The sequence below is a fragment of the Winogradskya consettensis genome, assembly GCF_018332715.1.
GTDB classification, from domain to species: Bacteria; Actinomycetota; Actinomycetes; order Mycobacteriales; family Micromonosporaceae; genus Actinoplanes; species Actinoplanes consettensis.
Genome location: NZ_BOQP01000008.1, coordinates 397,051 through 623,429 on the forward strand (window position 1 = coordinate 397,051; position 226,379 = coordinate 623,429).

Annotated in this window: 223 protein-coding genes, 6 pseudogenes and 2 riboswitches (2 of these 231 only partly in view); of the genes and pseudogenes, 103 read left to right on the forward strand and 126 right to left on the reverse strand. The window is 70.8% G+C overall.

Going from position 1 to position 226,379, the window contains the following annotated elements; genetic code table 11:
• Positions 1-421, forward strand: the 3' portion of a protein-coding gene (locus tag Aco04nite_RS10345) for an NADPH-dependent F420 reductase (protein WP_212996976.1). Its footprint begins 320 nt before the window's first position; the window shows 421 of its 741 coding nt (coding positions 321-741); its start codon lies beyond the left edge, outside the window; its stop codon occupies positions 419-421.
• Here the strand turns inward: Aco04nite_RS10345 and Aco04nite_RS10350 are convergent.
• The 8 genes from Aco04nite_RS10350 to mgrA all read right to left on the reverse strand — a co-directional run bounded on the left by Aco04nite_RS10350 (position 353) and on the right by mgrA (position 7,166).
• Entirely contained in the window at positions 353-1,513 is a 1,161-nt protein-coding gene (locus tag Aco04nite_RS10350) for an acyltransferase family protein (protein ID WP_212996977.1), read from the reverse strand. The two genes, Aco04nite_RS10345 and Aco04nite_RS10350, sit on opposite strands and share 69 nt — an antisense overlap.
• A 43-nt stretch (positions 1,514-1,556) precedes the next feature.
• Complete coding sequence (locus Aco04nite_RS10355) at positions 1,557-1,811, reverse strand: hypothetical protein (RefSeq protein ID WP_212996978.1); 255 nt, start codon at positions 1,809-1,811, stop codon at positions 1,557-1,559.
• 398 nt (positions 1,812-2,209) lie between these two features.
• A complete protein-coding gene (locus Aco04nite_RS10360) occupies positions 2,210-3,088 on the reverse strand; it encodes a hypothetical protein (protein ID WP_212996979.1) in 879 nt (292 codons plus the stop codon).
• A 38-nt stretch (positions 3,089-3,126) separates the two neighbouring features.
• A complete protein-coding gene (locus tag Aco04nite_RS48725; RefSeq protein ID WP_244875867.1) occupies positions 3,127-3,618 on the reverse strand; it encodes an oligopeptide/dipeptide ABC transporter ATP-binding protein in 492 nt (163 codons plus the stop codon).
• A 485-nt stretch (positions 3,619-4,103) separates the two neighbouring features.
• Positions 4,104-4,493 (reverse strand): hypothetical protein, encoded by a 390-nt coding sequence (locus tag Aco04nite_RS10370; RefSeq protein WP_212997267.1) that lies wholly within the window; start codon positions 4,491-4,493, stop codon positions 4,104-4,106.
• Positions 4,494-4,744: 251 nt separating this feature from the next.
• The gene (locus Aco04nite_RS10375; protein ID WP_212996980.1) at positions 4,745-5,491 is read right to left on the reverse strand and encodes a nucleotidyltransferase domain-containing protein; all 747 of its coding nucleotides are present in this window, start codon (positions 5,489-5,491) and stop codon (positions 4,745-4,747) included.
• Positions 5,488-6,159, reverse strand: a complete 672-nt coding sequence (locus Aco04nite_RS10380) for a nucleotidyltransferase domain-containing protein (RefSeq protein WP_212996981.1) — start codon at positions 6,157-6,159, stop codon at positions 5,488-5,490. Before Aco04nite_RS10380 ends, Aco04nite_RS10375 begins: the two co-directional genes overlap by 4 nt.
• Positions 6,160-6,170: 11 nt before the next feature.
• Positions 6,171-7,166, reverse strand: a complete 996-nt coding sequence (gene mgrA / locus Aco04nite_RS10385) for an L-glyceraldehyde 3-phosphate reductase (protein ID WP_280519330.1) — start codon at positions 7,164-7,166, stop codon at positions 6,171-6,173.
• 60 nt (positions 7,167-7,226) lie between these two features.
• Positions 7,227-7,321, forward strand: a riboswitch (glycine riboswitch).
• Positions 7,322-7,390: 69 nt separating this feature from the next.
• On the opposite strand from mgrA, the gene gcvP reads away from it, so the two are divergent.
• Positions 7,391-10,201 (forward strand): aminomethyl-transferring glycine dehydrogenase, encoded by a 2,811-nt coding sequence (gene gcvP, locus Aco04nite_RS10390; protein ID WP_212996983.1) that lies wholly within the window; start codon positions 7,391-7,393, stop codon positions 10,199-10,201.
• Between the two features lie 531 nt (positions 10,202-10,732).
• Here gcvP and Aco04nite_RS10395 read toward each other — a convergent pair.
• A complete protein-coding gene (locus tag Aco04nite_RS10395) occupies positions 10,733-10,933 on the reverse strand; it encodes a DUF5999 family protein (RefSeq protein ID WP_203835199.1) in 201 nt (66 codons plus the stop codon).
• Between the two features lie 121 nt (positions 10,934-11,054).
• Here Aco04nite_RS10395 and Aco04nite_RS10400 point away from each other — a divergent pair, with 121 nt between their 5' ends.
• From Aco04nite_RS10400 to Aco04nite_RS10420, 5 genes are all read left to right on the forward strand, one after another.
• The gene (locus tag Aco04nite_RS10400; RefSeq protein ID WP_212996984.1) at positions 11,055-12,299 is read left to right on the forward strand and encodes a chorismate-binding protein; all 1,245 of its coding nucleotides are present in this window, start codon (positions 11,055-11,057) and stop codon (positions 12,297-12,299) included.
• Positions 12,300-12,323: 24 nt separating this feature from the next.
• Positions 12,324-12,818 (forward strand): peptide deformylase, encoded by a 495-nt coding sequence (locus Aco04nite_RS10405; protein ID WP_212996985.1) that lies wholly within the window; start codon positions 12,324-12,326, stop codon positions 12,816-12,818.
• On the forward strand, positions 12,815-13,459 hold the full coding sequence (locus Aco04nite_RS10410; protein ID WP_212996986.1) for a class I SAM-dependent methyltransferase: 645 nt from the start codon (positions 12,815-12,817) through the stop codon (positions 13,457-13,459). Before Aco04nite_RS10405 ends, Aco04nite_RS10410 begins: the two co-directional genes overlap by 4 nt.
• A 137-nt stretch (positions 13,460-13,596) precedes the next feature.
• The gene (locus Aco04nite_RS10415) at positions 13,597-14,844 is read left to right on the forward strand and encodes an MFS transporter (RefSeq protein WP_212996987.1); all 1,248 of its coding nucleotides are present in this window, start codon (positions 13,597-13,599) and stop codon (positions 14,842-14,844) included.
• Positions 14,845-15,074: 230 nt separating this feature from the next.
• Positions 15,075-15,443: a hypothetical protein gene (locus Aco04nite_RS10420; RefSeq protein WP_212996988.1), complete on the forward strand. Its 369-nt coding sequence runs from the start codon at positions 15,075-15,077 to the stop codon at positions 15,441-15,443.
• Here the strand turns inward: Aco04nite_RS10420 and Aco04nite_RS10425 are convergent.
• The 4 genes from Aco04nite_RS10425 to Aco04nite_RS10440 form a co-directional block, all read right to left on the reverse strand.
• Complete coding sequence (locus Aco04nite_RS10425; RefSeq protein WP_212996989.1) at positions 15,430-16,578, reverse strand: alanine racemase; 1,149 nt, start codon at positions 16,576-16,578, stop codon at positions 15,430-15,432. The two genes, Aco04nite_RS10420 and Aco04nite_RS10425, sit on opposite strands and share 14 nt — an antisense overlap.
• The gene (locus Aco04nite_RS10430; protein WP_244875868.1) at positions 16,565-18,169 is read right to left on the reverse strand and encodes an IucA/IucC family protein; all 1,605 of its coding nucleotides are present in this window, start codon (positions 18,167-18,169) and stop codon (positions 16,565-16,567) included. The genes Aco04nite_RS10425 and Aco04nite_RS10430 overlap by 14 nt, the downstream gene beginning before the upstream one ends.
• 8 nt (positions 18,170-18,177) lie before the next feature.
• Positions 18,178-19,647 (reverse strand): IucA/IucC family protein, encoded by a 1,470-nt coding sequence (locus Aco04nite_RS10435; protein WP_212996991.1) that lies wholly within the window; start codon positions 19,645-19,647, stop codon positions 18,178-18,180.
• 201 nt (positions 19,648-19,848) lie between these two features.
• A complete protein-coding gene (locus Aco04nite_RS10440) occupies positions 19,849-20,811 on the reverse strand; it encodes an NAD-dependent epimerase/dehydratase family protein (RefSeq protein WP_212996992.1) in 963 nt (320 codons plus the stop codon).
• A gap of 323 nt (positions 20,812-21,134) precedes the next feature.
• On the opposite strand from Aco04nite_RS10440, the gene Aco04nite_RS10445 reads away from it, so the two are divergent.
• The 5 genes from Aco04nite_RS10445 to Aco04nite_RS10465 all read left to right on the forward strand — a co-directional run bounded on the left by Aco04nite_RS10445 (position 21,135) and on the right by Aco04nite_RS10465 (position 25,492).
• Positions 21,135-22,040: an ABC transporter ATP-binding protein gene (locus Aco04nite_RS10445; protein WP_212996993.1), complete on the forward strand. Its 906-nt coding sequence runs from the start codon at positions 21,135-21,137 to the stop codon at positions 22,038-22,040.
• Positions 22,037-22,816, forward strand: coding sequence for an ABC transporter permease (locus tag Aco04nite_RS10450; RefSeq protein WP_212996994.1), 780 nt, complete (start codon positions 22,037-22,039; stop codon positions 22,814-22,816). Before Aco04nite_RS10445 ends, Aco04nite_RS10450 begins: the two co-directional genes overlap by 4 nt.
• Positions 22,753-23,883 (forward strand): sensor histidine kinase, encoded by a 1,131-nt coding sequence (locus Aco04nite_RS49560; protein WP_280519331.1) that lies wholly within the window; start codon positions 22,753-22,755, stop codon positions 23,881-23,883. The genes Aco04nite_RS10450 and Aco04nite_RS49560 overlap by 64 nt, the downstream gene beginning before the upstream one ends.
• A complete protein-coding gene (locus Aco04nite_RS10460; protein ID WP_212996996.1) occupies positions 23,880-24,491 on the forward strand; it encodes a response regulator transcription factor in 612 nt (203 codons plus the stop codon). Before Aco04nite_RS49560 ends, Aco04nite_RS10460 begins: the two co-directional genes overlap by 4 nt.
• A 140-nt stretch (positions 24,492-24,631) precedes the next feature.
• The gene (locus Aco04nite_RS10465; protein ID WP_212996997.1) at positions 24,632-25,492 is read left to right on the forward strand and encodes a sigma-70 family RNA polymerase sigma factor; all 861 of its coding nucleotides are present in this window, start codon (positions 24,632-24,634) and stop codon (positions 25,490-25,492) included.
• Here Aco04nite_RS10465 and Aco04nite_RS10470 read toward each other — a convergent pair.
• Positions 25,489-26,166 carry a TetR/AcrR family transcriptional regulator gene (locus tag Aco04nite_RS10470; protein ID WP_244875869.1) on the reverse strand — a complete coding sequence of 226 codons (678 nt, stop codon included), beginning with the start codon at positions 26,164-26,166 and terminating at the stop codon, positions 25,489-25,491. The two genes, Aco04nite_RS10465 and Aco04nite_RS10470, sit on opposite strands and share 4 nt — an antisense overlap.
• Before the next feature lie 87 nt (positions 26,167-26,253).
• On the opposite strand from Aco04nite_RS10470, the gene Aco04nite_RS10475 reads away from it, so the two are divergent.
• Positions 26,254-27,093 (forward strand): NmrA family NAD(P)-binding protein, encoded by an 840-nt coding sequence (locus Aco04nite_RS10475; RefSeq protein ID WP_212996998.1) that lies wholly within the window; start codon positions 26,254-26,256, stop codon positions 27,091-27,093.
• On the opposite strand, the gene Aco04nite_RS10480 is transcribed toward Aco04nite_RS10475, so the two are convergent.
• The 5 genes from Aco04nite_RS10480 to Aco04nite_RS10500 form a co-directional block, all read right to left on the reverse strand.
• Entirely contained in the window at positions 27,080-27,271 is a 192-nt protein-coding gene (locus tag Aco04nite_RS10480) for a ferredoxin (RefSeq protein WP_280519332.1), read from the reverse strand. The two genes, Aco04nite_RS10475 and Aco04nite_RS10480, sit on opposite strands and share 14 nt — an antisense overlap.
• The gene (locus Aco04nite_RS10485) at positions 27,268-28,491 is read right to left on the reverse strand and encodes a cytochrome P450 (RefSeq protein ID WP_212996999.1); all 1,224 of its coding nucleotides are present in this window, start codon (positions 28,489-28,491) and stop codon (positions 27,268-27,270) included. Before Aco04nite_RS10485 ends, Aco04nite_RS10480 begins: the two co-directional genes overlap by 4 nt.
• A gap of 135 nt (positions 28,492-28,626) precedes the next feature.
• Positions 28,627-29,472 carry an undecaprenyl-diphosphate phosphatase gene (locus Aco04nite_RS10490; protein WP_212997000.1) on the reverse strand — a complete coding sequence of 282 codons (846 nt, stop codon included), beginning with the start codon at positions 29,470-29,472 and terminating at the stop codon, positions 28,627-28,629.
• 48 nt (positions 29,473-29,520) lie between these two features.
• The gene (locus Aco04nite_RS10495) at positions 29,521-30,495 is read right to left on the reverse strand and encodes a tyrosine-type recombinase/integrase (protein WP_212997001.1); all 975 of its coding nucleotides are present in this window, start codon (positions 30,493-30,495) and stop codon (positions 29,521-29,523) included.
• A 12-nt stretch (positions 30,496-30,507) separates the two neighbouring features.
• Positions 30,508-32,058, reverse strand: a complete 1,551-nt coding sequence (locus Aco04nite_RS10500) for an ABC-F family ATP-binding cassette domain-containing protein (RefSeq protein WP_212997002.1) — start codon at positions 32,056-32,058, stop codon at positions 30,508-30,510.
• Positions 32,059-32,248: 190 nt separating this feature from the next.
• Between Aco04nite_RS10500 and Aco04nite_RS10505 the strand changes: the two genes are divergently transcribed.
• Positions 32,249-33,001, forward strand: coding sequence for a lysophospholipid acyltransferase family protein (locus Aco04nite_RS10505; RefSeq protein ID WP_212997003.1), 753 nt, complete (start codon positions 32,249-32,251; stop codon positions 32,999-33,001).
• A 33-nt stretch (positions 33,002-33,034) separates the two neighbouring features.
• On the opposite strand, the gene Aco04nite_RS10510 is transcribed toward Aco04nite_RS10505, so the two are convergent.
• The 4 genes from Aco04nite_RS10510 to Aco04nite_RS10525 are packed head-to-tail and all read right to left on the reverse strand — an operon-like array spanning position 33,035 to position 37,676.
• Positions 33,035-33,937, reverse strand: a complete 903-nt coding sequence (locus tag Aco04nite_RS10510; protein ID WP_212997004.1) for an NADP-dependent oxidoreductase — start codon at positions 33,935-33,937, stop codon at positions 33,035-33,037.
• 49 nt (positions 33,938-33,986) lie between these two features.
• Positions 33,987-34,556 carry a DinB family protein gene (locus Aco04nite_RS10515; RefSeq protein WP_212997005.1) on the reverse strand — a complete coding sequence of 190 codons (570 nt, stop codon included), beginning with the start codon at positions 34,554-34,556 and terminating at the stop codon, positions 33,987-33,989.
• Between the two features lie 4 nt (positions 34,557-34,560).
• Positions 34,561-35,118, reverse strand: a complete 558-nt coding sequence (locus Aco04nite_RS10520; RefSeq protein WP_212997006.1) for a LuxR family transcriptional regulator — start codon at positions 35,116-35,118, stop codon at positions 34,561-34,563.
• Positions 35,115-37,676, reverse strand: coding sequence for a LuxR C-terminal-related transcriptional regulator (locus Aco04nite_RS10525; protein WP_244875870.1), 2,562 nt, complete (start codon positions 37,674-37,676; stop codon positions 35,115-35,117). Before Aco04nite_RS10525 ends, Aco04nite_RS10520 begins: the two co-directional genes overlap by 4 nt.
• A 220-nt stretch (positions 37,677-37,896) precedes the next feature.
• Between Aco04nite_RS10525 and Aco04nite_RS10530 the strand changes: the two genes are divergently transcribed.
• Genes Aco04nite_RS10530 through Aco04nite_RS10565 form a run of 8 tightly spaced genes read left to right on the forward strand, consistent with a single transcriptional unit; the run spans position 37,897 to position 47,036 of the window.
• Complete coding sequence (locus tag Aco04nite_RS10530; RefSeq protein WP_212997008.1) at positions 37,897-39,435, forward strand: dynamin family protein; 1,539 nt, start codon at positions 37,897-37,899, stop codon at positions 39,433-39,435.
• A complete protein-coding gene (locus tag Aco04nite_RS10535; RefSeq protein WP_244875871.1) occupies positions 39,429-41,276 on the forward strand; it encodes a dynamin family protein in 1,848 nt (615 codons plus the stop codon). The genes Aco04nite_RS10530 and Aco04nite_RS10535 overlap by 7 nt, the downstream gene beginning before the upstream one ends.
• Positions 41,276-41,866 carry a hypothetical protein gene (locus tag Aco04nite_RS10540; RefSeq protein ID WP_212997009.1) on the forward strand — a complete coding sequence of 197 codons (591 nt, stop codon included), beginning with the start codon at positions 41,276-41,278 and terminating at the stop codon, positions 41,864-41,866. Before Aco04nite_RS10535 ends, Aco04nite_RS10540 begins: the two co-directional genes overlap by 1 nt.
• 49 nt (positions 41,867-41,915) lie before the next feature.
• A complete protein-coding gene (locus Aco04nite_RS10545) occupies positions 41,916-43,298 on the forward strand; it encodes an MFS transporter (protein WP_212997010.1) in 1,383 nt (460 codons plus the stop codon).
• Between the two features lie 27 nt (positions 43,299-43,325).
• Positions 43,326-43,697, forward strand: coding sequence for a GntR family transcriptional regulator (locus tag Aco04nite_RS10550; RefSeq protein WP_212997011.1), 372 nt, complete (start codon positions 43,326-43,328; stop codon positions 43,695-43,697).
• Complete coding sequence (locus Aco04nite_RS10555; RefSeq protein WP_244875872.1) at positions 43,697-44,095, forward strand: nuclear transport factor 2 family protein; 399 nt, start codon at positions 43,697-43,699, stop codon at positions 44,093-44,095. The genes Aco04nite_RS10550 and Aco04nite_RS10555 overlap by 1 nt, the downstream gene beginning before the upstream one ends.
• A 55-nt stretch (positions 44,096-44,150) precedes the next feature.
• Positions 44,151-44,702, forward strand: coding sequence for a hypothetical protein (locus tag Aco04nite_RS10560; protein WP_212997012.1), 552 nt, complete (start codon positions 44,151-44,153; stop codon positions 44,700-44,702).
• A 9-nt stretch (positions 44,703-44,711) separates the two neighbouring features.
• Positions 44,712-47,036, forward strand: a complete 2,325-nt coding sequence (locus Aco04nite_RS10565; RefSeq protein WP_212997013.1) for a sensor histidine kinase — start codon at positions 44,712-44,714, stop codon at positions 47,034-47,036.
• Positions 47,037-47,200: 164 nt separating this feature from the next.
• On the opposite strand, the gene Aco04nite_RS10570 is transcribed toward Aco04nite_RS10565, so the two are convergent.
• Positions 47,201-47,893, reverse strand: a complete 693-nt coding sequence (locus tag Aco04nite_RS10570) for a hypothetical protein (protein ID WP_212997014.1) — start codon at positions 47,891-47,893, stop codon at positions 47,201-47,203.
• 247 nt (positions 47,894-48,140) lie between these two features.
• Here Aco04nite_RS10570 and Aco04nite_RS10575 point away from each other — a divergent pair, with 247 nt between their 5' ends.
• From Aco04nite_RS10575 to Aco04nite_RS10590, 4 genes are all read left to right on the forward strand, one after another.
• Entirely contained in the window at positions 48,141-48,584 is a 444-nt protein-coding gene (locus tag Aco04nite_RS10575; protein WP_244875873.1) for a helix-turn-helix transcriptional regulator, read from the forward strand.
• A gap of 5 nt (positions 48,585-48,589) precedes the next feature.
• Complete coding sequence (locus Aco04nite_RS10580) at positions 48,590-49,000, forward strand: VOC family protein (protein WP_212997015.1); 411 nt, start codon at positions 48,590-48,592, stop codon at positions 48,998-49,000.
• Between the two features lie 59 nt (positions 49,001-49,059).
• Positions 49,060-49,488 (forward strand): pantetheine-phosphate adenylyltransferase, encoded by a 429-nt coding sequence (gene coaD, locus Aco04nite_RS10585; RefSeq protein ID WP_212997016.1) that lies wholly within the window; start codon positions 49,060-49,062, stop codon positions 49,486-49,488.
• A 504-nt stretch (positions 49,489-49,992) separates the two neighbouring features.
• On the forward strand, positions 49,993-50,943 hold the full coding sequence (locus tag Aco04nite_RS10590) for a tyrosine-type recombinase/integrase (RefSeq protein WP_212997017.1): 951 nt from the start codon (positions 49,993-49,995) through the stop codon (positions 50,941-50,943).
• A 6-nt stretch (positions 50,944-50,949) separates the two neighbouring features.
• On the opposite strand, the gene Aco04nite_RS10595 is transcribed toward Aco04nite_RS10590, so the two are convergent.
• The 4 genes from Aco04nite_RS10595 to Aco04nite_RS10610 form a co-directional block, all read right to left on the reverse strand.
• Positions 50,950-51,771 (reverse strand): alpha/beta fold hydrolase, encoded by an 822-nt coding sequence (locus Aco04nite_RS10595; RefSeq protein ID WP_212997018.1) that lies wholly within the window; start codon positions 51,769-51,771, stop codon positions 50,950-50,952.
• Between the two features lie 14 nt (positions 51,772-51,785).
• A complete protein-coding gene (locus tag Aco04nite_RS10600; protein WP_212997019.1) occupies positions 51,786-52,205 on the reverse strand; it encodes an organic hydroperoxide resistance protein in 420 nt (139 codons plus the stop codon).
• Between the two features lie 11 nt (positions 52,206-52,216).
• Positions 52,217-52,654 (reverse strand): MarR family winged helix-turn-helix transcriptional regulator, encoded by a 438-nt coding sequence (locus Aco04nite_RS10605; RefSeq protein WP_244875874.1) that lies wholly within the window; start codon positions 52,652-52,654, stop codon positions 52,217-52,219.
• A 306-nt stretch (positions 52,655-52,960) separates the two neighbouring features.
• Complete coding sequence (locus Aco04nite_RS10610) at positions 52,961-53,542, reverse strand: TetR/AcrR family transcriptional regulator (RefSeq protein ID WP_212997020.1); 582 nt, start codon at positions 53,540-53,542, stop codon at positions 52,961-52,963.
• A 75-nt stretch (positions 53,543-53,617) separates the two neighbouring features.
• Here Aco04nite_RS10610 and Aco04nite_RS10615 point away from each other — a divergent pair, with 75 nt between their 5' ends.
• Positions 53,618-54,289: a nitroreductase gene (locus Aco04nite_RS10615; RefSeq protein WP_212997021.1), complete on the forward strand. Its 672-nt coding sequence runs from the start codon at positions 53,618-53,620 to the stop codon at positions 54,287-54,289.
• Here Aco04nite_RS10615 and Aco04nite_RS10620 read toward each other — a convergent pair.
• Entirely contained in the window at positions 54,286-55,068 is a 783-nt protein-coding gene (locus Aco04nite_RS10620; protein ID WP_212997022.1) for an endonuclease/exonuclease/phosphatase family protein, read from the reverse strand. The genes Aco04nite_RS10615 and Aco04nite_RS10620 overlap by 4 nt on opposite strands.
• Positions 55,069-55,210: 142 nt before the next feature.
• Between Aco04nite_RS10620 and Aco04nite_RS10625 the strand changes: the two genes are divergently transcribed.
• Positions 55,211-55,678, forward strand: a complete 468-nt coding sequence (locus Aco04nite_RS10625) for a heme-degrading domain-containing protein (RefSeq protein ID WP_212997023.1) — start codon at positions 55,211-55,213, stop codon at positions 55,676-55,678.
• Here the strand turns inward: Aco04nite_RS10625 and Aco04nite_RS10630 are convergent.
• Positions 55,675-57,315, reverse strand: a pseudogene (locus Aco04nite_RS10630) (GTP-binding protein); the annotation flags it as partial. The gene Aco04nite_RS10625 and the pseudogene Aco04nite_RS10630 overlap by 4 nt on opposite strands.
• A gap of 129 nt (positions 57,316-57,444) precedes the next feature.
• On the opposite strand from Aco04nite_RS10630, the gene Aco04nite_RS10635 reads away from it, so the two are divergent.
• The gene (locus Aco04nite_RS10635; RefSeq protein ID WP_212997025.1) at positions 57,445-57,966 is read left to right on the forward strand and encodes a GNAT family N-acetyltransferase; all 522 of its coding nucleotides are present in this window, start codon (positions 57,445-57,447) and stop codon (positions 57,964-57,966) included.
• Positions 57,963-58,733 (forward strand): aldo/keto reductase, encoded by a 771-nt coding sequence (locus tag Aco04nite_RS10640; protein WP_308161632.1) that lies wholly within the window; start codon positions 57,963-57,965, stop codon positions 58,731-58,733. Before Aco04nite_RS10635 ends, Aco04nite_RS10640 begins: the two co-directional genes overlap by 4 nt.
• A 2-nt stretch (positions 58,734-58,735) precedes the next feature.
• Here Aco04nite_RS10640 and Aco04nite_RS10645 read toward each other — a convergent pair whose 3' ends face one another.
• The 4 genes from Aco04nite_RS10645 to Aco04nite_RS10660 form a co-directional block, all read right to left on the reverse strand.
• On the reverse strand, positions 58,736-59,722 hold the full coding sequence (locus Aco04nite_RS10645) for a quinone oxidoreductase family protein (RefSeq protein ID WP_212997026.1): 987 nt from the start codon (positions 59,720-59,722) through the stop codon (positions 58,736-58,738).
• Positions 59,719-60,060, reverse strand: a complete 342-nt coding sequence (locus tag Aco04nite_RS10650) for a DUF6204 family protein (RefSeq protein WP_244875875.1) — start codon at positions 60,058-60,060, stop codon at positions 59,719-59,721. Before Aco04nite_RS10650 ends, Aco04nite_RS10645 begins: the two co-directional genes overlap by 4 nt.
• 46 nt (positions 60,061-60,106) lie before the next feature.
• On the reverse strand, positions 60,107-61,726 hold the full coding sequence (locus Aco04nite_RS10655; RefSeq protein WP_244875876.1) for an alkaline phosphatase family protein: 1,620 nt from the start codon (positions 61,724-61,726) through the stop codon (positions 60,107-60,109).
• Between the two features lie 349 nt (positions 61,727-62,075).
• Positions 62,076-62,777 carry a DUF998 domain-containing protein gene (locus tag Aco04nite_RS10660; RefSeq protein WP_212997028.1) on the reverse strand — a complete coding sequence of 234 codons (702 nt, stop codon included), beginning with the start codon at positions 62,775-62,777 and terminating at the stop codon, positions 62,076-62,078.
• Positions 62,778-63,762: 985 nt separating this feature from the next.
• On the opposite strand from Aco04nite_RS10660, the gene Aco04nite_RS10665 reads away from it, so the two are divergent.
• The 3 genes and pseudogenes from Aco04nite_RS10665 (at position 63,763) to Aco04nite_RS10675 (ending at position 65,195) form a co-directional block, all read left to right on the forward strand.
• Positions 63,763-64,503, forward strand: coding sequence for a tyrosine-type recombinase/integrase (locus tag Aco04nite_RS10665; protein WP_212997029.1), 741 nt, complete (start codon positions 63,763-63,765; stop codon positions 64,501-64,503).
• A gap of 43 nt (positions 64,504-64,546) precedes the next feature.
• Positions 64,547-64,890, forward strand: a pseudogene (locus tag Aco04nite_RS10670) (DUF4158 domain-containing protein); the annotation flags it as partial.
• A gap of 50 nt (positions 64,891-64,940) precedes the next feature.
• Positions 64,941-65,195: a hypothetical protein gene (locus Aco04nite_RS10675; RefSeq protein WP_212997030.1), complete on the forward strand. Its 255-nt coding sequence runs from the start codon at positions 64,941-64,943 to the stop codon at positions 65,193-65,195.
• Between the two features lie 17 nt (positions 65,196-65,212).
• Here Aco04nite_RS10675 and Aco04nite_RS10680 read toward each other — a convergent pair whose 3' ends face one another.
• From Aco04nite_RS10680 to Aco04nite_RS10700, 5 genes are all read right to left on the reverse strand, one after another.
• A complete protein-coding gene (locus tag Aco04nite_RS10680; RefSeq protein ID WP_212997031.1) occupies positions 65,213-66,100 on the reverse strand; it encodes an SDR family oxidoreductase in 888 nt (295 codons plus the stop codon).
• 14 nt (positions 66,101-66,114) lie between these two features.
• Positions 66,115-67,245, reverse strand: a complete 1,131-nt coding sequence (locus Aco04nite_RS10685; protein ID WP_212997032.1) for a PQQ-dependent sugar dehydrogenase — start codon at positions 67,243-67,245, stop codon at positions 66,115-66,117.
• Positions 67,246-67,259: 14 nt separating this feature from the next.
• Positions 67,260-68,078, reverse strand: coding sequence for an aldo/keto reductase (locus tag Aco04nite_RS10690; RefSeq protein ID WP_244875878.1), 819 nt, complete (start codon positions 68,076-68,078; stop codon positions 67,260-67,262).
• A 66-nt stretch (positions 68,079-68,144) separates the two neighbouring features.
• Complete coding sequence (locus Aco04nite_RS10695; protein ID WP_212997033.1) at positions 68,145-68,897, reverse strand: SDR family oxidoreductase; 753 nt, start codon at positions 68,895-68,897, stop codon at positions 68,145-68,147.
• A 76-nt stretch (positions 68,898-68,973) separates the two neighbouring features.
• Positions 68,974-69,813: a helix-turn-helix transcriptional regulator gene (locus Aco04nite_RS10700; protein ID WP_212997034.1), complete on the reverse strand. Its 840-nt coding sequence runs from the start codon at positions 69,811-69,813 to the stop codon at positions 68,974-68,976.
• A gap of 284 nt (positions 69,814-70,097) precedes the next feature.
• On the opposite strand from Aco04nite_RS10700, the gene Aco04nite_RS10705 reads away from it, so the two are divergent.
• From Aco04nite_RS10705 to Aco04nite_RS10735, 6 genes are all read left to right on the forward strand, one after another.
• Positions 70,098-70,454 carry a DNA glycosylase AlkZ-like family protein gene (locus Aco04nite_RS10705; protein ID WP_438874907.1) on the forward strand — a complete coding sequence of 119 codons (357 nt, stop codon included), beginning with the start codon at positions 70,098-70,100 and terminating at the stop codon, positions 70,452-70,454.
• Between the two features lie 174 nt (positions 70,455-70,628).
• Positions 70,629-71,654 (forward strand): aldo/keto reductase, encoded by a 1,026-nt coding sequence (locus tag Aco04nite_RS10710; RefSeq protein WP_212997036.1) that lies wholly within the window; start codon positions 70,629-70,631, stop codon positions 71,652-71,654.
• Between the two features lie 36 nt (positions 71,655-71,690).
• Entirely contained in the window at positions 71,691-72,146 is a 456-nt protein-coding gene (locus Aco04nite_RS10715; RefSeq protein ID WP_212997037.1) for a VOC family protein, read from the forward strand.
• A gap of 94 nt (positions 72,147-72,240) precedes the next feature.
• Positions 72,241-73,704 (forward strand): MFS transporter, encoded by a 1,464-nt coding sequence (locus Aco04nite_RS10720; protein ID WP_212997038.1) that lies wholly within the window; start codon positions 72,241-72,243, stop codon positions 73,702-73,704.
• A 118-nt stretch (positions 73,705-73,822) separates the two neighbouring features.
• A complete protein-coding gene (locus tag Aco04nite_RS10725) occupies positions 73,823-74,470 on the forward strand; it encodes a TetR/AcrR family transcriptional regulator (protein ID WP_212997039.1) in 648 nt (215 codons plus the stop codon).
• 1,131 nt (positions 74,471-75,601) lie between these two features.
• Positions 75,602-76,810, forward strand: a complete 1,209-nt coding sequence (locus Aco04nite_RS10735) for an ISL3 family transposase (RefSeq protein ID WP_244875914.1) — start codon at positions 75,602-75,604, stop codon at positions 76,808-76,810.
• Between the two features lie 81 nt (positions 76,811-76,891).
• Here the strand turns inward: Aco04nite_RS10735 and Aco04nite_RS48740 are convergent, their stop codons facing one another.
• The 5 genes from Aco04nite_RS48740 to Aco04nite_RS10760 all read right to left on the reverse strand — a co-directional run bounded on the left by Aco04nite_RS48740 (position 76,892) and on the right by Aco04nite_RS10760 (position 80,287).
• Positions 76,892-77,605 carry a hypothetical protein gene (locus Aco04nite_RS48740; RefSeq protein ID WP_244875880.1) on the reverse strand — a complete coding sequence of 238 codons (714 nt, stop codon included), beginning with the start codon at positions 77,603-77,605 and terminating at the stop codon, positions 76,892-76,894.
• A 315-nt stretch (positions 77,606-77,920) separates the two neighbouring features.
• Entirely contained in the window at positions 77,921-78,286 is a 366-nt protein-coding gene (locus tag Aco04nite_RS10745) for a hypothetical protein (RefSeq protein ID WP_212997041.1), read from the reverse strand.
• 72 nt (positions 78,287-78,358) lie between these two features.
• On the reverse strand, positions 78,359-78,775 hold the full coding sequence (locus Aco04nite_RS49995; RefSeq protein ID WP_212997042.1) for a CocE/NonD family hydrolase: 417 nt from the start codon (positions 78,773-78,775) through the stop codon (positions 78,359-78,361).
• Positions 78,776-78,944: 169 nt separating this feature from the next.
• Positions 78,945-79,508 (reverse strand): P-loop nucleotide/nucleoside kinase family protein, encoded by a 564-nt coding sequence (locus Aco04nite_RS10755; protein ID WP_212997043.1) that lies wholly within the window; start codon positions 79,506-79,508, stop codon positions 78,945-78,947.
• Positions 79,509-79,588: 80 nt separating this feature from the next.
• The gene (locus tag Aco04nite_RS10760; RefSeq protein WP_212997044.1) at positions 79,589-80,287 is read right to left on the reverse strand and encodes a GbsR/MarR family transcriptional regulator; all 699 of its coding nucleotides are present in this window, start codon (positions 80,285-80,287) and stop codon (positions 79,589-79,591) included.
• 222 nt (positions 80,288-80,509) lie between these two features.
• Here Aco04nite_RS10760 and Aco04nite_RS10765 point away from each other — a divergent pair, with 222 nt between their 5' ends.
• From Aco04nite_RS10765 to Aco04nite_RS10780, 4 genes are all read left to right on the forward strand, one after another.
• On the forward strand, positions 80,510-81,178 hold the full coding sequence (locus tag Aco04nite_RS10765) for a DUF4097 family beta strand repeat-containing protein (RefSeq protein WP_212997045.1): 669 nt from the start codon (positions 80,510-80,512) through the stop codon (positions 81,176-81,178).
• A 64-nt stretch (positions 81,179-81,242) separates the two neighbouring features.
• On the forward strand, positions 81,243-82,307 hold the full coding sequence (locus Aco04nite_RS10770) for a serine hydrolase domain-containing protein (RefSeq protein ID WP_212997046.1): 1,065 nt from the start codon (positions 81,243-81,245) through the stop codon (positions 82,305-82,307).
• Positions 82,308-82,353: 46 nt separating this feature from the next.
• Positions 82,354-83,178 carry an alpha/beta fold hydrolase gene (locus Aco04nite_RS10775; RefSeq protein WP_212997047.1) on the forward strand — a complete coding sequence of 275 codons (825 nt, stop codon included), beginning with the start codon at positions 82,354-82,356 and terminating at the stop codon, positions 83,176-83,178.
• 159 nt (positions 83,179-83,337) lie between these two features.
• Complete coding sequence (locus tag Aco04nite_RS10780) at positions 83,338-83,532, forward strand: hypothetical protein (RefSeq protein ID WP_212997048.1); 195 nt, start codon at positions 83,338-83,340, stop codon at positions 83,530-83,532.
• A gap of 25 nt (positions 83,533-83,557) precedes the next feature.
• Here Aco04nite_RS10780 and Aco04nite_RS10785 read toward each other — a convergent pair whose 3' ends face one another.
• The 4 genes from Aco04nite_RS10785 to Aco04nite_RS10800 are packed head-to-tail and all read right to left on the reverse strand — an operon-like array spanning position 83,558 to position 87,814.
• Positions 83,558-85,588, reverse strand: a complete 2,031-nt coding sequence (locus Aco04nite_RS10785; protein WP_212997049.1) for an NAD(+) synthase — start codon at positions 85,586-85,588, stop codon at positions 83,558-83,560.
• Positions 85,589-85,599: 11 nt separating this feature from the next.
• Positions 85,600-86,121, reverse strand: coding sequence for a DUF6817 domain-containing protein (locus Aco04nite_RS10790; RefSeq protein WP_212997050.1), 522 nt, complete (start codon positions 86,119-86,121; stop codon positions 85,600-85,602).
• A complete protein-coding gene (locus Aco04nite_RS10795) occupies positions 86,122-86,985 on the reverse strand; it encodes a Vgb family protein (protein WP_212997051.1) in 864 nt (287 codons plus the stop codon). It lies immediately after the preceding gene.
• A gap of 10 nt (positions 86,986-86,995) precedes the next feature.
• Complete coding sequence (locus Aco04nite_RS10800) at positions 86,996-87,814, reverse strand: dihydrodipicolinate synthase family protein (RefSeq protein WP_212997052.1); 819 nt, start codon at positions 87,812-87,814, stop codon at positions 86,996-86,998.
• A 70-nt stretch (positions 87,815-87,884) separates the two neighbouring features.
• On the opposite strand from Aco04nite_RS10800, the gene Aco04nite_RS10805 reads away from it, so the two are divergent.
• Positions 87,885-88,784 carry a LysR family transcriptional regulator gene (locus Aco04nite_RS10805; RefSeq protein ID WP_212997053.1) on the forward strand — a complete coding sequence of 300 codons (900 nt, stop codon included), beginning with the start codon at positions 87,885-87,887 and terminating at the stop codon, positions 88,782-88,784.
• On the opposite strand, the gene Aco04nite_RS10810 is transcribed toward Aco04nite_RS10805, so the two are convergent.
• The gene (locus Aco04nite_RS10810) at positions 88,769-89,431 is read right to left on the reverse strand and encodes a hypothetical protein (protein ID WP_212997054.1); all 663 of its coding nucleotides are present in this window, start codon (positions 89,429-89,431) and stop codon (positions 88,769-88,771) included. The genes Aco04nite_RS10805 and Aco04nite_RS10810 overlap by 16 nt on opposite strands.
• Positions 89,428-90,681 (reverse strand): type VII secretion-associated serine protease mycosin, encoded by a 1,254-nt coding sequence (gene mycP / locus Aco04nite_RS10815; protein ID WP_244875881.1) that lies wholly within the window; start codon positions 90,679-90,681, stop codon positions 89,428-89,430. Before mycP ends, Aco04nite_RS10810 begins: the two co-directional genes overlap by 4 nt.
• Positions 90,682-90,830: 149 nt before the next feature.
• Positions 90,831-90,907: riboswitch (cobalamin riboswitch) on the forward strand.
• 60 nt (positions 90,908-90,967) lie between these two features.
• Here mycP and Aco04nite_RS10820 point away from each other — a divergent pair.
• Genes Aco04nite_RS10820 through Aco04nite_RS10830 form a run of 3 tightly spaced genes read left to right on the forward strand, consistent with a single transcriptional unit; the run spans position 90,968 to position 92,513 of the window.
• A complete protein-coding gene (locus Aco04nite_RS10820) occupies positions 90,968-91,171 on the forward strand; it encodes a CbtB domain-containing protein (protein WP_212997056.1) in 204 nt (67 codons plus the stop codon).
• Positions 91,162-91,965: a CbtA family protein gene (locus Aco04nite_RS10825; RefSeq protein ID WP_212997057.1), complete on the forward strand. Its 804-nt coding sequence runs from the start codon at positions 91,162-91,164 to the stop codon at positions 91,963-91,965. Before Aco04nite_RS10820 ends, Aco04nite_RS10825 begins: the two co-directional genes overlap by 10 nt.
• Positions 91,962-92,513, forward strand: coding sequence for a histidine phosphatase family protein (locus Aco04nite_RS10830; RefSeq protein ID WP_212997058.1), 552 nt, complete (start codon positions 91,962-91,964; stop codon positions 92,511-92,513). The genes Aco04nite_RS10825 and Aco04nite_RS10830 overlap by 4 nt, the downstream gene beginning before the upstream one ends.
• Here the strand turns inward: Aco04nite_RS10830 and Aco04nite_RS10835 are convergent.
• The gene (locus Aco04nite_RS10835) at positions 92,506-93,504 is read right to left on the reverse strand and encodes a phosphotransferase (protein WP_212997059.1); all 999 of its coding nucleotides are present in this window, start codon (positions 93,502-93,504) and stop codon (positions 92,506-92,508) included. The genes Aco04nite_RS10830 and Aco04nite_RS10835 overlap by 8 nt on opposite strands.
• Complete coding sequence (locus Aco04nite_RS10840; RefSeq protein WP_212997060.1) at positions 93,501-94,109, reverse strand: hypothetical protein; 609 nt, start codon at positions 94,107-94,109, stop codon at positions 93,501-93,503. Before Aco04nite_RS10840 ends, Aco04nite_RS10835 begins: the two co-directional genes overlap by 4 nt.
• Before the next feature lie 63 nt (positions 94,110-94,172).
• Between Aco04nite_RS10840 and Aco04nite_RS10845 the strand changes: the two genes are divergently transcribed.
• The 6 genes from Aco04nite_RS10845 (at position 94,173) to Aco04nite_RS10870 (ending at position 101,028) form a co-directional block, all read left to right on the forward strand.
• Complete coding sequence (locus Aco04nite_RS10845) at positions 94,173-94,781, forward strand: winged helix-turn-helix domain-containing protein (protein ID WP_212997061.1); 609 nt, start codon at positions 94,173-94,175, stop codon at positions 94,779-94,781.
• Between the two features lie 3 nt (positions 94,782-94,784).
• The gene (locus Aco04nite_RS10850; protein WP_212997062.1) at positions 94,785-95,120 is read left to right on the forward strand and encodes an SRPBCC family protein; all 336 of its coding nucleotides are present in this window, start codon (positions 94,785-94,787) and stop codon (positions 95,118-95,120) included.
• Between the two features lie 70 nt (positions 95,121-95,190).
• Positions 95,191-95,979: an alpha/beta fold hydrolase gene (locus tag Aco04nite_RS10855; protein WP_212997063.1), complete on the forward strand. Its 789-nt coding sequence runs from the start codon at positions 95,191-95,193 to the stop codon at positions 95,977-95,979.
• A gap of 32 nt (positions 95,980-96,011) precedes the next feature.
• Complete coding sequence (locus Aco04nite_RS10860) at positions 96,012-98,735, forward strand: hybrid sensor histidine kinase/response regulator (RefSeq protein WP_212997064.1); 2,724 nt, start codon at positions 96,012-96,014, stop codon at positions 98,733-98,735.
• A gap of 107 nt (positions 98,736-98,842) precedes the next feature.
• Positions 98,843-100,246, forward strand: coding sequence for a serine/threonine protein kinase (locus tag Aco04nite_RS10865; RefSeq protein WP_244875882.1), 1,404 nt, complete (start codon positions 98,843-98,845; stop codon positions 100,244-100,246).
• 443 nt (positions 100,247-100,689) lie between these two features.
• Positions 100,690-101,028: an RNA polymerase-binding protein RbpA gene (locus tag Aco04nite_RS10870; RefSeq protein ID WP_015622005.1), complete on the forward strand. Its 339-nt coding sequence runs from the start codon at positions 100,690-100,692 to the stop codon at positions 101,026-101,028.
• A gap of 264 nt (positions 101,029-101,292) precedes the next feature.
• On the opposite strand, the gene Aco04nite_RS10875 is transcribed toward Aco04nite_RS10870, so the two are convergent.
• The 9 genes from Aco04nite_RS10875 to kdd all read right to left on the reverse strand — a co-directional run bounded on the left by Aco04nite_RS10875 (position 101,293) and on the right by kdd (position 111,205).
• Complete coding sequence (locus Aco04nite_RS10875) at positions 101,293-101,829, reverse strand: FxsA family protein (RefSeq protein WP_212997065.1); 537 nt, start codon at positions 101,827-101,829, stop codon at positions 101,293-101,295.
• 63 nt (positions 101,830-101,892) lie between these two features.
• Positions 101,893-102,702: a polyprenol monophosphomannose synthase gene (locus Aco04nite_RS10880; RefSeq protein WP_212997066.1), complete on the reverse strand. Its 810-nt coding sequence runs from the start codon at positions 102,700-102,702 to the stop codon at positions 101,893-101,895.
• A gap of 14 nt (positions 102,703-102,716) precedes the next feature.
• Positions 102,717-104,318, reverse strand: a complete 1,602-nt coding sequence (lnt, locus tag Aco04nite_RS10885) for an apolipoprotein N-acyltransferase (protein ID WP_212997279.1) — start codon at positions 104,316-104,318, stop codon at positions 102,717-102,719.
• A gap of 431 nt (positions 104,319-104,749) precedes the next feature.
• Positions 104,750-106,003: a glutamate mutase L gene (locus Aco04nite_RS10890; RefSeq protein ID WP_212997067.1), complete on the reverse strand. Its 1,254-nt coding sequence runs from the start codon at positions 106,001-106,003 to the stop codon at positions 104,750-104,752.
• Positions 106,000-106,365, reverse strand: a complete 366-nt coding sequence (gene kal / locus Aco04nite_RS10895; RefSeq protein WP_212997068.1) for a 3-aminobutyryl-CoA ammonia lyase — start codon at positions 106,363-106,365, stop codon at positions 106,000-106,002. Before kal ends, Aco04nite_RS10890 begins: the two co-directional genes overlap by 4 nt.
• Complete coding sequence (gene kamE, locus Aco04nite_RS10900; RefSeq protein WP_212997069.1) at positions 106,362-107,096, reverse strand: lysine 5,6-aminomutase subunit beta; 735 nt, start codon at positions 107,094-107,096, stop codon at positions 106,362-106,364. The genes kal and kamE overlap by 4 nt, the downstream gene beginning before the upstream one ends.
• Positions 107,093-108,652 (reverse strand): lysine 5,6-aminomutase subunit alpha, encoded by a 1,560-nt coding sequence (gene kamD / locus Aco04nite_RS10905; protein WP_244875883.1) that lies wholly within the window; start codon positions 108,650-108,652, stop codon positions 107,093-107,095. The genes kamE and kamD overlap by 4 nt, the downstream gene beginning before the upstream one ends.
• A 4-nt stretch (positions 108,653-108,656) precedes the next feature.
• Complete coding sequence (locus Aco04nite_RS10910) at positions 108,657-110,180, reverse strand: amidohydrolase (protein ID WP_212997071.1); 1,524 nt, start codon at positions 110,178-110,180, stop codon at positions 108,657-108,659.
• Positions 110,181-110,185: 5 nt separating this feature from the next.
• A complete protein-coding gene (kdd, locus tag Aco04nite_RS10915) occupies positions 110,186-111,205 on the reverse strand; it encodes an L-erythro-3,5-diaminohexanoate dehydrogenase (RefSeq protein WP_244875884.1) in 1,020 nt (339 codons plus the stop codon).
• Positions 111,206-111,340: 135 nt separating this feature from the next.
• Between kdd and Aco04nite_RS10920 the strand changes: the two genes are divergently transcribed.
• Positions 111,341-112,690 (forward strand): KamA family radical SAM protein, encoded by a 1,350-nt coding sequence (locus Aco04nite_RS10920; protein ID WP_212997073.1) that lies wholly within the window; start codon positions 111,341-111,343, stop codon positions 112,688-112,690.
• A 63-nt stretch (positions 112,691-112,753) separates the two neighbouring features.
• Here the strand turns inward: Aco04nite_RS10920 and Aco04nite_RS10925 are convergent, their stop codons facing one another.
• Positions 112,754-112,945: a CsbD family protein gene (locus tag Aco04nite_RS10925; protein WP_212997074.1), complete on the reverse strand. Its 192-nt coding sequence runs from the start codon at positions 112,943-112,945 to the stop codon at positions 112,754-112,756.
• A 193-nt stretch (positions 112,946-113,138) separates the two neighbouring features.
• Between Aco04nite_RS10925 and Aco04nite_RS10930 the strand changes: the two genes are divergently transcribed.
• Positions 113,139-113,816, forward strand: coding sequence for a response regulator (locus Aco04nite_RS10930; protein WP_212997075.1), 678 nt, complete (start codon positions 113,139-113,141; stop codon positions 113,814-113,816).
• Positions 113,817-113,858: 42 nt separating this feature from the next.
• Here Aco04nite_RS10930 and Aco04nite_RS10935 read toward each other — a convergent pair whose 3' ends face one another.
• Positions 113,859-115,064: a macrolide family glycosyltransferase gene (locus tag Aco04nite_RS10935; protein WP_438874908.1), complete on the reverse strand. Its 1,206-nt coding sequence runs from the start codon at positions 115,062-115,064 to the stop codon at positions 113,859-113,861.
• Positions 115,065-115,188: 124 nt separating this feature from the next.
• Here Aco04nite_RS10935 and Aco04nite_RS10940 point away from each other — a divergent pair, with 124 nt between their 5' ends.
• The 6 genes from Aco04nite_RS10940 to Aco04nite_RS10965 all read left to right on the forward strand — a co-directional run bounded on the left by Aco04nite_RS10940 (position 115,189) and on the right by Aco04nite_RS10965 (position 119,059).
• Positions 115,189-115,785 (forward strand): TetR/AcrR family transcriptional regulator, encoded by a 597-nt coding sequence (locus tag Aco04nite_RS10940; RefSeq protein ID WP_212997077.1) that lies wholly within the window; start codon positions 115,189-115,191, stop codon positions 115,783-115,785.
• 426 nt (positions 115,786-116,211) lie between these two features.
• Positions 116,212-116,568 (forward strand): DUF998 domain-containing protein, encoded by a 357-nt coding sequence (locus tag Aco04nite_RS10945; RefSeq protein WP_212997078.1) that lies wholly within the window; start codon positions 116,212-116,214, stop codon positions 116,566-116,568.
• Positions 116,569-116,611: 43 nt separating this feature from the next.
• Complete coding sequence (locus Aco04nite_RS10950) at positions 116,612-116,950, forward strand: YciI family protein (RefSeq protein ID WP_212997079.1); 339 nt, start codon at positions 116,612-116,614, stop codon at positions 116,948-116,950.
• A 55-nt stretch (positions 116,951-117,005) separates the two neighbouring features.
• The gene (locus Aco04nite_RS10955) at positions 117,006-118,262 is read left to right on the forward strand and encodes an RNA polymerase sigma factor (protein WP_212997080.1); all 1,257 of its coding nucleotides are present in this window, start codon (positions 117,006-117,008) and stop codon (positions 118,260-118,262) included.
• A 13-nt stretch (positions 118,263-118,275) separates the two neighbouring features.
• A complete protein-coding gene (locus Aco04nite_RS10960) occupies positions 118,276-118,560 on the forward strand; it encodes a DUF4287 domain-containing protein (protein ID WP_212997081.1) in 285 nt (94 codons plus the stop codon).
• 49 nt (positions 118,561-118,609) lie between these two features.
• Positions 118,610-119,059, forward strand: a complete 450-nt coding sequence (locus tag Aco04nite_RS10965; protein ID WP_212997082.1) for a DUF4396 domain-containing protein — start codon at positions 118,610-118,612, stop codon at positions 119,057-119,059.
• A 34-nt stretch (positions 119,060-119,093) separates the two neighbouring features.
• Here the strand turns inward: Aco04nite_RS10965 and Aco04nite_RS10970 are convergent, their stop codons facing one another.
• The 4 genes from Aco04nite_RS10970 to Aco04nite_RS10985 form a co-directional block, all read right to left on the reverse strand.
• Positions 119,094-119,555 (reverse strand): Lrp/AsnC family transcriptional regulator, encoded by a 462-nt coding sequence (locus Aco04nite_RS10970; protein WP_212997083.1) that lies wholly within the window; start codon positions 119,553-119,555, stop codon positions 119,094-119,096.
• Positions 119,556-119,668: 113 nt separating this feature from the next.
• Positions 119,669-120,808 (reverse strand): acyl-CoA dehydrogenase family protein, encoded by a 1,140-nt coding sequence (locus Aco04nite_RS10975; RefSeq protein WP_212997084.1) that lies wholly within the window; start codon positions 120,806-120,808, stop codon positions 119,669-119,671.
• Positions 120,809-120,817: 9 nt separating this feature from the next.
• Positions 120,818-121,366: an RNA ligase 1 family protein gene (locus Aco04nite_RS10980; protein WP_212997085.1), complete on the reverse strand. Its 549-nt coding sequence runs from the start codon at positions 121,364-121,366 to the stop codon at positions 120,818-120,820.
• A 21-nt stretch (positions 121,367-121,387) separates the two neighbouring features.
• Positions 121,388-121,783: a hypothetical protein gene (locus tag Aco04nite_RS10985; RefSeq protein WP_212997086.1), complete on the reverse strand. Its 396-nt coding sequence runs from the start codon at positions 121,781-121,783 to the stop codon at positions 121,388-121,390.
• 84 nt (positions 121,784-121,867) lie between these two features.
• Between Aco04nite_RS10985 and Aco04nite_RS10990 the strand changes: the two genes are divergently transcribed.
• Positions 121,868-122,353, forward strand: a complete 486-nt coding sequence (locus Aco04nite_RS10990; protein WP_212997087.1) for a MarR family transcriptional regulator — start codon at positions 121,868-121,870, stop codon at positions 122,351-122,353.
• 1 nt (position 122,354) lies between these two features.
• Here the strand turns inward: Aco04nite_RS10990 and Aco04nite_RS10995 are convergent, their stop codons facing one another.
• The 5 genes from Aco04nite_RS10995 to Aco04nite_RS11015 form a co-directional block, all read right to left on the reverse strand.
• The gene (locus Aco04nite_RS10995) at positions 122,355-123,806 is read right to left on the reverse strand and encodes an MFS transporter (RefSeq protein WP_244875885.1); all 1,452 of its coding nucleotides are present in this window, start codon (positions 123,804-123,806) and stop codon (positions 122,355-122,357) included.
• A 188-nt stretch (positions 123,807-123,994) separates the two neighbouring features.
• Positions 123,995-125,137, reverse strand: a complete 1,143-nt coding sequence (locus Aco04nite_RS11000; protein ID WP_212997089.1) for an LLM class flavin-dependent oxidoreductase — start codon at positions 125,135-125,137, stop codon at positions 123,995-123,997.
• Positions 125,138-125,203: 66 nt separating this feature from the next.
• Positions 125,204-125,350 carry a hypothetical protein gene (locus Aco04nite_RS11005; protein WP_212997090.1) on the reverse strand — a complete coding sequence of 49 codons (147 nt, stop codon included), beginning with the start codon at positions 125,348-125,350 and terminating at the stop codon, positions 125,204-125,206.
• Positions 125,347-126,345 (reverse strand): LuxR C-terminal-related transcriptional regulator, encoded by a 999-nt coding sequence (locus Aco04nite_RS48745; RefSeq protein ID WP_244875886.1) that lies wholly within the window; start codon positions 126,343-126,345, stop codon positions 125,347-125,349. Before Aco04nite_RS48745 ends, Aco04nite_RS11005 begins: the two co-directional genes overlap by 4 nt.
• Before the next feature lie 96 nt (positions 126,346-126,441).
• A complete protein-coding gene (locus Aco04nite_RS11015) occupies positions 126,442-127,290 on the reverse strand; it encodes a class I SAM-dependent methyltransferase (RefSeq protein WP_212997091.1) in 849 nt (282 codons plus the stop codon).
• A 48-nt stretch (positions 127,291-127,338) separates the two neighbouring features.
• Between Aco04nite_RS11015 and Aco04nite_RS11020 the strand changes: the two genes are divergently transcribed.
• Entirely contained in the window at positions 127,339-127,929 is a 591-nt protein-coding gene (locus Aco04nite_RS11020; RefSeq protein ID WP_212997092.1) for a helix-turn-helix domain-containing protein, read from the forward strand.
• Between the two features lie 1,536 nt (positions 127,930-129,465).
• Here the strand turns inward: Aco04nite_RS11020 and Aco04nite_RS11025 are convergent.
• The 10 genes from Aco04nite_RS11025 to Aco04nite_RS11070 form a co-directional block, all read right to left on the reverse strand.
• Positions 129,466-130,584 (reverse strand): LLM class flavin-dependent oxidoreductase, encoded by a 1,119-nt coding sequence (locus Aco04nite_RS11025; RefSeq protein WP_212997093.1) that lies wholly within the window; start codon positions 130,582-130,584, stop codon positions 129,466-129,468.
• On the reverse strand, positions 130,581-131,615 hold the full coding sequence (locus Aco04nite_RS11030) for an LLM class flavin-dependent oxidoreductase (protein WP_212997094.1): 1,035 nt from the start codon (positions 131,613-131,615) through the stop codon (positions 130,581-130,583). The genes Aco04nite_RS11025 and Aco04nite_RS11030 overlap by 4 nt, the downstream gene beginning before the upstream one ends.
• Positions 131,612-132,919, reverse strand: coding sequence for an NtaA/DmoA family FMN-dependent monooxygenase (locus Aco04nite_RS11035; protein WP_212997095.1), 1,308 nt, complete (start codon positions 132,917-132,919; stop codon positions 131,612-131,614). Before Aco04nite_RS11035 ends, Aco04nite_RS11030 begins: the two co-directional genes overlap by 4 nt.
• The gene (locus tag Aco04nite_RS11040; protein ID WP_212997096.1) at positions 132,912-134,030 is read right to left on the reverse strand and encodes an LLM class flavin-dependent oxidoreductase; all 1,119 of its coding nucleotides are present in this window, start codon (positions 134,028-134,030) and stop codon (positions 132,912-132,914) included. Before Aco04nite_RS11040 ends, Aco04nite_RS11035 begins: the two co-directional genes overlap by 8 nt.
• Complete coding sequence (gene nikE, locus Aco04nite_RS11045; RefSeq protein WP_212997097.1) at positions 134,027-135,538, reverse strand: nickel ABC transporter ATP-binding protein NikE; 1,512 nt, start codon at positions 135,536-135,538, stop codon at positions 134,027-134,029. The genes Aco04nite_RS11040 and nikE overlap by 4 nt, the downstream gene beginning before the upstream one ends.
• Complete coding sequence (locus Aco04nite_RS11050; protein ID WP_203835305.1) at positions 135,535-136,341, reverse strand: ABC transporter permease; 807 nt, start codon at positions 136,339-136,341, stop codon at positions 135,535-135,537. The genes nikE and Aco04nite_RS11050 overlap by 4 nt, the downstream gene beginning before the upstream one ends.
• 1 nt (position 136,342) lies before the next feature.
• A complete protein-coding gene (locus Aco04nite_RS11055; protein WP_212997098.1) occupies positions 136,343-137,245 on the reverse strand; it encodes an ABC transporter permease in 903 nt (300 codons plus the stop codon).
• A gap of 5 nt (positions 137,246-137,250) precedes the next feature.
• On the reverse strand, positions 137,251-138,849 hold the full coding sequence (locus Aco04nite_RS11060; protein ID WP_212997099.1) for an ABC transporter substrate-binding protein: 1,599 nt from the start codon (positions 138,847-138,849) through the stop codon (positions 137,251-137,253).
• 207 nt (positions 138,850-139,056) lie between these two features.
• A complete protein-coding gene (locus tag Aco04nite_RS11065) occupies positions 139,057-141,504 on the reverse strand; it encodes an ABC transporter permease (protein WP_212997100.1) in 2,448 nt (815 codons plus the stop codon).
• Entirely contained in the window at positions 141,501-142,226 is a 726-nt protein-coding gene (locus Aco04nite_RS11070; protein ID WP_212997101.1) for an ABC transporter ATP-binding protein, read from the reverse strand. Before Aco04nite_RS11070 ends, Aco04nite_RS11065 begins: the two co-directional genes overlap by 4 nt.
• 144 nt (positions 142,227-142,370) lie before the next feature.
• On the opposite strand from Aco04nite_RS11070, the gene Aco04nite_RS11075 reads away from it, so the two are divergent.
• Genes Aco04nite_RS11075 through Aco04nite_RS49565 form a run of 3 tightly spaced genes read left to right on the forward strand, consistent with a single transcriptional unit; the run spans position 142,371 to position 144,546 of the window.
• Positions 142,371-143,702, forward strand: coding sequence for a sensor histidine kinase (locus tag Aco04nite_RS11075; RefSeq protein ID WP_244875887.1), 1,332 nt, complete (start codon positions 142,371-142,373; stop codon positions 143,700-143,702).
• Positions 143,699-144,367: a response regulator gene (locus Aco04nite_RS11080; RefSeq protein WP_212997102.1), complete on the forward strand. Its 669-nt coding sequence runs from the start codon at positions 143,699-143,701 to the stop codon at positions 144,365-144,367. The genes Aco04nite_RS11075 and Aco04nite_RS11080 overlap by 4 nt, the downstream gene beginning before the upstream one ends.
• A 53-nt stretch (positions 144,368-144,420) precedes the next feature.
• Positions 144,421-144,546 (forward strand): hypothetical protein, encoded by a 126-nt coding sequence (locus Aco04nite_RS49565; RefSeq protein WP_280519333.1) that lies wholly within the window; start codon positions 144,421-144,423, stop codon positions 144,544-144,546.
• Positions 144,547-144,672: 126 nt separating this feature from the next.
• Here the strand turns inward: Aco04nite_RS49565 and Aco04nite_RS11085 are convergent, their stop codons facing one another.
• Complete coding sequence (locus Aco04nite_RS11085) at positions 144,673-145,095, reverse strand: SMI1/KNR4 family protein (protein WP_212997103.1); 423 nt, start codon at positions 145,093-145,095, stop codon at positions 144,673-144,675.
• A gap of 159 nt (positions 145,096-145,254) precedes the next feature.
• Between Aco04nite_RS11085 and Aco04nite_RS11090 the strand changes: the two genes are divergently transcribed.
• The 7 genes and pseudogenes from Aco04nite_RS11090 (at position 145,255) to Aco04nite_RS11120 (ending at position 155,684) form a co-directional block, all read left to right on the forward strand.
• The gene (locus Aco04nite_RS11090; protein WP_212997104.1) at positions 145,255-146,751 is read left to right on the forward strand and encodes a GMC family oxidoreductase; all 1,497 of its coding nucleotides are present in this window, start codon (positions 145,255-145,257) and stop codon (positions 146,749-146,751) included.
• A 22-nt stretch (positions 146,752-146,773) separates the two neighbouring features.
• Positions 146,774-147,724, forward strand: a pseudogene (locus tag Aco04nite_RS11095) (quaternary amine ABC transporter ATP-binding protein); the annotation flags it as partial.
• A gap of 215 nt (positions 147,725-147,939) precedes the next feature.
• Positions 147,940-149,829 (forward strand): ABC transporter permease, encoded by a 1,890-nt coding sequence (locus Aco04nite_RS11100; protein ID WP_212997105.1) that lies wholly within the window; start codon positions 147,940-147,942, stop codon positions 149,827-149,829.
• Complete coding sequence (locus Aco04nite_RS11105; protein ID WP_212997106.1) at positions 149,826-152,180, forward strand: GcvT family protein; 2,355 nt, start codon at positions 149,826-149,828, stop codon at positions 152,178-152,180. The genes Aco04nite_RS11100 and Aco04nite_RS11105 overlap by 4 nt, the downstream gene beginning before the upstream one ends.
• A gap of 12 nt (positions 152,181-152,192) precedes the next feature.
• Positions 152,193-153,350: an N-methyl-L-tryptophan oxidase gene (solA, locus tag Aco04nite_RS11110; protein ID WP_212997107.1), complete on the forward strand. Its 1,158-nt coding sequence runs from the start codon at positions 152,193-152,195 to the stop codon at positions 153,348-153,350.
• A 6-nt stretch (positions 153,351-153,356) separates the two neighbouring features.
• Positions 153,357-154,457 carry an aromatic ring-hydroxylating oxygenase subunit alpha gene (locus tag Aco04nite_RS11115; protein ID WP_212997108.1) on the forward strand — a complete coding sequence of 367 codons (1,101 nt, stop codon included), beginning with the start codon at positions 153,357-153,359 and terminating at the stop codon, positions 154,455-154,457.
• Between the two features lie 54 nt (positions 154,458-154,511).
• Positions 154,512-155,684: an MFS transporter gene (locus tag Aco04nite_RS11120; protein WP_212997109.1), complete on the forward strand. Its 1,173-nt coding sequence runs from the start codon at positions 154,512-154,514 to the stop codon at positions 155,682-155,684.
• On the opposite strand, the gene Aco04nite_RS11125 is transcribed toward Aco04nite_RS11120, so the two are convergent.
• Positions 155,654-156,139 carry a GNAT family N-acetyltransferase gene (locus tag Aco04nite_RS11125; RefSeq protein ID WP_212997110.1) on the reverse strand — a complete coding sequence of 162 codons (486 nt, stop codon included), beginning with the start codon at positions 156,137-156,139 and terminating at the stop codon, positions 155,654-155,656. The genes Aco04nite_RS11120 and Aco04nite_RS11125 overlap by 31 nt on opposite strands.
• 32 nt (positions 156,140-156,171) lie before the next feature.
• Here Aco04nite_RS11125 and Aco04nite_RS11130 point away from each other — a divergent pair, with 32 nt between their 5' ends.
• On the forward strand, positions 156,172-156,564 hold the full coding sequence (locus tag Aco04nite_RS11130; protein ID WP_212997111.1) for a VOC family protein: 393 nt from the start codon (positions 156,172-156,174) through the stop codon (positions 156,562-156,564).
• A 3-nt stretch (positions 156,565-156,567) separates the two neighbouring features.
• On the opposite strand, the gene Aco04nite_RS11135 is transcribed toward Aco04nite_RS11130, so the two are convergent.
• Positions 156,568-157,209: a TetR/AcrR family transcriptional regulator gene (locus tag Aco04nite_RS11135; RefSeq protein WP_212997112.1), complete on the reverse strand. Its 642-nt coding sequence runs from the start codon at positions 157,207-157,209 to the stop codon at positions 156,568-156,570.
• A gap of 63 nt (positions 157,210-157,272) precedes the next feature.
• On the opposite strand from Aco04nite_RS11135, the gene Aco04nite_RS11140 reads away from it, so the two are divergent.
• Positions 157,273-158,673, forward strand: a complete 1,401-nt coding sequence (locus tag Aco04nite_RS11140) for an MFS transporter (protein ID WP_212997113.1) — start codon at positions 157,273-157,275, stop codon at positions 158,671-158,673.
• Here Aco04nite_RS11140 and Aco04nite_RS11145 read toward each other — a convergent pair.
• The gene (locus Aco04nite_RS11145) at positions 158,660-159,127 is read right to left on the reverse strand and encodes a MarR family winged helix-turn-helix transcriptional regulator (protein WP_212997114.1); all 468 of its coding nucleotides are present in this window, start codon (positions 159,125-159,127) and stop codon (positions 158,660-158,662) included. The two genes, Aco04nite_RS11140 and Aco04nite_RS11145, sit on opposite strands and share 14 nt — an antisense overlap.
• Before the next feature lie 24 nt (positions 159,128-159,151).
• Between Aco04nite_RS11145 and Aco04nite_RS11150 the strand changes: the two genes are divergently transcribed.
• A complete protein-coding gene (locus Aco04nite_RS11150; protein ID WP_212997115.1) occupies positions 159,152-159,814 on the forward strand; it encodes a hypothetical protein in 663 nt (220 codons plus the stop codon).
• Here Aco04nite_RS11150 and Aco04nite_RS11155 read toward each other — a convergent pair.
• Positions 159,766-160,467 (reverse strand): hypothetical protein, encoded by a 702-nt coding sequence (locus tag Aco04nite_RS11155; RefSeq protein ID WP_212997116.1) that lies wholly within the window; start codon positions 160,465-160,467, stop codon positions 159,766-159,768. The two genes, Aco04nite_RS11150 and Aco04nite_RS11155, sit on opposite strands and share 49 nt — an antisense overlap.
• Positions 160,468-160,510: 43 nt before the next feature.
• Here Aco04nite_RS11155 and Aco04nite_RS11160 point away from each other — a divergent pair, with 43 nt between their 5' ends.
• Positions 160,511-160,753 carry a hypothetical protein gene (locus tag Aco04nite_RS11160; RefSeq protein ID WP_212997117.1) on the forward strand — a complete coding sequence of 81 codons (243 nt, stop codon included), beginning with the start codon at positions 160,511-160,513 and terminating at the stop codon, positions 160,751-160,753.
• 125 nt (positions 160,754-160,878) lie between these two features.
• Here Aco04nite_RS11160 and Aco04nite_RS11165 read toward each other — a convergent pair whose 3' ends face one another.
• Genes Aco04nite_RS11165 through Aco04nite_RS11175 form a run of 3 tightly spaced genes read right to left on the reverse strand, consistent with a single transcriptional unit; the run spans position 160,879 to position 162,459 of the window.
• A complete protein-coding gene (locus Aco04nite_RS11165; RefSeq protein WP_212997118.1) occupies positions 160,879-161,091 on the reverse strand; it encodes a hypothetical protein in 213 nt (70 codons plus the stop codon).
• 16 nt (positions 161,092-161,107) lie between these two features.
• Positions 161,108-161,911 carry a zf-HC2 domain-containing protein gene (locus Aco04nite_RS11170; protein ID WP_212997119.1) on the reverse strand — a complete coding sequence of 268 codons (804 nt, stop codon included), beginning with the start codon at positions 161,909-161,911 and terminating at the stop codon, positions 161,108-161,110.
• A complete protein-coding gene (locus Aco04nite_RS11175; protein WP_212997120.1) occupies positions 161,908-162,459 on the reverse strand; it encodes an RNA polymerase sigma factor in 552 nt (183 codons plus the stop codon). Before Aco04nite_RS11175 ends, Aco04nite_RS11170 begins: the two co-directional genes overlap by 4 nt.
• 195 nt (positions 162,460-162,654) lie before the next feature.
• Between Aco04nite_RS11175 and Aco04nite_RS11180 the strand changes: the two genes are divergently transcribed.
• From Aco04nite_RS11180 to Aco04nite_RS11195, 4 genes are all read left to right on the forward strand, one after another.
• A complete protein-coding gene (locus tag Aco04nite_RS11180) occupies positions 162,655-164,193 on the forward strand; it encodes a DUF2397 domain-containing protein (RefSeq protein WP_244875888.1) in 1,539 nt (512 codons plus the stop codon).
• The gene (locus Aco04nite_RS11185) at positions 164,190-165,320 is read left to right on the forward strand and encodes a TIGR02678 family protein (RefSeq protein WP_212997121.1); all 1,131 of its coding nucleotides are present in this window, start codon (positions 164,190-164,192) and stop codon (positions 165,318-165,320) included. The genes Aco04nite_RS11180 and Aco04nite_RS11185 overlap by 4 nt, the downstream gene beginning before the upstream one ends.
• The gene (locus Aco04nite_RS11190; protein ID WP_212997122.1) at positions 165,317-169,732 is read left to right on the forward strand and encodes an SbcC/MukB-like Walker B domain-containing protein; all 4,416 of its coding nucleotides are present in this window, start codon (positions 165,317-165,319) and stop codon (positions 169,730-169,732) included. The genes Aco04nite_RS11185 and Aco04nite_RS11190 overlap by 4 nt, the downstream gene beginning before the upstream one ends.
• Positions 169,733-169,985: 253 nt before the next feature.
• Positions 169,986-170,510 (forward strand): O-acetyl-ADP-ribose deacetylase, encoded by a 525-nt coding sequence (locus tag Aco04nite_RS11195; protein ID WP_212997123.1) that lies wholly within the window; start codon positions 169,986-169,988, stop codon positions 170,508-170,510.
• 9 nt (positions 170,511-170,519) lie between these two features.
• Here Aco04nite_RS11195 and Aco04nite_RS11200 read toward each other — a convergent pair whose 3' ends face one another.
• Positions 170,520-171,401: a TIGR03560 family F420-dependent LLM class oxidoreductase gene (locus Aco04nite_RS11200; protein ID WP_212997124.1), complete on the reverse strand. Its 882-nt coding sequence runs from the start codon at positions 171,399-171,401 to the stop codon at positions 170,520-170,522.
• A gap of 58 nt (positions 171,402-171,459) precedes the next feature.
• Here Aco04nite_RS11200 and Aco04nite_RS11205 point away from each other — a divergent pair, with 58 nt between their 5' ends.
• The 4 genes from Aco04nite_RS11205 (at position 171,460) to Aco04nite_RS11220 (ending at position 174,435) form a co-directional block, all read left to right on the forward strand.
• Positions 171,460-172,212 (forward strand): class I SAM-dependent methyltransferase, encoded by a 753-nt coding sequence (locus Aco04nite_RS11205; protein WP_212997125.1) that lies wholly within the window; start codon positions 171,460-171,462, stop codon positions 172,210-172,212.
• Positions 172,209-172,721: a YrhB domain-containing protein gene (locus Aco04nite_RS11210; RefSeq protein ID WP_212997126.1), complete on the forward strand. Its 513-nt coding sequence runs from the start codon at positions 172,209-172,211 to the stop codon at positions 172,719-172,721. The genes Aco04nite_RS11205 and Aco04nite_RS11210 overlap by 4 nt, the downstream gene beginning before the upstream one ends.
• Positions 172,722-172,766: 45 nt before the next feature.
• Complete coding sequence (locus Aco04nite_RS11215; protein ID WP_212997127.1) at positions 172,767-173,603, forward strand: MmyB family transcriptional regulator; 837 nt, start codon at positions 172,767-172,769, stop codon at positions 173,601-173,603.
• 73 nt (positions 173,604-173,676) lie between these two features.
• On the forward strand, positions 173,677-174,435 hold the full coding sequence (locus Aco04nite_RS11220; RefSeq protein WP_212997128.1) for a dihydrodipicolinate synthase family protein: 759 nt from the start codon (positions 173,677-173,679) through the stop codon (positions 174,433-174,435).
• Positions 174,436-174,561: 126 nt separating this feature from the next.
• Here Aco04nite_RS11220 and Aco04nite_RS11225 read toward each other — a convergent pair whose 3' ends face one another.
• Positions 174,562-175,365 (reverse strand): TIGR03619 family F420-dependent LLM class oxidoreductase, encoded by an 804-nt coding sequence (locus Aco04nite_RS11225; protein ID WP_308161633.1) that lies wholly within the window; start codon positions 175,363-175,365, stop codon positions 174,562-174,564.
• Positions 175,366-175,480: 115 nt separating this feature from the next.
• On the opposite strand from Aco04nite_RS11225, the gene Aco04nite_RS11230 reads away from it, so the two are divergent.
• Positions 175,481-175,786 (forward strand): hypothetical protein, encoded by a 306-nt coding sequence (locus Aco04nite_RS11230; protein ID WP_212997130.1) that lies wholly within the window; start codon positions 175,481-175,483, stop codon positions 175,784-175,786.
• Here Aco04nite_RS11230 and Aco04nite_RS11235 read toward each other — a convergent pair.
• The 5 genes and pseudogenes from Aco04nite_RS11235 to Aco04nite_RS11250 form a co-directional block, all read right to left on the reverse strand.
• Positions 175,749-176,045, reverse strand: a pseudogene (locus Aco04nite_RS11235) (glycosyl hydrolase family 65 domain-containing protein); the annotation flags it as partial. The gene Aco04nite_RS11230 and the pseudogene Aco04nite_RS11235 overlap by 38 nt on opposite strands.
• Before the next feature lie 17 nt (positions 176,046-176,062).
• A pseudogene (locus Aco04nite_RS50220) lies at positions 176,063-176,575 on the reverse strand (family 65 glycosyl hydrolase); the annotation flags it as partial.
• Positions 176,555-176,800, reverse strand: a pseudogene (locus tag Aco04nite_RS50360) (hypothetical protein); the annotation flags it as partial. The pseudogenes Aco04nite_RS50220 and Aco04nite_RS50360, both read right to left, overlap by 21 nt.
• 116 nt (positions 176,801-176,916) lie before the next feature.
• On the reverse strand, positions 176,917-177,351 hold the full coding sequence (locus tag Aco04nite_RS11245) for a hypothetical protein (protein WP_212997131.1): 435 nt from the start codon (positions 177,349-177,351) through the stop codon (positions 176,917-176,919).
• Positions 177,352-177,356: 5 nt separating this feature from the next.
• Positions 177,357-177,518, reverse strand: coding sequence for a hypothetical protein (locus tag Aco04nite_RS11250; RefSeq protein WP_212997132.1), 162 nt, complete (start codon positions 177,516-177,518; stop codon positions 177,357-177,359).
• A gap of 89 nt (positions 177,519-177,607) precedes the next feature.
• On the opposite strand from Aco04nite_RS11250, the gene Aco04nite_RS11255 reads away from it, so the two are divergent.
• Positions 177,608-178,021, forward strand: coding sequence for an MmcQ/YjbR family DNA-binding protein (locus Aco04nite_RS11255; RefSeq protein ID WP_212997133.1), 414 nt, complete (start codon positions 177,608-177,610; stop codon positions 178,019-178,021).
• Positions 178,022-178,030: 9 nt separating this feature from the next.
• Here Aco04nite_RS11255 and Aco04nite_RS11260 read toward each other — a convergent pair whose 3' ends face one another.
• Positions 178,031-178,891: a M48 family metalloprotease gene (locus Aco04nite_RS11260; RefSeq protein WP_212997134.1), complete on the reverse strand. Its 861-nt coding sequence runs from the start codon at positions 178,889-178,891 to the stop codon at positions 178,031-178,033.
• Positions 178,892-179,001: 110 nt separating this feature from the next.
• On the opposite strand from Aco04nite_RS11260, the gene Aco04nite_RS11265 reads away from it, so the two are divergent.
• The gene (locus tag Aco04nite_RS11265) at positions 179,002-179,388 is read left to right on the forward strand and encodes a BlaI/MecI/CopY family transcriptional regulator (RefSeq protein ID WP_244875889.1); all 387 of its coding nucleotides are present in this window, start codon (positions 179,002-179,004) and stop codon (positions 179,386-179,388) included.
• A 3-nt stretch (positions 179,389-179,391) separates the two neighbouring features.
• Here Aco04nite_RS11265 and Aco04nite_RS11270 read toward each other — a convergent pair whose 3' ends face one another.
• On the reverse strand, positions 179,392-180,006 hold the full coding sequence (locus Aco04nite_RS11270; protein WP_212997135.1) for a DedA family protein: 615 nt from the start codon (positions 180,004-180,006) through the stop codon (positions 179,392-179,394).
• 219 nt (positions 180,007-180,225) lie between these two features.
• Here Aco04nite_RS11270 and Aco04nite_RS11275 point away from each other — a divergent pair, with 219 nt between their 5' ends.
• From Aco04nite_RS11275 to Aco04nite_RS11285, 3 genes are read left to right on the forward strand one after another with little or no spacing between them, the layout of a single operon-like run.
• Positions 180,226-180,582, forward strand: coding sequence for an ArsR/SmtB family transcription factor (locus Aco04nite_RS11275; RefSeq protein WP_212997136.1), 357 nt, complete (start codon positions 180,226-180,228; stop codon positions 180,580-180,582).
• Complete coding sequence (locus tag Aco04nite_RS11280) at positions 180,579-181,061, forward strand: SRPBCC family protein (RefSeq protein ID WP_212997137.1); 483 nt, start codon at positions 180,579-180,581, stop codon at positions 181,059-181,061. The genes Aco04nite_RS11275 and Aco04nite_RS11280 overlap by 4 nt, the downstream gene beginning before the upstream one ends.
• The gene (locus tag Aco04nite_RS11285; RefSeq protein ID WP_212997138.1) at positions 181,048-181,650 is read left to right on the forward strand and encodes a TIGR03086 family metal-binding protein; all 603 of its coding nucleotides are present in this window, start codon (positions 181,048-181,050) and stop codon (positions 181,648-181,650) included. The genes Aco04nite_RS11280 and Aco04nite_RS11285 overlap by 14 nt, the downstream gene beginning before the upstream one ends.
• A gap of 39 nt (positions 181,651-181,689) precedes the next feature.
• Here the strand turns inward: Aco04nite_RS11285 and Aco04nite_RS11290 are convergent, their stop codons facing one another.
• The 3 genes from Aco04nite_RS11290 to Aco04nite_RS11300 form a co-directional block, all read right to left on the reverse strand.
• Positions 181,690-182,418, reverse strand: a complete 729-nt coding sequence (locus Aco04nite_RS11290; protein ID WP_212997139.1) for an alpha/beta fold hydrolase — start codon at positions 182,416-182,418, stop codon at positions 181,690-181,692.
• Positions 182,419-182,490: 72 nt separating this feature from the next.
• Positions 182,491-182,862 (reverse strand): hypothetical protein, encoded by a 372-nt coding sequence (locus Aco04nite_RS11295; RefSeq protein ID WP_212997140.1) that lies wholly within the window; start codon positions 182,860-182,862, stop codon positions 182,491-182,493.
• Positions 182,859-183,770 carry a DMT family transporter gene (locus tag Aco04nite_RS11300; RefSeq protein WP_212997141.1) on the reverse strand — a complete coding sequence of 304 codons (912 nt, stop codon included), beginning with the start codon at positions 183,768-183,770 and terminating at the stop codon, positions 182,859-182,861. Before Aco04nite_RS11300 ends, Aco04nite_RS11295 begins: the two co-directional genes overlap by 4 nt.
• Here Aco04nite_RS11300 and Aco04nite_RS11305 point away from each other — a divergent pair.
• The 4 genes from Aco04nite_RS11305 to Aco04nite_RS11320 all read left to right on the forward strand — a co-directional run bounded on the left by Aco04nite_RS11305 (position 183,769) and on the right by Aco04nite_RS11320 (position 187,609).
• Positions 183,769-185,154 carry an aminotransferase-like domain-containing protein gene (locus Aco04nite_RS11305; protein WP_212997142.1) on the forward strand — a complete coding sequence of 462 codons (1,386 nt, stop codon included), beginning with the start codon at positions 183,769-183,771 and terminating at the stop codon, positions 185,152-185,154. The genes Aco04nite_RS11300 and Aco04nite_RS11305 overlap by 2 nt on opposite strands.
• A 40-nt stretch (positions 185,155-185,194) precedes the next feature.
• Entirely contained in the window at positions 185,195-186,181 is a 987-nt protein-coding gene (locus tag Aco04nite_RS11310) for an RNA polymerase subunit sigma-70 (protein ID WP_244875890.1), read from the forward strand.
• Entirely contained in the window at positions 186,178-186,618 is a 441-nt protein-coding gene (locus tag Aco04nite_RS11315; RefSeq protein WP_212997143.1) for a DUF6069 family protein, read from the forward strand. The genes Aco04nite_RS11310 and Aco04nite_RS11315 overlap by 4 nt, the downstream gene beginning before the upstream one ends.
• A gap of 94 nt (positions 186,619-186,712) precedes the next feature.
• Positions 186,713-187,609: an aminoglycoside phosphotransferase family protein gene (locus Aco04nite_RS11320; protein WP_212997286.1), complete on the forward strand. Its 897-nt coding sequence runs from the start codon at positions 186,713-186,715 to the stop codon at positions 187,607-187,609.
• 167 nt (positions 187,610-187,776) lie between these two features.
• Here the strand turns inward: Aco04nite_RS11320 and Aco04nite_RS11325 are convergent, their stop codons facing one another.
• From Aco04nite_RS11325 to Aco04nite_RS11385, 13 genes are all read right to left on the reverse strand, one after another.
• Complete coding sequence (locus Aco04nite_RS11325; RefSeq protein WP_212997144.1) at positions 187,777-188,898, reverse strand: IS630 family transposase; 1,122 nt, start codon at positions 188,896-188,898, stop codon at positions 187,777-187,779.
• 182 nt (positions 188,899-189,080) lie between these two features.
• Positions 189,081-191,324, reverse strand: a complete 2,244-nt coding sequence (gene yicI, locus Aco04nite_RS11330; protein ID WP_212997145.1) for an alpha-xylosidase — start codon at positions 191,322-191,324, stop codon at positions 189,081-189,083.
• 15 nt (positions 191,325-191,339) lie between these two features.
• Complete coding sequence (locus Aco04nite_RS11335) at positions 191,340-192,230, reverse strand: carbohydrate ABC transporter permease (RefSeq protein WP_212997146.1); 891 nt, start codon at positions 192,228-192,230, stop codon at positions 191,340-191,342.
• Entirely contained in the window at positions 192,227-193,123 is an 897-nt protein-coding gene (locus Aco04nite_RS11340; RefSeq protein ID WP_212997147.1) for a carbohydrate ABC transporter permease, read from the reverse strand. Before Aco04nite_RS11340 ends, Aco04nite_RS11335 begins: the two co-directional genes overlap by 4 nt.
• Positions 193,120-194,427, reverse strand: coding sequence for an extracellular solute-binding protein (locus Aco04nite_RS11345; RefSeq protein WP_203835363.1), 1,308 nt, complete (start codon positions 194,425-194,427; stop codon positions 193,120-193,122). The genes Aco04nite_RS11340 and Aco04nite_RS11345 overlap by 4 nt, the downstream gene beginning before the upstream one ends.
• A gap of 162 nt (positions 194,428-194,589) precedes the next feature.
• Positions 194,590-195,594, reverse strand: a complete 1,005-nt coding sequence (locus tag Aco04nite_RS11350; protein ID WP_212997148.1) for a LacI family DNA-binding transcriptional regulator — start codon at positions 195,592-195,594, stop codon at positions 194,590-194,592.
• A gap of 37 nt (positions 195,595-195,631) precedes the next feature.
• Positions 195,632-198,439: a beta-galactosidase gene (locus tag Aco04nite_RS11355; RefSeq protein ID WP_212997149.1), complete on the reverse strand. Its 2,808-nt coding sequence runs from the start codon at positions 198,437-198,439 to the stop codon at positions 195,632-195,634.
• A 1-nt stretch (position 198,440) separates the two neighbouring features.
• Positions 198,441-201,356 carry a glycoside hydrolase family 3 protein gene (locus Aco04nite_RS11360; RefSeq protein WP_212997150.1) on the reverse strand — a complete coding sequence of 972 codons (2,916 nt, stop codon included), beginning with the start codon at positions 201,354-201,356 and terminating at the stop codon, positions 198,441-198,443.
• 218 nt (positions 201,357-201,574) lie between these two features.
• Positions 201,575-203,035: a serine/threonine-protein kinase gene (locus tag Aco04nite_RS11365; protein WP_212997151.1), complete on the reverse strand. Its 1,461-nt coding sequence runs from the start codon at positions 203,033-203,035 to the stop codon at positions 201,575-201,577.
• 175 nt (positions 203,036-203,210) lie between these two features.
• Positions 203,211-204,200, reverse strand: a complete 990-nt coding sequence (locus tag Aco04nite_RS11370) for a suppressor of fused domain protein (RefSeq protein WP_212997152.1) — start codon at positions 204,198-204,200, stop codon at positions 203,211-203,213.
• Positions 204,201-204,334: 134 nt separating this feature from the next.
• Positions 204,335-204,976, reverse strand: coding sequence for a hypothetical protein (locus tag Aco04nite_RS11375; protein ID WP_212997153.1), 642 nt, complete (start codon positions 204,974-204,976; stop codon positions 204,335-204,337).
• Positions 204,977-205,052: 76 nt separating this feature from the next.
• On the reverse strand, positions 205,053-205,568 hold the full coding sequence (locus Aco04nite_RS11380; RefSeq protein WP_212997154.1) for a hypothetical protein: 516 nt from the start codon (positions 205,566-205,568) through the stop codon (positions 205,053-205,055).
• 9 nt (positions 205,569-205,577) lie between these two features.
• Complete coding sequence (locus Aco04nite_RS11385) at positions 205,578-206,462, reverse strand: LysR family transcriptional regulator (protein WP_212997155.1); 885 nt, start codon at positions 206,460-206,462, stop codon at positions 205,578-205,580.
• A gap of 80 nt (positions 206,463-206,542) precedes the next feature.
• On the opposite strand from Aco04nite_RS11385, the gene Aco04nite_RS11390 reads away from it, so the two are divergent.
• The 3 genes from Aco04nite_RS11390 to Aco04nite_RS11400 all read left to right on the forward strand — a co-directional run bounded on the left by Aco04nite_RS11390 (position 206,543) and on the right by Aco04nite_RS11400 (position 209,115).
• Positions 206,543-207,499 (forward strand): NAD(P)-dependent oxidoreductase, encoded by a 957-nt coding sequence (locus Aco04nite_RS11390; RefSeq protein ID WP_212997156.1) that lies wholly within the window; start codon positions 206,543-206,545, stop codon positions 207,497-207,499.
• Positions 207,496-207,909, forward strand: a complete 414-nt coding sequence (locus Aco04nite_RS11395) for a RidA family protein (protein WP_212997157.1) — start codon at positions 207,496-207,498, stop codon at positions 207,907-207,909. The genes Aco04nite_RS11390 and Aco04nite_RS11395 overlap by 4 nt, the downstream gene beginning before the upstream one ends.
• Positions 207,910-207,984: 75 nt before the next feature.
• Positions 207,985-209,115 (forward strand): MFS transporter, encoded by a 1,131-nt coding sequence (locus tag Aco04nite_RS11400; RefSeq protein ID WP_212997158.1) that lies wholly within the window; start codon positions 207,985-207,987, stop codon positions 209,113-209,115.
• A gap of 160 nt (positions 209,116-209,275) precedes the next feature.
• Here the strand turns inward: Aco04nite_RS11400 and Aco04nite_RS11405 are convergent, their stop codons facing one another.
• From Aco04nite_RS11405 to Aco04nite_RS11445, 9 genes are all read right to left on the reverse strand, one after another.
• Positions 209,276-210,346 (reverse strand): polyprenyl synthetase family protein, encoded by a 1,071-nt coding sequence (locus Aco04nite_RS11405; protein ID WP_212997159.1) that lies wholly within the window; start codon positions 210,344-210,346, stop codon positions 209,276-209,278.
• Positions 210,347-210,431: 85 nt separating this feature from the next.
• Positions 210,432-211,799 (reverse strand): alkaline phosphatase family protein, encoded by a 1,368-nt coding sequence (locus Aco04nite_RS11410; protein ID WP_212997160.1) that lies wholly within the window; start codon positions 211,797-211,799, stop codon positions 210,432-210,434.
• The gene (gene eboE / locus Aco04nite_RS11415) at positions 211,796-212,947 is read right to left on the reverse strand and encodes a metabolite traffic protein EboE (protein WP_212997161.1); all 1,152 of its coding nucleotides are present in this window, start codon (positions 212,945-212,947) and stop codon (positions 211,796-211,798) included. The genes Aco04nite_RS11410 and eboE overlap by 4 nt, the downstream gene beginning before the upstream one ends.
• Entirely contained in the window at positions 212,947-213,798 is an 852-nt protein-coding gene (locus tag Aco04nite_RS11420; RefSeq protein WP_212997162.1) for a TatD family hydrolase, read from the reverse strand. Before Aco04nite_RS11420 ends, eboE begins: the two co-directional genes overlap by 1 nt.
• A complete protein-coding gene (locus Aco04nite_RS11425; RefSeq protein ID WP_212997163.1) occupies positions 213,798-214,418 on the reverse strand; it encodes an EboA domain-containing protein in 621 nt (206 codons plus the stop codon). Before Aco04nite_RS11425 ends, Aco04nite_RS11420 begins: the two co-directional genes overlap by 1 nt.
• On the reverse strand, positions 214,415-215,191 hold the full coding sequence (locus Aco04nite_RS11430) for a sugar phosphate isomerase/epimerase family protein (protein WP_244875891.1): 777 nt from the start codon (positions 215,189-215,191) through the stop codon (positions 214,415-214,417). Before Aco04nite_RS11430 ends, Aco04nite_RS11425 begins: the two co-directional genes overlap by 4 nt.
• Before the next feature lie 137 nt (positions 215,192-215,328).
• Positions 215,329-216,177, reverse strand: a complete 849-nt coding sequence (locus Aco04nite_RS11435; RefSeq protein ID WP_244875892.1) for an SCO3242 family prenyltransferase — start codon at positions 216,175-216,177, stop codon at positions 215,329-215,331.
• Positions 216,178-216,182: 5 nt separating this feature from the next.
• Positions 216,183-217,589: an inositol-3-phosphate synthase gene (locus Aco04nite_RS11440; RefSeq protein WP_212997166.1), complete on the reverse strand. Its 1,407-nt coding sequence runs from the start codon at positions 217,587-217,589 to the stop codon at positions 216,183-216,185.
• Positions 217,590-218,095: 506 nt separating this feature from the next.
• The gene (locus tag Aco04nite_RS11445) at positions 218,096-219,544 is read right to left on the reverse strand and encodes a serine/threonine-protein kinase (protein ID WP_212997167.1); all 1,449 of its coding nucleotides are present in this window, start codon (positions 219,542-219,544) and stop codon (positions 218,096-218,098) included.
• Positions 219,545-219,763: 219 nt separating this feature from the next.
• On the opposite strand from Aco04nite_RS11445, the gene Aco04nite_RS11450 reads away from it, so the two are divergent.
• Both Aco04nite_RS11450 and Aco04nite_RS11455 read left to right on the forward strand, forming a co-directional pair.
• Positions 219,764-220,696: a glycosyltransferase family 2 protein gene (locus Aco04nite_RS11450; protein WP_212997168.1), complete on the forward strand. Its 933-nt coding sequence runs from the start codon at positions 219,764-219,766 to the stop codon at positions 220,694-220,696.
• Positions 220,697-220,718: 22 nt separating this feature from the next.
• Positions 220,719-221,879, forward strand: a complete 1,161-nt coding sequence (locus Aco04nite_RS11455; RefSeq protein ID WP_212997169.1) for a glycosyltransferase — start codon at positions 220,719-220,721, stop codon at positions 221,877-221,879.
• Here the strand turns inward: Aco04nite_RS11455 and Aco04nite_RS11460 are convergent.
• The gene (locus tag Aco04nite_RS11460; RefSeq protein WP_212997170.1) at positions 221,794-223,260 is read right to left on the reverse strand and encodes a hypothetical protein; all 1,467 of its coding nucleotides are present in this window, start codon (positions 223,258-223,260) and stop codon (positions 221,794-221,796) included. The two genes, Aco04nite_RS11455 and Aco04nite_RS11460, sit on opposite strands and share 86 nt — an antisense overlap.
• A 53-nt stretch (positions 223,261-223,313) precedes the next feature.
• The gene (locus tag Aco04nite_RS11465; RefSeq protein WP_212997171.1) at positions 223,314-224,162 is read right to left on the reverse strand and encodes a hypothetical protein; all 849 of its coding nucleotides are present in this window, start codon (positions 224,160-224,162) and stop codon (positions 223,314-223,316) included.
• A 264-nt stretch (positions 224,163-224,426) separates the two neighbouring features.
• Between Aco04nite_RS11465 and Aco04nite_RS11470 the strand changes: the two genes are divergently transcribed.
• The 3 genes from Aco04nite_RS11470 to Aco04nite_RS11480 all read left to right on the forward strand — a co-directional run.
• Positions 224,427-225,326: a MerR family transcriptional regulator gene (locus tag Aco04nite_RS11470; protein WP_212997172.1), complete on the forward strand. Its 900-nt coding sequence runs from the start codon at positions 224,427-224,429 to the stop codon at positions 225,324-225,326.
• A complete protein-coding gene (locus Aco04nite_RS11475) occupies positions 225,323-226,111 on the forward strand; it encodes a class I SAM-dependent methyltransferase (RefSeq protein ID WP_212997173.1) in 789 nt (262 codons plus the stop codon). The genes Aco04nite_RS11470 and Aco04nite_RS11475 overlap by 4 nt, the downstream gene beginning before the upstream one ends.
• 220 nt (positions 226,112-226,331) lie before the next feature.
• A protein-coding gene (locus Aco04nite_RS11480) for a molybdopterin molybdotransferase MoeA (RefSeq protein WP_212997174.1) crosses the window boundary here: on the forward strand, positions 226,332-226,379 show its beginning. The gene runs 1,212 nt beyond the window's last position; only the first 48 of its 1,260 coding nucleotides appear in the window; it begins with the start codon at positions 226,332-226,334; the stop codon falls past the right edge of the window.

Consider the following 226,379-nt stretch of genomic DNA (forward strand, 5'->3'; position numbering starts at 1 on the left):
CAACGAGCTCACGTCCAGCGAGCTCGTGCAGCGGCACCTGGCCGGGGCCCGGGTGGTGAAGGCGTTCCACAACATCGGCCCGAAGCAGCTGCTGGAGCTGTTCCGCCCCGCCGGCGCCCCGGACCGGACGGCGCTGCCGCTGTCCGGCGACGACGCGGCCGCGAAGAAGGAGGTCACGGAGCTGCTGGACGTGCTCGGCTTCGACGCCGTGGACCTCGGCACGCTGGCGGAGAGCTGGCGCAGTGAACCCAACACGCCGCTGTACGCGCTGCCGTACGTCGGTGAGCCGCCGGCCGGGCTGGCGGTGCTGGATCTCGTGGCGTGGTTCCAGGGGGCTCCGGGCGTACCCGTGTCAGCGGTTCGCGTCGGTGAGCTGGCCGCCGCCGCGGTGCGCGGGCGGGCCGGTTTCCAGATGCAGTGAACCGCTGTTTCTCTGGGCGGGCACGGTGGGCAGGTTCAGGCCCGACGTCAGGGCGCGGCGCAGGCGGGGGCCGAACGGACGCTCGACGAAGCGGTACACGAGCCATGCCGGGACCAGCATGATCAGCACGGTCGCGGCGACGAGTACGGCCAGGTGGACCGGGAGGTGCTCCTGGCCGTGCCGGATCAGGATGTAGCCGATCCGCTGATGCAGCAGATAATAGGGAAACGTCAATGCCCCGGCGACCGTCAGCCACCGCCACGTGATCCGGTCGGTCTTTCCGAGCGCGATCAGCAGCAGAATCGCGTACCCGAGGGTGATGAGCAGGACCGCGGGCCAGAGCGGGACGTGCCAGCCGGGTTTGATCTGCACCCGGCTCGACAGGCTGTGCACATTCATCAGCCACGAGAAACCGACGATCCCCCACAGCAGCGGATTGGCGCCGAAACGGTGCATCAGATACATCGCGATGCCCGCCACGAAGCACGGCGCGAACTGCGGGACGGTCACCATCGTGAAGACCGTGCTGTTCACGGTGGTCGAGACGGCCGCGGCCACCATCCACACCCCACAGAAGATCACCGTACGCCGATAGCTGACCCCCTTCGCCACCACGAGCCCGAACAACAGGTAGAACCGCAGCTCCACCCACAGCGTCCAGTACACGTTGTCGACGTCCGGCACGTGCATCGGATACTGCAGCATCGTGAAGTTGACGGCGATGTCACTGAGCGAGAAATGGTCGTTGACGGGCACGTACCCGCCGAGCGGAAAAATGCTCGTCACCGCGAGGGTGATGACGATGCAGATCCAATAAGCGGGATACAGCCGTGACGCCCGCGACGCGAAGAAATGCCCGAGGCTGCGCCCCCAGCTGCTCATGCAGATCGCGAACCCGCTGATCATGAAGAACAGCTCCACACCGAGGAACCCGTAGACGGTCACCCGGCTCGCCTGCGGCAGGTAGTACGCCGGCGTGTGCACGCCGTCCACGGCCCAGAACGTCGTGTAGTGAAAGACGGCGACGGACAGCGCGGCCACCAGCCGCAGCCCGTCCAGCGCGGCAAGGCGAGGCTTCCGATCGGTGGTCACGGCGACCCATTCTCCCGCCCGCCGCCGATCCCCGCACCCCCGGCTACGCGTTCCTGTCGAACAGCTCCAGCAACGGCCGGATCACCTCCTCCCGCCGCTCGTCGTCAGCGGTGACCATCGCAGCCCGCAACTGTGCGTGCCCCGCACAGAACTGCGCCGGGTCGACCTCCCCGTCGATCTGACTGATCAGCCCCGAGGCCGCCATGGAGACCTCCCAGACCCCGGTTATCGCCAGCTCGACGAGCAGCCCCAGAATGCTGGCGCACCGCTTCCAGGACCACGGAGTCGCGCTCCTCATCCGCCGGGTCCCCTATGGTCAGAAACCCCGGACCGCACGCCGTCGGAGTCGCACCCGGCGAGGACGACGCTCATCCTCAGGCTCGGTCGCGCGCGAAACCGCACTCCTGGATCACGCGAATCGAGCCGGCGTTGTGAGCGGCGACTTGACCAAAGCCCGCCGCCGAGATCCCCGCCGCTCTGCCATCTACCGCCGGCTCAGGACTCCAGATGTTGCGCTGAACACCGGAATCCGACAACTTGATGCGGTGTCGCTCGTCAAGTCTCGGCAATCGTGTCTGACGGCCGACCATATTGTTTCGTCGCCGGACGCGATTGGCCCGCGCTTGACACCCGATGCTGCAGGAGATTGCGTCCAGGCGGGTTTCAGCGCAACTTCGTGCCCCGTGCCAGCGCCGCTCAGGGTTGGGCGGTGGAGGGCTCGGTCATGCCGGCTGTCTTCGGGGCGCAGGCGAGCCACACCCGGCCCGCCTCGGTCAGCCGCAGGGCGACCGTCCCGGCGCCCGGATGATCAAGAGAAACAGAGCCGATCATGTCGTACGCGGTATGCGCCGCCCCCGTCGCGACGATGCCCCACACCACACCGGCGCGCAATGCGTGCAACAGCGCCGCGTCCGTGTGAGGTTCGAGGTGCACCCGTGCCTCGGCCAGCGTCGTGCTGTCCGGTGCCGCGGCGATCACCCGGACGAGGTTGTTGAGGACGGCGGCGGCGTCGGGTGGGACGTCGGCGGTGGAATACGTGAGCCCGTGGATCGAGGGCAGAGCGAATCGCTGGTGCAGCACCTGGGTCGTCGCCGTCCAGGCCATGCTGGTGCCGTCGGTGAACGCGAGGCGGCTCTGGTGATCGTTGACGTCGTAACGAGCGATGCACATCCGGAACTCGTTGCGTGGGTGCGGCTCCGGCTGCTCCGGTGTGCCCCGGGCCGTCCTCTGGTTCTTCGTGACGACCCAGTTGCCGGGCCGGATGCCGCGGATCAGGCCCGCGCCCGGGCTGGTGCTGGTGAGTCTGCGCAGCTTGCGGTGCAGCCGTTCGAGGGCGATGCCGCCGCGGAGCCGGTGGATCAGCGCGGTGAGCGGACGCCACCACAGCGCGAGCATCGCCAGGCAGGTCAGCAGGCCCAGGTAACGCAGCGTCCCGTTGACCTCGTTGAGGGCCGCGGCGAGCAGGGCGTTGGGCACGAACAGCGCGGCGAACGCGAGCAGACCGCTGAATCCCCGCCGCTGCACCACGCCGGTAGGGGTCCAGGACACAATGCGCACGGAACCGAGCCGGCTCATCGCTGAATTCTATGGCCCCTCCCGCCCCTGATCGCCGGTCAGATCATGGACACCCCGGCGTGGTGGCAGGCGGTCCGCCGGCGGTTGTCGCCGGTCAGCGCGGGGTCACGGTCCTCGCAGAGCTTCCGGTCCGGGCCGGACAGCCCGGCGTAGAGGGGGCACCCTGCCGGGCGGCTGCCGGCGCTGAGTGGGTCACCGATGAGCAGAATCCGCTCCCGGTCGCGTTCCACTGCCAGGTCCGGGACCCGGAGCAGTGCCTTTGTGTACGGGTGCCGGGGCGTGCCGAACACAGCCTCGGCGTCCCCGATCTCGACGATCCGCCAGAGGTACATGGCGCTGGCTAGGTCGGCGATGGCGGGGCGCTGGCCTTCGGAGAGCTCGTACTGGAAGCGCTGGGCGTGCGCGGGACCTCGGGGATCCGCTCCCCGGCCATCGACACCCTGATCACCCGGGCCGCCGCCGAAACCGACCACGCCGAACAGCTCACCGAGTTCAACCAGATCGACGCCCAGCGCTGGCAGGAAGCACACTCCCGCACCCTCTTCCAGACCCCCAGATCCTCACGGTCCGCGACACCCTGGCCAACTTCGGCGCCGACGGCCTGCGAGCCGGCCGCCAGTACACCGAGGTTGGCTACCTGAAGCAACCCCGTCAGCAGCGGCCGGGGTGACCGCCCCGGCCGTTGCTGATCGGATCCGGGACAAGTCATTCCTGCGCGAGCGCGAACCACCGCCCGGGATCCACTTCCCGAAATACACCGACCTCAGCCAGCTCACCCCTTCTCGAGGCAACTCCCGAGCCGCCCGGACGGCAGTGAGAAGGCCGGCCACGTCTGCAATCGGCGCCAGGTCGTGGAACAGGCGTCCCCGGGTCTCCCGCAGGGCGTCAGCGAAATCGCCGAACCCGCAGCACGGCAGCATCCTCGTAGATCACACAACCGAGTATGCGAGGGCAACGGATCATCGCCGGATGCCGGCGGGATGCCTGCGGCTCCCGCCGGCGAGGTCGGGGCAGGTCAGGCGGCGAGGGCCGTGTCGGCTGTGGTGAGGGTGGTGGTGCGGTGGAGGGCCGGGTGGCGGGCTTCCCAGGCGGCGCGGACGGCGCGGGGGAGGTTCAGGTCGGGCCAGAGGCGGAGCAGGGTGGGGCCGTGGAGGTGGTCGCGGAGTTCGGTGATGCGGACTGCTTCGCGCAGGACGTTCTCGTACATCCAGAGCAGCATGGTGTGCTGGCTCAGGTCGAAGGCGCGTTGGGGGTTCCACCAGAGGCGCAGGGGGAGCTCGACCAGGCCGCTCGTGGGGCCGGTCAACTCGGCGAGGGTGCCGGCGACGAGCACGGCGCGGCCGGGTCGGGCCAGGTAGGGCCGGGTCGCACGGGGCCGGGCCGGACCCGACTGGCCCGCGTGCAGCTGGCCCGCGTGCGGTCGGGTGTCATGGGGCTGGGCCAGACGCGCGGCCGGGGCGTCGAGCTCCGGGTTGTCAAGCTCGCTGGTGAACACGGGTCTCAGAGTAACCGCCCGATCGCGCTGACTAAATAACACCTAGGTTCCTAGGATGGTTTACGGGCAGTGCGCCGGGTCGCACCAGGACAGAAGGACGGCTTCGCCGACGACACACGAACAGAATTCGGCTCAGATTTCCCGGCGGGCGGGGCGTTGGGTCAGACGGTGGTCAGGCGGGTGGTGACCACGAGGTTGTGCAGGGCGGTGACGGCAGCCGGGTCGGGGTGGGCCGGGAGGGGGGAGCTGTCGCGGGCGGCTTCGAGCTCGGTGCGCAGGCGGGTGACGTCCTCAAGGAATTGCGGGCGCAGGGTGGCGGGGAAGCCTGAGTGTTCGGCGGTGAGTTTCAGGGCGATGAGGTCTGCGACGTACGGCGGGGTGTCGAAGGTGCGGAGGTCTGACTGGACCGTGCCTGTTCGCATGAGGTGGAGGCCGGTGTGCAGGACGCGGAGGGTGTAGAGCGCCGGTTTGATCTCGTTGGTGGTGTCGAGGAGGCGGAGCTGGGTGGCGGCGAAGCCCAGGTAGTGGTGGGCGTGGTGGCGGGTGATGAGGCCGGGGGAGAGGTCGATCAGGGCTCGGTGGGTGTCCGAGGTGTGGATGACCAGGGGTGAGAGCAGCTGTTCGAGGACGTAGCCGTTGCGGCTGTTCAGGAGGCGGGCGAATTTGAGCAGGTCGTGGCTGACCACGTCGAGTTCGACGCCGTCGCGCCAGGTGTCGGACTGCAGGGTTTCGGGGCCGGTGTGCAGGCCGAGGACCTCGGTGGCGCTCAGGAGGTGGGTGGCGCGCAGGTCGAGGTCGGAGTCGTGGGAGGCGAAGCCGTAGAGGTGGGCGCCGCTGACCGTGACGAAGATGGTGGGGTAGGCGAGCTGGACGGCGGTGGAGGCCCAGGTGGGGACGGTCGCGGTCACGTCAGGTTCCTTTCGCGTACGCCGTGGAGCAGCTCGTTGACGCTGGTGCGGTCGGGTTCGGCGGGCAGGGTGGTGGTGCGGTGGGCCTCGTCGAGGTCGGCGAAGAGGTCGTCGGACCACGAGACCACGGACGGCCAGTCGGTTCCACCGGTTTTGACGGCGAGGAGGCGGTCGCGGTGTGCGCGGACGTCGAGCAGGACGTCGCCGGTGCGCAGGACGTGGGCGCCGGCCATGAGGAGGCGGAGCATGTGCATGGCTTGTTTGCCGTTGGTCTCGCCGGTGTGCTCGCGGCGGGCGGCGACGCGTTTGAGCTGGTCGCGGGCGTACGCGCCGTAGGTGTGGGCGAGGTGGCGGGAGAGGAAGGCTGTGCGTACGCGGAGCAGGGCTTGACCGTCGGTGGTGATCTGCTCGGTGAGGGGTGACCAGAGCACTTCGAGGACGGTGGGGTTGGCCTGCAGGGCGAGGGTGCAGAAGCGTTCGATCTCCCAGGTGAACTGTTCGTCCCGGGGGCCGTCGAGGTGGGTCGGTGGTTTGTCGAGCTGCCAGAAGTCGCGGGTGGGTGCGGCGTACACGCCCCGGCGGTCGTGGTCGGATGCGGGGCCTTCGAGGCCGTACGCACGTGAGCCGACCACGACCGCCAGGATCGTGTGAGCGGGAAAGTCGGGCACAGCGCGAGTTGTCAGAGAGCGGCGACGGTGGCGTCGATCTCGGAGAGCTCACTCTCGGACAGGCGCAGGGTTTCCAGGGCGAGGACGTTGTTCTCGAGCTGGGTGACGCTGCTGGCGCCGATGATGAGGCTGGTCATGCGGGGGTCGCGCAGGGCCCAGGCGAGCGACATCTGGGCGAGACTCTGGCCGCGGCGCTTGGCGAGGTCGTTGAGGGAGTGCAGGGCTTCGAGGGTCTTCGGGTCGAGGGCGTCCTCGTTGAGGAAGCGGCTGGTGCGGATGCGGGAGTCGTCGGGGATGCCGTTGAGGTAGCGGTCGGTGAGCAGGCCCTGCTTCAGGGGGCTGAACGCGATGCAGCCGGCGCCGGCTGCTTCGAGGGTGTCGAGCAGGGCGTCCTCCTCGGTCCAGCGGTCGAGGATCGAGTAGGACGGCTGGTGGATGAGCAGCGGGGTGCCGAGGTCCTTGAGGACCTGGGCGGCCTGGGAGGTCTGGGCGCTGCTGTAGTTGCTGAGGCCGACGTAGAGGGCCTTGCCGCTGCGGACGATGGCGTCGAGGGCGCCCATCGTCTCCTCGATCGGGGTGTCCGGGTCGGGGCGGTGGTGGTAGAAGATGTCGACGTAGTCGAGGCCGAGGCGGGCGAGGGACTGGTCGAGCGAGGAGATCAGGTACTTGCGGGAGCCGTGGTCGCCGTACGGTCCGGGCCACATGTCGTAGCCGGCCTTGCTGGAGATGACGAGTTCGTCGCGGTAGGCCTTGAGGTCGGTGGCGAGCAGCCGGCCGAAGTTGGTCTCGGCGCTGCCGTAGGGCGGGCCGTAGTTGTTGGCCAGGTCGAAGTGGGTGATGCCCAGGTCGAACGCGCGGCGCACGATGGCGCGCTGGGTGTCGAAGGGCTTGTTGTCGCCGAAGTTGTGCCAGAGGCCGAGGCTGAGGGCGGGGAGGTTCAGGCCGCTCTTGCCCGCTCGGCGGTACGTCATGGTGTCGTAGCGGTTCTCTGCCGCGGAGTAGGTCACACACCACAGCCTAGGGACATGCTGAGGAAACATGATCACTGGTAGGTTTTCCGGTAGCCGAACAGCCGCGCGGGAGAGATCGCCAGTTCGTATGGCGGCGCCGAAGGGGCAAATCCTCCCCGGAACCTCTCAGGCAAAAGGACCGCGCTGGCAGGCGACTCTGAAATCCCTTCCTGGGGTGACAGAGGGGGAGGTTGCCTTGTCGACCTTTCCCGGGAGCCGCCATGACGTTCGCTAATCGCCACATCGGTGCTGATGGGGATGCCCAGGCCCAGATGTTGAAGGCCATCGGGCAGGCTTCGCTCGAGACGCTGATGGATGCCGCGATCCCTGAGGTGATCCGCTGGCACGAGCGGCTCGAGCTGCCCGAGGCGGCCTCCGAGGAGGAGGCGATCGCGGAGCTGCGGGAGATCGCGGGTCGCAACACGGTCGCGACGTCGATGATCGGTCTGGGCTATTACGGCACGTTCACGCCTGCGGTGATCCGGCGGAACGTGCTGGAGAATCCGTCCTGGTACACGGCTTATACGCCGTATCAGCCGGAGATCAGCCAGGGCCGGCTCGAGGCGTTGCTGAACTTCCAGACGATGGTGACGGACCTCACGGGTCTGACGACGGCGAACGCGTCGATGCTGGACGAGGGCACGGCGGTCGCGGAGGCGATGACGCTCGCGCGGCGGTCGTCGAAGAGCAAGAGCCCGGTGTACGTCGTGGACGCGGACACGTTGCCGCAGACGTTGAGTGTGCTGCGGACCCGGGCGGAGCCGCTGGGTATCGAGTTGACGCTGGTCGACCTGGACGGTGACGTGGAGTTGCCGGCGGAGTTCTTCGGGTTGCACGTGCAGTATCCGGGTGCGTCGGGTGCGGTGCGGGATCATGCGGCGCTGGTGGAGGCGGCTCACGCGGTGGGTGCGCTGGTGACGGTGGCTGCTGATCTGCTGGCGTTGACGTTGCTGCGGACGCCGGGGGAGATCGGGGCGGACATCGCGGCGGGGACGACGCAGCGGTTCGGTGTGCCGCTCGGGTTCGGTGGCCCGCACGCGGGTTATCTGGCGGTGCGGGCCGGGCTGGAGCGGTCGCTGCCGGGTCGTCTGGTGGGTGTGTCGAAGGACGCGGACGGCGCGCCGGCCTATCGGCTGGCGTTGCAGACGCGGGAGCAGCACATCCGCCGGGAGAAGGCGACGTCGAACATCTGCACGGCGCAGGTGCTGCTCGCGGTGATGGCGAGCATGTACGCCGTTTATCATGGTCCGGCGGGGTTGCGGGCGATCGCGCAGCGGGCGCACAACATGGCGCGGGCGGTGCAGACGGGGCTGGCGTCGGCGGGTGTCGAGGTGACGAACACGGCGTTCTTCGACACGGTGACGGCGGTGGTGCCGGGCCGGGCTGCGGAGATCGTGGCGGCTGCCGAGGCGAGCGGGATCAACCTGCGGCTGGTGGATGCGGACCGGGTGTCGATCGCGGCGGACGAGACGACGACGCCGGCGCACGTGTCGGCGGTGCTGGCGGCGTTCGGGGCGGCTGACGCGCCGGAGGTTGTCGACGGGATCCCGCGTGAGCTGCTGCGCGCGACGGATTACCTGACGCACCCGGTGTTCCATTCGCATCACTCGGAGACGGCGATGCTGCGGTACCTGCGCAAGCTGTCGGACCGGGACTATGCCCTGGACCGGGGGATGATCCCGCTGGGGTCGTGCACGATGAAGCTGAACGCGACGACGGAGATGGAGCCGGTGTCGTGGGCGGAGTTCGCGAACATCCACCCGTACGCTCCGGCGTCGCAGACCCAGGGTTATGAGGCCCTGGTGTCGCAGTTGGAGGGGTGGCTGGCGCAGGTCACCGGGTATGACGCGGTGAGTGTGCAGCCGAACGCCGGGTCGCAGGGGGAGCTGGCGGGTCTGCTGGCGATCCGTGGCTATCACCGGGCGAACGGTGACACGCATCGCGAGGTGTGCCTGATCCCGTCGAGTGCGCACGGTACGAATGCCGCGAGTGCGGTGATGGCGGGTATGCGGGTCGTCGTGGTGGCATGTGACGACATGGGCAACGTCGACCTGGCGGATCTGGACGCGAAGATCGAGAAGCACCGGGACGCCCTGGCGGCGATCATGGTGACGTATCCGTCGACGCACGGGGTGTACGAGAAGGGCATCGCGGACCTGTGTGGCAAGGTCCACGACGCGGGTGGTCAGGTGTACGTCGACGGGGCGAACCTGAACGCGCTGGTCGGGTATGCCAAGCCGGGCAAGTTCGGGGCGGACGTGTCGCACCTGAACCTGCACAAGACGTTCTGCATCCCGCACGGTGGCGGCGGTCCGGGTGTCGGGCCGGTCGCGGTCCGGGCGCACCTGGCGGCGTTCCTGCCGGGTGACCCTTTGTCGCAGGCCGCGGATACGCACGCGGTGTCGGCGGCGGCGCACGGGTCGGCGGGGATTCTGCCGATCTCGTGGGCGTACCTGCGGATGATGGGCCCGGACGGCCTGGCGGCGGCGACTGCCGCGGCGGTGCTGACGGCGAACTACGTGGCGGCGCGGCTGCGGGACCACTTCCCGGTGCTGTACGCGGGTAACGAGGGTCTGGTCGCGCACGAGTGCATCCTGGATCTGCGGCCGATCACGAAGGCGACGGGCGTGAGCGTGGACGACGTGGCGAAGCGGCTGATCGACTACGGGTTCCACGCGCCGACGATGTCGTTCCCGGTGGCGGGCACCCTGATGGTGGAGCCGACCGAGAGCGAGGACCTCGCCGAGCTGGAAAGGTTCTGTGACGCGATGATCGCGATCAAGGGTGAGATCGACCGGGTCGCTGCGGGTGACTGGCCGGCGGACGACAACCCGCTGCACCACGCCCCGCACACGGCGTCGGCGGTGACGGCGGACGAGTGGGACCACGCGTACCCGCGGTCGCTCGCCGGTTTCCCGGCGGGTGTGGACCGGACGTCGAAGTACTGGCCGCCGGTGCGGCGCATCGACGGTGCGTACGGTGACCGGAACCTGGTCTGCTCGTGCCCGTCGCCGGAGGCGTTCGAGGACTGAGCCGCGGCGAAGGCCGCGGTGAGGGCCGGCCGGTTCGCGCCGGCCGGCCCTCGCACGGTTGTCGTGGTGGGCGCAGGGCTCGGCTGCTTCGGCGGAGCCGGGCGTTCGCCGCCTGGTGTCAGGGGCGTCGCTCTCGGCTTCGTCGCCGGGATGCCGGGACTAGCTGTGCCTTACAGGTGTGACGGTGTCGCTGTGCCGGTCCGGGCTCGGGCCGGGTGGGCTCGGGCCGGGGCGGGCTCGGGCGGCGTATGCGGGCCGTCGGCTGGGGGCCGCCGGCCTGAGCCGCCCGTTGCGCTGCCGGTCTCGCCGGCCGCTGCGAGCGCTGGCTTGCTGCGATGCGGGCACCGGCTCGCTGGAGGCACCGGCTCGCTGGGAGCATTGGGCCCGTTGTGAGCATCGGGCCTGCTGCGGGGCTCATGGCGCCGGGTGGTTGGCTGAGCCCGGTGAGCGGGTCCGTGCGGGTCTGTGCGATTGTGGCTGCTCCGGTGACCCTGGTCGGGCCGCTCGGAGGATGCCGGGTCGGCTGGTGGGTCAGGCGGCGAGGGCGTGGCGGGCCGGGCCGCGGTGCGGCTCGATGACGCTGCAGTCGGGCAGCAGCTCGCCGGTGTCCTCGAAGACGATGACTCCGTTGCAGAGCAGGCTCCATCCCTGTTCAGGGAAGGTGGCCACGATACGGGCCGCTTCGCGGTCCATGGCCTCGGCGTTAGGGCAGGTGTTTTGGTGCTGGCACATCGGGGGATCTCCGGTAAGGGGTTGTGTTGTGCTTCACATCAACGGGGCCGAACACTACTCCTTCCGAACGATTTCGGCTGGCGCGGGTGATGGGGCTCCGTTGACAGAATCCACTGTTCAGATGTTCCACGGTGGGCGCCGATACGACCACTTTCCGACACCCGCGCAAACAGGTCCACCGGGTTCTCCGGCCTCCTGCCTGCACCGTCACCGTCCGTCATCCAGGTTCGAGTGGTACCTGTCCGACGGTGGTGACCCCGCAGAGCTTGTGACAGCCTGGCTCGCGGGCAACGGACTGCCGGTGCGAAACCTCATCCGTTCGGCCATCCCATTCCACCCGATCGATGAAGACACGGTCTGCGGATCTGCACTCTACGTGTCTGCGGCCGCCGGTTCGGTGATGGCCGGTGGGATGCCCGGCGCGGTCACCCCCGTCCCGGGAATCCCGGACGTGGCTGCGGTTCTCTACGTCCACCACGACCAGGGTACCCACTCTGGGAGCGGTTCCACCCCGACGCCCAGCGCTCACCCTGAGTCAGCTCCGCCGCCGTGGGAGCTCGGTTCGTGGGTGCCCAGCTGGACCCGTCAGGAACATGCCAATGCTGTCGGCGCGGTCCGCGCCGCGATCGCGCGGGGCGACGTCTATCAGGTCAACGTCGTCGGTCACGCCAGCGCGCCGTACACCGGGGATCCGGTCGCGGCCCTACAGCGGGTGACCAGAATCCCCGGCGCCCGGTACGGCGGGATGATGGCGGGCGACAATTGGCATATCGCGACGGCGTCCCCGGAAACCCTTGTCGAGATCCGCGCCGGGCGGGTGATCACCCGCCCGATCAAAGGGACCCGCCCGGCGACCGTGAAAGGGCGCGCGGAACTGCTCGCGTCCGACAAGGAACGCGCCGAACACGTGATGATCGTCGACCTGTCCCGCAACGACCTGGCCCGGCTGCCGGGTGTCGGTCCGGTCCGCGTCGACGAGCTTTTCGGCGTACGCGAATGGTCCGGTCTCTGGCAGGCCGAGTCGCAGGTGTCCGCGCCGATCACCGGCACCCTGGACCTGTCCGCGTTGCTGCGGGCCCTGTGCCCGGGCGGCTCGGTGACGGGCGCACCCAAACTCGCAGCACTGAACGAGATCGCACACCTGGAACCGGTCGGCCGCGGCGTCAGCATGGGCGCCCTCGGCTGGGTCGGCACCGACCACGTCGACCTCGGCCTGACCATCCGCACGGTCGCCGCGACCGAGGGCCGGCTGCACCTGTGGGCCGGCGGTGGCATCACCATCGACAGTGACCCCTGGGCCGAGGTCGACGAAGCCGCCGCCAAAGCCGGCCCGTTGCGCGCGATCCTGGCCGGGCCGGGCGTCTGATCGCGGGCCGGTAGATTTGAGGGCATGACTGTGCGCCCCATCCGCCTGTACGGAGACCCCGTCCTGCGTACCCCGTCCGACGCGGTGACCGATTTCGACGCCGCCGTGCGGGAGCTCGTCGCCGACCTGGAGGACACCGTGCGGGTGCCCGGCCGGGCCGGGGTCGCCGCCCCGCAGATCGGCGTGGGCGTGCGCGCCTTCTCCTACAACGTCGACGGCGTGGTCGGGCACCTGATCAACCCGGTCCTCAGCGACTTCGACGGTGAGCAGGACGACGAGGAGGGCTGCCTGTCGCTGCCCGACCTGGGCTTCGCGACACCCCGCGCGATGTCCGTCACCGCGTCCGGCTTCGACCAGGACGGCAAACCGGTGACGATCCACGGGACGGGGCTGCTCGCCCGTGCGCTGCAGCACGAGACCGACCACCTCGACGGCCGCCTCTACATCGACACCCTCACCGGTGACACCCGGCGCCAGGCCCTGCGTGAGCTGCGCCGGCTGCCCCGTGCGAGCGCGTGACCGTCCCCGACACGACGAGGCTGGCCCGGGAGTCGCTGGCCGCGGGTGACCCGACGGGCTGGTTCGAGCAGCTGTACGCGCAAGCCGGCGCGGACATCCCCTGGGACGTCCCCCGGCCCAGCCGCTACCTCACCGCCTGGGCCGAGGACAACGCGGTGACCGGCCGGGGCCGCAGCGCCCTGGTCGTCGGGTGCGGGCTGGGCCGCGACGCCGAGTTCCTGGGCGGGCTCGGCTTCGCGGTGACCGCTTTCGACATCTCCGAGACGGCGGTACGCACCGCACGTGACCGCCACCCCGGATCGCCGGTCTACTACGTGGTCGCCGACCTGCTCGCGCCGCCCACCCGCTGGCGGGACGCGTTCGACCTGGTGGTGGAGAGCAACAACGTCCAGGCCCTGCCCCGCCCCACGCGCGACCGGGCGATCGCGAACGTCGCCCCGCTGGTCGCCCCGGGCGGCACCCTGCTCGTCCTGGCCGCCGCGGCGGTGGACGCGCGCCGCGAAGGACCGCCGTGGCCGCTCGAGCGTGACGAGATCGAAGCGTTCGGCACCGGCCTGACCACCGTCGGCATCGAGCACCTCACCGACAACCCCGGCGAGACCCTCCGTGCCCGGTGGTGCGCGGAGTTCCGCAAACAGTAACTATGATCGTCGTTGTGTTCTCCCCGTGTAAGTCCTAGCTGTCGAGCTGCGACACGCGGGTGGAGTCTGCCCTTTTCCGGGAGTCCTCCGCGTGTCTGTCGAGCCCCTGACAGAGCACTCAGCGACAGGACTTCCTCGTGGACAACTCCCTCCCGGCGCCCCTGTGGCGCCGGCGCAACTTTCAGCTGCTGATCGGCGGGCGGCTGGTCTCGCAGGTCGGTGACCAGCTTCAGTTCCTCGCCCTGCCCCTGCTCGTCGTGGCCCTCACCGGGTCCGCCACCCAGGCCGGCGTCCTGCTCGGCCTGCAGACCGTCCTCTACCTGGGCTTCGGGCTGGTCGCCGGTGCGCTGGCCGACCGCTGGGACCGCCGAACCACCATGATCTGGTGCGAGGTCGGCCGTGCCGCGCTGACCGCCTCCATCCCCGTCGCCGCGGCGTGCGGCGCGCTCGGCATGCCGCAGCTGTACGCCGTCGCGGTCCTCACCGGTGCCCTCAGCACCCTGTTCGGCGCGGCTAACAGCGCGGTGCTACCGAACATCGTCACCAACGACGAGCTGCCCCGCGCGCTGGGAACGATCGGCGTGCTGTCCAACACCCTGCGCATTGCCGGCGCCTCGGTGGCCGGCGTCGCCTACGCCGTGGGGCGGACGTTCCCGTTCGCGGTCAACGCCGCCTCGTTCCTGGTCTCGGCCGTCGCCCTGCGCGGCATCCGCGCCAACTTCCACCAAGAACGGGCCGACCTCCAGCAGGAACGGGCCGCGACCGGCGTGTCGCCGCGGGCTCTTGTGGCCGAGATCGGTCAGGGGCTGGGCTGGCTGTGGCGTACCCCGATGATCCGGACCCTCGCCCTGATCGATGCGGCGGACAGCCTGCGCTACGGCGCGGGCTACCTGCTGATCATCGTGCTGGCCCAGCGCCTGGACGCGAACCCCGCCCAGGTCGGGCTCGTGTTCACCGGCGCGGCGGTCGGGGCGCTGCTCGGCAGCGTGCTGGCACCGGTCCTCACCCGCCGGTATCGGCTGGGGAGGCTGTCGATCGCGATGCTGTGGGTCGAGGCGCTGGCGTTCCCGTTCTACGCGGTCGCGCCGGTGTGGTGGCTGCTGCTGGTCGTGGCGTTCGCGGAGTCGGTGGTGTCGCCGATCTACAACGTGGCCCTGGACTCCTACCGGCTCGCGGTCACCCCGGACGCGCTGCGGGGCAGGGTCACCAGCGCGATCGACACGCTGACCACCGGCGGCGCGGCGATCGGGACGATGGCGGGTGGTGCGTTGATCGCGCTGCTCGGTGCGCCAGCGCTGACCTATGTCCTGGCCGGCTGGCTCGTGCTGCTGGCTCTCACGGCGACCCTGAGCAGAACAGTCCGCAGGGCCGGAGCAACGACGTGATGTTCGGAGTCTTTGACTCGTTTACAGGGGGACCTGGCCACGGGGCACGAAGTTGCGCCGGAACCGGCTGTGCCGCAACCTTCTGCGGCGTCAGATGTCAAGCCTGGACCAATCACGTCTGGCCAGGAAACACATGTTCTTCCCGTCAGACGTGATCGGCCGGATTTGACGAGCAACACCGCAGAAAGTTCTCGCATCCCGCTGTCCAGTGCAACATTCAGCCTCGCGGCATGGACTGCAAAGTGGCGGCCTTCGTGACACCGACCAGCCGGGCGGCCCGCGGCCTGGTTCGTCGTCACGCAGGGCCGCAGCTCGCGCTCGTAGGCGGCGAACCCGGCCCGGTGGTCGCCGGCGCACCGGGCCAGCTCGCGGGCGAGGACGCGGGCGCCGATCAGCGCCTGCGACGCGCCCAGGCCGAACGCTCGCCGGAGGTCCGCGAACACCTAGCCACGGCGCAGCGCCGGGGCCGCGCGGGACTCGGCGGTTCCGTGCCCCTGGCGTTGCTGAACGGACTGAGGCTGCAGTGGCTCGTCGATCCCGGGCAAGCGCCGTCCGTCGAGGACGTCGAGGACGAGCTGGACCGGTCTAGACGACGATGAACTGCGGGGCGGGGTGGCGCAGGAAGTCGTGGTGGGAGATGTCCCAGCCGTAGGCGCCGGTGCGGGCGAACAGCAGCACGTCGCCGATCCGCAGGCGGTCCACGGGCTGGTCCCGGGCGAGGACGTCACGCGGGGTGCACAACTCGCCCACCGCGTCCACACGCACGTCCGACACTGCAGGACGGTCCCAGGGGTACGGCCACAGCTCCCGCGCCACGACCGTGAACGGATGGCTGTAACCCCACGCGGCGGGGAGCCGGAAGTGGTGCGTGCCGCCGCGCAGCACCGCGAACCACGTGCCGTGCGTACGTTTCAGATCGATGACCTCGGCGGCGTACCAGCCCGCGTCGGCGGCGAGGATCCGGCCCGGTTCCACGATCAGCGTCACCCCGGGCGGCACGGTGACCCCGGTCGACAGCGCGTCCAGGTCGATCGTCGCGTCGCTGAGGTAGTCGATGCCCAGGCCCCCGCCGGCGTTGACGATCTCCAGGTCGACGCCGTGGCGCGCCGCGGCCGTCACCGACCACGCGAGACAGTCGGCGAGAAACCGCGCGTGCGCCGGGCCGTCGGGGTTGTTCGACACGGCGTGCAGGTGGAACCCCGCGATGCGGACGTTGTCGTGGGGCAGGGCGAAGAACTCCGCGAGCGCTGCCTCGTCGACACCGAACGGGGTCGCCGTGCCCGTCATCGCGTGGGTGCCGCCGACGGACGCGGTCGCGCGGTTCACGCGTACACACGCTGTCACCACAACCCCCGCGGCCGCGGCCAGCCGATCGAGCCTGCGCAGCTCCTGGCCGCTCTCGATGTTGATCTGCGCGCCCGCCGTGATCGCCGCGGCCAGCTCGGCGTCGGTCTTCGCCGGGCCGCCGAACACGATCTGCCGGGCGCCGGCACCCACGGCCAGCTGCAACTCACCCCCGGACGCGACCTCCAGGCCGTCACACACCGAAGCGAGGGTGTGTACGACGTCCGGGTGCCCGTTCGCCTTGACCGCGTACAGCAGCGTCGTCCCGGCCGGTAACGCCGCCCGCACCCGCGCGGCCCGGTCCCGCAACGCCTGTAGGTCATAGACGTACGCGCAGACCGGCGACGGCAGGCCGGCGAGCGCGGCGGCGACGTTCTCAGGCGCGGGCATGCAGGGGATTCTCCACGGGCAGGTACTCGTCGCCGCCCCCGGCCAGCCGCATCCTGACCAGCGCCTTGTGCGGGACCAGCGGCGCGGTGAACGCCGCATGATCGGCGCGGGCGACCGCACCGGGCACGTCGTACACCTCGTCGACGACCGCGCGCACGATCCGCCACGCCGCGTCCTCGGCCAGGCCGTGGGACTCGCCGAGCCGGATGACGAGCTCCCCGAGGTGTGCCTGGAACCCGGTGTAGCCGATCTTCGCGCGCAGCACGTCCTCGTCGTCGGTGCCGACCACCGATCCCGGCCACAGCTCCAGGGCGCCGGCCGCGGCACCGAGGCGTCCCGGGTGCAGCCGCAGCCCCGCGAAGTCCCGCAGCGCCAGCCGGTGCGGGACACCACCGAGGAACGTCGGCAGGCAGTTCTGCAGGTGCGCCTCGAACGCCACCCCGCGCATCGTGAGCCGCAGCAACGGCGGCAGGACCAGCCGGGCGTACGCGTCCAGGAAAGCCCCCGCCGCCGCCGTGCCGTTGATGCGTCCCGTGCCCGCGGCGAACTCCGCGACCAGTTTCGCGGCCACGAACGGCAAAGCCCCACCCGGCACCGCGTGTTCCCCCGGGAGCAGCCGGCCGGTCAGCCCGTCGCGCAGGATCGCGGCCATGTCGCGCCCCGAACCCGCCGGGACGGCCGCGCCCGCCGTCTCGGCCATCAGCAGCAGCCGGTCCATCCCCGGATCGCCGGCGACCAGGCGGTGCAGCAGTGCCGACACGGCCGGGCCGTTACGGGTGCTGGCCACCGAGATGCTGCGCCGCGTCGAGGTCACCTGGATGTCGAGGGACACCTTCACGTAGCGGCGGCTGCCGTCCGCGGCGGCGGGCAGCAGCAGGGTCCGCAGCGCCGCCGTCGGCACCGCGTCGAGTTCCGCGTCGAGGATCCGCACGTCACCCGCGTCGATCAGGTCCCGGTAGCGGGTGCGCAGCACGGCGTCGCGCTGCCACGCGTGCACGGGCTGCAGGCGGAATCCGGGCGCCACCTCGGGCAGCTGCGGGTAGGCCTCCCGCAGGGCAGCGCCGACGTCGTCACCCAGGTGCGTGTCGTCGCGCACGGCGAGGAACCCGAGGCGGGTGTGCCCGGCCTCCAGGTCGTGGGCGAGCACGTCGGAGGTGTCCCAGCCCAGCCGCGTACGCCCGCAGGGGTGCAGGTTGTGCCCGGCCACCGCGAGCCGTTCCCCGGCAACGGCCTGCGCGTCCGGATCGGCGGCGGCTTTTTGCGGGGGCCGGGCCATGGCGATGGCGAGGTTGACGACAGCGTTGCGCAGCTCGGCGGCGAGCCCGGCGGCCCCGGGCAGCCCCGGCGGTATGAGCTCCGCCGGGTCGTCCGCGCCGGAATGGGCGTACTCCACGCGATGGAACGCGTGGAAGTGGTCCCCGGGCGCGGCGTCGACGAGTCGTTCCCGGACCAGAGCCCCCCGCAACCTGCGCCCCACCACGTCGGCGGCCTCCGGCAGTGCCGCCTCGTACGCCGCGGCCAGCCCCGGTGCGTGCACAGCCAGCGCCGCACCCGCATGGGCAGCGGACACAGCCAGCCTGCCGGTAGTCACGCTGCGCGTCATGAGGCTCCCATCGGATTGTCCACGTACGCCCACACGTCGTCGAGAGGATCGGCGGCGAGCCGCATCGCCGTGGTGGCCTTGACCGGCAGTGGTTCGGTGAGCAGCGCCGCGGCGTCGGGGGTGCCTGCGGCGGCGATCGCGTGGGCGGTCGTGGCCCACAGCTTCGCCGGGTCGGCGCCGCCGCGTTGAAGGACGGCGATGAGCTGACCGGTGACCGTGCCGAGCACCGCGGCGGCGAGCTTCGTGCGCAGCACCACCGGGTCGTCGCTGGGCAGGTCACCCTCCAGCGGCGGGGCTTCGACACCGGCGGCGGCCAGGCGGCGGGGGCTGACCCGTACCCCGCCGAAGTCGCGGTAGACGATCCGGACGGGGCGCCTGCCGGCAAGCACGACCAGGGTGTTCTGGCCGTGGGCCTCCAGCGCGACGCCCCGGTCCAGGACGGCCAGCAGCGGAGGGAGCAGCAGGTGGGTGAGGTCGTGCCACCACGCGTACGGGTCGGTGGCGGCGTGGTGCAGCAGGGGCCGGCCGTCGTACGGGTCGGGGGCGGCCAGCGCGGCGAGGGGCACGATCGTCTCGCCGGGTCGCAGCCGGGGGGCTTCGCGGCGCAGGTGGGCCAGGTGCCGGTCGGGGTGCCCGTCGACGATCACCGCCCCGGCGCCGGTCTCGGCGAGGATCTCCAGCGGCAGACCGGCGGTGAGGGTGCGCAGCAGCGCGGACAGCCGGGGGCCGTTGTGCACGGCGGCCGGTGACACGGTCCGCACGGCGGAGGTCATCTGGATGTCCACGGCGGTCTTGACGTGCCCGGCGCCGGTGTCGACGGTGCGCAGCGACATCAGCGGGCTCACCGGGCCGGTCTCGCCGTCGGGCCGCAGCCACGGGTGGGTGTCGCGGAGCCGGTCGGCCTGCCACGGGTGGGCGAGCAGCACCGGGGGCCCGCCGCCGTACCAGCGGTCCGCGGGGACGCGGAGCTTGCGCAGGCGCAGGGTGGGCCGGTGCTCCGGGGCGTAGCGCAGGACGTCGGCGACGGTCAGGCCGGTGCGGGTGCGGCAGCAGGGGTGCAGCGGGTGGCCGTCCGGCACGAGCTGTTCGAGGGTGGCCAGGTCCGGGGAGGTGTCCAGCAGCGGCCGGTCGCCGGGCGGGGGCGGGTCGGCGTAGGCGAGGGCGAGGTTCTCCACGGAGTTGGCGATCTCGTCGCGGAACCCCCGCGCCCAGCCGAGCCGGGTCACCAGCTCCGCGGGATCGGTGGTGCCCGACACGGTGAGGCCGGGTTCCGGCACGGCGAAGGGCAGTGCGGCCCGCGCCGGATACTCGAGGGTCACGCCGAGCGGTTCGCGTTCGACGGCCCCGAGCAGCCGGGACATGATCTCCGCGCGGGCCCGGGGCAGGGCCCGGTCGTAGGCGCCGGTGAGGTCCGGGCGCAGGGTCGTCAGCTCGGCGCGGGTCCGGGCGCCGTCGGCGGTGGGCACGCGCTCATTGTCCGTCCTGGAACACCCCTCTCCCCTAACGTCCTAGGATGGCTTAGGGGGTGTGCTGCGCACACCACGATCAACTACAAAAAGGAATTCGACGACCCCCACCATTTGCTTTTGGGCAGGTCAGAGGGCTGCGAAAAGGGGTCGGCAGCCAACCGCTGCCGACTCCTCGCCCGATGATCTCCGTGGCGGATGTCACGACACGACAGTGGACTCCTTCTCCGGGCTCAGGCCGAGCGCGGGCCGGTCCGGGCGCCGCGGGGGCGTACCGCCCAGGGTCTGCATCCAGGCCCACGTGTCGGCGACGGTCTCCCGGATCGGGCGTGGCTTCAGGCCGGCGGCGAGGGCCTTGCTGACGTCGCCCTGATGCAGGAAGCCGTAGTCGGCGCTGCTGGGGGCGAGCCAGATCGGCAGTTCGATCCACGCCTCGATGCCGGCGTCGAGGATCGTCTTCTCGTCGGTCCAGCGCAGGTCGGCGTGCCCGCCGGTGAGCTCGTTGCCGAGGTCGAGCAGTTCTCCCATGGTGGTGTGCCCGGGTGGGCTGACCACGTTGTACGCCCCGGTGCCGGTGGTGTCGAGGACGAAGTCGGCGAGGTCGCGGACGTCGATGAGTTGCAGGGGCAGGTCGTGCGGGCCGGGGGCGAGGGTGGGGCCGCCGCGTTCGAGGCGGGTGAGCCACCAGGGCAGCCGGCCGACGTCCTCGTGGGGGCCCAGGACCAGGCCGGCGCGGGCGTGCAGGACGGGGCCGGTGAAGTGTTCGTCGACGGCGAGTTCGGCGCCGCGTTTGTGGTGGGCGTAGTCGTCGCCGTCGCCGGTGACGGTGGGGGCGTCTTCGGTGGCGCCGGGGCCGGTGCCGTCGGCGTAGACGCTGCGGCTGGAGATGTAGGTGTAGCGCCCGGCGTGGCCGTTGAGTGCTGTGGCGGCGTCGCGGACGGCGCCGGGGGCGGCGGACCAGGTGTCGATGACGTGGTCCCAGGTGCCGCCGGCGAGTGCGGTGAGGCCGTCGGGGGTGGTGCGGTCCCCGACGAGGGCGGTGACGCCTGGCGGTGGCCGGCGGTTGCCGCGGTTGAGCACGGTGATGTCGTGGCCGCGGGTGCGGGCGGCGTCGATGAGTGCGTGTCCGGCGAAGCCGGTGCCGCCGAGGATGAGCAGTCGCATTGCCCGACCCTGCCCGGTGCGGGCGGGTGGGGGAAGGTGTTTTTGCTGTCGGCAGAGCGGTGGTGTGCCCGGACGTGGTGTGCCCAGAGGTGGTGTGCCCAGAGGTGGTGTGCCCGGTGCGGACGTCCCGGTCGGGTGGCCAGAGGCGTCCCCGGACCGCACCGGGCACTGCGCTCAAGTGTGGAGGTCGGTGGGTGGGTTCGGCAGCGGCGTTGGTGCCCAGGTGTCGAGCCGATCATCCGATGGCACCCGTTACGGATGTCATGGGGTGAGGGTGACGTGTCACCCCTGCACCGGGGGGCGGGGGCGGCGAGGCTGGTGGCATGACGGAGCGGATGGCTGTGGAGCTCGACGGTGTGGTGAAGCGGTTCGGGGCGGTGACGGCCGTGGACGGGGTGAGTCTGGCGATCCGGCCGGGGGAGGTGGTGGCGTTGCTGGGGCCGAACGGGGCGGGCAAGACGAGCACGGTGGACATGGTGCTGGGGTTGTCGGAGCCGTCGGTGGGGTCGGTGCGGGTGTATGGGCGTGCGCCGCGGGAGGCGGTGGCGCTGGGGCTGGTGTCGGCGGTGATGCAGTCGGGTGGGTTGTTGAAGGACTACACGGTCGGGGAGACGGTGCGGTTGACGGCGGTGTTGTTCGGGCGGCCGCGGGAGCGGGTGGAGGCGGTGCTGGAGCGGGCGGGGATCGCGGATATCCGGGATCGCCTGGTGGGGAAGTGTTCGGGGGGTCAGCAGCAGCGGTTGCGGTTCGCGATGGCGTTGTTGCCGGATCCGGAGTTGCTGATCCTGGATGAGCCGACGACGGGGATGGATGTGTCGGGTCGCCATGATTTCTGGTCGGCGATCCGGGAGGACGCGCGGTCGGGGCGGACGGTGATCTTCGCGACGCATTACCTGGAGGAGGCGGATGCGTATGCGGATCGGGTGGTGTTCGTGCGGCGGGGGCGGGTGGTGGCGGACGGTACGGCGGCGGAGGTGAAGGCGCTGGCGTCCGGGCGTACGGTGCGGGCGACTTTGCCGGGTGCCGGGGAGCAGGAGGCGGTGTTGCGGGCGATGGCGGGGGTGGATTCGGTGGAGGTCCGGGGGGATTCGGTGCTGGTGCATGCGTCGGACACCGATGAGGTGGCGCGGTATCTGCTGACGCGGACGGCGGCGCGTGATCTGGAGATCGTGGCGCGGAACCTGGAGCAGGCTTTCATTGCGTTGACGAGTGACGAGGTGGCGGCATGACGGCGGTGGTGGAGCGGTCGTTGCCGCGGTTCGGCGGGTTTTCGCTGGGGATGATCGGGCTGGAGTTGCGGCGGATGGTCCGTAACCGGCGGACGGTGGTGTTCACGGTGGTGATGCCGCCGGTGTTCTATCTGTTGTTCGGTAGTAGTGCGTCGTATCGCTCGGAGCGTCTCGACGGTGGTGGGAACGTGGCCGGGTATGTGCTGGTGAGCATGGCGGTTTATGGGGCGATGCTGGCGACGACGTCGGGTGGGGCGATGGTGTCGGTGGAGCGGGCGGCGGGGTGGTCGCGGCAGTTGCGGTTGACGCCGTTGCTGCCGGGGGCGTACATCGCGGTGAAGCTGGTCCTGGCGATGATCATCGGGGCGGTGTCGGTGGTGGTGGCGCTCGTGGTGGGTGCGTTCACGGGTGCGGAGTTGCCGGCGGCGGCGTGGGTGGAGTGCGGGTTGCTGGCGTGGGTGTGTGCGCTGGTGTTCGCGGCGTTCGGGTTGTTCATGGGGTATCTGCTGCCCAGTGAGAACGTGTTGCAGATCTTGGGGCCGGTTCTGGCGGTGTTGTCGTTCGCGGGTGGGTTGTTCGTGCCGGTGGATCAGCTGGGGTCGACGTTCGCGCGGATCGCGGCGTTCACGCCGGTGTACGGGGTGGGGCAGATCGCGCGGTATCCGTTGACGCATGAGGGGAATTTATGGCTGGCGGCGTTGAGCGTGGTGGTGTGGACGGCGGTGTTCTCGGTGGGGGCGATGTGGCGGTTCCGCAGGGACACGGCGCGGGTCTGACGCCTGGGCGGCCCCGGTTCGTGTGGGTGTTCGCCGCGGTCTGGCTGTTCTATCTCGGTGAGAACTTGTCGGCGTTGCGGGCGCAGTCCGGGTGGGTCCGGGATGTGGGTCTGGTGGCGCTTGCCGGTTTCGCGGTGTTGTACGTGTTCCTGGTGGCGCGTGGCCGGGCGGTGAGTGGGCGGTTGCCGCTGGTGTGGCTGTTGCTGATGGCGATGCTGGGTCTGGCGGCGTTGCAGGTGCCGGGTGCGGGGTTTCATGCGTTGACGTGTGCGGTGTATGTGGGTGCGCTGGCGATGACGGTGCTGCCGGTGTGGCAGGCGGTGCCGTTCTGCGGGGTGCTGGTGGTGTCGGCGGAGTTGCTGGCGTGGCTGGTGCCGGGGTGGGAGGACAACGGGTACGGCTTGGCGGTGTTGCTGGGGTCGGCGGCGACGTTCGGGTTGCGGCTGGCGGGGGAGCGGCAGTTCCGGTTGCGGGCGGCGCAGCAGGAGTTGTCGGTGATGGCGGTGCAGAACGAGCGGGCGCGGATCGCGGCGGATCTGCACGACATTCTGGGGCATTCGCTGACGGTGGTGACGGTGAAGGCGGAGCTGGCGCAGCGGTTGCTGGATATCGATGTGGAGAAGGCGCGTAAGGAGTTGCAGGATCTGGAGGCTCTGGCGCGGGATGCGTTGTCGGATGTGCGGGCGACGGCGATGGGGATGCGGGGGATCTCGTTGCCGGGGGAGATCGCGGCGGCGCGGGAGGCGTTGAAGGCGGCGCATGTGGTGGCGGATCTGCCGGGGGCGGCGGATGAGGTGCCGTCGCGGGTGCGGGAGTTGTTCGCGTGGACGATCCGGGAGGCGGTGACGAATGTGGTGCGGCACAGCGGGGCGGGCCGGTGTGAGGTGCGGTTGACGTCGTCGAGTGTGGAGATCGTGGATGACGGGCCGGGTGCGGGGGTGCCGGCGTCCGATGGGCAGGGGTTGCTGGGGTTGCAGCGGCGTGCGCGGGAGGCGGGTGCGGTGTTGTCGGTGGGGCGTCGTGCGGATGGGCCGGGGTTCCGGGTGCGGGTGGAGGTGGTGTCGTGATCCGTCTGTTGCTGGCCGATGATCAGGCTCTGGTGCGCGGTGCGATGGCGGCGTTGCTGGACATGGAACTCGATCTCGAGGTGGTTGCCGAGGTCGGGCGGGGTGACGAGGTTGTCGCGGCGGTGGTCGATCACGGGGTGGATGTGGCGTTGCTGGATGTGCAGATGCCGGGTCTGGACGGGATCGCGGCGGCGCGGGAGCTGCACAGGCGGGTGCCGGGGTGCCGGGTGCTGATGGTGACGACGTTCGGGCGGGCGGGGTATCTGCGGCAGGCGATGGCGGCGGGGGCGAGTGGGTTCATCGTGAAGGACACCCCGGCGCGGCAGTTGGCGGATGCCGTGCGCCGTGTTCATGAGGGGTTGCGGGTGGTGGATCCTGCTCTTGCCGCGCAGTCCCTGGCGCAGGGGGATTCGCCGTTGACGGAGCGGGAGACGGATGTGTTGCGGGCGGCGTCGGACGGCGGGACGGTCGCGGATGTGGCGCGGGAGTTGCGGCTGTCGGAGGGGACGGTGCGTAACCATCTGTCGTCGGCGATGGGGAAGACGGGTGCGCGTACGCGTGCTGAGGCGGTGCGGTTGGCCCGGGAGAGTGGCTGGTTGCCTGTGTAGGTGCTGTGCGGACTTTAGGGTTTTTCCGGTGCAACCTTGCTGCACCCGTTCGGAACCGGGTTCTGCACTCGGCGGATTGAAAAGTTCCCCCTGTCAGCCGGTGAGCCGTCACCGGGAGACGGATCCGAGGGGGAACCACGATGTCCGCTGCGATTGTTACGCCGCTGTCCGCCCGCGAGCTCGATGTCCTGGTCCGGGAGAACATGCCGCTGGTCGGTCACCTGGTCCGGGAGATGCTGTTCAAGGTGCCGGCGCATGTGCATCGTGATGATCTGGCGTCGGCGGGGTATGCGGCGCTGGTGACGGCGGCGCAGGCGTTCGACGTGTCGCGGGGTGTGCCGTTCGGCCGGTTCGCGGTGCAGCGGGTGCGGGGTGCGTTGCTGGACGAGTTGCGGGGTCAGGACTGGGCGAGCCGGTCGGTGCGGGCCCGGGCGCGGCGTGCGGATGTGGCGCGGCAGGAGTTGACGGCGAGGCTGGGTCGTACGCCGGCGCCGCAGGAGCTCGCGGAGTTGCTGGGTGTGGGTGTGGCGGAGCTGTCGTCGGTGGATGACGATGTGCAGCGGGCGGCGGTGTTGTCGTTGCAGGGGTTCACGGCGGGTGCCGCGGAGGACCTGGTGACGGAGGCGTCGCTGAACCCGGAGGAGATGTTGCTGCACCGGGAGCGGATCGGGTATCTGCACGACGCGGTGTCGCTGTTGCCGGAGCGGTTGCGGTTCGTGGTGGAGGCGTCGTTCTTGCAGGAGCGGCCCCTGGCGGATGTCGCGGCGGAGCTGGGGGTGTCGGAGTCGCGGGTGTCGCAGTTGCGCACGGAGGCTTTGGCGTTGTTGAGGGACGGGTTGTCGCGGCACATGGAGCAGCAGGTGACGGCGTCGGCGAAGGGTGATGGTGTGGTGGCGCGGCGGCGTGCGGCGTATGCGGCGCAGATCGCGGCGCGCAGCACGATGTCGACGCGGTTGCGGGTCACGGATGTGCAGGGCGTCAGTGCCGTGTATGCGGCCTAGGTCAGGCGGTCCAGCCATTCCCTCAGCAGGGTTGTTTCGGCGGGGGTGAAGTCCGGCAGGTCGGGCAGGGCGGCGCGCAGGGTGACGGCTGCGGCGGCGGGCCCGGATGCTGTGGCGGGGGTGTCGGTGAGGATGCCGGCGCAGACCGCGTCCCAGGCGAGATCGGCCAGGGCGGGGTCCGGGTCGTCGAGCATGGTGAGGACGACTCCGGTGCCGGCGGCGCGGATCAGGGCGACAGCGCGGGCTTCGGGTACGCGTAGACGACCGGCCCGGGCGACGCGTTGCACCCGGCGGCGCAGGATGTCGCCGCCGGCTTCGGCGGTGGCTCGGCCCGCGGGGGTGGGGGTGCTGGTGTGCATGAGGCGGAACAGGGCGGGGTTGGCGAGCCCGAATCCGATGTGCAGGTCCCAGCCGGCGCGGAGTTCGTCGACGGGGTCGCCGCCGGTGTCGATGGGTGGTTTCTGGGCGAGGTAGCTCGCGAAGCCGTGTTCGGCGACGGCGTCGAGCAGGCCGTCCTTGTCGCCGAAGAGCCGGTAGATCGAGGGTGCCTGGACGCCGGCGGCGAGGGCGACGGAGCGGGTGGTGACCGCGTCGGGGCCCTGGGTGGCGAGCAGGGTGGCGGCGACGTCGACGAGGCGTGCGCGTACGTGGTCCCGGGTTGGCTGCTCCTTCACGTTTCCGATGATAGCGGATTCTTGCTATCGCCGTGATTCCAGTGTTAGCGTGATTGGCGAAACGCTGATATCACCTGGAGTGTCACCATGATCGTCATCACCGGAGCGACCGGTGCCCTCAACGGCGCCACCGTCGACCACCTGCTCACCCTCGTCCCCGCCGCGCAGATCGCCGTCGTGGCCCGCGACGTCACGAAAGCCCAGCGCTTCGCGGATCTCGGCGTCGAGGTCCGCCACGGCGACTACGCCGACCCCGCCGGTCTGCCCGCCGCGTTCGAGGGCGCCGACCAGCTGCTGCTCGTCTCCTCCAGCGACCCCAAAGCCGACGCGGTCGCCCTGCACGGCGCCGCGATCGACGCGGCCGTCGCGGCGAAGGCCGGCCGGATCCTCTACACCAGCCACCAGAACGCCCTGCTCGACACCGCGTTCAAGCCGGGCCGCGACCACGGCGGGACCGAGCAGCTCCTCCAGCGGTCCGGGATCGCGTGGACGTCGCTGCGCAACGGCTTCTACGCGCACAGCCTCGCCTGGATGACCGGCCCGTGGCGCGAGACCGGTGTCATCGCCGTCCCCGGTGACGGCCCCGTGTCCTGGACCGCCCGCGACGACTCCGCGCAGGCCGCCGCCGTGATCCTCGCGGCGGGCACCGGCTTCGACGGTCCCGTCACGATCACCGCGAACGCCGCACCGACGTTCGCCGAGCTCGCCGCCACCGCGTCCGAGTTGGCCGGCCGCAGCGTCGTTGTGGAGCTGCTCGACGACGACGCGTGGCTCGCCGCGCAGGTCGCCCGGGGCACCCCGGAGTTCATGGCCCGGTTCCTGCTCGGCTTCTACCAGGCCGCCCGGCGCGGCGACTTCGCCGGCGTCGACCCGCTGCTCGCCACCCTGCTGGGCCGCGAACCCCAGCCCGCGACTAGTTTCCTGTGACCCGCAGGGCCCCGGACGGGCACAGCAGCACCGCCCGCTGCGTCAGTGCGGGGTCCGGGTCGGACTCGTCGATCAGGACCACGAGACCCTCGTCGTCCTGATCGAACAGGTCCGGCGCGGTCAGCACACACATCCCCGCCCCGACACACACGTCCCGGTCCGCGGCGACCCCGCTCACCACGTCACCGGCAGTTCGGACAGCCCGTACACGATGGAGTTGTCGCGTTTCGGCAGGTCCGCGGGGTCGGCGGCCAGGCGCAACCCGGGCAGCCGGGCCGCGAGCCCGGTCAGCGCGATCCGCAGCTCGGCGCGGGCCAGGGGCTGCCCGATGCACTGGTGCACCCCGAACCCGAACGCGAGATGCTGATGCGCCTCCCGGTACGGGTCGAACTCCTCCGCGTCGTCGAACACGTCCGCGTCCCGGTTCGCCAGCGACAACAGGGCGGTGACCGGTTCCCCGGCCCGGATCCGGCGCCCACCGACCTCGACGTCGCGGATCGCCTGCCGGGGCAGGCCCTGCCGCACGATCGTCAGATACCGCAGCAACTCCTCCACCACCGCGTCGGCCTGCGCGGGGTCGCCGCGCAGCCGCTCCCACACGTGGGGGTGCTGCAGCAGCAACAGGACACTGAGGCCGATCATGTTCGCGGTGGTCTCGTGCCCGGCGATCAGCAGCAGCAACGCCATCCCGATCAGCTCACCGACCTCGAGCTCCCCGGGCCGCACCCGCTCGGTGATCAGCCGGCCGAGCAGGTCGTCGCCCGGCGTCGCCCCGGCACGTTTGTCCTCGATGAGCCGCCCCAGATACGAGCGCAGCCCCGCGACCGCGTCCCGCACGGCCAGGGGGTCGGCGCTGCGGTCGAGCAGGACCACGCTGCGCTGCTGGAAGAACGCATGATCGGCGTACGGCACCCCGAGCAGGTGGCAGATCACCAGCGACGGGACCGGCAGGGCGAACCCGGCCACCAGGTCCGCGGGGCGCTGCCCGGCCTGGAACGCGGTCAGGGCGTCGTCGACGACCTGACCGATCAGCGGTTCGATCCGCCGAATGTTTTTGATCATGAACTCGGCGGTCAGCATCCGGCGCAGCCGCAGATGCTCCTCCCCGTCCATCCGGATGAAACCGCCACGCCGGCCCTCCGCGGACTGTGGCGGCGACTGCCGCAGCAGCGGGAACCCGGGCCGGGCCGCGTCGGCGCTGAACGCGTCCGAGCGCAGCATCTGCTTCACATCGCGATGCCGGGTGACCAGCCACGTCCACCCGCCGGTCGGCAACTTCACCCGCGTCACGGGCCCGTCGAGCCGGCGCAGATCAGCCCCGGTCACCGGCGTGAACGGGTCGTCGCCCGGGCTGAGGAACGGGAACAGCGGCAGCCGGTCGGTCAGCACCTCACCCACGGAACCCTCCCCAACTAGTCAACGCACCGTGCTGGCTTGCACGCGCTACGTTAACGCCGGAGTGGGTGATAAAACAACGAACATCAATGAATGCGACACCCTCGCCGACGGCGAGGGCGTCGATCAGCGCCCGGGTTACTTCGCGTCGATCGCCCCGGTGGCGAGCAGGACCAGCAGCAGCGAACCCAGGACCAGGCGGTAGCCGATGAAGACCGAGTACGAGTGCTTCGCGACGAACTTCAGCAGCCACGACACGGCGAACCAGCCGACGATGAACGACACGATCGTGGCGGTGATCGTGGCGGTCCAGCCGACGCCGCCGTTGGCGGACGAGATGCCGTCGTAGTTCTCGTAGGTCTGCAGGATGGTCGCGCCGAACAGGGCGGGGATGCTCAGGAAGAACGACAGCTTCGTCACCGTCACCCGGTCGAGGTCACGCAGCAGGCCCGCGGTCATCGTCGATCCGGAGCGGGACACGCCCGGGATCACGGCGAGACACTGCACGACGCCGATGATCAGGGTGTCCTTCCACGTGACGTCCTCGGCGTGGCGGACCTCCGTGGCGGCGTGGTCGGCGAACCACATCACGAAGCTGTAGATGATCAAGGCGCCGGCGACGAACCACAACGAGCGCAGAGTCGTCTCGATCGCGTCCTGGAACAGCAGCCCGGCGATACCGATGGGGATGGAACCGAGGATGACGGCCCAGCCGAACCGGTAGTCGGCGTTCGAGCGCTGCGCGGAGCTGAACACGCCCTTGACCCACGCCCCGATGATCCTGATGATGTCGGTCCGCAGGAAGATCAGCGTCGCGAACACGGCACCCGACTGGATGATCGCCGTGAACGCGGTGATGTCCGGCGCGTCGATCTGATAGCCGAGCAGTTTCTCCACGATGGTCAGGTGACCGGTACTGGAGATGGGCAGGAATTCGGTGAAACCTTCCACCGCACCCAGCAGCACCGCTTCGAGAATGTTCAACCCAACCTCATCCGTGATCGACGACGGCGTCGAGAATAGGGGGTGCGATCACGAGGCGTTGCGGCGGGCACGGGCCGCCGCGAGCGTGTACGACGGATCACGGTCGAGGTTGTGCCGGTCCCGGTCGTAGCGGCGCGTCGTCCGCGGATCGGCGTGACCCATGGCATCCTGGACGTCTTCGAGCGGGACACCTTCCGCGCGGGCGGTCGTCGCGAACGAGTGCCGCAGCGAGTGCGGGGACAGTTTCGCCCAGCTCGCGATCCCCGCCTCCTTCGCCAGCCGCCGCACCAGCCGGAACACCGCGTGCCGGTCGATGCGGGTCCCACCCGAGGTCACCAGCAACGCCCCGTCGAGCCGGTCCACGGGAGTCCCCTCGGCCGCGGCGCGCTCCCGCAGGTACGCATCCAGGGTCTGCGCCGCCGCCGGGGTCAGCGCCCGCCGCCGCGGCCGGCCGCCCTTGCCGATGAACCGCAGGCTGCGGTGACCCCGCTCGTAACCCAGGTCGGCGACGTCCAGACCGCAGACCTCCCCGACGCGTAACCCCAGATCCGCGAGCAACGTCAGGACCGCCCGGTGCCGGGCCGCCGACGGGCCCGTGTCCGCGTCCGCGGCGGCGAGCAGCGCGTCGACCTCCTCCGGGGCCAGCCCGATCGTCCCCGAATGGTCACGGGACACGTACGGGCGGTCCGCGCCGGCGACCGGGTTGTGATCCACCGCACGCAATTTCGTCAAAAAGTCATACCAGCTCGACAACCCGGACAGTTTCCGCGCCACCGACGCCGGCGCCAGGTCCGAGGCCTCGAGTCCCCGCGCGTACGCGTTGACGTCCAGGAACGACGCCCGCAACGGATCCAGCTCCCGAGCCGCGCACCACGCGAGCCAGCCACCCACGTCGCGGCGGTACGCGGCCCGGGTGTGCTGCGACAACCGCCGGTTCGCCAGCCACGCCTCGGTGACCTGCTCGGCGCTGCCCGCGGTGTCGACAGTGCCCGGATGTGGCTGGCGGGGAACCAGTGACGTCATGACGACATGATTTCAGCTCACCGTCACCCGGCCGTGCGCGACATGCCAGGTCTGACCCGCCCCGGCAGCCGCGGCGAAATACCGGTCATGGGTGACGACCACCACCGTCCCCCGGTACGCCCGCAACGCCGCTTCGAGGGTGTCCAGGGCGTCGAAGTCGAGGAAGTTCGTCGGCTCGTCGAGCAGCAGCACCCGCGCCGGGCTGTTCACCATCACCGCCAGCAGCAACCGGCGCAGCTCCCCGGCGGACAGGCTGCGCAACGGCGCCTGCCACTGGTCCTCACCGAACTGGTGCGCCTGCAGGAGCCGTTCGGCGTCGTCGGCGTACACAGGGATCTGCGACCGGAAGTAGTCGACCACCGTGACCGAGCTCCGCAGCCCGGCATCGGTCTGTGGCAGCACCGCCACCGGCACGTCCGCGGCCTGCTGCACCGCCCGCAGCAGCGTCGTCTTACCGGAACCGTTCCGGCCGGTGACCAGGATCCGGTCCCCGCGCCGCACGACCAGGTCGTCGAGTTTCGCCACGACCTGCCCGGCCGTGTCCTGGTCACCGGGGAACGCGAGGGTCAGCGGTGGCCGGGTGCGGGGCTGCTCGATCCACCGCAGCGACTGCATCTGCCGGCGCAACCGGCGCTCGCGGACCTTCGCCTTCTTCGCGACCTTCTTCGCGATCCGCCGCAGATGCGGGGCCTCCACCCCGGAGCGCACCGTCGTCTCCACCCCACGCGCCTGCGCGAGGGTCTGCGCGATGTCGGCCTCCCACCGCAGCCGGTCCTTCTCCTGCGCCTCGTAGTCGAGCAGCAGCTTGCGCCACCGGCGGGTCTTCTCCGCCCGGTAGCCGCTGTACCCGCCGCCGGGATAGTCCTGGGCCTGCTCATGGATGCCGTCGAACTCGATGACCCGGGTCACCGCCTGATCCAGGAACGCCCGGTCATGGCTGACCGCGAGGACCCCGCCGGGATAATCGGCCAGCCACTGCGCGAGCCAGGCCGCGCCCTCGGCGTCGAGGTGGTTGGTGGGCTCGTCGAGCAGCAGCACGTCCGGGTCGTCGAGCAGGGCCCGGGCCAGCAGCAACCGGGCCTGCTCACCGCCGGAGACCTCCTGCAACCCGCGGTCGTCGTCCAGGTGGGAGATCCCCAGCCTTTCCCGGGCCTGATCGACGCGGGCCTGGGCGGTCCACCCCCGCAGGGTGGTCCACCGTTCCTGGATCTCACCGTACGCGCGGAGCACGTCGGCACCGTCGGACAGCTGCTGTTCCAGGTGCCGCATCCGGGTCAGCACCCCGGCCAGCTCGCCGAGACCCGCGGTCAGGAACTCCCCGATCGTGGCCTGCTCCGCGCCGGGCACCTGCTGCGGCACGTACCCGACCCGGGTCCCCGGGCCCAGCGTGACGTGACCGTGCGACGGTGTCAGCTCCCCGGCGAGGATCCGCAACAGGGTGGTCTTGCCGGCACCGTTCGGGCCGACGACCCCGATCCGGTCCCCGGCGCCGAGGACCAGGTCGAACCCGGTGAACAACAGATCACCGTCGTGGGAATGAGCGAGCGACACAGCTTTCAACACAGGAGCCTCCGCGTGCGGCAGATACCAGAACTGACACGGCGACCCGGACGCACTCACCCGAGAGGGCGGCGTCACACGGGTCGGGTCGGTATCACACGGAAGAAATAGCTCCTCGGTTCGGCTGACCTCCACCTTGCCGCGTGCTCCGCCGGGCCGCAACCGGATTAACCCGTGCGATCATGGCGGCGTTATGGAGACGTCGTGGCGGGTGCCGTGGTTGTGGCGGGCGTTGCTGCTGCTCTCCCGGGTCCTGGTCCCCATGATGTGCCGGCTGAGAGTCACCGGGGCCGTCCCCGCGGGGTTACGGCGCGGGCCGCTGATCCTCGCCGCGAACCACGTCGGCCCGGTCGACCCGATCGTCATGGCGGCCGCCTGCCACCGCGCCGGGCTGGCACCGCGGTTCATGGCCACCGGTGGACTGTTCGACGCGCCGATCGCCGGGGCCGCGTTACGTGCCAGCGGGCACCTGCGCGTCGACCGCAACACCGACCGCGTCGCCGACGCGCTGCCCGCGGCCGCGGCGGCGCTGCGGGCCGGGTCGGTGGTGCTGGTGTACCCGGAGGGCCGCATCGGCCTGGACCCGTGGATGTGGCCCGAACGCGGCAAGACCGGTGTCGCCCGGATGGCGGCCCTGTCCGGCGCCCCCGTCCTGGCCGTCGCGCAATGGGGCACCCACGAGGTCCTGCCATACACCACCCCGGCCCGCCTGATCCGTTCGATCCTGAGCACCCTGGTGCGCCGCCCGGTCGTCCACGTCCACTTCGGTGACCTAGTCGACCTGTCCGGGCTGACCGGCTCACCCGGCGCCCGGGCCATGCGCGCCACCGACCGCATCATCCAGGCCCTCACCGACACCCTCGCTCCGCTACGCCCTACCGAACCCCGCCTGCCGCACCACGTCGACCCGACCCGCCCCGTCGACCTGTCCCGCACCCGCCGCTGAACCCAGCCTCAGCTCCAACCGGGCGGGCGGGCCTCAGGTGATCAGGACGATCTTGCCGCGGGCGTGGCGGGTCTCGCTCAGCTCATGCGCGGCGGCTGCCTGTTCCAGGGGGAATCGCGCCGCGACGATCAGCTGCAGGCGGCCCTGAGCGGCCAGGTCCACGGCGATACCGAGGCTGTGTACGGCGAGAGCGTCGACACCGCCGTGGGACAGGTGCACACCATGGCCGGCAGCACCGAGGTCGGCGATCGTGACCACCTTCGCGGGGTCCCCGGCGATGGCGATCAGGTCGGGCAGGGACCCACCCGCGCAGTCGACCACGGCGTCGGCGCCACCCAGGGCCTGGACCCGGTCGGGCAGGCCCGGCCCGTAGAGGACGGGTTCCGCGCCGAGCGAGCGCAGCAGGTCATGATTGGCGGCACTGGCCGTACCGATCACCCGGGCACCACGAGCGACCGCGAGCTGGACCGTGACCGTGCCCACCCCACCGGCCGCGCCCTGCACCAGCACCGTCTGACCGGCCTCGACGGCGAGCAGGTCCAGGACGCGGACACCGGTCTCGACGCTGCCGGCGGCACCCCCGGCCTGCGCCCAGCTCCACCCGGGCGGTTTCGGCGCCCACGCCTGCAGGACCGTGAAGTCGGCGTTCGCACCCCGGGCCGTCGTCCACCCGAACACCTCGTCGCCGGGCTCGACGCCACTCACCCCGGGACCGACCTCGTCGACGACCCCGGCCGCGTCGAACCCGGACCGGAACGGGAACTGCACCGGCATCGTGTCCCGCATCCGGCCGGAGCGGATCAGGGTCTCCCCGGCGGAGAACCCGGACGCGCGGACCGCGATCCGGATCGTGCCCGGCCCGGCATGGGGTTCGCTGACCTCGGCGACGTGGACGACGCCCGGGGGACCGTACTCAACGAACTGGACAGCTCTCATCCCCGGACCGTAACCAGGCGGCGGCCCTGATCGGGGTGAAGTGAGAGCGTCAGGGCCGAAGGTGACCCGGATCCGCCGCCCTCGCGGCCTTGTCGATCATCGCCCGGTGCGCGTCGCGGGCGGCCTGGTCGATCGGGTGATCGTCCCAGTCCGCCACGCCGGTACGCCCGTCGAGGTGCTCGCGGAGGATGTCGGCGTGCCCGGCGTGCCGGTTCGTGTCGTTGAGGACGTGCACGATCACACCGAACAGTGTCACGTCCGGGCGCGGCCACCACGGCACGTGACCGGGGGTGTCCAGGGGCAGCTCGGTGATCGTCGCGTCGGCGTGCTCCCCCGCGCGACGGTAGAAGCCGACGATCTGCTCGCGGGTCTCGTCCGGGGCCACCCACAGGTCACTGCCGTCGGCGTCCTGCCACCGGGGCAGCGGCTGCGGGAACGGCCGGGCGAAGATCTCCCCGAGGTAGCGCGCCTCCCACGTCGCGAGGTGTTTGACCAGGCCGAGCAGGTTCGTCCCGGTGGCGGTCAACGGCCGGCGGATGTCGTACTCGGACAGGCCGTCGAGTTTCCACACCAGGGAGCGGCGGGTGGCGCGAAGCTCGTCGAGCAGGTAGTCCTTCATCCGGTCAGCCTCCTGTGCCGCGCTGACGCAGGTACGCCAGGACGGCCTCGCGGGTGGTGCGGACCCCGAACAACGCCCGGGCCTCCGCGATGCGCCTGTTCGCGGTGCGCAGTGACAGGAATTCGGCGGCTGCTGCGGCGGCGATCGTGTCACCGGCGGCGAGCCGGTCGAGCAGGGCCTGCTGCTCCGGAACCAGCGGCACGACCCCGGTGCCGTTGTCGTCGGCTGCCGCGGGGGCCGGGGTGCCGGGCCCGGCACCGAGCTGGACCGTGCCGAGGCGGCTGAGATCGTCGACCAGGGCGCGGCCCATCGGGCTGTCGGTGTCGCAGACCGCGACGACGCCGGCGCCGCGGGCCGCGGCCAGGACCGCGAGTTGCAGGGTGTCGGGGTCGCTGATCCTGCCGTGCAGGACGAGTCGTTCCGTGCTGACGTCGAACGCGGCGTCGGTCAGGGCGAAGCCTTCCTGCACGGACCAGCCGTCGCGGGACAGGCGGCGGACCACGGTGTCGGCGTCCGCGGTGGACGTCACGACGTGGCGGGGCGCGTCGGGTTGTCGGGTCACCGGCCATCCTCACGGTCGGGTTGCGCGCGGTGCCGGGCGGCAGGTTCGGGTTCCAGCTGGGTGAGGGCCAGAGCGGCGGCTTCGGTACGGGTACGGGCACCAAGTTTGCGCATCCCTGCCCGGATGTGGGTGTCGACGGTCTCGGTGGAGATCCCGAGCTGGCCCGCGATCCGGCGGGTCGGTTCCCCGGCGGCGACCAGGCGCAGCACGTCGATCTCGCGGCGGGTGAGCCGGGACCCGGAGCGGGGGCTGCGGCTGTCGCGTTGCACGTGATGGCGGCGCAGCCCGCGCCGGGCCCGTCCGGCGAGGACGACCAGGCCGGCGTCGTCGGCGAGTTTCTCGGCCTCGAGCAGCGCCCCGACGGCCTGTTGCGGGTCGGGTTCCAGCAGCCCGGCGGCGAGCAGGCAGCGGATCTGTTCCCGCAGCACGACCCCGGACCAGCCGGCGGCCGCCGCGGGGAAACCGGTCCCGCTCGCCCACGCGGTCAGGGTGTTCTGCGCGGCCGCGGGGAGCCCGGTCACGGGGGCCGCGGCGGTGGTGGGGCTGCCGGCGTCGAACGCCGCCCACAGCAGGGTGATCTCCCGCAGCCCGCCGAGCAGCCCCGCCGGGCCGGCGGCGGGAGGCTGGGTCGCGCGGTCGGGTTGCCCGTCGAGCCAGGCCGCTTCCCGTGCCACCCAGGCGGTGGCGGGGTGCACGTCGGGCCCGGCGAGGCGCCCACGGGCGGCCGCGAGCAGTCCGGTGTCGGCCTCGACCAGGGCTGTCGCGGCGACGGCGTAGCCGCGGGCGTCGGCGGGCAACGACCGGTCGGCGAGATCACCGGCGCGGCGGACCACCGCGTCCGCGACGTCCTCGACGGCCACGTCGCCGGCCTCGCTGGGTGGGATCGGGCCGCCGACGGCGTTCTCCTGCGGGCCTGCCGCGGGGGCGCCGGACGGACGAGTGCCGTCCTGCGCGGCGGGCGGGCGGGTGCCGTGCAGGACGTCGGCCCAGTCGGCGACGGCCAGGAACCGGGTCTGCCAGCTGTACGCGACGGCGTTACCGGCGGCCGCACCGGCGTGCCGGGCGAACGTGGCCGCTTCGGTCAGCCGGGCGTCGGCTATCAGGTATTCGACGAGCAGCCATGCACTCCACCGCCCGGTCAGCGGGTCAGCACCGTCCGCCCCTGCCGCGGCGAGGGCGCGGTCCCAGCCGGGGACGCGGTGCGCGGCCCGCACCGCGGCCAGGGCGGCGGCGACGCCGGGCGGGGGAGTCGGATAACGGGCGGCGATCTTCTCCGCGGTGTCCAGGGCGGCACCCGGATCAGCGGCAAGACCGGCGAGCAGCAGGATCCGGTCCCGGGCGGCGAGCACGGCGGGCGCGGCGGCATCGGGCACCGGGCGTACCGCGTCACGGGCCGCTCCGGGCTCCCCGGCCTGCAGCAACGCCTCGCCGCGCAGCACGTCGGCCTCCACCCCGAGCGGCCCGGTGGTGCTGAGGACCCGGGCCGCGGCGTGCGGCCGGCCCGCGGACAGCAACGCGTCGGCGGCGGCGATCCGGACCCGCGGATCGGGGCTGACCCCGGGCAGGTCACAGGCGAACAGCAGCAGATCACCACGGTCCGCACCGGTCGTACGATCAGCGGCGGTCAGGGCCTTGCGGTAGGCACCCTGCGCGTCACCGGCCGCGGCGAGGTGCCGGGCGGCTTCCGCGTCAGGGGTCAGCGTCGCCAGGGCCCGGTGCAGCTCGACGCGGGCGTCGGCGTCGAGCAGCCCGGCGGCGGTCTCGGCGAAGTACGCGGAGACCGGCACGACCCCGTCGCCCTCGTCGGCGATCAGCCCGGCCTGCGCCAGGTCGGCGGCGCCGGGGCCGAGCAGCGCCGCGGGGGCGGGCCGGCCGAGCAGCCCGAGCGCGGCCAGCGCCGTGCGGGCGGGCCGCGGCAGGTCGGCCAGGGCCGTCGCGATCGCATACGCCACCTGGTCGATGTCGGAGCCCGGGGTGCCGCGTCCACTGCCGGCCTGCCGGGCCAGAGTGACCACCGCGAGCGGATTACCGCCCGCCCGGGCGGCGACCGTGGTGACGGCGTGGTCGTCGAGCTGCGGTGCGGTGCGCCGGACCAGGTCGACGGCCTCGTCGGCGGTGAGGGCCTGCACGTCGAGCCACGCCGTCGCCGCCGCGCGCAGGTCGGTGATCGTGGCGGCGGGCAGCCGGTGCGGGGTCCGGAGTGCGGCCACGACCCGCACGTGGGCGGCGAGATACGGCAGCGCCGCCAGGGTCGCCGGGTCGGCGTACTGCAGGTCGTCGAGGACGAGCAGCCCGCCACGGACCCGTGACCGGACGGCCTCGGCGAGCAGCGGCACGTCGTGGGCGGGCAGCCGCGCCTTCACAGCCCGCGACAGTGCCAGGGCGGGGGTGGCGGCGAGCATGGCGAGGCCACCGCCGGTGAACACCGGCCCGGGTGCGGTGCCGGCGATGCGGCGCAGCAGGGTGGAGCGGCCGGTGCCCGGGGCGCCGGTGAGCACGACGAGTCCCGGTCGGCGCAGGTGGGCGGCTGCCAGCCCGGCCAGGTCCCGTTGTGACACGCACGCCCCCATTCCGCCGCAGCCCCCCGGAGCGGCATTGCCTTGGCACGAACCAGGGAGTCGCTCGCGATCCCCGGTCCGTAGTCTTTGTGCTGCGGCAGGCGACCCGGCCCTGCCCGTGCACGGGAGGGCTGACCGCCTTGTCTTCGACCACCATGTCGCCGTCGACGGCCGCAGTGCTGACATTCTCGCCGAATGTGTGCTCGGCTGACGAGTCGTGATGGTGGGTCCCCTCACCACCCGGGTCGCGACCCTGTGTGACGACGTCGTCGCGGGTGTCGGTCCTGAGGCCGGTGAACAGGTGCGATACGTGCGCGAGCGGCTCGGCGAACCCCTGCGCGTCGCGATCGCGGGGCGGTTGAAAGCCGGAAAGTCGACACTCGTCAACGCCTTGATAGGCCGCCGGGTGGCCCCCACAGCGGCCGGTGAGTGCACCCGCGTCGTCACCAGGTTCCGCTACGGGACCGCCGACCGGGTCGACGCGGTGCTGCGCGACGGGACCCGGCGCAGCCTCCCGCTCGACGACGACGGGATGATCCCGCAACGCCTGGGAGTGTCAGCCGGACGGGTCGCGTACCTCGATGTCACCCTGACGAGTGCGAAACTGCGGGACCTGACCGTCGTCGACACCCCCGGCCTGGCGTCGTCCGACACGCAGGTGTCCGCGCGGGCCGCGGCACAGCTGGGGGAGGCCGCGACCGCGCCGTTCGACGGTGACATCGACGAGGACTCCTCGCAGGAGGTCGCCGCCGCGGAAGCCGTCGTGTACGTGTTCACCCAGGCCGTCCGCGCCGACGACGTCCGCGCGCTGGAGGCGTTCCGGGCCGCGTCGGCGCGGCTCGCGTCGAGCCCGATCAACGCGCTCGGCGTGTTCGGCAAGGTCGACACGCTCGTCGGTGGTGCCGGTGACCCGTGGCCGGTTGCCGGGCCCCTCGCGGAGCAGCAGGCGACCCTGCTGGCGCGTACGGTGTCCGAGGTGATCCCCGTCGCGGGCCTGCTCGCCGAGACCGGTGAGTCCGGCCGCCTGACCAGCGCCGACTGCGCCGCCCTGCAACGGCTGTCCACGCTGCCGGCCGGTGAGCTGCAGGTGCTGCTCGCCTCCGTCGACCTGTTCCGCACCCGGCCCGCCCCGGTCAGCGCCGAGCACCGCGAACGGCTGCTGGGCCTGCTCGACCTGTACGGCATCGGGTTCTCCCTCGCCCAGCTGGCCGCCGACCCGCAGCTGGGCACCGGCGAGCTCGTGCGCCGCCTGGTGGCGGCGTCGGGGTTCCCTCGGCTGCAGAACACTGTGGAGCAGACCCTGCGGTGGCGCGCCGACGCGATCAAGTCCGGGTGGGCGTTGTCGCGGCTCGAGCGGATCGCCGGGCACACCCCCGCCGGCCCCGACCGCGAGGTGTTGCAGGACGCCACCGAACGGTTGCTGCGCGAGCCCGCCTACCACCGGCTGCGGCTGCTCGAAGTCGCCCAGCGGGTCGCGACCGGCCGGGTCACGCTCCCGGTCGTCTGGGAGCAGGAGCTGATCCGGCTGGCGACCTCCGACGACCCGCGCTGGGTGCTGCGCCGCCCGCAGGCCGGCCCGGACGAGCTCGCCGCCGCCGCGGTCGAGGCCGCGAACCGGTGGCGGGTCTACGCCGTCGCCGGTGCCGGTCCCGCCCAGTCCCGCGTGGCGCAGGTCGCCCAGCGCGGCTTCCACCTGCTCGCCCAGAGCATCCGAAACGGCGACGGCATCCGCGCAGGCAGTGAGGTGACCCGGTGGTGACCAGAGATCTCGGCAAGGAACTCGACACGGCGGTCCGCGATGCGCTCGCCGCGGTCCGGGCCACCGACTCCGACGCGGCCGCGGAGCTCGCCGACCTGCGCCGGCGCCGCGTCACCCGGCCCTCGCTCGTGCTGGTCGGTGAGACGAAACGCGGCAAGAGCAGCCTGATCAACGCGCTGCTCGGGGTGCCGGGGCTGTCCCCGGTCGACGCGGCCGTCGCGACCGCCACCTACCTGCACTTCACCCCCGGCCCGACGCTGACCGCCACGGCGTACGTGCCGGGTGCCCCGGAACCCATCGACGTCGACGTGCGGCAGCTGCGCGCGTGGGCGACCGGCCGTGGACTGCCCGGCGGGGGACGCGGGCCACGCCGGGTCGAGCTGACCCACCCGGCGCCGCTGCTGCAGTACGTGACGCTGATCGACACCCCCGGCGTCGGTGGCCTCGACCCGGCCCACACCGCGGTCGCGCTCGACGCCGTCGAACGAGCCACGGCGCTGCTGTTCGTCGCGGACGCCTCGTCGCCGTTGTCGCAACCCGAGCTCGACTTCCTCGCCGCCGCCAGCGAACGCGTCGACACGGTGGTGTTCGCGCTGACGAAGGTCGACGCGTTCCCCGGATGGCGGCGCATCGCCGACGACAACCGCACCCTGCTGCGGGCCAAGGCACCCCGGTTCGCCGACGCCCCCTGGTTCCCGGTGTCGGCGCGGCTCGCGGAGCTGGCCCTGTCGATGCCCGCCGCCGAACAGGCCCCCCTGGTCGACGCGTCCCACATCGCCGGTCTGCAGCACGCCCTGGTCGAGCTCGCCGGCCGCGGTCACCAGCTGCAACTCGCGAACGTGCTCCGCGCCGCCCGCGCCGAGCTCGGCCGCCAGGAACAGGCCGCGACCGCCCGGCTGCGTGCCGCGGAAGCCGACCCCGCCGGCGCGGCGAAGGTCCGCGCCGACCGGGCCGCACTCGCCGCCCGTAAACGCACCGAGTCACGGCAATGGGCGCTGCTGCTCAACACCGAGACGCAACGCGCCCGCGTCGAGATGGTCTCCACCCTGCGCACCAAGATCGGCACCCTGCAGCAGGAGTTCACCGACAGCGTCGACAAACGCCGCGGGGACGCCCTCACCGGGCTGCCCGACGAGGTCGACACCCGGCTGCAGGCCCTCGCGGTGACCCTGTCCGACGACCTGCGGGCCACGTTCCGGCAGGTCGGGGAGCGGGTCCTGGCGCAGGTCTTCGACGACGACGAGTTGTCCGCCGTCCTCGACCGGCTCAACGCGACCCTGCGGCACACCCTCGACGCGAACGCCCCCCGCGACGGCTCCGGCGACAACCTGCTCATCGCCCTGTCCGCCGGCGGCATCGCCATGATGGCCGGGCGCGGCGCCGCGTTCGGCGCGTCCGTGCTCGGCGTCGGCGGTGCCGTCGCCGGGGGACTGCTGATCCCCGTCGCCGGACTCGGTCTCGGCCTCGCCGCCGGCGGGTACGTCCTCTACCACCGCCGGGTCCAGACCGACCGGCAACAGGCCCGGCTGTGGCTGCGCGACGTCCTCGGCGAAGCCCGCGCCGCGCTGCAGGACGAGATCTCCTACCGCTTCACCGACCTTCAGTACGCCCTCGGCGTCGCCGTCGACGACGCCGTCGAACGCCGCCTGCGTGAACTCGACGCGCAGGTCGCCGACATCGACGCGGCCGCCGCCGAGGACGCCGCCGGGCGCTCACGGCGACGCACCGAGGTGAACGCCGAGCTGCAGCAGCTGCGTGGTCACCTGCGTCACGCGGACGACGTACTCACCCGGGCCCGCGCCCTGGCACCCGCCCCCGCACCTCTCGGTCAGGAGATCTGATGAGCGACGAACACGGCTGGCCGGACTTCGCCGATCACCACGGCGACCACATCCCCCACCACGAGGACCTGCCCGACACCTCGTGGGAGGAAGCGGACCACACCCCCGCCTGGGAGGACCCCGCAGCCGGCCACCTCGACCACGGCGACCACTTCGGCGCCGAAGACCAGTTGGACGATCATCACGCCGTCGTCGAGGACGTCCACCAACCGGCCCACGACGATGCGCCCGCCGACGACCTCGTCGAGCACCACCCGATCGCCGACATCACCGACGGGCACGTCCTCGGCCCGATCGGCGCCGACCCCGACGCCACCGCCGAGCACCTCGACGACCCGGTCACCGCGTTCCCGCCGCTGGTCGACGTCGGCCCGCTACCCGAACCCGTCGACGGTTTCCCCTGGATCGACACCGGCAGCCTCGGCGTGGTCGACCCGGTCACCACCCCGGTCACCCCCGTCACCGCCACCGAACTCGCCGCGTACGCCGCCGAGGACCTGCCACCCGGCGCCGACCCCTGGGCCGCCCTCGCCGGCTCCGAAGACCCCGCCACCAGCGCCCTGGCCCGCTGGTGGAGCGAGAACGGCTGACAAACACCGGGAAAACCATCGCGCCGGGGTCCCGGACACCCACCCCGGGATGACATCATCTGCGGCCATGACCGCAACCACCGCGCCGGACAGCACCCGGCGGGAACGCACCGGCTGGTACTTCTACGACTGGGCCAACTCGGCGTTCTCGACCACCGTCATCACGGTGTTCCTGGGCCCGTTCCTGACCACGGTCACGGAACTCGCCGCCGGCTGCGCACTGGGCGCGGACACCTGCGACGGCCGCGTGCACCCACTGGGCCTCAGCATCGCCGCGGGCTCGTACTTCCCATACCTCGTGTCACTGTCGGTGCTGCTGACCGTGTTCGTCCTGCCCGTCATGGGCGCGGTCGCCGACCGGGCACCCCGCAAGAAACCCCTGCTCGCCGCGACCGCGTTCACCGGCGCCGCCGCCACGATCGCCATCGCGTTCGTCACCGGGGACCGGTACCTGCTCGGCGGGCTGCTGTTCATCATCGCGAACGTGTCGTTCGGGGCGTCCGTGGTCGTCTACAACTCGTTCCTGCCCCGCCTGGCCGGCCCCGACGAACGCGACAAGGTCTCCAGCCGCGGCTGGGCCATCGGCTACCTCGGCGGCGGCGTGCTGCTCGCCCTGAACCTCGTCGCCGTGATCACCCTCAGCGTCGACGGCGACGACCAGCGCACCCTCGACCTGGCCCGCTGGTCCATCGTGTCCGCCGGCGTGTGGTGGGCGGCGTTCACCCTCATCCCGCTGCTCTGGCTGCGTGAACACCCCATCGGCGCCGTCTCCGCCGGCGGTAACGTCCTGACCGGCGGTTTCCGGCAACTCGGTCACACATTGCGCAGCTTGAAGGCGTACCCGCTGACATTGTTCTTCCTGGCCGCCTTCCTGGTCTACAACGACGGCATCCAGACCGTCATCTCCCTGGCCAGCCAGTACGGCACCGAAGAACTCCACCTGCCGCAGTCCACCCTGATCGTCACGATCCTGATCGTGCAGTTCCTCGCGTTCGGCGGTGCCCTGCTGCTGGGCCTGCTCGCCACCCGCATCGGCGCGAAGAACACCGTCCTGATCTCCCTGGGCCTGTGGCTGGTCGTCATCCTCGCCGCGTTCTGGCTCCCCGAAGGCATGTCCCTGCCGTTCATGGCCCTCGGCGCCGGCATCGGCCTGGTCATGGGTGGCAGCCAGGCCCTGAGCCGGTCCATGTTCAGCCAGCTCATCCCCGCCGGCCGCGAAGGCGAGTACTACGGCTTCTACGAGATCAGCGACAAAGGCACCAGCTGGCTCGGCCCCCTCGCGTTCGGCCTGGTCTACCAGCTCACCAACAGCTACCGCATCGGCATCGTGTCGCTCGTGGTCTTCTTCGTCGCCGGTGGCATCCTGCTCGCGATGGTCCCGCTGCGCCGGGCCGTCACCGCAGCCGGCAACACCCCGCCGCGCCTGCTCTGACCCACGACCCAGGAGCGCCGCACCCCCGTGGACATCACCATCGACCCGCAGTCCCCGACCCCACCCTACGAACAGGTCCGCCTGCGCATCGCCGCCCTGGCCGCCGAAGGCACCCTGCCCGCCGGCACCCGCCTGCCCCCGGTCCGCCACCTCGCCACCGACCTCAACCTCGCCGTCAACACCGTCGCCCGCGCCTACCGCGAACTCGAACAGGCCGGCCTCGTCGAAACCCGCGGCCGAGCCGGCACGCTGGTCACCGCCGCTGCCGCCCGCACCCCCGAAGCAGCCCGGAAAGCCGCCCACAGGTACGCCGAAACGACCCGTTCCCTCGGCCTCACCTCCCAACAGGCCCTCGACCTGGTCAAAGCCGCCCTGACCCAGTCACCGGGAGCCGCCTGATGCTGACCACCGACGACCGGCTCGCCATCCACGAACTCCTGGCCCTGCACGGCCACCTCATGGACGACGGCGCCTTCGACCAGCTCCCCACCCTGTTCACCGACGACATCACCTACGACGTGACCGCCTTCGGTGGCGGCGTCCTGACCGGCTTCGCGGCGATCACCGCGGCCGCCCTCACCCTCGGCGACCGCAACCCGGTCGCCCACCACGTCACCAACATCCGCGTCGAAACCACCCCCCACGGCACTATCCGAGCCCGCTCCAAAGGCCTCGGCATCACCACCGACGGCCTCTGCGGCAGCGTCACCTACGACGACACCCTCCGCCGAACCCCAGCCGGCTGGCGCATCTCCCACCGCACCGTCACCCCCCGCCGCACCCCACTCCACCCATGACCGCCATCCGGGAGCGCGCGGCCACCCGCGCAGCCCGACTGACCGAGGGGTGGAGATGCGCTACAACGCCAGGTTCACGGAGCTAGCCGGTGCGAGCCCGTGGGATCACGCATCCCACCGGGACCTGCCGGCTTCGTTCAGCCTCGCCGTCGACGAGGGCTGGACCCGCGACGACCGCGGAGCCTGGCTGCTGCGTCGCTTCCAGGCCGCGTACTCGGGCTCCCCGGAGGCCTTCACCGACCTCACCGGTTACGAGGCCGCCGTCAACGGACGCGGCATACCCGGCCTGGACCTCACCGGGCCATCGCGGAGCCGCGCGGCCGACCTTGCCCGCCGTGGAGTCGCTTTCTCCCTGGCGGCGCTCTACCGGCTCAATGAGGAGCACCCCGACCATCCGCCGGCCGTCGCCTACCTCACGATCAGCGCGGTCGACATGGACGACGAGGATGTCCACGTCGCTGACATCACCTTCGTGACCGTCCACGAGGGCGACCCCCCGTACGTGAAGGACCTCGAACAGGTCACCACCGGCGCGATCCTGGCAATCGACTCCGCGGAGTGCCGCAACCCGCTGCCACCTGCTCCACCTATCACAATTCGGGCGTAACATCCCTTCGTGAACTTTGCGCCGAAGCTGGTGGGCGAGCCGGAACTCGGCCGGATGGATCTGCGGACCGGGGGACTGTCACAGGCCGCAGCCGACCACCTGGCAGCCCTGACCGCGCAGGCCGCACAAGCACCCGCCGCCATGGTCCACCTCCTCGACGGGGAACAGCTACGGCTCGTCGGCGCCTGCGGACTGCCGTCACAATGGGCGGACGCACCCTCCGTACTCGTCACCTCCACGCTGGCCGGGCTGGTCATCGCGCAGGGGACACCCCTGGTCATCAGCGACGTCACCGCCGAAACCGCCAACACCGTCGTCGTACCCGCCGACGGGGGACGCGCCTACGTCGGATACCCCATCCGCGACGTCGAAGGCGCCGTCACCGGGGTATGCGCCGTCCTGGACCACCAGCCACGCCAATGGCTACCCGAACACCTCACCGCCGTCGACCTCGCCGCTCAGACCTGCACCGCCTTCGTCATCGAACAACGCTCCGCCGCACGCGCCGACGACGCACGACGACTGCTCGCCGCCCTGCTCGACAGCCTGCAGACCGGCGTAGCCGCCTGCGACGCCCACGGACGGCTCGTGTTCTCGAACAAAGCCAACGAAGACCTCAACGGCCGGCTACCCGGCGGCACCGACCTGCGCACCTGGAAACGACACCCCGCCGCCACACCACCACCCGCCGTGGCACCACTCATCCGCGCCCTGGCCGGCGAACGGCTCCACGACACCGAGATCCAAGTCGAACGACCACAACAACGACCGTCCATGCTGCTCGCCGACGCCCAGCCCATCACCAACGCCGCCGGCGACTCACTCGGCGCCGTGGTGACACTGCAGGACGTCACCCACCGGCACTCCGCCGCCATGCTCAAAGACTGCGAACTCACCATCCGCCGCCAACTCTCCGGCTCCGACACCAGCCCCGCCGACGAACTCCTGCTCGAAGCCATCGCCACCATCGGCCGGATGCTCGACTGGGCCGCCACCGAATTCTGGGCCATCGACGAGGTCGGCAACGTCCTGCGCCGCCACCTCACCTGGACCGACAACCACCACCTGCTGCCACCAGGGCTACCGGACCACCTCGACCACGGCCAAGGTACGCCCGGACGAGCCTGGCAGAGCTCCGAAGTCACCTGGGCCACCGACCTCATCACCGACCCCGACGCCCGCGCACAAGTCCTCGACTGGGGCAGCCTGCGCTCAGCGGTAGCCGTCCCCGTACCCATCGGATCCGTCACCCGCGGCGTCCTCGCCTGCTACAGCGCCTACACCGAACACCCCGACGACGTCCGCACCGCCGTCATGACCGGCATCGCCGCCCACATCGGCCAATTCCTCGAACGCCGCCGCGGCTGGGACCTCACCACCGAGCTGGGGCACAGCCGCGACGAATACATCGCCCTGGTCGGCCACGAGATCCGCACCCCACTGACCAGCATCGAGTCCTACACCGCACTCATGATCGACGACCCCGGCCTACCCGCCGACGACCGCGCCGACATGCTCCAGGTCGTCCAGCGCAACACCGGACGCCTGCACATCATCATCGACAAACTCCTCGACATCGCCGGCCTGCAGTCCGGCCACCTCACCATGGACATCCACCGCACCGACCTGACCACCATCGTGCAGAACGCCGCCGCCCGCCACGCCGCCACCGGCATCACCTTCGACGTCACCCTGCCCGGCGAAACGATCCTGTGGGGCGACCCCCACCGCCTCAACCAGGTCATCGACGAGCTGTTCACCAACGCCGCAGCCTGGGCCGACCACGGCAGCCGCATCACCGCCACCGTCACCACCGACGGGCCCATCACCCAGCTCACCGTCGCCAACACCGGCCAGATAATCCCCGCCGCCGAACGCGAACGGCTCTTCCAACGCTTCTTCCGCACCCAGCACGCCATCACCAACGCCGTCCCCGGCACCGGCCTCGGACTCTCCCTGGCCCGCACCATCATCGAACAACACGGCGGCACCATCACCGCCACCACCGACGACAACCCACCCGGCACCACCATCACCGTCCGGATCCCCACCGACCGAACCACCCACCGGCAAACGACCACCACCACCACCGCCACCGGCAAACGACCACCACCACCACCGCCACCGCCACTGAGCCCCGCTGACAAGCAGCCAAGCCCACCCAGCCCCCACCACCGAGCACCCACCGGCCGGCCCTCACTAGCCCAGCCCTCACTAGCCCAGCCCTCACTAGCAAGCGGCCGCCCTTACTGGCAAGAGGCCGACCTCGCTGAGTACCACCCGGCTGTGATCGTCGCCGGCCCCGGCGAGCCCTCCTCAAGCGGCCACCGCTGACCACCGGAAAGCCCGCCTGCCACGAGCCGGGCTTTCCCACAGCCGATCTCTCACAGCCGATCTCCCGCCACTGCATTCCGGCAGCCGCCATCACGCAGCCGCATGCTCACTCACGGCGGCATGCTTACGGCCGCATGCTCACAGCCCGGGGGAGAGGCCGGCCCTCAGCTCGCGTCGTTCAGCTCCTGCAACCGGGCCTCGATCTCCGCCAGCTCCGCCCGCAACCGCTCCGCCTGCTGCTCCGCCTCGGCACGCTCCGACGACACGATCTGCTCCACGGCCTCCTGCACACCCGGCACGTCGACCAGCGCGACCATCCGCATCGCCTCCGCCGGACGCACCACATAAGGCTTCGCCAACGCCTTCGAACCCTGATTCGCCGCGATCGTCCACTCACCATCGGTGTACGACAACGTCACCGTCAGGCCCGACGGCGGCTTCGGCTTAGCCGCCCGCGCCGGAGCCTTGGAACGCTGAGCCGGAGCCGGAGCCGGAACCGCAGGCTCCTCCGCCGCCTTGGGAGGAGCGGGAGGCGGCGAATCCAGCACGAACTCCGGCTCCACCTTCTCCGGCTCAACCGGCGCCGGGGGAGCGGCCACCTTCTTCACCGGACCCTTCGGCGCCACCTCCAGATCAGCCGGGGCGAACGGCAACTCGTCACGCCCGAACTTCACCACCACCCACTCATCGGACTCCGCCGGATCCGTCAGCGCCACCACCTGGCCCACCTGACCCGCGATCTGACCCGCCGACTCCGTGAACATCACCCGAGGCTTACGCCCCGCCGCCAGCCCGTCGCGGATCGCCTGCAACTCCTCCGTGCCCAGCCCTCGCACACCGGTCCGCGCCACCACCATCGATCAACCCTCCTCAGCATCGAACACATGTTCCAACGACGTAAGTTCTACCAGGCCCCACCGACAAAACCACCACCAACCCACCCAGTACCCGCCGGGGGAGCGCCCAAGATCCTCCCGCGCTCCCACCCACCCAGCAAAACCCGACACCCATCACTCCACCCGTACGCCCGCCACGCCCGCAACCACCACACAGCCCGCACCGCCGACTAGGCAACCACCCACCCCGTCGGGCACCCTGAACACCGTGAGCGACAGACCCGACCCGCACCTGCGCGAACTCGTCCTGCTGCGCCGCGTCCGGGACCGGATCGACCGCGACTACGCCCAACCCCTCGACGTCGAAGCACTCGCCCGCGGCGTACACCTCTCCGCAGGCCACCTCAGTCGCGAATTCCGCGCCGCCTACGGCGAATCGCCCTACAGCTACCTCATGACCCGCCGCATCGAACGCGCCATGACCCTGCTGCTACGCGGCGACATGTCCGTCACCGACACCTGCTTCGCCGTCGGCTGCTCCTCACTGGGCACCTTCAGCACCCGCTTCTCCGAACTCGTCGGCATGTCACCCAGCGCCTACCGCCGCCTGGCAGCGGGGGAGGGCAACGGCATCCCCGCCTGCGTCGCCAAACAAATCCGCCGACCGATCAGGAATCGAGAAGCGGGCCCCGCACGCCCCGACCTAGCCTGAAACCCATGAACCTCAACATCCACCAGACCTTCCTGTCCGCCGACGACCCCGACAAGGCCCTCACCTTCTACCGCGACACCCTCGGCTTCGAAGTACGCAACGACGTCGCCTACGGCGGCATGCGCTGGATCACCGTCGGCCCACCCGACCAGCCCCAGACCTCCATCGTCCTCGAACCCCCGGCGCTCGACCCCGGCCTCACCGACCCCGAACGCCGCACCATCCTCGAACTCATGGCCAAGGGCAGCTACGCCCGCATCGTCCTCGCCACCCCGGACCTCGACACCACCTTCGAAAAGATCCAGGCCAGCGGCGCCGACGTCGTCCAGGAACCCACCGACCAGCCGTACGGCATCCGCGACTGCGCCTTCCGCGACCCCGCCGGCAACCTCGTCCGCATCAACGAGGTCAAGTAACCCGCACCGGCGGGGGAGAGCCCCGCACCCGGACGCGCATCGGCGGATACCATCTGCCGATGCCGCGCAACCAGGTAGGCAACTCCCGAGCCGTCTACCCCGGAACGTTCGACCCGTTCACCGCCGGCCACCGTGACCTCGTCGACCGGGCGCGGCGCCTGTTCGACGACGTGACCATTCTGGTCGCGGTCAACAACGAAAAGCAGCCCACCAGCACGGGTACGCAACGCGCCCGGGACATCCGCGCCAGCCTCCCGGCGGACTGGGTAAACGTCACCGTCGTCGCCTGGAGCGGACTGACAGCGGCCTACTGCCGCCGGCACGGGGCGGCAGTGATCATCCGTGGCATCCGCAACGCCGGCGACGCGGAGCGCGAAATGCAGCTGGCGGCGATGAACGAGACCCTCGGCACGACGACCTTGTTCATGCCTGCCCGCGCCGAACTGACAAGAACATCCTCGACAGCAGTACGCGCCACAGCAACCTAGCCTTCACCAGCACCCGAAGATGCCCGAATTCTGCCCCAGACTGCCGCGTCTATCGTTGGTCGATAATGTACATTATGTAAACCTAAGCGTGGAGCGGGCCCGGAAGAGGACAAAAAACCATCACCTCACGGGCACGACTTCAGCCGCCACTCGGGACCACCGACCCGAATCTTCAGGAGAATCCGCCCCACAGAACTGCTCGTCCCCGGGTGCGGCCAACCACGCGGCGGCACGTAGGACGAGGCCGCAAGATCAGCTGACGCCCAGCCGTTGACCACCCGAAGCGTTCTTACGACCCCGAAGCCGCCATCCCACCTCGCCACGCACAGGCCTGGACAACCCGGCGGGCCTCCTACCCCGTCGCGAACAGCCTGGTGCCAACGGCGGCGTCGGCTGGACCGCCACGATCATCGCCCGCAGAACCAGCGCGCGATGGAAACGCCCACCTGGTCAGTATCGCCCCAGACCTGTTGATAACTGGCAAAGTGCTGCATAATATGCCTTATGCAGCACAGCGACGATATTGCGGTGGAGACACTGATCGGCGAGTTTCTCGGGGCTCGGGCTGTGCGGAAGCCGTCCGAGCACACGCTCCTCGCGTACCGTCGGGATCTGACTGCGGTTTTGCGCCTTGTCGGTGAGGATGTCACTCTGGGTGACCTCTCCCCCAAGGCGCTGCGGGCGGCGTTTGCGATCTTCGCCGGCGGCAGGGCCCCCTCCTCCGTGTCGCGGGCATGGTCGAGCTGGAACTCGTTCTTCGGGTTCCTGGTGGTCGAGGGTGTGCTCGCGGGTAATCCGATGTCGGCGGTGGGCAAGCCGAGGTTCATGGCGCCCTCCCCCAAGCCGTTGCGGGGTGAGGACACTCCGGAGCAGTTGCTCGAGGCGGTCAACCAGGTTGACGAGCGGCAGCGGGATCCGTGGCCCGAGCGGGACGTGATGGTGCTGGCCCTGGCGTTGTGTGCGGGGCTGCGGCTGTCGGAGTTGCTGTCGCTGCGGGCCGGGTCGTTCCTGGGGCGGCCCGGTGAGCGCCGGGTGGAGGTTGCCGGTAAGGGCGGGCGGCCGCGCAGTGTGCCGATCGAGCCGGAGCTCGATGTGGTGGTGGACCGCTATGTGGAGAGCCGGCGGGTGCGGTTCGGGCGGGTGCGTACGGATGAGATGTTGCTCGTGGATCGTAAGGGGCTGCCGTTGCGCCGGGGTGGGCTGCAGTATCTGGTGGAGTCCTGTTTCAAGCGGGCCGGGGTGTCGGACCGGGTGCCCCGGGGTGCGCAGTTGCATGCGTTGCGGCACACGTTCGCGACGCGGCTGGCGGAGGACGGGGCGAACGCGTCGGAGATCATGCGGTTGCTGGGGCATGCGTCGTTGACGACGTCGCAGGGGTACATCGAGGTGACGGCGGCACAGCAGCGCGCGGCTGTCCGGGCGAACCGGACGAACCGCGCGCTGGGGAAGCTGTAGTGCGGGTCAGCTGTTCAGGAAGCCGATCAGGGCTTCGTTGAATTCGCCGGGGTGTGAGGCGTTGATGCCGTGCGGGCCGTCCTTGATGACGTGGACCTGTGCCCCGGTGACGATCTCGGCGGTGATTTTGCCGCTGTTCTCGAAGGGCACGACGGCGTCGCTGTCGCCGTGGATGACCAGCGTCGGGATCCTGATCTTCTGCAGGTCGCCGCGGAAGTCGGTGCGTCCGAAGGCGGTGACGCAGTCCAGGGTGCCTTTCGCCGAGGCGACGTGGGCGAGTTCCTGGGCGTAGCGGACCTGGGCGTCGCTGACTTTGAGGGTGCTGCCGGCGGTGAAGAAGTTGGTGGCGAACCCGTCGACGAACGCGATGCGGTCCTGGTTGATGCCGTCCTGGAAGCCCTGGATGGTGGCGTCGTCGAGGGCGCCGTCCGGGTTGTCGGGGCCTTTGTGCAGGTAGGGCGGGACGGCGCCGGCGAAGACGGCTTTGGCGATCCGGTCGCTGCCGTAGTTGCCGAGGTAGCGGGCCACCTCTCCCCCGCCCATGGAGAAGCCGACGAGGGTGACGCCGGTGAGGTCGAGGTGGCGCAGCAGGGCGTCGAGGTCGGCGGCGAAGGTGTCGTAGTCGTAGCCGTCCCAGGGCTGGCTGCTCTTGCCGAAGCCGCGGCGGTCATACGTGATGACGCGTTTGCCGGCGGCGATGAGTGCGGGGATCTGGGCTTCCCAGCTGCGTCCGGACAGTGGCCAGCCGTGGATGAGCACGACGGGGTCGCCGGTGCCGAAGTCTTCGTAGTAGAGCTCGACGCCGTTGTTGACGCTCAGTGTGGGCATGGTGCTAGTGCCTTTCAGGCGAGGGCAAGCTTCACTTCGACGTTCCCACGGGTGGCGTTGCTGTAGGGGCAAACCTGGTGAGCTGCCTCGAGCAACTGCTGGGCGGTGGCTTCGTCGACGCTGGGGAGCTCGGCCTCGATGGTGATGTTCAGGCCGAATCCGCCCTGGCCGTTGGGGCCGATGCCGACGTCGACGGTGATCGCGGTGTCGGTGAGCTGGATCTTCTGCTTGCCGGCGACGAGCTTGAGGGCGCTGTGGAAGCAGGCGGCGTACCCGGCGGCGAAGAGCTGCTCGGGGTTGGTGAGGGCGCCGCCGGGGCCGCCCATCTCCTTCGGCACGGCCAGGTCGAGGTCGAGGACGCCGTCGCTGGAGCGGGTGTGTCCGCCCCGTCCGTCACCGGTGGCGGTCGCGGAGGCGGTGTAGACAGCGGTCATGGGGGTGCTCCTCAGAGGTTGCTGGCGGTTGCTGTGCCGCGGACGCGGCTGAGCAGGTGGTACAGGGTGGTGAAGTCCTCGACGCTGAGGTCGAGGGTGCAGGCGAGCCGTTCGGGCAGGTCGGCGAGTTGCTGTTCGAGCAGCATGCCTTCGGGGGTGGCCGACACCCAGACGGTGCGTTTGTCGTCCTCGCCGCGGGTGCGATGGACGAGGTTCTGGGCTTCGAGGCGTTTGAGCAGCGGCGAGAGGGTGCCGCTGTCGAGGTGCAGGGTGGCGCCGAGGTCGGTGACCTTGACGCTGCCGCGTTGCCAGATGACGCGCATGGCGACGTATTGCGGGTAGGTGATGCCTGCCGCGTCGAGGGCGGGCCGGTAGAGGCCCGTCATCGCGCGGGAGGCGGTGTAGAGCTCGAAGCAAAGCATCGCTTCTAGTCCGGTGGCCTCGTCCATAGGGAGAAAGGTAGTGCACAACTTAGTTGTGCACAATTAAATTGTGCACAACCTTTCGGTGAGAGAGCCCACAGGCGCCGGCCACGCGCGCCGGACGAAGCCGGCGCGAGCCGGACGCGAGCGCCGAGCGGGATGAGACCGGGGTGGGCGCCATGGCGGGTCTGCCGTCGAGGCTGCCCAGGGTGCCAAAGGTGACGCCAAGGGGGCACCGCGTCGGTGACTCTGGGGCGGGGATGCGGGCAGACCGCGTGCTCGCTGTGGCCCGGATGCGCCCAGCCGGTCAGGTGGCACGGTGGCTGGGGGCGGCTAGGTCCGTGGGGCGTGGTCGAGGAGGAGTTCGGCGGCGGCGCGGGCGTGGCGGGGGTAGGTGGGGTCGTTGAGGACCATGGCGCGGGTGGTGGCGCCGTCGGAGAGGGTGACCAGCTGCTCGGCCAGGGGGTGCGGGTCGGCGATGCCCAGGTCGGCGACGAGTTGGGTGACCAGGGTGAGCATGAGGCGCTTCTTGTCGCGGGCGAAGGTGTGGACGGGGCTGGACGGGTCGGGGTGTTCGGTGGCGGCCTGCAGGAAGGGGCAGCCGCGGACGATGCCGTCGGGCCAGCTCGGGGTGGTGAACATGGCGAGGAGGCGGTCGCGGGGTGGGACGTCGGGGCGGGCCAGGGTGTCGAGCATGGTCTGGCCGGAGTCCAGCAGGTAGTTGAGCTGGGCGATGACCAGGTCCTCTTTGGCCGGGAAGTGGGCGTAGAGGGTTCGTTTCGAGACGGGGGCAGCGGTGGCGATGTCTTCCATCGTGGTCGCGGCGATGCCCTGGGTGGCGAAGAGGCGCACTGCGGCGGTGAGTACGCGTTCGCGTCCGCCGCGTCCCGCTCGGTGTCCCGGTTCCTCAGCCATGTCCCAAGTATACGACGGCGTGTACTTCGGGTAGGGTCGCCGAGGTAAACGCCAACGTGTACTTGAGGAGTGGGTATGGCTCTGACCGAGGCAGCGGAACGGATCATCCGGGGGCGGCGGGCGACGCGGGCGTTTCTGGCGGAAGCGGTGCCGGAGGAGACGCTACGGGCCGTTTTCGAGCTGGCCGGGGCCGCGCCGTCGAACTCCAACGTGCAGCCGTGGCGGGTCGAGGTGGTCAGCGGGGCGGCGAAGGACCGGCTTGCCGACGCGCTGGTCGATGACGATGGCCGGGGGCGGCGCACGGTCGACTTCCCTTACAGCGAGGCCATCTACGGTCCGGAGCACCACCAGCGGCGGGCGGCGTTCGGCCAGGCCCTGTACGGCGCCCTCGGCATCGACCGCGACGCCCGCGAGATGCTGGCCGCCTACAACACGGCGAGCCTGCGGTTCTACGGGGCGCCGCACGTCGCGCTGCTGTTCGCCCCGGACTCCGGAGATCCCCGGCTGACCGCCGACGTCGGCATGTACGCGCAGACCCTGCTCCTGGCCATGCAGGCCCACGGCGTGGACAGCTGCCCGCAGGCGCTGCTGAGCTTCTACGCGGACACGGTGCGGGAGACGCTCGGTGTGTCAGGGGGCAAGCTGCTGCTCGGTGTGGCGTTCGGTTACGCCGATCCCGCGGCGAGGGTGAACACCGTGGCCGTGGGCCGTGAGCCCCTGGAGGAGACGACCCGCTTCCACCGCTAACCGTCGAGGTGGACGACCAGGGGGCGGTGGTCGGAGACGGCGACCGCAGGGGTGCGGACCTGGACGACGCGGCCGAGGGTGCCGGCGCCACGGGGGTCGGTGAGGATGTGGTCGAGCTGGGCTTTCGGGGCGGGGCTCGGGTAGGTGGCGTGACCCCGGGCGAGGCTGCGCCAGCCCGTGAACGCGCGGACCGGCCCGGACGGCATGTTGAGGTCACCCATCAGGATGCGGGGTGCCGGGAGCGTGCGCAGGGCCCGCACCGCGTGGCGTAACTGCCGGACATTCCAGCCGGGTACGAACGACAGGTGCGTGTTCGCGACCGTCATCGGCCCCGTGGGTGCGTCGATGACCGCGGCGATGAGGATGCGGGGTTCGTCCTTGAGCAGCAGCAGGCCGCCGTCGGGGCCGGGGACCCAGACCGGGGAGCGGATCGGGGCGGCGGGTAGCTGGGTGATCTGCCAGCGCAGGACCGGCCAGCGGCTGATCAGGGCGATGCCGTAGAGGGGGTGGTCGTTGTCGGCCTCGGATTTCCAGGGGTGCCAGGTCTCGCCCGGGGTGCCGACGACGGCGGCGGCGAAGCGGTGGGCGGGGGCGCCGAGGGCGTCGGCGGCGATGGCGGTGAGGTCGAGGTGGCCGCTGCGGGGCTGGGCGCGGTCCACCTCCTGCAGGCCCAGGATGTCGGCGTCGAGGTCGGCGACTGCCGCGGCGACCCGGTCGGCGTGTACGTTTCCGTCGGACAGGGACCTGCCGTGCAGCAGGTTGAAGGTGGCCAGGCGCACGGAAGTGACCTTAGCGCCGGGCGGGAGGGGGTGCTGTGTTCAAGGCGGTGTGCTGCTTGGTCGTGGTGTTTGTCATCCTCGGGTCGGCGGGAATCTGGCTGCGGCGTCGCCGGGGGATGTGATCATGGCCGAGAATGGGCGGATGAGCGACGACGATCTGATTACCCGGCTCGAGGAGCAGGAACGCCGGCTGGTGTTCACCCGGTTCGATCACGCCGACGCGTGGCATCTGGGGAGTCTGCTGGTGGATCTGGCGACCAGCCGGGACCTGCCGGTGGCGGTCGACATCCGGCGCGGGACGCAGCAGTTGTTCCACGCGGCGCTGCCGGGCAGCACCGCGGACAACGACCACTGGATCGTGCGCAAGGTGCGGGTCGTGGAGCGGTTCGGGGCGTCGTCGTTCCTGGTCGGGCGGCGTCTCGCGGCGAAGGGTGAGGCTCTGGACGCCAAGTACGGCGTGGACCCGGCCGACTTCGCGACCCACGGCGGAGCTTTCCCCGTACGTGTGGAGGGTGTGGGGGTGATCGGGGTGGTGACCGTGTCGGGTCTCCCCCAGGCCGACGACCATGCCCTGGTCGTGGAGGCCATCGAGACCTATCTGGAGGAGTAGCGGTCGAACGTCGCCTCCACGATGCCCTCGCCGTGGGTGAGGCCGGGTAGCCGGCGCCGCAGCTCCTGGACGCGGGCGGCGGGGAGTTCGGCGGACAGGGTGGCGCGGCGGCCCGGCACGTGGGTGTCCAGGACCGTCCCGCCGAGCCCGGCGAGGACCGGCAGCACCGCGGGGAGCGTGTCGGCGGGGAGTTCCAGCTCCAGGTGGTGCACGGGTTCGCAGACCCGGGTGCCGGCGCGGGCCAGCGCCGCGGCGAGAACCAGCCGGGTCAGCTGCCGGAAGTCCCCGGCGGTGCTGGACATGCTCTTGTCGAACGTGCCGTGCGAGTGACTCTGCCGGGCCAGGTAGCCGTTGCGGATCAGGGTGACCCGCGCGTCGAGGACCTGCCAGCCGTGCGGGCCTTCGGCGAGACCGTCGCGCACGGACTGCTCGACGGCGGTGAAGAACGCGGCGGGCATCGATCCGGGCTCGACCTCGATACCGAAGCCGCTGCCCGGTTCGACGCGCAGGCCGACGGTGGCGAGGAACGGACCGGCGCCGATGACCACGGTGTGCTCGCCGACGCCGGTGACCCGCTCGACGCTGATGATGCGGGGTTTCGAGAACCGCACGTGCAGGCCGTACTCCTCGGCCAGGGTTCCTGCGATGACTTCCTGCTGGACCTCGCCGTAGAGGGTGACCGACAGCGGGTCGCGGCGCAGCCCGATCAGCGGATCCTGCTCGGCGAGCTGGGTCAGCGCGGCGTAGACGGCACCACGGTCCTCGGCGACGACCACGGACTCCAGGGTCGGCGGCGGGAAGTACGCCGGGGCGTCGCCGGTGGTGTCGCCGAGCTGGTCACCCACCCGGACGGTGCGCAGCCCGCGGATCACAGCGATGTGCCCGGCGGTCGCGGACCGCACCACCCGATCGAGAACCCGCAGGCCGGTCACACGGCCCTGGGCGAGCCGGTCCCGCACGTGCAGCGTGCCGGCGTGAATCCTCGCGTACGCAATCCGCGCCCCATCCGACCGCCCCACCGCCGCCCTTGACCGGACTGAAGGCCCCACCCCTGCTCGCTCGATCTTGAACACGCGGGCGTTCAGGGGTGCGTCGCTCTGCTCAGGGGCGTACGGAAGCAGGGTCGTGATCGCGTGGGTGAGTCCGTCGATGCCGTCACCGGTGATCGCGGATCCGCACAGCACCGGCCTGTCCCACAGCTCGGTGAGCTGCGCGCGGACCTCGCCGGGGCGGGCACCGCGGCGGTCGGTCTTGTTGATGAAGAACAACGTCGGCAACCCCAGCCGGCGCAGCGTGCGCAGCAGGACATGGGTGTGCGCCTGGATGCCTTCGACGGCGGAGACGACCAGGATCGCGCCGTCGAGGACCGACAGGGCCCGTTCGACCTCGGCGATGAAATCCGGGTGCCCCGGGGTGTCGATCAGGTTGACGGTGACGCCGGGCAGCCGGAACGACGCGACCGCCGCACGGATCGTGATGCCACGGCGGCGTTCCATCTCCAGGGAGTCGGTGCGGGTGCTGCCCGCGTCGACGCTGCCGAGAACGCCGAGCTCACCCGCGTCGAACAGCAGGCGCTCGGTCAGGCTGGTCTTACCAGCGTCGACGTGGGCGAGAATACCGAGATTGAGCAATGCCACGAACAGAGTCCTTCGACGAGACCGGCAGGGCGGGAAGGAACTCAGTCGCGGTACGCATACGGCCATCCTGGACCCGGGCAGGTGCGACGGTCCACCGAATAAACCGCCCGGAGCGTACGATTCCCGGTCGTGTCCACAACCCCTGAACCGTCCGGCGGGCTCACCCTGCGCCCGTGGCACGACAACGACGCGGCCGCGCTGGTCGCGGTCGCCGACGACCCCGCCCTGCACCGCTGGACCGGGATGCGCGCCGGCGACACCACCGAGGCGTTGCGGTGGCTGGCCGTGCAGCACGCCGGGCTCGCCGACGGCAGCCGCTACACGTTCGCCGTCGTCGACGACGGGCAGCACCTGCTCGGCCATGTCGTCCTCAAACGCGGGGAACGCCCGGAGAACCTCGCCGAGGTCGGCTACTGGGTCGCGGCACCCGCCCGGGGCCGGGGCGTCGCCCCACGAGCGGTCACGATCCTCACGGGATGGTCGTTCACGCGGTTCCCCGAACTGACCCGCGTCGAGCTCAGACATCAGAGCGACAACACGGCGTCGTGCCGGGTTGCGGTCAAATGCGGCTACGCGTACGAGGCCACGCTCGCCGCCGCCCATCCGTACCCGCAGACCGGGCATCTGCACGCCCTGGAGAGGACACTGTGACGACTACCGCCGACGCAGCCGGGACCGCGCCCCTGGGAGACCGCGTCGTCAACCGCATGGGCTTCGGGACGATGCGGATCACCGCGAACCCGGACCGTGACCTGGCGATCCGGGTCGTGCGCCGGGCCTACGAGCTGGGCGTCAACCACTTCGACACGGCCGCGTTCTACGTGTCACCCGGCGGGACGCTGGGGGTCGGGACCGGGGAGAAGCGGTATGCCGCGGAGCTTCTGCGGGCCGCGCTCAGCCCGTACCCCTCAGAGATCGTCATCGCGACCAAGGTCGGAACCCGCGGCCAGAAGCCCCTGAGGGAGCGCATCGAAGCGAACCTGCAGTTACTCGGGGTTGACCGCCTCGACGTGGTGAACCTGCGTCTCGCCGACAACGCGGGCTCCCTCGCCGAGCCGTTCGCCGAGCTCGCCCGGCTTCGCGACGAAGGCCTGATCCGGGACCTGGGGATCTCGAACGTGACCGTCGCGCAGCTCGACGAGGCGCAGACCATCGCGCCCGTGGTGTGCGTGCAGAACGCGTTCGGCGTGGACTACCCGGACCGTACGCTGCTCGACGCCTGCGGTCAGCGACAGATCGCGTTCGTGCCGTTCTTCTCCCTCGCCGGCACCGACCGCGAGAAAGGCACCCCGGCCACGGTGCGCGACCATCAACAGCGGCTCGCGTGGACGCTGCACCAGGGACCGCACGTCCTCGCGATCCCCGGCACCGGCAGCGTCGAGCACCTGGAACAGAACATCGCCGCCGGCGCGATGTGACGTCAGCGGACCCGCAGGACCAGCTTGCCGCGGTTCACTCCCGCGGCGAGCTGGTCGAGTGCGACCTTTGCGTCGGCGAGTGCCACCTCACCGGTGACGTCGATGCGTACCGCGCCGGTCCGGACGAGATCGAGGCCGGCCTGACCGAAACGGGACACGAGGTGCGGCGCGTGCCGGACGAGGTGGCCGATGTTGAAACCGCCGACCATCCGGTTGTTCTTCCACAACGGCTGGACGGGCAGGACCAGATCGGGGTGGCTGCCCGCGTCACCGAAGGCCACCAGCCGGCCGAACGGCCCCAGCAGATCAATGCCAGCCGCCCGGGCAGCGCCACCCACCGGATCGAGCACCACGTCGACGCCGGCCCCGCCGAGCAGGTCGCTGACCGCGCCGGGAAAGGCGTCACGGACCACGACGTGGTCGTAGCCGAACGTACGGGCGTACTCCACTTTCGCCGCCGAACCGACCGTGCCGATGACCATGCCGGCGCCGAGGGCACGTGCGATCTGGGCCGCCGCGGTTCCCACTCCTCCGGCGGCGGCATGAATGAGGACGGTTTCGCCGGGCTGCAGACGGCCGCTGCCGGCAAGCGCCCCGTACGCCGTCGTCAGAACCGTCGGCGCCGCCGCAGCGGTGTCCAGGCTCAGACCCTCGGCGGTGTACGTGAACGCAGCCGGTGCGACGGCGTACTCGGCGTACCCGCCGAAGCCCGGCAGGTACGCGGTCACCGCCTGCCCTTCGGCGAAACCGGTGACCCCGTCGCCGAGCGCTGCGACCCGGCCGGCCGCTTCCAGGCCGGGGATTTCACCGTCGGCGTCGGCCCGCCCGAAGTCACCGCGCCAGTGCTGAAGCTCGGCGAAGTTCACTCCGGCGTACGCGACCTCGATGAGCACCTCATTCGGCCCGGGCTGCGGGACCGGCCGATCGAAGACGGTGAACTGCCCACCGTTGGTGGTGAACCCGACCGCCCGCATCGCCGGTGTTGTCACGCGATCTCCCGGCGACCGCGAGGACCCAGCGGGACCAGTGACATGTCCGTGGTCTGCGACGTCAGATTTTTGTACGCATAACCGCGAGCGGTCATCCACTGCGCGGCCGCGGTCTCGGCGGCGGCAGTCACCTTCACGATGTCGCTGTCCTGCTCGGCGGTGCCCTCGTAGCGGAAGGTAAAGAACGGCCGGGTCGCGATGTCGTACGTCAGCGACCCGGCCGCGGTGAACGCCGCGAACGCCACATCGTGCTGCGCAGCGTCTTTCAGCAGCGCAGCGCGCTGGTCGGCGGTCAGCGCGTCGAACGCGCCCTTGACGGTCACCCGGATCGTTTTCACGCAGCCATCGTCCCAGGCCGCGCCACCGGTTTTCTGACCGCTTTGCTTACCGCGGTGGGGACAGGGGGCGGGTCTCGTCACCCGTCGGGCCGAACGCGGTCAGGAAGCGGTCGCGGAACTCCGCCATCGGCCACACCGGCGCGGCGGGCTGCGGCTCCAGGCCGTCGGTCCAGCCCCAGTCGCTGACACGGTCGAGGACCTTCGGGTCGTGGGCGACGATCGTGATCGGCACGTCATGGCTGGCACCCTCACCCACCACGATCGGGGCGGGCTGATGGTCGCCGAGGAACACCAGGACCAGGTTGTCGTCGCCGTACTTCTGCACCCACGACATCAGCGCCCCGACCGAGTACACGATCGACTTGGCGTACTCGGCGCGGATCAGGTCCTTGTCCTTCCACACCTCACCGGTCGTCTTCGCCTGCGCCTTCTGCTGCGTGTACACCGAGCCGTCGCCGACCTGGTCCCAGCCGATCATCGACGGGATCGGCGCCCACGGCGTGTGACTCGACACGAACGTCATCTCGGCCATCAGCGGACCCCGGCCCGGTTTGGCGTACTCCTGATCGGTGAACGACTTCAGCGTGAACTGGTCCGGCATCGTCGCCCACGAGAACGCCGGCCCGTGATAACCCAGGGTGTGCGAGTCGTACACCTGGTCGTAGCCGTAGAAGGTGCCCTCCGGCCACGCGTACGTGACACCCGGCTCGACACCGACCGTACGCCACGCCCCGGTCTTCTTGAACGCGCTGGTCAGCGTCAGCCGGTCCCCCGACACCAGACTCCGGTAGCGCTGCTGGTTCCCGATCGTCACCCCCGACTGGAACGTCGAATGCGCCAGCCAGCTCCCACCACCGGCCGTCGGTGAGGTCAGGAACCCGGACTTCGCCGCGAACCCGCGGGTCTTCAGATCCGCGGTCCCCTTCGTCAGCGCCGCGTGCACGACCGTGTCGAGTGTCGGGTCCTGCACCGCGGAGCGCCCGTAGCTCTCGATGAACGTGAACACCACGTCCTTGCCCCGCAACCCGGTCAGCAACTGATCCGCCGCGGTGTCCTTGAACGCGTCGGTCGCCGCCTCGTCCGCGAACGCCTTCTTGTCCCGGATCGCCGCCGGCACCGTCCCGATCCCGTCGCGTGCCAGCGTCACCGCACTGTCGGACGCGACATACACCCCCGGCACGAACGAGGTCCCCAGCAACGCCACCGCCACCCACACGACCGCCCCGCCGGCCAACCCCCTGCGCGAGGCCGTCTCATGCCGCCCCGCGACGGCGGCCAACCGCCTTACTGCCAAAACCATGCCTATGAGTACGCCCAGAGCAACCAGAACCGCACCGGCCGCCGCCCCGACAGCCCCCAGCTCACCGAACGAGTCCTGCACGAACCGGTACCCGTCGGCGAACAACGGCCAGTCCAGCACCGGGTCGAACGCCCGCGCCAGCACCGCGAAGAACCCGATGTCGATCACCTTGAGCACGGTCAGCAGCCCCAGCACACCCCCGAGCACCCCCGCCACGATCATCCGCGGCCGCCTCGGCAGCACCAGCAGCACCGCGAACGCGACCAGCCCCTCGATCGGCACCCGCACGAACGCCCGCCACACCGGCGTCCCCGCCGGCAACCGGGTCACCTGATCCGGGACAACAAGGGCAAGGAACACAATCACGGCGGCGAACCCGGTGAGGGCCCACCCTGCGGCACGACGCTTGCGAGACAAAACGGGAGATCCTTAGACGAGACGACGGCGAAAGCCAGGAGGCTACTCCTGCTGTCTGGACACGCCTCCCGGCCACATCCGGTTCATTACTTTCCCCACGTACCAGCGTGGGTCCATGAACCTCCGCCGCGCTGGCCGCCGCGGTCCAGGCCGACTCCTTCGACGCCGCACCGGCACCGAAACCCCCGAACACCACCGGCGACCTGCGCATGCTCTGCTACCTGCAGGGCCAGGACCGTACGCACACCCACCTGATCGCCCTGGCCCACAACGCCGGCCGCCGCCGAGCGTTGCCTGCTCAGCTTCCAGCCCGCTTGATCATCGACACTCCCGCACACAGCAACCCGATCAGGAACGGCTCCGCGGCCCCCCGCTCGATCAGCCCGATGATCCCGACCGGACTCTCACCCCCGGCCATGATCGCGGTCAGATACAACACCGTCGACACCAGCCCCACCACCCCGGCCACCACCAGCCCCCGCCCGGCAGCACGCGACACCCCCACCCGCCGCCACGCCCTCCCGAGCACCACGGCCAGCACATTCGCACCGGTGAACCCCGCGAACGCCCCCATGCTGTGATACTCCCCGGTCCCGTCGGTCAACGCCTCCCCGGACCCATGGAACAACGAGAGCAGCACCCCACCGACGGCCAGCATCCCCGCAGGAACAAGCACCGCCCACCGCCGCGCGCCGCTGAGCCCGCGAAGCATCGCCACCCCGGCAAAAATGACGATCCCGAACAGGAAGAACCCGGTATTCATCACCCACGCCAGCGGCGAGTACATGTACTGCCCGAACAACGTCGACGGCCCGTGCACCCCCAGATCACTGATGAAGTGGTGGGTGTAGCTGTACCCCGGATCCGTCCACGCCGCCGCAGCAACAAACTCCGCACCCAGATAGATCCCAGGCCCCGCAACGAGCAACGCCGCTGTGGCCCGCCGCTGCTCAGGCTGGTGTGCCGCGGGAACGCGGGCTTCTGATTCAGTATCGGTCATCGGGATGCCTCCGTAGTCAGCTCGGTCGATAGCGCTTCAGCGACCAAAGACTGAGCCGCAACACTGACAGCCCACTGACACGACGCTGATAGGCCTGCCGGGCCCGCTATCAGGCCTGCGCAGCTACGGCGTCCGCCCGATCCGGCACCCGCATGTGGTCAGAACCCTGGCCCTCAGCGCGCCGAGCAGGTTCTCGTCGTCCCACCGTGACCTGCACCGGCAAGGCCGCCGTCGCTGGGTTGGCGGCGGTGCGCCCTTCATCCAGCGTCGCCGGACCAGCTGGTCAAGGATCCGGCACACGGCACCGACAGCCGTGCCGATGCTGCGGGTGCGGGGGCGGGTCGCGTCGTTCAGCTTGATGACCGGCTTCCCTCAGCGGCGTTCTCTCAGGATTTCGGTACAACCGGTCGGCCGGCCTCGTAGGAACTTCCCGCGGCATCGATCGAGCCCTGATTACTGTATTGCTATTACCGGCAATCCAATAAATCAAAAACGGACAAATCTAGCTCCGCCCATAATCCCGCTTATGTTGTATCCGCACGTGTATCAGGCCGTCAGAGGTACGAGACCGCTTGTCCTGGCCCGCTGGACCTGATGCGGCAAGCTGCAGGTGATGCGCTGGTCCGGTGAACCTGATTCCGGACCGGTGAATCTGATGCAGCACGTTGGCTCTGGTTCCTGGGGGCCGCGCTGGGTCGAAGCATCTGCACAGCTTCTTCACCAACCTGACGGATCTTTCGTGTTGGGTAGATGAATGACTCAGCACACCGAGGCGTCCGCCGCTGTCCTGGCTCCGCCTATCTGGCGAAGGCTCTGCGTAACTGGCGAAAGCTCCGAGAATCTGGCGGACGGCTCTGGCTATCTGGCAAGTCGACGAGTTGAGGTGCTTGGAAGGCTGACTTAAGGAGCGGGGCCGGGGTTGGCTCGGCTGATTCCCGTGATTGAGAATCCCGGCGAGCCAGACACAAGCGATCCTCACGTCCCGGTGCTCCCGGACGACTTCGAAGCCGGTGCGGTGGAGTTGTCGGCGAATACCCGCGACCGGCTGCGCCGGGCCATGCCGGAGAGCACCCGCCGCGCCTACACCGGCGACCTGCGCCGGTTCCTCTCCTGGAGCGCCGACCGCAAGCTGCTCGCCGCGACGGTGTTCACCGACGACGAACGACTCGCGGACGGGATGCAGCACCTGCTCGAGCGGCACGGCGATCTGCACGTGATCGTCACCGAGTACGTCAGCGCCCTGGCCGACCTCGGCCGTGCCCCGGCCACCGTCGAACGCGCGCTCGCCGCGATCACCACCGCACACCGGGCCGCCGGCGCTGGCGGTTTGCGCACGGATGGGCCGCGGCAGGTGCTGCGCAGCTACCGCCGGGACCGGGCCAGCACGGGCGCGGGGGTACGGGTCCGCAAGACCGCCCCGGTCACCATCGCCGCGCTACCCGCCATGACCGACGCCCTGGACCGCAACAGCCTGGTCGGGATCCGCGACACCGCGCTGCTGATACTTGGTTTCGCGCTCGGCGCCCGGCGCAGCGAACTGGCCGCCCTCGACATCACCGACCTGACCTTCACCGCCGAAGGCGTACAGGTCGAGGTCCGGACCTCGAAGACCGACCGGGACTCACACGGCCGCACCGCTGCCCTGCCGTATTGGGGCGCCCGTAGCTTCCAGCGAAAAAGCAACGCTAAGGATCTGGCGTTGAATCTTGGTCTGACCGGCCCGTAACCTGCCGCCCGTTTGGTGACGGTCGATGGCAGGGTGGTGGTTCATGGCGACTCGGGATGTGTTCTCGAGGACGAGATGGCACGGTTGAGGTCGTTCCCGGAGATCGGCCGGGTGGAGTTGATTCGGCATTTCACGCTCACGGACGCGGACGAGGCGTTCCTGCGTAAGTTCCGGACGGGCCGCAACCTGTTCGGCGCGGCGGTCCAGCTGTGCGCGTTGCCGTGGCTGGGTTACGTCCCGGATGACGTGAGCTCGGCGCCGGCCGCCGCGGTCGGCCGGTTGTCACAGTGCCTGGGCGTGCCGATGGGCGAGCTGCGCGACTACGGCGCACGCAGCCAGACCCGTACCGATCATCTGCGGGAGATCGCCGCGTACGCGGGGTGGCGCTGCGCCGCCGGCACCATGAGCAGCAGTCCGAGCAGATGTGGTGCCTGACCGTGGCGACCAACGCGATCGTGTGCTGGTCGACCGGATACCACGGCCTGGGCGTCGGTATGGGTACCGATGCCGGTGGCCGGGCCGGGCCGGACATGGGATTGGGCTCCTTGCGCGTGCTGGTACGGGGTTACGCGGTGAAGCGTCGCTGGAGGGTCTGGCAGATGAAGGCCGCGAGGGCGACGATGGCGCTGGCCGCCACCAGGGCGGCGATGCCGGGGATCGGGTGCAGCGCCGGTTCCGTTGAGCTCGTCTGAGGGCGTGGCCCCCGGCCCTACCGGCGGGTCGGGTTTAGTAGTGCGTCGAAGCCCATGCGGCGGACGAACTCGGCGCGGGCTCGGTATGCGGCGTCGTTGACCTGTTCGACGCCAGCGTGGGCATCATCGATGACGGTGCGGAACGGCTTCTCTCCGAAGGGCAGGTCGAGCACACGGACGATCTCCTCTGCGACGCCGGCCGCCCCCTTCACCGGTGGCGTAAACAACGCGTTGGTGGCGCGTTCGGTGTCGGCGACCATCGGGTCGAGGGCGTTGTAGGCGGCGGCCACCTGCGTGTCGCTGGCGCTGCTGGCGTTCGGGAAGTGGTCGGTGCCGTCGGTGATGGCGCCGGGCATGACGATCACCGTTTCGATGCCGAACGCGTTGGCCTCGTAGGCGGTGACCACGGCGAGGGCGTCCATCGCGGCCTTGGACGCCACGTACGGGCCCATGAACGGGGGTGTGGTTACCGGGATGGTGCTGCCGACGTACATGAGTACCCCGGCCCGGCGCTGCCGGAAGTGGGGCAGCACAGCGCGGTTGACCCGGTGGGTGCCCACGGCGTTGACGTCGATGAGGTGGGTGACGTCGTCGTCGGTGAAGGCCTCGACGTAGCCCACGTACAGGTGGCCGGCGTTGTTGATGACGACGTCGAGTCCGTTGTGCCCTTCGATCACGGTCTGCACGGCGGCGTCGGCGGACGCCTGCGAGGTGACGTCGAGGGCGACGACGTGCAGGTCGGTGCGGGTGTCGCGGGCGTACGCGCGGATCTGGGCGGCCGGCTCGGTGTTGCGGCCGTCGGGGTCGCGCATGCTGGCGTAGACGGTGTGGCCCGCGTCGGCCAGTCGTCGGGCGGTGAGGTTGCCGATGCCGGTGGAGGCGCCGGTGATGAGGATGACGGACATCAGAGGGTCCTGTTCTACTGATTGACGGTGACGCGCAGGATGCGGTCGTCGCCGGGTTTCGGGGCGACGCCACCCCAGGTGGAGGCGTCGGTGTTCGAGGTCATCAGCCAGAGCGCGCCGTCAGGGGCGACCTCGACGGTGCGGATGCGGCCGTATTCACCGCGGTAGTGCGCGACCGCTTCACCGGCTGCCCGGCCGCCGTCGACGGGCAGTTGCCACAGACGTTGTCCGCCGAGGGCGCCGATCCAGAGTGAACCGGCGGCGTAGGCCATGCCCGAGGGTGAGGCATCGTCGGGGTGCACGGTCCAGATCGGCGCCGTTCCGGTGCTGCCCTCGATGCCCTCGGTCTCGGGCCAGCCGTAGTCCGCGCCCTCGCTGAGCACATTAACCTCGTCCCAGGTGCGATGGCCGAGTTCTGAGGCGTACGCGGTGCCGTCCGGGCCGAACGCGATGCCCTGCACGTTGCGGTGCCCGGAGGAGTAGATCGGGCTGTCGCCGAGTACCGTGCCGTCGGTACGGATGCGCAGGATCTTGCCGTTGAGGGAGTTCTGGTCGGCGGCGTTGGCCGGTTCGAACGCGTCGCCGGTGCCGATCCACAGGTTGCCGTCCGGGCCGATTGCGAGCCGGCCGCCGTGGTGGCGTTCGGCGGTCTGGATGCCGTCGAGCAGCACCCGGTCCTGGCGCAGCGACCGGTAGTCCTCGGCGATGTGCAGCGCCACGATCGAGTTCTCGTCGGCGCCGGTGACTGAGGCGTAGACGGTGCGGTCGACGGCGAAGCCGGATGAGGCGGCAAGGCCCATCAGGCCGCCCTCGGCCTTCGGGACGACGCCGGGAACTTCGCCGACGCTCTGTGCGGGGCCGCCACCGGCGGGTACCCGTTTGATCAAAGCCGAGTCGCGCTCGGAGACCAGGGCGGACCCGTCGGGCAGGAAGGTCAGGCCCCACGGGACGGTCAGGCCGGTGGTGATTTCGGTGGGTTCGCCAAGGGTGGCGATCGGGCCGCTAGATCCGTCGAGGGTCACGGTGGCGCCAGGGACGACCTGGCTGGCCGGCTCGCCCTCCGGGGTCTCCGTGGAGCAGGCGGTCAGGCTCAGCACTGCGGTGAGGCTCGCGCCGAGTAGCGATCGGCAGGGGGAATGTCGCATGGGGGTCCTTCGGGTCAGAGGCGTTCCGGATGTGGGCCGGTGCGGCCCGCCTCGCCTCGGTCGAGCCGGTCGATGCGCGCCATCTGACGGGCGTCGAGGGAGAAATCGAACACCGCGGCGTTCTCCGCGATGCGCTGCGGCGAACTGGCCTTCGGCAGGACGATGTCGCCGCGTTGCAGATGCCACCGCAGGATGATCTGCGACGGCGTCCGGCCGAGTTCCCCGGCCACCGACTGGATGGCCGGGTCGCGCAGCACGGACCCGGCGGCCAGCGGTGACCAGGCCGCGACGGCGATGCCCCGCTCGGCGCAGTACTGCCGAAGATCGTTGTTGGCGAAGTGCGGGTGGGCCTCGATCTGGTTGACCACCGGTGGCGGGCCGCCGTCGGCGAGGATGCGATCGAGCTGGGCCCGGTGGAAGTTGGACACGCCGATCCCGGACAGCCGGCCGTCGGCCTGGGCGGCCCGCAGCGCCTGCCACGTCCGCGGGTAGCGCCCACGCCGCGGCATCGGCCAGTGGATCAGATAGAGATCGACGTGGGTGCCGAGCGCGTCGACGGTCGCGTCGATGGCACTGCGGACCTCGTCGGTGTCGTCCCCGGCGATCGGGAGCTTGCTGGTGATCCAGATGTCGCCGCGGTCGAGTCCGCAGGCCCGGACGGCGGCGCCGACGCCGGCCTCGTTGCGGTAGTACCGGGCGGTGTCGATGTGCCGGTAGCCCGCCCGCAGCGCCTCGCCGACGAGCTGTTCGGTATCGCGGGGTGCGATCTGGTACGTGCCGAAGCCGAGCCGGGGGATGCGGAGCCCGCCGTGCCCCATGAGGGTGGTTTCCATGAGAGGCCGTTCTATTGCCGTGGGGGTGCGGCGGCCGGGGCGCATGCCCGGCCGCCGCACGGGGGGTCAGGAGCGGTAGCGGCCGCTGAGCACGCCCAGCACATCCTGGTACCGGCCCTCGGCCTCGGCGTTGCGTTGCCACTTGACCCGCTCGACCAGGATCTGCTCGGCCTTGCCGTCGGCCTCGAGCAGGCTCATCACCTCGTTGAGGAAATCCTTCAGAGGCATGGCCATGTCGGAGTCCTGCTGGTTCATCAGGGTGGTCCGGGTGGCCGGCGGAACCAGCTCGATCACCTGCACGTCGCTCTTGAACAGCTGCACCCGCAGGCTCTCGGTGAACGAGTGGATCGCGGCCTTCGTGGCGTTGTAGGTCGGCGTCGCCGGCAGCGGCACGTAGGCCAGGCCAGAGCTGACGGTCATGACGGTCGCGGCGGGCTGGGCCAGCAGGCGGGGCAGGAACGCGTTGATCAGCCGGATCGGGCCGAGCAAGTTGACCTCGACGGTCCGCTCGGCGACATCGAGGGACGCCGGGTCGCGAAGGTCCTCGGCCTCCATGATTCCGGCCATGGTGATCAGCGTGTCCAATGCCGGGTAGCGGGTCGCCAGCTCGTCGCGGGCCGCAGTGATCGACGCCGAGTCGGTGGTGTCGATGGTGACCGTACCGATGCCCGGGTGCTCAGTGGCGATCTGCTCGAGCAGCTCGGTGCGCCGGCCGCCGACGATCACAGTGTTGCCCTTCTCCTGCAGACGCAGGGCCAGGCCGAGGCCGATCCCGGAGGTCGCGCCGGGGATGAAGATAGTGTTTCCGCTGATGTTCACGGGGTTCCTCGATTGTCATTTTCGGGCATACGGGGGTGTCCGCGTTTGCCAAGTGATGAATGAAAAGCAGTGGTGTTCAGGCGAACTTCTGATTCCCAAGTACGTCGAGAAAGGCGATCTGGTCGCGAGCGTTCGATCCGAGCCGGGGCCGGAAGAGAATGAGCCGGTGACCGGTGGCCGGGCTCAGCACGACGTCGCACTGCAGGTCGAGTTCGCCGACCAGCGGGTGCCGGATCAGTTTGGGCGCCGAACTCAGCGCCACCACCTGTTGCTCCGCCCACAGCTCACCGAACTCGGCGCTGCGATCGAGCAGGTCGGCGACCAGCCCCTGAGAGAACCGGTCGCCCGGCGAGCGTTGCGCAACCCCGGCACGCAGGTCGGCCACGTAGGCCCGGCCGATACGGTCGTGCTCAGCCGGATCGTTGCTGTCCCGCGACGCCGGATCGGCGAACCACCGCCACGTGACGTTGGACTCGTACCCCGGCAACCCGGTCCACACGCCCAGCAGGTTCTCCGCGGCCCGGTTCTGCGCGACGACCGTGAGCAGGTCGTCGGCCACCTGAGCCGGCGTGTGCTCGAGTACGTCCAGCAGATACAGCATCGCCGGATCGACGTGCGCCAGCGGGGAACGCGGCTCCGGCGGCTGCTGCCCGGCGAGGCGGAACAGGTAATCCTGCTCGTCGCCGGTAAGCCGGATCGCCCGCGCGAGACTGGCCAGCGCCGCCGCCGACGGGCTGCGGACCCGGCCCTGCTCCAGCCGGCCGTAATAATCCGGCGACAGCGCCGCCAGGCTCGCGACCTCCTCACGGCGCAGCCCGGGAGTGCGGCGCCGGCCACCACCGGGCAGGCCAACATCCTCCGGCCGTAAACGTTCCCGCCGATGGCGGAGGAACTCGCCGAGCGCTTTGTCGTCCATGTCAACCTCCCTTCTTTCCGGCGTGCATCCAGCATCGCCGGAAAGAACGGGGATATGAAGGCCGCGTTTAGCCTAGGTGTCGCATGCCCTGGCTACCGCCCGATCCGGTCCATCGGCAACGACGCATTGACGGAGTTGGCCGATTCGTCGGCACGGCGAATTCAACAGGAAGATCGCCCCCGAACGGCTGCGCCAGCAACGTGACGGCCGGCTCGACGAAACGGTCACGCAGCCGCCCTCGGACCGCTTGACACCGAAGAGGTCGACCTGCGGGATGGCCGGGAATCGACCTACGCGGCACCACCCCCGTGCCGCCCACCTCGCCGGCTGCCTGCCCGCTTCCGTGCCTCGACCCGACCCCGATGGGCTGGACGCATCGCGACTGGTTCACCGTTCGACCCTGGCCACATCCACGACCGGTACGGCACATCGGCCCCACCGTCTGGTGGCACGGCGAGCTCATCGGATCGTGGGCCAGCACCCCCGGCGGCATCCGCACCCACCTCCTCGCCGACCGGGGAAGGCAAGCAGCCGAAGCCGTCGAACGCGCCGCCGCCGACCTGCATGCCCGGCTCGAAGGCGCCACCGTGGTCCCCGCGATCCGTACCCCGTGCGAGCGTCACCTCAGCAACACCCTGTAAGCGGGCCTCCGCAATTGCAATACCGCTCGGTACCGATACTTGACGTTATCGGAACTGACCGTTACCGTTTTGAGTACGAGCTCCGCCGCGCCGTTGGTCAGAACCTCGGGCGGTTGTGCCGGCGTTCCACGTCGGCGCTGGGATGCGGAGCCGTCTCGAAGAACGGGTGATCACATGCAGTACCGCACTCTCGGGGACACCGGACTGAGCGTTAGCTCGCTGTGCCTGGGCACGATGATGTTCGGGTCATGGGGCAACAAGGACCACGACGACTCGATCCGCACGATCCACCACGCGCTCGACGCCGGCATCAACTTCGTCGACACCGCCGACCTCTATGCCCGCGGGGAGGCTGAGGAGATCGTCGGCAAGGCGCTGGCCGGGACGCGCCGCGACTCGGTAGTCCTGGCGAGCAAGTTCCACAACCCGATGAGCGACAACGTCAATGACCGCGGCAACTCCCGCCGGTGGATCATGCGGGCGGTGGAGGGCAGCCTGAAGCGGCTCGGCACCGACCACCTCGACCTCTACCAGGTGCACCGCCCCGATCCGGCGACCGGGATCGAGGAGACCCTGGGAGCGCTGACCGATCTGCAGCGGGCCGGGAAGATCCGGTACTTCGGCACTTCGACGTTCCCGGCCCACCAGCTCGTCGAGGCGCAGTGGGCCTCCGACCGCCGGGGCCTGGGCCGGTTCGTGACCGAGCAGCCCCCGTACTCGATGCTCGCCCGCGGGATCGAGGCGGACGTCCTGCCCGCCGCCGAGGCGTACCGCATCGGCGTGCTCACTTGGAGCCCGCTCGGCGGGGGCTGGCTCTCCGGCACGTTCCGCAAGGGCGCCACCGGCCAGGTGAGCAGCCGCACCGAGCTGATGCCCGGCATCTTCGACATCGACGCCCCGCGCAACGCCGACAAGCTCGACGCCGTCGAGGCCCTCGCCCTACTCGCCGAGGAAGCGGGACTTTCCCTGATTCACCTCGCCCTCGGCTTCGTGCTCGCCCACCGCGCAGTCACCGCACCGATCATCGGCCCGATGAACATCGAACAGCTCGACAGCCAGCTCGGCGCGGCCGACCTCGTCCTCGACCCGGACGTCCTGGACCGCATCGACAAGATCGTGCCGCCGGGCCGCAACATGACCGCCGGCGACGCCGGCTACTTCCCGCCCGCGCTCACCGACGCGTCACTGCGCCGGCGCTGACTACGTCCGTAATCCCTGAACGAACGGAATCCCACCATGGCCATCTCCACCATCCCGCACATCAACTTCGCGAACGGGAACGCCCGCCCGGCGCTCGAGTTCTACCGCGGCGTCTTCGACGGCGACCTGCTGTCGCACACCTACCAGGACTTCGGCATGCCCGCCGGCCTGCCGGACAGCGACCGGATTGTCTACGGCCAGATCACCACCGCCGACGGCGTCCTGGTGATGGGCTATGACATCCCGGGCGACCAGGAGCCGGACTTCGGCAAGCCGGGCTCGACCCGTCGCGCGAACGGCACGACCATCACCGAGCAGCCCATGTTTATCCAACTCCGCATCGCCACCCTGGAAGAGGCGTCAACGCTCTTCATGCGCCTCGCCGTGAACGGGATGGTCGTCGAAAGCCTCACTTCGTCGACCTGGTCGCCCGGTTTCGGCATCGTCACCGACCAGTTCGGGGTGACCTGGATGGTCAACGTCCACGAGTGACCACCGCGGGGCGACGCCCCGACAACCATCTCGGGCGTCGCCCCAGCACCTCACCTTCTCCCACGCTCATCCCCGTTCGGAGTGTCGTACACCCATGCCCGCAGATCTCACCACCCCACGCGCGCGGAACCTCGCGCTCGCCTTGCTGGCGTTGACCCAGTTCGTCGTCGTGATCGACGCGTCGATCGTCAACGTGGCACTGCCCTCGATCGGCACCGCCCTCGGCATCTCCCAGGACCACCTCTCCTGGGTGGTCAACGCCTACGTCCTGGCCTTCGGCGGGTTCCTGCTGCTCGGCGGGCGCCTGGCCGACTTCCTCGGCCGGCGGCGCATGTTCGTGGCCGGTATCGCACTGTTTACGATCGCCTCCCTGCTCGGCGGTTTCGCCCAGAACGAGACCTGGCTGATCGCGGCACGGGCGCTGCAGGGCCTCGGCGCGGCGATCGCCTCGCCCGCGGCCCTGTCCATCGTCACGACCACCTTCGGGGAGGGCAGCGAACGCAACCGGGCCCTCGCCATCTGGGGTGCTGTCGCCGGCGCCGGTGGCGCGGCCGGTGTGCTGCTCGGCGGCGTGCTCACCGAGTACCTCGGCTGGGAATGGGTGCTGTTCGTCAACGTCCCGATCGGGGCACTCATCATCTGGCAGGCGCCCAAGCGCCTCATCGAGTCGACCAGCGGGGCACAAAAGCGTGCCTTCGACCTGCCCGGTGCGGTCACCGTGTCCGCCGGTCTGGCCCTGCTCGTCTACACGCTCGTCGACGCGGACAAGGCGGGCTGGACCTCGGCAACCACCCTGCTGCGAGGACTGGGCGCGCTGGTGCTGCTCGCCGCGTTCGTCGTCATCGAGTGGCGCTCGCGCAACCCGCTGCTGCCGCTGTCGACGTTCTCCCTGCGCACGCTGCGTGGCGCCAACGTCGTCGGTCTGCTGGTCGGGATGTCCCTGGTCTCGATGTTCTTCCTGATCACCCTGTACCTGCAGCAGGTGCTCGGATTCAGCGCGCTGGCCGCGGGCTTCGCCTATCTGCCCCTGTCGGTGTCCATCATCGTCGCGGCGACGGCGGCCTCGACCCTGGTCACCCGGCTGGGATTCAAGCCCGTACTGATGGCGGGCCTGGCGTTCGTCGCGCTGGGACTGGCCTGGTTCTCCCAGGTACGCCCGGACGGCTCGTTCGCCGTGGACGTGCTCGGCCCCTCGGTGCTGGCCGGGATCGGTCTCGGTCTGTCGTTCGTGCCCATGACGATCGCGGCGGTCACCGGCACCACCCCGGAGCAGGCCGGCCTCGCCTCCGGGCTGATCAACACCAGCCAGCAGATCGGTGGCGCGCTCGGCCTGGCGATCCTGGCCTCCATCGCCAACTCGGCGACCACCGACGCGCTCACCTCTGGCGTACGGGACCTGAAAATCGCTCTCACCGACGGGTTCTCCGACGCGTTCCTCGTCGGCGCCGGCTTCGCCGTCGCCGGCATCGTGCTCGCCGCCGTGCTGATCTCCACCCGGGACAGCCGCGAACACTCACAGGCCGCCCAGCGCGGCGAGGTCACCGTACCCGCGGTCTGACCCGTGTATCGGCGGGCAGCGCACGGACCCGTGCGCTGCCCGCCGGTCCGGCGGCAGAACAATGGATCCGGATCGGCACACAGCAGGACACGCTTCTGGCAGCGAGGAGATCACCGTTATGACGCAGGACGACCCCACCGCGGGTGCCGCCGTCCCGGACGGCGAGGGTGGCCCCACCGCCCACCGGCGTCCGGGCCGCAAGCCTGACCCTGGCCGCGACGCCGAAATCCTTGACGCGGCTCTACAGGTTTTGGCAGAGGTCGGCTATGCGGGTATGACGATGAGTGCGGTGGCGGCAAGGGCCAAGGCCGGCAAAGGCACCTTCTACCGTCGCTGGCCGTCGAAGGCCGAACTGGTCCTCGACGCCGTCGGGCACATGAAACGCAGTCAGGCCGACCTGGACCGGCTGCCCGACACCGGCACCCTGCGCGGCGACATCCTCGCGCTGTTCAAACCGGCCTCCGTAGAGGAAGGCGAGTACCAGCTCACGATCATGGCCGGGTTGGCGTCGATGCTCAGCCAGGACCGCGGGCTCGCCGAGGCGGCCAACGACGCGATCGTCGAACCGTGGGCCGCCGCCAACCGCGTGCTGTTGGGTCGGGCGATCAGCCGCGGCGAGATCGATTCCGCCGCCGACGTCGAGACCCTCGCACAGATCATCCCGTCTATCGCCGCCTACCGCGCGCTCATCCAGCGCAAGCCGTTCGACCGCGACTTCCTCATCTCCATCATCGACGGCGTCCTCCTGCCCGCGGTCCGCCCATGACCTGTTTGAGGCGGGACCCAGGCCATTCTTGGCCCCCCACAAAAGATCCGGTTGGACAATCGGCACGGCCCGCAGCACTTAGTTGCACGGCGGCCCGCTGACAGATCGGTTCGGTGCTCGGCGTCACCTGGCGCATCACCGGTACCCAACGGCCTGTGCACCGGGGTCGACCCGCGCCGACGAAAGGCAGCGCCACCCGTGAGTCCCCTGTCCGTTCTCGCCGCGGTCGTCGTGCCGATCGTCTTCGGCACACTTCACTGGTACCTGTGGCGACGTCTGGTCGCGGAGACCACCTCGCGAGGCTCGTGGGCTCGCCGTGCCGGTTCTACCGTGTTCATCGCAGGGCCAGTGGTCGCCGCCTCGGCGTTGATCGGCGGGTTCACCTCGATGCCGATGGCCGTCCAGCGCGTCCTGGCCTGGTCCGGCTATCTGTGGCTGGCCGTCTTCCTGTACCTGCTGCTCGCGGTGCTCGCGGGTGAACTCGTCAGGCCATTGCTGAACCGGTGGGTCACCCACCGCTGCCGGGGGACAGCCGTCGCGTCCCGTCCTGCGACGCGCCGCGGACCAGCACGCCGTCGACCTGACTTTCAGTTCCGACGTAGGACGGCACGACCCTCAGTCAATCTGAGCTGGTTGCTCGACTACCGCCCATCTGCCCGGAAGAACTCGGCCACCGAATGGAACACTGACACTCGATGGCGTATTCACTGACATTCGCGGGCTCTGGCTCACTTTTGGTGGACTCGTGACTCGGTGCGACGTTCGTCCATGATCTTCGGGTGTTCGATGCGACGTTGGCCGATCTGGTGTTTCCCTGGCGGGCTGCGGTACGGGTGGAGAAGATCAGCGACGGCGGACACGACATCCACGTACGGACGCAGACGGTTGCCGCCTCGGCGATCTGTCCTGGATGCGGCACGGAGTCAAAGCGGGTACATGCTCGTTACCAGCGCCGGGTGGCGGATCTCCCGGTCAGCGGCCGCCGGCTGACGATCCACCTCCAGGTACGACGGTTCGTGTGCCTGGCGGCCGAGTGCGCGCAGCGCACGTTCGCCGAACAGGTTCCCGGTCTGACGACCCACCCTCGCCCGGGCGAGGGTGGCGTTACGCCGGCAGTTGCAGACCATCGCGGTGGCCCTGGCTGGACGTCCGGGAGCCCGGCTGGCGGCCCGCTCGGCGATCACGGTGAGCCGTTCGACGTTGCTGCGGCTACTACGGGCGTTGCCGGCGCCGGAGGTCAAGGCGGGTCCGCGGGTGTTGGGTGTCGATGACTTCGCGCTGCGCCGCGGGCATGTCTACGCCACGATTCTGATCGACATGGATACCCACCGCCCGATCGATGTGCTCGCCGGGCGCACCGCCGAGACGTTCGCCGCGTGGCTGCCAGCGCATCCTGGTGTGCAGGTCATCTGCCGTGACCGCGGCGGCGCCTACGCCGAGGGTGCCCGCACCGGGGCGCCGCAGGCGATCCAGGTCGCTGACCGCTACCACCTGTGGGCCCACCGCGGCTGCCTGACCGAACCGACACCACCGCAACCCGTGGCTGCGAACTCGGTGGTGCCTTTACCGGACCGGATGCTCGACGTCGACGGCCAACTCCGTCCTCTGGTGGCCCGTAAGCAGCAGCGGCACGCCGCCATCCAACAGCTCCGCGCCCAAGGGCTCTCCCTGACCGCGATCAGCCGGCAGCTCGGCGTGTGTTTCCGCACCGTGCAGCGATACGCGGACGCGAACCTCGACGACCTGCTCGCTCCGGCGATCCACCGCTCCAGCGTGCTGGACGACTACGCCGACTACATCCACCAACGCCGCGCCGAAGGACTGACCGACGCCGCCGTGTTGCACGCCGAACTGCAAACCCGCGGCTGGCGCGGCAGCCTGCGCACCGTGCAGCGCTACCTACGACCACTACGCCCGGCGACCACCACACCCCGGCCGGTGCCAGCGCCGAAACCGCGCCGGGTCACCAGCTGGATCATGACCAAGCCCGAGCACCTGGACACCGAGCACAGCGCCGTGCTCACCGGCGTCCTTGTCCGCTGTCCGGCACTGCGGGCGGTACGCCGGCACGTGGCCGAGTTCGCGGCCATGATGCGCGAGCTCGGCGGGGAACGCCTCGACTGCTGGATGCACGCTGTGGAAGCCGACGACCTGCCCGCCCTGCACACCCTCGTGACCGGCCTGCGCCGCGACCACGCTGCGGTCACCGCCGGACTCACCCTGCCCTACAGCTCCGGCGCCGTCGAAGGCCAGGTCAACCGCATCAAGGCACTCAAACACACCATGTACGGCCGCGCCAACCTCGACCTACTCCGCCAGCGCATCCTCATCCCGCACTAAGCCCACGTCCGGCTGCGGCGCTTTCGTACTCGCGATCAACGTCGGCTGCTGCGGGCGGCCATTGGATGTGCTGATGGTCGGCTACTGCTGGCGTGGCCGTCTCGATCCGCCGTAGAGGTGGACGCGGTGGTCGACGTCGTGGTCGGGCTTGCGGGAGATGAACCCGTCGGTTCGCATCTGGCCGTTGGCGATGAGTAGCAGCCAGTCCTCGTAGTACCAGCTCGGATTGCAGGCGCAAGTCGTGAACGTGAACCGGAAGTTCGCCCGGTAGCAACCGATCTGCCCTGGCAAGAGAACGAAGAGGCGGGCCGGGCCGGTCTGCCGCGGGTATGCGGCCAGGCCCGGTAACCGGTCGACGATCAGCGCCGAGCCTTCCGTGGACAGCCACAGGTCAAGGTCGCGGGCACGATCCACGCCGCCACTGGCCACCTGGTCATTGCGTACGTATCCGGCCGCTTCATCGGCGAGCACATCATGGATCACCACTTCATCGCCCGGTATCGATAGCGGAAGCATCGCCGGACGGCACAACCCGCGGCGGGCGTTCGCCTGCGGCGCCCCGCGGGCTGCCGCGCTCCACCGCACACGTACTCGTTGCATGGTGATCACGACCCCAGCCTGACGCGGCACACCGGCTGCACGCCAGCCGATATCTGGAATCTGTCGCGAACAACGCGCGCTTCGCCCTCGGTGGCTCACCACCATGCGTGACGAGTTCACCAAAAGTGCGCCAGAGCCCATTCGCGTGGCGTTCAACACGTCGCGGCCGCCCAGTGGCGACGACGGGAATGTCATCCTCGTGTCGCTGACAGATCGCGCATCGGTACCCCTGCTTTGCGCGCAGCGCGTCGTACTCGGCGACGGAGATGCCGTACTTGGCTTTCAGGTTTACCGCTCGTACTCGGTCCGCACCAAGCCGTTCCCGAGACCTTCGATTGATCACCACGGAACGATCCCGGCACGACTGGCAGCTCAGACGCGACTGTCCTGACGTGTCAACGAAGGCCTCCGGCGGAGCCATGCGCCGACAACGGGAGCACCATTGCGACGCGGACGGGTCAGGAGAAGCGGGGTCGTCCATGTTCGTCATGAAGCGACGGTAGGACTCGCCTACGACAGTTTGGGGTGACCTTCCGCGCTCTCGATGAAGTGCCGGATCAACTCGTCTTCCTTGGCCATCTCGGCAGCCCTCTCCATGGACTCCGTGAGCAATCGATGCAGGAGGTCGCGCAGCGAATCGCGGGCGACCCTGTTGCCGGGCCGGTACACGCGTCCGTCGTTGTCCCCTTCGACCAGCAGCAGGTGGCCTCCGATTTGCCTGAGCTCAGCAATCGGCATGGCGTTGACGACGGAGGCAACCAGGCCGCCCGCAGCCTCGTGCAGCGCGGCCTTGCGGATGGCGTCGGCGGCAACTTCCGGTGCGACGGATGCGAGTTCGGCTTTTCTCAGGCGTTGCAGCCGTGATCGTCTCGGCAACGTAGTCCTCCGGTGCGCCCTGCCACGAGACATCGTTGTCGCCGATCTTGAGCCGGTCCGGCAGTTGGCCCCTCATCGCGATGAACATGAAGACCATGAAGACCAGGCCAACGAGCAGCAGCGCGACAGGGCCACCTTCGGTGTCGGTGGTGAACGTGGCGTATCCGCCCGCACCAAGGCCGGCCAGGCCCAGCACCGTGGCCAACCAGCGCCACTTCGGATCGATGACAAATATCGTGAACCACTGGTTGATGCCGAGGTGCGAGCAGCCGTCCAGTCCGAGCCGGGAAGGGTGTGCGCGGCACAGTCGACGAGTGCGGCACCGTCGCGGCCCTGGCGGGCGCCGTCCCAGTCGAGCTGGCCACCGGACGAGCCGGTTCCGCGTACCGACGTCACGATGTAGATGTAGCCGTGCTGGACGAAGTATCTCCCGGCCATGACCGATGGGAACGGCCCGGCGATACCGTACGGATCCTGGCTGAGCAGCACCGGTCGCGAGGTCCGTCGGGTAGATCACCTGCGCGGCGATCGCGACGCCGTCGTCCATGGTCACGGTCGGGTTCTGCGGGCGCTGACCCCGTACAGCGATGTGGTGACGAGCAGAACCAGAGCCGCGGATAGCACAGAGCCGACGCCCGGGGGCCCGGGGCGACTCACGTCAGGGATCTGACCGACCGAGGGGCGGAAGACCGAGGGGCGGAAGTGAGGGCCAGCGGCCGGCAGCCCATTGCGGCCAGCTGGACCAGCCCGGTGGTGGGCCTGGCACGGGGCTGGATTCGTTGAGCTCGGTGGTGTCGGGTGGCTGGAACTGGGCGCGCCATGTGATCAGGTCGGTGTCTGACATCGGGAACGTCGTGTGGGGTGCGGTGGCCTGGCGGTGGGCGACGCGGGTGCGTTGGACGTCCTCGTCGACGGGCAGATAGACCACCGTGCAGGAGGCGCCGACCGAGGCTGCCAGCCAGCGCAGGGCCGAGCGTTCGTCGCGGCCCCAGAGGCCGAAGTCGAGCACGACGTTCGTGCCGATGTGCAAGGCCTGCAGGGCGACCATGATCAGGCGGCCTTCGAGCAGGTCGCGTTTGCCGTCGGGCTGGACGCCGTCGTAGAGCGCGATCATCCATTCGTCCGGGGTCAGTCTCAGGGCCCGGTGGGTGACGGCGAGGGCGGCGGCCCGGGTGGTTTTACCGGCGCCGGGCAGGCCGACGATGAGGAAGAGGTGCGGCATGGGTTGCTCCACGGATCAGGCGGGATGGTCGGGACACCGATCCGGCGGAGCGAATTTCCATGCAACCCATGCCGCCAACTCTAGCCTTTCGGGGGGTGCAGGATGTCGCGTGCCTGGTCCGCGGCGCGGATGATGGCCTCGGAGATGAAGTCGACGAAGCGGGCGATGTTCTCCAGGCGGTCGGCGGCAGGGGTGCCGGCGCCGAGGACGCCCACACCCTGACGGGCGATCACGCCGAGGTGGGCGGTGGAGCGGGCGCTGGCCATCGTGGACTGGTAGAGGACGTCGTCGTCGACGACGTAGCGTTCGCGGCGGCGGTCGTCGCGTTCGCGGCGGACCAGGCCCTGGGCTTCGAGGAACGCGATCGCCTTGGAGACCGATGCCGGGCTGATCCGCAGGCGCCCTGCCAGCTCGGCGGCGGTGAGGCCGCCCGCGTCGGTCATGTAGATCGCGGCCACGACCCGGGCCGTCATCTTGGGCAGGCCGCCCTGCTCGAAGACCGCCGCGAACGTCGCCTCGTAGTCCCGGACGGCTTGTGGGCGGGGCTGCGGGGCCGTGCCAGGGGTGGCGGTCTTCTTGCGCTGCCGGGCGCGGCGCTCGGTGGCCAGGCCGGCGAGGTCGGCGCGGTAGGCCGTGGGGCCGCCGTTGCGCATGACCTCGCGGGTGACGGTCGAGGTCGGGCGGTCGAGACGCCGGGCGATCTCCGCGTAGGGCAGCCCGCCGGCCAGGCCCGCGGTGATCTGCTGGCGTTCCTGCGGGGTGAGTCTGCCTCCCGGCATCACAGTCTCCTTCTCCGGTCACCGTTTCGTCCACAGTAGCTTTCACTTTCCAACAATTGCAACGGGTACGCCCGGGGTGTTGCGTTAGTTTCAGCACGGTTGCAATGATTTTAAGGCCCTGAGCTGCGTAAACAGCGCATTTATGCAACGGAAGCGTTGAGCGATCCGTGAAGGCAACGTAGCGTTTCATACATCGGAAACAACGCGAACAAGGAGTTCGACATGCAGACGTTCACCACCCCCGCCCCCGTCGCCGCCGTCCTCGACATCCCCGCCGGCCGGATCCGGGTCATCGCCGCCGACCGGGCCGACACCACCGTCGAGGTCCTGCCGTTCGACGCCGCCAAGAGCCGCGACGTGAAAGCCGCGCAACGCATCACGGTCTCCTACGGCGACGGCGTCCTGCGGATCGAGGCAGCGAAACCGTCCAGTGCGCTGCTCGGCTCGTCCGGATACGTCGAGGTGACCGTGCAGCTGCCCACCGGGTCGTCGGTCGAGGCGAAAGCGGCCAGCGCCGACCTGCGCGGCGTCGGACGCCTCGGCGACGTCACCGTCGAGGCCGCGGGCGGCTCGGTCGAGCTCGACGAGACCGCAAGCGCGCACCTGACCCTGCAGAACGGCGGGATCACGGTCGGCCGGCTCGGTGGCTCCGCGCAGCTCAGCACCCAGAAGGGCGGCCTGAGCATCACCGAGGCCGCCGCCGGCACCGTCGAGCTGCACACCGGGCACGGCAGCATCTCGGTCGGCGCCGCGCCCGGAACCGCCGCCTCCCTCGACGCCGGCACCTCCTTCGGCCGCGTCCACAACGCCCTCGCGACCACCGGCGGCGGCACCGCGCTGAGCATCCGTGCGACGACCGCCCACGGCGACATCAGCGCCCGCACCCTCTGAAGCGCCCGCGTCCTCTGAAGCGCCCGCACCTCTGAAGCATCCGTACTCTCCGAAAGGGATTGTCATGACCAGGGATCTGCAGAAGGCCATCGAAGAGTTCGTCGACGCCGGGTTCGCCGGGCTGCAGCTGCGCGTGCACGACGCGCAGGGCGAATGGGCCGGCAGCGCCGGCGTACGCAAGCTCGGCGACAACGCTCCACCCCCGACCGACGGCAGGTTCTGGGCGGGCAGCGTCGCCAAGCCGTTCACCGCCACGGTGGTCCTGCAGCTCGTGGCCGAGGAGAAGCTCGGCCTGGACAGCCCGGTGGCCCAGCATCTGCCGGGTCTGGGGCTCGACGAGCGGATCACCGTACGCATGCTGCTGCAGCACACCAGTGGCCTGTTCAACTACACCGGCGAGTACTACGCCGACGGGACGTTCGCACCGGGAATCCCCGCGACCGGCAAGGAATGGGTCGACACGCGCCTGCGGACCTACGACGCGCAGGAGCTCGTCGAGCTGGCCTTGGCGAAACCGGCGCGGTTCGAACCGGGCGCCGACTGGAGCTACTCAAACACCAACTACACCCTGGCCACGCTGCTGATCGGGGCGGTCACCGGCAGCTCGTACGGTGAGCAGCTGCACCACCGCATCCTGCGCCCGCTCGCATTGCGTGACACCCAGCTGGCGGGCACCACCACGGACCTGCCCCACCCGTACTCCCACGGCTACTACCGCTACCAGGACGGCGACGACTGGACGGTCACCGACGTCTCGCGCCAGAACCTGTCGATGATGCCCGGCGCCGGTGGTGCGATCACGACGACCCGGGACCTGCACCTGTTCTTCGCCGCACTCAACGACGGCACGCTGCTCCCGGAGCCGCAGCTGGCCGAGATGCGTACGCCGCAGGGCCCGATCGACTACGGCATGGGCCTGTTCGTGCAGGACCTCGGCCCGGACTGCGGCGGCGTCGTCTACCACCACAACGGTGGCGCACCCGGCGGCTACGGCGCCCTGATGTACAGCACCCCCGACGGCAGCAGGACCCTGACCGCCGGGCTGACGATGGGCGACGCCGCGATCAACCCGGCGGAGGTCTTTCCTCAGGCCCTGGACGCTCTCGTCAGGGCGGTCTTCCGCCAGTAAACTTATTGAGGGGCGGCCATGTGCCGCCCCTCAATAGGATTCCGGGATGGAGACGCAGGAACGGTTCGTGGCGTCCGGGCCGGTGCGGCTGTGGACCGAGCGTGCCGGGGATCCCGGCCACCCCGCCGTGCTGCTGATCATGGGGTCGGCGGCGCAGGGCATCAGCTGCCCCGACGCGCTGGTCACCGGGCTCGTCGACCGCGGTGTGCAGGTCATCCGGTTCGATCACCGCGACACCGGCCGTTCCAGCGTCGTCGACTTCGACACCCACCCGTACACCCTCGACGACATGGCCACCGACTGCCTCGCCGTGCTCGACGGCTACGACCTCGACGCCGCTCACCTGGCCGGCGGGTCGATGGGTGGGGTGATCGGGCAGTGGCTGGCCGTGCACGCCCCGGACCGCGTCCGGTCTCTGACGTTGCTGAGCAGCACACCGATGGGGCACCACCCGGAACTGCCGAAGCCGTCACCCGAGCTGCTCGCGCATTTCGCCGCCGGACTACCGCCGGGGGTGGAGACCGACGTGGCGCTGTTCCGCATCTTCAACGGGCCGGTCCGCCCGTTCGACGAACCAGCCGTGCGGGCGATGCTCGAGCGGGCGTTGTCGCGGGCCACCGACCCGGCCGCGGCGGCGAACCACCAACGGGCCGCGAGGACGCTCACCCCGGACCTGCTCGTCCCGCTGTCGTCGATCGTCGCGCCGACCACGGTCATCCACGGTGATCAGGACCCGATCTTTCCGCAGGAGCACGGCGCGGCGTTGGCTGCGGCTGTCGCGGGTGCGAACCTGCACGTCGTACCCGGGATGGGGCATGTGTATTTCTCTCCGGGCCTGCCCGAGGAACTCGCCGGGATGATCCGGCTGTGACTGTGCCGGGAACTCCGGGTTCCGTAGTGTGGCGCCATGAACGGTGATTGGGTGTCGGTGTACTCCTCGGACGGTGGCGGTCGTTTCACCCTGGCCGGTTGACTGGCTGACCGTGGCATCGACTGGGACCCCTTCAAGGAGGGTGAGGTCCGGGGCGGTGTGGCGTGCGGCCGCGACGACGAGACCGGCCGGTGGTGGTGCAGGCACTATCTGGACATCCACGCGGGCGCGCTGTGGCGGCTCGGCCTGCATCCGGATCAGGCACTGTCCCGGATCGTCAGCCGCCCGTTACCACCGTCGCAGGTCAAGAAGATCCTGGCGGAGCGGTTGGCACTCGAGGCATGGCGCAGCTGATCCTGCGGCATGTGGGGGTAGCGGATCAGGGCTCCCAGCGGGCGAGGTCGCGCAGCCAGGCGTGGGCCGTGCCGTCCGAGGGGGCGCGCCAGTCACCGCGGGGGGAGAGTGAGCCGCCGGCGGACACCTTGGGGCCGTTGGGCATGGCGGAGCGTTTGAACTGGGCGAACTGGAAGAAGCGGCGGCAGAAGTACTCGAGCCATTTGCGGATCTCCGGCAGGTCGTACTCTCCGCGGTCGGCTTCCGGGAAACCGGGTGGCCAGGCGCCGGCGGTGACGTCACGCCAGGCGTGCCAGGCCAGGAAGGCGATCTTCGAGGGGCGGAAGCCGTAGCGCAGGACGTGGAACAGGGTGAAGTCGTGCAGGGCGTACGGGCCGATCGTCGACTCCGTGGACTGCGGGGTGTCGCCCGGGACGAGTTCGGGGCTGATCTCCGTGCCGAGGATCGCGGTCAGCGTCGCGGCGGTGGCGGCGTCGAACTGGTCGCTGGCGACGACCCAGCGGATGAGGTGCTGCATCAGGGTTTTGGGGACGCCGGAGTTGACGTTGTAGTGGCTCATCTGGTCGCCGACGCCGTACGTGCACCAGCCCAGGGCCAGCTCGGACAGGTCACCGGTGCCCAGGACGATGCCGCCGCGCTGGTTGGCGAGCCGGAACAGATAGTCGGTGCGCAGCCCGGCCTGGACGTTCTCGAAGGTCACGTCGTAGACCGGCTCCCCCGCGGAGAACGGGTGGCCCATCTCCTCCAGCATGATCCGCGCGGCGGGCTTGATGTCGAGCTCCGCGGCGGTGACCCCGAGCGAGCGCATCAGGGCGTGGGCGTTGGCCTTGGTGTGGTCGCTGGTCGCGAAGCCGGGCATCGTGAACGCGAGGATGTCGGTGCGGGGCCGCCCGGCGCGGTCCATCGCGCGGGCCGCGACGATCAGGGCGTGGGTGGAGTCGAGACCCCCGGAGACCCCGATGACGACTTTCGGGCCGCCGATGGCGGCGAGGCGCTGGGTCAGCCCGGCGACCTGGATGTTGTACGCCTCGTAGCAGTCCTGCGCGAGGCGCTGCGCGTCGGCGGGCACGAACGGGAACCGTTCCACCTTGCGGCGCAGGCCCAGGTCGGTGGCGGGCGGGTCGAGCCGGAACGCGATCTGCTGGAAGTCGCCGGTGCGCTCGGCGTGGGTGCGGCGGTTGTCGTCGAACGTGCCCTGCCGCTGGCGTTCCTGGCGCAGCAGGTCGAGGTCGATGTCCGCGATCGCCGTGCGGTCGTCGAGGGGGAACCGCTCGGTCTCGGCGAGCAGGACCCCGTTCTCGTAGATCATGGTCTGCCCGTCCCAGGACAGGTCCGTGGTCGACTCCCCGGCGCCGGCCGCGGCGTACACATAGGCGGCCAGGCACCGTGACGATGCCGAGCGGACCAGCAGCCGGCGGTCCTCGGCGCGGCCGACGGTGATCGGGCTGCCCGACAGGTTGACCAGCAGGGTCGCTCCGGCGAGGGCGGCTTCGGCGCTGGGCGGCACCGGCATCCACATGTCCTCGCAGATCTCCGCGTGCAGGACCAGGCCGGGCACGTCCTCGGCGGTGAACAGCAGATTCACCCCGAACGGTACGTCCACCGCGCCGACCCGGATCGTGGCACTGCGCTCGTCGTCCCCGGCGGCGAGCTGGCGCTGCTCGTAGAACTCCCGGTAGTTCGGCAGGTACGACTTCGGGGCCACCCCGAGGACCCGCCCGCGGTGGATGACGACCGCGCAGTTGTAGATGCGGTTGCGGTGCCGCAGCGGCGCCCCGACCACGAGCACGCTCAGCAGATCGGTCGTCCCGGCGACGACGGTCTGCAACGCCGTTTCGACGTCGTCGAGCAGGACGTCCTGCAGCAGCAGGTCCTCGATCGAATAACCGGACAGCGTCAGCTCGGGAAACACCGCCACGGCGACACCCTCGTCGGCGCAGCGTCGCGCCTGCTGCAGGACCGCGGCGGCGTTGACCGGCGGGTCCGCGAGGGCGGTGTGGCCGGTGCAGGCGGCGACCCGGGCGAAACCGTGCTGGTAGATCGACCGCATGTTCATCACCGAAGATCTTACGCCAGCACCCGCCGCACCTCGGCCTGCACCGGCGCGGACAGCAGGGGCGCCCAGGCCGCGAACAGGTCCCGGAAGTAGCCGCCGTAGCGCGCGGCGATCGCCGGGTCCTGCTCGAGCACGTCCAGCTCGTTGATCACGCTGAGGTCCGCGAACGGCGTCACGAGCCCATCGGGCAGCGGCACCGCGGTGTCCGTCCAGCGGTCCCACACCTGCCGGGTTTCCGGGAGCGTCTTCCACGTGCGGGAACGTTCGCACGACCCGTACCGGTGGACGAGGTCTTCGGCCAGGTCGCCGATCAGAGCCTGCAGCGGCCCGCGGTCGGTGTGGTCCACCAGCGCCAGATCGAACCCGTCGGTGCTGTACGCCGCATGCGTCAGCCCCGCCACCTGCACGTCCCGGTCGTGTCCCAGCGCACCGAGCCGTTCCTGCACCCGGTTGAGATGCGCGTAGAGGGTCCCGCCGGGGTGTTCGACCGTCTCGGTCCCCCGCGCCCGCAGCCATGCCCTGATGTCGTCCATCTACGACACGATATGCGCGACGCGACCGATTTCCAGGGCCGCCCACACCCCGCCGGTGGCGTCGACGGTGATGCCGTGCGGCTCGGACTTCTCGGTGGGCAGGTCATGAGCGGTGAGCGTGCCGTCCGGGGTGCGATGGCCGATCCTGTTCGCGCCCCACTCGGTGAACCAGAGGTCCCCCACGCCGGCGGCGGTGATCGCGTGCGGCCGGGCCGCCCGGTCGCTCAGCGGGAACTCCGTGACCGTGCCGCCGGTGGTGATCCGGCCGAGCTGCCCGGCACCGATCTCCACGAACCACAGGTCGACACCGTCGCTGGTGATACCGACCGGTGCGGCACCCGGGGTGGGGAGCTCGTGCAGGCGCACGTCACCGCCGGTGGTGATCCGGCCGATCGCACCGGCCTGGTTGAGGGTGAACCACAGCGCCCCGTCCGGCCCTGCGGTGATCATCGCCGGGAACGCCGCGTCGGGCAGGGAGAACTCCGTGACCGCGCCGTCGGGTGCGAGCCGGCCGATGCGGCTGGTGGTCATCGCGGTGAACCACAGCGCCCCGTCGGGCCCGGCCGCCAGCCCGTACGCTCCGGAGCCCGTCGGCAGCGGGAACGAGCGCAGGTCGGTGCCGACGCGGCTGATCGTGTCGTCGCGGGTGCGGGTGAACCACACGGCGTCGTCGGGGCCGGCGACGATCACGGCGGGCTGGCTCTGCGGGGCGTCCAGGCCGATCGTGGTGACGTCACCGCCGGGGCCGATCCTGACGAGCTCGCCGCTGTGTGCGCACGTCACCCACAGCGTCTCGTCGGGGCCGGTGGTGAGGGAATACGGTCCGGCTTCGGGCCCGGTGATCGTGAGCTCTCGGATATCCACCAGGACGACCTTAAACGGACAGGGCCAGGTGCAGGCTCGCCGCGGAGGCGGGCAGCAGCGGCAGGCGGACGTCCGGGGTGGGGATGCGGCCCCGGGCGTGCAGGACGGCTTTGATGACGGTCGGGTTGGGTTCGGCGAACAGGGCCAGGGCGAGCCGGGCGAGGCGCGGCTGGGGCTCCCGGTCGTGGACCAGAGCCGTGAACGCTGCGGTGTCCAGGTGGGCGGAGGCGATGATCGCGCCGGGGACACCCATGCTGAGCAGCGGGGCGAGGAACGCGTCGTCGCCGCAGAGGATCGCGAGGTCCGCGGGCGGGTCGCTGAGCAGATCGACGACTGTGGTGTCGATGCCGCCGGCGGCGAGTTTCATGCCGGCGACCCCGTCGATCGCGGCGATCCGCCGCAGCGCCGCGGCGCTCAGGGCCTGCCCGGTGCGGTAGGGCACGTGGTATGCCAGGACCGGGACCGGGCTGCGGGCCGCGAAATCCTCGAAATATGCGACCACGCCGTCCTCGCCGGGCAGCAGGAACGGCGGGACCAGGGTCAGCACAGCAACGGCATGCGACGGCACGCCCGCGGCGTCGCCGATCCGGTTGGCGCCGACGATCAGCTGCGCCCGCCTGGCCCGGCACACCCCGGCGATCACGTCGAGGACCCCGTCGCGTTCCTTGTCGTCGAGCGAGCCCGGCTCCCCCGTGGTCCCGAGCGCCACCAGCCCGGCCGCCCCGCCGTCGAGGACGTCGTGGGCGAGGCGTTCCAGCGCGTCGAACGCCACCGCGCCGGAGGCGTCGAACGGGGTGATCAGCGGCACGTACACACCGGCGAAAGTCATACGACTACTTTCGACCCGCACGACCTTAAGGTCCAGTTCCGTTTGGTACGCCCGAACGTAAGCTGACCTGATGCTCGACGTGCGCCGCCTCCTGCTGCTCCACGACCTGTCCCGCCTCGGCACGATCGCCGCGGTCGCGCAGGCACACACCTACACGCCGTCCGCGGTGTCCCAGCAGCTCGCCGCCCTGGAGCGCGAGGCCGGTGTGCCGCTGCTGCGCCGCACCGGGCGCAGTGTCACGTTCACCCCGGCCGGGCGGGTCCTCGCCGAGCAGGCCCGGACGGTGCTCGCCGCCCTGGAGCAGGCCGACGCCGCTCTCGCCGCGGTCGCCACGGGGCTGAGCGGGCCGCTGCGCATCGGGGCGTACCCGTCAGCGGTCCGGACCCTGCTCCCACCGGCCCTGGTGACGCTGGGCCGTGAACATCCCGGGCTGGAACTGCTGGTGACCGAGCTCGACCCGGCGCAGGTCCCCGACGCGTTGCGGGACCGGCGCCTCGACGTGGGCCTGCTCAACGACTACGACGTGGTCCCGGCCGCGGACGACGGCACCCTCGACACGGTGCAGTTGCTCGACGAGCGGGTCTTCCTCGCCGTCCCCGAGGGCGCGGGGGCGGCCGGGCTGGACGACGTGCGGGACAGCCGGTGGATCCTGGCGAGCCCGGGGACGTTGTGCCACACGATGACGGTCCACGTGTGCCGTGCGGCCGGGTTCGCGCCGCGGCCGCGTCACTACGCCGACGACTTCACGACCGTGTTGGCGCTGGTCGCGGCGGGGCAGGGCGTGTCGGTGGTGCCGCGGCTCGCGGCTGCGTACCCACCGCCAGGGGTTGATCTGATCCCTCTGCCCACCCGCCGGCGGACCCGGGTCGCCTGCCGTCGCGGTGCGCTCACCCACCCGGCGGTCGCCGCCTGCACGGCCGCCCTGCGCGACAGCACCGCGGCGTTCCTGGGTGATCAGAGCGCCGGGTAGCCGATCTGCGCGATGTCCTGGGCCAGGTCGCTCAGCGCGACCTCGGGGTTGAGGCGGCGGACCAGGCCGTCGGTCAGCGGGCGTTGCTGGAAGATCTCGATGACCGCGTCCAGGTCGACGGGCATCTCGTAGTAGTCCTCCGCGAAATCCTGGTAGACCGCCGCCGTGCCGCCCAGCAGCAGCTCGAACAGCCATGCTGAGCCGTCCGGGTCGTCGTCGTCCGGGAGGTCGACCTGCCCGGTGTGCCAGTGGTCGTCGCCGGTCTCGCGCCACAGGCACACGGTCGCGGCGAGGGTGCCGAGGCTGTTGCTGAACGCCGGCTCGTCGACGCCGAACCGCAACGCCTCGGGGACCGTGTCGACCAGGCCGGGCCACAGCTTGCCGTCGTTGCCGTACGGGCTCATCCGGGCCTCGTGGTCGAAGCCGCGCAGGAACGCACCCGCGGGGCTGAACACGATCGACCATTCGTCGCCGGAGCCGTTACGCATCGACGCCATCTGCTGATCGGGTGCCCAGTGCTGGTTGAACGAGAAGTAGCGGTAGTCCCATTCGGGGCTCAGGACCGCGTCGGTCATCGCGAACACCCGGCAGCGTTCCCGCAGGGTAGGGAGATCCGGCAGGGCCCGGGCGACGTCGTGGGCGGTCATCGGGTGGACTCCAGGGTGCGCGAGTCGAACGGGTTCTCCTCGGCCGGGGCGGTGGGGTCACCGGGACGCCAGCCGCGGCGGCGGCCCTTGCGGATCGCGGCGGCGACCAGGACGACCAGGACGACGACACCGGCGCCGATCGCCGCGAACAGCAGGGCCCGGTCCTGGGCGTCGGCGCGGCGCTGTGCCAGGGCCAGCGCGGCCGGGTCCTGAATGATCATGACCTTGGCCGGTGGGGTGGGCGGGGTGTCCGGGCCGAGGGTCTCGGTCAGCGCGCGGTACGGGTTGAGGATGCCGGCGCCGTACTCGTCACTTTTCGCGCCGCCGGGGGCCGCGTCGGCGGTGGCCAGGATGCGCCGGGAGATCTGCGCCGGGCTCAGCGTCGGGAAACGCTGCTTGACCAGGGCCGCGGTCGCCGAGACGTACGGGGTGGCGAAGCTGGTCCCGCTGTCGGAACGCTGCCCGGTGCGGGGGGTGGCGACGGTGACGTCGCGGCCGGGGGCCATGACGTCGACATAGATGCCGTGCTGGGAGAAGTCGCTCTTCACGCCGGTCGCGTCGATCGAGCCGACACCGATGACGCCGGGCAGCTTGGCGGGATAAGGGTCGGGGTTGCCGTCGGTGGCGTGGTTACCGACCGCGGCGACCACGACGACGCCCTGCGCGATGACGTCTCTCACCGCGGCGATGACCGCGTCGCTCTCCCCGGTCATGACCAGGGACATGTTGATGACGTCGGCGTTGCCACCGGACGGGCTGGCCGCCCACCGGATGGCCTGGGCGAACACCGCGGGGCTGGCCGGTTCGCCGCTGGTGCCGCCGTTCGCGGTGTCGGTCTGCTCGCTGACGCGCACCGGGACGATGGTGGCGTCCGGGGCGAGACCGCGCAGGCCCGCCGCGGCGCTGGGTTTCGCGGCGATGATGCTCGCCACTTCCGTGCCGTGCCCGATGCAGTCCTGCCGGGCGTCGCTGTTGTTGTGCAGGAAGTCCTTGCCCCGGTCGACCTGACCGTCGAGCTGCGGGTTGCTGTCGTCGACGCCGGAGTCGAGCACGGCGACGCGGATGCCCCTGCCGGTGGCGAACGGCGCGAGCCGGTCCGGGGCGAACAGCGCGGTCTCGTACGGCACCGCCTTGCTGTTCTGCCCTGCCTGGACCTGCTGCTGGCACACGAACGCTTTCGCCTGTGCCGGTGCGGCCGGGAGCAGCACCCCGGCGACCAGCGCGGTCACGGCGACCGCTGCCCTGCTCATGACCATGTCGAACCCCCGTACAACGACCGGTCTGGATGGTACCGGCGTGGCGGCGGGCGCGGGGACCCGGTGGTGGTGACCTCCGCCGCGATTGACCGGCTCACCGGGGCACAGCTAGGTTGAGGACACCATTTCTGCGGCGTCGTGAGGGAAACCGGTGTGAATCCGGTGCGGTCGCGCCACTGTGAACGGGCCCTTTCCAACCGGGGTTCGTGAGTCAGGACACTCATGCGTCGCAGGCCTGTCGATCGGGACGCGTCATCCCGCAAGGAAGGGTCTAATAGTTATGTCCAAGGTTCAGGCGGTTCGCCCGCTCAACGTTCCGGCGGTCTCCCCCCGGGTGCTGTGGACCGCTGCCGCCGTGGTGGCCGGTCTGCTCCTGCTCGCCTACCTGGTCGCGTTCGACCAGGGCGCGGTGTCGCAGAGCGGCATGTTCCTGCACGAGCTCATGCACGACGGGCGTCACCTGCTCGGCGTTCCGTGTCACTGACGGGCCGGGCGGCTGCGCCTACCTACGGCGCCATTCTGCTGCGGGGGTTGCTCGCGGGTCTGATCGCCGGGCTGCTGTCCGGTGTCTTCGCGTATTCCCTGGGTGAGCCCAAGGTCGACGCGGCGATCGCCATCGAGGAAGCCAACTCCCAGGCCGCGGCGACACCCGCGGCTGACGGGCACTCCCACGACGAGGAGGAGCCCCTGGTGTCACGCGACGGTCAGAAGGGCGGGCTGTTCCTGGCCACCGCCCTGTACGGCGTCGTGATGGGCGGGCTGCTCGCCACCGCGTACACCTTGTTGCGCCGCCGGTTGCGGACCTCGGACGACTCCCGGGCCTCGCTCGGGCTGGCCGCCGCGGCGTTCGTCGGCCTGGTGCTGGTGCCGTTCGTGAAGTATCCGCCGAACCCGCCCGCGGTCGGTGACCCGTCGACGATCAACCAGCGCACGATCAGTTACCTGTCGATCCTGGTGATCGGTCTCGTGGCGGTCTGGGCCGGTGTCCTCGCGTCGCGGTCGCTGCGCGCCGGGGCACCCGAGTGGCTGCGCCTCGTCGCGGGCCTGGCCGGGTTCCTGGTCGTCGTGGTGATCGGTTACGTGTTGCTGCCGAACATCGACGAGGTGTCCGAGACGTTCCCGGCGAGCCTGCTGTGGAATTTCCGGATCACGTCGCTGGGCACGCAGGCGACGCTGTGGCTGTCGCTGGGGATCGCGTTCACGGCGCTGCTGTCGCGGCTCGGGAAGCGGCGCGAGAGTGTCGCGAGCGCACCCGAAGCGGAGTCCGTGCCGGTGTGAGCGGGCTGCGGTTGCTCGCCTGCGCGCCGACGGCGGCCCTACGGGGTGCGCGGTTCGGCGGCGACGAGGATCTCGACGAGGGCGGCCGCAAGGCCGCCCTCGCTCTGTCCGCGTTCGGCCGCGGCGACATGTGGGTCTGCGCGCCGTCCCGCGCGTCGTGCGAGACGGCGCAGGCCCTGGGTCACACCGCGGCGACCGAGCCGGACCTCGCCGACCCGGACTTCGGCCACTGGAACGGCAAAAGCCTGGACGAGGTAGCGCTCGCCGACCCGGACGCCCTGAAGCAGTGGCTGACCGACCCGGGTGCGGCCCCGCACGGCGGTGAGTCCCTGGTCCGGATCCGGCAGCGCGTCGGCGAATGGGTCGACTCGATGGCCCGGCACCGGGTCGTCGCGGTGGCACACCCGATCGTCGTGCGGGCGGCGCTGACCCACGCGCTGGGGCTGCCCGACGAGCGGTTGTGGAGCCTGGACGTGGCGCCGTTGTCGCTGACCCGGCTGATGTGGCGTTCGGGTCGCTGGAACCTGCACTTCCCCGCCGCTACGTGAGTGTCTCCCGTGCCCAGGCCGCCACGGCTTCGAGCACGGGGGCACGACCGGCGAAGATCGCTTCGGTGTCGCGGCTGTCGTAGGAGCCTCTGCGGGGTGCCGCGGTGAGGGCGCCCAGCATCCGGGGCGCGAGCCAGTAGTACTTCGCCGCCCCGGTGGCCTTGATGGCCCGGTCGATCAGGGCGGCGTCCACGCCGGCCAGGCCGCGGCGGTATCCGTCGCCGACCGCGGCGGTCACGTCGCCGATCAGGGTGATGTCGATGAGCCCGTCGAAGAACGTGTCCAGGGTCAGGTTCGCGACGTCCTCCCCGATCGCGCCCGGCCCGACGAACGCCCAGTCCAGCAGCACCGGCCCGCCGTCCGTGACGATCAGGTTCATGGGCCACAGGTCGTGGTGGCACAACGTACGCGGCAACCGGTCCGCGGCCGCGAGCACGTCACGGCGGCGTTCCCACAACGTCCGCAGCTCCGCCCGCAGCGCCGGTGACCACGCCGCCGCGGCGATCGGGTGGTCCCAGTCGAGGTCGACGGCAAGCGACTGCGAGGTCGTGTAGTCGCGCAGGAAGTCACGGGCCAGCCAGGGCTGCGCCAGGGGTCTGCCCAGCCAGCGGGCCTGCGCGACGCCGATGCGGTAGGCGACGTCGCCGAGCTCGGCACTGCCGCACGCCGTTCCGGGGGTTCCCGCGACGTCTTCGAGCCACAGCTCGACCGATCCGTCGGCACGCTGCGCGGTGTCCAGCAGCCGCGGGGCGCGCACGCCGGCATCGGCGAAGGCAGCGCCGGCCAGACCCGATTGGTACGCGAGGAGCTCGCGCCGCCAGTAGTTCCAGTGCCCGGGCTCGTCGGAGGCCTGGAAGTGCGCGACCGCATCGGGACGCCCCGGGGTGGCGACCTTCAGCACCCTGCTGACGCCGTCGTCACCACGCACCCGCCAGATCCCGCCGGTCGCCCCGTTCATGGTGTTGTGCTGCAATTCCTCGCTCGTCGTCACGTGCTCGTTTCTACCGCACCCCTGTCGGTGTCGTGTTCGGTGATCAGCGCGGGGAACCAGGTGGTGTCGTCCTGGTCGGTGCTGAGCAGCTCGACGACCTGCTGCGCGTCGTGCAGTGTGGTCAGCAGGCCGGCCTTTCCCGGCCGGATCCCGCGCTCGTCGTATCCCTCGGTGCCGTGACAGAGCCAGCTGTGGAAACGGCCGACGTCGAAGCCGAGCACCTCGAACCCGAGAACAATGCCGGGTGGGGTGGGTGCGGGCTGGGCGAGGTGCAGCCGGACCGGATGGGGGAGGTCGTCGATCCACTGCTCCATCAGGGCCGTCAGTTCGGTGACCTGTGCCGGCGCGACGCTCATGCTCAGGACGTGCGCGGGGTGCGGTACGCGGCGGACGGCGTCGGTCGCATGCCGCAGGGACAGCTGCCAGGGTTCGAAGAGCGGTTGCTGCCATTCCTCGAACTCCGGGCCGGTCGGGAGGAAGTCCGTGAGGCAGTCGCTGACGGTGGCAATCGCGCGGGGCAGGCCGGCGGTCCAGTCCGCCACCGGCGGCACCCAGCGGGGTCCGGCCACGAATCCGGCCAGGACGAACGTCTCGGGATCGGTCACCGCTCCATCATCGGGGGTGATCCCCTGCTGGACAAATTATTTTGTCGGTGGGAGGGTGGCGGCATGGATGACGTGGCGGTGATCGAGGACGCGGCGGCGGCGGAGGTCAGTCTGGATCCGATCCGGTCGCGGTTGCTGGCGGCGCTGGCCGAGCCGGCGTCGGCGGCGATGCTCGCCGCGCGGGTGGGGCTGCCGCGGCAGAAGGTGAACTATCACCTGCGGACGCTGGAGCAGCACGGGCTGATCGAGCTGGTCGAGCAGCGCCGCAAGGGCAACATGACCGAGCGGATGATGCGGGCGACCGCGTCCAGTTACGTCATCTCCCCCAGCGCGATGGCGGCCGTCGCCCCGGACACGTCCCGTGCGCCGGACCGGTTGTCGGCGCGGTGGCTGCTGGCGGTCGCGGCCCGGCTGGTCCGTGATGTCGGGGAGCTGATCACCGGGTCGGTGCGGGCGGACAAGCGGGTCGCCACGTTCGCGATCGACGGGGAGGTCACGTTCGCGACCGCGGCGGCGCGGGCCGCATTCGCCGAGGAGCTGACGGCGGCGGTCACGCACCTGGTCGGGCGGTATCACGACGACAGCACGCCGGGCGGCCGCAACCACCGCATCGTCGTCGCCGTCCACCCCAGCGTGACCAGGCCCGGTGCCGGCGTCGAGCGGGAGGGCTGAGCGGTGGGAAAAGAGTTCGAGACGGCGTTCGAGGCGCAGGTGCCGGCGGATCCGGAGCAGGTGTGGGCGGCGATCGCGACGGGTCCGGGGATCAGCAGCTGGTTCGTGGGGCGCACGGAGGTCGACGGGGACACCGTGCGGACCTCATTCGGCGACGACTGGATGCCCGCGGGGACGGTCACTGCCGTGGAGGCGGGGCGGCGGTTCGCTTACGGGAGTGCCCCCGGCCCGGACGGCCGCTGTGTCGCGTACGAATATCTGGTCGAGGGTGTTGATCGTGGCTCGACCGTCGTGCGGGCCGTGACCAGCGGGTTCTGCGGGGGATGCACGGCGCGATGATCGCGAGTCATGCCGCGTTCGGGATCGTTGATCGTGATCGTTGGCGGCTTCTACTGGAGAAGAGTGGTTCATGAGTACGGTGACGTCGGCTGACGGGACGCGGATCGGGTTCGAGACGTCCGGGTCGGGGCCCGCGGTGATTCTGGTCGACGGGGCGATGACGCATCGCGGGTTCGGGCCCTCCGGTGACCTGGCGGTGGCGCTGTCGGATGCGTTCACCGTCTACCGCTACGACCGGCGCGGGCGGGGCGAGAGCGGGGACACGGCGCCGTACGAGCCGCGGCGGGAGGTCGAGGATCTGGCCGCGCTGCTGCAGGCGGCCGGTGGGTCCGCGGCGCTGGTGGGGGTGTCGTCCGGGGCGGTGCTGGCCGCCGACGCCGCGAACGCGCTGCCCGGGGTGACGAAGCTGGCGCTGTACGAGCCGCCTTTCATCGTCGACGGCACCCACGCGCCGCGCCCGGACGCGTTCCTGCCGGAGATGGAGGCGCTGGTCGCGGCCGGGGACACCGGCGGGGCGGTGAAGAAGTTCCTGCGCAGTGTCGGCATGCCCGGTTTCGCGGTGACGATCATGTCGGTCCTGCCGCCGTTCCGGAAGATGCGGGCCACGGCGCCGACCCTCCCGTACGACCTGCGGGTCCTCGGCGACACCGGGCGCGGGCAGCCGCTGGACCCGTCGCGGTGGGCTCGCGTCACGGCCCCGGCGCTGGTTCTGGACGGCGGGAAGAGCCCTCAGTACATGCGTAACGCCGCGGCGGCGCTGAGCGCGGCGTTGCCAGGCGCGCAGTACCGGACGCTGCCCGGGCAGACCCACATCGTGAAGGCTTCGGTGCTCGCGCCGGCGGTGAAGGAGTTCCTCTAAGCGCATCGCGGGTTGCGGCCGATCAGGTCTGTGTGGCGCAGCAGTGGGCACTGGTCGGCAACATCGTCATCGCGTGCGCGTACGCCGCGATCACCGTTGCGATCGTGGTGCCGGTGGTGCGCGCGGGACAGTTGCGCACGAACCGGCTCGCGGTCGCCACCGCGATGATCTTCTTCAGCTGCGCCGTCGGGCACGCGCTGCATGCGGCGATGTACTGGCAGGCGGCGTGGGCGTCGTCGGCGACCATGGCGGGGATGCATCAGAGCTGGTCGTTGTGGCCGACCGCGGCGTGGGACGTGCTGACCGCGGCGGTCGGGGTCTACTACTGGACGCTGCGCCGCGGCTACGGGGTGCTGCTCGCCGGGCGCGGGGCGTTGTTCGAGGAGCCGCACGAGCAGCAGCGCCGGCACGCCATCGAGATGCGCGAACAGGTCGCGGTGGGCCGCGCGCAGGCCGAGGCGGAACGCGACGCGCAGACCGCGATGCTGCTCGCGGTGATCACGAACAGTCAGTCGGCGATCTACGTGAAGGACCTCGACGGGCGGTACCTGCTCGCGAACGAGACGTTCCAGAAGGCGTTCGGGCTCAGCGAGGCGCAGATCCTCGGGCGTACCGATCATGATCTGGATCCGGAACTGGCCCCGGTCTGGCAGGCCAACGACAAGCTCGCCCTGGCCGGGGCGGTCCACATGGAGGAGTTCCAGGAGTCGGCCACCGGGGAGCGGCGGTTGTTCGAGTCGAACAAGTTCCCGCTGTTCGACCCGTTCGGTGAGTTGTACGGGATCTGCGGGGTGTCGCTGGACGTGACCGATCTGCGCAAGGCGACGCAGAACGCCGAGCTGGCCCGGGACGAGGCCGTCGAGCAGTCGAAGATCAAGACGGAGTTCCTGGCGACGATGAGCCACGAGATCCGTACGCCTATGAACGGGGTCCTGGGTCTCGCGTCGCTGCTGATGGGCACCGACCTGGACCCGGCGCAGCGCCGGTACGCCGCGGGGATCCACTCGGCGGGCAACGCGCTGCTCGGCGTCATCAACGACATCCTCGACTTCTCCAAGATCGAGGCCGGCAAGGTGGTCCTCGACCCGGACGACTTCGACCTGGGCGCGTTGCTCGCGGAGACGGCCGCGCTGGTCGCCCCGACGGCGGAGGACAAGGGCCTGACGGTGGTCACCCGCCGCGGCCCGGGTCTTCCCCGCACCGTACGCGGTGACGGCGGCCGGGTCCGGCAGGTGCTGATCAATCTGGCGGGCAACGCGGTGAAGTTCACCGGCAAGGGCAGCGTCACGGTCCGCGCGGATCTGGTGTCGTCGTCGGCGGACGGGCCGGTGGTGCGGTTCGAGGTCACCGACACCGGCATCGGGATCACGGCGTCGGACGCGGCCCGGCTGTTCGAGCCGTTCACGCAGGCCGACGCGTCGACGACCCGCACGTACGGTGGCACCGGGCTTGGCCTGGCGATCAGCAAGCAGCTCACCGAGGCCATGGGCGGCACGATCGGGGTCGACAGCGAACCGGGTCAGGGTTCCACGTTCTGGTGCTCGATCCCGTTCGAACCGGCGACCAGTGATGTCGTCGCGGCCGCACCGGACAACGCGGGTCTGCGTGTTCTGGTGGTCGGCACCGGCCCGGACCGCCCGGCTCTGGAGGCCGACCTGCGGCGCTGGCATCTGAAGGTCACCGCGGCGGACACCGGCCCGGCGGCGATGCACGCACTGCGCGACGCCGCCGAGCACGGCCGCCCGTTCGACGTGCTGCTGCTCGACGCGGACGCCGGCGACGTCGACACCGCCGGGCTGACCCGGGTCGTCGCCGCGGACCCGGCCATCCCGGCCGCGCACGTGATCGTTCTCGGCGCGGCTCCACCGGTGGATGCCCCCGAGGGGGGCGGTGCCACGTATCTGCCGAAACCCGTGCACCGTTCCGACCTGTACGACGTGCTCGCGCAGTGCCCGGCGGTGCCCGTACCCGCCGCCGCTGCCCGGCGGATCCTGGGCACGGTGCTGCTGGTCGAGGACAACGACATCAACCAGATGGTCGCCGTGGGGGTCCTGACGACGCTCGGCTACGAGGTCGACGTGGCCGGTGACGGCATCCGCGCGCTCGAGATGGCCGCCGCCCGGCACTACGACGCGATCCTGATGGACTGCCGGATGCCCCGCATGGACGGTTTCACCGCCACCGCGCAGTTGCGCCGCCGCGAGGCCGAGGGCGGGTCCCGTACCCCCATCATCGCGATGACGGCCAGCGCCCTGGTCGCCGACCGGGAACGCTGCCTGGCCGCCGGCATGGACGACTACCTGTCGAAACCGGTCAACCCGAACGAGCTCGGTCACGCCCTGGAACGCTGGATCCAGGGCACCCCGGCCGTCCCGGTCCTGCCCGCCGCCACCGTCGGGCACGCCGACGACCCGGTCGGTCGCCGCCTCGACGAACTCGCCGGCGACCACACCGACCCCGAGATGGCCCTGGTCGACCGGCTCGTCCAGTCGTTCCTGCGGCGCGCCCCCGCCCATCTGACGGTCCTGCGCTCCGCCCTGGCCTCCGGCGACGTGACGACCTTCGAGGAGGAGGCCCACACGTTCAAGGGCGCCGCCGGCAACATCGGCGCGACCGTGGTCGCCGACATCTGCGACGGCCTGGAGGAAACCGCCCGCGCCGGCAGCCTCCCGGGCTCCCTCGACGGTGACCTGCTGCGCCTGGAGGAAGAACTGCGCTGGGTCGAGCGCCGTTTGCACCTGGTCCTCGCGCAGTGACTCAGCGGGCGGTCACCCGTCATGGACGTCAGTCCATTGGGGGGCTTGCGTTGTGCGGCGGGTTGCGGCGCGGAAGTGTCGGTGGGTGGGGTTAGGGTCGGGTCGCTATGGCAGATCACGATGATTCCCCCCGCCGGGGGCAGGTCCCGAAACAGCCGGCTCTGAGCGTTCCCGTCCCTGACGACCCCGGTCCGGGCGGCGCTGTCGCGGCCGGAGCCGCGGGTCGCGGCGCCGGGTTCGACCGGGCGGCCTACCGATCGGTGGTGGCGCTGGGCGGCGGGGCCGACGGTGGGGGCGGGCCGGGCCTGGATGAGGACGGGGTGCCGGTGGAGACGCGGCCCTGTGCGCATTGCGGGCGGCCGGTGCCGCAGCGGGCGTCGGCGGGGCGGCCGTTCCGGTATTGCCGCGACAACGACGGGGAGTGCCAGCGGGCGTCGCGCAACGTCCGGATGCGCCACCGGGCGTCGCCGGGACTGGCGGGGCAGGTCGCGCGGACGTGGGAGGTCGTCGAGCGCCTGGATCAGCTCGTGGGGACGCTGAGCGAGTCCCTGCACGCCGAGATGTCGCCGTCCGGGGTGGAACGGCAGGTCGCCGAGGTACGCGCGGAGACGTCGCGTCAGGTGGCCGCCGCGCACACCGAACGCGACGATGCCCGCCGTGACGCCGACCGGGCCGCGGACGCGGCGGGCACGGCGGTGCAGGAGGCGCTGGTCGCCCGTGCCGACCGGGACGACGCGCGGCAGGAGGCCGACACGGCGCGGCGGCTGGCGGAGGCCGCCGCGGTGGATTCCCGTCAGGCGCTCGCGGCCCGTGACGAGGCGCAGGCCGCGGCGAGCGCGGCGGCGGCGTTGCGGGTGCAGGCCGAGACCGACCGTGACGCGGCCCGCCACGAAACCGGTTCGGTACGCACCGAGCTCATCGCCGTCCGCCGCGACCTCGATGCCGCTGCCCGTGACCGGGCCCAGGCGGCCGCGGACGCGCAGTCGGCCCGGGCGGAGCGTGACACCGCGCTGCAGGACCGTGACAGTGCTCTGGCTGAGCGGGACACCGCGCGCGCTGAGGCGGTCAGGTCCGCGAGTGAGGCGGGGGACGCTGCCCGTGCGCTCGAGACGGCGCTGGCTGATGCGTCGCGGGCGGCTGCTGATGCGGTTCGTGAGGTGGAGCAGGTGCGGGCCGGGTCGCGGCGTGAGGTGGCGGCCGCGCAGGGCGAGGCCGAGGCTGCCCGGGCCGAGACGGTGGCGGTGCGGGCCCGGGTGGCGGAGCTGACCGAGGCTGCCGGTGCTGATGCTGCGCGGCTCGCGGCGGCGCAGGCGGAAGCCGGCCGGCTCCGGGTGGACGGTGAGCGCTTGACGGCGGAGGCGACGGAGCTTCGGCGTACGGTCGAGAAGGCCCGCGCCGACGCCGACGCCGCGCATGCCCGGGTGGGTCAGCTGTCGGCCCAGGTGGGTGACCTGGCGTCCGCGCTGGCGTCGCTGGGGTCGTCGCGCGCCGCTGGCTCCGCGGGGAAGTAGAGCCCGGCTGCGGGTCGGTTGTGTGGTCGGGTGGGTGTTTTGTCGGGGCTGGGGTGGTCCGGGGTGACCGAAGTCTCTTTGCGGGGTGCGGAAACGGCGCTGAGTGTCATACAACGGGCTGTGGGGGTGCCGTGGTGACACCGATGGGGGACGATGTCGGGGGTTGCCGGGGTGGGACGGTAATCTTCCGCTGTGCTGGAGGTGGGTGGTTTGTGGGTTATCGGGGCCGGTGTCCGGCGTAGCGGTATCTGCAGATCTCGCAATATCCCGTAAAGTGGACCAAGGTCCACTTCAGGGTGGGCCTGAGTCGGCCGATAGGGGTTCCTGCCGGTTACGCTCGAAGCGTTAACACCGCCGACATACGGTGGTCGCCAGGAATCTCGCGACCGTCCGTTTCGTTACACCAACGGCAAGTAGCACCACGAGCGAGGGGATAGCCGATCATGGGCGAACGCATGCTGCGCGGCAGCCGTCTTGGCGCAGTCAGCTACGAGTCCGACCGCAACACGGAGCTGGCGCCCCGGCAGACCCGCGAGTACCTGTGCGTGAAGGGTCACCAGTTCGAGGTGCCGTTCGCCGTCGACGCCGAGGTGCCGATCACCTGGGAATGCAAGTTCGACGGCAGCGTCGCGCGACTGGTCGACGGGAACGAGCCGGAGCAGAAGAAGGCCAAGCCGCCCCGTACCCACTGGGACATGCTCCTCGAGCGCCGGTCGATCTCGGAGCTGGAGGACATCCTCAACGAGCGCCTGCAGGAGGTCCGCACCCGCCGGGGTCGCTGACCGCAGGACACCACGGTCGCCGTTCCGCCCGGTTCCAGGGGCGGGGCGGCGATTTGCTGTGCCCGGCCGGTGCCCGCGGACAGGGCGGAGGGAACGCGGCGTCCGACCGAACGAGGCCGGCCAGGCGGCGATGCTCAGGTCAAGGCCATGACAGCCGATGGCCCGGGCGGCGATGTGCGGGCGCCGGAACGGCGCAACCCGGTTGTCGGGCAGAGCTGGGACACCCGGCGGGTGGGGCGGTAGCCCGGCTGTTCTGACTGCCTGTCAGCGGACGATTTCGCCTTCGACGACTTCGCCCTGCAGGACCTCGGCCGGCGCGGTGTGGCCCGTCGGGTCGGTCGCGGTGGGTGGGGAGTCGTCGACGGGGGCGGACTGTTTGACCTTGACGTGGCGGGGGCCGAACAGGTCGCTGGCGACGGTGGCGGAGACGCGGCGTTCGGTGTAGTGCTCGACGGCTCTGCGGGCCAGGATGCGGCCCGGGGGGACGATCAGCAGCAGCCCGGCGACCGCGGAGATGAAGCCGGGGACGGCGAGCAGCAGCGCGCCGAGCAGGCCGATGAGGGAGTTGCTGACCTGGGCGCCGGGTGGGCGGCCGGATTCGGCGGCGGCGCGGAAGGCCCGCCAGCCGCGGATGCCTTCGCGGCGGAGCAGGGCGAGGCCGATGATGCTCGCGGCGCCGAGGAGCAGGATCGACCAGAGAGCGCCGATGGTGTGCACTGCCGTGACGAACACGGCGATCTCGGCTACCGCGAGCACCAGCAGTGCCAGGGGTAGCAAGGCCAGGCTTCGTGGGAGTCGCATCAAACGTTCACCCTCTCCGGGTGGTCACCGGTCCGGGTTCCAGCATGACACGCACGTGCCCGTTCACGGCCAGGTGGAAGGCTGCTTCGGTTTGCGGCCGAGCTTGTTCATGACTGCTTCCTTGCGGGCGGCGGCACCCCACACGGTGACCCTGAGCAGCTGTTCCTTGAAAATGTTGCCGCTCATCTTGCTGACGCCGTGTTCGCGTTCGGTGAACGTGATGGGCACCTCAGCCATGCGGAAACCGTTGCGGTACGTGCGCCAGGTCATCTCGACCTGGAACGAGTAGCCCTGCGACGCGATGGTCGCGACGTCGATCTTGTCGATGACGTCCATGCGGTAGGCACGGTAGCCGCCGGTGGCGTCCTTGAACGGCATGCCGAGGGCCATGCGGATGTAGATGTTGCCGCCGCGGGACAGCAGCAGCCGGTGCATGGGCCAGTTGTGGACGCTGCCGCCGGGGATGTAGCGGGTGCCGAGCACGGCGTCGGTGTCGCCGAGGGCGTCGAGGAGCTTGTGCAGCTCTTCGGGGGCGTGGGAGCCGTCGGCGTCCATCTCGACGACGGCGTCGTAGCCTTTGTCCTTCGCCCAGGCGAAACCGGCGACGTACGCGGCGCCGAGGCCTTCCTTGCCGGCGCGGTGCAGGACGAAGATCTGGTCGTCGCCGGCGGCGATCTCGTCGGCGATCGCGCCGGTGCCGTCGGGCGAGTTGTCGTCAGCGACGAGGATGTCGACCTGGGGTACGGCTTTACGCACCCGCCCGGTGATCAGGCGGACGTTGTCGGCCTCGTTGTACGTGGGGATGACCACGAGGACGCGCCCGACCCCCGGGTATCCCTCCGAGCCCGCCGCCGTCGCGTTCGCGTCGCTCACCGTTCCTCCGTCGTTCACTCTGCGGCCGGTATGCCGCGGGTTCTGCGGCGGCGCAGGGGCGCCGCCGCGAGCAGGGCGAAAAGGGCCAGGGCGACCATGGTCAGCTCCGGCCAGTGTCCCAGGCGAGTCGCCAGCGTACGCGGTCCCCCGATGTGCATGTCATGCAGGACCACGGCGTCCACATTGAAGCCGGTGGCGGCGATGACCTCACCGTCGGTGCCGGTGAACGCGGACACCCCGACGGTGGACACCATGAGGCCCTCGCGGCCGTGTTCGACGGAGCGCAGCTGCACCATGGCGAGCTGCTGGCGGGCTTCGGCCTCGTTGAACGTGGCGTTGTTGGTCTGGGTGGCGAGGATCTGCGCACCGCCGACGACGGTGTCACGCACGATGCTGTCGTAGGCGACCTCGAAGCAGATGACGTCACCGACGACCCCGATGGGGGTTTTCACGATCCCCGGGGTGGTCCCGGCGACCATGTTCTGCACGAGGTCGACCTTGTCGGACACCAGGCGCGCGACGGACCGCATCGGCATGTACTCCGCGAACGGGACGGGGTGGCGTTTCACGTACGCCTGGTCGAGGTCCGGGCCGGTCGCCGGCTGCCAGAGCAGGCTGGCGTTGCGGATCTCGCCGGGCACGTCACCGCGCAGGACGGTGCCGAGCAGGATCGGTACGCCGATCGCGTCGGCGGCCTGCGCGATCTGCTGGGCGGCGTCCTGGTTCTTCAGCGGGTCGATGTCGCTGGAGTTCTCGGGCCAGACGACGAGGTCGGGTTGCGGTTTCCGGCCCAGTTTGACTTCCGAGGCGAGCGCCTCGGTGGCGTGGACGTGGTTGAGCAGCACCGCGGCGCGCTGGGCGTTGAAGTCCAGCCCGAGCCGCGGCACGTTGCCCTGCACGATCGCGATCGTCTGTGTCGCGGTGGCCGGTTTCGCGGTGGGTACGAGTGCCGGCCCGGCGATCAGCGCGGCCAGGGCGACGGCGAACCCGGCGGCGGGCACGAGGGTGCGGGGTTTCCAGGTGCGCCAGGCGAGGGCGACGAGGGCTCCCCCGGCGGCGGCGGCGATGAACGTGACCAGCGGTGCCCCGCCGAGGACGGCGACGCGCAGCGCGGGGGCGTCGCCCTGGCTGAACGCGACCCTGCCCCAGGGGAACCCGCCGAACGGGGCCCGGTCCCGCAGCGCTTCCTGCGCGACCCAGAGCAGCCCGGTCAGCAGCGGCCACAGGGCCCGGAACCTGTCGGTGAGCGGGGACAGCCACGCCGAGGCCATGCCGAGCAGCCCGAGGTAGAACGCCTGCGCGAGCGACAGCAGGATCCAGGGCAGCCAGCCGGCGGCGATGCGGGTCCAGTCGAGCAGCGGCACGAACAGCACGACACCGGCGATGAACCCGACGCCGAGGCCGCCGCGGAGCCTGCGGCGGTGGGTGGCGGCGGCGAGCCCGGCGATCCCGGCGGGCGCGAGCCACCACTGGCCGTACGGGGGTAGTGACAGCAGCAGCGCGGCGCCGGAGGCCAGGGCGAGCAGCACCGCCACCCACAGCGGCAACGGCCGGGGAGTGCCGGGCGCACCCGCGGAGCTCGGCTGCTCCGGCGCAGGTGTTGGCTGAAGCGTCAATAAATCCACTCGCGAGAGGCTACCCGGCGACGGTCACGAAATGGCAAGGAGCAGGGGCGCGGCCCGCCGGACCGCGCCCCTGGGTGCTTCCTGGTGTCCTCGTCCCGGGCCGAGGGGTCGTGCGGGTGTCGCCAGGCCTTCGGACCGGCGCGCTGCGGGCCGGCTGCCCGCGTCGTGCCGTTGTCTACTGGCCTGTCTTCCCCCGTCGACCCGTCCCGCGAGCATTCGGCTGGTCCGCGCCGCCCCGCACGACCCCCACCCCCTGGACCTGGTGCACGCGCCGTTCGGGTCTGCCGCGTGGCCAGTGGGCGAAAGAGTTGGAGCGAACAAAGCCGTACACCCGGGAATGGGACCCGTCGACGGTACGTCCTCGCCCCGGAGGGTTGTCAACCGCCACACCCGTGCGTGGGCGTGTCGCGTTTCCCGGCGTGTCACAGGGCGTTCACCAACGCGTGCGCGGCGCCGGGGTGCTCGGCGGCGAGCAGACCCGCGGCGGCCAGCACGTACTGGCTGTCGACGGTGCGCCGGGCGGTGCGCGGGGGTGCCCACCCGCCGGCGGTGTCGGTCAGCACGGCGTCGAGGACGGTGTCACCACCGCCGTGGCGCAGGACCCCGCCGGAACCGACCACGAGCCGTACGTCGCGCAGGTCCCGCCCGCCGGTGCGGGGCAGCCCGGGCCCGGGCGAGTGCCCGCGGGCGTGCCGCCGCAACGCGATCATCGCGGCGGTCGACGCGAGACCCCGGTCCGCGGCCACCGTACCGAGCGAGATGTCCGGGAAGTCCAGTTTTTCGACACCGGCGGCGGCGACAACTCCGGGTGCCCCGACCCCGACACCGAGATCACCCTCGACGGTCCGGGACCGCCACAACGTCCCGGCGACGTCCCGTTGCGGCCCGGCGGACAGTTCCGCGTCGGGGATCAGCGCCGAATACACGTCCGTCGTCGCCCCACCCACGTCGACGACGAGAACCCCCGCACCGAGGGTGTCGGCGAGCACGGACACCCCCGCCAGGACCGCGTCCGGCGTCGCAGCCCGCACGAGCCGCGCGAAGCGACCACCCCGGGACAACCGTTTCCCGCCGATGACGTGCCGCAGGAACACCTCCCGGATCGCCGAGCGCGCCGGCCCGGGGTCGAGCACCCCGATGCGGGGCAGAACGTTTCCGGTCACGGTCACCGGGACCCGCCGCTCGGCCAGCACCGCCGACGCGTACTCCCGGACGTCCGCATTCCCCGCCACCACGACCGGGACACGCAACCGGGACGTCGCCAGGCGGCGCGCGTTGTGCGCGAGGGTGTCACCGTCACCGCCGTCGGTCCCGCCGACGAGCAGGATCACATCGGGCCGCGCCGCCCGCACCCCGGCGACGGCAGCGCCGTCGAGCAGCCCGGCGTGGACGTGGACGACCTGCGCCCCGGCGGACAACCCGACCCGGTGCCCGGCCTCGGCGGTGACGAGGGCCTCGTACCCGATGACGGCCAGCCGCAGCCCCCCACCGGCGGACGAGCACACGTACAACTCCCCCGCCCCGACCTGCGCGACCGCCCGGTCGAGGCCGTGCAGCACATCGGTGCCGGCGGTGGTCGGGACCTCGGCGCGGCCGGTCAGGGTGCCGTCGGCCAGGTCGACCCGGCACGCCTTGGTGTACGTGGACCCGACGTCGACACAGACCGCGAAACTCACGACTTCGGGGGCACGACCACGGTGCCGACAGCGGTCACCGCGATGATCGGCTCGGCGAGCACCGCCGCCGCGGACCCGTCCGTGCCCCGGCACACCACGGCTGACGTGAACTCGATGCGCCGCGACCGCGTACCCATGTGCACGACCGTGGCCGTGACCTCGACGACGTCGCCGGCTTTGACGGGGGCCTTGAACTGCACGTCGGAGTACGACGCGAACAGCCCCTCGTCGCCGTCGAGCCGGATGCACACCTCGGTGGCGACATCCCCGAACAACCCCAGCGAATACGCCCCGTCGACGAGGTTCCCCGCGTAGTGGGCATGGGAGTACGGCACGTACCGGCGATGCGTCACAGTGATCATTTTTGGTCTCCGAGCAGGGCGTGGACGAGGTAGGAGGCAACTTCGCGGGGGGTGGTGCCGCGGCCGAAGATCCGGTCGACGCCGAGCTCGGCGGCCATCAGCTCGTCGAAACGGGGCCCGCCGACGATCAGCAACGGCCGTTTCCCCGCCGGCAGCGCCTCCCGGAACGCCGCCGTCATCGCCCGGGTGTTCTGCAGATGCGCGTCGCGTTGCGTCACGACCTGCGACACCAGGACCGCGTCGGCCTTCTGCGCGCGGGCGGTCTCGACGAGTTCCGGGACCGACACCTGCGCACCCATGTTCGTCACGGCGAGCTCCCGGTAGTACTCGAGGCCTTTCTCCCCCGCGATGCCCTTGACGTTGAGGATCGCGTCGATCCCGACGGTGTGCGCGTCGGTGCCGATGCACGCCCCGACCACCGACAACCGGCGCCGCAGCTTGCGTTTGATGACCGCGTTGACGTCCTTCGCCGACAGCAGCGGATAGTCCCGCTCGACGACCTGCACCTTCTCCGTGTCGACCAGGTGCGTGACGCGGCCGTAGACGACGAAGAACGTGAACCCGTCACCCATCGGCTTGGCGTGCACGAGCATCGCCGGGTCCAGGCCCATCTTGTTCGCCAACTGGATCGCGGCACCCTCGGCGCGTTTGTCGTGGGTGACGGGCAGCGTGAACGACACCTGCACCATCCCGTCGCCGGTGGTGTCCCCGTACGGGCGCACGATACTCATCGCAGTCCTTCCAGGGCGTTCGTGACGGGGTTGAAGTAGTCGCCGTCGTGGCGGGCGACCCCGTCGAGGCCCTTGCCGCGGTCGGCGGGCCGTTTCATGATCCCGAACGTGCCGTCCGCGATCGCGGTCAGCATCGAGTCGGCAACGATGCGTTCCAGTAACTCGACAGCCTCACCGAGGACCTCATGGGCGCGGCGCTGGATGAACCCGCCGGGGGCGGGCACGAAGTCCTCGTGCAGGTTGCCGGCACCGTTGAGGACGTACCGCACGTTCTGCAGGGCGATGTCGCGGTCCGACAGCCACGGCGTCACCACCGCCTCCGTCATCATCCCCACCAGCAGGATCCCCTGCCCGGTCAGCGCCCCGACGAGGTTGAAGAACCCGTCCAGGAGGTTCCCGCGGAACACGTCACCGGTCATGTGCTTCGTCGGCGGCATCCACTTCAACGGCGCATCCGGGAACAACTCCCGTGCCAGCAGGGCGTGGGCGAGTTCCAGGCGGAACGACTCCGGGACCTCCGGGTTGATCTCGAACGCGTGCCCCAGCCCCAGCTGCCAGTCCTCCAGACCGGCCTCATGGGCGAAGAACTCGTTCATCAGCTGCGACACCGTCACCGTGTGCGCCGCCTCGACCGCGTCCGCCGTGGTCAGGTAGTTGTCCTCACCGGTGTTGATGATGATCCCGGCCCGGGCGTGGACCTGCCGCGAGAACCGCTGATCCACGAACGTCCGGATCGGGTTGATGTCGCGGAACAGGATCCCGTACATCGAGTCGTTGAGCATCATGTCGAGCCGCTCCATGCCGGCCATCGCCGCCATCTCCGGCATGCACAACCCCGACGCGTAGTTCGTCAGCCGCACATACCGGCCCAGCTCCTTCGACGTCTCATCCAGCGCCGCCCGCATCAACCTGAAATTCTCCTGCGTCGCGTACGTACCCGCGAACCCCTCCCGGGTCGCACCCTCCGGCACGTAGTCGAGCAGCGACTGACCCGTCGACCGGATCACCGCGATCACATCCGCACCCGCCCGCGCCGCCGCCTGCGCCTGCGGGATGTCCTCGTAGATGTCCCCGGTCGCCACGATCAGATAGATCCACGGCCGCCGCGGCGCATCCCCGAACCGCTTGATCAGCCGCTCCCGCTCGACCCGCCGACGATCCACGACCTTCAACCCGGCATTGGCCGCCCTGGTCGCGGCCCGCCGCGCCGCGACCAGCTCCGCCTTTTTCGCGGGTACGCCGAACGTCACGGCCCCCGCGGCAGCCTTCTGCGCGAGCACCGTGACATCGTCGATCCCCTCCCGCGCCATCGCCGCGAACACCGGCACCGACACCCCGTGACCCAGGCCCACATCCGCCCGGACAGCGTCAACGAGGCGGTTCACCCACGGAATCCCGTCCGAGTCTGCACCCCGCACCCCGGCCAGGCGCAGCACCGCCCGCTCCACCGACACCGTCGTATGCGACCGCGCCAGCTCCACCACCGGCGCCCCCGCCTCAGCGGCCAGCGCCCGCGCCCGCGCGACCACCCCGGGATCCAGACCCAGCTTCTCCACGCACCTACTCCTCGAAGATCGTCTCGCCGGACAACACCGTCCGGCGGCACACCGGCCGCTCAGGAACCACATCGTCGACGTCGGGCAGCAACGCCGGCAGGCCACCGTCGAGCCCCGACGGCGTCTCCCACACCGCGAACGTCGCCTGCGCCCCCGGAGCGAGGACACCCGCGTCGTCCACCCCCACGGCACGCCACCCACCCCGCGTCGACGCACCGAACGCCGAACGAACACCCATCCGATACACCGGGTTCCGCGGCGCCGCAGCAGCCACCACCGCAGCCCACGGATCCAGCGGCGTCACCGGCGAATCCGACCCGAACGCCAAGGTCACCCCCGTCGCGTACATCGCCCCGATCGGATTCGTCGCCAACGCCCGCTCCACACCGAGACGCTGCGCGTACATCCGGTCCGGGCCACCCCACAACGCGTCGAACACCGGCTGCACACTCGCGACCACCCCGAACTCGACCATCCGCGCGATCATCGCCTTGTCCGCGAGCTCCACGTGCTCGATCCGGTGCCGGCCCTCCCGCACCCGATCCACACCCACCGCCCGCGCCGCGATCGCGAACCCCTCCAGCACCGCCTCGATCGCCGCGTCCCCGATGGCATGAAAACCGCCCTGCACCCCCAGCTCCACACACTCCAGGAGATGCGCACCCGCCTGCTCAGCGGTCACAAAAGCCTCACCACACCCAGGACCATCCACGTACGCCGACCGCACCGAAGCCGTCCGCGACCCCAGCGCCCCGTCCGCGTACAAATCCCCACCCGCACCGACCGCACCAAGATCCCGCGCCCGGACCGCCCCACCGAGCTCACCCCAGTACCCGAACACCCGCGGCAGACCGTCCCCGGACAAACGCAGCACCGACTGGAAATCCGCCTCCGACGACGTACCCGGCCCGCCACACTCGTGCACCGACGCCACACCCCGCGACGCCGCAAGACGCAACGCCGTCCGCTGCGCATCCGTGCGCTGCTGCGGGGTCAGCGAACCCAGAGCCACCGCACGCACGGCGTGATGCTCGTTCTCCCGCACCCAATTCGACGTGGGGTTGATCTGCGGGCACGCCGCCAGCATCGAGCTGGACACCAACGCCGAATGCACCGACGCCTGCGACAGATACACCCGCCGCCCACCCGCGGCCTTCTCCAGCTCCTCACCGCTCGGCGGGGACTGCACCAGCCACGTCGACTCGTCCCAGCCATGACCCAGCACCACCGCATCCGACGCCTTACCCGCCGCGAACCCGGCCACCGCATCCAGCAACTCACCCGCCGACCGCACACCCGACAGATCCAGGCCATCAGCCGCCAGACCCGTATCCGTCGCATGAATGTGCGCATCCACGAACGCCGGCGTCACCAACCCACCACCAAGATCCACCACCCGGTCCGCCGACGGCGCATCACCGTCCGCCCCGAGCCACCCGATCCGGCCATCACGCACCAGCATCGCGGTCGCCCGCGGATCCGCCGCCGAGTAGAAACGCCCGCCCTTGAACAGCACCACCGAAGTCATGACCGTCAGTGTGCCGAAACCCGCGCCTCGAACAACGCCCGCACCGCAGGAGTGCGCCGCACCACATCCAACGCGAACGCCGCATGCCCCGGCACAAAACCGTTCCCCACCAGCATCGTCACATCCGCCGCCAGACCCTCCGCCCCCAGCGCCGCCGCGGAGAAACTCGTCGCCATCGAGAAGAAGATCACCGTGCCACCCGCCGCCGTCGCCAGGATCGCCCCGTGCTCACACCCCGGCACATCCACACACACGACCGTCACCGTCGCCGGCGCCTCGAACGCCTCCGCGACCGCAACCGGATCCCGGGCATCAACCACCGCGACCCGATCCGCAAGACCATGCTCGACGATCAACGAACGCTCAGCCTCGGAAACCACCACAGCACGCGTCTGCGCCCCCGCCAGCCGCGCCGCAGTCAACGCCAGGGAACCACTCTTACCGGCTCCACCCAGCACCGTCACCGACACATCACCGGAATAGCCGCGCACCACCCGATCCACCAAGGCCGGCGCACCACACACGTCGAACACCGCCAGGGCCAGCTCCGGAGACAGATCATCCGGCAGCACCGCCACCACGGAACGCCCGAACAGAATCGCATGCCCCGACGCCGGGACCTGCTCACTCAACCCGTCCCAGCCCGCGAGGCCGTCATCGATGACCAGCGGCGTCAACGTCAACGACACCAGCGTCGCCACCCGGTCACCGGCCTTCACCGCAAGCGGCGACTCCGGACCGACCTCCTCCACGACACCGATCAACATCCCACCCGACCCCGTGACCGGATTGTGCATCTTCCCGCGCGTACCGACGATCTCCAGAACCTCAGCCCGCACCGCCGCACCATCACCACCGTGCTTCACCGACAACTGCCGGAAACTCGCCGCATCCAGATTCAGCCGCGACACCCGCACCCGAACCTCATCAGCCGCCAGCTCCGCACGCGCATCCAGACGCCAAGCAGCCTGCGGCAACACCCCCACCGGCTCCAGCACCCGCGGCAAACCCACCCCAGAGGTCACACCCACCACCCCAGACGTCATACGAAAAGACTGTCAGGCCGCCATCAAACCGTAAATCCTCCCGGCAGACGGTTACCAGACCACAGATCCTCCAGTACGGTCAGAGTCGATCACACCTCGACCCAGGAGGCATCGGTGACCCAAGCCGCCGGCCAGCCCTACGACTACCAGCGCCGCCCCCTCACCGAACCGGACTGGACCCGCTTCCCCGGATGGCGCGACGTCACCACCGCCCAATGGGAATCCGCCCAATGGCAACGCGTGAACTGCGTCAAGAACATCAAACAACTGCGCGCCCTCATGGGTGACCTGCTCGACGAAGCGTTCTACGCCGACCTCGACACCGACCAGCAACGCCTCGCCACCATGTCGATGCTGGTCACACCCCAGATGCTCAACACCATGGTGCCCGACAGCGAGATCACCACGGACGCGTTCTACGCCGACCCGATCCGCCGCTACATGATCCCCGTCGCCACCGACCGCCACCTCGACTGGCCGTCACACCCCCACGCCACCCGCGACAGCCTCCACGAACACGACATGTGGGTCGCCGAAGGCCTCACCCACCGCTACCCCACCAAGGTCCTCGCCGAACTGCTCAGCACCTGCCCGCAATACTGCGGGCACTGCACCCGCATGGACCTCGTCGGCAACAGCACCCCCACCGTCGACAAACTCAAGTTGACCCTCAAACCGGTCGACAGGTACGACGCCCACCTGAAATACCTGAAGGAACACCCCGGCGTCCGCGACGTCGTCGTCTCCGGAGGCGACGTCGCCAACGTCCCCTGGAAACAACTCGAGACCTACCTCATGGGACTCCTCAACGTCCCCACCGTCCGCGACATCCGCCTCGCCACCAAAGCCCTCATGGGACTCCCCCAGCACTGGCTACAAGCAGATGTCGTCGAAGGCCTCAACCGCGTCGCCATCACCGCCGAACGACGCGGCGTCAACCTCGCCGTCCACACCCACGTCAACCACGTCAACTCACTCACACCACTGGTCGCCCGCGCCGCCCGCATGCTCCTCGAAGTCGGCGTCCGCGACGTCCGCAACCAGGGCGTCCTCATGCGCGGCGTCAACGCCACCACCAAGGACCTGCTCGACCTCTGCTTCGGCCTGCAAGGAGAAGCCGGCATCCTGCCGTACTACTTCTACATGTGCGACATGATCCCGCACGCCGAACACTGGCGCGTCCCCGTCTGGTACGCCCAGCAACTCCAGCACGACATGATGGGCTACCTCCCCGGATACGCCACCCCGCGCATCGTCTGCGACGTCCCGTTCGTCGGCAAACGCTGGGTCCACATGGTCAGCGAATACGACCGCGAACACGGCATCTCCTACTGGACGAAGAACTACCGCACCAGCATCGAAGCCGACGACGCCGAAGCCCTCAGCAAACTGCACGCGTACTACGACCCGATCGACACCCTGCCCCAATCCGGCCAGGACTGGTGGCGCAAACAGATCGCCTAGCCCTACGCACACGAATGGCCCCGGACCGTCTGGTCCGGGGCCATTCGCCGTTAAAAGAAAAGGTCAGCTGAGCGCGTCGCGCACGTCGCGACCGGCGTCCTTGACGTGCTCACCGGCCTGGCGCGCCCGGGCCGCAGCCTCCTGGCGCTGACCGTCCGCGACCTGCTGCTCGTCGTCGCGCATGTCGCCGATGCCCTGCTTCGCCTTACCGGTCAGCTCATCGGCCTTGTTCTTGACCTTGTCAGTGAAGCTCATCGTCAACACCCTTCTCACTCACGACTCGAAACGTCTTTGTTCTTGTCGGTGAATGCAGTGCCCGAAGGGCTCCTATTTGAAACTGCCTTTTTTCGTGTGCGGCGGAGCGCACACCCTCTAAAGCATCCTAGGATACGTGATGCTGGTCGCGACCGGCCCCGCCGACCAGCCGGCATGCTGCACAATCGGCGCCGTGAGCCGCATCCTTGTCGTGGACGACGACGACCAGCTACGCCGGGCCCTGCGCATCAACCTCACCGCCCGCAAATACGAGGTCATCACCGCCGCCGACGGCACCCAGGCACTCACCGCCGCCGGACACACCCCACCCGACCTCGCCATCGTCGACCTCGGCCTGCCCGACATGGACGGCGTCGACGTCGTCCGCGGCCTGCGCGGCTGGACCGCCGTCCCGATCATCGTGCTCTCCGCCCGCGACGACCAGGCCGGCAAGGTCGAAGCCCTCGACGCCGGCGCCGACGACTACGTCACCAAACCCTTCGGCATGGACGAACTCCTCGCCCGCATCCGCGCCGCCCTGCGCCGCGCCACCCCCCAGCCCGAAACAGCCACCATCACCACCCCCGACTTCACCGTCGACCTCGCCGCCAAACGCCTCACCACCCCCACCGGCCAGGACATCCGCCTCACCCCCATCGAATGGCGCATGCTCGAGGTCCTCACCCGCCACGCCGACAAACTCGTCGCCCAGAAACAACTCCTCCGCGAGGTCTGGGGCCCCGCCTACGAAACCGAAACCGGCTACCTGCGCGTCCACCTCGCCAACCTGCGCCGCAAGATCGAACCCGACCCCAGCCGCCCCCGCTACCTCATCACCGAACCCGGCATCGGCTACCGCTTCACCCCCTGAGCTCCACCAGCGGTGCAGGGGCAGACCACACCGCCTGAGCCCTCAGGCACGGCCTCCGCTCGCGGAACGCTGCCCGGCACGGCCGCGCGCCGCGGTGAGTTCGGCCTCGATCAGATCGGCGGCCCGGTCGGCACCTCCGGCCTCGCGGGCCTGCCGCTTCAGGTCGGCGCTACGGGTCACCACGGCGGGGTCGCCGGTGAGAGCGAGCAACGTCTCGCGGAGCTCCGCGGCGGTGACGGTGGCGGAGGCGACGACCCGGGCGACGCCGAGGGCGGCCAACTGCTCGGCGTTCGCGAACTGGTCGGCCGCCTGCGGAACGGCGATCATCGGGGTTCCGCAGTAGAGGCCTTCGCTGCTGCCGCCCATGCCGGCGTGGGTGACGAAGGCGTCCGCCTGCTCCAGCACGGCGAGCTGCGGCACCCATGGGGAGACCTCGACGCTGTCCGGGACGGGACCGAGCTCGGCCGGATCGACGTGGCTGCCTATCTGCAGAACGGTGTACCAGCCGGGCAGGTAACCGAACGCGGCGATGCAGCGGCGGTAGAAGTCGGTCTGCCGGGTGAAGGCGGAGCCGAGGGAGACCAGCAGCACTTTCCCGACGCCGTCCGGACGGACCCAGTGCCCCTGGTGAGAACGGTCGCCCAGGACCGGGCCGACGAAGCTGTAAACGGACCGGTCCACCCGGTCGGCGTTCGGCTGGAGTGCCTCCGGCGGCAGAACGAGGCTGCGCACCGGCCGGCCTTGGAACGCCATGCTGTCGGTGACCGACGAACCCTCCGCGGTCAGCCACCTCTCGAACCGCTGGTAGTAGCCGGCGCCACGCGGATCAGCCCGCATCGCCTCGACGTCCGGCGCCATCTCCTGCTCGTAGCCGTCCCAGGCCACGAACGTCGACGACAGCTGGATGGCCGGAATCCCCCACTGCTCGCCGAGCAGCCGAGCCGGCGCGCCGGCGATGTCGTAGAGGAACAGGTCCGGGCGATCGCCGGCATAGGCGGCCCGCAGCTGCGGCAGCATGGCGATGGCATCGTCGAGGAAAAGCGTGAGCTGCTCGATCGGGTCGTCGGTTCCGGAGCCACCGTCGCTGGGAAGCTGTGATTCATACGGTCTCAGCTCGGCCCCGGTGCCCTCGATGACATCGGCGAAGGCGGGGTCATTGGCGTAGGTGACCCGGTGACCACGCCGCACCAGGGTCCGGATGATCTCCAAGCTCGGGTTGACGTGGCCGTGGAACGGAATGCTGACCATGGCGATGTGCGACACGGGGATCTCCTGAGGCTGGATGAGACGAGACGTTGCGTCTCGAACCAGGAGACCATGCGACCCGGGACGCGTCAAGACGAGACGTTGCGTCTCGCTGTAAGGTGATGGCGTGACCCCACAGCCCGCCCGTCGCAACGAGCAGTCCCGCCGCGCGATCCTCACGGCCGCCCTGGAGCTGATGACCGAGGCCGGCTACTCCGCCGTGACCATCGAGGCGATCGCCGCCCGCGCCGGGGTCGGCAAGCAGACCATCTACCGCTGGTGGCGCGGCAAGGGCGCGGTCATCCTGGACGCGCTCGCAGACAACGCGCCGGAGGTCCTCGCCTTGCCCGACACCGGCGACCTGCGGGCCGACCTGCGTCAGGTTCTCCGGGCCACGGTCGCCGAGTTCGCCGATCCACGGCTGTCCGCCACCACCCGCGCCATCACCATCGAGACCCTCGCCGACGACGAGCTGGCCGACCAGGTGCGCGACCGTCTGCTCCGTCCCCAGTTGAACGCGGTCCGCACCCGCCTGGAAGCCGCCCGCGAGGCCGGCCAGGTGCGTACTGACGCCCCCTTGGACCAGGTGGTGGAGCTGCTGTTCGGCCCGCTCTACCACCGCTGGCTGCTCCGCAACGGCCCCCTGACCGACGACTACGCCGATGGCATCGTCGACCTGACCCTCGCCGCCATCACCCCTCCCTGCACCTGCCTCGGCATTTGACGCCGGGGCGGTGAAGATCTGGCCGGCTACAACCTGCACGTCTGATTTTTCCGCCAGGACCACGGGAACCCCTTGACGCCAACGCCGACGAGCGAGGCCGCCCGACACAAATTTGGTGTTCGTCGGTGCAGTCGCCGTCAGGCGGCCTTTCAGGTCCTGACCTGTTCAGAACCAGCGGAGCCGCACACATTCCGTAAACCATCCTAGGAGGCTAGCTTGCGGGAATGCGGACCAGATCAAAAAATTTCCTCCGAGCCCATGTCCGGATCGGTGCGATGAGCGCGACGCGTATGTGACAGGCACCCAGCAGCCGCTCATCAGGGAGCAGATCATGACCAGCCACGCAGTCACCGCTATGCCGCCGCCGCACCGCCGGCAACTAGAGACGGCCGGTGGCTGCTGGCATGCGGCCTCCTCGCAGGTCCGGTGCTGCTCGGCGTGGGGGTCGTCCAGATCATCACGCGGGACGGGTTCGACCTGGACCGGCACGCGCTGAGCCAGCTGTCGCTGGGACCTTGGGGCTTCGTGCAGATCGCCAACTTCCTGGTGACCGGTGCCCTGGTGATCGCGGCGGCCCGGGGGCTGCGTGGCGTGCCGGGGGCGGTGTGGGGGCCACGGCTGCTGGCCGGTTTCGGGGCCGGGATGCTCGTCGCGGCGGGCGTCGCCACAGTGCCGGGGCTCGGATCGTTCGGCCTTCGTGCCCTCGTGGTGTCCACCGTCCAGCTGGCCGCCCTGGCTTTGCTCTGCGCGAAGGCCCTGCGCGCACCGGCACCGTCACATTGAGACCATCGGTAATCCGTTGAACAGGAGAAAGACCATGCAGTTCATGACCATGTTGAAGGCACGCGAGGACGCCGGGACGCCGCCGCCGGACTTCTTCGAGGCGATGGGTGCCTACATCGCCGGTGTCGCGGCGAGCGGCAAACTCATCACCACCGGAGGCCTGCTGCCCAGCTCGACGGGCGCGGAGGTGCGGGCCACCGACGGCAAGGTCGTCGTCACCCACGGCCCGTTCACCGAGGCGACCGAACTGGTCGGCGGCTACGCCATCTTCGAGGTGGACTCCCGCGACGAGGCCATCGCGATGGCGACCGAGTTCGTGCAGCTGCACGTCGACCGCTGGCCCGGCTGGGAAGGCGCCTCGGAGGTCCGGCAGATCATGTGACCACGCCCGCGCGGCGCGCCTTGCCCGCATGCGGGGGCTCTGCTGAGATCAGTCGGTGAGCAGCGCGAACGAGGCCGTCGTGGCGGCCTGGCGGGAGCAGTCCGCACGACTCGTCGGCGGGCTGCTCCGCCTGACCCGCGACATCGACCTGGCGCAGGATCTCGCCCACGACGCCATGGTGGCGGCCCTGGAGCAGTGGCCCGTCTCCGGTGTCCCGGACAACCCTGCCGCCTGGCTCATGACCATCGCCGGGCGCCGCGCGATCGACCACTTCCGCCGCGCCGAGCGCCACACCCGCGCCGAGACCCGGATCGCTCACGAGCTTCACGCCGCACAACGGGAGGAGGAGGACATGCCCGAGCCGGTGGAGGACGACACCCTGCACCTGATGCTGCTGACCTGCCATCCGGCGCTGACCGTCGAGTCCCAGGTCGCTCTCACCCTGCGGCTGGTCGCCGGCCTGACCTCCCGCGAGATCGCCCGGGCGTACCTCGTGCCGGAGGACACCATCGTCCGGCGCATCACCCGGGCCAAGAGCACCTTGGCACAGGTCACGCGGAGCGCCACGGCCGGTGACGAGGCGCCGCTCGACCTGCCCGGTCCGGCCGGGCGTCAGCAGCGGCTGCCCGCGGTCCTCAACGTCGTCTACCTCGTCTTCACCGAGGGATACGCGGCGACAACCGGCGACGACTGGATGCGCCCGGCACTGTGCGACGAAGCCATCCGCGTCGGCCACCTCGTGACCACCGCCTTCCCGGACCAGCCGGAGGCGTACGGGCTGCTGGCCCTCATGTGGCTGCAGGCGTCCCGGATCGACGCGCGCACCGACGAGACCGGTGCCGCCCTGCTGCTGGAGCACCAGGACCGGCGTCGCTACGACCACCTCGCCATCCGCCGGGGCACCGAGGCGCTCGGACGCGCGCTGTCGGCCGGACCGCCCGGCCCGTACACCCTGCAGGCAGCCATCGCGGCCTGTCACGCCCGGGCGGCCGGCGTGCACGACACCGACTGGGCCACGATCGCCGGCCTCTACGACGCCCTGGCCCACCTCAACGCCTCACCCATCGTGCTGCTCAACCGCGCCGTAGCCCACTCCATGCACGCCGGGCCGCAAGCCGGGCTGGAGCTCGTGGACGAGCTGGCCGCGGCCCCGGGCCTGCGCAACCACCACCTGCTGCCCAGCGTTCGCGCCGAGCTGCTGACCCGCCTCGACCGGCACACCGAGGCCCGCCAGGAGTTCCGGCTCGCCGCCGGGCTCGCCACCAACACCCGGGAACGGGATCTGTTGCTCGGCCGCGCCGAGCGGAGCTGAAGGAGAGAACACCATGTCGTTTCAGGCCTACCTCGACGCCATCGAGGTCAAGACCGGTAAGACGCCCGCCGCGCTCCTCACCGAGGCCCGTGAGCGCGGTTACGGCCCCGACACCCGCGCGGGTGAGGTGGTCCAGTGGCTCAAGGACGACTACGAGCTCGGCCGGGGGCATGCGATGGCGCTCGTCCACGTGATCAAGAACGGGCCGGTGATCGGCGACAAGCACGTCGGCAACACCGGCGCCCATCGTGACGACAGCAACGTCCTGCATCTCGACGGCAGGGCGAAGCGCGGCTAACCTTGGCATCAGGTACCCCCTGGGGGTACCCGGGACCTGGGGAGGCGGCGTGAGCAACGCGAGTTGGGGTGCCGCGGCGGCGGCCACGTGGCACTGCCTGACCGGGTGCGCGATCGGGGAGGTGCTCGGCATGGTCATCGGGACCACCGCCGGGCTGCACAACGCCGCCACCGTCGTGCTGTCGATCGCCCTGGCGTTCCTGTTCGGCTACGGGCTGACCATGCGCGGCGTCCTGCGGGCCGGCCTCGACCTGCGCAGCGCGTTCAAGGTCGCCCTGGCCGCCGACACGGTGTCCATCGCCGTCATGGAGCTGCTGGACAACGCGTTCGTCGTCGCGGTGCCGGGGGCGATGGACGCGGGGCTGACCAGCGCGCTGTTCTGGGCGTCGCTGGCCGGGTCCCTGGCGGTGGCGTTCCTGCTGACCACCCCGGTGAACCGGTGGCTGATCAGCCGCGGCAAGGGCCACGCGGTCATGCACCGGTACCACCACGCGCACTGACCACCATCGCCCAGCCCCAGCCGGAAAAGGGCCGCTACGGGAGCGGGTCGGCGCCGGGCATGCGGGGCGGGCGGTTCTCGTAGGGCGTACTGAGAACCACGGTGGTGCGGGTGGTGACGTTGGCGGCGGTGCGGATCTCCTGGAGGAGGCGTTCGAGGTCCGCGGGGCTCCCCACGCGCACCAGCAGCAGGTAGAAGTCCTCCCCCGCGACCGAGTAGCAGGAGTCGATCTCGGCGAGGTGGGCGAGCTTCTCCGGCGCGTCGTCGGGCTGGGACGGGTCGAAGGGGCGGATCGCGACGAAGGCGGTCAGCGGGAGCTGGAGCGCCTCGTACGACACCTTCGCCGTGTAGCCCGCGATGACGCCGCGCTGTTCGAGCCGGCGCACGCGCTGGTGGACCGCCGAGACGCTGAGGCCCACGCGCTCGGCGAGGTCGGTGTACGACAGGCGGCCATCCTCGGTGAGGGCGCCCACGATCGCCCTGTCGATCTCTTCCACCGCGTCAAGATACCGGGCGGGGCCCCGTCGTAACGAACCCGTTTCCGCCTCGTGTTCCCCGGGCGGCCGACGCAATGCCGCCCGGAGGATCGACGCAGTGTCGCCCGGGGGGATCAGCGGACCAGGGACCGGGCGATGACCAGGCGCTGGATCTGGTTGGTGCCCTCGACGATCTGCAGGAGCTTGGCCTCGCGGAACCAGCGCTCGACGGGGTGGTCGGCGACGAACCCGTAGCCGCCGAGCACCTGGACCGCGTCGGTGGTCACCTTCATCGCGGTGTCCGTGGCGAAGAGCTTCGCCTTGGCGGCCTCCACGGAGAACGGGCGGCCGGCGTCCTTGAGGCGGGCGGCGGCCAGGGTCAGGGCCCGCGCCGCTGACACCTGGGTGGCCATGTCGGCCAGCATGAAACCCAGGCCCTGGAAGCTGCCGATCTTGCGGCCGAACTGCTCCCTCTCCTTCGCGTACGCGGATGCGTAGTCGACGGCCGCCTGAGCGAGCCCCACGGCGCAGGCGGCGATCCCGAGCCGCCCCGAGTCGAGGGCGGTCATGGCGATCCGGAACCCGGAGCCCTCCTCGCCGACGAGCCGGTCGGTGCTGACCCGGGCGTCGTCGAAGACGATCTGCGCGGGCGGGGACGAGCGCAGGCCCATCAGCCGTTCCGGGGTCTGTGGCAGCAGTCCGGGGGTGCCGGCCTCGGCGACCACGCAGGAGATGCCCTCGGGGCCGGGGCCGCCGGTGCGGCAGAAGATCGTGTAGAAGTCGGCCTTGCCGCCGTGGGTGATCCAGGCCTTGGTGCCGGTGAGCCGGTAGTAGTCGCCGTCGCGGTCGGCGCGGGTGGTGAGCGCGCCGGCGTCGCTGCCGCCCTGCGGTTCGGAGAGACAGTAGGCCCCGAGCAGGTCCCCGCCGAGCATGTCGGGCAGGGACTTGCGCTGCCGCTCGGTGCCGTACGCGGCGACGGGGAAGCACGACAGCGCGTGCACGCTGACCGCTTCGGCGATGGCGAGCCACGACGACGCGAACGTCTCGAGCACCTGGAGGTACACCTCATAGGGCTGCCCTCCACCGCCGTCGGCCTCGGGATACGGCAGCCCGAGCAGGCCCGCGCGCCCCAGCGTGCGCAGCACGTCCCGGGGGAACTCCCCACGAGCCTCGTAGTCGTCGACCCGTGGTGCCAGCTCACCCCGCGCTATCTCCCGGGCAAGCCCGAGCAACTCGTAGGACTCTTCGGTGGGCAAGATCCGCTCAACCGTCACCCCGTTAGCTTAACGTCCGTTAAGGGCGAAGTCACGGTGCTTCAATTTCGCCATCCGCCCGCCGGCCGCATGCCAGACGATCCCCTCGTACCGCGGGTGCGCCAACAGCCACTCCCGCAGCCCGTCGTAATCACGCGGCACGTCGAACACCTCGGCATCGGCATGGGCGACGAGCTGGTGCGTACCCACGCTCTCGGGATTGCCGTTGATCTTAGGGCCGATGAGCTCGTGGGTACCCGGCGAGAAGGAGCCCGAGGAGACGGCCTCCACGTGACACGCGGCGTACGCCGACTGCGCGATCGGCTCCCAGCCCTGCGTCTTGCCGGTGACCTCGTCCGTCGTGACAGGACGGTAGCCCGGCGGGCGGGTGCGTCCCGGGCGGACCTCGCGGCGGGCCCACCAGACACCGTCCTCGTCGAGCAGCACGCAGGTGCCGTCGTACTTGCGCGTCGCCACTCCCTCACCGGCGAGCACCCACTCGCAGCCGGGGTTGACGTCACGGGTGGTCCGCTTGCGGTCGGCGGGGTCCCGGAGGAACACCGTGGGAATCTTCTGCACGCACCCATGATCGCAACGGCGTCAACGGCATTCGCGTACGCGCGCCACCGGCCAGCCCACGAACTCGGCGATCTCCTCGTCCGGGGTGCCGGGGTCGCCGATCCACTCCCCGATCGCCCGGGCCAGCGACGGCGGTATCCCCGGGGTCACCGGATCGGCGCCGGGGATCTCGGCGAACAGGTCGTCCGAGTGGTAGGCATCGGCCAGGGCTGCGTCCAGGCCGGCCGGGCCGTCGTCCCCGCGGGCGACCACCGACCCGGTGAGCAGGTCGCGCAGCTCCCAGCGGGTGGCCGACGTCAGGCCGCCGTCGACGACCCGCCGGCCGGCCCGCAGGAGCTCGCGGACCCGGCGGGCCCGGGCCCGCTCGGCGAGCAGCGGCGCCTCGAGGACCCTGCGGGCATGCGTGCGGACCTGCACGGCGATCCTCCTGGGTGCGTGCCGTAAAATTGGGGTTCTGATGGGGAGAGGACAATTTCGTTGACCGACGCGCATCGTGATGGCATGTCGCAGGGTGACCGGGTCGTCGACGCGCTGCGGGTCTACTCCGCGGACTACTCCGAGCTGACCCATTACCTGGCCCGCTGGCTTGGCGTGCACTCGGCGGACGCGACCGCGTTCTCGGAGATCGTCTATGCGCAGGAGTCCGCCGAGCCGCTCAGCCCGATCAAGCTGTCGAAGCGGATCGGGCTGACATCCGGCGCGACCACGTCACTGCTGAACCGCCTCGAGGACGCCGGGCTGATCGTGCGCTCGCGGGAGCACAGCGACCGCCGGATGGTGACGCTGCGCTCCACACCCGACGTCGGCCGCGACGCCGCCGCCGTCTTCGATCCGGTCGCCGAGCGGATCGACGCCATGATGCAGGAGTATTCCCCCGAGTTCCTGCAGGAGGTCGAGTCGCTGCTCGACCACCTGCACACCGTCATCGGCGGCGCGATCCAGAACCTGCAGAGCAAGGCCCCGAAGTCGGCGCAGCGCGGGGGTTGAGTCAGGCGGGCCCGGCCCGGCCCGCCGCCTCGGCCGCCTCCGCGCGGGTCGCCGTGATGAACACGATCGCGACGACGGCGCTCGCGACCAGGATTCCGGCGCCCACCCAGAACGTGACCGCGTAACCGTGGATGGTCGCGAGCTGGACGGCTCCGGCGCCGTGGTCCGCCACGTAACCGGTGACGGCGTTCGCGAAGATGGTGTTGAGCAGGGCGGTGCCGATCGAGCCGCCGATCTGCTGCGTCGTGTTGACCATGGCGCTGGCCACCCCGGCGTCGGCGGCCCCGATGCCGACGAGCGCCGTGCTCTGCACCGGGCCGAAGGTCAGGCCGAGCCCCAGGCTGATGAGCACCACCGGGGGCAGGACATGTGTCCAGTAGCTCGTGTCGACGCCGATCCGGGTCAGCAACGCGAGACCCGCCGCCGCGACGAGCAGTCCCGACGCGATGAGCACGCCCGGGCGTACGAGGGTGGCGAGCTTCGCACCCACGCCGACCCCGGCGCCGATGCCGAGGGTGAACGGCAGGAACGCCAGCCCCGACCGCAGCGCCGAATAGCCCAGGATCAGTTGCAGGTAGAACGTCAGGAACAGGAAGAACGCCAGCAGCGCGGTGCCGAGCATGAGGCCGACGAGGTACGAGCCACCGCGGTTGCGCTCCTGCACGACGCGCAGCGGCAGCAGCGGGTTCGCGGAGCGGTGCTCGACGATCCAGAACGCCACGAGCAGGACGACGCCGGCGGCGATGAGGCCGATCGTCAGGCCCGCGGACCAGCCCTGCGAGCTCGCGTTGGACAGGCCGTAGACGAGGGCGACCAGGGCGGCGGTGACGGTCACGGCGCCGGTGACGTCGTAGCGCGTACGCCCGGCGGCCTTGCTCTCGGTGAGCACGACCGCGGCGACGATCGCGGTGACCAGGGCGATCGGTGTGCCGACGCCGAGACACCAGCGCCACGACACGTACTCCGTGAGCAGGCCGCCCAGCAGCAGGCCCAGCGCGCCCCCACCGGCGGCGATCCCGCCGAAGATCGCGAACGCCCGCGCCCGTTCGCGTTCACCGGTGAACGTCACCGCGAGAAGTGACAGGGCGGCGGGTGCCATGAGGGCCGCGAACGCACCCTGCAGACCCCGGGCGGCGAACAGCATTCCCTGGTTGACGGCGAAGCCACCCAGCGCGGAGGCGAGCGCGAACCCGATCAGCCCGATCAGGAACGACCGCTTGCGCCCCGCGTAGTCCGAGATCCTCCCGCCCAGCAGGAGGAGACCACCGAAGGCCAGGGTGTACGCCGTCACGACCCACTGCCGCCCCGAGTCGGAGATGCCGAGGTCGACCTGCGCGGTCGGCAGCGCGATGCTCACGATCGTCGCGTCCAGCACGAGCAGCAACTGGGCGATCGCGATCGTCGCGAGGATCAGCCCCTTCGCGGTCTTTCTTTCTTCCAGAACGTGCGTCACCGGTACTCCAGGATCAAAGGTCGCTTGATTATCAAGCGACTCTAACATTAAGCAAAACGGCATCGGGCACGGCGAAAAGAGGGCCGCGTCGTCGCGACCCTCTTCGGGAGAACCCTCCGGGAGCTACCCGGCCAGGGCGGGATGCCAGTCGTCGTCGATCGCGACCACGACCACGACCACACCCAGGGTCACCGCGCCACACCCGCGAACGGGATGCTGGCCGCCTCGTGCCGGGTGTCGCCCGCCGGGTGGCTCCAGAGACCGCGGCGGCGCAGCTCGGGCAGCACACCCTCGCCGAACCAGTACGCCTCCTCGAGGTGCGGGTAGCCGGACAGGATGAACTCGGTGATGCCCAGGTCGGCGTACTCGGCGATCCGGTCGGCGATCTCCGGATGGCTGCCCACCAGGGCCGTGCCGGCGCCACCGCGGACCAGGCCGACACCCGCCCACAGGTTCGGCGAGACGACCAGGCCGTCGCGGCTGCCGCCGTGCAGGTCGAGCATGCGGCGCTGACCCTCCGACTCGCTGCGGCGCAGGCCCTCCTGCACCACGGCGATGTCGGCCGGGGAGACGTGCTGGAGCAGCCGGTCCGCCTCCGCCCAGGCCGCCTCGGACGTGTCGCGGGCGATCACGTGCAACCGGATGCCGAAGCGCAGGTCCGGGTTGAGGCCCCGGATCCAGTCGAGCTTCTCCTTGACCTGCGCCGGCGGCTCACCCCAGGTGAGGTAGACGTCGCTGTGCTCGGCCGCAACCGGGCCGGCCGCCTTCGACGAGCCGCCGAAGTAGATCTCGGGGACCGGGTCGGGCAGCCGGGCCAGCTTCGCGCCCTCGACGTGCAGGTGCTTGCCGTGGTGGTCGACGGTCTCGCCACGCCACAGGGCCCTGATGATGCCCAGGAACTCCGCGCTGCGCTCGTAGCGGGCGTCCTTGTCGAGGAAGTCACCGTACGAGCGCTGCTCCGACGACTCGCCCCCGGTCACGACGTTGAGCAGCAACCGGTTGCCCGACAGCCGCTGGAACGTCGACGCCATCTGCGCCGCCAGGGTCGGCGAGATCAGCCCGGGCCGGAACGCGACCAGGAATTTCAGCCGCTCGGTCGTCTCGGCGAGCATCGCGGTCGTCAGCCAGGCATCCTCGCACCAGGCCCCGGTGGGGGTCAGGGCACCGACGAAACCGAGCTGCTCGGCGCTGCGGGCGATCTGCCCGAGGTAGCCGATGGTCAGCGGCCGCAGGCCCCCGGCCGAGCCGACCGGGGTGCCGTGCCCGCCACCGACGATGTCCCGGCTGTCGCCGTTCGTCGGCAGGAACCAGTGGAAGTCCAGGGAGGTCATGACCCCAGGCTACCCACATATCCTATCGACTAGATAGACAGCACTGGCCTGGATCGGCGCAGGGGTCTACTCCGGGATCGCCAGGCAGGTCGCGCAGAACGGGCCAGGCAACGCCTCGGCCGACGATGATGCCTGCGCGCCCGCGAGCGCGGTGGCACCGAGACCCAGGGCCAGCGCGAGGGCGATGAGGAAGGTCTTCGTGCGTACGGTCATGATGGTTCCCCGTTTTCCGGTAGTGCGGGATGGATCGTTCCGGTCGAGCCCAGGAGCAGGCCGAGCTGGAAACGGTTGTCGACGCCGGCGCGGTCCATCAGCGCGCGCATCGTGTAGGAGACCGAGCGCGGGCTGATCGCGAGCTCGGCGGCCGCGGTGACGTCGGTGTGCCCGGCGGCCAGCAGGATCACCAGGGAGTGTTCCCTGCGGGACAGCTCGATCGGGGCGACACCCTGTTCGTACGGGTCCCGGCCGCCGGACCAGAGCCGGAAGAACAGCGCGCAGCACCGCTCGACCCCTGCCGGATCGGTGATCTCCACGTACCCCTGTTCCAGATCGAGCGGGTCGGCCGGGAAGAACGCCACCCGCCGGTCGAAGACCATCAGCTTGAGCGGCACGTCACCGGTCTGGCGGTAGTGCCCGGGCGGGATCGACGCGACGCTGCGCGCCGGGACCCCCAGATCACCGTCGCGGGGTGGCCGCTCGACGACGAGCACGCGGATCCCCCGGTCCAGCAGCGCCCGGTCCAGCGGACGGGCCGCGGAGAGCGACTCGGCGGTGAACTGCTCCTCGGTGTTGACGGCGAGGTGCTCGTACCTCTCGGCCTCGACGAGCTGGGCGGCCCGCCGCCTGGCGTCCTCACGCCGGGGCCACAGCCGCACCGCCGTCGCCGCGAGCGGGCCGAGCCCTTCCACCGCTGCGACATGCCCCCGCCATCGGTTCCTCGGATCGTCGGCCAGCCGCCGCTGCCGGCGCGAGCGCAGCCGCTCGACGACCCCCGCGGCGTCGGCCGCGGACAGGACACCCGCCTCGGGCACCGCCGCACCGATCGCCACCAGCTCGTCGACCGCGGCGCCGATCCGCCGCCGGCTCATCCCGAGGTCCCGGGCCAGCCCGGCGGCGTCGCGGGGAACGGGCTGCAGCAGCGTGCGGTAGACGAGGTCGGCGTCGGCACTCACGCCCCACCGGGTCAGCACCGGCACGACCGTCCCCATCCGCGATCCTCCCCGCCCCGTGCGACCACGACAGCAGACCACTGTGGAGACCTCAGGGGAAGGGCCAATCGGTTGATCTTGCAGTATTCAGCACGATCAGAGCGGGCGACGGGCCAGCCATAGACTGCGATCGGTACGCACGGTGAGGTCCCCACGGTTCGGCAGGTCCCCGATCAGCGTGTCGAGCTCCGCCAGGTCAGCGGCACCGAGGTCCGGCGCGAACTTCTCCCGCAGGCGCAGCAGCGACACCTCTGCGTAACGGGCTGTGGCCGGGGGCAACGGGGCGGTCAGCGCGATCGGGAAATGCCGCTCGATCTCGACCGTGAAGCCGGCCTTCGCCAGCCGGGCACCCCAGTCGTCGCCCATGTGCGGCACGTGCTCCTCGTGCTGGGCCTTGAGCAGGGTGTGCAACCGGGCCTCGACGTTGTCGTCACCGGCCACGAAGCGCGGGAAGCCGGTCAGCTCGACGACGGCGAACACGCCGCCCGGGCGCAGCGCGGTCAGGATCTCGGCCACCACGCGGTCGGGGTCGGCCATGTGGTGCATCGACGCCGACGCCCACGCCAGGTCGACGGGCTCCAGGGCGGGCAGGCCCTCGTCCAGGTCGGCCTGCTGGGTGCGGATGTTCAGGCCGTGGGCGCGGTGGGCGAGGTGGGCCAGGAGCTGCTCGGAGAGGTCCAGCGCGAGGACCTCCGCCTGTGGGAAACGGCGGGCCAGGGCGAGCGAGCCGGTGCCCGTCCCGCTGCCGACGTCGACGATGCGGCGGGCGTCGGGGACGGCGTCATGGACCCTGCCCAGCAGGTCGGCGTGGTACTCGTGGAGGACTTCGGCGTCGAGATCGAGCATCTCGGCGAACGGGTCCGTCTCGTGCTGGTGCTTGTGGTCGTGGTCGTGGTCGTGGTCGTGGTTCTGGTGGTTCTGGTCGTGCTTGTGATCGTGGGCCATGACATGAACGGTAGCGGGGCTTTGCGCGTACGACATAGTATCTTGCGTATGAAGCAAGACGGAGATCTCGACGGCTTGGTCCGGATGCGGATCCGCGGGTTACGGGTCGCTCGGGGCTGGTCCCTCGACGAGCTGGCCGCACGCTGCTACCTGAGCCCCTCCACGCTCAGCCGCATCGAGACCGGGCACCGCCGCATCGCCCTCGACCAGCTCACCCCGATCGCCCGCGCCCTCGGCACCACCCTCGACCAGCTCGTCGAGCCCGCCGACGACGCCGACGTGGTGATCCGCCCGCACCGCGACGACGGCCGCGGCGTGACGACCTGGCTGCTGTCCCGCGAGCACGGCCCCGGCGGCGTCACCGTCGCCAAGATGCGCATCACCCGCCCGGCGCCCTCCCGCGAGTCCATCACCCAGCGGGTCCACCCCGGCCGGGACTGGTTCATGGTCCTCTCCGGCACCGTCGAGCTCCTGCTCGGCGATCGCACGATCATCGTGCGCACGGGCGAGGCCGCGGAATTCTCGACGATGGTCCCGCACGTGTTCGGCGCCTATGACGGCCCCGCCGAGATCCTCACCATCCTCGACCAGGAAGGCCAGCGCACCCACCTCACCCGCGGCGTCGACCCGCCCTCCTGACACGTACGCAGGAGCGGCGCCCCGTTCGACGCCGCTCCCGCCCGCGTGGTCAGCCCGCCAGCACGCCGAGGTGATCCACCTGTGCGAGCGCAGGTCGACCGGGCCGATGTTGCCCTGCCACCCCGCCCCATGCAGCCTCTGTCGCCGATGTAGAACGCGAACGCGGTGTACGAGGACGTCCCCCGGTTGTAGATCGACCGCGCCGGCGTTGACGGCGCCAGCTGCACACGTCCACCCCCGACGCCCAGCCCGCGTCGGCGTTGATCCCCTTGCACATGCTGCCGCTACCGTTGGTCCCGGTGCAGAAACACGCGTAGCCCGAGGTGCAGTTGGCGTAACCGGCCCGGGCCTGCGGCGCCGCGCCCGCCGGTGAGGCGATCGCCACCAACAGCGCGAGCACTCCCGGCACCCAGTGCCTCCCGCTCCACGAAGACCTCCTCATGGAGGACAGCGGCCTGCGCATCCAGCCCTGCACCCCCACCTGGAGCCGGCAATGGCTCCTGGTCCGCCGCCCCTGACCCCGCCGCCGCACCCGGCAACACCACAAACCTCAGCGCCTGCATGCGCCCGGCCTCGACACAACATCGAGCCCCGCCACCGCGCAGCAACCACGAGGCCGTCTGACTCAATGTTGCGCCGATCCCCCCGGCAAGAAAACTTTCTGCGGCGCCGGGCGTCAAGTCCGAACAATCACGTCGCAGCGCAGAACATACCCATTCCCCGCCAGACTTGAATGGCCCGCACTTGACACCTCACGCCGCACAAAATTGCGGAACCTCGCCCCGCGACGCAACATCGATCCCCGCCGCCTTACAGCGACCACCCCGCGTAGGCGACAACGTGAGCAGCCGCACCACCAATTGATCTAATATTGCGCCGACCCCTACAGTAAGACAACTTTATGCGGCATCAGCCGTCAAGTCTCGTCAATAATGCCAGAGCGCATGACATATACATTCCCGGCCGGACGCGATTAGCCCGCGCTTGACAGATAATCCCGCAAAAAATGCGTCATCCCCGCCATCCACGCAACATCAAGCCCCATAGTCACGCAGTGACCACCACGCGTAAACAGCGAGCCCAGCCACCACAAGGCCGTGCGGCTCAATGTTGCGCTGATCCCCACGGGGACAATTTTGTGCGGCGTGAGGTGTCAAGTCCGAACAATCATGCCGCAACGCGCAACATACACATTCCCCGCCAGACCTGAATGGCCCGCACTTGACACCTCACGCCGCACGGAATTGCGGAACCTCGCCCCGCGACGCAACATCAAGCCACGCAGTCTCGCGGCGACCAATATACGTAGGCAGCAACCTCGGCGGCCGCGACGCCGGATGGCCTAATGTTGCGCCGACTTCTGCGATAGGACAACTCTCTGCGGCGCCGGGTGTCAAATCCGGCCAATGATGTCTCAGCGCGGAGAATATAGATTCCTGGCCAGACGTGATTGGCCCGTGTTTGACAGCTCGCGCCGCAGGAAGTTGCGGCATTCAGGGCCGCGACGCAACATCGAGCCCGGGGGTGGAAATGGGGTTAGCCGTGCCATTCCTTGGCGAGGAGTTCGAAGGAGCGGACGCGGTCGGTGTGGTCGTAGGTCATGGTGGTGACGAGCAGTTCGTCGGCCCCCGTGACGCGTTGCAGGGTCCGGAGCTGGGTGGCTACGGTCTGCGGCGAGCCGACGAACTGCGTCGCCAGCCGGTCCGCCACGAGGTCGCGTTGCTGGGGCGTCCAGGCGTGGGCGGCGGACTGGTGCGGGGAGGGGAAGGGGATTGCGCCGGCGCCGGTGCGGATGCTGTGGACCCAGAGGCCGAAGGGTTCGGCGATTTCGCGGGCGGTGGCGTCGTCCGGGGCGACCACCACGTCGGCTGACACCATGATGTGTGGCTGGGCGAGAGTGGCTGAAGGGCGGAAGGCCGCGCGGTAGGCCTCGACAGCCTCGAGGACCTTTGCCGGGGCTACGTGGTAGTTGGCGGCGAAGGGGAGGCCGCGGGCGCCGGCGACCTGGGCGCTTTCGCCGCCGCTGCTGCCCAGGAGCCAGATCTGGAGGTCGGCGCCCTCGCCGGGGACGGCGCGGGCCTCGTTGCCGTCGTCGTCGGTGACCGGGCCGGTGAGCAGGGCCTCGATCTGGTCGAGGACCTCGGTGAAGTCGGGGGGCTGGGAGCCGGGCAGGTGCAGCAGTTTGCCGAACAGCGCGGAGCGGGCCGAGGCGAGGATCGGGGCGAAGGAGAACGGTTTCGGGATGAGGAGGCCGTCGACCACTCGCTCCTCGGCGGGCGGGGGTGGGGTGGCGAGTTCCTTGACCGCTTCCTTTGCGCGCTGGCCGGAGCGGCCCAGGCCCAGGTCGAAGCGGCCCGGGTAGAGGGCGTCGAGGAGGCCGAACTGTTCGACTATCGACAGCGGGGTCTGGTGGCCGGTCTGGACCGCGCCGGAGCCGAGGCGGATGCGGGAGGTCACCGCGGCGATCTGGCCCAGCAGCAGCGCGGGCTGGGAGCTGGCCACGCCGGGGGTGAAGTGGTGTTCGGCGACCCAGTAGCGGGCGTAACCGGCCTGCTCGGCGTGGCGGGCGAGGTCCAGGGTGCGGTGCAGGGCGTCGCCCGCGGTGCCGCCGGCGATGATCGGGGCCAGGTCGAGGATGGACAGCGGGACGCTCATGACGACTCCCCTAACGGCCGGCTCGGGATCTCGCGGCGCAGGACCGGTGCGATCTCGCTCTGGAAGAGCTCCAGTGTCGTACGGTGCTGCTTGTCGGTCAGCCCGTCGCCGTCGGCGTGCAGGTGCATGATCTCGTGGCCGAACTCGGCGTGGTAGCGCAGGACCTTCTCGGCGATCTGCTGCGGGCTGCCGACCAGGATCGAGCTGCGGTCGATCGCGTCCTCGAGGGTGGTGAACACCGGTTCGAGGCCGAGCCGGCGGAACGTCGCGATCCGGGCGTCGAAGATCGGGCGGTACGTGTCGATCGCCTCCTGGGAGGTCTTCGCCGCGTAGTAGCCGGCGGAACCCGCGCCGACGAGGGCGTCCGCCGGGTCGTGGCCGTAGTGCTGCCAGCGTTCGCGGTAGTAGCGGATCAGTTCGGCGTACGGTTCGATCGGGTTGGTGACGTTGGCGGAGAACAGCGGGTCGCCGTAGCGGGCGGCGAGGTCGACCGACACCTGGCTGGTGGCGCTGCCGTGCCAGACCCGGATCGGCTGTTGCAGCGGCCGCGGCCAGGTTTCCGCGTCCTCGAGGGGCGGGCGGAAGCGGCCCGCCCAGGTGACCTTGGGCTCGCGCCAGAGCCGGCGGAACAGCTCGTAGCTCTCGCGGTTGCGGTCCCACTGGTCGTCGGCGGTGACGTGGAACAGCTTGGCCTGCGCGGCGCCGTTGCCCTTGCCGATGATCAGTTCGAGGCGGCCGCCGGAGAGGTTGTCCAGGGTGGCGTAGTCCTCGTACGCGCGGACCGGGTCGAGCAGGCTGAGCGTGGTGACCGCCGTGAACAGCCGGATGCGGGTGGTCCGCGCGGCGATGTGGCTGAGCACGACGGGTGGCGAGGAGGAGATGAACGGGCGCTCGTGGCGTTCACCCACGCCGTACCCGTCGAAGCCGAGCTCTTCGCCGAGGACGGCGTTGTCGACGACCTCGCGGAACCGCGCCTGGGTGCTCGTCCCGGGGTCGGTGTGCGTGATGAGGGTGATCAGCAGGAACTTCATGCGAGCCCCAGGTTGCCGCGCAGGGTCGTGGACCCGTATTCGTTCCGGAACACGCCCCGCTCCTGCAGCAGAGGGACCACGCCGTCGACGAAGTCGTCGAGCCCGCCCGGGGTCAGGTGCGGGACCAGGATGAACCCGTCGCAGGCGTCGGTCTGGACGTATTCGTCGAGCTCGGCGGCGACCGTGGCGGTCGTACCGATGAAGGACTGCCGCCCGGTGACCTCGATGATCAGCTCGCGGATGCTGAGGCTCTTCTGCTCGGCGATCCCGCGCCACTCGGCGGCGGTGGCCAGCCGGTCGGCGTGCTGCGCGGCGCGGCCCTGGATGATCGACTCCGCGTCCACCTGCGGGTCGATCTCCGGCAGCGGGCCCTCCGCGTCGTACGCCGAGAGATCCGTGTTCCACACCTGCTCCAGCAGCAGGATCGCGGTCTGCGGGCTGACCTGCTGACGCCGGATGTGGTGGGCCTTCTCCTGCGCGTCGGCGAGGGTGTCACCGAGGACGAACGACACCCCGGGGATGATCTTCAGGCTGTCGGGGTCGCGGCCGTACCGGGCCAGCCGGGCCTTGACGTCGCGGTAGAACTCACGGCCGTCCTCGAGCTGGTGGTGGCGGGAGAAGATCGCGTCGGCCTTGGCGGCGGCCAGCTCCCGGCCGCCGTCGGAGTCACCCGCCTGCAGGATGACGGGATGACCCTGCGGTGATCTCGGTACGCCGAACCTGCCCCCGATGTCGAACTGCGCGCCGGTATGCCGGAACGTCCCCGTGTCGGCGAAGAAGCCGGCGTCGCGATCCGGGGCGAGGGGCTCCCACGAGTCCCACAACTCGCGAGCGGTGTCGATGAACTCGCCCGCCCGCTTGTACCGGTCGGCGTAGTCGAGGAAGCCGCCCTTGCGGAAATTCTCCCCGAAGAACGGGCCGGACGAGGTGACGACGTTCCACGCCGCGCGCCCGCCGGACAGGTGGTCCAGGGTGGCGAGCTGACGGGCCAGCTCGTACGGCTCGTGGAACGTGGCGTTGAGCGTCCCCGCCAGCCCGAGATGCGTGGTGACGGCGGCGAGCCCGGCCAGCACGGTCAGCGTGTCCGGGCGCCCGACGACGTCGAGGTCGTGGATCAGGCCCCGCTGCTCGCGCAGCCGCAGCCCCTCGGCAAGGAAGAAGAAGTCGAACCTGCCGCGCTCGGCGGTGCGGGCGAGGTGCTTGAAGGAGGCGAAGTCGATCTGGCTGCCCGCCTCGGGGTCGCTCCACACGGTCGTGTTGTTCACGCCCGGGAAGTGCGCGGCGAGGATGATCTGCTTAGGCAACGGGGGCTCCTTCCGGGGTCGCGTAACGGTTGACGGCGGGTGGCAGGCCGAGTGTCGAGCGCAGCGAGCCGGGCGGCGGGGTCGTTCGGAACACGCCGCGGTCCTGCAGGACGGGCACGAGCAGGCGGGTGATCGCCTCCAGGTCGTAGGGCAGCGCGCCGGGCCGTAACCGGAACCCGTCCACCCCGGCGTCACGCCAGGAGAGAAGCAGGTCGGCGAGCTGTTCCGGAGTGCCGGCGAAGATCAGCGCGTCGGACTGCCACGGCTCGGTGAGCAGGGCGTCGAGGCGGCCCCGGCGTTCGTGCGCGGCCGGGGCGTGGTCGTCGAGGAACACCACGAGATCGGCGAAAACCTTGGGACCGGGGACTCTGCGTACGATCTCAGCGGCGTCCTGCGCGTCCGAAGGTGTCACGAACACGAGGTCGGCACTGCGTGACGCGAACTCGTACGGCACGGCGGCGTGCGCGAGCGCGGCGACCACCGGCTGGCCCTGCGGCGGCCGCGGCACGATCGACGGCCCCTTGACCGTGAAGAACTCCCCGGCGAAGTCGACGTAGTGCAGCCTGTCCCGGTCGATGTACCGGCCGGTGGCGACGTCCCGGATGATCGCGTCGTCCTCCCAGCTGTCCCAGAGCCGCCGCACCACCTCCACCGCGTCGGCCGCCTCGTCGAAGAGCTCGGACAGCTCGCTCGCGGCCGGGCGCCCGAGCAGCGCCGCCTCACCGGGCCGGGCCGAGACCCGCGCCTGCCAGCCGGCCCGCCCGGAGCTGAGGTAGTCGAGGGTGGCGATCGCGGTGGACAGGTGGAACGGCTCGGTGAGCGTGGTGGTGGCGACCGGCACGAGCCCGATGTGCTCGGTCACCGGGGCGACGCGCGACGCCACGAGCACCGCGTCGAGCCGCCCGTTGAGCTCGCCCGGTGCGTCGGTGGGCGGCCCGAACGTGTCCTCGAACGTCACCAGATCGAGCAGCCCGGCCTCGGCCTCCTGGACCAGCCGGACCCAGTAGTCCCCGCGGAACACGTCGGCGGCTTCGTGCGTCGAGGTGCGCCACGCGGCGGGATGCCATCCGAGCCCGTCCAGCGCGACGGCCAGGTGCAGCGGCGATGTCATGAGGAGACCTCCAGCGTCGGTACCGCGGCGAGCAGCGCGCGGGTGTAGTCGTGGGCGGGCCGGGCGAAGACCTCGCCGACGGGTCCCTGCTCGACCACGCGGCCGCCGCGCATCACGAGCAGCCGGTCGGCGAGGTGGTGCACGACACCCAGGTCGTGCGAGATGAACAGCAGCGCGGTGCCGTCGGCCTCGCGGATGCCGGCGAGCAGGTCGAGCACCTGGGCCTGCACGGAGACGTCGAGCGCGGACACCGGCTCGTCGCAGATGATCAGGCTGGGCCGGGGTGCGAGCGCGCGGGCGATGGCGACCCGCTGGCGCTGCCCGCCGGAGAGCTGCCGCGGGTATCGGTCGAGGATCCGCGCGCCCAGGCCGACGCGTTCCAGCAGCGGCAGCGGGGACTCGCCCGGCGGCAGGGCCTCGGCGACGACGCGGCGTACGGTCCAGCGCGGATCGAACGAGGCCAGGGGGTCCTGCGAGATCAGTTGCAGGTGCCGGCGCAGCGGCCGGCGTTTCCTCTCGCGGACGTTGCTCCACGGCTGGTCCTCGAAGGTCACCGTCCCGGCGGTGGGCTCGGCGAGGCCGAAGAGCAGCTGCGCGACCGTCGTCTTGCCCGACCCCGACTCGCCGACCAGCCCGACGATCTCACCCCGGCCGATGGTCAGTCCGACGTCCTCGACCACGGTCTGCTTGCCGTAGGCCTTGCTCAGCCCCTCGGCCCGCAGGACCACACCCTCGCGGGGCTCGACCGGCGAGCGGCGGGTCAGGGTGGCGGCTGCGACGAGCTTCTTCGTGTACGGATGCCGCGCACCCGCCAGCAGCTCGCGCGTCGGCCCCGACTCGACGATCTCGCCGTCCTTCATGACCAGCACCCGGTCGGCGAGCCGGGACACCACCGCCAGATCGTGGCTGATCAGCAGCAGCGCGGTCTCCGGGCTCCTACGCTCGGCGAGCAGCTCGAGGATCTGGGCCTGCACGGTGACGTCGAGCGCCGTGGTCGGCTCGTCGGCGATCAGCAGCGGCGGGCGGGCGGCGATGGCCGAGGCGATCAGGGCCCGCTGGCGCAGCCCGCCGGAGAGCTGGTGCGGGTACTGCCGGGCGCGGCGTTCCGGCTCGGGCACGTGCACCTCGGCGAGCAGCCGTTCCGGGGTGTCACGCTTGCGGTGCACGCGCAGCACCTCACCGATCTCGGCGCCGATCGTGCGCAGCGGGTCGAGCGAGCCCAGCGCGTCCTGCAGGACCAGACCCGCGAAACCACCGCGGACCGTACGCCAGTCGCGCTCGCTGTGCCGCCGGGCGTCACGCCCCGCCAGCTCCAGCCGGGCAGTGCGGACCTGCGCACCGGGACCGGCCAGCCCCACGAGCGTCCGGGCGGTGACGCTCTTACCGGACCCGGACTCCCCCACGATCGCCACGCATTCGCCGGGCTCGACGGTGAAGCTGATCCCGCGGACCGCGTGCACGTCGCCAAAGCTCACGTGCAGGTCCTCGACGGTTACCAGAGCGCTCATCGGGGATCCCGTCCCTCGAAGCGATGCTGCAGGTGCCGGCCGGTGACGGTCAGGCTGATCACGGTCAGGGTGACGATCAGGCCCGGCAGCACCGACGCCCACCAGGCGATCCGGAGGTAGCCGCGGCCGTCGGAGAGCATCGCGCCCCACTCGGGTGACGGCGGTTGCGGTCCCATGCCCAGGAAGCTGAGCCCGGCGGCGGCCAGCACCGCCTCGCCGAGCCCGATCATCGCAAGCACCGGGACCGGGCCGAGCACGTTGGGCAGCACGTGCCGCACGACGAGCCGGGCCCGTGATCCACCGTATGCCACGGCCTGCGTGACGTAGCCGGCTCGCCGCACGACGAACGTCTGCGCCCGCACCACCCGGGCGTAGTGCGGCAGGGTGGCGATGCCGATCGCGATGATCAGGCTGACGGTGCCCGGCCCGGCGATCGCGATGAACAGCAGTGCCAGCAGGAGCAGCGGGAACGCGGACAGGGCGTCGAAGCCGCGGGTGATGGCCTCGTCGGCGTACCTGTGGGAGAGGCCGGCGAGCACGCCCAGCAGGACCCCCGCTGTCACCGCGATCGTCGTCGCGGCCAGGCCGATCGCGAGGCTGTGCCGGGCGCCGTGCACGACCCTGTCGAAGACGTCCCGGCCGAGCTGATCGGTGCCGAACCAGTGTGCCGCGCTCGGGGCCTGCAGGACGTGCAACGGGTCGGCGGCGAGGGGGTCACCGCTGAGCAGGGACGGCACCGCGGCGGCGACGGCGGCCAGCCCCAGGAACGCCGCGGCGGCGAGAACACCGGGTCGTATCGCCATGTCAGCTCCTCCGCAGACGCGGGTCGACGAGCAGGTACGCCAGGTCGGCCACGGTGTTGAGCACGACGTAGACCAGCGCGGAGAGCACCACGACGGCGAGCACGACCGGCATGTCCTTGCTGTTCACGGCGGTCAGCGTGACCTGCCCGAGGCCGGGGCGCCCGAACACCTGCTCGATGATCACCGCGCCGCCGAGCAGCACCCCGAACAGCCAGCCGAGCAGCGTGACCGCCGGGAGCAGGGCATGGCGCAGCGCGTGCCGGACCAGCACCGCGCTCTCGCGCAGTCCTCTGGCTCGGGCGGTGACCGTGAACGGCTCGTCGAGGGCCCGGTCGAGGCCGTCGCGCAGCACCTGGGTGAGCACCCCGGCGATGGGCAGCGCGAGCGTGACGGCGGGCAGCACCAGCGCGGCGGCGCCGTGGTCACCGGAGACCGGGAACAGCCCGAACCGGAACGAGAAGATGCTGAGCAGCACGATCCCGATCAGGAACGGCGGCGTCGACACCACGACCAGCTCGGCGGTGGAGCTGACCCGCCGCACCCACGGCCGCCGGGTGGTCAGCGCCAGGACCAGCGCGAGCAGGATGCCGAGCACCGCGGCGGACAGCGCGAGCTTGAGTGTGGGCCACACCTGCTCGCCGACGATCGCGCTCACCGGTCGCTGCAGCAGGTACGAGCGGCCGAGGTCACCGTGCGCGGCCCGCCACAGGTAGTCGAGGTACTGCAGGACGGCCGGACGGTCGAGACCCCACTCGGTGATGATCTGCGAGCGGATCGCCGGGGTGTCCGCGCCGTCGCCGACGATCGTGTCGACGGTGCTGCCCGGGGCCGCGAGCAGCGCCAGGTAGGCGGCGGTCGCGGCGACCCAGAGCACGACGAGACCGGTGCCGATCCGGCGCAGCACCGCCCTCACTTCGCCAGCCAGACACCGTACGCGCTGACCGGCACACCCGCCGTGGGCTCGAACCCGAGCCCACCGACGCTCCTGCTCGCCGCGATCTGATCGGCGGGCGCGTAGAGCGGCAGGACCAGCGCCTGCTGAGTGACCACTTTCTGCTGAACGTTGGAGTACGCGCCCAGCCGGTCGGTTCCCGCGTCACCCTGCGCCAGCAGCTTGTCGACCTCGGGGTCCGTGACGCCGGTCCGGTTGATGGCCCCGCCGGAGCGCAGCAGCAGGTTCAGCGCGGCACCCGCGTCGGTGTCGGCCCGCGAGTTGTCGAACACCTCGTACGCGCCGTCGGCCAGGGCCTTCGTCGCGGTGCCCTGGTCGACCACGGCCACGTTCAGGTCGATGCCGGCGCTCTTCCTGACGGCCGCCTGCACGGTCTGGGCCAGGATGTCGCGGCGGTCACGGACGAACGGCGCGGACTGCACCAGGCGTACGGTCAGCCGTTTGCCGTCCTTGGTCCGGAAGCCGTCCGCGTCCCGCTGGGTCCAGCCCGCCTCGTCGAGCAGCTGGTTGGCCCGCGCCGGGTTGTCGCCGTAGCTGTTCTCCAGGCTCTTGTCGTAGAACGGGCTGGTCGGGCTGACCACGCTCCACGCCCGCGTGGCGGTCCCGCGGTAGACGGCGTCGAGCACGGTGTTCACATCGAGGGCGTCCCGGAACGCCTGCCGCACCTTCACGTCGTCGAACGGCGCGTGCGCGGCGTTGAGGTAGTAGCTGTACGCGGAGCCGGAGTTCAGTCCCTTGCTCAGCGTCAGATCCCCGGTGATCAGGGCCTGATCGGTCGCGGGCACCCCCTCGATCACCTGCACCTGCCCGGAGGTCAGCGCCCCGACCCGCACCGACGGCTCCTTCAGGAACCGGTACGTGACCTCGTCGAGGTACGCGGGGCGGCTCCCCCAGTACGCCGGGTTGCGCTTGAAGTGCACCTCCTGCCCGGCGGTGTACCGGTCGAGGATGAACGGGCCGGTCCCCGCGAGCTCGGGGCCGCCCGCCTTGAGGTTCTTCGCCGCCTTCAGCGACGCCGGCGACACGATCGCGCCCTGCGGCGACGACAGGAAGTCGAGGAACAGCACGTCCGGCGCGGTCAGCCGGAACACGACCGTGGCCGGGTCCGGGATCTCGACGTCCTTCAGGCTGTGCAGCTGGACGGCGGCTACCGCGGGGGCGTACCCGGCGGCTCGCAGTTGATCGATGTTGGCCTTGACCGCGGCGGCGTCGAAGGCCGTGCCGTCGCTGAACCTCACCCCGGAACGCAGCTTGAACGTGTACGCCCTGCCGTCCGGGGAGGCCTCGTAGCCGCTCGCGAGCAGGGGCACGTAACCGCCCTTGTCGTCGTGGGTGAGCAGCCCCTCGAAGGAGTTCCCAACCAGCAGGCGGGCCTTCGCCTGGGCGTACTGATGCGGGTTGAACGTGATCGGCTCGGTCTCGATGCCCCAGGTCAGCGAGCCACCATCAACGGGCTGACCCGCCTCGGCGGAGGTGGTGGCGCTGCCGGCGTCGCAGGCGGCGAGGGCGAGGGAAAGGGTGGCTATGAGGGCGGCGATGGTACGGGTTCTGCGCACGGGGAGATCTCCTGTCGCTGCGTCTTCACTGAGAGGGGGCGGCTGGTCAGCGGTGACAGGACAGGCCGGCCCGCCGGCACAGGTCAATGCTGAGCCGGCGGGTCAGGAGCATCGGGGCGGGCATACCTATTTCCTATAGCCGAAATAGGAATAGCGCAAGGGCGAACCGGGAAAACTGTCGTACCCCACATCCAGAGTCGACGGTGGCTACTCCGTGCGCAGGGCCGTCACCGTGCGGGTTCGGGCCGCCCAGCCGGCCGGCAGCAGGGCGCCCGTCACCGCGATGACCAGGCCACCCACGGCCAGCAGGAGCACCACCCCGGGGCCGTAGGCGTCGACGACCGACGCGGGCAGGGTGAAGCCCGTGCCGCGGCCCATCGCGCCGAGGACCGTGCGCTGGACCAGGACACCGACGGCAACTCCCGCGACGCCGCCCGCCAGGCCGGTGAGCACCACGGAGGAGATGACCATCGCGATGGTCTGCCGGGGAGTCATGCCCAGGGCCTTGTGCACGCCCAGGTCGTGGACGCGGTCCCGGGTCTCCAGGACGACCGTGTTGAGCACGCCCAGGCCCGCGACGACCACCAGAAGGACGGTGAGCAGCGCTGCCAGGGCGTCGATCAGGACCAGCATCTCCGGTGGGTCATGGTCGACTTGGTCCGCCACGGCGCCGAGGGGCTCGAGGGCTGTGCTCAGCGCCGCGGCGTACTCGTCGATGTCTGTTCCGTCCTTGACCGTGATGTAGTAGGCCTCCGGGGTGAGGCCGAGTGTCGCCTGGTCGGTGAGGATCTGCATGCCGTCCTCGTCGATGTTGAAGGCCTCCCCGACGATGCGGACCGGGATGTCCCTGCCCTCGCTGCCTTTGCTGGTGAGGGTCACCTGGTCGCCGACCTTCTTGCCGGTCGCCGTGAGGAACGGGGTCGCGACGACGATCTCGCCGGGTCCGCGGAGCCATCTCCCGGAGACCATCCGGTAGTAGCGCGACGCATCCGGGCCGGTGAGTCCCATGGCGGTCAGCTGCCCGGTCGCGCCCGGGGTGGTCACCTCGGTGCGGGCCGTTCCCAGGTAGCCGCTGGTGCCGGGCTGCGCGTTGATGGCGGCTGCGACCTTCGCGGGGTCGCTGATCGCCGGCGGCCCGTCCTGCGCTCCTGGGGGCTCTGCCCTCGGCGGGTCTGCTCCCGGCGGCTCTGCTCCCGGCTCCGGCCTCTCTGCCGGGGCGGTGACCGGCCTCTCTGCCGGGGCGGTGACCTGGACGGCGGCGATGTCCTCGACCTCGTCGATGCGGCTCAGCGACGTCGCCAGGCCCACCGCGAACGTCACGGACGCGGCGCCGAACGCGATCGCGGCGATCATCCCGGCCGAGCGCATCGGCCGGGTGAACGGGTACGCCAGGCCGAGACTCACCGGCCGGCTGAGCAGCGGGATCCGGCCGGCCAGCCGGGACGCCCACCGGCCGCGACCAGCACGCGGGGTGCGGCCCACCGCGAGCGCGTCGACCGTGCGGAGCCGGCCCGCCCGCGCGGCCGCCGCCCACGCGGTCAGCGCCACGACGGCGAGGATGCCGGCCACGACCAGGACACCGACCCAGGGAGCTGTGCCGCGGTCCGTCGTACCGTAGAGATCGTTGGTCTTGGTGATGACCGGCAGAGTGCTCAGATATCCGGTGCCGAGACCCAGGACGGCGCCGGCCGCTGCCGGAATCAACGCCTGCATCACGTACGCCCGGACGACCTGCCCCGGCGTGAACCCGAGCGCCTTCAGAATCCCGATCCGGCGAGTCGCGGAGGCCACCGCGCCGGCGATCACGTTCCCTACGATCAGCACCGCCATCACGACGCCGAGCAGCCCGAACGCGATCAGGAACGGGATCAGCAGCACCGTGTCCCCGACGACGTCACGACGCACGGCCAGCCAGGACGTCGCGCCGGTCAGCGCGCCGGCGGGCAGGCCGGCGGCGATCGCCTCAGTGCCCGCCTCTACCTGCGCCTGCGTTCCGGCGGCCGTGAGGCGGTAGAGCATCTGGTAGCCGGCCCGGCCCGCTGTTTCACTCTGGTTCTGGTTCTGGCTTGCGCTCTGGGCGGTCTGCCAGGCGGTGACCTGGCCGGGCTGGGCCCAGGCGTCGGCGGTGCGGGTGATCGACCGGGCGAAACCCACGACCGTGACGACCGGGTTGCCGGGCACGTCGTCGAGCGTCAGCTCCTCCCCGGTCGTCAGCAGCGGCCCGTCGAACCGGCCGTTCACGGCCAGGACGATCTCCCCGGGACCGGTGGCCCAGCGTCCCCGGGTCAGGGTGAGCTCGTCGACCGCGCTGCCCGGGGTGCCGCGCCCGGCCACTTCCATCGGCGGCATCCGGAACCGCCCGCTGCCCGCGCTGACCGTCGCCAGCGGGAACGGCCCGGCCACGGCGGCCACCCCGGCGGCCGTTGCGGTCCCGGCCAGCTGTGCCGGAGTCGCCTTCGCAGCATCGATCCGCGCCGCCAGATGCGCACCGTGATGCTGCTGGAAAGCCCGCTCGAACGGCCCCCGCGACGCCACGGCCAGCGAGGCCCCGAGCACCGCCGACGTCACGGCAACCATCACCACGAGCACGGTGACGATCGTCGGCACCCGCCGCCGCGCCACCCCCGACCGCACCACCCTCCCGAGCGCACTCATCGGCCACTTCCCGCTGCATAGTCGCGGCCGTCTGCGGTGACGCGGCCGTCTGCGGTGACGCGGCCGTCTGCGGTGACGCGGCCGTCGAGGAGGCGGATGGTGCGGGTGGCGCAGGCGGTGGCCAGGGTCAGGTCGTGGGTGACCAGGATGATCGTCTGGCCGTCGGCGTGCAGCTCGGTCAGGAGTTTGCGGACCTCCTCGCCCGAGGCGGTGTCCAGGGCGCCGGTCGGTTCGTCGGCCAGGAGCAGGGCGGGGTTGTTCATCAGCGCCCGGGCGACCGCGACCCGCTGGCGTTCCCCGCCGGAGAGCCGTCCCGGGTAGGCGTCCGCGTGCCTCGAGACGCCGAGACGGGCGAGCAGGTCAGCGGCGCGGCGTTCGGCGTCGGCGCGGCCGGTTCCGGCGAGCTGGGCGGGGAGCAGCACGTTGTCGGCCACGGTCAGGTCGTCGAGCAGGTTGAAGAACTGGAAGATCAGGCCGATCCGCGCCCGGCGGTAGCGGGCCGAGGCCGCCTCACCGAGACGGTCGACCCGGACCCCGTCGACGGTGACCGTGCCCGTGGTCGGGTGATCCAGGCCGGCGACGAGGTTGAGCAGCGTGGACTTGCCGCTGCCGGACGGGCCGAGGATCGCGACCGCCTCGCCCGGGGCGATGCTCACGGAGATGTCGTCCAGTGCCGGCGGGCCCTCGTCGTAGCGGCGGGTCACATCACGCAGTTCGATCATGGAAACTCCAAGGTGGAAGAAGATCCCGACGCTAGGAGTACGGGGTGGGCGCGCGCGTCAGCATTGAGTCGTCATCCCTGCGATGTACGCGGACCCGACCTGCGACGGATACCGCCCGGGCGGGCGGGCGGCCAGAATGGAGCGGTGAAGCCGCGACTCGTGAAGGACCCCGGGCTGCCCCCGCCGCTGTCCCGGCGGGGCTGGCTGTTCGACGCGCTGCTCGCTCTCGGCATGGGCCTGATCGCCATCCAGGCGGGTGACTCCAGCTACGAGGACGCCCCCGCACCCTGGCCGGGTGTGCGCGGTGACGTGCCGGCCCCGCCGGTCGGTCCGACCGGTCCGGGTCAGAGCGTGTGGCCGCCGCTGCTCCCGGTCGAGGAGCACATGACCGGCGGGACGGTCGCGCTGCTGCTGCTCGTGGTGGCGCCGCTGGCGTTCCGGCGCCGATACCCGCTGGGCACGCTGTGGGCCGTGCTGGTCCTGGCCGTCGCGGTCCAGGACGATCCCGCCGCGCTGCGGTTGTCGTTCTTCGCGTGTGTCGTCGCCGGGTACAGCGCCGCGGTGTTCAGCCCCTACCGGCTGCCCGCGCTGGCGAGCCTGCCCGTGGCCGCGATCCTGCACACCGCGCTGCAGACCGATGCCAGCTCGGTGTCCGACGGCGCCATCCCGTTCCTGATCATGCTGCCGATCGCGGTCGCGGCGTACGGTCTGCGCCGCTGGCGAACCCGGGCCGACGAGAGCCGGGAGAAGATGTCGATGATGGAGCGCGAGCGGATCGAGGCGGTGCGGCGTGCCACCGAGCACGAACGCGCCCGGATCGCCCGGGAGCTGCACGACGTGGTCACGCACAACGTCAGCGTGATGGTGATCCAGGCCGGGGCGGCGCGCAAGGTCATGGACGCCGCCCCCGATCAGGCCCGGGAGGCCCTGCTCGCGGTCGAGGCCGGTGGCCGGTCGGCGATGACCGAGCTGCGCCAGGTGATGGGTCTGCTCACGATGCCCGGCGACGAGGACGACGGGCTCACCCCGCAACCGGGCCTCGACGGGCTGGACGAGATCGTGCGGCGGACCCGGGCTGCGGGCGTACCCATCGACCTCGCCGTGACCGGCGACCGGCGCGAGGTGCCCGCCGGGGTGGAACTCGCCGTCTACCGGCTGGTCCAGGAGGCCCTCACCAACGTCGTCAAGCATGCCGCCGGCGCCCGCGTCCTGATCCGGATCGGCTACGCCGACGACGGCCTGGACGTCGAGGTCGCCGACACGGGCGGCCGCACGACCACCACACCCGGCCCCGGCCCCCGCCCCGGGCAGGGTCACGGCCACGGGCACGGGCACGGGCACGGGCACGGGGACCGTCCCGGGCACGGGCACGGCCTGATCGGGCTCCGCGAACGCCTCGCCGTCTACGACGCGGCGCTGCAAGCAGGCCCGGCCCCCGGCGGCGGCTGGTCGGTCCACGCCAGGATCCCGGCATGACAGCGGCCCTCGGGCAGAGCTCGGTGCCGCGGGTGGTTGTCGCCGATGATCAGGCGTTGGTGCGGGCGGGGTTCCGGATGATTCTCACGGCTGACGGCATCGAGGTGGTGGCCGAGGCGACCAACGGCGCCGAGGCCGTCGACGCGGTGAGGCGGCACCGGCCCGACGTGGTGCTGATGGACATCCGGATGCCCGGGACGGACGGTCTGGCGGCGACCCGGCAGATCATGGCAGGTCGTGACGCGACGCCGCGGATCATCATCCTGACGACGTTCGACCTCGACCACTATGTCTACGCGGCGCTGACCGCCGGGGCGAGCGGCTTCCTGCTCAAGGATGTCACCCCGGAGCACCTCGTCGGTGCCGTGCGCCTGGTGCGCGACGGTGATGCCCTGCTCGCGCCCTCGATCACCCGGCGCCTGGTCGAACGGTTCGCCCGCGGCGAATCCGAGCCGCCACCCGACCTCGCGGGGCTGACCAAACGGGAGCTCGAGGTGCTCGCCCTGCTGGCCCAGGGCCTGAGCAACGCCGAGCTGGCCGCCCGGCTGTACCTCTCCGAGGCCACGGTGAAGACCCACGTCGCCCGCATCCTGGGCAAACTCGGCCTGCGCGACCGGGTCCAGGCGGTCGTGGCGGCCTACCGCACCGGCCTCGTAACCCCCTGACCGGCGTGGTGTCCCGTACGACCGGCCGTGCCGCGCGGAGCGCGGCAGGGTGAGTGCCGGGCCGCCGACGGGCCCGTGTCCGCGTCCGCGGGCACCGGGTCGGGTTGTCCGCCGGGGCGCAGGTCATCCACGTCCACGCCGGGCTGCTCGACCTGACGACCGGCCTGGTGGAGCGCTGACCCGACCGGGTAACCCCTTACCAGCCTGGCACCCTGAGCGGCCTGGCGCCCTGAGCGGCCTGGCGCCCTGAGCGGCCTGGCGCCCTGAGCGGCCTGGCGCTGCCGTAGGGCGCGCGGCCACGGCTCCTAGAAATAGTCCTCGATCAGCACGCGGGTGAAGTAGTCGGCGAGGTCGACGGCCACCGGGCGGCGTTCGTCGGTGTCGCGGTCCCAGACGAGGATGTGGGCCGGGCTCATCGCGTCGTACGCCACGCGGTCGTTGCCGCCGCCGCTGTCGCCGAAGACCACCAGGGTTTCGCGTTCCTTGAACTCCGGCAGCTCGCGCAGCTCGGTGTTGTCGTGCACGATGCGCGCGACCGGCCATACGAGGTCCTGGCCGTCGGGGGCCCGGATGCCGTCGGACTCGGCGAGCATCGCCACCAGGTCGTCGGGCAGGGGGGCACCGAGCAGGTCACCCGCTGCCGACAGCGCGCCTGGTGGCGCGCCCTCGGTGAGCTGGGCGGACGGCAGCACCGCGAGAACCACATCGCGCCAGGAGACGGCCAGCATGGTTGGCATCCTACGAGAGGGCCGGGGCAGGATCCGAGGGTTTGTTGCGCATAGGTAAAAGTCTGCGTTGACCATTGACCCTCGACAGTGGATCACCCGAAGCTGTGACCACACAGCGACACAAGGTGGTGGCGACAGCTGGAAACGGCCGAGTACGACGTGGTCATCGTGGGGGGCGGAACCGCCGGTGCGGTGGTGGCTGCCAGGTTGTCGGCCGATCCGGGGCTCCGGGTCTGCCTGATCGAGGGTGGCCCGTCCGATGTGGGCGACCCGCGCATCCTGCAGCTGCGCAATTGGCTGAACCTGCTCGAATCGGAGTTCGATTACCAGTATCCGACCGTGCCGCAGCCACGGGGGAACTCGCACATCGTGCACTCTCGGGCGAAAGTGCTCGGCGGGTGCTCCTCGCACAACACCATGATCAGCTTCCTGCCCCCGGCGGAGGACTTCGCCGACTGGGTGGCCGCGGGGGCGTCCGGCTGGTCGTACGACCAGATGCTGCCCTACTGGCAACGGCTGGCGATCAACATCGTCCCGGTCCGGGAACGCAACGCCCTGGCCGTCGACTTCATCAGCAGCTGCACCAAGGCGCTGGGCGTCCCTGTGCGCCCGGACTTCAACGCGCAGCCGTTCTCCGACGGCACCGGCTTCTTCCCCGTCGCGTACTACCCCGACTCGGGCATGCGCTCGTCGTCCTCGGTCGCCTACCTCCACCAGGTCCTGGGCCGGCCCAACCTGACGATCCGCACCGACACGTGGGCGTACAAGCTGGAGACCGACGGCGACCGCGTCACCGGCGTGCACGTTCAGAGCGGGGACCAGACCGAGATCATCAGGGGCGGGGAGTACGTCCTGAGCGCCGGCGCGATCGACACCCCGCGACTGCTGCTCCTGTCGGGCATCGGGCCGGCCGAGCAGCTCACCGCGCTCGGCATCGACGTGGTGGCGGACGTCCCCGGCGTGGGCGAGAACCTGCTCGACCACCCGGAGTCGCTGATCCTCTGGGAGGCGTCGCGCCCGGTCCCCCCGGAGACCGCGATGGACTCCGACGCGGGGCTCTTCGTCCGCCGCGACCCGGAGGGCACCCGCCCCGACCTGATGTTCCACCTCTATCAGATCCCGTTCACCACCAACACTGAACGCCTCGGTTACGACGTGCCGATGCACGGCTTCGGGATGACCCCAAACGTGCCACGCCCGCGCAGCCGGGGCCGCATGTGGCTGACCAGCGCTGACCCGCACACGAAACCGGCGCTGGACTTCGGCTACTTCACCGACCCGGACGGCTACGACGAGCAGACCATCGTCGACGGGCTGCGACTGGCCCGCGAGGTCGCCGCCACCGAGCCGTTCGCGAGCTGGATCACCCGGGAGATCGCGCCCGGGCCGGAGCTGCAGACCGACGAGGAGCTCTCGGCGTACGGAAGGGCCGCTCACCACACCGTCTACCACCCGGCCGGGACGTGCCGGATGGGCGCGGCCACCGACGAGCTCGCCGTGACCGACCCGGAGCTGCGGCTGCGCGGCTTCACCAACGTCCGGATCGCGGACGCCTCGGTCTTCCCGGCGATGACCTCGGTCAACCCGGTCGTCGCCGTCCTCATGGTCGGCGAGAAGGCAGCGGACCTCATCGCGGGCCACGACACCACCACCTGACATCGACCCCGAGGGACCGGACATGCCCACCACCATCGACGTGGACCACCTGTGGAAAGTGTTCGGCCCCCGGCCCGACCGCGTCCCCGGCTCGCCACTCGCCGACCTCTCCCGCCCGGACCTGCGCACGAGGACCGGCAACGTCGTCGCCGTGCACGACGTCAGCTTCGCCGTCGAACAGGGCGAGGTCTTCGTCGTCATGGGCCTGTCCGGCAGCGGCAAGTCCACCCTGGTCCGCTGTCTCACCCGCCTGATCGAACCCACCGCCGGCGAGGTCCGCATCGACGGCCGACCGGTCCGCGAGATGAACCCCAAGCAGCTGCGTGACCTGCGCCGCCACGGCGTCGCCATGGTCTTCCAGCACTTCGGCCTCCTCCCGCACCGCGAAGTGATCGACAACGTGGCATACGGCCTGGAGATCCAGGGCACCTCCCGAGCCGCGCGCCACAAACGCGCCGGCGAGGTCCTCGACCTGGTCGGTCTGACCGGGCACGAACACCAGTTCCCCGACCAGCTCTCCGGCGGCATGCAGCAGCGCGTCGGCCTGGCCCGGGCGCTGGCCACCGACCCAGCCGTCCTGCTCTTCGACGAGCCGTTCAGCGCCCTCGACCCGCTCATCCGCCGCGACATGCAGGCCGAGGTGCGCCGGCTGCACGCCGAGGTCGGCAAGACCCTCGTCTTCATCACCCACGACCTTTCCGAAGCCCTCACCCTGGGCGACCGCATCGCCGTCATGAGAGACGGCGCCCTCGTCCAGGTGGGTACGCCCGAAGAACTCGTCGGCGCACCCGCCGACGACTACGTCACCGATTTCGTCCGCGACGTCCCCCGCGCCGACGTCCTCACGCTGCGCTGGATCGCCCGCCCTCGCCGCGCCGACGAGACCCCCGACGGCGAACCCCTGCCGGAAGGCACCCTCATCCGCGACGCCATCCCCCGCATCCTCCGCGCCAACGGCCCGGTCCGAATTGTCCCCAGCCCAGGCGCAGGCGGTGCAGGCGCGGGAGGGGCAGGCGCGGGAGGGGCAGGCGCGGGCGGAGTGCGGGCAGGCGGGTCGGGGGCGGCTGGACCGGGCAAATCCGGGACAGGCGGGGCCGGGGCGCGAGGAGACTACTCGGGCGCGGACCTGGTTGTCGGGGTCGAGGAGTTGCTGCCCGTCATCGCGGGGCACGGCGATCGGGTGCCCGCGTGACCGCCGCTTCCGCGTCGTGGACGGGCCGGATCTCGCGCCTGCCCCGCCCGGGGAAACGTACCTATGTCGGGGTGCTGGCCCTGGTCACCGTCGTCGCTTATCTGGGCGTGCGCACGTCCGGGGCCGCGGACAGTGACAGCAGCGCGGCGTTCCGCTTCTTCACCGACGTGCGCACCTGGGTCGACGACAACCGGGACACCAGCCCGGTGTTCCTCTACGGCATCAACTACGTGCGGCTGGGCGTGGTCGAGCTGGTCGGCGCGGTGCAGTCGCTGCTCTACGCGCTCGGCGGCGCCGGGCTGGTCGCTGCCGCCGGGGCGCTCTCGCTCGTGCTGGCCGGGTGGCGGGCCGCCGTGCTCGCCGTCGCCGGGTTTCTCAGCCTCGGCGTGCTCGGGTTGTGGGACGAGAGTGTCGACACGCTGGTCCTGACGCTCTCCGCGGTGCTGCTGTCGGTGCTGATCGGGGTGCCCATCGGGGTGCTCGCCGCCCGGGTCCGCGCGGTCGGGGCCGTGCTGCGCCCGGTGCTGGACGTCATGCAGATCATGCCGACGTTCGCCTACCTCGCCCCGATGACGCTGCTGTTCCTGATCGGCTCGCCCGCCGCGGTGATCGCCACGCTGATCTACGCGCTGCCGGTGACGATCCGGATCACCGCGCTGGGCATCCGCGAGGTCTCCCCCACGACCGTCGAGGCAGCGACCGCGCTCGGCTCGACGCGCTGGCAGGTGCTGCGCAAGGTGCGGCTGCCGACGGCCGCGCCCGCGATCGTCCTGGCCGTCAACCAGACGATCATGATGGCGCTGTCCATGGTGGTCGTCACCGCACTGATCGACGCGCCCGGGCTCGGCGAGAACATCATCCAGGCCCTGGAACGGGTCAACGTGGGCGCGGCGTTCGACGCCGGCCTCGCCATCGTGATCCTCGCCATCGTCCTGGACCGGGTCACCACCCGCGCCGCGACCTACCGCCGCCGCGGGATCCGGGTCACCGCCGCGGCCGTGGCCGCCGCCGTCGTGGTCGCGCTGATCCCGTGGGGCGATTCCTTCCCGACGTTCTCCTTCGCGAAGCCGGTCAACGACCTGTCCCACTGGGTGGAGTTCCACTGGTACGACGCGACCGAGGCGATCAAGAACGCCGTCAGCGCCGCCCTGCTCAACCCGCTCGAATCCGTGCTGACCACCACCCCCTGGTGGTTCTTCGTGCTGGTCGTCGCGGTCTTCGGCACCTTGGTCAGCGGCTGGCGCTCCGCGGTGATCGCCGCCCTGGCCGCCGCGGGCATCGCCGGCCTCGGCCTCTGGCTGCACGCCATGCAGACCCTCGCCACGGTGCTGGTCGCCACGCTGGTCACCATGGCGCTCGGCGTCCTGCTCGGGGTGCTCTGCGCCCGTCATGACCGCTTCGCCGCCGGGTTGCGCCCCCTGCTCGACGCCGCGCAGACCATGCCGTCCTTCGTGTATCTGCTCCCCGCCCTGGCGCTCTTCGGCGCCACCCGGTTCACCGCGATCGTCGCCGCCGTCATCTACGCCGTCCCCCCGGTCGTCCGGCTGGTCGAACGCGGCATTCGCGACGTCCCGGCGACCGTCGTCGAGGCCGCTCTCTCGGCCGGTTCGACGCCCCGGCAACTGCTCTGGAAGGTGCAGCTGCCCATGGCCCGCTCCGGTCTGCTGCTGGCCGCGAACCAGGGCATCGTCATGGTCCTCGCCATGGTCGTGGTCGGTGGCCTGGTCGGCGCCGGCGCGCTCGGATACGACGTCGTGGCCGGTTTCGCCCAGCGCGAGGACTTCGGCAAGGGCCTCGCCGCGGGCTTCGCGATCGTGCTGCTCGGCGTCCTGCTCGACCGTCTCACCCAGGGACTCTCCCGGACCCCCGCGAAAGGACACTCATGACAGACCGGTCGCCGCGCAAGATCGTGATCATCGGGGCGGGGATCGTCGGGTGCGGGCTGGCGGACGAGCTCACCCGTCGCGGCGAGACCGACGTGACGGTCCTGGAGCAGGGTCTCCTCGAGGACACCGGCGGCTCCAGCTTCCACGCGCCCGGCCTGGTCTTCCAGACCAACCCGTCCAAGACGATGGCGGAGCTCGCGCGTTACACCGTCGAGAAGTACGCCGAACTGGGCTGCTTCGACGCCGTCGGCAGCCTCGAGGTCGCCACCACCCCGGAGCGCCTCGCCGAACTGCACCGCCGGCACGGTTTCGCCACGTCGTGGGGCATCGAGGCGTCGCTGCTCGGCCCCGAGGAATGCGCCGAGCGATACCCGCTGCTGGGCGACGCCGTGTTGGGCGGCCTGCTCGTGCCCGGGGACGGCCTGGCCCGAGCCTCCGCCGCCTGTCACTTCCAGGCCCAGCTCGCTATCGACCGGGGCGCCCGTTTCCTCGGCGGCCAGCGGGTCGTCGAGATCTCGCAGCAGGACGGGCGGGTCACCGGTGTCCGCACCCCCGACGCGTTCCACCCCGCGGACGTCGTGGTCAGCTGCGCCGGGTTCTGGGGACCGGTCATCGGTGCGCTGGCGGGGGTGACGATCCCGCTGCTGCCCATGGCCCATCAGTACGCCTACTCGTCCACGCAGGTCGAGCTGCCCGAGACCATCCTGCGTCACCAGGACCGTGACCTGTACTTCCGCTCCCACGGCGCGCAGCTCGGCATCGGCTCCTACCTGCACCGCCCGATGCCGGTGGACGTCGCCACCCTCGACGGCTCGATCATGGCCTTCACCCCGGCCGACTTCGCCGAATCCTGGCAGGCGGCCACCGAACTGCTCCCGGTGCTGGCGGACGGGCAGGTCGACCGCGGCTTCAACGGCGTCTTCAGCTTCACCCCCGACGGTTTTCCGCTGCTCGGCGAGGCCCGGACCCTGCGCGGCTTCTGGACCGCCGAGGCCGTCTGGGTCACCCACTCCGCCGGCGTCGCCCGGGCGATGGCCGAGTGGCTCGTCGACGGGCGGCCCGCCGTCGACCTGCACGAGTGCGACCTCAACCGTTTCGACGCGGCGCAGCTGTCCGCCTCCTACGTTCGGGAACGGTCCATCCGCAGCTTCATCGAGGTCTACGACATCGTGCACCCGCTCGACCCGCCGTCGGTGCGCGGACTGCGGGTCAGCCCCTTCCAGGAACGCCAGGAAGCCCTCGGCGCCGTCTTCGGCGAGGCCGGCGGCTGGGAACGCCCGCTCTGGTACGAGTCCAACGCCGCCCTGCCGGCCGTCACCACGCCGCGCGACGAGTGGTCCTCCCGGCACTGGTCGCCGATCGCGGCGGCCGAGGCGCACGCGACGCGTAACGGGGTCGCTCTCTACGACATGACACCGCTGACCCGGCTCGAGGTCATCGGCCCGGTGTCGTTCCTGCAGGCGCTGACCAGCAACGACGTGGACCGCCCGGTCGGCGCGGTCGTCTACACCCTGCTGCTCGACGACACCGGCGGCATCCTGAGCGACATCACCGTGGCCCGGCTCGCCGGGGACCGTTTCCAGGTCGGCGTCAACGGACCCCTCGACCTGGACCGCCTGCTGCGGCTCGCCCCGACCGGCGTCACCGTCCGCGACATCACCGGCGGGACCTGCTGCCTCGGCGTCTGGGGCCCCCTCGCCCGGGAGCTGGTCGCGCCGCTCGCCGACATCGACGTGTCGCACCGGGGCTTCGGCTACTTCAAGGCCCGCGAGGGACATCTCGGGGACGTCCCGGTCACCATGCTGCGCGTCTCCTACGTGGGTGAGCTCGGCTGGGAGGTCTACACCCGTGCCGACCTGGGCCGGCGGCTGTGGGACACGCTCTGGGCGGCCGGTGCCGCGCACGGCGTGATCGCGGCCGGCCGGGCCGCCTTCACCAGCCTGCGCCTGGAGAAGGGCTACCGGGCGTGGGGCGTCGACATGACCGCCGAGCACGACCCCTACGAGGCCGGGCTGGGCTTCGCGGTGCGCCTCGACCGCGGTGACTTCACCGGCCGGGCCGCTCTCACCGACCGGCCGCCGCCGCGACGCAAACTCACCTGCCTGCTGCTCACCGACACCGGGGACGTGCCCATGGGCCGCGAACCGGTCTATGTTCGAGGTGTTCCGGCCGGTTACGTCACCAGTGCGGCCTACGGTCACACCGTGGGGGCGCCGATCGCCTACGCGTGGCTGCCGGCCGGGCTGACCGTGGGTGACCCCGTGCGGATCGGCTACTTCGACCGTCTCCTCGACGCGACCGTGGCAGCGGAGCCGCTGGTCGACCCGAAACACGAACGCATCCGGCGATAGGGGTTCACTGACTTGGCGACTTACGACGTCATCGTGGTGGGGCTGGGCGGCATGGGTAGCTCGGCCGCCTATCACCTCGCCGCCCGCGGCAAACGGGTCCTCGGCCTGGAGAAATTCGGCCCCGCCCACGATCAGGGCGCCAGCCACGGCGGCTCCCGGATCACGCGGCAGTCCTACTTCGAGAGCCCGGAATACGTGCCGCTGCTGCTGCGGGCCTACGAGTTGTGGGACGGCCTGAAGCAGGACTCCGGCCGCGACGTGATCAGCCTGACCGGCGGGGTGATGGTCGGGCGCCCGGAGAGCCTGACCGTCGCCGGCAGCCTGCGCAGCGCCCAGCAGTGGGGCCTGGAGCACGAGATGCTCGACGCCGGGCAGCTGCGCCGCCGCTTCCCGGCCATGGCGCCCGGCCCGCAGGAGGTGGCTCTCTACGAGGCGAAGGCCGGTTTCGTACGCCCGGAGGAGACCGTCTCGGCCCACCTGGAACTGGCGGCGAAGCACGGCGCGGACCTGCACTTCCACGAGCCGATGACGAGCTGGGAGACCACCGCCGACGGCGGCGTGCGGGTGGAGACTGCGTCGGGGAGCTACACCGCCGGGCACCTGGTCGTCACGCCCGGCCCGTGGGCGCCGGAGCTGCTCGCCGAGCTCGGTGTGCCGTTCCTGATCGAGCGGCAGGTGCAGTACTGGTTCCAGCCGGGTGGCGGGGTCGGGCCCTTCGAGCCGGCGAACTTCCCGATCTACATCTGGGAGGACGCCGACGGGAGCCAGGTCTACGGTTTCCCGGCGATCGACGGCCCGGACGGCGGCGCGAAGATCGCGTTCTTCCGCCGGGGTGTGCCGACCACCCCGGCGACCATCGACCGCGAGGTGCATCAGCCCGAGATCGACGCCATGGCCGAGCGCACCCGGCGGCACTTCCCGGACCTGCCCGGCACGTTCCTGCGCGCGAAGACCTGTCTCTACAGCAACACACCGGACGAGCACTTCGTCATCGCCCCGCACCCGGGCTCCACGTCGGTGACGGTGGCCTGCGGTTTCTCCGGGCACGGCTTCAAATTCGTCCCGGTGGTCGGCGAGATCCTCGCCGACCTGGCGACCACGGGCGCGACGGCGCACCCGATCGCCCTGTTCGATCCGCACCGTTTCGCGTCGCACCTGACCCAGGGGTGAGTGCACATGAGCAGTCTTCTTCCGACGCTGCCAGGCCACTACTACACCGACCCTTCCCTCTTCGCGGTCGAACAGGACCGCATCTTCGCCGCCATGTGGTTCTGCGTGGTGCGCTCGTCGGACATCGCCACCCCCGGCGCCTTCCGCACGGTGCCGGTCGGGGGCGAGTCGGTGCTGGTGACCCGCAACTCCGCCGGAGCGGCCCGGGCCTTCCTCAACGTGTGCCGTCATCGTGGAGCCCAGCTTTGTGCCTCCCCTGAGGGGAGTGTCAAGCGCACTTTCCGTTGCGCGTATCACGCCTGGGCGTACGACCTGGACGGCCGGCTGGTGGCCGCACCGAACCTGGTCAAGATGCCCGACGTCGACCGGGTCGAATACGGTCTCCGCAACGTCCACGTTCGCGAATGGCTCGGCTACGTCTGGGTCTGCCTCGCGGACGTTCCGCCGTCGTTCGAGGACGAGGTGCAGGGCGCCTGCGTGGAGCGGCTGGGGGACCTGGCCTCGGTCGAGCGGTACGGCATCGCCGATCTCGCCGTCGGCAGGCGCATCCGCTACGACGTGAAGGCCAACTGGAAGCTCATCATCGAGAACTTCATGGAGTGCTACCACTGCGCGACGATCCACCCCGAGCTGACCCACGTCCTGCCGGAGTTCGCCGGGGGCTACGCGGCGCAGTCGTACGTCGGGCACGGCGCGGAATTCGGCCCGGACGTCCAGGGCTTCACCGTCGACGGCAGCGCCGGGGTGCAGACCATCGCCGGCATCGACGAGTCCCAGGACCGCCGCTACTTCGCCGTCACGATCAAACCGCAGGTCTTCATCAACCTCGTCCCCGACCACGTCATCATCCACCGCATGTTCCCGCTCGCCGTGGACCGCACGATCGTGGAGTGCGACTGGCTCTACCTGCCGTCGGTGGTCGAGTCGGGCGTCGACCTCTCCCGCTCGGTCGAGCTCTTCGACCTCGTCAACCGCCAGGACTTCGAGGCCTGCGAGAGCTGCCAGCCGGGCATGGCCTCCCGCTCGTACGCCCGGGGCGGTGTGCTGGTCCCCAGCGAGCACCACATCTCCGAGTTCCACGAGTGGGCCCGCTCGAAGATCGCGTGAGAACGCCGGGGCCCCCGGCAACCCTCCGGAGGCCCCGGGCGCAGAATCATGATCATGCCGGCTGACTTCACGCTCCGGTCGGTCGCGCTCACCGCGTACGGTCCGTCGTTGCTCTATGGGTTCTCCTCGGGTCTGACCGCGCCGGTGATCGCGCTCACCGCGATCCACCGCGGGGCTTCCGTTGCCGTTGCCGGGCTGATCGTGGCGCTGATGGGGATCGGCTCGCTCGTGGCGAACATCCCCGCGGGCGTGCTCACCACGCGGTACGGCGAACGCCTCGCCATGATCGGCGCCTCCGTCCTCACGGCGGTGGGGCTGGGGCTCTGCGTGATCGACGTGGGGCTGTGGCCGTTCGCTGCCGGGGTGCTGGCGATCGGCGTGGCCGGGGCGGTGTTCCAGCTGGCGCGGCAGTCGTACCTGACGGAAGTGGTGCCGTTCGGTATGCGGGCGCGGGCGATGTCCACGCTCGGCGGCGTGGTGCGGATCGGCTCGTTCGTGGGTGCGTTCGCCGGAGCGGGGGCGATCACGCTATGGGGGCTCGACAGCGCGTACGTGCTGGCCCTGATCGCCATCGCCATCGCCGGAGTGATCACCTACGCGGTGCCGGACCTCACCGACCACGCTGCCACTGCCGCGGGAAGGGGCACGGTCTCGACCTGGTCGATCATCAAGGACCACAGGGGTACGCTCGCCACGCTCGGCGCCGGGGTCCTGCTGCTCGCAGCGATCCGGCAGACCCGTCAGGTGGTGGTCCCGCTCTGGGCCGAGCACCTGCACCTGAGTCCCAGCACGTCATCGGTCCTGTTCGGCGTCTCCGGCGCGATCGAGGCGCTCGCGTTCTACCCCGCCGGGCTGGTCATGGACCGCTGGGGCCGGCGCGCCGTCGCCGTCCCCTGCACCCTGATCATGGGCGTGTCGTTCCTGGTCATGCCGCTCACCCACGCGGCGGTCACCCTCGGCGTGGTCGCGGTCGTGATGGGCCTGGGCAACGGGATCGGCTCCGGCATCATCAACACGCTGGGCGCCGACAGCGCCCCCGCGCTCGGCCGCCCCACCTTCCTCGGGGTCTGGCGTGAGCTGGCCGACGGCGGCGCGGCGCTCGGCCCGCTGCTACTCTCCGCGGTGACGGGCATCGCGGGCCTCGCCGGCGGCATCGCGGTCTCCGGCCTGGTCGGGCTCGCTGCCGCGGCCGTGCTCTACCGCTTCGCGCCGAGAAGAATCCAGTAACGCCGGGCACCCTTACGGACATCGTCGAGTACGCCGCCCTGGCTCTCGATCGTCCGCGCCGACGCCTCGTTCCCGTCCGCGCACAGCACCAGAACCCGCTCCAGCCCCAGCTCCCGGGCCTCTCCGAGCATCGCGCCCAGCGCCCAGCTCGCCAGCCCCCGCCGCCGCGCACCCGGGCGGATGCCGTACCCGAGATGCCCCATCGGCGGAGCCGACCCGTCCGGTTGCTGACGCAGCGCGATCCCGCCCTGCACCCGGCCGTCCTCGACGACCCACCGGAACAGCGCCGGCGAAGCCGCCAGCCGCGCCGTCCAGGCCGCGAACCCCGCCCCGGACTCGACCTCGTCACCGTCCTGCAGCCCGAACCCGTCCTCGTGCCGCCCAGGCCCCCACTCCCGGTGCGCCTCCAGCCACGCGGCGTGCAGACGGACGGTGGGCTCAACCAGCTCGGGCATCCGACGACGATAGCGCCGCCTATGCTGGCCCGGTGCAGATCAACCTCGTGTCCCTGATCGTCGAGGCGTACGACCCCGCGATCGAGTTCTTCACCCGGGCCCTCGGCTTCGACCTCGTCGAGGATTCCGCGTCGCTGACGAACGACGGCCGCCCCAAGCGCTGGGTCGTGGTCCGGCCGCCGGGTGCGGAGACCGGCATCCTGCTCGCCCAGGCCGACGGCGAGGAGCAGCGCGCCGCGATCGGCAAGCAGCTCGCCGGACGGGTCGGGTTCTTCCTCACCGTCGACGACTTCGACGAGCAGTACCAGCGGATGGTCGAGGCCGGGGTCGAGTTCCTGGAGGAGCCGCGCTCCGAGCCGTACGGCAAGGTCGTCGTCTTCCGCGACATCGCCGGCAACTCCTGGGACCTGCTCGGTCCCGCCTGACGCTCAGGCGGAGAGCAGTCCGTCGACCAGGGCGCGGAGCCCCCGGGGATAGGTGTCGCGGGCTGCCAGGGCGGGCCATCGGGGACCGATGGCTGCCAGGTGCGGGAGCTCGGCGGCGTCGAAGGCGGTGAAGTCGCCGTCGGCGCGGCGCCGGGCGGAGCGGACGAGGATCTCGCCGACCGTGTAGTACCAGATGCCGCGGAAGACGTCGACGGCCTGCTCCTGCGTACACCCGTGGTCGACGGCACCGGCGATGACGGCCTCGACGAGGCGCAGGGCGGGCCGGCCGAGCAGGCCGACAAAACCGTCGGTGGTGAGGATCCCGGTGACCCAGGGCCAGGCGGCGAGCGCGTCGTGCATCGCGGTCGCCGCCGCGAGGATCCGGTCCCTCGGATCGTCGGGCAGATCCCACTGCGGGAGCTCCTCCGCGTACGCGTTGAGCAGCTGAAGCAGCAGATCCTCCTTGTCCCGCACGTGGTGGTAGAGGGTCGTCGACCCGATGCCCAGCTCGGCGGCCAGCCCGCGCACGGTCAGTTTCTCCCAGCCGTCCCGGTCGATCAGCCGTCGCGTGGCGGCCAGGATCTGCGCCCGGGAGGTCACGGGCGGGCGGCCGGTGCGGCCCTGCGGGGAGTCTGATCGGGGCACCGGCACATTGTCGCTTTTCCCGAGCGCTCGACAGCGGGCAACCCCGTCACCTACTTTCGGAACATGTTCCTAAAGTCATCGGGCGCCACCCTCGCCGCGGTCGCCGTCGTGCAGTTCATGGTCTCCGTGGACCTCTCGGTCGTGAACGTCGGACTCCCCCGCATCGCCAGCGGCCTCGGCTTCAGCGCTGCCGGGCTGACCTGGGTGATCCACGCCTATGCCCTGGCCTTCGGCGGTCTGCTCCTGCTCGGAGGCAAAGCAGCCGACAGGTACGGCCGCAAGCGCGTCCTTCTCGCCGGGCTGGCGGCGTTCGGCGTCGCCTCCCTCGCCGGCGGCTTCGCCCAGAACCCCGGCCAGCTCGTGGCGGCCCGCGCCGCCCAGGGCATCGGCGCCGCCGCCCTGGCACCCGCGGCGCTGGCCCTGCTGACCGCCACATTTCCCACCGGCAGGCCGCGGCTGCGCGCGTTCGGGGTGTGGAGTGCGATGAACGCGGCCGGGGGCGCGCTCGGCGTCCTGATCGGCGGCGTGCTCACCGAATACGCCGGCTGGCGCTGGGTGATGTTCGTCAGCGTCCCGATGGCCGCCACCGCCCTGGCCCTCACCGCACGCGGTGTCACCGCCGACCGGCCCGTGGCCCCGGACGGCCGCCCGGACGTGTGGGGCGCGATCCTCGCCACGGCCGGAACGGGTCTACTGGTATTCGGCACAGTGCGCACCGACCGGTACGCCTGGACCTCCCCGGTCACCCTGCTGACGCTGGCGATCGCCGCCGCCCTGCTGACCGCTTTCGTCCTCGTCGAACGCCGGACCACCCGCGACCCGCTGATCCGCCCCGGGCTGCTCGCCGGACGCCCGGTCGCCGGCGCCAACGCGTACAACCTGCTGCTCGGCGCCGCCATGACAGCGGCGTTCTACTTCGCCTCGCTCTACCTGCAGCGCGTCCTGGAGATCGGCCCCGCACGGACCGGGCTCATGTTCCTGCCGTTCGCCCTCGGCGTCATCGCCGGCGCCGTCCTCGCCGTCAAGCTCGGCGCCCGCCACACACCCCGGGCCCTGCTGATCGCCGGAGCCCTCCTGGCCGCCGCCGGATTCGCCTGGTTCAGCCTGATCAGCCCCGGCGGCACGTTCACCACCGACATCCTCGGCCCGTCGATCGTGGCCGGCACCGGCTTCGGCATCTGCCTCGGCACGGTCGTCGCCACCGCCACCGCCGGCGTCGCACCCCACGAAGCCGGAGCGGCCTCCAGCCTGCTCAACAGCTCCCGTCAGATCGGCGCCTCCCTGGGACTCGCCGCTCTCAGCACCGCCGCCCAGCACCGCACGGGCACCACCCCCACCCCGCAGACCCTCACCGACGGGTACGCCTTCGCGTTCACCCTCAGCGCCGCACTCCTGCTCGCCGCGGCCCTCATCGCGTTCACGGTCCTGCGAGACCGCCACCCGGTAACCCTCACCGCGCCGTGATGTTGCCGATCATCCGCCGCATCACCCTGAGCGCGGCGACGTACTCCTCATCGGACACACCCTCGTGAACCTGCCCCCGCATCCCGGTCACCAACTCCTTGATCCGCGCCTGCCCGTCCCGCCCCGCCCCCGTCAGCGACAACCGCCCGGCCTCATCCGCCGAGACCCATCCCCGCGCGAGCAGCTGGTCCACCGCCCGCGGCACGTCATGCGGGGTGTCCGCGACATCCGCCAGCTGCGCGGTGACCTCGTCGCGGGTGAGACCAGCACCCTGATCCACCCGGGTCAGCGTCCACCACTGCGGCTGCGTGACATCGATGCCGGCCATGGCGTCCCGCAGGTGATTCACCACCGCCTTGTGCAGCGCCCCACTCCAATACCCGATCGGCTGCGCCGCGAGCGCCTCATCCGCCGCGAAAGGATCCGCCGTCGCCTGCACCCCACGCAATTCCATACCGTCGACACTAGTGTTCTTCCCGTGCACATCGAGATCATGGAGGGCCGGCTCGTCGAGGCCTCCGGTACGCACCGACGCGCCTTCGGCGAGTTCACCGGCCCGCACGGCGAGCTCGCCTCGTACGCGTTCGGCTGGACCACCGGCGACGAGCCACGCGTTGCCACCCTGACCATCGGCATCGGCGCGGGCCATCCGGGCGGCGGCACGTTCCACGCGATGCTGTCCGAACGCGGGTTCTCGCTCACCGACCAGCCGTTCGAGCAGGTGCCCCAGGGCGGCCCGGACCTCACCGCGGAACAGGCCCGCGCGCACGAGGATCTGCCGTTCGTGTGGTGGGTCGCCGACCACGTCATGGAACGCGACCGCCGCGCACAATGGATGCGGCACTGGCTCCTGGGCACCAGCGCCGTCCAGACGCTGGAGGTCTCCGAGCGCCGCGAGCCCGTCCTCCTGATCTCCCACGACGCCGGCGACGACATGTGGCAGCTCATCGGGACGACATCCGCATCCGTCAGCACCGGCAGGATCGGCCACCTGCACCACGCCGTGGACCACGACCGGACCCTGCTCGACGTCCTCGCCCTGCCACCCGGCCACAGCGCGGAACGAAGCCACGTCGGGGGCGCCTGGGCCGCTCAGGAGGACAACGGCACGAGCCCGCCCTCAGTGCCAAAGAACAAATAAGGCCGAAGCTCCGGGTACGCGACCAGCACGCGATCCAGTTCCGCCGGCGCCCCGCCACCCACGGCCAGCACGGGCTGCGCGCCGAGCAGATCGCGCAGCCCCGAATAGGGCCACGCGGTGCTGAGCAGTTTCCTGAGCTGGACGAGGACAGCCACCGAACCCGGCGGCACCCCGTCAACATAGATGTCCGCGACCGCGGGCAGATTCCAGGCGGCCGTCGTACCGCTGCGCCCGCACCCGGGGAAGTGCCTCGCCGCAGCGCCTCCCCGACCACTCCACCATTCCGTGTCGATCACCACGTCGCCGCCCTCGAGCAGGTCCTCCGCCACGACGGGAGCGGGACCACGGACAGCGACGGCGACAACCTCCTCCGGAAGGACAACGCCGTGCTCCTCGACGTAGTGCGCGAGCCCCTCCGGCCACACGAAATGCTCGCCGTCGGTCAGCTCGGTGGTCCCGTTCGCAACGCCGCACAGCCGGCACACCGACCACCCCGCCGTGGCGACGAAGCACGTCCCGGACCGCAGATACGTGGCAACCGCCCGCTGCACGTCGAGGTCGACGCCGGCATCCACAAACTCGCAGACGTCGGGCAGCCCGTCCTCGATCCCCGGCCCGTCCCAGTACCCGATCAGTCTCAGCGCCCCGGCCATTCCCCACCCCCGTCACGTTCAGGCGGCTCACCATAATGCTCTGATGGCTTTCGAGGACGATCTGGCCGACTGGACCCACTGGGACGGCGCCGCGTTCCGGCTGGGCAGGGCCCTGGGCCTGTTCACGGACCGGGGTTTCACCGAATCCAAATGGGTCTTCTGGACAGCCAACCCACTGGGCGACGGCCTGCACGAAGCCCTGCTGGCCCTCGTGCAGGCGGGCGTGCTCGACCGCCGCGAGGAGCCCGACGACGAGCAATTCCGCTGGCACAGCCCCGATGCCTGAGCTTTACCAGTCGATTGCGGTCTTCACCAGCTCGGCAACCTGGCGCGGAGTGCCGGTACCCGCGTCGACGGTCACGTCCTCGATGCGGGCCTGATCGAGGACGTGCTCCAGATCGCCGGAGCGTTTCAGGAACCGGCCCAGCCCGGCGGCGTCGGTCGCCTGCCGCCGGATGAGGCGTTGCCGGACGGTCGGCAGGGCCAGGACCGGCGCAGCCAGTCGACGTCGATGATCGCCAACGGGATCGCGTCCTCGATCAGCAGATCGCCCAGCGCTTCCGCCATGGTTGTCCTGCCCGCACCGACGGTGCCCGTGATGAGCAGCGCCCTCGCATCAGCCACCCGCTGAATCCACGGGTCAGTTGCGGCTGGCGAGGCGTCGATAGTCGCCGGCGCGCGTCAACGCGAACGCGAGCAGGCCGACGGTGGCCAGGGCCCAGGCCGGGATGCTGCCCGCGTGCAGCAGGACCGGAAGGTTACGGGTCAGCAGGCTGGGCACGACGACCAGGATCAGCCAGGCCGTGCCCACGCTCATGGCCGCGAGCTGGACGCCGATCCGGCCGCCCAGTGCGATGGTCGCGGCGGTGCAGGCCAGCGATGGCAGCAGCACCAGCGCGATCGACGACTGCGTGACGGCACCGACAAGGGCGAGGACGGGAATCACGACGGCCAGCACCGCCGCCGTGCGCCGCAGCAGCATCGTCAGGCCCGCGGCCGGGGTGCTGGCGACCAGCTCCCAGGCCGGGTCGGCCCGCCGGCTCCAGGCCACCGCGACGCCGGGCAGGGGCAGGACGGGCGCGAGCAGCAGGACCAGGGACGGCAGCTCCGGTGCGAGTTGATCGAGGATGTACGCACAGGCGGCCAGCGCCGCCGTCATCGTGAGCCAGGGCACCAGGGCCCAGGCGAACCAGCGTCGTCGCACCGCGGACCAGGGTCGTGGTGCCGGCGCCGGGGCGGGGCCCTCGGCGATGCCGCGGTCGATCCCGGCGGCGACCAGGTCGAGCAGCGACCGGGTGCCGGGGCTCGCGGAGCGGGAGAGCTCGGCGCGGCACTGCGGGCAGGTCTCGAGGTGGGCCTCGACGGACCACACGGTGGCGTCGTCGAGCCCGGGGCCGCCATCCGCATACGCCGCGATGACCGAAGGGGTGGGGTGTGTGGTCATGACAATGCCTCCCGCAACGCCATCCGCGCTCGTCGCGCGCGGGTTTTCACAGTGCCCTCCGGCACGCCCAGCAGGACCGACGTCTCCCGGACCGAGAGGCCGTCGAGGACCATCGCCCGCAGCACCAGCCGCAGCTCCGCCGGCAGGACCAGCAGCGCCTGCTCGAGGTCCTGGCCGACCCGGCCCGCCATCACCTCGTCCTCCGCGGCGGGCGCCGTGGTCTCCGTCATCGGCACGGGCGGCACCTGCTGCTGGCGGGCCCGGCGCCGGAACGCGTCGACGAGGCGGTTGGCGGCGATGGTCCACACCCAGCCCACGGCGCTGCCCGCCGTGACCGTGCCCGCGAAGGTCCCGGCCGCCCGCCACACTGCCAGGTAGGTCTCCTGCAGCACGTCGGCGACCACGTCCTCGTCGGCGCACCGCCGGCGCAGCCGGACGGCGAGCCACGGCGAGGTGCGCCGGTAGAACTCGTCGAACGCGAGCCGGTCACCACCGGCGGTGCGCCGCACGAGTTCCTCGTCGTCGGCCGTATCCAGGCTTCGTCTCACATCAGGCAAGACGACGCGGCCTCCCGATCGGTTCTCGCTGGAAAGTGATCGTCGTCACACCAGGCCGTCTCTCAAAGTAAAAGGCATGGCACACGCCACTGCGGGCTCGGCGGGGCGGAAACCCGTCGTACCCCGACCCTATGCTCGCAGTTCATTCAGGGACGAGGCAGTTCATCCAGGGACGGGAGGGCAGCGGTGGAACCCACGATCACGATCGACGACGAGGACGAGGGCCTCTGGCAGTTCGCGGGGCTCCCCGGCGGGCTCCCGCAGGCCGCCTACCTGGTCGGCCCGCTCGCGGCGCAATACCGGCTGATCGTCGATGTGCTGCTCGCCCAGCAGGAGTTCACCCTGACCGGCGTCGCCGCCGCCGACCTGCCCGAGCTGCTGCGTGAGCACCTGCTCGCGAGGCGCGCCGACCCCGCGATCGTCGACGACCCCCGGTTCAACCTCGACGCCCGGATGCGCCGGTTGCGCGCCTGGGGGGTCGTCGACATCTGGCAGGACCGCGCCCGCCGCGACGAGGACTTCCTGCGCAACCTCGACCGTTACCAGCTCACCCCGGGCGCCGCTGACCTGCACCGGGCCGTGCGGAGCATGGGTGACGACATCGCCGACGAGGCCGCGGCCACCCTGGCGCCGAGCGTCCTGACCGCCCATCTGGCGACGCTGCGTGACACCGTGAGCAGCGATCCCGCCGCGGCTGCCGGGGCCTGGTCGGTCATCCAGACGACGCACCGGGCGATGGCCGACGCCGCCGCCGGGTGGCAGGCCCGGCTGGCCGGTGCCCAGGCGGGTGCGCCCGACCCGGGCAAGCTGGTGCAGGTCCAGGAGACGCTGCGGCGCTACGTCGAGATGTGGGGCGCCGGCGTCGACACCCATTCGGAGACCATCACGGCCCTGGTGAGAGGCCTGGCCGGGGCCGACTGGCGCCGGGTCGCCGTGCATTCGCTGGGCGCGAGCGCCGGCGACACCGCCATCGACGACCTGACCGCGTCCTACGCGCGCACGCTCGACGCGCTGGCCGGCTGGTTCGACGGGCCGCAGTGCCAGGCCCGCCGTCTGCGCCGGCAGATGCGGGACACGATCTCCCCTCTGGTGCGCGGCCAGCGCACTCTTGCCGCGGTCGGCGGGCACGTGTCCCGGCGCGCCGAGCTGCTGGCGCTCGCCGGGCGGCTCGAGGCGACCGGGGACGACGAGCAGGGCTGGTCGCTGTGGTGCGCGGCGACCGGGCTGTTCGAGGCGCGGCACCTGCCCGGGGTCGCCCCCGACCCGGCCGGGAACCCCGGCGCGACGTCGTTCTGGGAGGCCGAGCCGGTCCCGGTCGAGGCGCGGCTGCGCAAGCACGGGCACAAGGCGACCGGCGGGTCGGCCGCGCGCATCCAGGACAGGTCGGAGGGGCGGCGGGCGGCGAAGGCACGGGCTTCGGAGATCCAGTCAGCTGCCGCGCGTACGGAAGCCGCGGTTGTCGCCCGGTCCGGGCAGCGACTGTCGCAGTGGCGCAAGCTCAGCGGACCCGAATTGGATCTTGTCCTGGTCATGCTGGCGGTCGTCGCCGGGGCCCGCGCGGGCAAGGACGGCATCCGCAAGGCCCGCACCGGCGACGACCGGTGGGAGTTGCGCGCCGAGCCCGCACCCGAGGGCGCCCCGGCGGCCGTCGTGCACACCCCGGACGGGCGGCTCGTGCACCCCGACATCCGCCTGCACATCACCGCCGCGGGGAGGTTCGCGTGAACAGGGAGGCCCAGCGGGCGTTCGTCGGGCTGCTCGAACGGCCCCTGGTCACCCCCGCCACCGATCCGGAGCTGCTGCGGCTCGTGCTGCGCCACCTGCAGGCGGTCAGCGACAGCGCGCGGCGCCTCGGCTACCGGGTGCAACGCGTCGGCCGCGCCGTACGGATGATCAGGGTCCCGATCGACGGCACGGTGACGGCACCGCCACGCCCGGCCGACGCCCCCTCGCGGCGGGTCCTGGCCCTGGTCTGCTGTCTCGCCGCGTGCTGCGAGGAGATCTCCGAGACGGTCACCCTGCAGCGGCTCTCCGACATGGTCCGCGACCTGCTCGCGGCCCCCGGGCCGAGCGTCACCGGGTACGACCCGGACGAGCGCGCCCAGCGCAAGGCCCTGCGGGACGCCGCGAAGGTGCTCGACACGTGGGGTGTGCTGCACCGGCGCACCAGCGACGACTCGATGCTCGACGAGTGGACCGAGCGCGGGTCCGGGCCGGGCGCGGGCTACGACGTCGACCGCGACGCGCTGCTGCTGATGACCAGCCCGGACGTGCTCGACCTGGCGCTGAACCCGCAGGAGGCCCGGCACGAGGCGCTCGGGGTCCGCCAGCTGCGCGCGCTGATCGAGACACCGGCCGTGCTCTACGCGGACCTGCCAGGCGAGGAGGCCGACGAGCTGCGGGCGACCCGGGCGCGGCGGGCCGGTGAGGTGACCCAGCTGACGGGTGGTTACGTCGAGACACGGGCGGAGGGGCTGGTCGTGGTCCTGACCGACGACGAGCAGCAGGCGACCGTCGCGGAGTGGCCCCGCGCCCGCGCCGCGGACTGGGTCGCCCTGCTCATGGCCGACCTCGCCGGGCAGCACGGCACGCCCGCACCCGGCGGCACGGTCCGGCTCACCACGGAGCAGGTGGACGAGGTCGTCGCCGACCTCACCGAGTGGCGCGGCGAATACATGAACAAGGCCCAGAAGACCGTGCCCGGCACCGTACGGGCGGACGCCGAGGACCGCCTCACCGAGCTGGGCCTGCTCCGGGTCTCCCCCGACGGGACCTGGACGTTACTGCCCACCGCCGGCCGCTACCGCGCACCCGGCGTCACCATCACCGACAACACGGGAAGCCGAGCATGACACCCCTGGGACCGGCCGCCACCGACCGTCAGCTGGCCGCGTGGCGCGACGCCATGACCGGCCACGACCTGCCCGCGCCCGCCCGGGAGCGGTGGCAGGTGCTGCGCGGCGGCGTGGTCAACCTGTGGGAGTTCGACGTCGCGGAATACTGGTTCGCCGATGGCCGCGGCCAGTTCGTGGGCGCCAACCAGTCCGGCAAGTCGACGCTGATGGCGCTCACCACCCTGATCATGCTGGCCGGTGACCTGGACCGGCAGTACGTCGACACGTTCGGCCAGTCCGACAAGGCGTTCCGCTACTACGTCGAGCCCACCGACGACGCCCGCGACCGCCGCGACGCCACCGCCGCCACCAACCGGGGCTGGGCCTGGGTGGAATACGGCCGGCTCGGCGCGGACGGACCCGAGTTCTACACCACCTTGCTGTACGCCCAGGCCAAGCGCGGCGTCGCGGCCATGCCCCCGACCTGGATGATCTGCCGGGGCAGCGCCCGCGTCCGCGACGGGCTCGAGCTGGCCACCGGTCAGGCGGTCGTCGAGCCCAAGGAGCTGCACGACGTCGCGGGCATCACGGTCTTCGACAGCGGCCGCCGCTACGCCCAGCGCCTGGCCACCGAACTGTTCGGCTTCACCGACACCGACCGCTACGCGACCGTGCTGGAGATGCTGAAGGTCCTGCGCACCCCGCACCTGGGCCAGCGCCTCAACCCCGACTGGTTCACCCGGCAGATCCGCTCCGCGCTGCCCCCGATCGCCCGCTCCGAGGTGGAGGAGCTCGCCGAGGGCTGGCAACAGCTCGAACAGCTGCGTCGCGACCGGGATTCCGCGCGGGAGGCCCGCGACGCGATCGCCGGCTACGTGAACCGGGCGTGGAAGCCGTGGGCCGATTCCGTGCTGCGCCTGCACGCCGACGAGCTGCTCGACGCCGACGCCGCGGTCGCGCGGGCCGGGCGGGAGGTCGCCGGGGCCGACGGGCGGCTGGCGAAGGCGCGCCACGAGCTCGACGCCGAGTCCGGGCGCACGGACGAGTTGCTGCAGGCCGGGCGGGCCGCGCAGACGCGTTATGAGGAGTTGCTGCGCTCCAAGGCGTACCTGGATGCGGCGGGACGGGCCGACCACGCCGAGACGCTGCGCAAAGAGGCCGAGAGCGCCCGCCGGCACGCCCGTGTCGCCGCCGACCACGCCGGGCGGACCCTGGCGGAGAGCTCCCGGCGGGCCGGGCGGCTGCGGGAGGCCGAGCAGAGCGTGGCGGCCGCGCGGGGCCGCGCCCAGGCGATCGCCGATCACGCCGTGCAGAGCGTGTCCCGGGCCGGCCTCGGTGACGGCGCCGCCGACTGGATCGGACGCGGCGACGCCGACCGGCTGACCGCGGCGATCTCGGGGCGCCGGGGCAGCGTCTCGGTCCTGCGCAAACTGCTGCGCGCCGCCGCGAGAGCGGTCACGCTCTGGGAAGCCGCCGATGAGAAGGCCGCTGCGGCACGGCGGGAGTTCGCTGCACGCGACGAGGCCGCCGACGGTTCCGCGGAGCTGTTGTCGTCGGCGTTGCAGCAGCTGTCCGACGACCTCGAGCGATGGGCCGTGCAGGCCGGGCCCGCCGCGCCGGATGTCGCCACCCGGGAACGCTGGCTGGGACAGGTCACCGACATGGTCGGCACCAGGCGGCCACGCGCGGTGCTGCGCGGTCTGGTGACCGGGGAATGGCTCGAGCCCGCCGTCACGCCGCTGACCGAGCAGGTCGGGACGCTGCGCACCCAGGCCGTCGCCGCCGACCGCGCCGCCGCCGACGCCCTCGCCCTGGTCGAGCGGTTGTCCCAGGACCACGACCCCGCCCCGGCCGGCCCGCAACGGTGGACACGCCGCGAGCGGCCCGCATCCCCGTCGGCGGAGGGTGCTCCACTGTGGCGGCTGGTCGACCCGGTCGCCGGGTGTGATGTGGACGGGCTGGAGGCGGCACTCGACGCCGCCGGCCTCCTCGACGCCTGGGTCACCCCCGACGGCACCTGGTCCGCCGACCGCGACGGCCACGACACCGTCATCACCCTGCCCACCGCGTCCGGCCCACCCGACTCCGCTCCCCCAGCCGCGTCCGGCCCACCCCACTCCGCTCGCCCAGCCGCGTCCGGCTCTCCCGACTCTGCTCGCCCTGCCGCGTCCGGCTCTCCCGACTCTGCTCGCCCTGCCGCCGCTGCCTCTCCCGACTCTGCTCGTTCTGCCGCCGCCGGTTCCGCTCTCGCCGAATCGGGCGTGGGGAGTCTTGCCGAGGTGCTGCGGCCGGCGGAGGATGCCGGGGAGCTGGAGGCGGCGATCGGGCGCATTCTCGCCGGGATCGGATATGCGGCGGCGGGTCAGGAGCTTGCCGGGGCCGTGGCGGTGTCGGACGACGGGCGGTGGGTGACGCCGGTCGCCGCCGGACGGGCCGGCAAGGCGGTCGACGGGGCCGAGTTGCTGGGCGTCGCGGCCCGGGTGGCCGCGCGGCACCGGCGGATCGGGGAGCTGACGGCGCAGGCCGGGGAGTCACGGCGTACCGCTGAGGAGTTGCGGGCCGAGGCCACCCGGTTGAGTGAGCGGGTCTCGCAGCTGAGGGATCGCGCCGCTCAGGCGCCGGACGACGCCGACGCGATCGCCGCGGGCACGGCCGTCACCGCCGCGACCGCCGAACGGGATCGCGCCGAGGAGATCCTCGCCCGCGCCGGGGACGCGGCCGCCAAGGCCGGGGCCGCCTCCGCGGACGCCACGAGTGACCTGTCGGCACACGCCACCGGCGAGGGGTTGCCGGTCACCGACGACCTGCTCGACGTGGTCGCCGGCGAGCTGGACCAGGCCGCGCAGGCGGTCGCCGATCTCAGCCTCGCCCTCGCCGGGCGCACCTCCGCCGAACGCGACCTGGCCTCCAGCGCCGAAGCGGCGGCGTCGGCGGAAACAGCCGCCGCCGAGGCCGAGCACGCCGCAACCGAGGCCGCATCGGAGGCACGGACGGCCGAGCTCCGCGCTGCCGAGGCCTCGGTCGCGCGGGACGACGAGGAGCAGCTCGAGCTGGCCCGCAGCCTCGACGCCGAACGGGCGGAGATCGACGTGCGGGTCGATGCCAGCCGGAAGGCCGGCGTACGCCTCGCGGAGATCGCCGCCAAGGTCGCCGGTGAGGTCGAGCAGCGCAAACGGGAGGAGGCCGGTGCCGGACAGCGCCGGGCCTCGGCCCTGGACGCGTGGTGGGTGCCGGTCGGCTCGGGGCTCGCCGCGGCCCGTGAGCTGCCCGCACCGGCCGACCGGAGTCTGGGGTCCGCGCTGGAGCAGGCCCGGGTCGCCGCGCAGACGCTGCGACCGCTCAACTGGCCCGACACCGCGCAGGAGAAGGCGCGCCGGGCCCAGGCGGCGCTGGCGAAGGTGGTGGGCAATCCGGCTGCTGAGCTGCGTACGGTGCTGGAGGCCAGCGGGGGCCGATCGGTCCTCACCGCCACCCCGGAGGACGACGACGCGGGCCTGCCCGCCGTGCGCATCCTCGTCGACGCGTCCGGCACCCAGCACGCCCCCGCCGACGCGATCCGCCACCTCGACGACCTGGTCGCCGAGCTGGACACCGCGCACAACGAGAAGCTCGACCAGATCTACACCGAGCTGCTCTCGTCGACCTTCATCGACCACCTCAGCGACCGGGTGAAAAAGGTCCAGAGCCTGCTCAAACTCGTCAACCAGGTCCTCGAACGCCACCCCACCGGCGCCAACCGGACGACTTTGCGCCTGCGCCGGCACCCCGCCGAGGGCCAGCGCGCGGGCTACACCATCCTGCGCGCCCTCGAGAACGGCACGATCGACTCCTCCCAGGACGACATCCGCGCGTTCCTCGGCGACCGGGTCCGCGAGGCCCAGGAAGCCGGTCAGGGCAGCACCCAGGACTGGACGGAACACCTCGCCGGCCTGCTCGACTATCGCAACTGGTTCGACGTGGTCGCCGAGTTCCGCGTCGAGGGCAGCGACTTCAAGCCCCTGACCAAGCAGGTCCACGGCGTCGACTCCGGCGGCGGCAAGGTGGTCACCCTGCTCCAGCCGCTGCTGGCCACCCTCGTCGCGCTCTACACCGAATCCCCGGACTCGCCGCGCCCGCTCTGGCTCGACGAGGCCTTCGAGGGCGTCGACCCCGGCAACCGCGCGACGATGCTGCGCCTGCTGGTCGACTTCGACCTGGACTTCCTGCTCGCGGGCCCGGCCCCGCTGGTCGCGGCGGCCCAGGTCCCGGCCGCCGCGGTCTGGATCATCTCCCGAGCGCCCGCCCCGGCCCCCGGGGTCGACCTGTCCCTCATGCTCTGGGCAGGCCGCACCCTGGAACAGATCGTCGTCCCCGACCACGCCGGCCGCGCCCTGACCCCACGCCGCTCCCCCGAGGAAACCGGCCCCGACCTCTTCGCCGACCTCGACTGACGGACAGCCGGGCCCGGCTGTCCGCGGCCGGGTCCCACGATGAAACCCCGGCCCGGGTAGTCGCAGCCCGGTCCCACGATGAAACCCGGGCCCGACTGGTCGCAGCCGGGTCCCACCATGAAACCCGGGCCCGACTGGTCGCGGCCCGGTCCCCACCATGAAACCCGGGCCCGGGTGGTCGCGGCCCGGTCCTCACAATGGAAAGCCGGGGCCGGCGATCGCGGTCGGTGTTCACACGAGAGGGAGCGGGCGGATGCGGATCGAGCTGGTCACGGGCGACATCACCGCCGAGGAGGTCGATGCCGTTGTCAACGCGGCCAATTCGTCGTTGCTCGGTGGGGGCGGGGTCGATGGGGCGATCCATCGCAAGGGCGGGCCGGAGATTCTGGCGGAGTGCCGGGCGCTGCGGGCCGGTCACTACGGACGGGGGCTCGCTGTCGGGCAGGCCGTCGCGACCACCGCAGGCCGGTTGCCCGCGCGCTGGGTGATCCACACGGTCGGCCCGGTCTACAGCGCCGACGTGGACCGGTCGGGGCTGCTGCGGGACTGCTACACGAACTCGCTGATCGTCGCCGACGGGCTCGGAGCGCGTTCGGTCGCATTCCCGCTGATCTCCTCGGGGGTCTACCGCTGGCCGAAGGAGGACGCCGTCGCGCAGGCCCTCACCGCGCTGCGCGGCCACCCCACCGAGGTGGAGGTGGCCCGCATCGTCGTGTTCGACCAGCAGACCCGCGAAGCCGCCGACCGGGTCCTCCGGGCCCACCCGGGCCCCGCCTGAACCGACCCGTCAGGCGCGCACGAGGCTGAGCACCGTGTCCATCGCGCGGAGCCGGTCGGCGCCCTCGCCGAGCAGCCCGTCCGGGACGATCAGCTCGTCGAGGCCGATCGCGCGGTACCCCTCGATGTCCGCCTTGAGCTGGTCGATCGTGCCGCCGATGACCGGCGGTGTCAGGTCGGCGGGGACCGGGCCGTCAACGACGACGAGCGCCTGCGCCGTACGCGCGATGGACTTGGGGTCCCGGCCCACCGCCGCGCAGTGATCGTCGAGGACGTTCATCCGGTGCTCGATGATGTCCGGCAGGCCCCAGCTGTTCCACAGGTCGGCGTACTCGGCGACGATGCGCAGCATCCGCTTCTCGCCCTTGCCGCCGATCATCAGCGGCAGCGGGTCCTGGACGGGCTTCGGCTCGCAGATGGCATCGGTGAGCTGGTAGTACTCCCCGTTGACCGTGGTGGCGGGGGTCCGCAGCAGGCCGGTCAGGACCTGCAGGGCCTCGACGAAACGGTCCAGCAGTTGCTTCACGGCGGGCAGCTCGATTCCGTACTGTTCGTGCTCGTTCTTCTGCCAGCCCGCGCCGACGCCGAGGGTGAACCGGCCCCCGCTGATCTGATCGACGGTGGCGGCCATGTTGGCGAGCACGGCGGGGTGCCGATAGGTGTTGCCGTAGACCAGGGTTCCGATCTGGACGCGGGGAACGACCGCCCCGAGCGCGGCGACCAGCGACCCGCATTCGAGTACCGGATGGCGTACATCGGTGCCCGGGCCTTCGTTCGGCATGAAATGGTCGGCGATGTAAACGCCGTCCCAACCCGTGGCGGCGGCGTGCTGTGCCACTTCGAGGATTTCACCGTACGGCTTGGCGGCGCCGGGCCAGATCGCGATTCGCATGGTCCCAGCCTGTCAAAACCCGATTGACCCGCCGTCACCGGACCACCACCATCGCGGTATGGACCCGGTGACACGCACCAACAGGACCGCTTGGGAGACGGCGGGCGAGAAGTACGTGCTCGAGCGCGACGATCTGCTCTCCCAGGCCGTGGCCGGTGGTTCGCTGCACCCGTTCGAGCTCGACCTGCTGCGGGACGTGCTGAACGACCGTCCGCGGGTCGTTCATCTGCAGAGCGGTGACGCCATGGACGACCCCGATCTCGTACGCGCCGGAGCGCACTCGGTCCTCGGCGTCGACTTCAGCGCCGTGGCGGTCGCGACCGCCCGCCGTCGCGCGATCGATCTCGGCCTTCCCTGCGACTACGTCGTCGCGGCGCTGCCCCACGTGCCGGTGCGTTCCGGGAGCGCCGACCTCGTCTACACGGGCAAGGGCGCGCTGATCTGGATGCCGGACATGACCGCGTGGGCCGGAGAGGTCGCCCGGTTGCTCCGGCCCGGTGGCCACTTCTTCGTCTACGAGCAGCATCCCGCGAATCCGTTGTGGACCTGGGACCCCGACGTCGCCCGGATCCGGCCGGACCGCAGCTATTTCGGCCGTTCCTTCGTCAACTACGACTTTCCCGCGAACGGCGCGGTCGAATGGCAGTGCACCCTCGGTGGAATCGTCACCGCGCTGATCACCGCCGGTCTCGAGATCCGCCACCTCGCCGAGTACGCCGAGCCGTTCTGGCGCATGGGCGGCGTGGAGGCCGCGGCGTGGGACGGCCGCCTGCCGAACAGTTTCTCCCTGCTCGCCCGGCGCCCGTCGTGATCCCCCGGGAGCGCGCCGTCGAGCTCGCCGAAGCCGCGCTGCCCGTGAGCGACCCGCTGCTCGTCGTCGCCGCGGTGGAGGAGCACCCGCTCGGCTGGCTGATCTCCTGGCAGACGCCGGCCTTCCTGCGTACCGGCAGCATCTACGACATGGTCGTCGGCATGGGGCCCTATCTGGTCGACGGTGGCGACGGCAGCGTCCATCAGATCCCCGTCGCCGAGCTGAACGGCTGGGAGGGTCGCTACCTGCGCGAGGTCAAGGGCGTCCCCGACCCCGACCCGCTGCGCGACGAGATCGCCACGATCGTCCACCGCGACGGCACCCTGCCCGCCATGCGCCACCTGCGCCGCGCCTGCCCCGCGCTCACCGTCACGCAGGCGAAGGCGTACGTCACGGCCGTACGCGACACCGGCGACCACCCACCGGAGCTGGCCGCCCTCACCCGCCCCGAGCCGGAACGGAGCCGCCTGGGCTTCACCACCCTGACCGGCCCGGCGCTCGCATGGTAAAGCTGGTACCACGCACGGACCTCGCCGGTGGGGCAGCATGGAGGCATGAACCACCTCGGTGACGCACTGCGGGCCTGGCGGGACAGGCTGGATCCCGCCGTCGTCGGGTTGCCGCGGCTGTCCCAGCGCCGGGTGGCGGGCCTGCGCCGCGGCGAGCTGGCACAGCTGGCGGGCATCTCCGTCGAGTACGTCGTGCGTCTCGAGCAGGGCCGGGCCGCGACCCCGTCGGCGCAGGTCTGCTCGGCCCTCGCCCGCGCCCTGCAGCTCTCCGACGACGAACAGGCCCACCTCCTGCGACTCGCCGGTCACGCCGCGGACCCGGCCCGCATCCCGCGGCTGGTCCCGGCGAGCGTGCACCGCATCATGGAGCAACTGGCCGCGAGCCCGGTCGCCGTGTACGACGCGACCTGGCAGCTGGTGCACTGGAACGCCCTCTTCGCGGCGACGTTCGGCGACCCGACCCGGCGCGGCACCGAGGACCGCAACGCCCTGATCGCCCACTTCGAGAGCGGCTCGGCCCGGATCCGGCAGACCCCCGAGGAACGCGACGCCTTCGAGCAGTCCCTGGTCTCCGACCTGCGCGCCACCACCAGCCGCTACCCGGACGACCCCGACGTCGCCGCCGTGGTCGCCCGGCTGAACCGCAGCCCCCGGTTCCGTGAGCTGTGGGCGCTGGGCTCGGTCGAGGGCCACCACGGCGCGAACAAGATCGCTTTGCACCCCGAGGTCGGCGAGATCCCCCTCGACACCAGCGTCCTCACCACCCAGGGCACCAACCTGCGCCTCGTCGTCCACACCCCGCGCCCCGGCACCGACGCCCGCAGCAAACTCGACCTCCTCGCCGCCATCGGCATCCAGGAAATGGCAGCCAGGAGCACCTGACCGCACAAAGCCGGCCGCAACGGTAAAGGCCCGGGAGATGGCCGCCCGCGCGTCGGCGCAATAGGCTTCCGGCATGACGGATCCGCTCTGGCACGGCCCGGCCGTGGCGCTGCTCAACCTGTTCACCGCCGACGGAAGCGTCGACGCCCCGGCGACCGCGGCCCTCGCGGCCCGGGTGGTGGGTGCCGGCATCCGCGGTGTGCTGGTCAACGGGAGCACGGGCGAGGCGTCGGCGCTCTCCGACGACGAGCGGGTGGCGCTGGTCGCGGCCGTGCGTGCGTCGTGCCCGGACGTGCCGGTGATCGCGGGCGCGTCCGGTGAGTGGGCCGGGCAGGCCGTGGCGCGGGTGGAGGCGGCGGTGAAGGCGGGCGCGGACGGCGTACTCGTGGCTCCGCCCCGGCTCGGTGGTGATCTTGACCGGTATTTCGAGGCGGTCGCCGCAGCCGCGGGGGACGTGCCGGTGCTCGCCTATCACTATCCGCCGGTCGCGGGCGGCCCGGTGTCCGTGTCCGCGCTGGCCACGCTGCCGGTGAGCGGCATCAAGGACTCCAGCGGCGACCCGGTCCGCCTCGGTCACGAGCTCGACCTCGGCGGCGTGGTCTACACCGGCTCGTCGGCGCTGCTCGGCTATGCGGGCTGGCTCGGTGCCACGGGGGCGATCGTCGCGGCCGCCAACCTCGTACCCGAGGAATGCCTTGCCGCCTGGGACCGCGACGCGGCCGCGCAGCGTGCCGTGCTCACGGCCGAACGCACCGCCAAAGCTCAGCCCGGCGGCTACAAAACCGCAGTGGCGGCACGTTTCGGCACCTCAGCGACCCGCCGCATCGGTTGAGCGGGCCCGGGCAATGGGGACGTTCGGGACCGGCCCTTTCTCCAGCGATGGGGCCACACGGTCGCCGAGCTGTCGCGGGTGCTGACTCTCCAAGGCGTCCCAGGGTGCGGACTCCCCCGATGAGTGTCAGACGAAGCGGGAAGCGAACGCCGTCAGATCGTCGAGGCTGGTGCTGCTCACCACCAGCCGGGTGACGCCCTGGGCGGCCAGTTCCGCGACCCGCTCGGCGGTGATGTCCAGCGCGGCCGGGCGGGTGTATTCCTGCGGACGACCGGCGATCTCCCACTGGGCCAGGCGCTCGTCGGGCGTGAGCATCCCGCCTGGGTAGAAGCCGTCGCCGCGCAGCGCGGCCCGGCGCGCGGCCGCGCGGCTGGACCCGCCGATGTGAATGGGCAGCGTGCTCGCCCGGTACGGCTTGGGAAAGCTGCACAGCCCGTCGAAGTCGAAGAACTCCCCGTGGAAACCGACCCCCCGCTCGTCGCCCGCCCACAGCAGCCGCAGCACGTCGATCGCCTCGTCAGCGCGCCGCCCCCGGCTCGCATAGTCCACACCGACCGCCGCCGCCTCGCCCGGTAGTGCGCCCAGACCCACCGTGAGCAGCCGCATCCGGCCCTTCGACAGCACGTCGACCGTTGCGAGGCGCTTCGCGAGCGTGACCGGATGGTGGTACGGCAGCAGCAGCACCGCCGTGCCGAGCAGGATCCGGCTGGTGGCGGCGGCGATGAAGCTCAGGCAGTCCAGCGGATCGAGGTACGGCAGGTCGGGCGGCAACTCGAACGTGCCGAGCCGCGCGCCGGGGTGCAGGACGATGTGTTCCGGTAGATAGATGGCCTCGAAGCCGCACTGTTCGGCGTGCCGGGCGTACCCCACGACGGTGTCCGGGTCGACGCCGTGGAACGGCGGGCTGTAACTGACGGCGAACTTGATGATGACCCCCTTTGCCGCAGGTCACGGTAGGCCTTGACACCGGTGTCAAGGCAATCGATGTTTCGTCGCGGGCTGCTGGGGCACCTCAGCCAACTACCGACGACATGAGGAGTACGCGATGAAGGTTGTGACATTGGCTGCCGGACTGGCCGTCGGCTACGTGCTCGGGACCCGCGCCGGCCGGGAGAAGTACGAGCAGATCGTGGCGGGCGCCCGTAGGGCGAGCAGCCACCCGCGCGTGGTGCAGGCGCAGGAGAAGGCGAAGGAGTTCGTGGGTACGGGCACCGACGCGGTGACGCAGAAGCTGGCGTCCGTCAACCCGGAGCCCACCACCACCGACCTGAGCGACACGGCCGTTCCCCGCCCGCCGCGCCGCAAGCCGGTCGTCACCACCCCTGACGTGGGTACGACCCCCCTGGTATGAGCAGGTCAGCGGCGCGCTCAGGAGTGAGCGCGCCGCTTCGGCGGACGAGGTGACGGCGGTGCCGGACGGTCCTGCTCGGGTTCGATCCCGACGGAGAAGGCCTGATCGGCGGCGACGTCACCTCTTTGCCGTAGTGACGGAAAGTGATCGGGTCGCCGGTGACCTCGTAGGTGACGTCGACCGGCGTGACCGTGACCCGCAGGACGCTGTCCCGCCAGCGCAGACGGAAACACAGCCGCGGCAGGTGAGCGGGCAGCCGCGGGGTGAACGACGAGGGTGAACCACTCGCCGTACACCATCATCGCCAGCACCAGATCGGCCTGCTTGACCACCTGCTTGCGATAGAGATTCAGGTACGGGTGGTGCAGCATCAGCGGGTACTGCTCCCCCTCCGGTGATCGTCCGCCACGGGAAACTCGCCCCGGCCAGCCCCAGCTCACGGGCCCGTTCGCGCGCCGCGTCCAGGGTGCTGTGCCGCCACCGCAGGGCCAGCCCGGCGCAGGCCGGATGGGTGTACGTCAGCACCGGCAGCACGAACGCCTCGGTGTCCCACAGCGTGTGCCCGTCGTAACCGTTCCCGGTCAGCCCCTTCGCCGCGATCGGGTGCGGGCCCGCCTGCGCCCCGGCCTGCAGGACGTGGAACATCCCGAACCGCACACCCTGCTGGACCTCCGGGTCACCGTCCAGTTCGACGTCCGCGGTCGCCCAGAAGTCGTCGAGGTATGCACGCTGCTCCGCGGCGAGGACATCAAATCCGGCGGTCGCGGCGGCGTCCCGCTCCCGCACCGCGGTCGCTTCAAGATCAACCGCATTCCACGCGTACGCCACCAGCTTGTCGAAGCCCAGCTCCCCACGGCCCGCAGCGGTCCACCGGATCCGACCGGGTTCGCTGTCGACCTTCCCGTCGGCGCCGGCATGCACCACCGCGGACGCGACCTCGATTCCACTGCGCTCGGTGCGATGGACGAGCACATCCTGGTTGTGGGACACGGCGCGGAACGGGCGGGGGATCACCGCGCTGGCCCGCGGATCGTCCCGGGCCCCGGCAACTCCTCGTTCACCACGAAATCCGACTCGACCCGCAGCTCAGCGTCCGCTCGCACCGAGTAACGCATCGCGGCCACGGACGGTCACTGGAACGAGACGAGCCGCACGGTACGCAGCCACACGTCGACGCCGGACGGTGATGTCCACTCCACCTCCCGGGTCAGCGTCCCGGCGCGCAGGTCGAGGACCCGCTCGTGCCGGCGCAGCGTCCCGGTGCGCAGGTCGAACGGCTCGGCGCCGACGAACAACGCGACCGGTTTGCCGTTCGGGGCGTTGACGACGGTCTGCGTACGCTGCGGAAACGCGTACCCGGCCTCGGGGTACGTCAGATCGCGTTCCTCGAAGAGCGAGTTGAGATAGGTGCCCGGCATCCCGTCCGGATCCGGCTCCTCGAGGTTCCCGCGCAGCCCGATATGCCCATTGGCCAGGGCGAACACCGACTCGGACTGCCGCGTGGCGGTAGCGCCGTCCGGCAGGCCGGTCTCGCGGACAACCCATGGCTCAGCGGGCCCGATCACGCCGCTCAGCTGCTCGGGTAGGGCGTGCCGGCGAGCAGGCGCGCGAGGTGGGCCATGTCGTGATCGGCCAGATCGGCCAGCACCTGCCTGCCGAGCAGCTCCGCACTCGACGACGCCGGTGACTTCTTCAACGTGCACCCGAGCACAATCGCGCGCAGAGTCCCCACGGACCTCTCCCTTCCCCCATGATCGCTTCCGGCCCCCGGTGATACCCCGGCGAAGCCGATACATTCGCGGCGGCCGGTATTGTCGGCCCATGTCCGGCCCTGGAGACGTACCCCCGGAGATCCTGGAACGGCTGCGCCCGATCTGCCGCACGCTGCCGGAGACGTACGAGGAACCGGCCTGGATCGGCATCCGCTGGCGCATCCGCACCCGCACGGTCGCCCACGTCTACACGCCGGACCCTTCGCGCCAGCCGTTCTACGCCCGGTACACGGTCGACGGTGAACCGCCGACGGTGATGACGTTCCGCGCGCCGGCCGGCGAATTGCTCGGGCTGACTGCCGGCGGCTTCCCGTTCTTCCGCGCCGCCTGGGGCAGCAACGTCGCCGGGGTCCTGCTCGGCGACCACACCGACTGGGCGGAGATCACCGAGATCCTGACCGAGAGCTACGCCGAGATGGCCCCGAAGTTCCTTGTCGCCCGTCAGCGCGCGATGGGCCGGTAGGGGGCCGGCTCAACCGGCGACGTGGAGCACCTCGACCAGGTCCCGGGTGGCCTCGATGGTCCAGATCAGGGATGCGGCCGCCGGGATGACCGGCAGGAGCAGGTAGCCGCGGCTGAGGCGGTGATTACGGGGCTGGAGGAGTTCGCGGACCCGGCGCGGAACCACACCCTGACGGGCCGCGAGGTGCAGGCCGCTCCCCCGGCCGGCGCCCGCGAGCGCGGCGGCTCCGATCGCGAACGCCACCGACTGCCGGTCGCCGACGTGCGCCGCGGCCCGTTCGTCAGCGGCCCGCTCGACCAGGTAGCCGATCCGCGCGGCGAGGACCCGCAGCAGCGGATGCGCCGCCGCGGCGAGCCCGGCCATGCGGACGAGGCGATGGTGGCGGCCCCGCAGGTGCTCGCGCTCGTGGGCGAGCAATGCCTGGTACTGCCGCGCATCCAGCAGGTCACGCATGCCGGTGGTGACCACGATCCGCGCGGGCGGACCCTCGATGCTGTACGCCTCGGGGAGCGCGTCGTCCACCACCACGACCTGCCGGTCGGCGGGCAGCACCGCAAACCCGGACGCCGTCGCGAGCGCCACCCGATAGCCGCGGAAGGCGTGCGCCACGGCAACCATCGATGCGGCGAGGAGTGCCACCGCCAGCCACGACACCGCCGCGTCGAACCGGGACTCCGTAGCGGGCGGCTGCGCGAACGCCTTGATCGTGAAGAGCGTGAGATTGACCGTGCTCGCCACGGCGACCCCCACGGCTGACCAGGTCAGCACCGCGGCGGCCCGCGCCGGGGGCATCCGGTCGACGGCCGGTAGCGCCACGGCGACGATCAGGGCCGGCGCCAGCATCACCGACAGCAGGAAATGATCGAGCATCGCACCCCCTCCCCACCCACGATCCCAGACTCCGACCGTGGCCGCCACGCGCGACATTATCTCCTACATGCTGTAGGTCGCCTGGGACGGTATCGTGGCGGCGGAGGTCGGTGACTGTGACGACGAAGGACGGGCGCCGCGCGCCCGGCACCCTCGAGGCCGGGGTGATGGAGGTCCTGTGGGCCGCGGGCGAGCCCCTGACCGCGGCGGACGTGCAGCGTGAGGTCGGTGGCGAGCTCGCCTACAACACCGTGCAGACGATCCTGATCCGCCTGCACGAGAAGAAGGTCGTCGAGCGGCGCAGGGCCGGGCGGGGCCACCTCTACTGGCCGGTCGAGGATGCCGCCACCGCGGCCGCGTCGCAGATGCGGGCCGCGCTCGCCGACCGGCCCGACCGGCACGCGGTGCTGCAGCAGTTCGCCGCGTCGCTCGACGACTCCGACGCCGAGGTGCTGCGGAAACTCCTGGCCGACGCCGAGCGCAGGCGCCCCACGTAACGGTCAGCGCACCCGGCTGCGACTGCGGCTGCGCAGGAGTTCGATCGCGACCGGGATCACGGAGACCAGGACGATGCCGATCAGGATGAACTCGATGTTGTTCCTCACGAACGCGATCTGGCCGAGGAAGTAGCCGAGGATCGTCACGCCGCAGCCCCACAGCGTGCCGCCGACGACGTTGTAGGTCAGGAAGCTGCGGTAGTGCATGTGGCCGGCGCCGGCGACGATCGGGGTGAACGTACGCACGATCGGCACGAACCGGGCGAGGACGATCGAGCGGGCACCGTACCGCTGAAAGAAGTCCTTGGCCCTGGTCAGGTTCTCCTGCTTTAACAGCCGTGAATCGGGCCGGCGGAACAGGGCCGGGCCGAAGCGCCGCCCGAACAGGTAACCGAACTGGTCACCGGCCACCGCCGCGATCGAGATCAGCAGGCACATCAGCCACAGCGGCTGATGCAGGTAGGTGCCGCCGGCGACCAGCAGGCCCGCGGTGAACAGCAGCGAGTCGCCGGGCAGGAAGAACCCGATCAGCAGGCCGGACTCCGCGAACACCAGCGCCAGGATGCCGGCCAGGCCGAACGTGGAGATGAGCCATTCCGGATCCAGGAACGACGGCATGAGCGATCCTCTCGGCAGCGAACCCGGTTAAACCTACACGCTGTAGGAGGCAGCCCCCGCGGCCCGGGAGCCACCGGCGCCTCGCCGTCGATCCGCAGGCCAGGGCTACCCGCTCGCGTTCGGCTTACACCAGGCCGGCCGCGGCCCGCCCGAGCACGACTTTCAACCCGCCGGTTGACCGGCGTGCTACTTTAAACTCGGAGGTTGAAAGGAGACGCGATGGACGAGCTGTCCCGGGTGTTCGCCGCGCTGGCGGATCCGACCAGGCGCGACATGGTGACCCGGCTGGCGGCGGGCGACGCGACGGCGAATCAGCTCGCCGAGCCGTATGCGATGTCACTTCAGGCGGTCTACAAGCACGTGAAGGTGCTGGAGGACGCAGGCGTGGTGACGCGGCCGCCGGGCCCTCAGCCCCGGGCCGTGCGGCTGGAAGCGGAGGTTTTCGACCTGATGGACAAGTGGATCGAGCGCTACCGGCGCCAGGCGGAGCAGCGTTACCGCCGTCTGGACACGCTCCTGGCGCAACTGAACGACACTGAGACCGGCACCGACGAGCAGAACGGAAGCGCGGCATGAGCACCGTCACCGAAACCACGATCGAAGCCGACCCGAATGTGCCTGTCATCCGCATGACCCGCGAGTTCGCGGGCACGCCCGAGCAGCTGTTCCGGGCCCACACCGACCCCCAGCTGTTCGCGCAGTGGGTCGGCCCGAGCTCCCTGGTCACGCGCATCGAGGAGTGGGACGCCCGCCCCGGCGGCAGCTGGCGCTTCGTGCACACCCGCGGCGACGAGGAGTACGCGTTCCGCGGCTGCTTCCACGACGTCCGCCCGGACCGCATCGTGCAGACGTTCACGTTCGAGGGCGAACCGGACGGTGTCGCCCTGGAGACACTGTGGTTCGACGACCTCGGCGACGGCCGCACCCGCCTGCGCACCCAGTCCCTCGTGGACAGCTTCGAGGGCCGCGACGCGTGGCTGCGCAGCGGCATGGAGACCGGCGTCAACGAGGGTTACGCCAAACTCGAGAGGATGCTCACCGATGGCTCTGTCTGACCAGCCCGCCGAACGCCACCGGGAGATCGGCCGCGCGTTCACCGACCGGGTCCACGGCACCCGATCGTGGGACGTCCCCTCGCCGGTCGCCGAATGGACCGCCCGCGACGTGGTGCGCCACCTCACGACCTGGTTCCCCGCATTCCTCGCCGGCGGCAGTGGCATCAAGCTCCCGGCCGGCCCGAGCGTCGACGACGACCCGGCCGGAGCGTGGCAGACCCAGGTCGACGCCGTCCAGGCAGTGCTCGACGACCCGGCAACCGCCGGCCTGGTCCTGAGCAACCCCCACATCGGCGAGATCCCCCTGGACCGCGCGATCAACCAGTTCTACACGGCCGACGTCCTCATGCACACGTGGGACCTCGCCCGCGCCACCGGCCAGGACGACCACCTCGACCCTGGCTTCTGCGCCGAGATGCTGGCCGGCATGGAACCGATCGAGGACATCATGCGCGGGTCCGGCCAGTACGGCCCCCGCGTCCCCGTCAAGGACGACGCCGACGCCCAGACCAGGATGCTCGGCTTCATCGGCCGGGACCCGGACTGGCGGATGCCTGACGTCGCTCAGCCGGAGGATCCGCGGGGCTGAGCTCGGCGAAGACGGCGGCGCCGGTCCCCCACGGCGGGGTCAGTCGCCCACGTGGGCCGCGGCGGCGAGGATCGTGTCGATCGTGGTCCGCGGCTGCGACACCATCGACACGTGCGAGCCGTCGACCTCGGTGATCTTCGCGCCGGCCCGCTCCGCCATCGAGCGCTGCACCGCCGGCGGGATGACCTTGTCCTCGGTGCCGACCACGGCCCAGCTCGGCAGGGACTTCCACGCGGCGGTGACCGACGGGGTGGTGTTGGCGCTCAGGGTGATCGGCCGCTGGCCCGCGGCGATCAGCCACCGGTCCGCCTCGGGCAGGTCCTGGGCGAAGAAGTCGTGCACGGTGCCGGGCTTCAGGAACGCCTCCGCGTCACCCTCCGGCGCGCCCGGATACCCGGCGATGTCGAGCACGGTCGTCGGGTCGGGCACATCGAGCGCCGACCCCGAGCCACCCAGGATCTGGAAGACGAACTCCCCCTCGTCGGGGATGAACGCGTCGACGTAGACCAAGGCCCGCACGTCACCACCGCCGGTCGCGGCGTTGGTGATCACAAACCCGCCGTAGGAATGCCCGGCCAGCACCACCGGCCCGCTGGTCCGCTGAGCCAGGAACGACGAGATGTACGCGGCGTCGCCCGCCGGCCCGCGCAACAGGTTCGGCGGCGCGAACACGGTGAACCCCTGCCCCCGCAACTCGGCCGCGACAGCATTCCAGCTGGACGCGTCGGCCCAAGCCCCGTGCACAAGAACAATCGTCGGTTTCGCCACGTCGGTCTCCCCTGCTGCAGCCGGTCGGTCACTCCATCCTGGACCCGGACAGCGCCCCGGCAAACAGTCCGATCAGCTTTTCCGCGGGTCACCCCGGTCATATCGGTACGCAGTCCCGGTCACCAACCGCACATCCCCCGCACCGATCAGCCCGGACAAGGCGCGACCGGCCGCATCCTGCTCGTCGTGGTCGAACGCGACGATCAGCGACGCGTCCCCGGCCGCCTGCCGCAGCACGAAGTCCCGCTCGGCATCGCTGGGCTCCCGGAACACCGCATGATGAAACAGCGCCGGGCACTGCACGAACCCCACATCACTGAAGACGACCTCAAGCCCGTGGTGGTACGTGAGATCCGTGCTCGCGGCCAGCGTCAGCGCCCCCGCGTTCCACGTCATGATCTCCCAGTCCCACCACTGCCCCTCGGGCAATTCCAGCGCCGTCACGGCCGCGAGTCTGTCAGAACGCGCCGGGTGCGGGCGCGCTGAATCGCGACGACGCAGGCGAGGACCAGCACCGCCGTGGCGATCGTGGCCGGGGTGACGGGTTCGGCGAGCAGCCAGGCCGACCAGAGCAGGGTGAGGATCGGCTGGGCGAGCTGGAGCTGGCCGACGCGGGCGATGCCGCCGAGGGCGAGGCCGGCGTACCAGGCGAAGAAGCCAAGGAACATCGAGACCGTCGTCAGGTACGCGAACGCCGACCAGCCGGCAGCCCCCGTGTGCGGCGGATGGGACGCCGCGGCGACGACGGTAACGGGCAGCGTGACCGGGAGGGCGAGGAGCAGCGCCCAGCAGATGGTTCGGGCACCGCCGAGCTCACGGGAAAGGGCGCCGCCCTCGGCGTACCCGAGAGCGCACAGGACGACCGCCGCCAAGAGGAAGAGATCCGCGGGGTTGAGGCCGCCGTGGACGGTGCCGGTGGCGATCAGGAACGTGAGCACCAGCAGCAGGCCGCTCAGGCCGGCGACCCAGAAGAGCGGCGGCGGGCGTTCCCCGGCGCGCAGGACGGCGAAGATCGCGGTCATGGCGGGCAGGACGGTGACGACGACCGCGCCGTGGGCAGCGGTCTGGGTGGTCAGCGCCAGCGACGTGAACAGCGGGAACCCGACGATGACACCCAGCGCGACGATCGACAGGCGCCACCACTGGCTTCGGGCAGGCCGCGGGGCCCGGTTCGGATACAGGTACGCCGAAGCGAGCACCGCCGCCCCGGCTGCCCGCCCGAACGCCACGAACCACGGGTCGAGGTCCCGGACGGCGACCCGGGTGGCGGGGAGCGTCAGGCTGAACGCGAGCACTCCCAGCGCCCCGAGCGTTATCGCTTTCCGGCCTGTAGCGCTACTCTTGCTTCTCATGAATGACGGTAACGCAGCCGATCGCGTTATCCAAGATCTGCGTCGGCTCGTGGCAGCGGCGGGTCCTGGTGCACGGCTGCCCTCGGTGCGGGAGCTGACCGCCCGGCATCACGCCTCACCGGTCACTGTCGCCGGGGCGATCCGGCAGCTCGTGGCGCAGGGCCTGGTGGAGGCCCGGCCGGGCAGGGGCACGTTCGTGGCCGATCGACCCGCCGCGGGTCACGCCCCGGATCTGTCGTGGCAGACCGTCGCGCTCGGCGCCCGCAAGCCGGGCGAGCGGGAGATGCAGGCGTTACTGGCGTTACCGCGTCCGGGCGCGATTCCGCTGACCGGCGGTTACCTCGACGCCGACCTTCAGCCCACCGCCGCACTCGGTGCCGCACTGGCGCGGGCCGCCCGGCAACCGAGCGCCTGGCAGCGTGGGCCCGCCGAGGGCCGCGACGACCTGCGCGCCTGGTTCGCGCGGGAGACCGGGTCCGGGCTGCGGGCCGACGACATGGTGATCTGCCCGGGTGGGCAGGCCGCGCTCTCCTCGGCGTTGCGCGCGCTCACCGCGCCCGGTGACACGCTTCTCGTGGAGTCCCCGACCTATCTGGGGGCGCTGGCCACGGCACGGGCCGCCGGCCTGCGGGTGGTCCCGGTCCCTGCCGACCACGATGGCGTACGCCCGGACCAGCTCGCCGCCGCTTTCTCGCGCACCGGAGCACGGCTCTTCTACTGCCAGCCGCTGCACGCCAACCCGACGGGCGCGAGCCTGGTGGCCCACCGCCGGATTCAGATCGCGGATACCGTACGCGAAGCAGGCGCTTTTCTGATCGAAGACGACTACGCCCGTGACCTCACCATCGACGGCGACGCCCCTGCCCCGCTGGCCGCCGCCGATCCGGACGGCCACGTCATCTACCTTCGATCGCTGACCAAATCCGCGGCGCCCGGCCTGCGCATTGCGGCGATCGGCGCACGCGGCCCGGCGGGCGCCCGGCTCCGCTCCGCCCGGCTGCTCGACGACCTGTACGTCTCCGGTCCCCTGCAACAGGCCACCCTCGAGCTCGTGACCGCTCCCGCCTGGGCGCGCCACCTGCGTACCCTCCGGATTGCTCTGCGCGACCGCCGCGACGCCCTCCTCACGGCCCTGCACCGCCACCTGCCTGATCTGGTCCCGCAGCTGATCCCCCGCGGCGGCCTCCACCTGTGGGTTCAGCTCCCCGACGGCACGGACGACGTCGCCCTGGCCACGACAGCCGCCGCCGAGGGCGTATCGGTCTTCCCCGGCCGCCCCTGGTACGCCGCCGAACCCCCGGCCCCGCACCTGCGCCTCACCTACGCCGCCGCCCCACCCGACCGCATGGACGAAGCCGTCCGCCGCCTGGCCCGGAGCGTCTGATGAGTTTTCGCGCCGTGGCCCGTCTTACCTGGGACGGGACATGACGAGACGCGAGGATGACGTGATGAGTGCGGACATGCTGCTGGAGGAGCCCGCTTTCGCGGGGCTGGCGGAACGGCACCGGCGAGAGTTGCACGTGCACTGCTACCGGATGCTCGGATCGTTCGAGGACGCCGAGGACACCGTGCAGGAGACGTTCCTGCGGGCCTGGCGGCGGCGGGAGACGTACGAGGGCCGGTCGACGGTCCGGGCGTGGCTGTACCGGATCGCCACGAACGCCTGCCTGGACCTGCTCGCCAAGTGCCGGCCGGAACCCGCCACCGGGGGTGAGGTGCTGTGGCTCCAGCCCTACCCCGACCGGCTGCTCGACGAACTGCCCGCGGCGGACGCGGACGAGCCGGAGACCATGGCCGTCGCGCGGGAGACGATCGAGCTGGCGTACGTGGTCGCGGTCCAGCACCTCGCACCACGCCCGCGGGCCGTGCTGATCCTGCGGGACGTGCTCGGCTGGCCGGCGAAGGACGTCGCGGACCTGCTCGGCGACACCGTCAACTCCGTGAACAGCGCGCTGCAACGGGCCCGCGCCGGCATGCGCGAACACCTGCCCGCCGAGCGGCAGGACTGGGCCTGCGGCGAGGACTCCGGTACGCGCGAGCTGGTACGCCGCTTCACCGACGCCAGCGTGGCCACGGACATCGCCGGGCTCACCGCACTGCTGCGCGCCGACGCCCGTTCCGCCATGCCGCCGACGCCGGGCCTGCACCTCGGCCGCGACGCGGTGATCAGCGACTGGGCCGGGGACGGCTTCGAGGATCTGGGACGCCTGCGCGCCGTCGCCACGTCGGTGAACCGGCAGCCCGCCGTCGCCTTCTACCTGTGGCAGGAAGAGTCGGGCGCTTTCCTGCCGCTGACCATCGACGTCCTGCGCATCTCCGGCGGGGCGATCACCGAGGTCTTCATCTTTCACGACGACCGGTTCCCGGTTCTCGGCCTGCCGGACCATCTGCCCGCGGACGGCACGAAATGAGACTCGCCGTCACCGGACTCGTCGCCACACTCGCCGCGGTGGCTGCCACCACCCTCACCGCCGCGCTCGCCGGGGCCGCCGGCGTCGACTTCGAGATCCCCGACGGAGGCGAGGCGATCCCGCTGGGCGGGTTCGCCGTGGTGACCGCCTTCTTCTCACTGGTCGGCGTCGTCCTCGCCGCCGCGTTTCTCCGGTGGAGCGCCCGCCCTGCTCCTCGGTTCGTATGGACGGCGGTGTCGCTGACCGTGATCTCCCTGCTCCCGCCCCTGGTCTCCGGCGCGGACGCCGTAACCGTCACCGTCCTGCTGGGGCTGCATCTCGTCCCCGCGGCGGTGATGATCCCTGTTTTGGCCCGGACGCTTGACTCTCCCCTTAGGGGAGACGGCAAGGTTGAATCCAGCGAAACGACGGCCCGCCCGCGCGGGAGGAGAGCATGATGAGCCTCGGCCACCTGCCATACACAGGTCTTCGACCCGATGATTCCTCGACGGCTATTGCGCGAGCACCGACGTCGGTACCGTGGCTCCCGTGATGGAGTCCGGGGTCGAGGTCGGCGAGGATCTGGTTCGCGACGTGCTCCGGGAGCAGCATCCGGACCTGGCCGATCTGCCCCTCCGCGAGGTGCCGGGCGGCTGGGGAAACCAGATGTGGCGCCTCGGGGACGACCTGGCCGTCCGGATGCAGCGGATGGACACGAGCCCCGATCCGCAGCTCAAGGAGCGCCGCTGGTTGCCGGTGCTGGCCCCACGCCTGCCGCTTCCGATCCCGGTTCCGGTGCGCAGCGGCACGCCGTCCGAGCGCTTCCCCAAGATGTGGACGGTGATGACCTGGGTCGAGGGCATGCCCCTGGACCACGCCGCGATCGTCCGCGGTGACCACGCGACTGACGTGCTGGCGGCGTTCCTCGGGGCGCTGCACGTGGAGGCGCCCGCCGACGCGCCGGGCCCGTCGGACTTCGGCACCCACCCGAAGGACTCCCGAGGTGGGTTTGAGCGCTTCCTGGGGGCCGTGGACCTTGACGGCTTCGCGGAGGACGACGTCCGGGCCGTGTGGGACGACGCGGCGGCGACACCCGAGTGGCCGGGACCGCCGGTGTGGGTGCACGGTGACCTGCATCCCGCGAACGTCGTCGTCACCGGTGGCACGCTGGCGGGCATCGTCGACTTCGGCGCGCTATTCGCCGGCGATCCTGCGTGGGATCTCGGAGCTGCCTGGCTGTTGCTGCCCGAGGGACGCGCTTCACGGTTCTTCGACGGCTACGCCCGGGCGGACGAGGCGACAATCCGGCGGGCGCGCGGGCTGGCCGTCATGAAGTGCCTGTTCCTGATGCTGATGGGTCAGAACGGCGACCGCGGCCTGCCCGGCGGCAAGCTGAACTGGGGGCCGGTGGGCCGGTCGGCACTCGCTCGTGTCCTGAACGGGCTCTGACACGAAAGATGCCGCAGCGGAGTGCTCTTCCCAGCACCGTTCCGGCCGAGCGCGCCGCGGCCGTGGGGAGCACGATGCAGCACTCCCCACAGCCGCAGGCCAGCGGCCAGCAGGTCAGCCGGTCAGCGGGCTAGTGCTCTGACCGGAAACGTTGGCCGGGTCGGTGGTCAGGCCGCGCGGGCAGCGGTTTGGCCCCACCGGTGTTGGCGTTCGCTGCGGACACGGGCTCGTTCGCGGCGCTTGGCGGCCAGGACGTCGGGGTGGCGAGCGTTGGCGTTTCGCCAGCGCAGGTATTTGTGCAGGGCGCGGATCGCGACCAGGTGGTTGGGGTGGTTCGAGCCGGCGACGACGAAGGTGCGTAGCGGCCCGAAATGCGCTTCGATCGGGTTCGCCCACGACGCATACGTCGGGGTGAAACACAGCTCGACCTTGTTGCGGGCCGCCCAGCTGCGGATCTTCCAGCCTTTGTGCGCGGACAGGTTGTCGAGGATGACATAGACCGGTGCCCCGTCCGGGCGTGCCCGGCGGATCGACTGGAGGGCGGCGAGGGTGTTGTCCGCGGATTTGCGGGCTCGCACGACGCCCCACAGGGTGTCGTCGCCGACGGAGTAGCAGGCATGGAACTGCCGGACCCCACAAAGTTTGTGGTAATTCGCGGGGAGCCGGTCCGGATGCCCCTGCTCGGCCCAGGAGGCGCCGAGGTGCGGGCGGATCGTTAACGGCCCGAACTCGTCGAACACGAACACCCGGTCCGGGAAATGGCTGGTCACGTGTTCGATACGGGCGAGTTTCGCCTCGATCTGCGGATCATTGGATTCCTTCCAGGTCTTGGTCGGCTGGAAACTGATCTTGTGGTGGTGCAGGAACTCCCGCAGCCGTTCGCGGCTGACGCCCACCCGGCGATGACCACGGTTATGGGCCAGGTAGTCGCAGAGTTTGCGCAGGCTCCACCGGGTGAATGGCTGGTCAAGGGCTTGTGGTCTGGTGCGGGCCATCTCGACGATGAACGCTTCGTCGTCTTCACTGATTCGGCGGGGACGGCCACCCGCCCACCGAGGGTCCAGGCAGGCCAGCCCGATCTCGTTGAACCGGTGGATCACCTCACGGATCGCGTCCTCGTCACCTTGCACGAGACGAGCGATCGCGGGAACGGTGTTTCCACTGGCCGAGGCCATGATGACCATCGCCCGGCGCAGCCGGATCGGTGATCCGGTCTGACGCCGCACGATCTGTTGTAATCGACGGCCCTCGTCCTCGGTGAGCCGCCGTGCCCGAACAGGATCTGCCATGACGACAGCCTGACCCGCGACCCACCCCACACCACGAACCACGACCGGCGTGTCACCCAACCCGGCCAACGTTTCCGGTCAGAGCACTAGCAGGTCAGCCGGTCAGCCGGTCAGCGGATCAGCGGGCCAGCCGGTCAGCTGGTCAGCCGGTCAGCTGGTCAGCCGGTCAGCTGGTCAGCCGGTCAGCGGTTCAGGTCGAGCGATGATGTGGCGGCTTCGGCGGCGACCGGGGCCGCGGTGCCGAGCTGGACCGCCCAGGGGAGGGACTCCCCCGACCTCTCGACGTGGACCGCGCCGTCCGTGACCGTCACCGTGAATTCGGTGGCGTCAGATCCCGGCACGCGTACGCGGTGAGTGCCGTTCTCGGGTTCGAAGAGGCGCAGTGTCACCCCGTCGCGGTAGTCATAGTCGGGTTTGTCGGTGCGGGAGCCGACGGGCAGGACCGCGCCCGGGCGCACCAGCAGCGGCACGCTGTGGAAGTCGTGGGTCTCGTGGACCCAGCGCGGGCCCTCGATCACCTCGCCGGTGAGGTATTTCGTCCAGCGGCCGGCGGGGACGTAGTAGCTCACGTCGCCCTCGGTGCTGAACACCGGTGCGACGAGCAGGTCGCCGCCGAGCAGGTACTGCCGGTCCAGGTGGGTGACGGCCGGGTCGTCCGGGAAGGCGAGGACCATCGGGCGCAGCACCGGCAGGCCTTCCTCGTGCGCCTGGTGGGCGGCGGCGAAGAGGTAGGGCATCAGCGTGAGCTTGAGGTGGGTGAATTCGCGCAGGACGTCGACCGACTGCTCGTCGAAGAGCCACGGCACCCGGTAGGAGTGGTTGCCGTGCAGGCGGGAGTGCGACGAGAGCAGGCCGAAGGGGATCCAGCGCTTGAAGACGGCCGGGTCGGGCAGGCCCTCGAAGCCGCCGATGTCGTGGCTCCAGAAGCCGAAACCGGACGCTGCCAGGGACAGGCCGCCGCGCAGTGTCTCGGCCATCGACTCGTACGTCGCGGAGTTGTCGCCGCCCCAGTGGACCGGGAACTGCTGGCCGCCGACGGTGGCGGAGCGGGCGTAGAGGACCGCCTCGCCCTCGCCCCGATGTTCCTTGACGACGTCGAAGACGCACTTGTTGTAGAGCTGGGTGTAGAAGTTGTGCATCCGCGACGGGTCGGAGCCGTCGTGCCAGACCACGTCGGTGGGGATGCGTTCGCCGAAGTCGGACTTGAACGCGTCGACGCCCATCTCGAGCAGGGTCCTGAGCTTCCCGGCGTACCAGGCGGCTGCTTCGGGGTTGGTGAAGTCGACCAGGGCCATGCCGGCCTGCCAGCGGTCCCACTGCCAGACGTCGCCGTCGGCGCGCTTGACCAGGTAGCCGTTGGCCATGCCCTCCGCGAACAGCGACGAGCGCTGGGCGATGTAGGGGTTGATCCAGACGCAGGTGCGCAGGCCGCGGTCGGCGAGACGCTTGAGCATGCCCGGCGGGTCCGGGAAGATCCGCGGGTCCCACTCGAAGTCGCACCAGCTGAACTCGCGCATCCAGAACGTGTCGAAGTGGAAGACGCTCAGGGGCAGGTCACGCTCGGCCATGCCGTCGACGAAACCGGTGACCGTCTCCTCGTCGTAGGACGTGGTGAACGACGTGGTCAGCCAGAGGCCGAAGGACCAGGACGGGGGCAGGGCGGGGCGGCCGGTCAGCGCGGTGTACTTGCGCAGGACGTCGGCCGGGGTCGGGCCATAGATGATCAGGTACGACAGGGACTGGCCCTCGACGCTGAACTGGGTGCGGGACACGACCTCGGAGGCGACCTCGAAGGAGACCCGGCCCGGGTTGTCGACCAGCACGCCGTAACCGCGGTTGGTCAGGTAGAACGGGACGCTCTTGTAGGCCTGCTCGCTGCTGGTGCCGCCGTCCTCGTTCCAGATGTCGATGCTCTGGCCGTTCTTGACGAGCGGGCCGAACCGCTCGCCCAGCCCGTAGACCGCCTCGCCGACGCCCAGGTCGAGCTGCTCGTGCACGTAGTGCTCGCCGTCGAGGGTGTCGACGATGCCCATGCCCTTCCAGCCGGAGCCGGTGAGCCGCTTGCCGTCCGCGACGAAGTCCAGGCCCCATTTGTCGCCCGGGGTGAACCGCGCGGTGAGGGCTCCCGAGGTGAACGAGTTCTCGTCCACGACGGGCGAGACGTCAACCGAGGCGATCTCGAAGTTGGGCAGCTTGGGCCGCTCGCCGGCGAAGTGGTTGATGGTCACGCGGATGACGTCCGGGGCGGGGGCGGTGCAGGTGATCGTGATGACCGGGGCGTCGAGGGTGTCGCTGCGGGTCTGCACCCGCCTGGCCGAGGCGAAGACGGTGAGGGAGGAGCCGTCGACCCGGGAGTCCTGCAGCTGGGCCGGGTGCAGGACGGTCAGCCCGTCCCGCTTACGCCAGTAACCATCGGTGAATTTCATCGAGGCGGGGGTCCTTTACTTGATGGCGCCGGCGGTGATGCCGCGGGTCAGCGTGCGCTGGAAGATCAGGAAGAACAGCAGGGCGGGCAGGATGCCGACCAGGGCGGACGCGCTCGTGGCGGTCGCGTCCATCAGCCGGTCGCCCTGCAGGACCCCGAGGGCCACGGGCACGGTCTGGTTCTCGTTGGAGACCAGGAAGATCAGGGGCAGGAAGAACTCGTTCCACGTCCAGATGAAGAAGAACGTGAACAGCACGGCGAGCGTGGGGCGGCTGACCGGGACGACGACACGCCACAGGGTGCGCCACCGGCCGGCGCCGTCGACCTCGGCGGCGTCGAGGAGCTCCCGGGGAAATTCCTCGTAGACCGAGGTGAGCAGGTAGGTGCCGAACGCGCTCTGGATCACCGTGAAGATGATGATGACCGAGATCGGGCTGTCGTAGAGGTGCAGCTCCTTGGAGATGTAGTAGAGCGGGTAGACCAGCACTTCCTGCGGCAACAGGTTCGCCACCAGGAAGAACACCAGGAACCAGATCCGGCCGCGGACCCGCCCGATGCCCAGCGCGTAGGCGTTGAGCACCGACAGCAGCACGCCGAGCACCGCGACCGACAGGCTAGTGACGAGGCTGTTGAGCAGCTTGCGGCTGAAGTCGATCCGGTTCCAGAAGTCGATGATGCCCTGGAAACTGATCGACTCGGGCAGCGCGAGGGGGCCGTTGCTCGCATAGTCGGACGGCGTCTTGAACGCGTTCACCATGATGACGAGCATCGGCGCCACGACGAGCAGCAACAGCGCCAGCAGCACGGCCAGCACGACCCACCGCCCGGGCCGGCGGTGCTTCTTCGCCTTGGAAACAACCGGATCGAGAGCAGGTCCAGCCGTCTTGACGTCAGAAAGAACGCTCATACCCGGCTCCGGTTCTGCAGGCGCAGGAAGATGATCGCCAGCACGATGATCATCACGGTGAGGACCGTGGAGATCGCCGAGCCATAGCCGACCTGGGCCTTTTCGAAGAAGTTCTTGTAGGCGAAGTACGAGGGGACGATGGTGGCGTTGCTCGGGCCGCCGCCGGTGAGGACGAAGACCTGGCCGAAGATCTTGAGGGCCGCGATCGTGGTGGTGACCAGGACGACGTAGAGCTCGGGGCGGATCATCTTCACGGTGATGTGCCGGAAGCGCTGCCACCAGCCGGCGCCGTCCAGGTCGGCGGCCTCGTAGAGCTCGGGGTCGACGCGCTGCAGGCCGGACATGAACATGACGATCGGGTAGCCGAACTGGAACCAGATCATCACGCCCATGACGCTGAACAGGGCATACTTCGGGTCACCGAGCCAGTCGCGGCTCAGCGAGCCGAGCCCGATCGTGTCCAAGATCTGGTTGAGCGCCCCGAAGCTGGGGTGCAGGATCCAGACCCAGATGATGCCGGTGACCGCGACCGGCAGCACCTGCGGCAGGTAGTAGCCCGAGCGGAACAGCTTGGCCCAGCGGTCGCCGAGGACCTTCGCGACATAGTCGAACAGGACCGCGGCGAGGACCAGGCCGACGAACGTCGGGATCACCGCCATCGCCACGATCAGCAGCAGGATGTGCCCGAAGGACGCCCAGAACAGGTCGTCGTGGAACAGCCGGGTGTAGTTGTCGAAGCCGATCCATGTCGGGTCGCCGACGCCGTTCCACTTGGTGAAGCTGACGCCGACGGTCATGACCAGCGGCACCACGATCACCGCGAGGGAGGCCAGCACCCCCGGGATCAGATACAGCCCGTAGCCGGAGTTCCGGCCTCCCTTGCGTACGCTCATTTTCCGAGATCTGCCAGATTCTCGTTGTACGGCTTGGCGACCTCGTCGAGGAACGCGGCCGGGGTCTTCGAGCCGTTGATCAGACCCTGGACGCCGGAGACCATGACGTCGTAGTAGCCGGGGGCCGGCCAGTCCGGGTAGAACGCGAGACCGTCAGCGGCCGACACCTTGTTGAAGTTGTCGATCAGTTCCTTGTTCTTCGGGTCGGTGATCGCCGCGGGGTCCGCCGCGACCGGGACGCCACCGTTGTTGCCGAGCAGGTTCTGCACCTCGGGCTGCATCGTGATGTCGATGAAGTCGTACGCGAGCTTCTTGGCCTTGCTCTTCTCCGGGACGACCCAGAGGTTGCCGCTGGAACCGGGGTGCAGGGTGTTGCCCGGGAACAGGAACGTGCCCCAGTCGAAGTTCTTGATCTCGTCGTTGAACCGGCCGTACCACCAGCTGCCGGAGTACAGGATCGGGAACTTGCCCTGCTCGAACGCGACGCCCATGTCCTCGGCCTTGATGCCGGCGGAGTTCTTGGCGATGTAGCCCTTGTTCACCCAGTCGGCGAACGTCTGCGCGCCATACGTGAGCTGCGGGCCGTGGAAGTCCACCTTGTTCTTGTAGAGCTGGTAGTCGTCCACGAAGGCCCGGTCGCCCTTGGAGAGCGCGAGCTCGTAGAAGATCTGCTGGGCGGGGTACTCGGCGCCGCCCACGGACAGCGGGGTGACCTTGTTCTTGACGAACGTGTCCATCGCGGCCGTGAACTCGGCGTACGTGGTCGGGACGGCGATGTTGTACTTCTTGAACAGGTCCTTGTTGTAGTAGACCATCACGTACTCGCCGTAGTTGGGCACGCCGTAGAACTTGCCGCTGCCCATGATGCCGTCTTCGTCGTACTTGGCGGTGGTCTGCAGGCTGGCGGAGAGCTTCTTGTCCCAGCCGCGCGACGTGGCCTCCTCGGTGAGGTCCGTGAGCAGCCCCTGCTTGGACAGCAGGCCGGCGGTCGCGTTGCCCTTGTTGTACTCGAGGATGTCGGGGGCGCTGTCCGAGTTGAGGATCATGCCGGCGTTCTGCTGGATCTGCTCGAAGCTCTTCTCCTCGAACTTCACCTCGACGCCGGGGTGGCTCGCCTTGAACAGGTCGATGGCCTTGTTCCAGGCGACGCCCATGGCGCTGTTGGGACCCTCGTAATGCCAGAGGGTCAGGGTTTTCGCGTCGGCGCCCTCATCGCCTGATCCGTCGCTTCCGCAGGCGGTCAGGGCGAGGCTGGCGGTAAGGAGCAGCGCACCGGCGGCGCTGAGAAATCGTGGTCTGAACATGCCGTGTCTCCCAGGGGGTGGCGTCCGGGGTCGTCGGAGCGCTTCGCGAAGTGATCGTCGAAGCGCTTCGACGATTAGGGCTGGGGCAGACGCTAGGTTTCACGTCCCGTCGATGTCAACAGTGTGACGAAGACATTTCTCAGCCCGAAATGAAAGGTTTCTTTACGACAGCGGGCCGCAGCTGTCCCGTTCGATGATCGTCGGAGGCAGCAGCCGCGTCCCCGGGGCCTTGCGACCCTCGAGCAGAGCCATCGCGGTCTCGACGGCGAGGGTGCCGACATCGTGCGCGGGGATGTCGGCGGAGGTGAGCTTCACGGGCAGCGACGTCGCGACGTCCCGCGGGCAGACCGCCACGATCGACAGGTCCCCCGGCACCGACCGGCCCCGGGCCCGCAGCTCGTCCAGCAGCGGGACCAGGGCATCCTCGTTGTGCACCACCAGCGCGGTGGTGCCCGGCAGTTCGGAGTCGATCCAGGCCAGGCAGTCGCGTACGCCGTCCGCGCCCGGCTCGCACGAATGCGCGACCGTCTCCAGGCCCAGCTCGGCCGACGCGTCCGTGAACCCGTCGAGGAAGCGCTGGGCGTACGTCGTGCCGCGCTCGTAGACCGACGGCGACGGCCCGACCAGCGCGACCCGGTGGTGCCCGTGCCCGGCGAGGTGCGCCAGGCATTCCCGGGCGGTGGCGGCGAAGTCGAGGTCGACGCAGGCGATCCCGGCGGGGTCGTCGGGCAGCCCGATCAGCACCGAGGGCTGTTTGAGCCGGCCGAGCGCCGGGATCCGCACGTCGTCGCCCTCGACGTCCATGACGATCAGCGCGTCGACCATCGTGGCCCCGGCGACGCGTTCGAGCCCGGCCGTGCCCTCGTCCTTGGTCAGCAGCAGCACGTCGTGGTGGTAGCGGCGGGCCGCGGTCACGACGGCGGTCACGAACTGCATGATGACCGGGACGTTGACGTCGGCCCGCAGCGGCACCACCAGGGCCAGGACGCTGGTCCGGCTGCTGGCCAGGGCCCGCGCCCCGGCGTGCGGGTGATAGCCGAGCTCGGCGATCGCGGCCCGCACCCGGGCGCTGGTCTCGGCGGAGATGGGCCGGCGGCCGCTGAGCACGTAGGAAACCGTGCTCATCGACACGCCGGCGGCGCGGGCGACGTCGCTGATCGTCGGCATCGTCCCTCCCCCGTAGCTCCAACCGTTCGACCGCATCCTAACGACCGGTCACCGGAGTCACGGTTACTCCGCCACGCTGCGTGCCCGCGGTCACCAGTTCCGGTGGGGCGATCGTCCCCGGCTGGTCGGCGACGACCGCGAGCGCGAGGGTGTTCGCGCCGTGTTCCAGCAGCACCCCGGCGGGGAGGACAAAATCGGTCTGCGGGCCGATACTGCCTCCGTAGTGCCCGAGGTTCCAGCCGTTGAGGAACAGCTGGATGCGCTGCCCGGCCGGTGGCGTGCCCGGGAACCGCAGCACGACCGAGGTGTCCTGCTTGCGGGGCAGGTCCAGCGTGAAGCCGGTCCGGAACCAGGTGACGCCCGGCTTGACCGCCGGGTTCGCCGCCGGCCAGTCGAGCCGGCCGGGCAGGGTCCAGCCGTGGCGCTCGCCGTAGAGGCCGCCGGTGTTGAGCGGGCCGCGGGCCGGGTCGACGAGGTCCTCGCCGCCCTGTGCGCCCTGGATCCGCCAGGTGACCGGCGTGTCGCCGACCGACGCCCGGATCAGGCCGCGGGGCTGGCGGAACCGGTTGTCGTCGACGGTCCAGTCGTCGTTGTTGCCCATGTTCTCCACGAGCACCGACACGACCGCCCTCGCGCCGGGTTTCAGCGCCCCGGCCGGGACGGCGAAGTGCCCGGGCCCGGGATCGGGGTTCTGCGGGGCCTCGGCGTCCGCCTCGACACCGCCGGCCGCCGAGCCGAGGAACCGGCCGTTGAGCCAGACGAGGTACGTGCCCCGGCGCCCCGTGATCGCGTTGGTGTCGATCGTGGTCTCGGTGCCGGTCGCGGTGAACCTGCCCCGGTACCAGACGGCGCCGCTGTGGAAGCCGTAGTCGTCGGACGCGAGCCCGGCGTCGGCGACCTTCCACGCCGAGTCGTCGAAGCCCGGCTGGGCCTCGTATCCCTCGGTGCGGCTCGTCCAGCCACGAAGCGCCGGCAGAGTGACCCTTTCCGGTCCGGGCAGGACGCCGACGACGGAGCCGGAGGACGTGGCGCGGCCCGACAGCGGGCGCCCGTTGACCACCACGCGGCCGAATTGTCCAAAAAGTTCCACCGGGGTAGCCTCAGTCGTGTCAGCCCGCAGGGAAAGCAGACCACGGGAGACCGAAGCCGATCGCAGCAACGAGGTGCCCCGGACCAGGACCGGACCGGCCGAGGTGTCGGCCCGCCAGAACGTCGCCGCGGTCGCGTCGGTGCCGATGAGCAGCAACGCCGGCCGCCGCCCGCCACCGGTGATCAGCACCCGGGCCAGCCCGCGGTGGGTGTATCCGAGCGTCAGGTTCCCGTTGTCGAACGTGGACGACACCGAGCCGTCCAGCACGGTGACGCGGGGCTTCGACGAGTAGCGCAGGGTGGTCGCCCCGGCCGTACCCTCCGTGCCGTAGAGAACGGCGACGTCACGGCCCGCGATCGCCTCGTGGGTCATGATCTCCGACGTGGACCACGCGAGCCGCTGCCCGCCGAGGTCGTACCCGGCGACCAGGACCTTGGCGTCGCGGCCGATGAGGCGTACGGGCACCGCGAACCGCCCGTCCGGCGTGGCCCAGTCGAGCGTGCCCGAGTCGTCGGTCAGCGCCGCCCGGTCGGTGTGCCGCAGCAGCACGAACTGCGTACCCGTGTCGGGATTGGTCCTTGTCTTCGCGAGCAGCGCCGGGTTGCTGGACGCCGGCCCGGCAACCGCATCGGTCTTCGTCAGCGGCGTGAGCGCCCGCAGGAAGTAGTTCTGCCGCTTGAACTCGTCGTACTTCGCGGTCAGCTGGCGCGCCTCGGTGATCGCCGCGCCGTAGTCGTAGGAGGTGTAGACGTCGTTGGGCTGCGCGAGCCAGCCCCAGTTGGTGCCGCCGAAGCCCATGTAGTAGTTGAAGGCCGTGGCACCGCTCTCGATCAGGTTGTTCTTGTGGAAGTACTTCATGTACGCGGGCCCGGTCAGCTCCCGGCACTTGTCGTAACCGGCGTCGTTCAGGTCGATCGCCCCGGACTGGTACTCCGCGGCGAAGCCGGGCGCGTCGGCGCGGATCCGCTCCGTGACACCTTCACCCCACGGCCCCCACACGGTGTCCGCGTTGGCACAGTCGAACGACTGCGGGTAGTCGTCGACGCCCGGGATCTGCACGGCGCCCTGCCCGGATCCCCACGTCGACGCCCAGTCCCCCGCGTCGCAGCAGACGTTCGTGGTGATCGGCACGGTGATGCCGTCCTCGCGCGCCTTGGTCTGCAGGTCCTCCATGTACTGCGCGTCGGTGTTCGCCTGGTACTCGTTCTCCACGTTGTAGAGCAGGACCGAGCCGGTGCCCCGGGTCACCTGGTGCCGGGCGATGATCGGGTTGATGTGGTTCAACCAGTCCCGGTAGGCACGGGTGTAGCCGGGCGCACTCGTGCGCGCCCGCCCCGGCACCCGCTTCAGCCAGGCGGGAAACCCACCCCCGGTGGTCTCGGCATTGATGTACGGCCCCGGCCTGGCGATCACATAAAGGCCAACTTCTTCGGCGGTACGCAGTAAGCGCTCGACATCGCGCACGCCGGTGAAGTCGTACACGCCGTCCTTGGGCGAGTGGTAGGCCCAGTTGAAGTAGATCGACACGGCGTTGAACCCCGCCGCCCGGTACTTCTCGAGCACGTCACGCCACAGGTCGGGGCTGGGCAGCCGGAAGTAGTGGAACTCCGCCGCCTGCAGCAGCACCCGCTTCCCGTCGAGCGTGATCGAGTAGTTGTCATAGCTGACCCGATGCTTGTCGCGGGCCTGGGCGGGGCTCGACAAGCCGGTCACGCCCAGGATCGCCACGAGCAGCACCGCGAAGAGTCTGCGCATGTCAGCGCCCCCGGAACTCGGCAAGGCGGACCCCCGCGCTGAGTACGAGGTAGACGTCGCCACGCGCGGCAGCGATCTTTGCGGACGTGCTGACGTACGTGTAGCGGTTGCCCGTGCTCGGCACCTGGACCGTCCCGAGCAGCTTGCCGGTCGCCGAGCCCTGCCGGATCTGGATCGTGCCGGTGCCCGCGGACTCCTTGGCGACCTTCGCGGTGAAGGTGGACCCGATCGTCGCGCGCTTGTAGGAGACCCAGTCGCCGTCGGTGTTCGCGCCGACGGCAGTGCCGCGGGCCTTGGACTCGTCGACGAGCGCCGCGCCGCTGTAGTCGTCGAACGCCTCCGCCCTGGTGGTGCGGGTCAGATCGCGGACGGGGATGGTCTCGCCGTTCACGTGCAGGGTGCCGCGGGCGCGGATGTCCGCCGAGGACGACCCGACGAGGATGTCGTGGGTGGCGTCCTCGACGACCCAGCGCTCGCGGGTGACGTCCCAGTGGGCGAGGTCGGCACGATCGAAGTGCAGGGTGACCGTACGTTTCTGTCCGGGCTGAAGGCTGACCCGGTCGAAGGCGCGCAGCTGCTGGAGGGGTTGCTTGTCCCGGGAGGTGCGCTGGTGGGTGTAGAGCTGCACGACCTCGTCGCCGGCCCGCTTGCCCGTGTTGGTCACCTCGACGGTGGCCGTGGTGCCGTTCACGCGCAGGTTCGAGTAGCGGAAATCGGTGTAGGAGAGGCCGAAGCCGAACGGGTAGAGCGGCTTGTCCTTGCTGTAGAGGTAAGTCTGCCCGGTCTTGATGATGTCGTACTGGTTGAGGTCGGCCGGGAGCGTCGAGTCGTCACGCGGCCACGTCTGGGTGAGCCGCCCGGCCGGGTTGACCGAGCCGAACAGCACGTCGGCGATCGCGTGCCCGGTCTCGGCACCGGCGTGGGTCGTCCAGACGATCGCCGGGACGTGTTCCTGCTCCCACGTGATCGAGTCCGGGTAGCTCGTCTGCAGCACGACGACGGTGTTCGGGTTCGCCTTCAGCACCGCGCGCACGAGCGCCTCCTGGCCCTCGCCGAGCGCCGTCGTGCTCCGGTCGTGCGCCTCGCGGCCGTTGATGAACGGCATGCTGCCGACCACGACCACCGCGGTGTCCGCCTTCTTCGCCGCCGCGACCGCCTGGTCGATGCCGCTGGACAGGATCTCCTTGGTGAAGTGCGCGGCGCCCGCGGCGTCCGGTGAGCCCAGCGTGAGCGCGCCGTCGGCGCCTACCGTCACGTAGGTGTTCGCGCCGAACCAGCTCTCCTGCGTCTCGTACCCCGCGTAGTGGATGACGAACGTGCCGTCGCTCTGCGCCTCGAGCTTGAACTGCTGCTGGACGTACCAGCCGTTGGGCTGCTCGTCGCGGGTGATGAACGGTCCCCAGTTGTAGCCGAGGTAGCGGCCGGTGCCGACGTTGCGCAGGGTGTTCACGCCCTGTCCCCAGTCGACGGCGTCGAACTGGGCGGCGGCGTCCGCGGTGGTGCCGGTGACCGAGACGGGTGTGGTGTCGGTGCTGCCCGTGGACGTCACGTAGCGGCCGGTCGCGACGTCCTTGAGCGCGATCCGGTCGGATGCCTCGCTGGTCGTGACGCTCTTCGCGCGCTCGCGGATCCCGTCGGCGGCGGTGACCTGGTAGGGCAGATGGGCGCCGTACCAGTCGCTGTAGAGCACGTCGCCGAGCGGGCCGACCACCGCGACGTCCTTGCCGGTCGCGAGCGGGAGTGCCTTGCGGTCGTTCTTGAGCAGGACCATGGCGTCGGCGGCAGTCTCGCGTGCCAGGGCCTGGTGGGCGGGGGCGTTGATGACGTCGGCGCCGATCCTCGCGTACGGTCCGCCGTCGGGGTCGAACTCCCCCAGCCGGAAGCGGATGCTCAGAGCGTGACCCGCCGCGGCGTCGATGTCCCTGGTGGTCAGCAGCCCCTGCGCGAGCGCCGCCTTGATCGACGTCACGGTCGGGGTGCCGTTGCCGTCGTCGATCGTGAAGCTGTCCAGACCCGCCTTGATCACGGCCGCGTTCGCCTCGGGCTGGGTCGCGTAGTACTTCTGCGAACCGGTCAGGTTGTACGGCGCGTACGCGTCGCTGACGTTGAACAGCGGCTGATCGCTCCACGACCGGACCAGGGTGCCCAGATCGGGGTCCACGGTGGCGGGACGGCCGTTGATCAGGTTGTAGGACGCCATCACACCGGTCGCGGCACCGGCCTCGAGGGCGGGCTTGAACGCCGCGCGGTCGTACTCGTTGAGCACCCGTTGCGGGACGTTCGACGACGTGACGTCGCGGCCCTTCTCGTTGTTGTAGGCGAGGTAGTGCTTCAGCGTCGGGGCGGTCTTCAGGTAGCGGGGGTCGTCACCCTCCAGGCCGTTGCCGTACGCCGTGGAGATCGCGCCCGTGAGCAGCGGGTCCTCGGAGTAGCCCTCCTCGTTGCGGCCCCAGCGCGGGTCGCGGAGCAGGTTGACGACCGGCGCCCAGAGGTTGAGCCCCCACACCCGGTCGTTCTGCGCGTGATAGCCGCGCGCCTCGTCGGCGACCACGTCCCCGACGCGTTCGAGCAGCGCGGGGTCCCAGGTGCTGGCGAGGCCGACCGGCTGCGGGAACGACGTGCCGTTCGCCGTGACCACCGCGCCGTTGTTGTCGATGTCGTTCGACCACGCGACGCCGTGCAGCGCCTCGGTGCCGGCCTTGAACAGCTTGATGCCGAGCCGGGGGATGGCCGGCTGGTACTGGTGCAGCAGCGAGATCTTCTCGTCGAGGGTCAGCCGGCCGACCAGGTCGGCGGTGCGTCTTTCCATGCTGAGCCGCGGATTCTGGAACGGATAGGCCGGGGCGGCCAATGCCTGCCCCGGGACGAACGGCAATGCCAGCAGGGCGGTGGCGAGAACGGCCAGGGTTTTTCGCATGATCTTTTCCTTCGCCAGGACATGCGGAATCACCCTTTCCCCGTGAATTATCGGGAAAGGGTGTGAACAGTAAGACCAGGTGAGATGCCGTCGAAGCGCTTCGACAAGCGGACGGGTAACAGGGCTCGGTAATGACGGTGGATGGTTGCCAACCATAGATGCCCTGCAATACCCCTGGCAATGGTTACCGGTACATCACCGAAATCTCCCGGTAATCATTACCAGTCGAAAGGGACACCCTCGGTCCGCCCGCCGCTGCCCCCGGAAATGATCTTCGCTCCGGTGTAATGCCAGGACAGCGTCACGACGTAGCGGCCACCGTGCGGCACGTCGAGTGTCGCCGGGCCGCAGTCCCTGCGCGGGTCGAGGCCGGTGAACGTCAGGTCCTCGCACGTGTGCGGGCCGGCCACCACCGCGCCGCCGACCACTGCCTCCCGGACGCTCAGTTCCACATCGGCGCGTACGCCGGGCGGGGCGGCAAGGTGCCCGGCAACCCGCACGACCACGCCGAGCGCGTGACACGGCTGGGCGATGAGCGGATGGCCCGGCTCCCCGCTCGTGAACCTGTCCCCGCACTGCCAGGCGGCGCTGGTCTGCGTACCCTTGCCGGCCGCGGCGGCGTCCCTCCTGCTCGGAGCACGGGAGCCGATGACACCCGCGGTGAGCAGGCCGCAGGTCAGCACGAGCACCAGGAAGCCGCGGCGGCCCCACGCCCAGTCGTGCGGGCGGTTCTGCGGGCGGCGCTTGGCCTGGTCCTTCGGATCCACGGGCCGGGCCGATTCGCGCTTGCCCGGGGCGGGCATCGCGGGCACACCCTCCATCTCGCGGGTCAGGCGCACGAGACTGTCGCGCAGCGCGGTCGCCTCGGGTCGGCGCGACGGATCCTTGTCCAGGCAGCGGGCGATCACCGCCCAGACGGCGTCGGCCATCCCCACCGGGCGCCGCGGCCGCTCGTCGAGGTGGCCGCGCAGCACGGCGAACGGCTCCCCCGCGTACGGGGTGCGACCCGAGACCAGTTCGAACAGGACGATGCCGAGGGCGTACACGTCGGCGGCCGGGGCGGCCTCACCGCCGCTGATCGCCTCCGGGGCCATGTAGTGCGGGGTGCCGACCACCGCGTGCGAGCTGGTCACGCCGGGGCTGTCCAGCACCCGGGCGATCCCGAAATCGGTCAGCCGCACATCCTCGCGGTCCCCTTCGGTCTGCAGCAGGATGTTGTCCGGCTTGACGTCGCGGTGCACCACCCCCAGCCCGTGCGCCACGGCGAGCGCCGCCGCGACCTGGGCCAGCAGCCGCGCCGCCTCGGCCGGCTCCAGGGTGCCCTCGCGCCGCAGCCGCTCCCGCAGGCTCCCCCCGGCGACGAAGTCCATGGCCAGGCCCAACGACTCCCCCACACTGAACAGGTCCCGCACCCCCACCACGTGCTCATGACGCACCATCTTCAGGATGGAGCGTTCCTGCACGAACCGGCTGACCAGCTTCGGCTGCCGCAGCAACCCCTCGTGCAGCAGCTTCACCGCGACCTGATCACCGGTCGCGCTCTCCAGCCCCCGCCACACGGTGCCGGTGGCGCCCCGCCCGACCGGGCAGATCAGCACGTACGAGCTGCCGACACGCCGGCCACTGAGATCCGCCGCGGCGGTCCCGTCGTCGTCGTCCGGCTCTGGGGTGGGCGGCACGTGGGTGTCGGATCCTCTCGCTCACCGGAACTTCGCTTGCAGGGTGTCACGATGGTCGCCCCGGCACGGCGGACGAGCAATGGGCGTACGCCTGAATATCCGCGAAGCGCAAGCCTGTCCACCCACCCGTCACCCCGCCCCGGACCCTTCGTTGGGCAGGGTTGGCGGCCCCGCCCTACTCCACCACCTCGACGATCAGCCCGCTCGTCCCCGCCAGCGCCCGGCTCCCCGCCACCAGCACACTGGGCAACGCGAGCACCGCCGCCGCGGGCAGATCCACGTCGAGCCCACCGTCGACGGTCCGCTGCACATCGAACGCCTCGGCACCACGCAGCAGCACCCGGACACCGTCACCATCGATGATCAGATCGCGCCCGTGATGCAGCCGGTCACGCACCGCCTGAGCCACCGCGCCGGCCGTGACGGCCTCGAAGGTCAACCGGACCATGTCCCCCTCATCGGACCACCCGAACCCGGCCACCAGCAACAGCCCGGTCGACGAGCCGTCCCTCGCCCGCCCGGCACCGATCGCGTCCCGCACCGCCGGGTCGTCCGTGATCGGCGCCCGATCAAGATCGGTGACCAGCAGCGGCTGCCGCTCGGCGAGCAGATCCAGCACCCCGGTGGTGTCCCACTGCCGGGCCGCGGCGTACTCCTCGCCGGTCAGGCCCACCACCTGCAGGAACTGCACCCGCCCCCGCGGGGTGTCGATCGTCCGCAGCTCCGGGTCCTCGGCGAACGCCAGCGCCGTCAGGGCCGTCGGGTACTCCTGCCGGATCGGCCCGTTGGCGTCGATGTGATGGCCCGGCTCGAACCAGTTGCCGCTGGACTCCACGTATCTTGCGAGGTTCTGCAGCAGGTTCGCAGCCCAGACGGGCGGCTCGGTGTCGTCGGCCGCGCGGCTCACCCGGAAGGTGAACTCGAACCCCCACCCGGAGATGTCGCAGTCCCCAGCGTCTGTCGAGTACAACTCACTCATCCCGTAGCCGACGATGTGCCAGTGGGGAACCGGCTCGTCCCGCGGGTAAAAGCTCACGCCGTCGAGGGGGTCCGGACCGCCCAGCGCAAACCGGTGCAACGTCCCGAAATGCTTCGGCGCGACCCCGGGATAGAACTCGTCGAGCCGGGCATCGATGGCGTCCCACCCGGGCGCATCAGAAGTCATCGCAAGATCAAAACATGCGCGGTGCCTCCTGTCCGCGCGGACGGACGTCCGCGGCGGGGATCGCGCCGGATCCGCTCGGCGGCCACCGCGATCCCGGCCACGAGCATGGCGCCCGCCCACGCGACGAGCAGGCTTCACCGATCGCGAGGCTGCTGGTCGGCCCACACCGCCTTCAGGCCGTCATCAGTGGCATAGAACAGATGCTGCTGCAGCTCGGAGACGGACGTCAGGGCATGCCGAAGCTGGTACGGACGAGCTGATCCCGCCGCCAGGAACGGTTGGGTGGCGAGCATGCCCTTGAGATCCGCGACCCGCCAATCCGCGCCCAGCAGCTTCCTCGCGCGCAGCAGCAGCGCGACTGCACCAACCGGCATCCGGTCTATGTAGACGTCAGCGATCAGCGGCATGTCCGGCTCCGGATCGGGCGGCAGGGTGAAACCGGCACGCAGCCACACCTCGAACGCAGGAGCAACGACTTCGGGGTCAACCGAGCCCAGCGCACCCAGATCGGCCGAGAACACCGGCCCGCCGTCGCTGTCGCCACCTCCACCGCCGTCGCACCTCAGGAAGAATCCCCGATCGCCTTCCTGGGCGATCATGAGGTAGCCGGGGAGCCACTCGCCGACCTCGTAGGTCGTGTTGCGCTCGAGCACGGATTCCCAGCAGAAAACGGACAGTCCCGTGGTGTCGGCGGCGACATCGCCGGAGACTCCCGCCAGCCACCGCTGATAGGCGACGTCCGTCCGGGAAACCAGCTGCTCGACCATCTCCCCCACCGGTCCCCTCCTGTCGTCACCACCGACTGTGGCACGCCGTCGTACGACACCGTGCAGCAGCTGGCCGGATAGCGGGTCAGGGGGCCAGTCCGGGGAAGCTGCCGAACGGGCCGATGCGTCCCACCACCGGGGTCAGCGTCAGCTCCCCCGCGGGGATCGTCGCGAGATCCGGCAGGTGGGGCGTGCCCGACACCATGCCGAGGGTGATGTGCGGGCGGAAGTCCGGGCCGACGTTGCCGAGCGGCGGGCCGGCAGGCAGGGCCAGGGCGCTGCTGTGCAGGGCGTCGAGGTCGGGCCGGCGGACGATCTCCAGACCAAAATAGCTGCCACCGGTGGGCACGTAGTAGTCGCCCGCCGGGACCGCGGCGAACAGCAGGCCGATGATCTTCACCGTCAGCGGGCCGGGGTGGGCGTGGAGCCAGGCGTCGAGCGGCGCGCGGTCCTCGGTGTCGATGTGCAGGACCGAGACGTGCGGCGGGGCCTTCGGGCCGGCCAGGTTGAGCGGGCCCGCGGCGGCGCCGATCGTCGTGGCGAGGGCGGTGAGGGTCGCGCTGGTCGCTGGGTCGGGGAGCAGGACGATTCCGTACGGCATGGTGGCTCCTCAGCGGGCGAGTTGCTGGGCTGTTTCGGACAGATGGTCCAGCACGGCGGCTACGGGCGGGGATGGTGTTCTCGTCGTGGCGGCGTACACCCGGCGTACTGATGCATCATCGCGGTGGATCCGCAGCAGTGAGATGTCGCCGGGGCGGGCGCGCAGCGCCAGGGCCGGGACCAGAGCGACCCCCAGGCCGGCGGCGACGCACCCGAGCTTGCCCGTCCATTCCGCGGCGACGATGCCGGTCCGGGGCCGGAACCCCGCCGGTAGGGTCGCGCGCAGCAGTTCGTCCTCCGCCGTGGCCGAGCCGGCGATGAAGGCCTCGTCGCTCAGCTCCGCGAGCCGCACGGACTTGCGCCCGGCCAGGCGATGCCCGGCCGGAACCGCCACCAGGAGTTCCTCGTCGAGCAGGTGCCGCAGGGTCAGGCGGGCGGCGGCCGGCGGCGGCCCGCTGATCACCACGACATCGGCCTCGCCCGACTGCAACCGCTCCAGCAGCGCAGGTGTCCGGCCTTCGATCAACTGCACCTCAATCTTCGGGTACGCCCGGAGCAGAGCCGCCAGAGCCCGGGGCACGAGCGCCGCCACCGCCGTGGGAAACGCCCCGACCCGCACCCGCCCACCGCCCAGCCCCCGCAACGCGGCGAGATCGGCCCGCGCGGTCGCCAGCCGGTCCAGCACGGCACTCGCATGCGGCAGCAGACTGTTTCCCGCATCGGTCAGCACCACCCCGCGCGCCACCCGCTCGAACAACCGCTCCCCGACCTCCCCCTCCAGCACCGCGATCTGCCGCGACACCGCCGACTGCGTGAACCCGAGCGCCCGCGCAGCCGCGGTGATCGACCCCGTCCGAGCCACGGTCCGGAACACATCCAACGAATCGGTCTGCACGGTACGCATGCTAGTCACGCATGTCGTCCATGCAGAACATTCGCTGGTGGCATGGCAGCCGCGCTCGATACCGTCGCCGCATGATCTCGGTAGCCGTACTCGGCGCGGGCCGGATGGGCACCGCCATCACCCGCCGTCTCACCACCCGCGGCCACAACGTGACGGTGTGGAACAGATCGGGGGTCCACACCGCCACGTCCCCGGCCGACGCGGTCCGCGACGCCCAGGTGGTCATCGTGATGGTGACGGACGCGGCCGCCGTCGACGAGGTCCTGACCCGCGCCGCCCCGGCCCTGCAACCGGGCAGCGTGGTGCTGCAGATGTCCACCATCTCCCCGGACGAGGTGCGCGCACTGGCCGCCCGGTGCCCGGTTCCGCTGCTGGACGCCCCGGTCAAGGGCAGCGTCCCCGCCGCCGAGTCAGGCTCGCTCACCATCCTGCTCGGCGCAGGGGGCTCTGGCTCGAGCGGCTTGGGCTCGAGCGGCTTGGGCTCGAGCGGCTTGGGCGAGGGCGTAGACGGGCCCTCCGCAGGCGGTGAGGGGCGGGTCGGTAGTGGTGGGGCCGAGGAGTGGGGGGCGGTTACGGCAGTGCTGGCTGAGCTCGGGGAGGTTCGGCGATGTGGCGGGGTGGGGGCAGGGTCGGCTGTGAAGCTTGTGCTCAACGCCGCGCTGGTGACCGGGATCGCGGCCCTCGCCGACGTCATGGCGCTCGCGGCAGCCGTGGGGGTCGACCGGGAAACGGCCTGGGACGTCGTGGGCTCCAGCGCCCTCGCCGCAGCGGTCCCCCGAGCCCTGGCAACCGGGGCCGACTTCCCCCTGGCCCTCGCCGCCAAGGACACCGGCCTCGCCCTCACCGAACTCCCCTCCGCCCCGCTCCTGGCCGCCACCGCGCACGTCCTGCGCGCAACCCGGAACCCCACAGCCGACATCGCAACCCTCATCACCCCGGACAGAGCCACCAGCCACGCCACCACCGCAACCACGATCGCCGCGAACAGCGCAGCGATTACCGCCGGCGACATCGAGGAGACCGAATGAAGACCATGTTGGACAATCCGCACGGCGTGGCTGCGCCGTTCGGGGACCGCTTCGCGCACGTGGCCCGGGTCGACCTGACCGGCGGCGGGGCGCTGCTGATGCTCTCCGGCCAGGTGGCCGTCGACGACGCCGGCGCGGTGGTCGCCCCCGGGGACGCGGGCCGCCAAGCGGAGCAGATCTTCGATCTCATCGGCCGGCTGCTCGCTGCGCACGGTGCTGACCTGCACGGCGTACTGCACATCCGGACGTTCATGACGAGCCTCGACGACCTGGCCGCGTACGCCAAGGTCCGGAATGAGGTTTTCACCTCGACGCCCCCGCCTGCCAGCACCACCGTCGAGGTCGGGCGGCTCTTCCTGCCCGGGGCGGTGCTCGAAGTGGAGGTGACCGCGGCGGTGGCGGCGCCCTAAGCTGGCGGGTGGAAACGGGTTCGGCACGCGACCGGTGGCGGGGAGGCGCGTCACTTCGCGCTGCGTGGAGACGCCATGTCCTACCGTGCCCTGCTGCACGAGACCCGCCCGTCGCTGCTGCTGTTCGGCTTCCTTGCCCGGCTGCCGTACGCGATGTCCTCCCTGACGACCCTGATGCTGTTGCAGTCCGCGACCGGCAGTTACGGCTTCGCGGGCGCCGCCGCCGGGGCGCAGAGCCTGGCGACCGGCGCTGGTGGCCTGGTCGTCGGCCGCCTCACCGAGCGGGCAGGCTTGCGCCGCATCGGTGCCCTGACCGCAGTGGCCAACGCGGCAGCCCTGACCGCGCTGGTTGCCGCCACGCACATCGGCCGGCCCGCGATGGCCGGCGCGGCGATCGCCACCGGGCTGGCCCAGGCCCAGGTCGGCGCGCTGATCCGGGCACACTGGTCGCAGCTGGCCCGCTCCCGGCCCGGCCTGCTGACAACCGCGCTGTCCTACGAGGCCGCCGTCGACGAGACGAGCTTCATCGCCGGCCCGGCAATCGTCGGGCTCCTCGCCGCGGTCACCACACCGCTGCCGGCCCTCGCCGGTGCGGCGGTGCTGCTGCTCGCGGGTCTTCCGCTCGCCCGCCGCTACGCCGATCCCGAGCCCGGCCCGGACCGCCGCACGACGCTTCCCCCGCTGCCCGTGACGCCGCTCGCGACGCTGGTGGTCGCCATGGCGTTGCTGGGGGCGATCTTCGGGGTGCTGCAGGTGGCCGTCACGGCGTACGCCGGAGATCCTGGCTCTGCCGGTCTGCTCTACGCCGGTCTCGGCGCCGGGAGCGCGCTGGCCGGCCTGGCCTGCGGCTGGTTGCCCGCCCGCTTCGGCGCAGTGGCCCGCTACCGCACGTTCGCAGCCGGCCTGCTGGCCGGCATGGCCTTGATCGCGTTCGGCGAAACCATGCTCCCGGTCGCCATCGTGCTCGCCGGTGCGACGATCGCGCCCTACATGATCAGCGTCTACACGCTCGCCGAACGCGCCTCCGCCGGCCGGGTCGCCGTCGCCCTGACCATCGTCGGCGCGGGCGGCCCAGTCGGCACCGCCACAGGCCAGGCCGCCGCAGGCCTGCTCATCGACTCCCACGGCCCCCACGCCGCATTCCTGCTCACCCCCGCCCTGGCCGCAGCGGCCCTGCTGGTCGCTCACTCACCCCGGTCGAGCTGATTCTCCGGTACGCCCGCAGCCCGCCCGTACTCCACAGCAGCCGCCCGCCCTTCTTCGTCCCCCACGGCATACCGGAACACCCGCCCGGCAAAGAACCACCACGTGGTCGGCCCCGACCCGCAGGCTCTCGGTGAGCGACCGCCGGCTCAGCATCCCGGCCTCAGTGGTCACGGGCGATGACCGACGAGGCCAGGCCGGTCAGGGCGGCGCGGGCCTCGTCGGTGAGCGGCGCCTCGGCCAGCGCGGCGGTCGCCTCGGCGGCCCGGCGGCGGATGAGGTCCTCGATGTCCTCGCGGGCGCCCGTGACGGTGATGATGTCGCGCAGCTCCGCGGCTCCGGTGTCGTCCAGCGAGGCTGTGCCGAAGAGTTCGCGGATGCGGGCGGCCTGCGTACGTGAGGCTCGGTCTCGGGCCATGGCCACCATGACGGTGGGTTTGCCTTCGCGGAGGTCGTCGATGACCGGTTTGCCGGTTCGGGCAGGGTCGCCAAAGACGCCGAGGACGTCGTCGCGCAACTGGAAGGCGTCGCCGAGGGGGTCGCCGAAGGCTTGCAGGGCGGCGTGCAGGGCCGGGCCGCCGTCCGCGAGGGCGGCGCCGATCTGCAGGGGGCGGGTGACCGTGTAGCGGGCGGCTTTCATGCGGATCACGGTGAGGGCGCCTGCCACCGAGCCTTCGCCGACGCCGGAGACCAGGTCGAGGTACTGGCCGGCGATGACCTCGGTGCGCATGACGGTGAAGAGTTCGTAGCCGCGGTGGATCCCCTCGATGGGCAGGCCGGACTCGTGGAACAGGTGATCCGCCCACGCGGCGCAGAGGTCACCGCAGAGCAGGGCGGCGCTGTTGCCGTACCGGACGGCTTCGCCTTTCCAGGAGTGGCGGGTGTGGACGTCGGCGAAGTGGCGGTGGACGGTCGGGTGGCCGCGGCGCAGGCTGCTGCCGTCCATGATGTCGTCGTGGATGAGGGCGAAGGCGTGGAAGAGTTCGAGGGCGGCCGCGGCGGTGACGATCGGCTCGCCGTCGGGGCGGCCCGCGCCGCGCCAGCCCCAGTAGCAGAACATCGGGCGCAGGCGTTTGCCGTCGGCGAGCACGAAGCGCCGCACGGCGTCCAGGACACCCCGCGGGGTGCCATCAGGCCAGTGCGGTCGCTGTTTGTCCAGGTACGCGATGAGCGCCGCCTCGCATCGGCGCGCCAGCCCCGCCGCGTCGGTCTCCAGCGCGATCTCAACGGTCATGCTGTGCCTTCCTTACGCATGCCCTCATGGCCCTCGCCCTCACGGCCGTTCGCCGCCGACGGGCCGCGTGGCTCGGTGCAATCGGTCATGCGAGGTCCGCCAGCCGTAGGAGCAGGTCCTTCACCTCGGTGGCGGCGAACGAGTCACGGGCGGCGGCCGCGTCGGTGCAGAGCAGGACGGGTGCGTCGAGGGGGTCGGTCGGGAGGCGGCCGTGCGAGCCCCGGACCGCTGCGGCGCCGGCGTCCAGGCCGACGACGTTCATCAGGTAGCGCAGGCCGATCTTCTTGCGGAGCAGGGCGAGACCCGCACGCCCCTTGGCAGCGCCGGGCCCGGCGGGGTCGAAGAAGAGCTCCGCGGGGTCGTAGCCGGGTTTGCGGTGGATCTCCACGAGGCGCGCGAAGTCGGGTGCGCGGGCGTCGTCGAGCCAGTAGTAGTAGGTGAACCACGCGTCCGGCTCGGCGATCAGGACGAGGTCCCCCGATCGCTCGTGGCCGAGCCCTGCCTGCTCCGATTTGTCCAGCACGGATTCCACGCCGGGCAGGTCGGCGCAGAGCTTGGCGACTTGCGAGATATCGGCTTTGTCGCGAACGTACACGTGGGCCACCTGGTGATCAGCCACTGCGAAGGCGCGCGAGACCCACGGGTCGAGATACTCCATCCCCGCTTGCGTGTACACCTCGAGGTGGCCGGAACGCCGCAGGGCACGGTTGATGTCCACCGGCCGGCTGACATCCGTGATCCCGTATTCCGACAGCACGACAACCGTCGCGTCACGAGCAGCGGCCGCGTCCAGCACCGGAGCGAGGACGGCGTCCAGCGCTGCCGCCGCCGCGGCGGCCTCGGGACCCGACGGGCCGTAGCGCTGCAGGTCGTAGTCGAGGTGGGGAACGTACACGAGGGTCAGATCGGGGTTGTGGTCCTGCATGATCTGCACGGCAGCCCGGCAGATCCACTCCGAGGACGGCATCCCCGCGTTCGCGCCCCAGTAACTGAACAGCGGGAACGGCCCGAGCCGGGTGACCAGTTCATCGTGCAGGGACGGCGGGTACGTGTAGCAGTCCGGATCCTTGCGCCCGTCCGCGTGGTAGATCGGCCGTGGGGTGACCGTCCAGTCGACGGCCGCGCCCATGGCGTACCACCAGCAGATGTTGGCCACCGTGTAGCCGGGCCGGACCGCCCGGGCCGCGTCCCACAGCTTCTCCCCGCCGACCAGCGCGTTGTGCTGGCGCCAGAGGAGGACCTCGCCCAGCTCGCGGAAGTACCAGCCGTTGCCGACGATCCCGTGCTCGGCGGGCAGCACCCCGGTCAGGAACGTCGACTGCACCGAGCATGTCACCGCGGGCAGCACCGTGCCCAGCGACGCCCGGAACCCGCCGAGACGCGACAACCGCGGCATGTGCCGCAGCAGCCGGGGCGTCAGACCGACGACGTCGAGCACGACCACCGGCTTCATGACGGCACCCCCTGCGTGACGGCGAGACCCAGCGCGGTGAGCTGCGCGCGGGCGAAGAACAGCTCGGACGCGATCCCGTTGGCAAGCTCAGCGGGTCCGTCCGGGCGCGAGGCGGGGGGCAGGACATTCCACGTGTACGTCTCCACATCGAAGTGGTCGCACAGCGCCGTGTCACCGCCGGCAATCTCGCGTAAAGCGTCGGCCAGCACCCCGACCGTGGTGCGCAACGGAGGAACGGGTGGCTGGTGCAACGGCACGTGGTAATGAATTCGCCACGGTTGTTCGTCCGCTCCGGGCGTACACAAGGCTTCGTCCAGATCGTCGGCCGACAGGCCGTGCGGCCCCCGGGTCTGATGCAGGAACCGGCGCTCGGCGTATTCGCTCAGCACCACCGCGTCGCGGTGCGGATCCTCGCTCACCAGCGCCGCGGAGATCTGGGTCTTCACGATCGGGATGCCGGCCTCGCGCAGCCGGCCCACCGCCTCGGCGGGTTCCTCCCACGCGCAGGCGAGATGGGCCAGGTCGAGACACACGCCCAGCACCTCGGTGTCGGCCTCACCCAGCAGCGCGACGGCCTCCGCGGTCGTCTCGACGATGCATCCCGGCTCCGGCTCGAACGCCACCCGCACCGGTCGCGGCAACTGGTGCAACTGCCGGGCCAGCTCGTCAAGGGCACGACGGCACGCCGACGCCCGCGCGGCGTCCCACGGGTCACGCCAGGCCAGCGGCAGGGTCGACACCGATCCCCGCACGGCATCCGCGGGCAACAGATCAGTCAAGATCTTCGCCAGATCCATGGTGTACGCCAACCGCTGCGGCGTCGTCCAATCCGGCTGGTACACCGCGTACTTCACCACGGGCGCCTGGAAGGACTGATAGGGGAACCCGTTCAGGGTCACCACCTCGAGCCCCCGCGCCGTCAGCGCACCGCGCAACCGCTGCCGCGCGGCCCCGTCCGAGGCGAGCCCCGCAGCGACCGGAGCCGCCAGCCACAATCCCAGACCCAGGACATCGGCCCCGAGGCGTTCCCTGATCGGTACGGCGTACGTGTCGAGCTGTTCGAGAATGCCCGCCAGATCCTCGGCGGCATGCACGTTCGTACAGTAGGAAAGGTGCACGACCTGACCATCCGGATGCCGCAACCGCATCAGCTACCACCCCGCTTGACCGAACTCCCCGCGAACGTGGCCTCCGGCTCCGGCAACTCGGACAGGTCAAGACGCCCCGACTGCGCGTAGAACTCGATCGGATTGCGCCACAACACCCTGTCGACGTCATCGGCGCTGAACCCGGCATCGAGCATCGCCTGCCCGGTCGCCACGGTCAGCAACGGATCCGAATGCCCCCAGTCCGCCGCGGAATTCACCAGCACGCGTTCGATGCCGTACTCCTGGAGAATCGACACCATCCTCGGCGGCGACATCTTCGTCTCCGGATAGATGGAGAACCCCGTCCAGCACCCGCTGTCCTTCACCGCCGCCACGGTCACCTCGTTGAGATGATCGACCGCAACCCTTCCGGGCTCGATCCCCGACGCGGCAACCACATCGAGCGTCCGTCGCGTCCCGGCAGCCTTGTCGCGGTGCGGCGTGTGGACCAGCGCCGGCAACCCGAACTCACGCGCCAGGTCCAGCTGGGCGGCGAAAGCCTCGTCCTCCGCGGGTGTCATCGAGTCGTACCCGATCTCCCCGACCGCGACGACCCCGTCCTTCTCCAGGTAATGCGGAAGCAGATCGAGCACCCCTTTGCAGCGCGGATCGTTGGCTTCCTTCGGGTTCAGCGCGAGCGTCGCATGATGCCGCACCCCGTACTGCGAAGCCCGGTACGGCTCCCACCCCAGCAACGAATCGAAATAGTCACCGAACGACCCGGGATTCGTCCGCGGCTGCCCGAGCCAGAAAGCGGGCTCCACCACCGAGCGCACCCCGGCCGCCGCCATCCGCCGATAATCATCAGTCGTACGAGAGGTCATGTGGATGTGCGGATCAAAAACGCGCATCAGCCCTCCTCGGCCTTGAATCCCTTTGCCAGCGACCGGCGATTGAGCAGGGCAAGTGCGTCAGCCGGCATTCGCCGCCCCGCCGCGGCCCGCTCCCTGGCCAGACCGCCGAGCATCTCCGCGAGCGGCTGATCGGCCCGTTCCCCGAGCCGGTCGACAACGCTCAGCGGCACCTCCATGAACACGCACTTCACCACTCCCTGCCGCCACACCGCGGCGTCGAGAAGAGCGGCACAAGGCCCGAGAGCAGCGGCGACAAGACGTTTGTCATTGGTCCGCAGGGCGTCCTCGATGAGCGGGACGCCCGCTTCCCCGAGGGTCAGATGCTCCAGCGCGTGCAGCACCGCCAGCCGCTCAGCGGGATCGCCGCGCCAATAGAGCTCGGCAACCCGCACTTCCCGCTGCTCGGCCGCTATTGCCAGCAGCAGGAGTACCCGCCCGGCCTGGCCCGCGGTCCACGCAGGATGATCCGGCAACTGCCGGCGACCGAGCATCCGCCCGGCCCTGGCGAAAAGCTGACCGATGGCATCCGGATCGGCGCGCACCCTGGCCTCGGCCTCAGCGAACCAGCCATTCTCCGGCACGCCCCCGAGCAGGGTCCGCAGCGTTTCGGGGGTCACAGCCCGCCCTCCTTCTCCGCGGCGCGCAAAAAGGCCAGCGACTCGCGGGCAATCGTCGGAGCGGCATGCGAATGCCGGGGCAGCTCCACCGCGACCAGCCCCCGATAACCACCGTCGCGCAACGCCCGCAGCACCGGCGGGAACTCGATCTCACCGGTCCCGAACTCCAGATGCTCGTGCACCCCGCGCCGCATGTCATCGATCTGCACGTTCACCAGATAGGGCGCGGCAGCAGCGACACAGTCGGCTACCGGCTGCGGCTCGTTCGCCCGGCAATGCCCGACATCCAGCGTCAACCCGAACCCGTCCGGCGCCCCCATCGCCTCCCGCAACCTGCGCCACCCCGCCAGATCCGCGACCAGCATCCCCGGCTCAGGCTCGAATCCCACAGGTACGCCGGCCGCCTCCGCAACCACCGTGATGTCCGCACACCCGTCGACGAGCCGCTCCCACGCCGTACGCTCATCAACCCCGGCCGGCACAATCCCGGACCAGAACGAGACCGCCTCGGCACCGAGATCCGCCCCGATCGCCACCGCCCGGCGCAGAAAGTCCAGCCGGTGCTCACGATCGTCGTGCAGCAGCGTCGGCGCATGCTTACGCCACGGATCCAGCAGGAACCGGGCCCCGGTCTCAATCACGACGCCGAGCTCCCGCTCCCGCAGGAAATCGGCCACCTGAGCGACCTCCCGGCCCAGCCCCGCACCGTACGGATCGAGATGATCGTGGTCGAGCGTCAGCGCCACCCCCGCGTACCCACAATCAGCAATCACCGCGAGCGCATCCCGCAGCCGATGATTGGCAAACCCGTTCGTCCCATACCCGAACCGCAGCCCGCCCCCGGCGGCACTCCCGCTCGCTTGCCGGACACCCGCTACGTCAGCCGCCGCCTGCCCTGTTCCACCCGCGGTCATGTCGGGGAGATCCTGCGGGCGAGCAGCCGGCCGGCGGGGGCTGCGGCGGCGACGGCAAGGGCGGTGAGGGTCCGGCCCGAGCGGGCGATCAGGGCACCTTGCAGGGCGGGCAACGCGGTGATGCCCGCCCCGACGGCTGCCCGGACCCCGGACGCGGACGGATCGGCGAACAGCCGCAGCTGAGCGCGACCGTAGGTGGTGGCGTACTCCCCCGCCAGCATCGCCGTCACCGCGCCACCCCCGGCCGTCGCGGCCACCGTGACCCCCGCCGTGGTGGCGAGCGTCGCCGCGGGCAGGGAGACAGGAACCCTCCCCGAAACCTCACGGCGTGACAGGCTCGTAACGGTGTACGTGTGGACTGCTATCGCCGTGGCGGCGGGCAATGCGCGTACGGCGCGACCCGGGCTTGCCCCGAGCAGCACATCGAGCGCGCGGCACGCGGCCATGCCCACCGGCCCGGCCGCGGTGTTCTTCAGCCGCAGGTCATAAGCCCAGACCGCGGCGGCAAGCGGCCCCGCGACCGACAGCGCGCGCCCACCCCCGGCCCGTCCCGCCACTGCCAGCCCAGCCGCGGTGAGTCCCACGGCAACCCCCAGCGCCACATTCGGCGAGATCCGCCCGGAGGGAATCGGCCGCTCGGGACGCTCCACGGCATCAAGCTCCCGATCGGCCCAGTCGTTCGCCGCCATCCCCGCCCAGTAAAGAAGAACGGAAGCAGAAGCAAGCCCGGCACTCCCCCGCCCGACCACCCCGGCCGCCGCCGCCCCCGCCACCACATCCCCCGGCACCGACAACGCCGCCGGCGCCCGAACCAACTCCGCCAGCGCCCGCAACCTCGCCGTCACGGCACTCATTCGCGCGGCCCGGAATCACTCAGCCCAGCCAGGCCCCCGCCTGTCTCCCGCTCACCGACCACGTCCTCACCGGCTCCGGCTCCGGCCGCTTCGTGCAACGCCGGCCTGCTCACGGCCGCTTCGTTCCTCGCCGGCTCACTCACCACCGCTTCGCGCGGGGCCGGCTTACTCACCGCGGCATCGCGCGGGGCCGACTTACTCACCGCGGCATCGTGCAGGCCCGGCTTACTCACCGCGGCATCGCGCGGGGCCGGCTTACTCACCGCGGCTTCGTGCAGGCCCGTTACGAACGTCGCGAGGGCGGCGTACTGGTCGGAGAGCGCGGACGGCCCGTCACCGAGCGGATCCTTGAAGAAGAAACCGAGTTCCGGCAACGCCCCGCGCCGGCCCGCATGATGGGCGGCGGCGGTGAGCCGGGCCAGGTCGAGAACGAGCGGGGCGGCCAGCGCGGAGTCGCATCCGTGCCAGGTGAACTCCATCCGCATCGCGGTGCCCAGGAACCCGGAGAAGGTCACCAGATCCCACGCCGTCTTGAAGTCCCCGATCTCCGCGACGTAGTCGATCCGGCTGGTCCCCTCGGGCTGGTAACCGAGCGCGTCCCCGAGCACCCGCTGCTTGCTGGCCACCTTCGCCGCGTTCGCAGCCGGATCGGCCAGGTTCGCCCCGTCGCCCCCGCCGAGCAGGTTGATCCCCGACCAGCTCGTCACCCGCAGATGCCGCAGCGCGAACATCGGCGCGAGCACCGACTTGACCAGCGTCTCCCCGGTCTTCCCGTCATTACCCGCATAGGGAATCCCTTCCCGCCGCGCCAACTCGTCCAGCGCCGGTATCCGCGCCCCGGTCGACGGCGTAAAGTCCACAAAGGAACAACCAGCCCGAAACGCAGCGTACGCAGCCAGCGCACTCGCCGGGATCACGCAATCCGACCCACTCAGAGCTGCTTCCAGCGCCTCGAGTGTGGCGTGCGCGGGGTGCGGTTCGCAGATCGGCTCCGTCGTGGCGACATCAACCACCACAACCCGGTCGAGTGAGTGCCGTTCACGAAAGCTCCGCAGATCAGCACCGATCAGCGCAGCAACCTCCGCCTGACTGGCACCACCCGGAAGCGGCCGCAACTCCCGCTCGATCCCGGCCAGCTCCCCACCCAGCGCCGCCACGAGCCGCCCAGGCACAACCCCGGCGGCAGCAAGCGCATCAGCCTTCTTGACCAGCGGCAACGTGACCACGTCATGCCCGCCGATGACAATGTCGGCCCACCCGGAGAACGCCGCCCCCCGCATCTGAGGAAGCTCGGTGACACACCCAGCCGGCTCCACCAACCGCGCCCGCAACGCCGCCGCCCCCACCGTCGCGGTAACGGCAACAGACCCCCGAGCCCCGATGAACCAGATTCCGGTACGCATGCAGCATCCTCCCGGGGTCCACAGTCACGTAACACTTTGTGTCGCCTGTGTTACGTGAAGCGACGCTAACCCAGCCCCCAGGAAAAAGAAAAGCCTCGATCTATAGAAACTTTCCCCCTCGCGAGAAGGAACTTTCTGCAACACCCACAAAAGTCCCCGCTGAACCGCCCCTGAGCCCAACCACCGCGCAGCTCCACCCGGCCACACTCACACTCGCCAGCGCGACGTCGAGACACCCCACCCACCCGAGCTCACCCACCCGACCGACCCCACGGGCCCAGGCTGAACTCACACGCCAGGCCGAATCCCCAGGCCGGCCCGAGCCACACGCCCAACCGACTCCGCGGGCCGCCCCGAGCCCACACGCCCAACCGACTCCGCGGCCCCGGGCTGAACTCACACAGCCGACCGAGCCCACGGGCCCCGGCTGAGTTCACGCGGCCGGCCGAGGCTCCTGACCCCTTGAGCTGTCGCCGCCCGCCCCGCCCCGCCCCGCCCGGCACGACCTACCGAACCGATCTCCCCACTGTTCCACCCCGGCCGCTCCCACCCACCGCCGCAGAACTCGCCAACGGCACGAACAGAAGCGCCGCGGCCAGCGCCAAACTCGCAGCAGCCGCACCCACAGCCGCCCGCCGAACCGAACCAGCCCTCACCCGCACCCCGCTGCGCTCCCTCGATCCGCCGCGGCCGTCGGACGCCGCTTTCGCCGGGAGCGCGGAAAGCTTCTGCTGGCCGGTCTTTGTCAGCTCACGCATCCCATCCCAGCCGGACCGCTCAGCGTCGCGCAACAGGTGCGTCCGGTGCGTCCCATCCGCGCCGGACCGCTCAGCGTCGCGCAACAGGTGCGTCCGGTGCGTCCCATCCGACTCCCCCAGAACGCGGGTGCCATCCGGCTCGTTGAGATGCCCCCGCTGCAGTGCCGCGCATGCAACGGCTACAACCGGCATGATCTTGGTCGTCGATCCGGCGCGACTCGCGCTCCCGGCGGCCTCGACGGAGACCGCCTGGGTGGTGGACCTGGCATGCATCGCGTACGTGCTGCGGGGCATCGCGACCGCAGCAGAGGCGTCCTGAGCTTTCCACCGGCGGAAGCGGGGCGGCGAACCCTTGCGCGAGCCCCGGGAAGTCTGGCGTGGGACCCGCGGCAGTAGCCCGCATGCTTCGCCCAGAGTCTGTGCGACCTCGTCAGCCGTGGGCCGGTCACCGGGAAGCTTGGCGAGACAGCGGCGCAGCACATCGGTGACCACCCGGGGAAGGCCATTGATCGCCGGGAGAGGTGCGGGCTCCGCGTTGAGGTGAGCCCTGACCATCTCGGTCACGGTTGTGGCCTGCCACGGCATACGTCCGGCCAGAGCGCGGTAGAGCAGCAGTCCCAGCCCGTACACATCTGTGGCAGGGCGCACCGGGCCGCCGTCGAGCCGTTCGGGGGCCAGGTAGGCCGGCGTGCCGAGCAGTTCACCCCCGGTCTCGTCCGCTGAGCCGACCGCCGCGGAGATTCCGAAGTCGACGAGTTTGATGCCGTCGCTGGTCACCATGATGTTGCCGGGCTTGACGTCACGATGCACGATGTTGCTGGCGTGGGCGGCGGCGAGCGCCGCAGCGACCTGGGCACAGATCCGCACTGCCGCGTGCCAGGGCAGGGGTCCGTCCGCGAGGACCTCGGTGAGCGTCCGGCCCTCCACCAGCTCCATCACGACATACGGGACCGGGAGCTCACCGGGCAGCCCCGGCACCTCGCCGTAGTCGTAGATCTCCACGATGTGCGGGTGCTGCAACCCGGCGGCCGCCCGGGCCTCGAGGCGGATCCGTTCGAGATGCGCCGGGTCGGGGGCCGCGACAGCGGAGAGCACTTTTACCGCTACGTCACGCGCCAGGATTTCGTCGTAGGCGCGCCAGACGACGGCAGTGCCGCCGACACCGAGCCGCTCGCGCAGCTGGAACCGATCTTTCACGGAGCCGCCTTGCCCGTGGAACCCGTGCGGGAAACCCGATAGTGATCGAAATCCGCGATTTAGCCGGAATTTCGTCCCGGAGCATTCCCCTGAGCAGGCAGGATCGGCGGCACGCACGAGGCTCCCGGCTCCGAGCGACCTTACATTTATCGATGCGCATGCCAACCGCCGCCTGCTGTTCAGAGAACGGTCGCCGGCGGCCCCTACCGTTGCCGCGTCATGGACACCCCCGCCGAGGTGAGCGTGGTCATTCCGACCCGCAACCGTCCGGACCTGCTGACCCGTGCCGTCCGCAGCGTCCTCGCCCAGACCGTCCCGGAGCTTGAGGTCGTCGTCGTCATCGACGGCCCTGATGAGGTCACCACCAAAGCGCTCGCCGAGATCGGCGACCCCCGCGTCCGCACGGTCCCCCTGGCGGAGAAGGGAGGCGCCCCGAACGCCCGCAACATGGGTGTCCAGGCTGCAAGCGCACCCTGGGTCGCGTTGCTCGACGACGACGACGAGTGGCTGCCGCAAAAACTCGCCGTCCAGCTCGCGCTCGCGACCCACGCCGATGTGCCCCGCCCGATCGTGGCGACGCGGCTGCTCAACCGCACGCCGCGGGCGGAGTTCGTCATGCCGCGCCGGCTGCCGGCCGAGGGTGAGCACCTGAGCGAGTACTTCACCGTGCGTAAGGGCCTCTTCCACGGCGAGGGCTTCATCCAGACCTCGACCATTCTGGCGCCGACGGAGTTGCTGCGCGAGGTGCCCTTCACCGTGGGGCTGCGGCGTCAGCAGGAGCTCGACTGGACGCTGCGGGCCATTCGCGCCGAGGGAACGGGCCTGGTCATGGCCGACGAGGCGCTGGTCATCTGGCACCAGGACGAGGACCGCGAGCGCATCAGCCTGCAGATGCCGTACGAATCCCAGCTCGCCTGGCTGCGGGCCAGCAGGGAACTGTTCACGCCCCGGGCCTACGCGGCCTTCACGCTGAGCGTCCTGAGCTCGATGGCGGCGCCGACCCGCAGCCTGACGGTCTTCCGGGAACTGCTCACCGAGGCCAGGGGGCACGGCCGCCCCGGCGCCGTCGACTGCCTCACCCACCTGCAGATCTGGGCACTCCCCCCGCACGTACGCCACGTCCTGCGCGACAAGGTGCTGGGCCGACGGTGACCGGAAAGGTGCAGAACCGAGCATGAGCAGGGTCGTCGTCTGGCGCAGCGCGATGCTGCCCGCCTCCGAGACGTTCGTACGCGCCCAGGCCGCCGCGTTGACGCGCTGGGAGTCGCGCTTCCTCGGCGCGTTCCGCGTCTCCTCCGTGCTCACGAGGGAGGACGACGTCATCGTGTTCCCGCCGGGCTTCCTGCGGCTGCGACTGACCGGACGTTCTCCCCGGTTGCTCCGGGCACTGCGTGACCTGGGCCCGGACCTCGTCCACGCCCACTTCGGCGGTGACGGGTGGCTGATCAGCGCGACGGCCGTTGCCCTGGGGGTGCCGCTGATCGTCACGCTGCACGGGCACGACGTGACACGCCAGCCGTACGCGAAGGGGTTGAAGGGCATCCGGCACCGCCGCAACCTCCGGACCGTCCTGCGACGCGCTGCGGTCGTCCTCGCTGTCTCCGGCCCGGTCCGGGACAGGGCGATCGAGCTGGGGGCGGATCCGGCGAAGATACGCGTCCACCACACCGGCGTCACCATCCCCGCCTCGTCCGAGGCCGGGCCGAAACAGTGGGACATCGTCTTCGTCGGGCGCCTCGTCGAGAAGAAAGGGCTCGACGACCTGATCGCGGCGACGGCCACCCTCAAGGATCTGGCCCCCAGCGTGCTGATCGTGGGCGATGGCCCGTGCGAGGCGGCTCTGCGGGCGCAGGCGAAGGCGTCAGGCGTCGATGCGACGTTCGCCGGCGCCCAGGACCATGCGACCGCATGCCTGAGCATGGCCGGGGGCAGGATCTTCGCCTCGCCGTCGCGCACCGCGGCGGACGGTGACGCTGAAGGACTCCCGACGACGATCCTGGAGGCGCAGGCGCTCGGCGTCCCCGTGGTGTCGACGGTCCACAGCGGCATCCCCGAAGCAGTGTCGCACGGCGTAACCGGCCTGCTGGGCGCTGAGGGTGATCGGAACGCGCTCGCCGCCCACCTCCGCAGCCTGCTGACCGACGAGGAACTGCGGGCGCGGATGGGCCGGCAGGCTCGCGCCCACGTCGAGGCCCATTTCGACCTCGCCGCCCAGACCGCACGCCTCGAAACCCTGTACGACGACATGATCAGCCACGCCGGCGCAGCACCCGCCGGGCGGCGCGGACGCCACCCACGAACGCCTGCCCCGCCCGTGCCGGGCCTTTCCCGCTGAGCAGTTCCACCATGCGCTGCGCGCCGCGCAGGTCGGCCTCCCGCGCGGTCAGTTCGGCCTCGAAGAACGCCGCCTGAGCGCGCGCCTCGGCGAGCTCCCGGGTGAGGCGTTCCCGATCGGCCACGAGCTCCGCGAACGGCAGGCGGCGCAGTTCCGACACGTCCAGGTCGCCGGAGCGGGACCCGGCACCAGACGCCAGAGAGGTGTCACCGAGGGCGGATCCGGCACCATACGCCGGGCCGATCTCGCCGCCGGCGGGCACGGCACCGGACGCCGGGTCGATGTCGCGCCCCGCCATCCCGGCGAGGGTCCGCGTCAGGTCGTCCGCCCCGGTGACCGCGGGCCACGGGTGGGGAAGACTGCCCCGGAGCAGCCGGACGGCGAGCGCACGGAGCGCTCTCCCGGGGTCGCCCGGCGCCGCCAGCGGTGAGAGCACCCCATCGAGCCCGCTGATGATCTGGTCGGCCGGGACTCCCGCGTTCTCGCCGCTCTGCCAGTCGGCGAGCAGCGCCCGCAGCACCGGCAGGTCCTGCCTGGCTGCCGCGTGGACGAGGCGCCGCTCGAGAGTCGGCCCGGAGACCGCCCGCTGCGGGCCGCACGTGATGTCGGGCAGTGACTCCTCGTCACGGGCCGCCACCACGATCCATGCCGGGGCGAGAACCGGCCCGATCCCGCACCGCAGGCTCTCGATCGCCAGCTCCGCCGGGTCGGCTGTCATGTCGTCCGTACCCGGGAATGCCCGCGCCAGCCCCGACTCGGCGACACCGCTCTGATCCTTCTCGTCCAGGATCAACTCCGGCGCTTCCAACCCGGGGTAGACGGAATAGACACGGCCCACAGCCCCGACTGCTTCCCGAATTGCGTCCGGGTTCACCGGACGGGTCTCGTCAGGCACCGGGGTCCATTCGGCGTCGGTCCGGCGGCTGCGGGGCGCTGCCAGTCGGTGCACGCCCAACGGATTCTCGACGCCGACGACGAGGACACCGCCGGGTTCGAGCGCGTTCTTCAGCATGGCGAGTATCTGGGCCCAGGTGAGCCCGTCCGTCTCTGCGGTATCCAGCACCTCGAGCCCGGCGAGCGCAATGATCGTGTCGAAGGTCCCCTCGGCGCTCAGCGTCGCCGGGCTGCCGCACAGCACCGTGCGACCTTCCCTGCCCGCCAGAAGCTCGGCGTCCTTCACGCCCCGGACCAGCACCGTCACCTCCTGCAAGACATCGAGAAGCTCAGCCGCATGGGGGCCGGCAACCAGGGTGCGACCCCTGGCGGCGGCAAGGAACGGCTCCAGCGCAGCGCCACGGGCGGGGCCGGGCCCGTGGTCGCCGTCGAGGTCCGACCAGACCAGCATCTCGTCGCCGACGAACCGGACGCCTGCGGTCTCCACTGATGTCTCCCTGTCTTCGTCTGCCTGCAATGTCTGTTGCTCTGCTCTTCCGATCACAGCGCGTTTTCCCTCACCCTGGCCGCCGCTCGCGTCCACCGGAACAACTGCCGCAGCTCAGCCGGGGGCGCCATCCGATCGGCGCCGAGCTCGTTCACCGCGGCGGCATGGGCCTGGGCGATGTCGATCTGCTCGCCGTGCAACCCGGACCATTGCCGGCGGATCCTGGCCTGGCCCCCATGGGTCGGGTCCTCGTTCTCGAGGACCATCGGATCGCCGTAGACGGCCGGTTCACAGCCCGCGAGAATCCCGTACCAGACAGCACTGCTGAGCCGGTTGGACGCAACGCGCCGGTGCTGCCGCAGCTCGGTGAGCTGACGGTCGAGGAATTCCGGGTCTCCCGCCTGATGCGCGTTGCCCCGGTAACCGTGACAGATCACCCGGAACCCGGCGCGTTCGTAGCGGCGTCGCACATCCGCTGTCCAGAACTCCTGCCAGTAAAGACAGACCGTGACCGGACCGGTCTCGGTGTGCTTGATCCGGTCGATCAGCCGAGCGTGATCGCCGCGCACGTGCTGGCCTTCCCAGCCGTGAAACGGATACCAGATGGTGCCCTCCCGTGCCGGGGCCGCCGGCGGCTCGGGCCGGAGCCGGAGCAGGTAGGCCCACGGCGCCCCCACCACGTATGTCTCGCGGCGGCCCATGGACCAGGCCCGGCGACGGACGCGCTCGGACCACAGGAACAGCGGGACCCCCGCGACATACTCGTGGTCGGCCGCCATCCCGTCCCCGATGTTCCAGCCGTGCTGCAGGTAGCCATGGATCCGGGGAGGCTGCTCGCCCGGCACGCCGCAGTAGCGTGCCAGGACGGCGGAATGGCCGTAATAGTCGTTGGCCCGATGCACCGGGGGATTCTCGCCTGTATCCGGCAATGGCGGCCACGACCTCGCGGACTGTTCCGCCAAGCGTCGCCGGGGTGTCGCCTGAAAGTTCCTGACCTGCCCGTGCCCGTTCCGGCCGTCCGATCTTGATCACTTGCTGACTCCTGTGTCCGGTTCCGACTTCGATGGCGGAAGTCTTGCACCGGCCGGAGATCGAAAAGACGTTGTCCACAGGCGAGCCTCGTCACCTTGACCCGTACCCTGAGGTGCGGGTTTATGGTCGTCGGCATGCGGGTGGGAGAGCTGGCGCGACGGACCGGGACGACCGTGCGCGCATTGCGTTATTACGAGGCGGCGGGCCTGGTCGTGCCCCGGCGGCTGGACAACGGCTACCGGGAGTACGAACCGATCGCCGAGCGGATGGTCGCGCAGATCCGGGAGCTGACGGCACTCGGTCTCAGCGTCGAGGAGACGCGGCCGTTCGTGGAGTCGCTGGCCGACGGCAACATCGAGCCCGACGTGTGCCCGGCGGCTCTGGCCACCTACCGCAACGCCATCACCGAGCTGCAGAAGCGAATCGGGACGCTCACCGCCCAGCGGGATGCACTCGACGCCCGCCTGGACGCCGCAGCCAGCCAGGTCGTCAAGCTCGGCGACGCAGGCGTCAGCGACCCGGGGCAGCTCGTCGGCACCCGGATGCCGTCACTGCACTTCTACGGCAGTGACGGCCGGCCACTGGATCTCGGCGCGCTGGGCAGTGGCCGCACCGTCATCTTCATCTACCCCCTGACCGGGCGGCCCGGCGTCGACCTGCCCAACGGCTTGAGTGAGATTCCGGGCGCCCAGGGCAGCACCGAGCAGGCGTCCTGGTTCCGCGATCACCACAGCGAGCTGCTGCAGGCGGGAGCCGCCCGGGTCTACGGCCTGTCCGCACAGCCGACCGACTATCAGCGCGAGCTGGTGCATCGGCTACGCCTGCCGTATCCGCTGGTGCCGGACCCTCGTCTGAGTCTGGCCGCCGCCATCGGCCTGCCCACCTTCACCGCCGGAGACATGACGCTCTACCTCCGCCTCACCCTGATCGTGCTCGACGACGTGATCGAGCACGTCTTCCACCCGATCGCGGAGCCGGCATCGCACGCCCTCGAGGTGATGCGCTGGCTCGTTCGACGCAAGGAGACCAAGTGACCAGCGCCCCTACCCCCGTTCGCAGGCCTGTTTCCGGCGGAGATTTCGACTACGAGGCCGGTGGCCACGGATATGCCACGAGGCGGCGGCCCGACCCTCGTGTCGCCGCCCTGGTCCACACCGCGCTGGGCGACGCCCGCACCGTGCTCAACGTGGGCGCCGGGGCGGGCTCCTACGAGCCCGGTGACCGCTACGTGCTGGCGGTCGAACCGTCGGCGACGATGCGCGCGCAACGTCCCCCGGGCGCAGCACCGGCCGTGGACGCGACAGCGGAGCATCTGCCCTTCGACGACGACTCCTTCGACGCCGCGATGGCGACGGTGACCGTGCACCAGTGGTCCGACACCCTCCGAGGACTCGCCGAGCTGCGCCGGGTTGCCCGTGGCCGCATCGTGGTGCTGACCTTCGACGGCGACGCCCTCGACCGTTTCTGGCTCGCGGAGTACGCACCCGAGCTGATCGCGGTGGAACGCGGCCGCTATCCCGCGATCGCGGACATCGCCGACGCGATCGGGAGCCCCGCCGACGTCATCGAGGTTCCCATACCGCTCGACTGCGTGGACGGGTTCACCGAGGCGTACTACGGCCGCCCCGAGCAGCTCCTGGACCCCGCGGTCCGCGCAGCTCAGTCCGCGTGGGGGTTCGTCGACGAATCCGCGGTCACCCGCGCGGTCGGAGATCTTCGGGCAGATCTCACCTCCGGGGTGTGGGACGCCCGTCATGGGAAGTTGCGGACCCAGCCTGAGTTCGCCGGTTCGCTGCGCCTCATCGTCGGTGGGCTCTGAAATGAGATCGCCGATGGGCGCTGAGACGAGATCGTCAGTGGGAGCTGAGACCGGACTATCGGTGGGCTTCGAGAGGAGTACGCGGGTCCTTTCTCACGTCGTGGGCCCACCCTGCGCGGGCACGCTCGTGGAATCGGCCAGGCATTCGGTGGCTCGCGGGCGGCTCGGCAGGAGCAGGCCCGCTCGGCGGCAGCGCCGCATGGATGTGACACTCGCGGAGATGTCTGCCAACCATGTATCCGGAACCCCCTGGCGTGAGGCCGTCGCG

Coding starts and splice junctions, on each gene's coding strand:
- Aco04nite_RS10715 (WP_212997037.1), top strand. CDS start 71,691: ATGGCCATCTCCACCATCCCGCACATCAACTTCGCGAACGGGAACGCC.
- Aco04nite_RS10465 (WP_212996997.1), top strand. CDS start 24,632: ATGTCCGCTGCGATTGTTACGCCGCTGTCCGCCCGCGAGCTCGATGTC.
- Aco04nite_RS10510 (WP_212997004.1), bottom strand. CDS start 33,937: ATGAGAGCTGTCCAGTTCGTTGAGTACGGTCCCCCGGGCGTCGTCCAC.
- Aco04nite_RS11070 (WP_212997101.1), bottom strand. CDS start 142,226: ATGATCGAACTGCGTGATGTGACCCGCCGCTACGACGAGGGCCCGCCG.
- Aco04nite_RS10610 (WP_212997020.1), bottom strand. CDS start 53,542: ATGGCTGAGGAACCGGGACACCGAGCGGGACGCGGCGGACGCGAACGC.
- Aco04nite_RS11270 (WP_212997135.1), bottom strand. CDS start 180,006: ATGCCGTCGTTCCTGGATCCGGAATGGCTCATCTCCACGTTCGGCCTG.
- Aco04nite_RS11345 (WP_203835363.1), bottom strand. CDS start 194,427: ATGTTCAGACCACGATTTCTCAGCGCCGCCGGTGCGCTGCTCCTTACC.
- Aco04nite_RS10950 (WP_212997079.1), top strand. CDS start 116,612: ATGACCATGTTGAAGGCACGCGAGGACGCCGGGACGCCGCCGCCGGAC.
- Aco04nite_RS11310 (WP_244875890.1), top strand. CDS start 185,195: ATGACGAGACGCGAGGATGACGTGATGAGTGCGGACATGCTGCTGGAG.
- Aco04nite_RS11190 (WP_212997122.1), top strand. CDS start 165,317: ATGACACCCCTGGGACCGGCCGCCACCGACCGTCAGCTGGCCGCGTGG.
- Aco04nite_RS10450 (WP_212996994.1), top strand. CDS start 22,037: ATGACGGCGGTGGTGGAGCGGTCGTTGCCGCGGTTCGGCGGGTTTTCG.
- Aco04nite_RS10810 (WP_212997054.1), bottom strand. CDS start 89,431: ATGACCGCCCACGACGTCGCCCGGGCCCTGCCGGATCTCCCTACCCTG.
- Aco04nite_RS11450 (WP_212997168.1), top strand. CDS start 219,764: ATGGACACCCCCGCCGAGGTGAGCGTGGTCATTCCGACCCGCAACCGT.
- Aco04nite_RS10690 (WP_244875878.1), bottom strand. CDS start 68,078: ATGGAAACCACCCTCATGGGGCACGGCGGGCTCCGCATCCCCCGGCTC.
- Aco04nite_RS11360 (WP_212997150.1), bottom strand. CDS start 201,356: ATGCGAAAAACCCTGGCCGTTCTCGCCACCGCCCTGCTGGCATTGCCG.
- Aco04nite_RS10590 (WP_212997017.1), top strand. CDS start 49,993: ATGCAGCACAGCGACGATATTGCGGTGGAGACACTGATCGGCGAGTTT.
- nikE (WP_212997097.1), bottom strand. CDS start 135,538: ATGAGCGCTCTGGTAACCGTCGAGGACCTGCACGTGAGCTTTGGCGAC.
- mycP (WP_244875881.1), bottom strand. CDS start 90,681: ATGAGCAGGGCAGCGGTCGCCGTGACCGCGCTGGTCGCCGGGGTGCTG.
- gcvP (WP_212996983.1), top strand. CDS start 7,391: ATGACGTTCGCTAATCGCCACATCGGTGCTGATGGGGATGCCCAGGCC.
- kal (WP_212997068.1), bottom strand. CDS start 106,365: ATGATCACTGTGACGCATCGCCGGTACGTGCCGTACTCCCATGCCCAC.
- Aco04nite_RS11160 (WP_212997117.1), top strand. CDS start 160,511: ATGGCTTTCGAGGACGATCTGGCCGACTGGACCCACTGGGACGGCGCC.
- Aco04nite_RS10445 (WP_212996993.1), top strand. CDS start 21,135: ATGACGGAGCGGATGGCTGTGGAGCTCGACGGTGTGGTGAAGCGGTTC.
- Aco04nite_RS10760 (WP_212997044.1), bottom strand. CDS start 80,287: ATGCCGGGAGGCAGACTCACCCCGCAGGAACGCCAGCAGATCACCGCG.
- Aco04nite_RS11420 (WP_212997162.1), bottom strand. CDS start 213,798: ATGCGCGTTTTTGATCCGCACATCCACATGACCTCTCGTACGACTGAT.
- Aco04nite_RS10725 (WP_212997039.1), top strand. CDS start 73,823: ATGACGCAGGACGACCCCACCGCGGGTGCCGCCGTCCCGGACGGCGAG.
- Aco04nite_RS11125 (WP_212997110.1), bottom strand. CDS start 156,139: ATGCCCGAGCTGGTTGAGCCCACCGTCCGTCTGCACGCCGCGTGGCTG.
- Aco04nite_RS11370 (WP_212997152.1), bottom strand. CDS start 204,200: ATGACTTCTGATGCGCCCGGGTGGGACGCCATCGATGCCCGGCTCGAC.
- Aco04nite_RS10685 (WP_212997032.1), bottom strand. CDS start 67,245: ATGCGACATTCCCCCTGCCGATCGCTACTCGGCGCGAGCCTCACCGCA.
- Aco04nite_RS11305 (WP_212997142.1), top strand. CDS start 183,769: ATGAATGACGGTAACGCAGCCGATCGCGTTATCCAAGATCTGCGTCGG.
- Aco04nite_RS10700 (WP_212997034.1), bottom strand. CDS start 69,813: ATGGACGACAAAGCGCTCGGCGAGTTCCTCCGCCATCGGCGGGAACGT.
- Aco04nite_RS10615 (WP_212997021.1), top strand. CDS start 53,618: ATGGCTCTGACCGAGGCAGCGGAACGGATCATCCGGGGGCGGCGGGCG.
- Aco04nite_RS10475 (WP_212996998.1), top strand. CDS start 26,254: ATGATCGTCATCACCGGAGCGACCGGTGCCCTCAACGGCGCCACCGTC.
- Aco04nite_RS10605 (WP_244875874.1), bottom strand. CDS start 52,654: ATGGACGAGGCCACCGGACTAGAAGCGATGCTTTGCTTCGAGCTCTAC.
- Aco04nite_RS11145 (WP_212997114.1), bottom strand. CDS start 159,127: ATGGAATTGCGTGGGGTGCAGGCGACGGCGGATCCTTTCGCGGCGGAT.
- Aco04nite_RS11405 (WP_212997159.1), bottom strand. CDS start 210,346: ATGACCGTTGAGATCGCGCTGGAGACCGACGCGGCGGGGCTGGCGCGC.
- Aco04nite_RS10440 (WP_212996992.1), bottom strand. CDS start 20,811: ATGCGACTGCTCATCCTCGGCGGCACCGGCTTCGCCGGACACGCACTC.
- Aco04nite_RS11005 (WP_212997090.1), bottom strand. CDS start 125,350: ATGACCGTACGCACGAAGACCTTCCTCATCGCCCTCGCGCTGGCCCTG.
- Aco04nite_RS10845 (WP_212997061.1), top strand. CDS start 94,173: ATGGATGACGTGGCGGTGATCGAGGACGCGGCGGCGGCGGAGGTCAGT.
- Aco04nite_RS10865 (WP_244875882.1), top strand. CDS start 98,843: ATGGCAGATCACGATGATTCCCCCCGCCGGGGGCAGGTCCCGAAACAG.
- coaD (WP_212997016.1), top strand. CDS start 49,060: ATGCCGCGCAACCAGGTAGGCAACTCCCGAGCCGTCTACCCCGGAACG.
- Aco04nite_RS11255 (WP_212997133.1), top strand. CDS start 177,608: ATGTCCGGCCCTGGAGACGTACCCCCGGAGATCCTGGAACGGCTGCGC.
- Aco04nite_RS10870 (WP_015622005.1), top strand. CDS start 100,690: ATGGGCGAACGCATGCTGCGCGGCAGCCGTCTTGGCGCAGTCAGCTAC.
- Aco04nite_RS10755 (WP_212997043.1), bottom strand. CDS start 79,508: ATGCCGCACCTCTTCCTCATCGTCGGCCTGCCCGGCGCCGGTAAAACC.
- Aco04nite_RS48740 (WP_244875880.1), bottom strand. CDS start 77,605: ATGACATTCCCGTCGTCGCCACTGGGCGGCCGCGACGTGTTGAACGCC.
- Aco04nite_RS10660 (WP_212997028.1), bottom strand. CDS start 62,777: ATGACCGATACTGAATCAGAAGCCCGCGTTCCCGCGGCACACCAGCCT.
- Aco04nite_RS10910 (WP_212997071.1), bottom strand. CDS start 110,180: ATGACTTCGGTGGTGCTGTTCAAGGGCGGGCGTTTCTACTCGGCGGCG.
- Aco04nite_RS11105 (WP_212997106.1), top strand. CDS start 149,826: ATGACAGACCGGTCGCCGCGCAAGATCGTGATCATCGGGGCGGGGATC.
- Aco04nite_RS11280 (WP_212997137.1), top strand. CDS start 180,579: ATGAGCACCGTCACCGAAACCACGATCGAAGCCGACCCGAATGTGCCT.
- Aco04nite_RS11030 (WP_212997094.1), bottom strand. CDS start 131,615: ATGAAGTTCCTGCTGATCACCCTCATCACGCACACCGACCCCGGGACG.
- Aco04nite_RS10785 (WP_212997049.1), bottom strand. CDS start 85,588: ATGAACATGCGGTCGATCTACCAGCACGGTTTCGCCCGGGTCGCCGCC.
- Aco04nite_RS10425 (WP_212996989.1), bottom strand. CDS start 16,578: ATGCCCGCGCCTGAGAACGTCGCCGCCGCGCTCGCCGGCCTGCCGTCG.
- Aco04nite_RS10600 (WP_212997019.1), bottom strand. CDS start 52,205: ATGACCGCTGTCTACACCGCCTCCGCGACCGCCACCGGTGACGGACGG.
- Aco04nite_RS11400 (WP_212997158.1), top strand. CDS start 207,985: ATGTCCTACCGTGCCCTGCTGCACGAGACCCGCCCGTCGCTGCTGCTG.
- Aco04nite_RS11230 (WP_212997130.1), top strand. CDS start 175,481: ATGAAGGTTGTGACATTGGCTGCCGGACTGGCCGTCGGCTACGTGCTC.
- Aco04nite_RS11155 (WP_212997116.1), bottom strand. CDS start 160,467: ATGGCCGGGGCGCTGAGACTGATCGGGTACTGGGACGGGCCGGGGATC.
- Aco04nite_RS11470 (WP_212997172.1), top strand. CDS start 224,427: ATGCGGGTGGGAGAGCTGGCGCGACGGACCGGGACGACCGTGCGCGCA.
- Aco04nite_RS10625 (WP_212997023.1), top strand. CDS start 55,211: ATGAGCGACGACGATCTGATTACCCGGCTCGAGGAGCAGGAACGCCGG.
- Aco04nite_RS11170 (WP_212997119.1), bottom strand. CDS start 161,911: ATGACCACACACCCCACCCCTTCGGTCATCGCGGCGTATGCGGATGGC.
- Aco04nite_RS11015 (WP_212997091.1), bottom strand. CDS start 127,290: ATGGCCCACGATCACAAGCACGACCAGAACCACCAGAACCACGACCAC.
- Aco04nite_RS10855 (WP_212997063.1), top strand. CDS start 95,191: ATGAGTACGGTGACGTCGGCTGACGGGACGCGGATCGGGTTCGAGACG.
- Aco04nite_RS10805 (WP_212997053.1), top strand. CDS start 87,885: ATGCTCGACGTGCGCCGCCTCCTGCTGCTCCACGACCTGTCCCGCCTC.
- Aco04nite_RS10680 (WP_212997031.1), bottom strand. CDS start 66,100: ATGTCCGTCATCCTCATCACCGGCGCCTCCACCGGCATCGGCAACCTC.
- Aco04nite_RS11000 (WP_212997089.1), bottom strand. CDS start 125,137: ATGACCTCCCTGGACTTCCACTGGTTCCTGCCGACGAACGGCGACAGC.
- Aco04nite_RS11320 (WP_212997286.1), top strand. CDS start 186,713: ATGGAGTCCGGGGTCGAGGTCGGCGAGGATCTGGTTCGCGACGTGCTC.
- Aco04nite_RS11340 (WP_212997147.1), bottom strand. CDS start 193,123: ATGAGCGTACGCAAGGGAGGCCGGAACTCCGGCTACGGGCTGTATCTG.
- Aco04nite_RS10395 (WP_203835199.1), bottom strand. CDS start 10,933: ATGTGCCAGCACCAAAACACCTGCCCTAACGCCGAGGCCATGGACCGC.
- Aco04nite_RS10800 (WP_212997052.1), bottom strand. CDS start 87,814: ATGACTTTCGCCGGTGTGTACGTGCCGCTGATCACCCCGTTCGACGCC.
- Aco04nite_RS11380 (WP_212997154.1), bottom strand. CDS start 205,568: ATGCCGTACGGAATCGTCCTGCTCCCCGACCCAGCGACCAGCGCGACC.
- Aco04nite_RS10710 (WP_212997036.1), top strand. CDS start 70,629: ATGCAGTACCGCACTCTCGGGGACACCGGACTGAGCGTTAGCTCGCTG.
- Aco04nite_RS10790 (WP_212997050.1), bottom strand. CDS start 86,121: ATGGACGACATCAGGGCATGGCTGCGGGCGCGGGGGACCGAGACGGTC.
- Aco04nite_RS11350 (WP_212997148.1), bottom strand. CDS start 195,594: ATGCCGACGATCAGCGACGTCGCCCGCGCCGCCGGCGTGTCGATGAGC.
- Aco04nite_RS11215 (WP_212997127.1), top strand. CDS start 172,767: ATGAACCACCTCGGTGACGCACTGCGGGCCTGGCGGGACAGGCTGGAT.
- Aco04nite_RS10960 (WP_212997081.1), top strand. CDS start 118,276: ATGTCGTTTCAGGCCTACCTCGACGCCATCGAGGTCAAGACCGGTAAG.
- Aco04nite_RS11050 (WP_203835305.1), bottom strand. CDS start 136,341: ATGGCGATACGACCCGGTGTTCTCGCCGCCGCGGCGTTCCTGGGGCTG.
- Aco04nite_RS11440 (WP_212997166.1), bottom strand. CDS start 217,589: ATGCGTACCGGAATCTGGTTCATCGGGGCTCGGGGGTCTGTTGCCGTT.
- Aco04nite_RS11120 (WP_212997109.1), top strand. CDS start 154,512: ATGCCGGCTGACTTCACGCTCCGGTCGGTCGCGCTCACCGCGTACGGT.
- Aco04nite_RS11335 (WP_212997146.1), bottom strand. CDS start 192,230: ATGAGCGTTCTTTCTGACGTCAAGACGGCTGGACCTGCTCTCGATCCG.
- Aco04nite_RS11325 (WP_212997144.1), bottom strand. CDS start 188,898: ATGGCAGATCCTGTTCGGGCACGGCGGCTCACCGAGGACGAGGGCCGT.
- Aco04nite_RS11065 (WP_212997100.1), bottom strand. CDS start 141,504: ATGAGTGCGCTCGGGAGGGTGGTGCGGTCGGGGGTGGCGCGGCGGCGG.
- Aco04nite_RS11220 (WP_212997128.1), top strand. CDS start 173,677: ATGACGGATCCGCTCTGGCACGGCCCGGCCGTGGCGCTGCTCAACCTG.
- Aco04nite_RS11140 (WP_212997113.1), top strand. CDS start 157,273: ATGTTCCTAAAGTCATCGGGCGCCACCCTCGCCGCGGTCGCCGTCGTG.
- Aco04nite_RS11300 (WP_212997141.1), bottom strand. CDS start 183,770: ATGAGAAGCAAGAGTAGCGCTACAGGCCGGAAAGCGATAACGCTCGGG.
- Aco04nite_RS10770 (WP_212997046.1), top strand. CDS start 81,243: ATGACCAGGGATCTGCAGAAGGCCATCGAAGAGTTCGTCGACGCCGGG.
- Aco04nite_RS10580 (WP_212997015.1), top strand. CDS start 48,590: ATGAACCTCAACATCCACCAGACCTTCCTGTCCGCCGACGACCCCGAC.
- Aco04nite_RS11195 (WP_212997123.1), top strand. CDS start 169,986: ATGCGGATCGAGCTGGTCACGGGCGACATCACCGCCGAGGAGGTCGAT.
- Aco04nite_RS10555 (WP_244875872.1), top strand. CDS start 43,697: ATGCTGACCACCGACGACCGGCTCGCCATCCACGAACTCCTGGCCCTG.
- Aco04nite_RS10360 (WP_212996979.1), bottom strand. CDS start 3,088: ATGAGCCGGCTCGGTTCCGTGCGCATTGTGTCCTGGACCCCTACCGGC.
- Aco04nite_RS10400 (WP_212996984.1), top strand. CDS start 11,055: ATGTTCCACGGTGGGCGCCGATACGACCACTTTCCGACACCCGCGCAA.
- Aco04nite_RS10595 (WP_212997018.1), bottom strand. CDS start 51,771: ATGCCCACACTGAGCGTCAACAACGGCGTCGAGCTCTACTACGAAGAC.
- Aco04nite_RS10530 (WP_212997008.1), top strand. CDS start 37,897: ATGGTGGGTCCCCTCACCACCCGGGTCGCGACCCTGTGTGACGACGTC.
- Aco04nite_RS11025 (WP_212997093.1), bottom strand. CDS start 130,584: ATGAGCGTCCCGCTGTCCATCCTCGACCTGGCCCCGATCATCGCCGGC.
- Aco04nite_RS10505 (WP_212997003.1), top strand. CDS start 32,249: ATGGAGACGTCGTGGCGGGTGCCGTGGTTGTGGCGGGCGTTGCTGCTG.
- Aco04nite_RS10925 (WP_212997074.1), bottom strand. CDS start 112,945: ATGAGCTTCACTGACAAGGTCAAGAACAAGGCCGATGAGCTGACCGGT.
- Aco04nite_RS10935 (WP_438874908.1), bottom strand. CDS start 115,064: ATGGTCAGCATTCCGTTCCACGGCCACGTCAACCCGAGCTTGGAGATC.
- Aco04nite_RS10405 (WP_212996985.1), top strand. CDS start 12,324: ATGACTGTGCGCCCCATCCGCCTGTACGGAGACCCCGTCCTGCGTACC.
- Aco04nite_RS10820 (WP_212997056.1), top strand. CDS start 90,968: ATGTCCAAGGTTCAGGCGGTTCGCCCGCTCAACGTTCCGGCGGTCTCC.
- Aco04nite_RS11455 (WP_212997169.1), top strand. CDS start 220,719: ATGAGCAGGGTCGTCGTCTGGCGCAGCGCGATGCTGCCCGCCTCCGAG.
- kamE (WP_212997069.1), bottom strand. CDS start 107,096: ATGAGTATCGTGCGCCCGTACGGGGACACCACCGGCGACGGGATGGTG.
- Aco04nite_RS11410 (WP_212997160.1), bottom strand. CDS start 211,799: ATGAAGCCGGTGGTCGTGCTCGACGTCGTCGGTCTGACGCCCCGGCTG.
- Aco04nite_RS11355 (WP_212997149.1), bottom strand. CDS start 198,439: ATGCGCAGACTCTTCGCGGTGCTGCTCGTGGCGATCCTGGGCGTGACC.
- Aco04nite_RS11205 (WP_212997125.1), top strand. CDS start 171,460: ATGGACCCGGTGACACGCACCAACAGGACCGCTTGGGAGACGGCGGGC.
- Aco04nite_RS11390 (WP_212997156.1), top strand. CDS start 206,543: ATGATCTCGGTAGCCGTACTCGGCGCGGGCCGGATGGGCACCGCCATC.
- Aco04nite_RS11115 (WP_212997108.1), top strand. CDS start 153,357: ATGAGCAGTCTTCTTCCGACGCTGCCAGGCCACTACTACACCGACCCT.
- Aco04nite_RS10875 (WP_212997065.1), bottom strand. CDS start 101,829: ATGCGACTCCCACGAAGCCTGGCCTTGCTACCCCTGGCACTGCTGGTG.
- Aco04nite_RS10420 (WP_212996988.1), top strand. CDS start 15,075: ATGGACTGCAAAGTGGCGGCCTTCGTGACACCGACCAGCCGGGCGGCC.
- Aco04nite_RS11315 (WP_212997143.1), top strand. CDS start 186,178: ATGAGACTCGCCGTCACCGGACTCGTCGCCACACTCGCCGCGGTGGCT.
- Aco04nite_RS11285 (WP_212997138.1), top strand. CDS start 181,048: ATGGCTCTGTCTGACCAGCCCGCCGAACGCCACCGGGAGATCGGCCGC.
- Aco04nite_RS10355 (WP_212996978.1), bottom strand. CDS start 1,811: ATGAGGAGCGCGACTCCGTGGTCCTGGAAGCGGTGCGCCAGCATTCTG.
- eboE (WP_212997161.1), bottom strand. CDS start 212,947: ATGCGGTTGCGGCATCCGGATGGTCAGGTCGTGCACCTTTCCTACTGT.
- Aco04nite_RS10540 (WP_212997009.1), top strand. CDS start 41,276: ATGAGCGACGAACACGGCTGGCCGGACTTCGCCGATCACCACGGCGAC.
- Aco04nite_RS10560 (WP_212997012.1), top strand. CDS start 44,151: ATGCGCTACAACGCCAGGTTCACGGAGCTAGCCGGTGCGAGCCCGTGG.
- Aco04nite_RS11085 (WP_212997103.1), bottom strand. CDS start 145,095: ATGCTGGCCGTCTCCTGGCGCGATGTGGTTCTCGCGGTGCTGCCGTCC.
- Aco04nite_RS11040 (WP_212997096.1), bottom strand. CDS start 134,030: ATGACATCGCCGCTGCACCTGGCCGTCGCGCTGGACGGGCTCGGATGG.
- Aco04nite_RS10775 (WP_212997047.1), top strand. CDS start 82,354: ATGGAGACGCAGGAACGGTTCGTGGCGTCCGGGCCGGTGCGGCTGTGG.
- Aco04nite_RS10765 (WP_212997045.1), top strand. CDS start 80,510: ATGCAGACGTTCACCACCCCCGCCCCCGTCGCCGCCGTCCTCGACATC.
- yicI (WP_212997145.1), bottom strand. CDS start 191,324: ATGAAATTCACCGATGGTTACTGGCGTAAGCGGGACGGGCTGACCGTC.
- Aco04nite_RS48745 (WP_244875886.1), bottom strand. CDS start 126,345: ATGGGGACGGTCGTGCCGGTGCTGACCCGGTGGGGCGTGAGTGCCGAC.
- Aco04nite_RS11260 (WP_212997134.1), bottom strand. CDS start 178,891: ATGCTCGATCATTTCCTGCTGTCGGTGATGCTGGCGCCGGCCCTGATC.
- Aco04nite_RS11275 (WP_212997136.1), top strand. CDS start 180,226: ATGGACGAGCTGTCCCGGGTGTTCGCCGCGCTGGCGGATCCGACCAGG.
- Aco04nite_RS11020 (WP_212997092.1), top strand. CDS start 127,339: ATGAAGCAAGACGGAGATCTCGACGGCTTGGTCCGGATGCGGATCCGC.
- Aco04nite_RS10720 (WP_212997038.1), top strand. CDS start 72,241: ATGCCCGCAGATCTCACCACCCCACGCGCGCGGAACCTCGCGCTCGCC.
- Aco04nite_RS10570 (WP_212997014.1), bottom strand. CDS start 47,893: ATGGTGGTGGCGCGGACCGGTGTGCGAGGGCTGGGCACGGAGGAGTTG.
- Aco04nite_RS11200 (WP_212997124.1), bottom strand. CDS start 171,401: ATGCGAATCGCGATCTGGCCCGGCGCCGCCAAGCCGTACGGTGAAATC.
- Aco04nite_RS10545 (WP_212997010.1), top strand. CDS start 41,916: ATGACATCATCTGCGGCCATGACCGCAACCACCGCGCCGGACAGCACC.
- Aco04nite_RS10515 (WP_212997005.1), bottom strand. CDS start 34,556: ATGAAGGACTACCTGCTCGACGAGCTTCGCGCCACCCGCCGCTCCCTG.
- Aco04nite_RS11080 (WP_212997102.1), top strand. CDS start 143,699: ATGACAGCGGCCCTCGGGCAGAGCTCGGTGCCGCGGGTGGTTGTCGCC.
- Aco04nite_RS11395 (WP_212997157.1), top strand. CDS start 207,496: ATGAAGACCATGTTGGACAATCCGCACGGCGTGGCTGCGCCGTTCGGG.
- Aco04nite_RS10495 (WP_212997001.1), bottom strand. CDS start 30,495: ATGACGTCACTGGTTCCCCGCCAGCCACATCCGGGCACTGTCGACACC.
- Aco04nite_RS10990 (WP_212997087.1), top strand. CDS start 121,868: ATGTCGCAGGGTGACCGGGTCGTCGACGCGCTGCGGGTCTACTCCGCG.